At 72.1% G+C, this 219,822-nt stretch carries 203 protein-coding genes, 1 tRNA gene, 1 pseudogene and 1 riboswitch (2 of these 206 only partly in view); of the genes and pseudogenes, 105 read left to right on the forward strand and 100 right to left on the reverse strand.

Features of this window, described 5'->3' with window-relative positions:
* The 3 genes in view from ACX9MN_RS00540 to ACX9MN_RS00550 are tightly spaced (at most 11 nt apart) and all read left to right on the forward strand, a layout consistent with a single transcriptional unit that may run on beyond the window.
* Positions 1 to 258, forward strand: the 3' portion of a protein-coding gene (locus ACX9MN_RS00540; protein WP_056523441.1) for an enoyl-CoA hydratase-related protein. It extends 480 nt beyond the left edge of the window; only the last 258 of its 738 coding nucleotides appear in the window; the start codon falls outside the window, past its left edge; it ends in the stop codon at positions 256 to 258.
* Complete coding sequence (locus ACX9MN_RS00545; protein ID WP_489723503.1) at positions 255 to 1,124, forward strand: IclR family transcriptional regulator; 870 nt, start codon at positions 255 to 257, stop codon at positions 1,122 to 1,124. Before ACX9MN_RS00540 ends, ACX9MN_RS00545 begins: the two co-directional genes overlap by 4 nt.
* 11 nt (positions 1,125 to 1,135) lie before the next feature.
* Complete coding sequence (locus tag ACX9MN_RS00550; RefSeq protein ID WP_056523439.1) at positions 1,136 to 2,344, forward strand: CaiB/BaiF CoA transferase family protein; 1,209 nt, start codon at positions 1,136 to 1,138, stop codon at positions 2,342 to 2,344.
* A gap of 31 nt (positions 2,345 to 2,375) precedes the next feature.
* Here ACX9MN_RS00550 and ACX9MN_RS00555 read toward each other — a convergent pair whose 3' ends face one another.
* Together ACX9MN_RS00555 and ACX9MN_RS00560 are read right to left on the reverse strand one after the other, a co-directional pair.
* A complete protein-coding gene (locus tag ACX9MN_RS00555) occupies positions 2,376 to 2,753 on the reverse strand; it encodes a PH domain-containing protein (RefSeq protein ID WP_020092393.1) in 378 nt (125 codons plus the stop codon).
* 74 nt (positions 2,754 to 2,827) lie between these two features.
* Entirely contained in the window at positions 2,828 to 3,283 is a 456-nt protein-coding gene (locus ACX9MN_RS00560; protein WP_020092392.1) for an Rrf2 family transcriptional regulator, read from the reverse strand.
* A gap of 88 nt (positions 3,284 to 3,371) precedes the next feature.
* On the opposite strand from ACX9MN_RS00560, the gene ACX9MN_RS00565 reads away from it, so the two are divergent.
* On the forward strand, positions 3,372 to 4,151 hold the full coding sequence (locus ACX9MN_RS00565) for a class I SAM-dependent methyltransferase (protein WP_489723504.1): 780 nt from the start codon (positions 3,372 to 3,374) through the stop codon (positions 4,149 to 4,151).
* Positions 4,152 to 4,178: 27 nt separating this feature from the next.
* On the opposite strand, the gene ACX9MN_RS00570 is transcribed toward ACX9MN_RS00565, so the two are convergent.
* Both ACX9MN_RS00570 and ACX9MN_RS00575 read right to left on the reverse strand, forming a co-directional pair.
* Positions 4,179 to 5,207, reverse strand: coding sequence for an NAD-dependent epimerase/dehydratase family protein (locus ACX9MN_RS00570; RefSeq protein ID WP_489723505.1), 1,029 nt, complete (start codon positions 5,205 to 5,207; stop codon positions 4,179 to 4,181).
* Positions 5,208 to 5,233: 26 nt separating this feature from the next.
* Positions 5,234 to 6,472: a complex I NDUFA9 subunit family protein gene (locus ACX9MN_RS00575; RefSeq protein WP_020092389.1), complete on the reverse strand. Its 1,239-nt coding sequence runs from the start codon at positions 6,470 to 6,472 to the stop codon at positions 5,234 to 5,236.
* 271 nt (positions 6,473 to 6,743) lie between these two features.
* Here ACX9MN_RS00575 and ACX9MN_RS00580 point away from each other — a divergent pair, with 271 nt between their 5' ends.
* Positions 6,744 to 6,926, forward strand: coding sequence for a hypothetical protein (locus tag ACX9MN_RS00580; protein WP_020092388.1), 183 nt, complete (start codon positions 6,744 to 6,746; stop codon positions 6,924 to 6,926).
* 9 nt (positions 6,927 to 6,935) lie between these two features.
* On the opposite strand, the gene ACX9MN_RS00585 is transcribed toward ACX9MN_RS00580, so the two are convergent.
* The 3 genes from ACX9MN_RS00585 to ACX9MN_RS00595 form a co-directional block, all read right to left on the reverse strand.
* On the reverse strand, positions 6,936 to 7,877 hold the full coding sequence (locus ACX9MN_RS00585; RefSeq protein WP_020092387.1) for an MBL fold metallo-hydrolase: 942 nt from the start codon (positions 7,875 to 7,877) through the stop codon (positions 6,936 to 6,938).
* Positions 7,878 to 8,082: 205 nt separating this feature from the next.
* On the reverse strand, positions 8,083 to 9,276 hold the full coding sequence (locus ACX9MN_RS00590; RefSeq protein WP_020092386.1) for a L,D-transpeptidase family protein: 1,194 nt from the start codon (positions 9,274 to 9,276) through the stop codon (positions 8,083 to 8,085).
* 157 nt (positions 9,277 to 9,433) lie between these two features.
* Complete coding sequence (locus ACX9MN_RS00595; protein ID WP_489723506.1) at positions 9,434 to 12,019, reverse strand: ABC transporter ATP-binding protein; 2,586 nt, start codon at positions 12,017 to 12,019, stop codon at positions 9,434 to 9,436.
* A gap of 322 nt (positions 12,020 to 12,341) precedes the next feature.
* Here ACX9MN_RS00595 and ACX9MN_RS00600 point away from each other — a divergent pair, with 322 nt between their 5' ends.
* From ACX9MN_RS00600 to ACX9MN_RS00665, 14 genes are all read left to right on the forward strand, one after another.
* Complete coding sequence (locus ACX9MN_RS00600; protein WP_020092384.1) at positions 12,342 to 13,001, forward strand: cytochrome c3 family protein; 660 nt, start codon at positions 12,342 to 12,344, stop codon at positions 12,999 to 13,001.
* The gene (locus ACX9MN_RS00605) at positions 12,998 to 15,970 is read left to right on the forward strand and encodes a TAT-variant-translocated molybdopterin oxidoreductase (protein WP_489723507.1); all 2,973 of its coding nucleotides are present in this window, start codon (positions 12,998 to 13,000) and stop codon (positions 15,968 to 15,970) included. The genes ACX9MN_RS00600 and ACX9MN_RS00605 overlap by 4 nt, the downstream gene beginning before the upstream one ends.
* A gap of 2 nt (positions 15,971 to 15,972) precedes the next feature.
* Positions 15,973 to 17,970 carry a quinol:electron acceptor oxidoreductase subunit ActD gene (locus ACX9MN_RS00610; protein ID WP_489723508.1) on the forward strand — a complete coding sequence of 666 codons (1,998 nt, stop codon included), beginning with the start codon at positions 15,973 to 15,975 and terminating at the stop codon, positions 17,968 to 17,970.
* Entirely contained in the window at positions 17,967 to 18,533 is a 567-nt protein-coding gene (locus ACX9MN_RS00615; protein WP_489723509.1) for a c-type cytochrome, read from the forward strand. Before ACX9MN_RS00610 ends, ACX9MN_RS00615 begins: the two co-directional genes overlap by 4 nt.
* Complete coding sequence (locus ACX9MN_RS00620; RefSeq protein WP_091927237.1) at positions 18,530 to 19,591, forward strand: hypothetical protein; 1,062 nt, start codon at positions 18,530 to 18,532, stop codon at positions 19,589 to 19,591. Before ACX9MN_RS00615 ends, ACX9MN_RS00620 begins: the two co-directional genes overlap by 4 nt.
* Positions 19,588 to 20,076 carry a hypothetical protein gene (locus ACX9MN_RS00625; protein ID WP_447700203.1) on the forward strand — a complete coding sequence of 163 codons (489 nt, stop codon included), beginning with the start codon at positions 19,588 to 19,590 and terminating at the stop codon, positions 20,074 to 20,076. The genes ACX9MN_RS00620 and ACX9MN_RS00625 overlap by 4 nt, the downstream gene beginning before the upstream one ends.
* Positions 20,073 to 21,062 carry a cytochrome c oxidase subunit II gene (gene coxB, locus ACX9MN_RS00630; RefSeq protein WP_056523418.1) on the forward strand — a complete coding sequence of 330 codons (990 nt, stop codon included), beginning with the start codon at positions 20,073 to 20,075 and terminating at the stop codon, positions 21,060 to 21,062. The genes ACX9MN_RS00625 and coxB overlap by 4 nt, the downstream gene beginning before the upstream one ends.
* On the forward strand, positions 21,059 to 22,735 hold the full coding sequence (locus tag ACX9MN_RS00635; protein ID WP_056523416.1) for a cytochrome c oxidase subunit I: 1,677 nt from the start codon (positions 21,059 to 21,061) through the stop codon (positions 22,733 to 22,735). Before coxB ends, ACX9MN_RS00635 begins: the two co-directional genes overlap by 4 nt.
* On the forward strand, positions 22,732 to 23,391 hold the full coding sequence (locus ACX9MN_RS00640) for a cytochrome c oxidase subunit 3 (protein ID WP_056523414.1): 660 nt from the start codon (positions 22,732 to 22,734) through the stop codon (positions 23,389 to 23,391). The genes ACX9MN_RS00635 and ACX9MN_RS00640 overlap by 4 nt, the downstream gene beginning before the upstream one ends.
* 1 nt (position 23,392) lies before the next feature.
* Positions 23,393 to 23,704, forward strand: a complete 312-nt coding sequence (locus tag ACX9MN_RS00645) for an oxidase (RefSeq protein ID WP_489723510.1) — start codon at positions 23,393 to 23,395, stop codon at positions 23,702 to 23,704.
* Between the two features lie 78 nt (positions 23,705 to 23,782).
* The gene (locus tag ACX9MN_RS00650) at positions 23,783 to 24,568 is read left to right on the forward strand and encodes a class II glutamine amidotransferase (protein ID WP_091927234.1); all 786 of its coding nucleotides are present in this window, start codon (positions 23,783 to 23,785) and stop codon (positions 24,566 to 24,568) included.
* 163 nt (positions 24,569 to 24,731) lie between these two features.
* Positions 24,732 to 25,472 carry a NepR family anti-sigma factor gene (locus ACX9MN_RS00655; RefSeq protein ID WP_020092373.1) on the forward strand — a complete coding sequence of 247 codons (741 nt, stop codon included), beginning with the start codon at positions 24,732 to 24,734 and terminating at the stop codon, positions 25,470 to 25,472.
* 126 nt (positions 25,473 to 25,598) lie between these two features.
* Complete coding sequence (locus tag ACX9MN_RS00660) at positions 25,599 to 26,012, forward strand: DUF1236 domain-containing protein (RefSeq protein WP_020092372.1); 414 nt, start codon at positions 25,599 to 25,601, stop codon at positions 26,010 to 26,012.
* A gap of 132 nt (positions 26,013 to 26,144) precedes the next feature.
* A complete protein-coding gene (locus ACX9MN_RS00665; protein WP_091682192.1) occupies positions 26,145 to 26,420 on the forward strand; it encodes a hypothetical protein in 276 nt (91 codons plus the stop codon).
* A 4-nt stretch (positions 26,421 to 26,424) separates the two neighbouring features.
* On the opposite strand, the gene mscL is transcribed toward ACX9MN_RS00665, so the two are convergent.
* The 4 genes from mscL to ACX9MN_RS00685 all read right to left on the reverse strand — a co-directional run bounded on the left by mscL (position 26,425) and on the right by ACX9MN_RS00685 (position 30,925).
* Positions 26,425 to 26,844, reverse strand: a complete 420-nt coding sequence (mscL, locus tag ACX9MN_RS00670) for a large conductance mechanosensitive channel protein MscL (protein WP_020092370.1) — start codon at positions 26,842 to 26,844, stop codon at positions 26,425 to 26,427.
* A 69-nt stretch (positions 26,845 to 26,913) separates the two neighbouring features.
* A complete protein-coding gene (locus ACX9MN_RS00675; RefSeq protein ID WP_020092369.1) occupies positions 26,914 to 27,789 on the reverse strand; it encodes a CDP-alcohol phosphatidyltransferase family protein in 876 nt (291 codons plus the stop codon).
* Between the two features lie 7 nt (positions 27,790 to 27,796).
* Positions 27,797 to 28,507 carry a phosphatidylserine decarboxylase gene (locus ACX9MN_RS00680; protein WP_020092368.1) on the reverse strand — a complete coding sequence of 237 codons (711 nt, stop codon included), beginning with the start codon at positions 28,505 to 28,507 and terminating at the stop codon, positions 27,797 to 27,799.
* A gap of 1,134 nt (positions 28,508 to 29,641) precedes the next feature.
* Entirely contained in the window at positions 29,642 to 30,925 is a 1,284-nt protein-coding gene (locus ACX9MN_RS00685) for an RsmB/NOP family class I SAM-dependent RNA methyltransferase (protein WP_489723511.1), read from the reverse strand.
* Positions 30,926 to 31,077: 152 nt separating this feature from the next.
* Here ACX9MN_RS00685 and ACX9MN_RS00690 point away from each other — a divergent pair, with 152 nt between their 5' ends.
* Complete coding sequence (locus tag ACX9MN_RS00690; protein ID WP_489723512.1) at positions 31,078 to 31,341, forward strand: DUF1674 domain-containing protein; 264 nt, start codon at positions 31,078 to 31,080, stop codon at positions 31,339 to 31,341.
* Positions 31,342 to 31,360: 19 nt separating this feature from the next.
* Here the strand turns inward: ACX9MN_RS00690 and ACX9MN_RS00695 are convergent, their stop codons facing one another.
* On the reverse strand, positions 31,361 to 32,371 hold the full coding sequence (locus tag ACX9MN_RS00695; protein ID WP_056531165.1) for a 2-keto-3-deoxygluconate permease: 1,011 nt from the start codon (positions 32,369 to 32,371) through the stop codon (positions 31,361 to 31,363).
* 239 nt (positions 32,372 to 32,610) lie between these two features.
* Here ACX9MN_RS00695 and ACX9MN_RS00700 point away from each other — a divergent pair, with 239 nt between their 5' ends.
* Positions 32,611 to 32,919 carry a cupin domain-containing protein gene (locus tag ACX9MN_RS00700; RefSeq protein WP_042669659.1) on the forward strand — a complete coding sequence of 103 codons (309 nt, stop codon included), beginning with the start codon at positions 32,611 to 32,613 and terminating at the stop codon, positions 32,917 to 32,919.
* Positions 32,920 to 32,931: 12 nt separating this feature from the next.
* On the opposite strand, the gene ACX9MN_RS00705 is transcribed toward ACX9MN_RS00700, so the two are convergent.
* Positions 32,932 to 33,441: a L,D-transpeptidase gene (locus ACX9MN_RS00705; RefSeq protein WP_020095350.1), complete on the reverse strand. Its 510-nt coding sequence runs from the start codon at positions 33,439 to 33,441 to the stop codon at positions 32,932 to 32,934.
* 204 nt (positions 33,442 to 33,645) lie between these two features.
* Positions 33,646 to 34,284 carry a 5,6-dimethylbenzimidazole synthase gene (gene bluB / locus ACX9MN_RS00710; RefSeq protein ID WP_489723513.1) on the reverse strand — a complete coding sequence of 213 codons (639 nt, stop codon included), beginning with the start codon at positions 34,282 to 34,284 and terminating at the stop codon, positions 33,646 to 33,648.
* A 345-nt stretch (positions 34,285 to 34,629) separates the two neighbouring features.
* On the opposite strand from bluB, the gene ACX9MN_RS00715 reads away from it, so the two are divergent.
* Positions 34,630 to 35,004 (forward strand): DUF2794 domain-containing protein, encoded by a 375-nt coding sequence (locus ACX9MN_RS00715; RefSeq protein WP_020095348.1) that lies wholly within the window; start codon positions 34,630 to 34,632, stop codon positions 35,002 to 35,004.
* 10 nt (positions 35,005 to 35,014) lie between these two features.
* Here ACX9MN_RS00715 and ACX9MN_RS00720 read toward each other — a convergent pair whose 3' ends face one another.
* The 3 genes from ACX9MN_RS00720 to ACX9MN_RS00730 form a co-directional block, all read right to left on the reverse strand.
* On the reverse strand, positions 35,015 to 35,917 hold the full coding sequence (locus tag ACX9MN_RS00720) for a dihydrodipicolinate synthase family protein (RefSeq protein WP_489723514.1): 903 nt from the start codon (positions 35,915 to 35,917) through the stop codon (positions 35,015 to 35,017).
* 97 nt (positions 35,918 to 36,014) lie between these two features.
* Complete coding sequence (locus tag ACX9MN_RS00725; protein WP_020095346.1) at positions 36,015 to 36,785, reverse strand: Bax inhibitor-1/YccA family protein; 771 nt, start codon at positions 36,783 to 36,785, stop codon at positions 36,015 to 36,017.
* A 425-nt stretch (positions 36,786 to 37,210) separates the two neighbouring features.
* On the reverse strand, positions 37,211 to 37,798 hold the full coding sequence (locus ACX9MN_RS00730) for a PAS domain-containing protein (protein WP_020095345.1): 588 nt from the start codon (positions 37,796 to 37,798) through the stop codon (positions 37,211 to 37,213).
* Positions 37,799 to 37,959: 161 nt separating this feature from the next.
* Between ACX9MN_RS00730 and ACX9MN_RS00735 the strand changes: the two genes are divergently transcribed.
* Complete coding sequence (locus tag ACX9MN_RS00735; RefSeq protein WP_056531185.1) at positions 37,960 to 38,283, forward strand: hypothetical protein; 324 nt, start codon at positions 37,960 to 37,962, stop codon at positions 38,281 to 38,283.
* A 160-nt stretch (positions 38,284 to 38,443) separates the two neighbouring features.
* Here ACX9MN_RS00735 and ACX9MN_RS00740 read toward each other — a convergent pair whose 3' ends face one another.
* Both ACX9MN_RS00740 and ACX9MN_RS00745 read right to left on the reverse strand, forming a co-directional pair.
* The gene (locus tag ACX9MN_RS00740) at positions 38,444 to 41,020 is read right to left on the reverse strand and encodes an ABC transporter permease (protein WP_489723515.1); all 2,577 of its coding nucleotides are present in this window, start codon (positions 41,018 to 41,020) and stop codon (positions 38,444 to 38,446) included.
* Positions 41,020 to 41,721 carry an ABC transporter ATP-binding protein gene (locus ACX9MN_RS00745; RefSeq protein WP_376738864.1) on the reverse strand — a complete coding sequence of 234 codons (702 nt, stop codon included), beginning with the start codon at positions 41,719 to 41,721 and terminating at the stop codon, positions 41,020 to 41,022. Before ACX9MN_RS00745 ends, ACX9MN_RS00740 begins: the two co-directional genes overlap by 1 nt.
* A 204-nt stretch (positions 41,722 to 41,925) precedes the next feature.
* Between ACX9MN_RS00745 and ACX9MN_RS00750 the strand changes: the two genes are divergently transcribed.
* Both ACX9MN_RS00750 and thpR read left to right on the forward strand, forming a co-directional pair.
* Positions 41,926 to 42,537, forward strand: a complete 612-nt coding sequence (locus ACX9MN_RS00750; RefSeq protein WP_132369352.1) for an arylesterase — start codon at positions 41,926 to 41,928, stop codon at positions 42,535 to 42,537.
* On the forward strand, positions 42,537 to 43,076 hold the full coding sequence (gene thpR / locus ACX9MN_RS00755; protein WP_132369351.1) for an RNA 2',3'-cyclic phosphodiesterase: 540 nt from the start codon (positions 42,537 to 42,539) through the stop codon (positions 43,074 to 43,076). The genes ACX9MN_RS00750 and thpR overlap by 1 nt, the downstream gene beginning before the upstream one ends.
* 163 nt (positions 43,077 to 43,239) lie before the next feature.
* Here thpR and coaA read toward each other — a convergent pair whose 3' ends face one another.
* The 3 genes from coaA to ACX9MN_RS00770 form a co-directional block, all read right to left on the reverse strand.
* On the reverse strand, positions 43,240 to 44,229 hold the full coding sequence (gene coaA, locus ACX9MN_RS00760; RefSeq protein WP_091683634.1) for a type I pantothenate kinase: 990 nt from the start codon (positions 44,227 to 44,229) through the stop codon (positions 43,240 to 43,242).
* Complete coding sequence (locus tag ACX9MN_RS00765; protein ID WP_020095338.1) at positions 44,226 to 44,549, reverse strand: phosphoribosyl-ATP diphosphatase; 324 nt, start codon at positions 44,547 to 44,549, stop codon at positions 44,226 to 44,228. Before ACX9MN_RS00765 ends, coaA begins: the two co-directional genes overlap by 4 nt.
* Positions 44,550 to 44,691: 142 nt before the next feature.
* Positions 44,692 to 45,639, reverse strand: a complete 948-nt coding sequence (locus tag ACX9MN_RS00770) for an aspartate carbamoyltransferase catalytic subunit (protein WP_489723516.1) — start codon at positions 45,637 to 45,639, stop codon at positions 44,692 to 44,694.
* Between the two features lie 167 nt (positions 45,640 to 45,806).
* Between ACX9MN_RS00770 and ACX9MN_RS00775 the strand changes: the two genes are divergently transcribed.
* From ACX9MN_RS00775 to topA, 3 genes are all read left to right on the forward strand, one after another.
* Complete coding sequence (locus tag ACX9MN_RS00775) at positions 45,807 to 46,670, forward strand: cytochrome b/b6 domain-containing protein (protein ID WP_489723517.1); 864 nt, start codon at positions 45,807 to 45,809, stop codon at positions 46,668 to 46,670.
* A complete protein-coding gene (locus ACX9MN_RS00780; RefSeq protein ID WP_042669666.1) occupies positions 46,667 to 47,626 on the forward strand; it encodes a molybdopterin-dependent oxidoreductase in 960 nt (319 codons plus the stop codon). The genes ACX9MN_RS00775 and ACX9MN_RS00780 overlap by 4 nt, the downstream gene beginning before the upstream one ends.
* A gap of 300 nt (positions 47,627 to 47,926) precedes the next feature.
* Positions 47,927 to 50,611, forward strand: coding sequence for a type I DNA topoisomerase (gene topA, locus ACX9MN_RS00785; RefSeq protein WP_489723518.1), 2,685 nt, complete (start codon positions 47,927 to 47,929; stop codon positions 50,609 to 50,611).
* Positions 50,612 to 50,796: 185 nt separating this feature from the next.
* Here topA and ACX9MN_RS00790 read toward each other — a convergent pair whose 3' ends face one another.
* The gene (locus ACX9MN_RS00790) at positions 50,797 to 50,985 is read right to left on the reverse strand and encodes a hypothetical protein (protein ID WP_132369347.1); all 189 of its coding nucleotides are present in this window, start codon (positions 50,983 to 50,985) and stop codon (positions 50,797 to 50,799) included.
* A 371-nt stretch (positions 50,986 to 51,356) separates the two neighbouring features.
* Between ACX9MN_RS00790 and parE the strand changes: the two genes are divergently transcribed.
* Positions 51,357 to 53,417: a DNA topoisomerase IV subunit B gene (gene parE / locus ACX9MN_RS00795; protein WP_091683642.1), complete on the forward strand. Its 2,061-nt coding sequence runs from the start codon at positions 51,357 to 51,359 to the stop codon at positions 53,415 to 53,417.
* Positions 53,418 to 53,569: 152 nt separating this feature from the next.
* Here the strand turns inward: parE and ACX9MN_RS00800 are convergent, their stop codons facing one another.
* A complete protein-coding gene (locus ACX9MN_RS00800; RefSeq protein WP_020095331.1) occupies positions 53,570 to 54,064 on the reverse strand; it encodes a PRC-barrel domain-containing protein in 495 nt (164 codons plus the stop codon).
* Between the two features lie 216 nt (positions 54,065 to 54,280).
* Entirely contained in the window at positions 54,281 to 55,147 is an 867-nt protein-coding gene (locus ACX9MN_RS00805; protein WP_489723519.1) for an outer membrane protein, read from the reverse strand.
* Between the two features lie 450 nt (positions 55,148 to 55,597).
* Here ACX9MN_RS00805 and ACX9MN_RS00810 point away from each other — a divergent pair, with 450 nt between their 5' ends.
* The 3 genes from ACX9MN_RS00810 (at position 55,598) to ACX9MN_RS00820 (ending at position 58,925) form a co-directional block, all read left to right on the forward strand.
* Positions 55,598 to 55,978: a hypothetical protein gene (locus ACX9MN_RS00810; RefSeq protein WP_132366794.1), complete on the forward strand. Its 381-nt coding sequence runs from the start codon at positions 55,598 to 55,600 to the stop codon at positions 55,976 to 55,978.
* 209 nt (positions 55,979 to 56,187) lie between these two features.
* Positions 56,188 to 57,765: a DEAD/DEAH box helicase gene (locus ACX9MN_RS00815; RefSeq protein ID WP_489723520.1), complete on the forward strand. Its 1,578-nt coding sequence runs from the start codon at positions 56,188 to 56,190 to the stop codon at positions 57,763 to 57,765.
* Between the two features lie 101 nt (positions 57,766 to 57,866).
* Positions 57,867 to 58,925, forward strand: coding sequence for a GGDEF domain-containing protein (locus tag ACX9MN_RS00820; RefSeq protein ID WP_020095327.1), 1,059 nt, complete (start codon positions 57,867 to 57,869; stop codon positions 58,923 to 58,925).
* Between the two features lie 64 nt (positions 58,926 to 58,989).
* Here ACX9MN_RS00820 and ACX9MN_RS00825 read toward each other — a convergent pair whose 3' ends face one another.
* The gene (locus tag ACX9MN_RS00825; RefSeq protein ID WP_012317999.1) at positions 58,990 to 59,367 is read right to left on the reverse strand and encodes a HesB/IscA family protein; all 378 of its coding nucleotides are present in this window, start codon (positions 59,365 to 59,367) and stop codon (positions 58,990 to 58,992) included.
* 133 nt (positions 59,368 to 59,500) lie between these two features.
* Positions 59,501 to 60,517, reverse strand: a complete 1,017-nt coding sequence (locus tag ACX9MN_RS00830) for a threo-3-hydroxy-L-aspartate ammonia-lyase (protein ID WP_489725197.1) — start codon at positions 60,515 to 60,517, stop codon at positions 59,501 to 59,503.
* Positions 60,518 to 60,767: 250 nt separating this feature from the next.
* Here ACX9MN_RS00830 and ACX9MN_RS00835 point away from each other — a divergent pair, with 250 nt between their 5' ends.
* A complete protein-coding gene (locus ACX9MN_RS00835) occupies positions 60,768 to 60,986 on the forward strand; it encodes a hypothetical protein (protein WP_020095325.1) in 219 nt (72 codons plus the stop codon).
* 152 nt (positions 60,987 to 61,138) lie between these two features.
* Positions 61,139 to 61,312: a hypothetical protein gene (locus ACX9MN_RS00840; protein ID WP_489723521.1), complete on the forward strand. Its 174-nt coding sequence runs from the start codon at positions 61,139 to 61,141 to the stop codon at positions 61,310 to 61,312.
* A gap of 60 nt (positions 61,313 to 61,372) precedes the next feature.
* On the opposite strand, the gene lpdA (ACX9MN_RS00845) is transcribed toward ACX9MN_RS00840, so the two are convergent.
* The 7 genes from lpdA (ACX9MN_RS00845) to ACX9MN_RS00875 form a co-directional block, all read right to left on the reverse strand.
* The gene (gene lpdA / locus ACX9MN_RS00845) at positions 61,373 to 62,812 is read right to left on the reverse strand and encodes a dihydrolipoyl dehydrogenase (RefSeq protein ID WP_132366798.1); all 1,440 of its coding nucleotides are present in this window, start codon (positions 62,810 to 62,812) and stop codon (positions 61,373 to 61,375) included.
* Positions 62,813 to 62,867: 55 nt separating this feature from the next.
* Positions 62,868 to 63,116, reverse strand: a complete 249-nt coding sequence (locus ACX9MN_RS00850) for a hypothetical protein (RefSeq protein WP_489723522.1) — start codon at positions 63,114 to 63,116, stop codon at positions 62,868 to 62,870.
* 45 nt (positions 63,117 to 63,161) lie between these two features.
* Entirely contained in the window at positions 63,162 to 64,592 is a 1,431-nt protein-coding gene (locus tag ACX9MN_RS00855; RefSeq protein WP_489723523.1) for a pyruvate dehydrogenase complex dihydrolipoamide acetyltransferase, read from the reverse strand.
* Positions 64,593 to 64,801: 209 nt separating this feature from the next.
* The gene (locus tag ACX9MN_RS00860; RefSeq protein ID WP_020095319.1) at positions 64,802 to 65,089 is read right to left on the reverse strand and encodes a DUF5076 domain-containing protein; all 288 of its coding nucleotides are present in this window, start codon (positions 65,087 to 65,089) and stop codon (positions 64,802 to 64,804) included.
* A gap of 59 nt (positions 65,090 to 65,148) precedes the next feature.
* Positions 65,149 to 66,591 carry a pyruvate dehydrogenase complex E1 component subunit beta gene (locus ACX9MN_RS00865; RefSeq protein ID WP_091928199.1) on the reverse strand — a complete coding sequence of 481 codons (1,443 nt, stop codon included), beginning with the start codon at positions 66,589 to 66,591 and terminating at the stop codon, positions 65,149 to 65,151.
* A 55-nt stretch (positions 66,592 to 66,646) separates the two neighbouring features.
* Positions 66,647 to 67,732 carry a pyruvate dehydrogenase (acetyl-transferring) E1 component subunit alpha gene (gene pdhA / locus ACX9MN_RS00870; RefSeq protein WP_020095317.1) on the reverse strand — a complete coding sequence of 362 codons (1,086 nt, stop codon included), beginning with the start codon at positions 67,730 to 67,732 and terminating at the stop codon, positions 66,647 to 66,649.
* Positions 67,733 to 67,903: 171 nt separating this feature from the next.
* Positions 67,904 to 68,215 carry an FtsB family cell division protein gene (locus tag ACX9MN_RS00875; protein WP_012317989.1) on the reverse strand — a complete coding sequence of 104 codons (312 nt, stop codon included), beginning with the start codon at positions 68,213 to 68,215 and terminating at the stop codon, positions 67,904 to 67,906.
* Between the two features lie 112 nt (positions 68,216 to 68,327).
* On the opposite strand from ACX9MN_RS00875, the gene ACX9MN_RS00880 reads away from it, so the two are divergent.
* Positions 68,328 to 69,530 (forward strand): adenylate/guanylate cyclase domain-containing protein, encoded by a 1,203-nt coding sequence (locus ACX9MN_RS00880; RefSeq protein WP_489723524.1) that lies wholly within the window; start codon positions 68,328 to 68,330, stop codon positions 69,528 to 69,530.
* A gap of 69 nt (positions 69,531 to 69,599) precedes the next feature.
* Here the strand turns inward: ACX9MN_RS00880 and ACX9MN_RS00885 are convergent, their stop codons facing one another.
* Both ACX9MN_RS00885 and eno read right to left on the reverse strand, forming a co-directional pair.
* Positions 69,600 to 70,004 (reverse strand): DUF3574 domain-containing protein, encoded by a 405-nt coding sequence (locus tag ACX9MN_RS00885; protein ID WP_489725198.1) that lies wholly within the window; start codon positions 70,002 to 70,004, stop codon positions 69,600 to 69,602.
* Positions 70,001 to 71,290, reverse strand: a complete 1,290-nt coding sequence (eno, locus tag ACX9MN_RS00890) for a phosphopyruvate hydratase (RefSeq protein ID WP_489723525.1) — start codon at positions 71,288 to 71,290, stop codon at positions 70,001 to 70,003. The genes ACX9MN_RS00885 and eno overlap by 4 nt, the downstream gene beginning before the upstream one ends.
* 194 nt (positions 71,291 to 71,484) lie before the next feature.
* Here eno and queF point away from each other — a divergent pair, with 194 nt between their 5' ends.
* Positions 71,485 to 71,937 (forward strand): preQ(1) synthase, encoded by a 453-nt coding sequence (queF, locus tag ACX9MN_RS00895; protein WP_354455275.1) that lies wholly within the window; start codon positions 71,485 to 71,487, stop codon positions 71,935 to 71,937.
* 64 nt (positions 71,938 to 72,001) lie between these two features.
* Here queF and ACX9MN_RS00900 read toward each other — a convergent pair whose 3' ends face one another.
* Positions 72,002 to 72,340, reverse strand: coding sequence for a hypothetical protein (locus ACX9MN_RS00900; protein WP_012317985.1), 339 nt, complete (start codon positions 72,338 to 72,340; stop codon positions 72,002 to 72,004).
* A gap of 316 nt (positions 72,341 to 72,656) precedes the next feature.
* On the opposite strand from ACX9MN_RS00900, the gene ACX9MN_RS00905 reads away from it, so the two are divergent.
* Positions 72,657 to 73,331 carry a class I SAM-dependent methyltransferase gene (locus tag ACX9MN_RS00905; RefSeq protein ID WP_489723526.1) on the forward strand — a complete coding sequence of 225 codons (675 nt, stop codon included), beginning with the start codon at positions 72,657 to 72,659 and terminating at the stop codon, positions 73,329 to 73,331.
* Between the two features lie 5 nt (positions 73,332 to 73,336).
* On the opposite strand, the gene kdsA is transcribed toward ACX9MN_RS00905, so the two are convergent.
* Both kdsA and ACX9MN_RS00915 read right to left on the reverse strand, forming a co-directional pair.
* Positions 73,337 to 74,191, reverse strand: coding sequence for a 3-deoxy-8-phosphooctulonate synthase (gene kdsA, locus ACX9MN_RS00910; protein ID WP_489723527.1), 855 nt, complete (start codon positions 74,189 to 74,191; stop codon positions 73,337 to 73,339).
* 10 nt (positions 74,192 to 74,201) lie between these two features.
* Positions 74,202 to 74,690, reverse strand: coding sequence for a hypothetical protein (locus ACX9MN_RS00915; RefSeq protein WP_489723528.1), 489 nt, complete (start codon positions 74,688 to 74,690; stop codon positions 74,202 to 74,204).
* 181 nt (positions 74,691 to 74,871) lie between these two features.
* On the opposite strand from ACX9MN_RS00915, the gene ACX9MN_RS00920 reads away from it, so the two are divergent.
* Complete coding sequence (locus ACX9MN_RS00920; protein ID WP_489723529.1) at positions 74,872 to 75,882, forward strand: alpha/beta fold hydrolase; 1,011 nt, start codon at positions 74,872 to 74,874, stop codon at positions 75,880 to 75,882.
* Positions 75,883 to 75,957: 75 nt separating this feature from the next.
* Here ACX9MN_RS00920 and ACX9MN_RS00925 read toward each other — a convergent pair whose 3' ends face one another.
* Positions 75,958 to 77,133: an amidinotransferase gene (locus ACX9MN_RS00925; RefSeq protein ID WP_020095308.1), complete on the reverse strand. Its 1,176-nt coding sequence runs from the start codon at positions 77,131 to 77,133 to the stop codon at positions 75,958 to 75,960.
* Between the two features lie 210 nt (positions 77,134 to 77,343).
* Here ACX9MN_RS00925 and ACX9MN_RS00930 point away from each other — a divergent pair, with 210 nt between their 5' ends.
* From ACX9MN_RS00930 to ACX9MN_RS00955, 6 genes are all read left to right on the forward strand, one after another.
* Positions 77,344 to 78,456, forward strand: coding sequence for a flippase-like domain-containing protein (locus ACX9MN_RS00930; protein ID WP_132366807.1), 1,113 nt, complete (start codon positions 77,344 to 77,346; stop codon positions 78,454 to 78,456).
* Positions 78,447 to 79,070 carry an MlaC/ttg2D family ABC transporter substrate-binding protein gene (locus ACX9MN_RS00935; RefSeq protein ID WP_482959580.1) on the forward strand — a complete coding sequence of 208 codons (624 nt, stop codon included), beginning with the start codon at positions 78,447 to 78,449 and terminating at the stop codon, positions 79,068 to 79,070. Before ACX9MN_RS00930 ends, ACX9MN_RS00935 begins: the two co-directional genes overlap by 10 nt.
* A gap of 86 nt (positions 79,071 to 79,156) precedes the next feature.
* Positions 79,157 to 80,365 carry a bacteriohopanetetrol glucosamine biosynthesis glycosyltransferase HpnI gene (gene hpnI / locus ACX9MN_RS00940; RefSeq protein WP_020095305.1) on the forward strand — a complete coding sequence of 403 codons (1,209 nt, stop codon included), beginning with the start codon at positions 79,157 to 79,159 and terminating at the stop codon, positions 80,363 to 80,365.
* A 57-nt stretch (positions 80,366 to 80,422) separates the two neighbouring features.
* On the forward strand, positions 80,423 to 81,856 hold the full coding sequence (hpnJ, locus tag ACX9MN_RS00945) for a hopanoid biosynthesis associated radical SAM protein HpnJ (protein ID WP_020095304.1): 1,434 nt from the start codon (positions 80,423 to 80,425) through the stop codon (positions 81,854 to 81,856).
* Positions 81,857 to 81,977: 121 nt separating this feature from the next.
* Positions 81,978 to 82,820: a hopanoid biosynthesis-associated protein HpnK gene (gene hpnK / locus ACX9MN_RS00950; RefSeq protein ID WP_489723530.1), complete on the forward strand. Its 843-nt coding sequence runs from the start codon at positions 81,978 to 81,980 to the stop codon at positions 82,818 to 82,820.
* 32 nt (positions 82,821 to 82,852) lie between these two features.
* Positions 82,853 to 83,728, forward strand: a complete 876-nt coding sequence (locus ACX9MN_RS00955; protein WP_489723531.1) for a bifunctional helix-turn-helix transcriptional regulator/GNAT family N-acetyltransferase — start codon at positions 82,853 to 82,855, stop codon at positions 83,726 to 83,728.
* Between the two features lie 45 nt (positions 83,729 to 83,773).
* Here the strand turns inward: ACX9MN_RS00955 and ACX9MN_RS00960 are convergent, their stop codons facing one another.
* Positions 83,774 to 86,440, reverse strand: a complete 2,667-nt coding sequence (locus ACX9MN_RS00960; RefSeq protein WP_489725199.1) for an MMPL family transporter — start codon at positions 86,438 to 86,440, stop codon at positions 83,774 to 83,776.
* Between the two features lie 620 nt (positions 86,441 to 87,060).
* On the opposite strand from ACX9MN_RS00960, the gene hpnH reads away from it, so the two are divergent.
* Positions 87,061 to 88,224, forward strand: a complete 1,164-nt coding sequence (hpnH, locus tag ACX9MN_RS00965; protein ID WP_020095300.1) for an adenosyl-hopene transferase HpnH — start codon at positions 87,061 to 87,063, stop codon at positions 88,222 to 88,224.
* A gap of 77 nt (positions 88,225 to 88,301) precedes the next feature.
* Here the strand turns inward: hpnH and ACX9MN_RS00970 are convergent, their stop codons facing one another.
* From ACX9MN_RS00970 to ACX9MN_RS00985, 4 genes are read right to left on the reverse strand one after another with little or no spacing between them, the layout of a single operon-like run.
* Positions 88,302 to 88,922: a GNAT family N-acetyltransferase gene (locus tag ACX9MN_RS00970; protein WP_489723532.1), complete on the reverse strand. Its 621-nt coding sequence runs from the start codon at positions 88,920 to 88,922 to the stop codon at positions 88,302 to 88,304.
* Positions 88,923 to 88,956: 34 nt separating this feature from the next.
* A complete protein-coding gene (locus ACX9MN_RS00975) occupies positions 88,957 to 89,739 on the reverse strand; it encodes a hypothetical protein (RefSeq protein ID WP_489723533.1) in 783 nt (260 codons plus the stop codon).
* A 23-nt stretch (positions 89,740 to 89,762) separates the two neighbouring features.
* Positions 89,763 to 89,963 (reverse strand): hypothetical protein, encoded by a 201-nt coding sequence (locus tag ACX9MN_RS00980; RefSeq protein WP_012317969.1) that lies wholly within the window; start codon positions 89,961 to 89,963, stop codon positions 89,763 to 89,765.
* A complete protein-coding gene (locus ACX9MN_RS00985) occupies positions 89,960 to 91,009 on the reverse strand; it encodes a hydantoinase/oxoprolinase family protein (protein WP_489723534.1) in 1,050 nt (349 codons plus the stop codon). The genes ACX9MN_RS00980 and ACX9MN_RS00985 overlap by 4 nt, the downstream gene beginning before the upstream one ends.
* Before the next feature lie 9 nt (positions 91,010 to 91,018).
* On the opposite strand from ACX9MN_RS00985, the gene ACX9MN_RS00990 reads away from it, so the two are divergent.
* Both ACX9MN_RS00990 and leuD read left to right on the forward strand, forming a co-directional pair.
* Positions 91,019 to 91,750, forward strand: a complete 732-nt coding sequence (locus ACX9MN_RS00990) for a HisA/HisF-related TIM barrel protein (protein ID WP_489723535.1) — start codon at positions 91,019 to 91,021, stop codon at positions 91,748 to 91,750.
* A 69-nt stretch (positions 91,751 to 91,819) separates the two neighbouring features.
* Positions 91,820 to 92,422, forward strand: coding sequence for a 3-isopropylmalate dehydratase small subunit (leuD, locus tag ACX9MN_RS00995; RefSeq protein ID WP_020095295.1), 603 nt, complete (start codon positions 91,820 to 91,822; stop codon positions 92,420 to 92,422).
* Positions 92,423 to 92,494: 72 nt separating this feature from the next.
* On the opposite strand, the gene ACX9MN_RS01000 is transcribed toward leuD, so the two are convergent.
* Positions 92,495 to 93,166: an O-methyltransferase gene (locus ACX9MN_RS01000; RefSeq protein WP_489723536.1), complete on the reverse strand. Its 672-nt coding sequence runs from the start codon at positions 93,164 to 93,166 to the stop codon at positions 92,495 to 92,497.
* A 92-nt stretch (positions 93,167 to 93,258) separates the two neighbouring features.
* On the opposite strand from ACX9MN_RS01000, the gene ACX9MN_RS01005 reads away from it, so the two are divergent.
* Positions 93,259 to 93,912: a TetR/AcrR family transcriptional regulator gene (locus ACX9MN_RS01005; protein WP_489723537.1), complete on the forward strand. Its 654-nt coding sequence runs from the start codon at positions 93,259 to 93,261 to the stop codon at positions 93,910 to 93,912.
* A 48-nt stretch (positions 93,913 to 93,960) separates the two neighbouring features.
* On the opposite strand, the gene ACX9MN_RS01010 is transcribed toward ACX9MN_RS01005, so the two are convergent.
* Entirely contained in the window at positions 93,961 to 94,302 is a 342-nt protein-coding gene (locus tag ACX9MN_RS01010; RefSeq protein ID WP_020095292.1) for a carboxymuconolactone decarboxylase family protein, read from the reverse strand.
* A gap of 171 nt (positions 94,303 to 94,473) precedes the next feature.
* Between ACX9MN_RS01010 and ACX9MN_RS01015 the strand changes: the two genes are divergently transcribed.
* From ACX9MN_RS01015 to ACX9MN_RS01025, 3 genes are all read left to right on the forward strand, one after another.
* Positions 94,474 to 95,688 carry a lytic murein transglycosylase gene (locus tag ACX9MN_RS01015; protein ID WP_020095291.1) on the forward strand — a complete coding sequence of 405 codons (1,215 nt, stop codon included), beginning with the start codon at positions 94,474 to 94,476 and terminating at the stop codon, positions 95,686 to 95,688.
* Positions 95,685 to 96,068 (forward strand): RidA family protein, encoded by a 384-nt coding sequence (locus ACX9MN_RS01020; RefSeq protein ID WP_489723538.1) that lies wholly within the window; start codon positions 95,685 to 95,687, stop codon positions 96,066 to 96,068. Before ACX9MN_RS01015 ends, ACX9MN_RS01020 begins: the two co-directional genes overlap by 4 nt.
* Positions 96,069 to 96,565: 497 nt before the next feature.
* Entirely contained in the window at positions 96,566 to 98,137 is a 1,572-nt protein-coding gene (locus tag ACX9MN_RS01025; RefSeq protein ID WP_489725200.1) for a methyl-accepting chemotaxis protein, read from the forward strand.
* A gap of 114 nt (positions 98,138 to 98,251) precedes the next feature.
* Here the strand turns inward: ACX9MN_RS01025 and rplS are convergent, their stop codons facing one another.
* The 3 genes from rplS to argB form a co-directional block, all read right to left on the reverse strand.
* The gene (gene rplS, locus ACX9MN_RS01030; protein ID WP_020095288.1) at positions 98,252 to 98,653 is read right to left on the reverse strand and encodes a 50S ribosomal protein L19; all 402 of its coding nucleotides are present in this window, start codon (positions 98,651 to 98,653) and stop codon (positions 98,252 to 98,254) included.
* A gap of 222 nt (positions 98,654 to 98,875) precedes the next feature.
* The gene (locus ACX9MN_RS01035; RefSeq protein WP_042672461.1) at positions 98,876 to 99,625 is read right to left on the reverse strand and encodes a pyrimidine 5'-nucleotidase; all 750 of its coding nucleotides are present in this window, start codon (positions 99,623 to 99,625) and stop codon (positions 98,876 to 98,878) included.
* Between the two features lie 201 nt (positions 99,626 to 99,826).
* Entirely contained in the window at positions 99,827 to 100,720 is an 894-nt protein-coding gene (gene argB, locus ACX9MN_RS01040; protein ID WP_020095286.1) for an acetylglutamate kinase, read from the reverse strand.
* A 312-nt stretch (positions 100,721 to 101,032) separates the two neighbouring features.
* Here argB and ACX9MN_RS01045 point away from each other — a divergent pair, with 312 nt between their 5' ends.
* From ACX9MN_RS01045 to ACX9MN_RS01055, 3 genes are all read left to right on the forward strand, one after another.
* Positions 101,033 to 102,376 (forward strand): UDP-glucose dehydrogenase family protein, encoded by a 1,344-nt coding sequence (locus tag ACX9MN_RS01045; protein ID WP_489723539.1) that lies wholly within the window; start codon positions 101,033 to 101,035, stop codon positions 102,374 to 102,376.
* Positions 102,377 to 102,744: 368 nt separating this feature from the next.
* Positions 102,745 to 110,187 carry an SDR family NAD(P)-dependent oxidoreductase gene (locus tag ACX9MN_RS01050; RefSeq protein WP_489723540.1) on the forward strand — a complete coding sequence of 2,481 codons (7,443 nt, stop codon included), beginning with the start codon at positions 102,745 to 102,747 and terminating at the stop codon, positions 110,185 to 110,187.
* Complete coding sequence (locus ACX9MN_RS01055; RefSeq protein WP_012317954.1) at positions 110,184 to 111,551, forward strand: aminotransferase class I/II-fold pyridoxal phosphate-dependent enzyme; 1,368 nt, start codon at positions 110,184 to 110,186, stop codon at positions 111,549 to 111,551. The genes ACX9MN_RS01050 and ACX9MN_RS01055 overlap by 4 nt, the downstream gene beginning before the upstream one ends.
* A 198-nt stretch (positions 111,552 to 111,749) precedes the next feature.
* Here the strand turns inward: ACX9MN_RS01055 and ACX9MN_RS01060 are convergent, their stop codons facing one another.
* The 3 genes from ACX9MN_RS01060 to ACX9MN_RS01070 form a co-directional block, all read right to left on the reverse strand.
* A complete protein-coding gene (locus ACX9MN_RS01060) occupies positions 111,750 to 112,934 on the reverse strand; it encodes a polysaccharide biosynthesis/export family protein (protein WP_234081000.1) in 1,185 nt (394 codons plus the stop codon).
* Positions 112,935 to 113,127: 193 nt separating this feature from the next.
* The gene (locus ACX9MN_RS01065; protein WP_132366820.1) at positions 113,128 to 114,618 is read right to left on the reverse strand and encodes an LTA synthase family protein; all 1,491 of its coding nucleotides are present in this window, start codon (positions 114,616 to 114,618) and stop codon (positions 113,128 to 113,130) included.
* Between the two features lie 218 nt (positions 114,619 to 114,836).
* The gene (locus tag ACX9MN_RS01070) at positions 114,837 to 116,339 is read right to left on the reverse strand and encodes a capsular polysaccharide export protein, LipB/KpsS family (RefSeq protein WP_056525686.1); all 1,503 of its coding nucleotides are present in this window, start codon (positions 116,337 to 116,339) and stop codon (positions 114,837 to 114,839) included.
* A 336-nt stretch (positions 116,340 to 116,675) separates the two neighbouring features.
* Here ACX9MN_RS01070 and ACX9MN_RS01075 point away from each other — a divergent pair, with 336 nt between their 5' ends.
* The 4 genes from ACX9MN_RS01075 (at position 116,676) to ACX9MN_RS01090 (ending at position 120,199) form a co-directional block, all read left to right on the forward strand.
* Positions 116,676 to 117,983 carry a capsule polysaccharide biogenesis protein gene (locus tag ACX9MN_RS01075; protein ID WP_020093750.1) on the forward strand — a complete coding sequence of 436 codons (1,308 nt, stop codon included), beginning with the start codon at positions 116,676 to 116,678 and terminating at the stop codon, positions 117,981 to 117,983.
* 115 nt (positions 117,984 to 118,098) lie between these two features.
* The gene (locus ACX9MN_RS01080; protein WP_020093749.1) at positions 118,099 to 118,866 is read left to right on the forward strand and encodes an SDR family NAD(P)-dependent oxidoreductase; all 768 of its coding nucleotides are present in this window, start codon (positions 118,099 to 118,101) and stop codon (positions 118,864 to 118,866) included.
* Positions 118,866 to 119,726: a formyltransferase family protein gene (locus ACX9MN_RS01085; protein WP_489723541.1), complete on the forward strand. Its 861-nt coding sequence runs from the start codon at positions 118,866 to 118,868 to the stop codon at positions 119,724 to 119,726. Before ACX9MN_RS01080 ends, ACX9MN_RS01085 begins: the two co-directional genes overlap by 1 nt.
* Before the next feature lie 62 nt (positions 119,727 to 119,788).
* A complete protein-coding gene (locus tag ACX9MN_RS01090; protein ID WP_489723542.1) occupies positions 119,789 to 120,199 on the forward strand; it encodes a flagellar basal body rod protein FlgC in 411 nt (136 codons plus the stop codon).
* Here ACX9MN_RS01090 and ACX9MN_RS01095 read toward each other — a convergent pair.
* The 3 genes from ACX9MN_RS01095 to ACX9MN_RS01105 form a co-directional block, all read right to left on the reverse strand.
* Positions 120,192 to 121,580 carry an amino acid permease gene (locus tag ACX9MN_RS01095; protein WP_489723543.1) on the reverse strand — a complete coding sequence of 463 codons (1,389 nt, stop codon included), beginning with the start codon at positions 121,578 to 121,580 and terminating at the stop codon, positions 120,192 to 120,194. The two genes, ACX9MN_RS01090 and ACX9MN_RS01095, sit on opposite strands and share 8 nt — an antisense overlap.
* Before the next feature lie 115 nt (positions 121,581 to 121,695).
* Positions 121,696 to 122,382, reverse strand: a complete 687-nt coding sequence (locus ACX9MN_RS01100; RefSeq protein ID WP_489723544.1) for a hypothetical protein — start codon at positions 122,380 to 122,382, stop codon at positions 121,696 to 121,698.
* The gene (locus tag ACX9MN_RS01105; protein WP_489723545.1) at positions 122,379 to 124,388 is read right to left on the reverse strand and encodes a hypothetical protein; all 2,010 of its coding nucleotides are present in this window, start codon (positions 124,386 to 124,388) and stop codon (positions 122,379 to 122,381) included. The genes ACX9MN_RS01100 and ACX9MN_RS01105 overlap by 4 nt, the downstream gene beginning before the upstream one ends.
* A 291-nt stretch (positions 124,389 to 124,679) precedes the next feature.
* Here ACX9MN_RS01105 and rpsO point away from each other — a divergent pair, with 291 nt between their 5' ends.
* From rpsO to ACX9MN_RS01120, 3 genes are all read left to right on the forward strand, one after another.
* The gene (gene rpsO, locus ACX9MN_RS01110; protein ID WP_012317943.1) at positions 124,680 to 124,949 is read left to right on the forward strand and encodes a 30S ribosomal protein S15; all 270 of its coding nucleotides are present in this window, start codon (positions 124,680 to 124,682) and stop codon (positions 124,947 to 124,949) included.
* A 221-nt stretch (positions 124,950 to 125,170) separates the two neighbouring features.
* Entirely contained in the window at positions 125,171 to 127,390 is a 2,220-nt protein-coding gene (gene pnp / locus ACX9MN_RS01115) for a polyribonucleotide nucleotidyltransferase (RefSeq protein WP_056525668.1), read from the forward strand.
* A 172-nt stretch (positions 127,391 to 127,562) separates the two neighbouring features.
* Positions 127,563 to 127,784 carry a YgaP-like transmembrane domain gene (locus tag ACX9MN_RS01120; protein WP_020093742.1) on the forward strand — a complete coding sequence of 74 codons (222 nt, stop codon included), beginning with the start codon at positions 127,563 to 127,565 and terminating at the stop codon, positions 127,782 to 127,784.
* A 217-nt stretch (positions 127,785 to 128,001) separates the two neighbouring features.
* Here ACX9MN_RS01120 and ACX9MN_RS01125 read toward each other — a convergent pair whose 3' ends face one another.
* Entirely contained in the window at positions 128,002 to 128,265 is a 264-nt protein-coding gene (locus ACX9MN_RS01125) for a GlsB/YeaQ/YmgE family stress response membrane protein (RefSeq protein WP_012317940.1), read from the reverse strand.
* 182 nt (positions 128,266 to 128,447) lie between these two features.
* Between ACX9MN_RS01125 and ACX9MN_RS01130 the strand changes: the two genes are divergently transcribed.
* Positions 128,448 to 128,804 carry a RidA family protein gene (locus tag ACX9MN_RS01130; protein WP_020093741.1) on the forward strand — a complete coding sequence of 119 codons (357 nt, stop codon included), beginning with the start codon at positions 128,448 to 128,450 and terminating at the stop codon, positions 128,802 to 128,804.
* Complete coding sequence (locus ACX9MN_RS01135) at positions 128,801 to 129,928, forward strand: polyamine ABC transporter substrate-binding protein (protein WP_489723546.1); 1,128 nt, start codon at positions 128,801 to 128,803, stop codon at positions 129,926 to 129,928. Before ACX9MN_RS01130 ends, ACX9MN_RS01135 begins: the two co-directional genes overlap by 4 nt.
* A gap of 25 nt (positions 129,929 to 129,953) precedes the next feature.
* Here ACX9MN_RS01135 and ACX9MN_RS01140 read toward each other — a convergent pair whose 3' ends face one another.
* The 4 genes from ACX9MN_RS01140 to ACX9MN_RS01155 all read right to left on the reverse strand — a co-directional run bounded on the left by ACX9MN_RS01140 (position 129,954) and on the right by ACX9MN_RS01155 (position 133,559).
* Positions 129,954 to 130,625: an ankyrin repeat domain-containing protein gene (locus ACX9MN_RS01140; RefSeq protein WP_489723547.1), complete on the reverse strand. Its 672-nt coding sequence runs from the start codon at positions 130,623 to 130,625 to the stop codon at positions 129,954 to 129,956.
* A gap of 205 nt (positions 130,626 to 130,830) precedes the next feature.
* Entirely contained in the window at positions 130,831 to 131,241 is a 411-nt protein-coding gene (locus ACX9MN_RS01145) for a DUF3597 domain-containing protein (RefSeq protein ID WP_103985380.1), read from the reverse strand.
* A 121-nt stretch (positions 131,242 to 131,362) separates the two neighbouring features.
* Positions 131,363 to 131,686, reverse strand: a complete 324-nt coding sequence (locus ACX9MN_RS01150; RefSeq protein WP_489723548.1) for a hypothetical protein — start codon at positions 131,684 to 131,686, stop codon at positions 131,363 to 131,365.
* Between the two features lie 22 nt (positions 131,687 to 131,708).
* Entirely contained in the window at positions 131,709 to 133,559 is a 1,851-nt protein-coding gene (locus ACX9MN_RS01155; protein WP_489723549.1) for a DEAD/DEAH box helicase, read from the reverse strand.
* Between the two features lie 289 nt (positions 133,560 to 133,848).
* Between ACX9MN_RS01155 and ACX9MN_RS01160 the strand changes: the two genes are divergently transcribed.
* A tRNA-Tyr gene (locus ACX9MN_RS01160) sits at positions 133,849 to 133,932 on the forward strand.
* 17 nt (positions 133,933 to 133,949) lie between these two features.
* On the opposite strand, the gene ruvC is transcribed toward ACX9MN_RS01160, so the two are convergent.
* Together ruvC and ACX9MN_RS01170 are read right to left on the reverse strand one after the other, a co-directional pair.
* Positions 133,950 to 134,573 carry a crossover junction endodeoxyribonuclease RuvC gene (gene ruvC, locus ACX9MN_RS01165; RefSeq protein ID WP_020093735.1) on the reverse strand — a complete coding sequence of 208 codons (624 nt, stop codon included), beginning with the start codon at positions 134,571 to 134,573 and terminating at the stop codon, positions 133,950 to 133,952.
* A 123-nt stretch (positions 134,574 to 134,696) separates the two neighbouring features.
* Positions 134,697 to 135,017 carry a YnfA family protein gene (locus ACX9MN_RS01170; RefSeq protein ID WP_489723550.1) on the reverse strand — a complete coding sequence of 107 codons (321 nt, stop codon included), beginning with the start codon at positions 135,015 to 135,017 and terminating at the stop codon, positions 134,697 to 134,699.
* A 104-nt stretch (positions 135,018 to 135,121) separates the two neighbouring features.
* On the opposite strand from ACX9MN_RS01170, the gene ACX9MN_RS01175 reads away from it, so the two are divergent.
* Together ACX9MN_RS01175 and ACX9MN_RS01180 are read left to right on the forward strand one after the other, a co-directional pair.
* The gene (locus ACX9MN_RS01175) at positions 135,122 to 136,102 is read left to right on the forward strand and encodes a tyrosine recombinase XerC (protein WP_489723551.1); all 981 of its coding nucleotides are present in this window, start codon (positions 135,122 to 135,124) and stop codon (positions 136,100 to 136,102) included.
* Positions 136,103 to 136,363: 261 nt separating this feature from the next.
* The gene (locus tag ACX9MN_RS01180) at positions 136,364 to 137,113 is read left to right on the forward strand and encodes a response regulator (protein WP_020093732.1); all 750 of its coding nucleotides are present in this window, start codon (positions 136,364 to 136,366) and stop codon (positions 137,111 to 137,113) included.
* 158 nt (positions 137,114 to 137,271) lie between these two features.
* Here ACX9MN_RS01180 and lpdA (ACX9MN_RS01185) read toward each other — a convergent pair whose 3' ends face one another.
* The 10 genes from lpdA (ACX9MN_RS01185) to gloB form a co-directional block, all read right to left on the reverse strand.
* Positions 137,272 to 138,675 (reverse strand): dihydrolipoyl dehydrogenase, encoded by a 1,404-nt coding sequence (lpdA, locus tag ACX9MN_RS01185; protein WP_091681247.1) that lies wholly within the window; start codon positions 138,673 to 138,675, stop codon positions 137,272 to 137,274.
* A 67-nt stretch (positions 138,676 to 138,742) separates the two neighbouring features.
* Entirely contained in the window at positions 138,743 to 139,498 is a 756-nt protein-coding gene (locus ACX9MN_RS01190; RefSeq protein ID WP_020093730.1) for an SDR family oxidoreductase, read from the reverse strand.
* A gap of 7 nt (positions 139,499 to 139,505) precedes the next feature.
* Positions 139,506 to 140,825, reverse strand: coding sequence for a 2-oxoglutarate dehydrogenase complex dihydrolipoyllysine-residue succinyltransferase (gene odhB, locus ACX9MN_RS01195; RefSeq protein ID WP_020093729.1), 1,320 nt, complete (start codon positions 140,823 to 140,825; stop codon positions 139,506 to 139,508).
* 50 nt (positions 140,826 to 140,875) lie between these two features.
* Positions 140,876 to 141,175: a YciI family protein gene (locus ACX9MN_RS01200; protein WP_100252715.1), complete on the reverse strand. Its 300-nt coding sequence runs from the start codon at positions 141,173 to 141,175 to the stop codon at positions 140,876 to 140,878.
* 10 nt (positions 141,176 to 141,185) lie between these two features.
* Positions 141,186 to 144,176, reverse strand: coding sequence for a 2-oxoglutarate dehydrogenase E1 component (locus ACX9MN_RS01205; RefSeq protein ID WP_020093727.1), 2,991 nt, complete (start codon positions 144,174 to 144,176; stop codon positions 141,186 to 141,188).
* 173 nt (positions 144,177 to 144,349) lie between these two features.
* The gene (sucD, locus tag ACX9MN_RS01210; RefSeq protein WP_012317924.1) at positions 144,350 to 145,234 is read right to left on the reverse strand and encodes a succinate--CoA ligase subunit alpha; all 885 of its coding nucleotides are present in this window, start codon (positions 145,232 to 145,234) and stop codon (positions 144,350 to 144,352) included.
* 2 nt (positions 145,235 to 145,236) lie between these two features.
* A complete protein-coding gene (gene sucC, locus ACX9MN_RS01215) occupies positions 145,237 to 146,433 on the reverse strand; it encodes an ADP-forming succinate--CoA ligase subunit beta (RefSeq protein ID WP_489723552.1) in 1,197 nt (398 codons plus the stop codon).
* Positions 146,434 to 146,545: 112 nt separating this feature from the next.
* Positions 146,546 to 147,508 carry a malate dehydrogenase gene (gene mdh / locus ACX9MN_RS01220; protein ID WP_020093725.1) on the reverse strand — a complete coding sequence of 321 codons (963 nt, stop codon included), beginning with the start codon at positions 147,506 to 147,508 and terminating at the stop codon, positions 146,546 to 146,548.
* A 401-nt stretch (positions 147,509 to 147,909) separates the two neighbouring features.
* Entirely contained in the window at positions 147,910 to 148,485 is a 576-nt protein-coding gene (locus tag ACX9MN_RS01225) for a TetR family transcriptional regulator (RefSeq protein WP_012317921.1), read from the reverse strand.
* 348 nt (positions 148,486 to 148,833) lie between these two features.
* Entirely contained in the window at positions 148,834 to 149,610 is a 777-nt protein-coding gene (gloB, locus tag ACX9MN_RS01230; protein WP_489723553.1) for a hydroxyacylglutathione hydrolase, read from the reverse strand.
* 160 nt (positions 149,611 to 149,770) lie between these two features.
* Here gloB and ACX9MN_RS01235 point away from each other — a divergent pair, with 160 nt between their 5' ends.
* The 4 genes from ACX9MN_RS01235 to ACX9MN_RS01250 all read left to right on the forward strand — a co-directional run bounded on the left by ACX9MN_RS01235 (position 149,771) and on the right by ACX9MN_RS01250 (position 153,110).
* Entirely contained in the window at positions 149,771 to 150,505 is a 735-nt protein-coding gene (locus tag ACX9MN_RS01235; RefSeq protein ID WP_042671901.1) for a class I SAM-dependent methyltransferase, read from the forward strand.
* 5 nt (positions 150,506 to 150,510) lie between these two features.
* Entirely contained in the window at positions 150,511 to 151,224 is a 714-nt protein-coding gene (locus tag ACX9MN_RS01240; RefSeq protein WP_042671900.1) for a MarC family protein, read from the forward strand.
* Between the two features lie 618 nt (positions 151,225 to 151,842).
* Complete coding sequence (locus tag ACX9MN_RS01245; RefSeq protein WP_091979515.1) at positions 151,843 to 152,676, forward strand: nucleotide-binding protein; 834 nt, start codon at positions 151,843 to 151,845, stop codon at positions 152,674 to 152,676.
* The gene (locus ACX9MN_RS01250; RefSeq protein ID WP_091979514.1) at positions 152,673 to 153,110 is read left to right on the forward strand and encodes a hypothetical protein; all 438 of its coding nucleotides are present in this window, start codon (positions 152,673 to 152,675) and stop codon (positions 153,108 to 153,110) included. Before ACX9MN_RS01245 ends, ACX9MN_RS01250 begins: the two co-directional genes overlap by 4 nt.
* A gap of 22 nt (positions 153,111 to 153,132) precedes the next feature.
* On the opposite strand, the gene pbpC is transcribed toward ACX9MN_RS01250, so the two are convergent.
* The 4 genes from pbpC to ACX9MN_RS01270 all read right to left on the reverse strand — a co-directional run bounded on the left by pbpC (position 153,133) and on the right by ACX9MN_RS01270 (position 159,552).
* On the reverse strand, positions 153,133 to 155,265 hold the full coding sequence (gene pbpC, locus ACX9MN_RS01255; RefSeq protein WP_489723554.1) for a penicillin-binding protein 1C: 2,133 nt from the start codon (positions 155,263 to 155,265) through the stop codon (positions 153,133 to 153,135).
* A 79-nt stretch (positions 155,266 to 155,344) separates the two neighbouring features.
* Entirely contained in the window at positions 155,345 to 155,560 is a 216-nt protein-coding gene (locus tag ACX9MN_RS01260; RefSeq protein WP_020093718.1) for a hypothetical protein, read from the reverse strand.
* Between the two features lie 154 nt (positions 155,561 to 155,714).
* Complete coding sequence (locus ACX9MN_RS01265) at positions 155,715 to 159,128, reverse strand: acyl-[ACP]--phospholipid O-acyltransferase (protein ID WP_100252710.1); 3,414 nt, start codon at positions 159,126 to 159,128, stop codon at positions 155,715 to 155,717.
* A 154-nt stretch (positions 159,129 to 159,282) separates the two neighbouring features.
* The gene (locus ACX9MN_RS01270; RefSeq protein ID WP_020093716.1) at positions 159,283 to 159,552 is read right to left on the reverse strand and encodes a hypothetical protein; all 270 of its coding nucleotides are present in this window, start codon (positions 159,550 to 159,552) and stop codon (positions 159,283 to 159,285) included.
* Positions 159,553 to 159,742: 190 nt separating this feature from the next.
* Between ACX9MN_RS01270 and ACX9MN_RS01275 the strand changes: the two genes are divergently transcribed.
* Together ACX9MN_RS01275 and ACX9MN_RS01280 are read left to right on the forward strand one after the other, a co-directional pair.
* Positions 159,743 to 160,753, forward strand: a complete 1,011-nt coding sequence (locus ACX9MN_RS01275; protein WP_020093715.1) for an SDR family oxidoreductase — start codon at positions 159,743 to 159,745, stop codon at positions 160,751 to 160,753.
* Between the two features lie 206 nt (positions 160,754 to 160,959).
* The gene (locus ACX9MN_RS01280; protein ID WP_489723555.1) at positions 160,960 to 161,835 is read left to right on the forward strand and encodes an MBL fold metallo-hydrolase; all 876 of its coding nucleotides are present in this window, start codon (positions 160,960 to 160,962) and stop codon (positions 161,833 to 161,835) included.
* On the opposite strand, the gene ACX9MN_RS01285 is transcribed toward ACX9MN_RS01280, so the two are convergent.
* The 3 genes from ACX9MN_RS01285 to nthA are packed head-to-tail and all read right to left on the reverse strand — an operon-like array spanning position 161,823 to position 163,470.
* Positions 161,823 to 162,146 carry a nitrile hydratase accessory protein gene (locus ACX9MN_RS01285; RefSeq protein ID WP_056525624.1) on the reverse strand — a complete coding sequence of 108 codons (324 nt, stop codon included), beginning with the start codon at positions 162,144 to 162,146 and terminating at the stop codon, positions 161,823 to 161,825. The two genes, ACX9MN_RS01280 and ACX9MN_RS01285, sit on opposite strands and share 13 nt — an antisense overlap.
* Positions 162,143 to 162,802 (reverse strand): nitrile hydratase subunit beta, encoded by a 660-nt coding sequence (gene nthB, locus ACX9MN_RS01290; RefSeq protein ID WP_489723556.1) that lies wholly within the window; start codon positions 162,800 to 162,802, stop codon positions 162,143 to 162,145. Before nthB ends, ACX9MN_RS01285 begins: the two co-directional genes overlap by 4 nt.
* Positions 162,799 to 163,470, reverse strand: coding sequence for a nitrile hydratase subunit alpha (nthA, locus tag ACX9MN_RS01295; protein WP_091681267.1), 672 nt, complete (start codon positions 163,468 to 163,470; stop codon positions 162,799 to 162,801). The genes nthB and nthA overlap by 4 nt, the downstream gene beginning before the upstream one ends.
* Before the next feature lie 202 nt (positions 163,471 to 163,672).
* Here nthA and ACX9MN_RS01300 point away from each other — a divergent pair, with 202 nt between their 5' ends.
* Both ACX9MN_RS01300 and ACX9MN_RS01305 read left to right on the forward strand, forming a co-directional pair.
* Positions 163,673 to 164,377, forward strand: coding sequence for a sigma-70 family RNA polymerase sigma factor (locus tag ACX9MN_RS01300; protein ID WP_091924839.1), 705 nt, complete (start codon positions 163,673 to 163,675; stop codon positions 164,375 to 164,377).
* Positions 164,378 to 164,542: 165 nt separating this feature from the next.
* Complete coding sequence (locus tag ACX9MN_RS01305) at positions 164,543 to 164,830, forward strand: hypothetical protein (protein WP_489723557.1); 288 nt, start codon at positions 164,543 to 164,545, stop codon at positions 164,828 to 164,830.
* 111 nt (positions 164,831 to 164,941) lie between these two features.
* Here the strand turns inward: ACX9MN_RS01305 and ACX9MN_RS01310 are convergent, their stop codons facing one another.
* Positions 164,942 to 166,333 carry an amidase gene (locus ACX9MN_RS01310; RefSeq protein WP_489723558.1) on the reverse strand — a complete coding sequence of 464 codons (1,392 nt, stop codon included), beginning with the start codon at positions 166,331 to 166,333 and terminating at the stop codon, positions 164,942 to 164,944.
* Between the two features lie 4 nt (positions 166,334 to 166,337).
* Positions 166,338 to 167,939, reverse strand: a complete 1,602-nt coding sequence (locus ACX9MN_RS01315; protein WP_489723559.1) for an ABC transporter substrate-binding protein — start codon at positions 167,937 to 167,939, stop codon at positions 166,338 to 166,340.
* Positions 167,940 to 168,148: 209 nt separating this feature from the next.
* On the opposite strand from ACX9MN_RS01315, the gene ACX9MN_RS01320 reads away from it, so the two are divergent.
* Genes ACX9MN_RS01320 through ACX9MN_RS01335 form a run of 4 tightly spaced genes read left to right on the forward strand, consistent with a single transcriptional unit; the run spans position 168,149 to position 174,690 of the window.
* A complete protein-coding gene (locus ACX9MN_RS01320; protein WP_489725201.1) occupies positions 168,149 to 169,693 on the forward strand; it encodes an acetolactate synthase large subunit in 1,545 nt (514 codons plus the stop codon).
* Positions 169,690 to 172,047 (forward strand): penicillin acylase family protein, encoded by a 2,358-nt coding sequence (locus ACX9MN_RS01325; RefSeq protein ID WP_489723560.1) that lies wholly within the window; start codon positions 169,690 to 169,692, stop codon positions 172,045 to 172,047. The genes ACX9MN_RS01320 and ACX9MN_RS01325 overlap by 4 nt, the downstream gene beginning before the upstream one ends.
* 31 nt (positions 172,048 to 172,078) lie before the next feature.
* Positions 172,079 to 173,551, forward strand: a complete 1,473-nt coding sequence (locus ACX9MN_RS01330) for a M81 family metallopeptidase (RefSeq protein ID WP_489723561.1) — start codon at positions 172,079 to 172,081, stop codon at positions 173,549 to 173,551.
* Entirely contained in the window at positions 173,548 to 174,690 is a 1,143-nt protein-coding gene (locus ACX9MN_RS01335) for a M20/M25/M40 family metallo-hydrolase (RefSeq protein ID WP_056525601.1), read from the forward strand. Before ACX9MN_RS01330 ends, ACX9MN_RS01335 begins: the two co-directional genes overlap by 4 nt.
* Positions 174,691 to 174,707: 17 nt before the next feature.
* Here ACX9MN_RS01335 and ACX9MN_RS01340 read toward each other — a convergent pair whose 3' ends face one another.
* Together ACX9MN_RS01340 and ACX9MN_RS01345 are read right to left on the reverse strand one after the other, a co-directional pair.
* The gene (locus ACX9MN_RS01340; protein WP_165923085.1) at positions 174,708 to 174,872 is read right to left on the reverse strand and encodes a hypothetical protein; all 165 of its coding nucleotides are present in this window, start codon (positions 174,870 to 174,872) and stop codon (positions 174,708 to 174,710) included.
* A 73-nt stretch (positions 174,873 to 174,945) separates the two neighbouring features.
* On the reverse strand, positions 174,946 to 176,340 hold the full coding sequence (locus ACX9MN_RS01345) for an amidase family protein (protein WP_042674391.1): 1,395 nt from the start codon (positions 176,338 to 176,340) through the stop codon (positions 174,946 to 174,948).
* Positions 176,341 to 176,657: 317 nt separating this feature from the next.
* Here ACX9MN_RS01345 and ACX9MN_RS01350 point away from each other — a divergent pair, with 317 nt between their 5' ends.
* Positions 176,658 to 176,819 (forward strand): hypothetical protein, encoded by a 162-nt coding sequence (locus ACX9MN_RS01350; protein WP_012317896.1) that lies wholly within the window; start codon positions 176,658 to 176,660, stop codon positions 176,817 to 176,819.
* A 63-nt stretch (positions 176,820 to 176,882) separates the two neighbouring features.
* Here ACX9MN_RS01350 and ACX9MN_RS01355 read toward each other — a convergent pair whose 3' ends face one another.
* Entirely contained in the window at positions 176,883 to 177,806 is a 924-nt protein-coding gene (locus tag ACX9MN_RS01355; protein ID WP_042674390.1) for a metallophosphoesterase family protein, read from the reverse strand.
* 61 nt (positions 177,807 to 177,867) lie between these two features.
* Positions 177,868 to 178,359 (reverse strand): annotated as a pseudogene (locus tag ACX9MN_RS01360) (VIT1/CCC1 transporter family protein); the annotation flags it as partial.
* A gap of 295 nt (positions 178,360 to 178,654) precedes the next feature.
* Here ACX9MN_RS01360 and ACX9MN_RS01365 point away from each other — a divergent pair.
* The 3 genes from ACX9MN_RS01365 to lpxK are packed head-to-tail and all read left to right on the forward strand — an operon-like array spanning position 178,655 to position 181,748.
* Entirely contained in the window at positions 178,655 to 179,440 is a 786-nt protein-coding gene (locus tag ACX9MN_RS01365) for a lysophospholipid acyltransferase family protein (protein WP_489723562.1), read from the forward strand.
* Positions 179,437 to 180,768 carry a 3-deoxy-D-manno-octulosonic acid transferase gene (locus ACX9MN_RS01370; RefSeq protein ID WP_132366845.1) on the forward strand — a complete coding sequence of 444 codons (1,332 nt, stop codon included), beginning with the start codon at positions 179,437 to 179,439 and terminating at the stop codon, positions 180,766 to 180,768. Before ACX9MN_RS01365 ends, ACX9MN_RS01370 begins: the two co-directional genes overlap by 4 nt.
* A complete protein-coding gene (gene lpxK / locus ACX9MN_RS01375) occupies positions 180,768 to 181,748 on the forward strand; it encodes a tetraacyldisaccharide 4'-kinase (RefSeq protein WP_489723563.1) in 981 nt (326 codons plus the stop codon). The genes ACX9MN_RS01370 and lpxK overlap by 1 nt, the downstream gene beginning before the upstream one ends.
* 3 nt (positions 181,749 to 181,751) lie before the next feature.
* Here lpxK and ACX9MN_RS01380 read toward each other — a convergent pair whose 3' ends face one another.
* Positions 181,752 to 181,970, reverse strand: coding sequence for a DUF2093 domain-containing protein (locus ACX9MN_RS01380; RefSeq protein WP_132366847.1), 219 nt, complete (start codon positions 181,968 to 181,970; stop codon positions 181,752 to 181,754).
* A gap of 62 nt (positions 181,971 to 182,032) precedes the next feature.
* Complete coding sequence (locus ACX9MN_RS01385; protein WP_056525586.1) at positions 182,033 to 183,019, reverse strand: bifunctional riboflavin kinase/FAD synthetase; 987 nt, start codon at positions 183,017 to 183,019, stop codon at positions 182,033 to 182,035.
* A 276-nt stretch (positions 183,020 to 183,295) separates the two neighbouring features.
* Between ACX9MN_RS01385 and ACX9MN_RS01390 the strand changes: the two genes are divergently transcribed.
* The 6 genes from ACX9MN_RS01390 to ACX9MN_RS01415 all read left to right on the forward strand — a co-directional run bounded on the left by ACX9MN_RS01390 (position 183,296) and on the right by ACX9MN_RS01415 (position 187,422).
* Entirely contained in the window at positions 183,296 to 183,679 is a 384-nt protein-coding gene (locus ACX9MN_RS01390) for a response regulator (RefSeq protein WP_012317888.1), read from the forward strand.
* A 110-nt stretch (positions 183,680 to 183,789) separates the two neighbouring features.
* The gene (locus ACX9MN_RS01395) at positions 183,790 to 184,323 is read left to right on the forward strand and encodes a protein phosphatase CheZ (protein ID WP_020093693.1); all 534 of its coding nucleotides are present in this window, start codon (positions 183,790 to 183,792) and stop codon (positions 184,321 to 184,323) included.
* Between the two features lie 133 nt (positions 184,324 to 184,456).
* Positions 184,457 to 185,245 (forward strand): creatininase family protein, encoded by a 789-nt coding sequence (locus ACX9MN_RS01400; protein WP_091979486.1) that lies wholly within the window; start codon positions 184,457 to 184,459, stop codon positions 185,243 to 185,245.
* A gap of 70 nt (positions 185,246 to 185,315) precedes the next feature.
* On the forward strand, positions 185,316 to 186,065 hold the full coding sequence (locus ACX9MN_RS01405) for a DUF1223 domain-containing protein (protein ID WP_132366848.1): 750 nt from the start codon (positions 185,316 to 185,318) through the stop codon (positions 186,063 to 186,065).
* Positions 186,066 to 186,175: 110 nt separating this feature from the next.
* The gene (locus tag ACX9MN_RS01410; protein WP_020093690.1) at positions 186,176 to 186,733 is read left to right on the forward strand and encodes a sigma-70 family RNA polymerase sigma factor; all 558 of its coding nucleotides are present in this window, start codon (positions 186,176 to 186,178) and stop codon (positions 186,731 to 186,733) included.
* Positions 186,733 to 187,422, forward strand: a complete 690-nt coding sequence (locus ACX9MN_RS01415) for an NrsF family protein (protein ID WP_132366849.1) — start codon at positions 186,733 to 186,735, stop codon at positions 187,420 to 187,422. Before ACX9MN_RS01410 ends, ACX9MN_RS01415 begins: the two co-directional genes overlap by 1 nt.
* Before the next feature lie 63 nt (positions 187,423 to 187,485).
* On the opposite strand, the gene ACX9MN_RS01420 is transcribed toward ACX9MN_RS01415, so the two are convergent.
* A complete protein-coding gene (locus ACX9MN_RS01420) occupies positions 187,486 to 187,977 on the reverse strand; it encodes a YcgN family cysteine cluster protein (RefSeq protein ID WP_020093688.1) in 492 nt (163 codons plus the stop codon).
* 314 nt (positions 187,978 to 188,291) lie between these two features.
* Here ACX9MN_RS01420 and ACX9MN_RS01425 point away from each other — a divergent pair, with 314 nt between their 5' ends.
* From ACX9MN_RS01425 to ACX9MN_RS01440, 4 genes are all read left to right on the forward strand, one after another.
* Complete coding sequence (locus ACX9MN_RS01425) at positions 188,292 to 190,589, forward strand: transglycosylase domain-containing protein (protein ID WP_020093687.1); 2,298 nt, start codon at positions 188,292 to 188,294, stop codon at positions 190,587 to 190,589.
* 4 nt (positions 190,590 to 190,593) lie between these two features.
* Positions 190,594 to 191,277: a DUF1214 domain-containing protein gene (locus ACX9MN_RS01430; RefSeq protein ID WP_132366850.1), complete on the forward strand. Its 684-nt coding sequence runs from the start codon at positions 190,594 to 190,596 to the stop codon at positions 191,275 to 191,277.
* Positions 191,265 to 191,924 (forward strand): DUF1254 domain-containing protein, encoded by a 660-nt coding sequence (locus ACX9MN_RS01435; RefSeq protein WP_489723564.1) that lies wholly within the window; start codon positions 191,265 to 191,267, stop codon positions 191,922 to 191,924. Before ACX9MN_RS01430 ends, ACX9MN_RS01435 begins: the two co-directional genes overlap by 13 nt.
* 97 nt (positions 191,925 to 192,021) lie before the next feature.
* Positions 192,022 to 192,987 carry a PLP-dependent cysteine synthase family protein gene (locus tag ACX9MN_RS01440; protein ID WP_056525569.1) on the forward strand — a complete coding sequence of 322 codons (966 nt, stop codon included), beginning with the start codon at positions 192,022 to 192,024 and terminating at the stop codon, positions 192,985 to 192,987.
* 67 nt (positions 192,988 to 193,054) lie between these two features.
* Here the strand turns inward: ACX9MN_RS01440 and ACX9MN_RS01445 are convergent, their stop codons facing one another.
* Entirely contained in the window at positions 193,055 to 193,882 is an 828-nt protein-coding gene (locus ACX9MN_RS01445; protein ID WP_056525566.1) for a hypothetical protein, read from the reverse strand.
* A gap of 53 nt (positions 193,883 to 193,935) precedes the next feature.
* Positions 193,936 to 194,148, reverse strand: a complete 213-nt coding sequence (locus ACX9MN_RS01450; RefSeq protein WP_056525564.1) for a hypothetical protein — start codon at positions 194,146 to 194,148, stop codon at positions 193,936 to 193,938.
* 436 nt (positions 194,149 to 194,584) lie between these two features.
* On the opposite strand from ACX9MN_RS01450, the gene ACX9MN_RS01455 reads away from it, so the two are divergent.
* Together ACX9MN_RS01455 and gshB are read left to right on the forward strand one after the other, a co-directional pair.
* On the forward strand, positions 194,585 to 194,878 hold the full coding sequence (locus tag ACX9MN_RS01455; protein ID WP_020093681.1) for a hypothetical protein: 294 nt from the start codon (positions 194,585 to 194,587) through the stop codon (positions 194,876 to 194,878).
* A gap of 46 nt (positions 194,879 to 194,924) precedes the next feature.
* Positions 194,925 to 195,881 carry a glutathione synthase gene (gshB, locus tag ACX9MN_RS01460; protein WP_056525561.1) on the forward strand — a complete coding sequence of 319 codons (957 nt, stop codon included), beginning with the start codon at positions 194,925 to 194,927 and terminating at the stop codon, positions 195,879 to 195,881.
* Between the two features lie 10 nt (positions 195,882 to 195,891).
* Here gshB and ACX9MN_RS01465 read toward each other — a convergent pair whose 3' ends face one another.
* Both ACX9MN_RS01465 and ACX9MN_RS01470 read right to left on the reverse strand, forming a co-directional pair.
* Entirely contained in the window at positions 195,892 to 197,427 is a 1,536-nt protein-coding gene (locus ACX9MN_RS01465) for a cation:proton antiporter (RefSeq protein ID WP_042674088.1), read from the reverse strand.
* A 57-nt stretch (positions 197,428 to 197,484) separates the two neighbouring features.
* The gene (locus ACX9MN_RS01470) at positions 197,485 to 198,930 is read right to left on the reverse strand and encodes a carbohydrate porin (protein WP_331326284.1); all 1,446 of its coding nucleotides are present in this window, start codon (positions 198,928 to 198,930) and stop codon (positions 197,485 to 197,487) included.
* 122 nt (positions 198,931 to 199,052) lie between these two features.
* Here ACX9MN_RS01470 and ACX9MN_RS01475 point away from each other — a divergent pair, with 122 nt between their 5' ends.
* Positions 199,053 to 200,651, forward strand: coding sequence for a gamma-glutamyltransferase family protein (locus ACX9MN_RS01475; protein WP_489723565.1), 1,599 nt, complete (start codon positions 199,053 to 199,055; stop codon positions 200,649 to 200,651).
* A gap of 156 nt (positions 200,652 to 200,807) precedes the next feature.
* Here the strand turns inward: ACX9MN_RS01475 and ACX9MN_RS01480 are convergent, their stop codons facing one another.
* The 3 genes from ACX9MN_RS01480 to ACX9MN_RS01490 all read right to left on the reverse strand — a co-directional run bounded on the left by ACX9MN_RS01480 (position 200,808) and on the right by ACX9MN_RS01490 (position 203,563).
* The gene (locus ACX9MN_RS01480; RefSeq protein WP_489723566.1) at positions 200,808 to 201,665 is read right to left on the reverse strand and encodes a class I SAM-dependent methyltransferase; all 858 of its coding nucleotides are present in this window, start codon (positions 201,663 to 201,665) and stop codon (positions 200,808 to 200,810) included.
* Between the two features lie 11 nt (positions 201,666 to 201,676).
* Positions 201,677 to 202,186: an OsmC family protein gene (locus ACX9MN_RS01485; RefSeq protein ID WP_020093675.1), complete on the reverse strand. Its 510-nt coding sequence runs from the start codon at positions 202,184 to 202,186 to the stop codon at positions 201,677 to 201,679.
* 258 nt (positions 202,187 to 202,444) lie between these two features.
* Entirely contained in the window at positions 202,445 to 203,563 is a 1,119-nt protein-coding gene (locus tag ACX9MN_RS01490) for an aminotransferase class I/II-fold pyridoxal phosphate-dependent enzyme (protein ID WP_489723567.1), read from the reverse strand.
* A gap of 90 nt (positions 203,564 to 203,653) precedes the next feature.
* On the opposite strand from ACX9MN_RS01490, the gene ACX9MN_RS01495 reads away from it, so the two are divergent.
* The 3 genes from ACX9MN_RS01495 to ACX9MN_RS01505 all read left to right on the forward strand — a co-directional run bounded on the left by ACX9MN_RS01495 (position 203,654) and on the right by ACX9MN_RS01505 (position 206,151).
* Complete coding sequence (locus ACX9MN_RS01495; protein WP_489723568.1) at positions 203,654 to 204,919, forward strand: adenosylmethionine--8-amino-7-oxononanoate transaminase; 1,266 nt, start codon at positions 203,654 to 203,656, stop codon at positions 204,917 to 204,919.
* 134 nt (positions 204,920 to 205,053) lie between these two features.
* Entirely contained in the window at positions 205,054 to 205,443 is a 390-nt protein-coding gene (locus ACX9MN_RS01500; RefSeq protein ID WP_020093672.1) for a response regulator, read from the forward strand.
* Positions 205,444 to 205,578: 135 nt separating this feature from the next.
* Complete coding sequence (locus ACX9MN_RS01505) at positions 205,579 to 206,151, forward strand: MarR family winged helix-turn-helix transcriptional regulator (RefSeq protein ID WP_020093671.1); 573 nt, start codon at positions 205,579 to 205,581, stop codon at positions 206,149 to 206,151.
* A 9-nt stretch (positions 206,152 to 206,160) separates the two neighbouring features.
* Here the strand turns inward: ACX9MN_RS01505 and zigA are convergent, their stop codons facing one another.
* Positions 206,161 to 207,381 carry a zinc metallochaperone GTPase ZigA gene (gene zigA, locus ACX9MN_RS01510; protein WP_489723569.1) on the reverse strand — a complete coding sequence of 407 codons (1,221 nt, stop codon included), beginning with the start codon at positions 207,379 to 207,381 and terminating at the stop codon, positions 206,161 to 206,163.
* Positions 207,382 to 207,566: 185 nt separating this feature from the next.
* On the opposite strand from zigA, the gene ACX9MN_RS01515 reads away from it, so the two are divergent.
* Together ACX9MN_RS01515 and ACX9MN_RS01520 are read left to right on the forward strand one after the other, a co-directional pair.
* On the forward strand, positions 207,567 to 209,711 hold the full coding sequence (locus tag ACX9MN_RS01515) for a TonB-dependent receptor (RefSeq protein ID WP_170868143.1): 2,145 nt from the start codon (positions 207,567 to 207,569) through the stop codon (positions 209,709 to 209,711).
* Positions 209,712 to 209,916: 205 nt separating this feature from the next.
* A complete protein-coding gene (locus ACX9MN_RS01520) occupies positions 209,917 to 210,903 on the forward strand; it encodes a helix-turn-helix domain-containing protein (protein ID WP_489723570.1) in 987 nt (328 codons plus the stop codon).
* A gap of 74 nt (positions 210,904 to 210,977) precedes the next feature.
* Here the strand turns inward: ACX9MN_RS01520 and ACX9MN_RS01525 are convergent, their stop codons facing one another.
* The gene (locus ACX9MN_RS01525) at positions 210,978 to 212,438 is read right to left on the reverse strand and encodes a PepSY domain-containing protein (RefSeq protein WP_489723571.1); all 1,461 of its coding nucleotides are present in this window, start codon (positions 212,436 to 212,438) and stop codon (positions 210,978 to 210,980) included.
* Positions 212,432 to 214,615: a TonB-dependent receptor gene (locus ACX9MN_RS01530; RefSeq protein WP_489723572.1), complete on the reverse strand. Its 2,184-nt coding sequence runs from the start codon at positions 214,613 to 214,615 to the stop codon at positions 212,432 to 212,434. The genes ACX9MN_RS01525 and ACX9MN_RS01530 overlap by 7 nt, the downstream gene beginning before the upstream one ends.
* Positions 214,616 to 214,900: 285 nt before the next feature.
* A riboswitch (cobalamin riboswitch) is annotated at positions 214,901 to 215,093 on the reverse strand.
* Positions 215,094 to 215,230: 137 nt separating this feature from the next.
* Between ACX9MN_RS01530 and ACX9MN_RS01535 the strand changes: the two genes are divergently transcribed.
* Together ACX9MN_RS01535 and ACX9MN_RS01540 are read left to right on the forward strand one after the other, a co-directional pair.
* A complete protein-coding gene (locus ACX9MN_RS01535) occupies positions 215,231 to 215,569 on the forward strand; it encodes an NUDIX domain-containing protein (RefSeq protein WP_489723573.1) in 339 nt (112 codons plus the stop codon).
* Between the two features lie 238 nt (positions 215,570 to 215,807).
* Positions 215,808 to 217,208, forward strand: coding sequence for an RluA family pseudouridine synthase (locus ACX9MN_RS01540; protein WP_489723574.1), 1,401 nt, complete (start codon positions 215,808 to 215,810; stop codon positions 217,206 to 217,208).
* Here ACX9MN_RS01540 and ACX9MN_RS01545 read toward each other — a convergent pair.
* On the reverse strand, positions 217,175 to 217,888 hold the full coding sequence (locus ACX9MN_RS01545; protein ID WP_489723575.1) for an alpha/beta fold hydrolase: 714 nt from the start codon (positions 217,886 to 217,888) through the stop codon (positions 217,175 to 217,177). The two genes, ACX9MN_RS01540 and ACX9MN_RS01545, sit on opposite strands and share 34 nt — an antisense overlap.
* Positions 217,889 to 218,089: 201 nt before the next feature.
* Here ACX9MN_RS01545 and ACX9MN_RS01550 point away from each other — a divergent pair, with 201 nt between their 5' ends.
* From ACX9MN_RS01550 to ACX9MN_RS01560, 3 genes are all read left to right on the forward strand, one after another.
* Positions 218,090 to 218,470 carry a hypothetical protein gene (locus ACX9MN_RS01550; RefSeq protein ID WP_020093661.1) on the forward strand — a complete coding sequence of 127 codons (381 nt, stop codon included), beginning with the start codon at positions 218,090 to 218,092 and terminating at the stop codon, positions 218,468 to 218,470.
* An 82-nt stretch (positions 218,471 to 218,552) separates the two neighbouring features.
* Positions 218,553 to 219,218, forward strand: a complete 666-nt coding sequence (locus tag ACX9MN_RS01555) for an HAD-IA family hydrolase (protein WP_020093660.1) — start codon at positions 218,553 to 218,555, stop codon at positions 219,216 to 219,218.
* Positions 219,219 to 219,264: 46 nt separating this feature from the next.
* Positions 219,265 to 219,822 carry the 5' portion of an ATP12 family chaperone protein gene (locus ACX9MN_RS01560; RefSeq protein ID WP_489723576.1) on the forward strand. 234 nt of this gene lie beyond the right edge of the window, so only the first 558 of its 792 coding nucleotides appear in the window; the start codon lies at positions 219,265 to 219,267; its stop codon lies off the right edge, out of view.

The raw sequence follows: 219,822 nt of genomic DNA on the forward strand, positions 1-219,822 counted from the left end.
TTCACGGCCGCGGACGCCGCCGCGGCCGGCCTGATCAACGCCGCCGTCCCGGCCGGGACGGCCCTGGAGACCGCACTCGCCAAGGCGCGCGCGCTCGCCGCCCTGCCCCGTGTCTCGATCGCCGCCACCAAGCAGGCGCTGCGGCGCGGCCACGACGACAGCGTCGCCCGCGCCCTCGACGCCGAGGCGGAGGTCTTCCACGCCCTCCGCCGCGGTCCGGCGGCGCAGGCGGCCTTCGCGGCGTTCCTGCGCCGATGAGCGGCCGGATGGAGGTGGAGGCCGGCCCGCGCGCCGGATCCGATATCGGGCTCGACACCGCCGAGCCCGACGTGGCCGAGCCCGACGCGGCCGGCGCCGGCGCGAAGGAGGACCGGCACTTCGTCACGGCCCTGGCCCGGGGGCTGTCGGTGCTCGCCTGCTTCGGCCCGGGGCGCACGAGCCTCGCCAACCACGACATCGCTGAGGCCTGCGGCCTGCCGCGCTCCACCGTGTCGCGGCTGACCTACACGCTGACCAAGCTCGGCTACCTGCAGCACATGCCCGAGCTCGGCCGCTACCGGCTCGGCACCGCCACCATCGCGCTGAGCTCGGCCGCCCTGGGCGGCCTCGACGTCCGCGCCATCGCCCGGCCGGTGCTGCGCGCGGTCGCGGAGGCGGCCAACGCCTCGGTCGGCCTCGGGGTGCGGGACCGGCTCAGCATGCGCTACGTCGACTGCCAGCGCGGCCCGGCGGCGATCTCGCTCAACCTCGACACCGGCTCGCGCATCTCGCTGGCCCGCAGCGCCATGGGCCGCGCCTACGTGGCGGTCTGCCCGGACCGGGAGCGCGCGGGCATCTACGAGGACCTGAAGGCGCTGGATCCCGTGGCCTGGCCGGTGCTGCGCGCCGGCCTCGACCGGGCGGTGGAGGAGCACCGTGAACTCGGCTGCTGCACCTCGTTCGGCGAGTGGCAGGAGACGGTCTGCGCCATCGCGGTGGGGTTCCATCCCGGCGGCGGCCTGCCGCCCATGTCGGTCAATTGCGGTGCCCCCACCGTCATCACCGACGCGCGCTTCCTCCTGGAGGTGGCGCGCCCGAGACTGATCGACGCCGTGCGCAGCCTCGACGGCGTCATGGGAGCCTGAGGACCATCGCGATGGATGCCGTTGCCGACCTGCCGCTCGCCGGAATCCGCGTCCTCGACCTGTCCCGGGTCCTGGCCGGGCCCTGGTGCGCGCAGGTGCTGGGCGATCTCGGCGCCGACGTGATCAAGGTCGAGCACCCGGAGCGCGGCGACGACACCCGCGACTGGGGCGTGCCGACGAGCCCCGGCAACACCTCGTATTTCGACAGCGTGAACCGCAACAAGCGCTCGATCGGCGTCGACCTCGCCACGCCGGAGGGGCTGGCGATCGTCAAGGCGCTCGCCCGCGAGAGCGATGTGCTGGTCCAGAACTTCAAGACCGGCGGGGCCGAGAAGCTCGGCCTCGGCTACGCGGACCTGTCGGCGGAGAATTCCGGCCTGATCTACTGCTCGATCGCCGGCTACAGCTCCGACGGCTCCGAGGCCGGCCGGCCCGGCTACGACCTCGTGGTCCAGGGCGAATCCGGCGTGATGGCGCTCAACGGCGAGGCCGGGGGACCGCCCCTCAAGTTCGGGGTCGCGGCGGTCGACCTGTTCACCGGCCAGTTCGCCGCCCAGGCGGTGCTGGCCGCCCTGTACCAGCGGGAGCGGACCGGGCGCGGCCGGACCGTCGACCTCGCCCTGTTCGACTGCGGCGTGGCGCTGACCTCCTATTACGGCCTGGAGGCGCTCGCCCGGGGGATCGATCCGCCCCGCTACGGCAACGCCCACCCGTCGATCGTGCCCTACGGGGTGTTCGAGGCCGGCGACGGGCCGGTGGTGATCACGGTCGGCAACAACGGGCAGTATCGCCGCTTCTGCGAGCAGGTGCTGGAGCGGCCGGACTGGGTCGCGGACCCGCGCTTCGCCACCAACCTCGACCGGTCGCGCAACCGCGCCGCCTTCATCCCGGTGCTGGAGGCCGAGCTCGCCAAGTGGGAGCGCGCGCCGCTGATCGCCCGGCTCCGGGCGGCGGGCATCCCCTGCGGCGAGGTGATGGGCCTGCGCGAGGCGCTCACCTGCGACCGCGCCCGGGAGGCCGGGCTGGTGGTCGCGGCACCGGAGGCGGCCTCCGCGAACGCCCACGTCATCGCCCCGCCCTACCGGCTCGACGGCCGCCGGCTGCCGGTGCGGCGCATGCCGCCGGGCCTCGGGGATTCGAGCGCCGAGATCCTGGCCGAGCACCTGGACTACCCCGAGGCCGCGCGCGACGCCCTGCGGGCCAAGGGCGTGGTCCGCTAGGCGGCCGCCGCCCGCCGGCGCGCGCCCCGGCCTAACGCAGCACGCCCTCGGCGAGGGCCCGCTGGATGCCCCGGACATCCGCGCCCTTCTTCAGGGTGCGCTGGATCGGCTCCGCCGCCCCCGAGACCCAGATCTTCAACTCGGCGTCGAGGTCGAACGTGCCGGCGGTCTCGACCGAGAAACGCACGATCGCGCGGTACGGCACCGACAGGAACTCGACCTTGCTGCCGGTCACGCCCTGGACGTCGATCAGGATGACGCGGCGCTCGGTGAACACGAACACGTCCCGGATGATCTTGAAGGCGAGCCGCGCCGTCTCGCCCTCGATCAGGATGCCGTCGAGCCGGCGCTCCAGGGAGGCCGCGTCGACGGCCGAGCCGTGTCCGAGCAATCCGTCCAGTAGGCCCATGGCCGCTCATCTCGTGCTGGTCCGCGTCGATGCCGAGGATGGCGCCTGAGCGTCGCCGCGGCAACCGCCCGCCGTCAGGCGCAGGTCGAGGCGTCCGACGGCCTGTCGGGCCGGCACCGGGCGTCGAAGCTTCGCGCGAGCTCGGCGAGGCTGACGGAACCGAGCCGCGCGACCAGGAGCGCCTCGGCCTCGCGCAGCGTGTCCTCGACCGCCGCGTTGACGACCTTCTCGACCGCGCAGGCCGGGTTCGCGCGATCGCTGCCGATCGCGAAGATGCGGGGGCCGCCGACCGCGCGGTGGACGTCGAGCAGCGAGACCGCGTTCAGGTCCGCCGCGATGGACCATCCGCCGCCGTGCCCCTTCTCGGATTTCACGTAGCCCGCGTTCCGGAGCCCGGCCATCGTCCGCCGGACGACCACCGGGTTCGTCCCGAGCATCCGCCCGATCGCCTCGGACGTCATCGGTCCGTCGTGGCGGGCCATGTGAAGCAGCACATGGAGCGTCCGGGAGAGGCGGCTGTCGGTGCGCACCCGCCGATCCATCACACCGGGCCCGGGATTGGCAACCGTGCCCGATCACGATACTTATCAAGTTGCGTGATGGAGCGGAGCCCGAGCGGTGCGCGAGTTCGAGAACCCCGATCGGTGGGACAAGGTCGCCGAGCACTACGCGACGACCGCCCACCCTTTCACCGCGCGCTTCGCGGAGGAGGCGCTCGCGCGCGTGCCGCTGACCGGGCGGAGCCGCGTCCTCGACGTCGCGGCCGGCACCGGTGCCCTGGCGCTGGCCGCGGCGCGGACGGGGGCGCAGGTCCTCGCGGTCGACTTCGCGCCCGGCATGGTCGCGCGCATCGCCGGGGCGGGCCTGCCCAACGTCGCCGCGCGGGTCATGGACGGCCAGGCCCTCGCCCTGCCCGACGGCGGCTTCGACGCGGTGTTCTCGATCTTCGGGGTGATCATGTTCCCCGACTGGCGGAAGGGCCTCGCCGAGATGGCGCGCGTGACGCGACCCGGGGGGCGGGGCGTCGTGGCGACGTGGCAGGATCAGGGCGCGGCCACGTTCCTGCTGCTCGGCGAGATCCGCCGCCGGCTGTTCCCCGACCGAGAGAGCCGGGCGATGCCCGACGGGGTGCGGGCGCTCGGCGATCCGGCCGGCTTCACCCGGGAACTGGTCGCGGCCGGGTACGCGGCCCCGCGGATCGACCGCGTGACCTTCGACTACGTGCTCGACGTCGCCCTGCTCGACGACCCCGACACGGTGTTCGGCCTGTCGCCGGACTGGGTCGACCTGAGCGCGGACGACCGGGCCGCGGTGATCGCGGAGGCGCGGCGCATGGCGGCCGGACGACCCGTCCTGCCGATCCCCTCCACCGCGCTGATCGGCGTCGCGGAGCGCTGAGCGCCGCTTCGCGCGGGGCCCGGCGTCTCAGCGCGGCTCGCGCGCGTCCGCGAGCCGCGCCCGCGCGTCGTCCAGAACCCGGGTCAGGGCCGCGTCCCACGTGACCCGCGGCTGCCAGCCGGTGGCGGCGTGGAGGCGGCCGGCATCGCCCGCGGCCAGGGGGATCTCGGTCGGCCGCACCCGCTCCGGGGCGATGCGGATCTCGAACGGGGCCCGGGCCCGGGCGCGCAGGTCCTCGAGGACGCTGGCGATCGTCCGCGGCTGGCCCGAGCTGATGTTGAACACGCTCCCGTCCGCCAGCGAGTCCGCCCGGCCGATCAGGTCGGCGTAGGCGTTCGCCACGTCGGCGACGTCGAGGAAGTCGCGGTAGGACGAGAGGTTGCCGACCTCCAGGCAGGGCGGCACGAGGCCGGCCTCGATCCGGGCGATCTGTCCCGCGAAGGAGGCCACGACGAAGCGCTCGTCCTGGCCGGGACCGATATGGTTGAACGGCCGCAGCACGACGAGTTTCACGCCGATGCGGGGCAGCAGGTCGCGGAGTAGCTGCTCGCCGACCCATTTCGACCGGGCGTAGGTGTTGCGCGGCAGCGGCTCGACCGCCTCGCTGAGGGCGTGGCCGGCGAGGAACGCGCTGCCGTAGACCTCGCCGGAACTGACGAAGAAGAAGGTGCAGCCCGGCACCGCCTCCACCGCGGCCACGAGGTTCATCAGGCCGTTGACGTTGACCCGCCACGTCTGGCCCGGGCCGCTCGCGGAATCCGCCACCGAGGCGAGGCCCGCCAGGTGCAGGATCGCGGTCGGCCGGAACCGCGCCACGAAGCCGCCGAGCGCGGCCTCGTCGAGGAGGTCGATCGCCGCGTAGGTGACGCCTTCCGGCAGGCGCGGCGACCGCCCCCGCCCGATCCCGGCCACGCAGTCGCCCGCCCGCGCCGTCGACCCCGCCGTCGCCCCCGCCAGGAGCGGCAGGACGTGGCCGCCCACGAAACCGGCCGCCCCGGTGACGAGGATGCGCCGCGGGACCGGGCCGCCGGACCCGTGGGAAGAGGGCGCGCTCACGGCGCGATCCGGGCGGGGAGCGTCACCTAGCCCGGGTTCCGGGTTCCCCAGCGCACGCCCATGCTGCCCTGCCCGGCCCCCGGCGAGCTGCCGGCATCGGCGCCGATCGCCGGGCCGGAGGCGGTCTTCGGCCGGTGCTGCGAGCCGGCCGCCAGGGGCTGCGACGCCAGCGTGTCGGGCACCTCGGACAGGACCTCCTCGTCGCGATCGGTGGCGAACTGGCCCGCCTTGCGGAAGGTCCAGAGATAGCCCGGCACCACCGCCTCCGCGGCGGTCGGCGTGATCCCGATCCCCTCGAAGGTCCGGCCCTCGGCCTTGGCGGCCTCCGAGACGACGTTGTCGTTCTGGAGCAGCGTGACCTGATCGCGGGTCAGCTTCAGCGAATCCGGCAGCAGGCCGAAGGTCAGCGTGTCGGCGATCTCCAGCATGCGGGCCTGGAGCTTGGCCGCCGGCACGGGCAGGTCCACGACGACCCGCTTCCGCCGGATCGTCTTCAGCATGTAGCGCACGAAATGCTCCAGCGTGCCCACCTCCGGGCCGCCGAGCTCGTAGACCTTGCCGGGCGCCAGAGTGCCGTCGACCGCGCGGGCGATCGCCTCGGCGACGTCGCCCACGAAGGCCGGCTGGAAGCGGGACTGGCCGCCGGCCAGCGGCAGGACCGGGAGCGCCCGGGCGAGGCCGGCGAAGCGGTTGAAGAAGCTGTCACCCGGCCCGAAGATCAGCGAGGGCCGGAACACCACCGCGTCCGGGCAGGCGGCGAAGACCCGCGCCTCGCCCTCCGCCTTGGTGCGCGCGTAGAGCGACGGCGAGGCCGGATCGGCGCCGATCGCCGAGACCTGGATCATCCGGGCGCCCTGGCGCGCCGCGGCGCGGGCGATCGCCTCGGCCCCGTCGACCTGCAGCCGCGCGAAGCTCTGGGAGCCGGTCTCCTGCAGGATGCCGACGAGGTTGATCAGCACGTCCGACCGCTCGGCGGCCCGGGCCACCGAGTCCGGGTAGCGCAGGTTCGCCTGGACGGCGACGATCTGGTTGACCTTCCCGAGCGGCTGCAGGAACAGCGCGAGGTCCGGCCGGCGCACCGCGACGCGGATCCGGTAGCCGCGCTTGGCCAGCGCCCGCACCACGTGCCGGCCCAGGAAGCCGGAGCCGCCGTAGATGGTCACGAGCTGGTCCTGCGGGCGCAGGGGGCCCGGGGCGGCGGCGGAATGCGTCTGCTCGCTGGTGTGCGCCGTCGCGGACGCCGTCGTGTTGTCTTGGCCGCTCATCGCCGTGGTCTCGAGCTCCTCGCGCGCCTCGGGGCGCCGTCAGGCGGCCTACTTAGCCTAACTTCGGCGCGATGGGAGCCGCCGAATGCGCCGCCGCGCCATTCCGGTGAACAGCGCGGGGCGGATGATCGCGGCCGAGGGACCGCGCGCCGGCTCGCGGGAGGCTGATCACGGGGCTGGAACGGGTGCCGCCGCCGTGCATTCTTCCCCACCATACGGCCCTGCCGAATCGCGCGGATGGGACGCGCCGGGGACTTCGATGATTGTAGGGATGCTCGTTTCCGCGGCGATCGCGGTGCTCGGTCTGCTGGTGGCGCTCGGGTACGTCGGCCACCCGATCGACGCGCAGCTCGTCAGCAACTACGGCTGGAGCATCCTGATCATCGGCGTCGCGCTGTTCGTGCTGTTCACCTGGGCCCGGTACAGCCGGACGCGCCGGCGGCGCTCCGTCTGACGCCCGGCCTCAGGCGACCTTGATTCGGCGGCGCATCTCCCGCGCCACGGCCGGGCGCGCGCTCGGCCGGCCGCTGACCGCCCGCGGGGCGCCGACGATCAGGCTCTGGCGCTCGCGCGCGATGAACGCCGTCGGCATCTCGGCCTGGAGGTCGGCCTCCATGTCGCGCAGCGCCGTGTCGGAATGGGCCGGGTGCAGGTGGATGATCCCGAGCGCCTTCACGCCGGCGTTCCGGGCGAGCTCCACGCCCTTCTGCCAGGTCGAGTGCCCCCAGCCCCGGCAGGTCGGATATTCCCCGTCGGTGAACATGCCGTCGTAGACCATCAGGTCGGCGTCGGCGACGAAGGCGGCGAGCTCCGGATCCGGCCACGGGTCGCTGTGCTCGATGTCGCTGATCAGGCACAGGCGTCGGCCGCCGTGCTCGAACCGATAGCCGACCGATCCCTGAGGATGGTTCAGCAGGATCGTGGCGACGCGCGTGCCGTCCGGGAAGGCCAGGGTCTGACCCGCCTCGAAGCCGTGGTGGTGGAAGGTGCAGCACAGCTTGTCGAGCGTAACCGGGAAGAGCGGCGGCGCGAACAGGCGGTCGAGGGTCGGCCCGGCCGATTCGCCGCCGAGGTTGCCGCAATAAGTGTTGATCACCCGGTCGGGATCGAGGACCGCCGGCTTGAAGAAGGGCAGACCCGCGGTGTGGTCGAGATGCAGGTGGCTGAACAGCAGGTCGACTTCCTGGGGCAGATCGGTCCGGTGACCCTGCCCGAGGTTGTAGATGCCCGAGCCCGCGTCGACGATGAACATGCGCTGGCCGCACCGCACCTCGATGCAGGGCGTGCTGCCGCCGAACTCGGCGTATTGCGGGCCGCTGACGGGCGTCGAGCCGCGGACGCCCCAGAAGCGCAGTGCGAGGTCCTGGTCGGCCGCCAGGATGGTCGGCTCGGAACTGTTCGACATGGCGATCACGAATCCGCGGACAGTCGGTCCCGATCACTTATGATCGAAACCCCGTCGCCGTTCCGGGAAGGTAGCTTTGAATACGGCAGGCCGACGGAGCAGGTGTACCGCTCATCCCCTGCCGTATCATGAATTGGTGTGCCGCACGCGGTCGTGATGTGCGTCCGCGCACACGCACGGGCCGCCGCGAAGGGCCTTCGCATGCTCAGAGAGGCTCCGCGGCGGCCAGGAGACCGGCCGGCGATCCGGCCAGAATCGGGCGGCCGGTCGCCGATCCGGCGAGTCCCGCGGCCAGCCAGGACGGGAGTGCGTCGCTGTACCGCGTCGGGAGCGGCGCGACCAGGGCCCCGAACGGGTCGGGCGCCCGCTCGTAGACCGGCACGAAGCCCGCCATCTGCCGCGGCGACAGGCCCGATCCGGGCGCGGCCCAGCCGGCCCAGACCGTCTCGGGCACCGGGCGATGGACGCGATGGCCCGGCACGACCACCACCTCCTGCCCGGCGAAGGCCAGGGCCTCCGGCCGGCTGATATCCCCCACCGCGCCGCCCCGGGCCGTGTAGGCCGCCCAGAAGGCGTTCTGCCCGCCGTCGGAATAGGTGGTGCGCACGGCGGGCTCGCCCGCCTCGGCGAGCGCGGCCATCCGCGCCTCCTCGACCGCCCGGCGTGTCGTGACGGCCGCCTCCACGGCGGGATCCCGGGCGGGCGCGAAGGCGTACCGGCCCGCGACGACCGAGACCTGCAGCTCCTCCCGGCTGGCCTCGAACCGGTCGGAGCCGGCCTTGAGCTCCCGCCAGAAGGCGATGTTGGGATCGGTCCGGTGGCGGGCCATGTTCTCGGCCGTCATCCGGAACGGGTAGGACTGGAACTGGAAGGCCGCCTGCCCGCCGTTCAGCGCGTCCCGGGCGATGGCGTAGATCTCGCCGACCGTGCCGTTGGTCATGGCGAAGCAGCCCATGGACGAGCAGATCCCGTGCACCATCACGGCGGAGCCGGTGCCGCCATGGGCCCGGTCGTAGGCGTTGGGATAGCCGACGTCGAAGGACAGATAGTAGTGCGAGTTCGGGTTCATCTGGCGCCGGGGCACGGCGTAGAACCCCTCCGGGGTCTGACGGTCGCCGGTCTTGCGCTTGGGCCCGAGCTGGCCGGACCAGCGGCAGATCGGGAAGGTCTTGATGTAGACGTAGCCCGCGGCGCCCTTCTTCCAGACCTCGATCTCCGATTCCTTCTTGTAGGCCCGGAACAGGACCGGCGAGGCGGCCGTCACGCCCTTCTGCGCCATCAGCGCGAGGGTCGCGGCCGGAATCGGCGCCTCGGCCTTGCCCGCCTGCGCGGCGGCCGGGCCTGCGAGGGCCAGCAGAACGAGGCCGGCGGCGAGGGGAAGCGAGGTCGACAGGGGCATGAACCGTCCGCGCTGGATCGGCCGGGATGGCTGCCAGACGGGCGCGGCCTCGCGACCTGACGGAGTATTGCGGCGGCCGTGAGGCTGCGTCCTGCCCGCCCGCCACCCCCGCGGAGGCGCCGCCTCCCCCGCGGACGGGCACCGCCGCCGGTTCCCCTCAGGCCGCGGGTTCCGGCTCCCGCTCGGCATCCGCCTGCACGGGCGCGACGACCGCGCTGTTCTCCACGGCGATCACCGCGTCGAACGGCGCGGCGCACTCGGCGAGGCCCGTCTCGGACAGGAAGACGATGAGGCCGCGCCCGGCCCGCGCCTGCCGCAGCTGGGCGAGACGCTCGCGCGCGCCCTCGGCCTTCCGCTCGTCCATCGCGACCGCCACCACGAGGATGTCGGGGTCGCGGGCGAGGCACCGGCTCAGCTCGATCGCCACCCGCTCGCGGGCGTTGATCGCGCCGTCCGCCAGCGCCCCGGTGCTGGGCTGGATCTCGACCTTGCTGTCGAGGCCGAGGCCGTAGACCGAGGCCTCGAGGCCCTCGTCGGCCAGCACCCGGCGCACCAGTTCGCGCACCCGCGGCTCGGCATTGGCCTCGCCGAGGCTGATCCGGCCGAACAGCAGGTTCTCCTCCAGGCTCGCGGCCGGATTGACCCGCGAGGGATCGTGGAAGACCACCGCGCCGGCGAGGTGGGCCGGCAGCATCCGGGCGAAGGACCGGCGCGCCTGCACGAGGCGCTCCTCGAACGGGCCGTCGATCAGGCCGAAGCGGTGGCGGGACTCGTTGTAGCGCAGCGCGAGGCCGATCAGCCGCGCGCGGTCGCGCTGGCCCGCCGGTCCCCGCCGCAGGCTCGCCGCGCCTGGCAGGCGCGCCACGAGATCCTCGAAATAGCCCCGCTCGGCCGCCTGGAACAGCGAGTAGGCGTCGAACAGGGGGTGGTCGTTGGGCAGGTCGGCGAAGATCTCCACCGTGCTGCGGGCCGCCGACAGGCCGATCTCGGTGAGCGGCCGGACCAGCCCCTCGGCCTCCAGGACCGCCCGCAGGTAGGGGTGGCGGGCGAAGCGCAGGGGCGCGAAGGTGCCGCCCACCGGCTCGCCGAACAGGATGTTCTCGCCGATGCTCGCCTGATTGTTGTAGCGGTCGGGGTCGAAGGGCTCGACTAGGCGCTCGGCGCCCTTGGCGGCCAGCGCCACCCGCATGGTGCGGCGCGCGGCGACGATCGCGGCGGCGAGCCGCGGCTGGGCGGCCGGGTCGAGCCGCCCGGTCAGCCCGCGGGCGTACACGAAGCCGTCGAGTCCGGTGAGCCGGCTGATACCGATCAGCGCGATGTCGTCGGGCGCGGTCGCCGGATCGGTGCCGTAGAGCAGGTTCTGCCGGAGGGAGCCCTCCATCAGGATCGCCTCGCCGGACGTGAAGGCGATCCGCCGGGCGCGCTCGGCGGGGTCGAAGTCGCGCAGGTCCGTGCCCGCGTAGGTGACGGCGCCGGCCGTCGGCTCGACCTGGCCGGCCAGCACCGCCGCCAGCGCGCGGGCGCCGCTGCCGCGGCTGCCCGTGATCGCCACGTGCCCCGGCATCGACACGGCCACGTCGACGCCGGTCAGGCGCTCGCCCGTGGCCGGATCGAAGGCGCCGACGCCCTCGGTGGCCAGGATCCCGGACCGGGGCAGCGGCAGGACGGCGGCGCCGCTGCGGGCGGCCCGGGCCCGCCGCCCCTCGAGGGCCGCGATGGTGCGGGCGAGGTCGCGCAGGCGCGGGCGCACGGACCTGCGGACCATCCAGAGCCGCGCGCAGATCGCCGCGAGCCAGCCGGCGAGGCCGAAGGCGCCCACGGCCGCCACGAGGGCGGCCGGATCCACCGGGGCCGCGGGCGGCTGGCCCGGTCCCGAGCGCCACAGCGCGGTGCCGGCGGCGATCGCCGGAAGGATCACCGCCAGGGCCAGGGCCGGCGCCCGGGCATAGGCCAGCCGCGCCTCGGCCCGCCCGACATTGGCGCGCATCGCGGCGACGCGGGCGGCGATCCGGCGGCGCTCGATGGCCGCCGCGCCGTGGTTGCGCACGGCGGGCAGCCGCCGGACGAGGTCGTTCAGGCTCTCCTCGGCGCGCGCGCTCGAGCGCAGCCGCAGCTCGTGCCGGTCGCGCGCGCGCTCGAGCACCAGCCCGTAGGCGAGGCCGATCGCCGCGAGGCCGATCACCGCCGCGGGGACCAGCCGGGGCGCGGCGAGCGCCGCGAAGCCGAGGGCCAGGATCAGGGCCGCGATGGTCATCGCCGGCAGGACGATGCCGGCGGCCAGCAGGCGGTCGGCCCGGGCCAGCACCTCGCCGACGATCCGGGTGAGGCCGCGCGCCTCGTCCCGGGCGCCCGCGGGCGCGTCCAGGATCGCCTGCAACACGCCCTCGCGGACGGCGTCCCCGGCCCTGTTCTGCGCCTTGAAGCACAGGCGCGCCACGAACCAGCCGACCCCCGCCAGCGCCAGCGCGCAGACCGCGATGCACAGGAAGGCCGTGAGTTCGAGTTCGGCGGGGCGCATCGGGATGCCGGGGACGAGCACCAGTTCGCGGCCCGGGAGTTGCGCCGCCACGCGCAGGAACGGGAGAACCGGCGCCTCGTCGCGCGGCAGGACCGCGATCAGGTCGCGCAGGCACAGGAGCGCGAGCGCGCAGAGCGGCGCGCCGACCCCGACCGCGAGGGCCGCCGCGACGGTGTGCTGAGGCCGCGCGGCGCGCCACGTCAGGAGGAGAGGATCGGATTCCATGCGTCTCCGGACAGCATCGGGCGGGTCCGCCACCGTCCGCGGCATAGGCCTTCGGGGCCGCGGCGGAAAGGGCGGGCGGCGCGGCCCGGCCCCGTGCGACATGTCGGCAGAACTGATCCAAGTTCTAGCCCTGGAATGGAAGCGCTCTAGGTTGGATTCCGTGCGCGGCGCGACCCTGGAGGCTGCCGCGAGGCCCGGTCGCCGCGTCCGCCCGGGCCGCGTCGCGCGGGCGTGCCGGCGCAGCCGATCTCGGGCGGGACCAGAGGATGGGGTGACGCGTGCGGCGAGGGGCTGAGCAGACCGAAGGGCCCGGGACCGCCTGATGGCGCAGCTGTTCACCCCGGGCGCCGACGCGCTCTACCGCCTCGCGCTGATGACCGGCGTGGCCTGCCTGGTGGGCGTCCCGGTCCTGGCGGCCGGGATCGTGCGCTCGAACTACGTCACGGGCGTCGGGATCGCGCCGGCCCAGCCGCTGCCGTTCAGCCACAAGCACCATTCCGGCGAGCTCGGCATCCAGTGCCGCTACTGCCACACCACGGTCGACCGGGAGGCCACCGCCGGCATCCCGCCGACGCACACCTGCATGACCTGCCACTCGCAGATCTGGACCGGCTCCGAGATGCTCAAGCCGGTGCGCGACAGCTACGCGCAGGACAAGCCGCTGGAATGGAAGCGGCTGAACAAGCTGCCGCAATACGTCTACTACAACCACTCCGTCCACGTGACGAAGGGGATCGGCTGCTCGACCTGCCACGGCGACGTCACGTCGATGCAGATGACCTACCGGGCCAACGCCTTCGAGATGCAGTTCTGCCTCGATTGCCACCGGGCCCCGGAGAAGTACGTCCGCACGCCGGATCAGGTCTGGAACATGACCTGGAAGCCGCCGGCCGATCAGGCGAGTCTGGGCCCGAAGCTCGTGGCCCAGTACCATATCCGCGGCGGGGAGCGGCTGACCGAATGCGGGATCTGCCACCGATGACCGGCGCCCCCGACATCGCGGCCCTGCGCGAAAAACTCGCCGGCGGCGACGGACCGCGCTTCTGGCGCAGCCTCGACGCCGTGGCCGACAGCCCCGAGTTCCGCGCCTACCTGGCGGCCGAGTTCCCGTCGGCGTCCCGGCTCGCCGCTGCCCCGGAGCGGCGCGGCTTCCTGAAGCTCATGGCCGCCTCCTTCGCGCTGGGCGGCCTCACGGCCTGCGGCGGGGGCAGCGGCCGCGACTACGAGGTGCCCTACGTCAACCAGCCCGAGCGGATCGTGCCCGGCACGGACCTGTCCTACGCCTCCTCGGCGGTGTTCGACGGCTTCGGCAACGGCATCCTGGTCACCACCCGCAACGGCCGCCCCCTGAAGATCGAGGGCAACCCCGAGCATCCCTGGAGCCGCGGCGGCACCGACGTGCTGGCCCAGGCCTCGGTCCTCGGGCTCTACGACCCGTTCCGCTCCCAGGCGGTGCAGCATCTCGGCCGGCCGAGCTCCTGGCCGGCGTTCCGGGCGGATCTCCAGGCGCGGATGCCGGGCTGGCGCGAGAGCCGGGGCGAGGGCCTCGCCCTGCTCACCGGCCCGGTGACGTCGCCCGGCGTGGCGGCCCAGATCGCGCGGCTGCGGGCCGCCTACCCGGCTCTGCGCTGGTACGCCGGCGCCGGGGCCGGCCGCGGCGGGATCTACGAGGGCGCCCGCCAGGCCTACGGCCGGCCGCTGGAGACCATCCCGGATTTCGGCCGCGCCCGCACCATCGTGGCGCTGGACGGCGATTTCCTGGACCTCGGGCCCGGCCAGGTCGGCCTGGCGCGGCGCTGGAGCGAGGCGCGGCGCGCGGCCTACGCGGAGGGGCGCCTCCTCACCCTCCACGCGGCGGCGCCGACGCCGACGCTGACCAGCGCCAAAGCGGATTACGGACTCGCGGTCCCGGCCGGCCGGCTGGAGAATCTCGCCCGGGACCTCCTCGCCCTGGCCGCCGGCGGCGCGGCGCCGGCGGGCGACGACCCCGTCGCGCGCTGGACGCAGGGTGCCGGCACGGCGCTCGCCGAGGCCCGGGGAAGCGGCATCGTCACCGCCGGCCTGACCGCGAGCCCGGAACTGCACACGCTGGTCCACCGCCTCAACGGCGCCCTCGGCAACACCGGGGCGACCCTGGTCCACACCGCGCCCGCGGAGGAGACCGGCGCCGGGACCCTGGCAGAGCTCGCGGAGGCCATGGATCAGGGTGCCGTCAAGGCGCTCGTCGTGCTCGGCGCCAACCCGGTCTACGAGGCGCCGGGCGCCCTCGATTTCGCCGCCCGGATGGCGCGCGTCCCGCTCAAGATCCACGCGGGGCTCTACTACGACGAGACCGGCGCGCACGCCGACTGGCACCTGCCCGCCGCCCACCCGCTGGAATCCTGGGGCGACATCCGGTCCCTCGACGGGACCGTGGGGCTGATCCAGCCGACCGTCGCGCCCCTCTACAACGGTCGGACGCCCTCGGAGATTCTGGCCTTCCTGGCCGGCGGCGAGGGTGGGGAGAGCGGCCAGGACGCCCTCGACCTCCTCAAGGCGGGCGCGCGCAGCGCCGGCGAGGACGACGCGGCCTTCGAGGCCCGCTTCACCGAGGCCCTGCGCCTCGGCTTCTGGGCGGGCAGCGCGCGCCCGGCCGAGACCGTCGCGCTGACGCAGGCGGCGGCCCCCGCGGCCGCCCCATCCCCCGCGTCCGCCGGCGAGGTCGAGGTGCTGTTCCGGCCCGATCCGACGATCTGGGACGGCACCCACGCCGACCTCGCGTGGCTGCAGGAACTCCCGAAGCCGCTGACCAAGGTGGTCTGGGAGAACGTGGTCGCGGTGAGCCCGCGCCTCGCCGAGCGCGCAGGGATCGCGACGGGCGACATCCTGCGGGTCGAGGCCGGCGGCCGCGCGGTCGAGGGGCCGGCCTGGATCCTGCCCGGCCAGGCCGACGACACCGTCACCCTCACCCTGGGCTACGGCCGCGACGTGCCGGACCACCTCGCCCGCGGCCTCGGCTACGATTCCGCGCCCCTGCGCCCGGCCGGTTCGACCTGGCGCCTCGCCGGCGCCCGGCTGACGAAGACCGGCCGCGTGCGCAAGCCGGTCACTACTCAGCATCTCGGCACGATGGAGGGGCAGGACCTCGTGCGCGTCCAGGCGCTCGGCGCCGCGCCCGCGGGCGACCCGAAGGGTACGCCGACCCCCGCCTCGTTCTACCCGCCCCCGGAGAGCCAGGACCGCTGGGTCGCCGCGCAGTGGGGCATGGCCATCGACCTCGACGCCTGCATCGGCTGCAACGCCTGCGTCACCGCCTGCCAGGCGGAGAACAACATCCCCGTGGTCGGGCGCGAGGAGGTCGCGCTCGGCCGCTGGATGGGCTGGCTGCGGGTCGACCGCTACTACGCGGGCGGCCTCGACGCGCCGACCACGCATTTCCAGCCGGTGCCCTGCATGCATTGCGAGCAGGCGCCCTGCGAGCTCGGCTGCCCCGTCGAGGCGACGCTCCACGACAGCGAGGGCCTGAACCTGCAGGTCTACAACCGCTGCGTCGGCACCCGGACCTGCCAGAGCTACTGCCCCTACAAGGTCCGGCGCTTCAACTACCGCGACTATACCGGCGGCACGACCCCGGTGGAGCAGCAGCAGCGCAACCCCGAGGTCACGGTCCGGTCCCGCGGCGTGATGGAGAAGTGCACCTACTGCATCCAGCGGATCACGGCGGCGCGGATCACCTCGGCCAAGGACGCCCACGCGCCGATCCCCGACGGGAGCGTCGAGACCGCCTGCCAGGGCGCCTGCCCGACCCGGGCGATCACCTTCGGCAACGTTGCCGACCCGGGGAGCCAGGTCTCGGCCGCCCGCCGGGACACGCGGGAATACGCGCTCCTCGGGCATCTCAACACGCGGCCGCGCACCACTTACCTCGCCGGGCTCGCCCCGGCCGCCGATCCCAACGGACGGGAGGGCTGAGCATGTCCGGCGCCCTGATCCGGCCCGACGCGACCCTCGAGGACATCGGCGGCGCGGTCGCGGAGATCCCGCTGACGCATCCCGGTAACCGCCGCTGGTGGATCGCCTTCGCGGGGGCGGCCTCGCTGCTCGGCCTGTTCGTCCTCACCCTCGGCTACCTGCTCTACGCCGGCCCCGGCATCTGGGCGAACAACAACGCCGTCGTCTGGGCGCTGGACATCGCGAGCTACGACTGGTGGATCGGCGTCGCCTCCGGCAGCCTGCTGGTCTCGGCGATCCTGCTCCTGCTCGGCGCGGAGTGGCGCGGGGCGGTGAACCGCGTCGCCGAGACCCTGGCGCTGCTCGCCACCGCGGCCGCCGGCCTCTACCCGATCATCCATCTCGGGCGGCCCTGGTTCTTCTTCTGGAACCTGCCCTACCCCAACACCTACGATCTCTGGCCGCAGTTCCGCTCGCCGCTCCTGTGGGACGCGATCGACATCGTGTCGTTCCTGGTGATCTGCGTCAGCCTCTGGTTCATCGGCCTGCTGCCGGACCTCGCGACGCTGCGCGACCGGGCCCACGTCGAGGCGCTCCGCCAGTTCGACGCGAAGGCGCCGACCCGCAAGCTCGCCCTCCTGCGCGCGCAGGTCTACGGCATCCTCGCCTCGGGCTGGCGCGGCTCGGCGGCCCACTGGCAGATCTGGGTCCAGGCCTACCGGACGGTGGCGCTCCTCGGCGTGCTGCTGGTGGTCTCGGTCCAGACCGGGGCCTCGGTCATGCTGGCGGGCTCGCTGATGCCCGGCTGGCACAGCACGCTGCTGCCGGTGAGCTTCCTGGTCAACGCGGTCTATTCGGGCGTCGGCGTCACGGCGGTGACCGTGATGCTGATCCGCCTCGTCTACGGCCTCGACGCCCTGGTGACGGACCGCCATCTCGACGTCCTCGGGCGGCTGCTGCTCTGCCTCGGCTGCGCCAGCGCCTACTGCTACGCGGCCGAGTACTTCGACACCTTCCTCAACGGCGACGCCGAGGGGCGCGGCGTCCTGGTCCGGCGCATGACCGGCGACCACGCCCTGGTGTCCTGGACGGCGGTCCTGTGCCTCGTCCTGCCCGCGCAGATCCTGTGGTCGGCCCGCGCCCGCACGGCGCCGCCGGCGATCGCGGCGGTGGGGCTCCTCGTGGCGATCGGTGCCTACGCCGACCACGTCATGGTCCTGGTCGTCACCCTGACGCAGGACTTCCTGCCCTCCTCGAGGCTGCCCTACACGTCCGACATCTGGGGCATCGCCACCTTCGCGGGCTCGATCGGGCTGTTCCTGACCCTGCTGCTCCTGTTCCTGCGCTACCTGCCGGCCGTCTCGATCGTCGAGAGCCGCCGCCTCGCCCTGACGGCGTCGCCGGCCGCGCAGGAGGCCGCCCGCGCGGCCGCGTCCGGGGCCACGGGTCGCCCCGAGGAGAACCCGGTCACCGCGCCCCTGTGGGGCGTGTCCGCGACCTTCGCGAGCCAGGGCGACCTCGCTGCCGCCCTCCAGGCGGTCTCCGGGATCGGCCCGGACCACGTCCATCTCGACGGGCACGGACCGGTGCCGATGCCCCGCACCCTGCGGCCCCTGGGCCTGGAGGGGCGCTCGATCCTGCCCTACGCCCTGGCAGGCGCCCTGTTCGGCGGCTTCGGCTTCTTCGCGCTGTGCATCTACGCCACGGCCTACGACTACGTGTTCCTGATCGGCGGCCGCCCGCGCCTGTCCTGGCCGTCCTTCGTGGTCCCGAGCGTCTCCTTCGCGATGATGGCCGGCTGCGTGGCGATCCACCTCGCGCTCCTCGTGCTCAACCGCCTGCCGCGCCTGAACCACCCGGCCTTCAACATCCCGGGCTTCCTGCGCGCCTCGGAGGACCGGTTCTTCCTCTCCGCCGAGGCGCGGGGCGACCGGTTCGACGCGGCGCGGATGGAGCGGCGGCTCGCCTCCCTGCCGGCCGAGGCCGGGCGCCCCCTCGAGATCCGGCGGATCCCGCGATGAGGCGCGTCGTCCGCCGCACCGCCCGCCGCGCCGGGCCGCGCGCCCTCCTCGCCTGCCTGGCCCTCGCGCCGCTCGCCGCCTGCGGCGAGGCCGACATGGCCGATCAGGCCCGGGCCAAGACCTGGGACAAGAACCCGTTCTTCCCCCGCGAGATCACGATGCGCCAGCCGGTGGCCGGCACCGTGCCGCGGATCGATCCGGCCCGCGCGGCGCCGCAGCCGCAGGCGATCAGCCGGGCGCTCCTCGACCAGGGCCGCGAGCGCTACGGCGTGTTCTGCACCCCCTGCCACGGGCAGGACGGCCGCGGCGCCGGGATGATCGTGGCCCGGGGCTTCCCGTCCGCCGGCGACCTCACCGCCGGGCCGGTGCGCGCGGCTTCCGCGTCCGACCTGTACGACGCCATCTCGAACGGCCGGAAGGCGATGTTCGGCATGGCCCAGATGATCCCCTCGGCCGACCGCTGGGCGATCGTCGCCTACGTCCGCGCCCTCCAGCTCAGCCAGGACACCCCGGTGGCGAGCCTGCCCGAGGCGGATCGCGCGCGGCTGGAGGCGACGCGGTGAGGCGCCCCGCCCTGCTCGGCCTCGCCGGCCTCGTCCTCCTGGCCGTCTGCCTGATCGCGGGCGGCTGGCGCGGAGCCGCGGCCTCGTATCTCGCGGCGTGGCTGGTCCTCCTCGCTCTGCCGGTCGGCGCCCTGCCGGTGGTCATCGTGGCCGAGCGCTTCGGCAAGCGGGTCCGCGAGCGCGGCGGCATCGAGATGCTGGCGGGCCTGCGCCGGCTGACGGCTCTGATGCCGGTCGCGGCCGTGCTGGCGCTGCCGCTGCTGGCCGCCGCGCCGCTGCTCTATCCCTGGGTGAGCGCCCCGGCGCGCACGCCGCTGGCCGCCCTGTGGTTCACGGTGCCGTTCTTCGCGGTCCGAGTCATCGCCTACCTCGCGGCCTGGACCTGGCTGGCGCTGCGCTTCGCCAGACCGTTCGACGCGCCCGGCGAGGGGCGGACCGTGCCGGCGGTGGGGCTGCACGCGGTCATCGGCACGCTGTTCGTCACCGACGTCGTCGCCTCCCTGGATCCGCGGCTCGACTCCACCCTCCTGGGTCTCCTGGTGATGACGGCGTGGAGCGGCCTCGCCTTCGCGGCGGCGATCCTGCTGGCCTGGGAGGAGCCGGAGCCCGTGGGGCGCGGCCGCACGGCCCCCGGCCGGGGCCGGCTCGTCCCCCTCGTCGTGCTCCTCGGCCTCTGGGCCTACATGCACTTCGTGCAGTTCCTGATCGTCTGGTCGGCCAACCTGCCGCCCGAGGTGGCGTGGTACCTCGCCCGCGGCGGCTGGGTCGGGCGGGCACTGGCGATCGTGGCCGGCGCGGTCGTGGTCCTGGCCGGGCTCGCGACCCTGCGGCCGGGCCGCCCGACCACCCGGATCCTGGCCGGCGCGGCGCTCGCCGTCCACGCCCTGGAGATGTTCTGGCTGGTCACCCCGGCGGTGCGCGACCGCTTCGTCCTCCGGCCGAGCGACGTGCTGGCCGCCGGCGCCGTGGCCTGCCTCGCGGCCGCGCTGCGCCCGCTGATGCGTCCGCGCGCAGACCGCGCGGCCGCGACCGCCCGCCGCGCCGGGAGGCCGGCATGAGCGCGGACGGACCCACCGGCCTGATCCCGGCGATCCTCGCGGGGCTGACCCTGCGCGGCAGCGGCCTCCTGAACGGGCGGCCGCCGCGCCCGGCGGCCAACACCCAGCGCCATCCCGACGATCCCGGGCACGAGACGCGCGACGTCAACGTCCGCAACACCGTGCTGGTGATGGCGGGCCTCGCGCTCGCGGCGCTGGCGGTCGTCGGCGCGATGGTCTGGCTGATGGGCACCTTCGCGGCGAGCCAGCGCCGGGCGCTGCCCGCCCTGACGCCGCAGCAGACGACTCGGCTGGCGCCGCCGCCGCCGAACCTGCAGGCCGACCCCTACGCCGACCTGGACCGCGAGCGGGCCGAGACCGCGGCGCGCCTCTCCGGCTACGGCTACCGGGATGAGGCCCGCACTCGCGCCCGCATCCCGATCGGGCGCGCCATGGACCTGACCGTCGGCCGCTCCCTCGAACCGGCGGAGCCCGCTGCGCGATGACGCCGAGCCACGACTCCCTCCAGCTCTGGCCCGCCGCGGTCTCCGCCACGGCGATCGAGACCGATTGGCTGATCCTGGCCTTCACGGTGCTGACGCTGCTGCTGACCGTGCCGGTCTTCGTGGCGATCACCTACTTCGCCCTGCGCTACCGCGAGGGCTCCGAGGCGGACCGGAGCCCCTCGGGCATCCGGTCGAACCTCATCGAGATCAGCTGGATGCTGATCCCGTTCCTGCTGACGCTGATCTTCTTCGTCTGGGGCGCCCGGCTGTTCGTCGAGTCGAAGAACCCGCCCCCCGACGCCATGGTGGTCGAGGTGATCGGCCGGCAGTGGATGTGGAAGTTCCAGCACCCGACGGGCCAGTCCGAGATCAACAACCTGCACCTGCCGATCGGCCAGCCGATCCGGCTGCACATCATCAGCCAGGACGTGATCCACGCCCTCTACCTGCCGGCCGTGCGGATGCAGGTGGCGGCCCTGCCCGACCGCTACACCGACCTGTGGTTCAAGGCCGAGAAGACCGGCACCTACCATCTCTACTGCTCGGAATATTGCGGCACCGACCATTCCGTGATGGGCGGCGAGGTCACCTTCATGAATCCCGGCGACTACCAGGACTGGCTGACCCACGCCGGCGCGCAGCAGGGCAAGGTCGCGGCGGGCCGGGCGCTCTACGAGGCCTATGGCTGCGCCGGCTGCCACGACCCCGGTTCGTCCGTGAAGGCGCCGAGCCTCGCGGGCCTCTACGGCAGCCAAGTCAAGCTCGCGGACGGGCGCACCGTCACCGCCGACGACGCGTGGCTGCGCGAGAAGATCCTGAACCCGAACGGCGACCGGCTCGCCGGCGGTGGCAAGCAGGTGATGCCGAGCTTCGCCGGCCGGATCCCGGCGGACGAGCTCGGCACGCTGATCGATTTCCTGAAATCCTACGCGGGTCCGGCCTCCGGCAAGGCCGCGGACGCGGCGCTGCCGGGAGCGACACGATGAGCGCATCGGGCAGCGTCGGCGGCACCGCCCGCCGGGAACCCCACGCCCCGGAATCCACGATCGGGCGAAAATCCGACTACCTGCACGCGGAATCGACCCTGCGCTCGTGGTTCCTCACCACCGATCACAAGCGCATCGCGATCCTCTACCTCGCCTCGATCACCGGCTTCTTCGTGATCGGGGCCCTGGCGGCCGGCGTAGTGCGCCTGGCGCTCGTCGTGCCGAACGGCGCGATCATGACCAACGACACCTACAACAAGGCCTTCACCATCCACGGGGTGGTGATGGTCTGGTTCTTCCTGATCCCGTCGATCCCCGCGACCTTCGGCAACTTCCTGATCCCGCTGATGATCGGGGCCAAGGACCTCGCCTTCCCGAAGCTCAACCTGACGAGCTGGTACGTGTTCATGGCCGGCGCCCTGTTCACCCTGGTCTCGGTGGTGCTCGGCGGCGTCGACACCGGCTGGACCTTCTACGCGCCGCTCTCCACCGCCTTCTCGAACACCTGGGTGCTGCCGGCGCTGATCGGCGTCACGATCGTGGGCTTCTCGTCGATCCTGACCGGGCTCAATTTCGTGGTCACGATCCACACCATGCGGGCGCCCGGCATGACGTGGTTCAAGCTGCCGATCTTCGTCTGGTCGCACTACGCCACGAGCCTGATCTTCCTGCTGGCCACCCCCGTCATCACCACCGCGCTGATCCTGCTGATCGCGGAGCGCGCCTTCCACATCGGCGTTTTCGACCCGGCCTACGGCGGCGACCCGGTGCTGTTCCAGCACCTGTTCTGGTTCTACTCGCACCCGGCCGTCTACATCATGGTCCTGCCCGGCATGGGGGTGATCTCCGAGATCGTCCCGGCCTTCGCGCAGAAGAAGCTGTTCGGCTACCGCTTCGTCGCCTACGCCTCGATCGGGCTGGCCTCGGTGACCTTCTTCGTGTGGGGCCACCACATGTTCGTCAACGGCCAGAGCGACCTGGCCTCGCTGGTGTTCTCCGCCCTGTCCTTCGCGGTGGCGGTGCCCTCCGCCGTGAAGGTCTACAACTGGACGGCCACGATCCATAAGGGGGCGCTCCGGCTCGACACGCCGATGCTCTACGCGATGGGCTATATCGGCCTGTTCGTGCTCGGCGGGCTCACCGGCCTCTACCTCGCGACGCTCGCCATCAACCAGCACATCCACGCGACCTACTTCGTGGTCGCGCATTTCCACTACATCATGGTCGGCGGCACGGTGCTGGCCTTCCTCGGCGGGCTGCACTTCTGGTGGCCGAAATTCACCGGCCGGATGTACAGCGAGCCCTGGGGGCGGGTCTCGGCGCTGCTGATCTTCCTCGGCTTCAACGTGACCTTCTTCCCGCAGTTCATCCTCGGCTATCTGGGGATGCCGCGGCGCTACGCGACCTACCCGGCCGAGTTCCAGCTCCTGAACGTCCTGTCCTCGGCCGGCGCCACGATCCTGGCGGCGGGCTACCTCTTCCCGATGCTCTACCTCGTCTATTCCCTCTGGTTCGGGCGGAAGGCGCCCGCCAACCCGTGGAACGCGAAGGGGCTCGAGTGGGAGACGTCGTCCCCGCCGCCGACGCACAATTTCCTGTCCCCGCCGGAGGTGCCGCGCATCCCCTACGACTACCCGATCCAGGCCCAGGAAGCCCGGGACCAGCACGGATGAGCGAGCCCCTCGCCGACGGCGTCGGGGTCGCCCGCGCCCACCATTTCGAGAGCGTGGCGCAGCAGCGCGAGGCGGCGACGCTCGGCATCTGGGCGTGGCTGATCACCGAGCTCCTGCTGTTCGCGGCCCTGTTCCTGGTGGCGCTGATCACCCGGATCCAGCACCCCGAGGCGACGGTCGCGGCGGCCAAGCACCTGAAGTTCTGGATCGGGGCCACCAACACCGTGGTGCTGATCTGCTCCAGCCTGACCATGTCGATGGCGATCGAGTTCTCGCGCATGGGCTGGCAGCGCGCCATGGTCCGGGCGATGCTGGCGACCGCGGCTTTGGGCGGCCTGTTCCTCGTGCTCAAGGGCTACGAGTACTACGCCGACTGGGCCGAGCACATGATGCCGTTCCTCAGCGACAGGCCCTTCGCCCTCGCCGAGACGCCGGCGGCGCGGCTGTTCGTGAACCTCTACTACGTCGCGACGCTGCTCCACGCGCTGCACCTGTTCACCGGCATCGCGCTCCTGCTCGGCATGACGTGGATGGCCGCCAGGGCCGGGTTCCTCGCCCGGCACCAGAACTGGATCGAGGTCTACGGCCTGTACTGGCACTTCATCGATCTGGTCTGGATCCTCGCCTTCCCGATCCTCTACGTGGTGAACCGGTAGGATGTGGAACCCCCTCGCGACCCTGAGCGCCGACGACCGCGCCCTGCTCCGGAAGCGCCTGCGCACGCCCATCCTCACCTTCCTGGCGCTGCTCGCCCTGCTCGCCGTCAACGTGACGCTGGGCGCCACCCTCCCCTTCGCGCAGGTCTGGATCGTAGAGCTCGCGGTCGTCGCCGTGATGGTGGCGCTGATCCTCCTCGTCTCCATGGAGGTGATCCACGAGCCGCCGCTGATCCGGCTGTTCTCGGGGCTCGGCTTCTTCTGGGTCGCCATCATGGTCGGCATGACGCTGACCGACTATCTCGCCCGCTGACCCGCGCGAAAGCCGTTGTCGGAACGGCCGAACGCTCCTAAACGGGGCCGCTTCCCCGCATGGCCCGGCTGAAAGACGATGTGCGAACTGCTCGGCATGAGCGCCAACGTGCCGACCGACATCCGCTTCTCCTTCGCGGGCCTCGCCCGGCGCGGCGGCGAGACCGGGCCGCACGCCGACGGCTGGGGTATCAGCTTCTACGACGGCCGCACCTGTCGCAGCTTCCACGAGCCGGAGCCCAGCGCCCGCTCGCAGCTCGCCCGGCTCCTGCGCGACATGCCGATCAAGAGCCGGATCGTGGTCGCCCATGTCCGCAAGGCCAATCGCGGCCGGGTCAGCCTGGAGAACACCCACCCGTTCTCCCGGGAGTTGTGGGGCCGCCGCTGGACCTTCGCGCATAACGGTCAGCTCAAGGGCGTGAAGCGGCTGCCGCTGGGCGGCTTCATGCCGATCGGTTCCACCGACAGCGAGCACGCCTTCTGCTGGATGCTCGGCCGTCTCCAGGCCCGGTTCCGCGCCCTGCCCCGCCCCGAGACCCTCGACCGGGCGGTGGCCGACCTCGCGGGCGAGCTGCACGCGCTCGGCGTGTTCAACATGCTGCTCACCGACAGCCGCACCCTCTACGCCCATTGCGGCAAGCGCCTCTGCTATCTCACCCGCTGCGCGCCCTTCGGGAAGGCCACCCTGATCGACGAGGACTGGCAGGTGGATTTCGCCAAGGAGACCACCGAGCACGACGTGGTGACGGTCATCGCCACGCAGGCGCTGACCCGGGACGAGTGCTGGACCGATCTCGCCCGCGGCGACGTCCTGACCCTGCGCGACGGAGCGATCCGGCTGTTGAGACCGGCCAACTTAGCTTAAGTGTGTTTTGCCCGAGGGTGCATGGCCGCGGCCGATGCGCTAGAATCCCGGTAACAGGAGCGCATCGGCCGGACCTCACTACCGGTTCGAGCCGGCAAGCGCTCCGCCTCGACCCGCTCGGGACCACAGGTCGAGCCACGATGAGTTGACGAGCGCGATACGCATGACCCGCGACGACACCGACACCGTCCTGTCCCAGGAGGACGGGACTCGGGATGGCCGCCCGAACCTGGCGCCCGGCATCCGCACGCATCTCGGGGAGCACCTGCGCACGGTCTACGACCGGATCGGCGAGGAGACGCTGCCGTCCCGCTTCGCCGAGCTGATCGAGAAGCTCGAGGCGGCGCTGCGCGCCCGGGGCGAGGCGATCGAGCCCGAATTCCGCAACGGCCTGCTCGCGGCCGTGCCGTCGCTGCGCGCCTTCGCGCTGTCGCTGACCTCGAACCCGGCCCGCTCGGACGACCTCGTCCAGGACACCCTGCTGAAGGGCTGGCAGCACCGCGCCCGCTTCCAGCCGGGGACGAACCTGAACGCGTGGCTGTTCACGATCCTGCGCAACATCTTCTACTCGGACCATCGCAAGCGGGTCCGCGAGGTCGAGGACCAGGACGGGTCCTACGCGGCCCGGCTCGCCACCGCGCCGCACCAGGGCGACAGGCTCGACGTCGAGGACCTGCAGTCGGCGCTCGCCAAGCTGCCGCCGGACCAGCGTGAGGCGCTGGTGCTGGTCGGCGCCGAGGGCGTCTCCTACGAGGAGGCCGCGACGATCATGGGCTGCAAGGTCGGCACCGTGAAGAGCCGCGTCAGCCGCGCCCGCGGCCGCCTCGCGGAGCTTCTGGGCTACGACGAGGAGGATCTCGGCTCCGACCGGTTCATCCAGTCGGCGATGCCCAAGGACGCGTAGGCGCCCAGGCCGCCGCGGGCCGGCGCTCCACAAAAAAAGATGCATCCGATTCCGGGGATCGGGCGTTACCGGCCCGAGCTTCGCTGCGCCCGCGCGGCGAAACACCACGGAACGGAGACGCACCGCATGACCTTCAAGACCCTCATCGCCGCCTCGGCCCTCGCCCTCTCGCTGCCGCTGGCCGCCCAGGCCCAGGGCACCATCCCGGGCGCGGAGCGCGGCGCGGCCGCGGGTGCGGACGCGGCCGGCCCGATCGGCGGCATCGTCGGCGGCGCGGTCGGCGCGGCCACCGGCACGGTGGGCGGCATCCTCGGCGTCGACATGGCCCCGCGCTTCCGCAGCTACGTCCGCGAGCGCAACGTCCGCTCGTACGACTACGACGGCCGCGTCGCCGTCGGCACGACCCTGCCGAACTCGGGCGTGACCTACTACGACGTCCCGAGCGAGTACCGCGTGCAGCCGGGCTACCGCTACACCGTGGTGAACGATCGCCCGGTGCTGGTCGACCGCGGTCACCGCATCGTCGAGGTCATCGACTAAGACCCTGGGCCGGTCTCATGCCGGCCCGAACGCCCCCGGAGCTTGGCTCCGGGGGCAGTCCCGCAGACGCGGCCGCCGGCGCAACGCTTCATCCGTCCGGCCGTTGACGACGGTTCGACCCGTGAGGCGATCATGAGCGACACTCCCACCGATCCGAAATCCACGCTCCCCGAGCCGGTGCGCGATCATCTCGGCCAGCAACTGCGCAGCGTGCTGCCGGTCGGTCCCGACAAGCCGCGTTTCCTCGGCGACGATCCGGTGCCGGACGCGTTCGAGCCGCAGATCCGCAGGCTCGAGACCCGCCTGAAGACCCACGAGGAGGGCACCGGCGCCGTCGGGCAGGCCCTCGACCAGATCCTCGACGCCTTCGGGGTGAAGCCGTCGGACGACGACACGCGCGCGGGCTGAGCCGTCAGACGCGCGGCTTCGTCGCCAGCAGGTCGCGGATCTCGGAGAGCAGCTTCACGTCGGCCGGCACCTCGTCGGGCTTCTTGACCTCGGCGTGCTGCAGACGATTCATCGCCCGGATCACCAGGAACAGCACGAAGGCGACGATGGCGAAGTTGAGCGTCAGCGTCAGGAACTGGCCGTAGCCGAGGACGGCGCCCTGCTTCTTCGCGTCCACGTAGGGCAGGCCGGCCTGCACCTTGGACGAGAGCGGGATGTAGTAGTTCGAGAAATCGAGCCCGCCCGTGATCGCGCCGATCACCGGCATGAAAATGTCCTGCACGGCCGAATTGACGATGGCCCCGAAGGCCGCGCCGATGATCACGCCGACCGCGAGATCGACCACGTTCCCGCGCAGCGCGAACTTCTTGAATTCCTCGAGCATCTCCGAGATCCCCTCCGCGAACGCTGCCAAGGTAGGGGAGAATCCCGCGGCGGCCAGCGCCCGGTCCGGCTAGACGGCCGGCGGCCGCGCCTCCGCGCCGCTCTCGGGCTGCGCGTCCGCCCCGGCCGCCGGCCGTTCCCCGGCCGGGAGCGCCGGCTCCGCCTTGAGCCGCCGGCGATACTGGGCGGCGACGACCGGGATGGTCAGCAGGTAGCCGCCGCTCACCGCCACCAGCGCTTCGAACGGGTAACTGATCAGGATGCCGAAGGCCGCGACGCCGAACAGGAAGATCGGCAGGACGAGGCTGCGCGGTACCCGCTTGCCCATGGTCTTGCCCGAGTAGGTCGGGACCGTGGAGACCACCAAGAGGGCGATGCACAGCACGTAGATCAGGACCGCCGGCGCGGCCCAGGTCTCGATGCCGAAGCCTAGGAAGTGCAAGTAGAGCGGCAGCATCGCGGTGAGCGCCCCCGCCGGGGCCGGCATGCCGACGAAGAAGTCCTTCTTCCATTCCGGCCGGTTCGGGTCGTCCAGCATCGCGTTGAAGCGGGCGAGGCGCAGCGCCATGGCGATGGCGAAGATCAGCGCCACGATCCAGCCCACCGACTTCAGGTGGAACAGCACGAAGCCGTAGAGGATCAGGGCCGGGGCGCAGCCGAAATTCACGAAGTCGGCGAGCGAATCGAGCTCGGCGCCGAAGCGCGACGTGCCCTTGAGCAGCCGCGCCACCCGCCCGTCGATGCCGTCCAGCACGCCCGCCACCACCACGGCGATGACCGCGGGCTCGAACTTGCCCTCGAAGGCGAGCCGGATCGCGGTCAGCCCGAGGCAGAGCGCCATCAGGGTGATCATGTTGGGCGCGATCATCCGGAACGGCACCGGCTTGAACCGGCGCGGCCGCGGCTCGTTCGGATCGGGCGCGAAGGGCGGGAAGAGATCGTCCATGGCCGCCTCAGATCCGCTTGAACAGCCGCTCCGGGCCGCCGCCGAGATCGGCCAGCACCGTCTCGCCGGCCACCGCCTTCTGGCCGAGGCCGACCAGCACGGTCGAGCCGGCCGGCAGGTACACGTCCACCCGCGAGCCGAAGCGGATCAGGCCGAACCGCTCGCCGACGCCGAGCACGTCGCCCGCCGCGACGAAGCCGACGATGCGCCGCGCCACGAGCCCGGCGATCTGCACCACGCCGACCCGCTTCGGCTGGCCGGCATGGGTCGTCTCGATGACCATGCCGTTGCGCTCGTTGTCGTCGCTGGCCTTGTCGAGCTCGGCGTTGAGGAACAGGCCCGGCGTGTAGTGGATCTGGCCGATCCGGCCCGCCACCGGCACCCGGTTCACGTGGCAGTCGAACACGTTCATGAATACCGAGACGCGCAGGGTCGGCACCTGCGGCAGGTCGAGCTCGGGCGGCGGCAGGACGGTGGCGATGAGGTTCACGCGGCCGTCGGCGGGCGAGATCACGAGCCCGTCCGCCACCGGGGTGACGCGCTCCGGATCGCGGAAGAAGTAGCAAACCCAGAGGGTGAGGATCAGGAAGATCCAGCCGAAGAACTGGGAGAAGTAGCCGGCCAGCACCGTCAGCACGATGCCGATCAGGATGAAGGGATAGCCCTCCTTGTGGATCGGCACGAGCGTCCGGCGGATCGTCTCGATCAGGTCGGTCATGGGCTCTTCGGACTCGAGGATGTCGCGGGCGGGCGGACGTGTCGGACGGGCGGATGGCAGTCCGCCGGGCCGCCGTCAACTTTCCAGGGGTCGCGGGTCGCCGCGGGCCGGAGCGCCCGCTCCGGCCGGGGGGCGCTCCGGTGCCGATTCGGGCGCGAAACGCCGAGGCTCGCGGACACGCGTGATCGTCCCCGCGCGCCGACTGGCGCCGGGGGCATGGCCCGGGAGGCGAGCACGAGGGACGCGGGACGCCGCGGGAACCCAGGTGTCGGCCAAGTACGCGCGGGATCCGATCCCCGCGGCGCCCCGCGGCATCGGCCGGGCATGGTCCCCGGCCGGTGCCGTCTGTCTCGTCGCGACGTCTCCGACGTCCCGGTCCTGCGACTCCCCGTGAGCGGTCTCGGTCGCGGTGCAGGCACGCCGTACTCGCACGCCGTGCCCGCACCTCCGGAACCCGCATCGGCGCCGTGGCCTTCCAGCCGTTCCCCGCCTCGTAGTGGGCGGGTCCGCAGGTCGCTCAGGGTCGGCCCAGAGGCGGGTCGGCGCGGGGGCATTTCCTCACCCCGCCGGGCACAGTGCCGCCCGGTCTCACGCCCGCGTCCGAGGCACGCCCCGCACCGGTCCGTCGCCCGGGGCGATGGCGGCTGAGAGCCACCGACGCGGGCGCCGCCCCGTCCCCGGACCCGCACGGTCAGCCACCGGGCGGGCCCCCGAAGGACGCCCTGGGATCGCTCCCGGGCCGCCGCGGACCGGTGCGGTCAGGAAGCACAAAATAGGAACATTGTCAAGGCAAACTGAGCCGCGCGCCGCTTTCGACGACGCCTCTCCGTCCTCGCGAGCGCAGCGAAGCGACCCAGGGCGGCGCGACGTCGTTGAGCGGGGCGCGGCCCTGGCCCGCTCCGCTCCGCTCGCGAGGACGGCGGAACCGATCCTATGACCCGGAAACGATGTGAGAGTCGGGCGCGGGTCCCTCTCCCGTGCGGGAGAGGGATCGCGTCGCGGCGCGGCTGTGCCGACCGGCAGACTCCTGTCTTCCGGGCCTTTGCAACACGATCGGGAACGCGCCGTCGGCGGGTCCGGGTTCCGAGCTCGCCTGCGGCGCCCCGGAATGACGGGTCGGAGGCGGGCGACCGGTCAGTCCGCCCGCCGGAGGCGGCTCGCGAAGAAGCCGTCGAGGCCGCCGCGGGCGCCTTCCAACTCCGGCAGGTGGCACGGCAGCGTGCGCAGGTCGCCGCGGTCGTCGATCAGCGCCGCGGCGCCGCCGACCTCCTCGGGCCGGACCGGCACCCGCGCGTAGCGGGGATCGCGGGCCAGGAACGCCGCTACCTGCGCTTCGCCCTCTTCCGGCTCCAGCGAGCAGGTGCAGTAGACGAGGAGGCCGCCCGGCCGCACCAGCCCGGCCGCGTGGTCGAGGAGCTTCGCCTGGAGCGCGGCGAGCCGCCCGATATCGGCCTCGGCCTTCGTCCAGGCCACGTCCGGATGGCGCCGGATCGTCCCGGTGGCCGAGCACGGCGCGTCGAGCAGCACGGCGTCGTGGTCCTGCGGCTCCAGGGCGAGGGCGTCGGCGACCACGACGTCGACGGCGAAGCCGAGCCGCGCGACGTTCTCGCGCAGGCGCTCCAGCCGCGGTGCGGACCGATCGACCGCCGTGACCCGGGCGCCGGTGGCGGCGAGCTGCAGGGTCTTGCCGCCGGGCGCCGCGCAGAGGTCGAGGACGCGGGTGCCGTCCCGCGGCGCCAGGAGCCGGGCCGGCAGCGCCGCGGCGGCGTCCTGGACCCACCACGCTCCCTCCTGGAAGCCCGGCAGCTCGGGGATGGCCGGGCCGTTCTCGGGCAGGCGCAGGGAGCCGGTCGGCAGGGTCACGGCGCCGAGCCGCGCGGCCCAGTCGGCGGGCTCGCCCCGCGGCGTCAGGTCGATGGCGGCCCCCGCGAGGTGGGCGCGGGCGATCGCGGCCGCGCGCTCGGGCCCGTAGGCCGCGATCCAGCGGCGGGCGAGCCAGTCCGGCGTGTTGACCGCCAGGGCGTCGGCGTCCGCGGCCAGGATCGCGTCGCGCTCGCGGGCGACCCGGCGCAGCACCGCGTTGACGAGCCCGGCGAGATGGGCCGTGCGGGTATCCGCCTTGGCGAGCCGCACGGCGAGGTCGACCGCGGCGTGGTCGGGGACCGCGAGGTCGAGGATCTGGGCGGTCGCGGTGGCCAGCAGGGCCGTGAGCTGCGGCTTGGCCGCCGGGAGCCCGCGCTCGAGCCGCGCGGCCAGGGCGGCGCGGATCAGACCGTAGCGGCGGAAGGTCGCCACCGCGATGGCCCGCGCCAGCCCCGCATCGGCCGGCGCCAGCGCCTCGGCGTGGATCGCCTGGGCGAGGGCGTCGTCGAGGGCGGGGGGGCGCTCCTGGCCGATCAGGGCCGCGACCGCCTGCATCGCCGCGCGGCGCGCCCTCAGTCCCGCGATGTCCGGACCGGTCCCGCCCGGTGCCGCTGCGTTCCGCGTGTTGCGGCCTGTGTCCCGCGATGCCACTTCTGCTCCAGATCCGACGTCTTCCGGACCCACGCCCTCACACCCGAGCGAGCGCGATGCAAGAGCCGACCGCAAGAGACCTGCACCAACAGGACCCGCACCGACAGGACCCGGCCGAGGAGGCCGGAGACGGCGCCGCCCCGCCCCGCATCCTCAGCCCGGCGGCGCAGCGCGCCCTCGCCGAGGCCGCCGAGCGCCGCGCGGCGATCGACGCCCGGGCCGCCGAGATCAGCGCCAAGCCCGAGCGCCAGGGGCGCGGCGGTCTGGAGCCGGTCCGCTACGACGACTGGGAGGTGAAGGGCCTCGCGGTCGACTTCTGAGGGACCCGCCGCGGGGCGCCTACTCGGCCGGGACCGCCAGCGGCGCGCCGGCCTCTTCCTCGGCCCGGGCCTCGGCCACGCCAGCTCCGAAGCGCCGGTACCAGAGCCCGGTCAGGATCGGCACGAGGATCGAGGTGACGATGATGCAGATCGTCACCAGCACGGTGGCGGTCTGCGCCGAGGGGGCGAATTGCGGGGCGACGGCGGCGATCGCCAGCGGGTTGGCGGCCGCCGCCCCGGCGGTGGAGGAGGCGGCCAAGCCGGCCGTGCCCGTCCCGCCCCCGATCGCCCGGTCGGCCAGGATCAGCGGGATGCCGGTCAGGACGATCACCGCGAGCGCCAGCACGATGCCGAGCCCCGCGAGCGGCGAGAGCAGGTTGTTGAGGTCGACCGTGTTCCCCAGCGCGAAGGCGAAGAATGGGATCATCAGCTGGCCGCCGGGCGCGAACAGGGCCCGGAGCTTCGGGTCGAGGTTGCCGAGGGCGAAGCCGACCAGGAAGGGCAGCACCGCGCCCACGAAGATCTGCGGCTCGAAATGCGCCGCCCCGGAGGCGCCGAGGATGATCATGCTCATCAGCGGGCCGGACTCGATCGAGGTCAGGATGAAGGCGCCGGCCTCCTCGCGGCTGCCGTAGGTCTGCATCAGCGAGGCGTAGAGGCCGCCATTGGTCATATCCATGGCGCAGACGATCGCCAGGATCGACAGGCCGGCGAAGAAGCCGGTCTGGATGCCCTCGGGCGGGATGAACAGCCCGGCCACCAGCACGATCGCCCAGGCGGCGACGAGCTTGGTCGCCACCAGTGTGCCGGACTTGCGCAGCACCGTGCCGGTCGCCTTCAGGCTGACCGAGGCGCCCATGCAGAAGAACCAGACCGCCAGGATCGGGATCACGCCGGTCATGATCCCCTGCGTGAAGCCCTTGAAATAGGCCGGGGCGCCCGGCGCGAAGGTCTTGCACAGGGCCCCGAGCAGGAGCGGCATTAGCATCAGGCCGCCGGGAATCCTGTCGATCGCCGCCTTGATCTGCATGGCGCGTCCCTCCCGATCCGGGTCGTCCGCCGACGCGCCGGACCCGGGCGGGATCGCGGACGCCGCGCCGGCCCGCGCCTCTGTCGGGCGCCTCTCGGACCGGTGCGTCATCCTGTCGGGGCGCGGCGCGGGCCGTCAAGCGGCGCCCCGGCGCGGGGCTTGCCGAACGTGTCGCGCTGTCGGGCGCGGAACGTCGGACGCCGGGCCCCGTTGGCGAGGTTCACCGGAGGGAGGCGACGATGGCGACGACAGTATCGGCCCGGAGCGCGGCCGCGGGCCCGCACGGCGAGATCCACCTCGCCCGCGGCGAGCGGCTCGGCATGCGGATGTGGCGGGCCGAGGAGCCCAACGCCGACAAGCCGATGACCACCTCGGCGCACGAGACGGTCGGCTACGTCATCAGCGGCCGGGCCGAGCTCGTGCTGGAGGGCGAGACCGTGGCGCTCGCGCCGGGCGATTCCTACTGCGTGCCGGCCGGCGCGGCGCACACCTACCGGATCCTGGAGACCTTCACGGCCGTCGAGGCGACCGCCCCGCCGGCCGGGTGAGGCCCGCGGGCCTCAGTGGGTCATGTAGACCTGCGTGCCGACATCGACCCGCGCGTAGAGGTCGACCACGTCCTGATTGTACATCCGGATGCAGCCGTAGGACGCGTAGGTGCCCACCGAGTTCGGCCGGTTGGTGCCGTGGATGGCGTACTCGCCGCCCGCGAGCGTCATCGCCGCCGCCCCCATGGGATTGTGTGGCGAGCCGCCCGCGATGAGGTTCGGCAACCGCGGGTTGTCGCGCTTCACCTCCGCGGGGGGCGACCAGGCGGGGGCGACGTACTTGCCGTCGATCGGCTTGATGCCGAACCACTGCTTGCCGGGACGGCCCACAGCTACGGGATAGCGGATCGCCGTGCCGTCGCCGTTCACCAGGTAGAGCTTGCGCTGCGACACGCTGATCACCACCGAACCCGGCGCGACGCCGTTGGCGAAGGGGACGATCTCGCGCGCCTGCGCCGCCTGGAAACAACCGGCCAGCATCGCGCCGGCCAAACCGAATAGAGCCGCCACCCGACCCGACATCACCGCGATCCTCGCAAAGCTAGACTAGACGCGGGCAAGTAATCCCCGGCCGAGCTTACCGTTCCGAGAAAAGCTATGGTTGACGCGGGGTCATTCTGCGGATCCGCGGGGCACGGTAAAAGAGCAACCACGAACCAGAGTGTACGGGCCGTTGCCGCGCGGCGGGGCCGCCGCTCCGCGCGTCTCAGCTCGTCTCAGCGCGTCTCAGCGCTCGTGGAGTTCGCTCCCGCGCCGGTCCTCCGACTGCCAGCCGTGGCGCTCCAGCTCCGGGTCGAGATGCTCCTCCACCGGGTAGCCGACGCAGAGATAGGCCACGAGCCGCCACGTCTCCGGCACGGCCAGGATCGCCGTGACCGCCTCCGGCTCCAAGATCGAGACCCAGCCGACGCCGAGGCCGCGGGCCCGGGCGGCGAGCCAGAAACACTGCACCGCCCCCACGACCGAGTAGGCCAGGGTCTCCGGCATGCTGGCCCGGCCGAGGCCGAGGCCGGTCTCGGTGACCGCGTCGCAGAAGGCGGCCAGATGGACCGGCGCCTCCCGCAGGCCGGCGAGCTTCAGGCCGCGGTACTGCGCGGCCCGATCGGTCGCGTAGCCCGCGGCCGCGGCTTCGTTGCAGCCGGCGAAGTTCTCCGCGACCGCGCGGCGGCGTCCCGGATCCGCGACCCGCACGAAGCGCCAGGGCCGGCTGTTGCCGACCGAGGGGGCCCGGTGGGCCGCCGCGAGGCAGGCGCGCAGAGCGTCCTCGTCGACCGGATCCGTCCGGAAGCGGCGCACGTCGCGGCGCCACGCGAACAGCGCGTCGAGGTCGTGCAGGAAGGCGGCGTCGAAGGCGGGCGGGCCCATGGTGCGGCTGGCATAGCCGCAACCCCGGCCCGACGGGAAACGGAAAAAAGGCCGCCCGAGGGGCGGCCTGAAGTCTTGGGTCTCGAAACCTCGGAGTGCCGGATCCTGGGATCCCGAGCGGCGACCGATGGCTGGGGAGCTGGGTGTCGGTCGCCGACCGGGCAGAACCCGGCGAGGTTCGACGCCTGTTGTCGCGCCGCAACGCGGCCTGCAAAAGGCGTGAATCGGGCCAAACCGTGTTTTTTGTCGCTTGGGCGTGTCTCGCGGGACACGGCCAGCGCGACCCTTGCGGGTCGCGGCGGCGAGGCCCATCATCCGGCAAAGCATCGATGCACGGGAGCCGTGATGACCGAGAGGACGAGCGCCGGGTCGAGGCCCGACGAGGCGGCGGGCCATGTCATCCCCTTCCCCGCCCGCGCGGCCCCTCCGCAGATCGCCTTCAACCGGGACGAGCTCCGCACGATCTTCAACCTCTACGGGCGGCAGGTCGCCGCGGGCGAGTGGCGCGACTACGCCCTCGATTTCCGCCGCGACAAGGCGGTGTTCTCGATCTACCGGCGCTCCTCCGAGATGCCGCTCTACCGCATCGAGAAGGATCCCAAGCTCGCCCGGCGCCAGGGGGCCTACGCCGTCGTCGCCGCGAGCGGCCAGATCCTGAAGCGCGGTACCGAGCTCGCCCGGGTGATCGCCGTGCTGGAACCGGCACCGGCGGCGGTCTGACGGCGCCCGTTCAGGACAGGGACAGGCGCCGGACGGTCGCGGCGATCTCGGCCACCGCCTCCGGCGCCAGGGGCCGGATCGGCCGCGGCGGCTCGGCGCGGCACAGGCCCATGAGATCGGCCAGGGCGTAGATCACCCGCAGGCTGGAATGCGTCCGGAACAGCCTCCAGAGGGGCTCCAGCGCGGCGTTGAGGGCGCGGGCCCGCTCGGTCTCGCCCGCCGCCACGGCCCGGACGATCGCCAGGCAGGTCCGGGGAAACAGGCCGCCCGCCACGCTGAACCACGCCGCGCCGCCGGCGATCAGCGCCTCGGTGACGTTCCAGTCGCCGCTGAACCCGATGGGGAAGCCCGCCGGGACGGCCTCCCGCAGGGTCGCGATCCCGGCGGCGGCCCGCGCCGGCTCCGGTGCGGCGCACTTAGCGGCCACGATCCCGGGCTGGCGGGCGATCCGGCCGATCAGCGCCGGCGTGAAGTGGAAATGCGTGGTCGCGGGGTTGTCGTAGAGGACGAGGGGCAGGCCGCCCGCCTCCCCTACGGTCGCGAAATGCGCCTCGACCTCCGCCTCGGTGAGCGGCGTGTACGAGACGGGGGCGAGGAGCCCGGCATCCGCGCCGGCCGCCCGCGCGTCCTGCGCGAGGCGGACGGCCTCGTCGGTGCGCAGGGCGCCGATGCCGACGAGGAGCGGGACCCGTCCGGCCACGGCCTCGGCGGCGATCGCCACCGCCCGGCGCCGCTCCTCGCGGCTCAGGTACGCGTAGGTCCCGGTGCTGCCGAGGAGGCCGATCGAGTCGACCCCGGCGGCCGCCAGGGGCTCCAGCAACCGGCGCAGCGCTTCCGCGTCGACGCGGCCGTCTGCGTCGCTCGGGGTGATCGGGAAAGCGGAGAGGCCGGAGAGGTCGGAGAGCGCGGGCATGGCCCGAGCCTAGCGCATCCGCGCGCGGCGGCCAGGCAAAAAGAAACCCCGGCGGTGTCCCGCCGGGGTTCCCTCGTCCCGTCTTGTTCGGGCTGGCTTATCGGCGGTCGCCGATCAGGCTCAGCAGGAACTGGAACATGTTGATGAAGTCGAGATAGAGCGTCAGGGCGCCGTTCACCGACATCTTGGCCGCCATCTCGCCGTCGAAGCCGCCGTAGAGATACATCTCCTTGAGCTTCTGGGTGTCGTAGGCGGTCAGGCCCGCGAAGATCAGCACGCCCAGCACCGAGATGGCGAACTGGAGGGCCGACGAGGCGAAGAAGATGTTCACCAGCGACGCGAGGATGATGCCGATCAGGCCCATCATCAGGAACGAGCCCATGCCGGAGAGGCTGCGCCGGGTGGTGTAGCCCCACAGGCTGAGCGAGCCGAAGGCCGCCGCCGTGATGAAGAACACCTGCACCACGCTGCCCCCGGTGAACACCAGGAGGAGCGAGGACATCGAGGCGCCCATCACCGCCGCGAAGGCCCAGAACATCGTCCGGGCGGACGAGGCCGACATCCGGTCCATCCGCATGGAGAAGACGAAGATGAACGCCAGCGGGGCGAGCATCAGGACCCACTTCAGCGGGCTGAGGTAGAGAGTCTGACCGAACGGGGTCAGGATCGGGCGGGTGCCCTGGTAGGCCGCCACGGAGGCCATGTTCAGGCCGAGCGCGACGAGACCCGAGATGCCGAGCCCGACGATCATGTTGTTGTAGACGCCGAGCATGAAGGTGCGCAGGCCCTGATCGACCTCGACCTGGGTGCCGGCGTAGCCGGTCGGCTGCTGGGCGCCGTACCGGAAGGGGCTGTTCTCGAATGCCATGGGAGTTTCCTTGCGGAGGCTCTCTCAGCGTGGTGTTCGGTCGAGGCCCACGCAGGACCTCTGGCGCCGGACTGGCGCCTCAGTCGGGAATATGTTGCGCCCGAAGCCGCGACACAAGTCCCCGGCCACGGTTCCGGGGCCGCTTTTCCGTGTCCGGCGGATGTATTTTTGTCCATCTGGGCCGGGATTAAAATGCATTCCGCTCCGTCGTCGGGTTGTTCGACTGACGGTTGCCGCCGTCGAGGCGTTTCGATGCGCCCACGCGAAGTCTTAACGGCTTCCTTATGCCACGTGCGTCCGCATGCGCCCCGGTTTCTCCGGTCCGGACCGCCGAATCCCGGCGGGTTCGTGCCTGCACGGCGGGTCCGCAGCCTCGGAGATCCGCTCTCCGGCGCGCGGGATCTGGGCCGTCCGGGAGGGGCGGTTCAGTGCGTCATCCGGCGGGCCAGGGCGCGGCCCAGACCCAGCAGCATCAGGTCGGCGGCCGCCCGCACCTCCGCGGGCATGTCGTCGGTGAGCGTCTCTTTGAGCGCGACGGCGAGGTCGGCCGCCCGCTCCAGCGGGTCGCCGCCCGCCATGGGCCTGCCGACCACGTAGCGGTCGCCGCCGTCGCGGATCTCGGTGATGTCCATCAGGATGCCGTGCGAGCGCTGCGGCTCGCCGTCCTCGTTCCGATGGGTCCGCCCCCGGCTGAGGAGCCAGCGCACGGTGCCGTCCGCCTTGAACACGCGGTACTCGGCAAGGACCAGCCCGCTCGATCGGACGGCCCGGAGCATGTGGTCCATCAACCACGTCATGTCCTCGGGATGCACCGCGGCCAGAGCCATCGGCCCGTTGATCGGACGGTCGGCGAGGTCGGGATTGCCGGTCAGCAACCGGGCCGCGCCCGCGTCGTAGACGACCACGCCGCGGACGTGGTCCCACTCCCAGGCTCCCACAACGCACGAGGCTTCGAGAGCCGCCCGGAGACGGTCGGCGTTCTCCGCGTAGCCATCGATGACGTTGATGCGCATGGTGGACGGTCCCCCCGGGCCGCTCGAAGCTCGAATGTCTAGGTCCGTACCAATCTTCCGGCGAAATGACAAAGAGTTCACTTGCGAATACCCCTTCACCGGGGCACCTCTTGTCATGGTTGGGAAATTTTCCCCCGTCGCGAGTGATTCGAGGGGCCGCCATGGATGAGAACGGACTCGAATTCCTGCGGACGATTGCTGACCGGAAGGTGGAATCCTCCGCCGCGCGCGCGCTGAACAGGATTGCGCAGTCCCTCGATTTGCCGATCGAGGCGTTCTACGGTTCCGATCACTGCGGATCTGTGGACCGTCCGGCCATCGAGCGGGAGACGGAGCGGCTGCTGATGCTGGTCGGGGTCCACCTGCGCCGACTCGATCCTGCGGCGCGGAGGCGATTCGGTGAGGCGGTCCAAGCTCTGGTCGGCCCCGAACCGACCGAGGCATGCGCGCGCACCGCGGAGAATGCGGAGCGCGGCGACCCGTGAGCGCGGGGTCCGACGGTTGGAAGCCCCTCCCCCACGGACCGAGGGCTTCGATATCCCGCCGGACCGTCTCCGGCCGGGCGCGGTCCGCCGCTCTCGACGGCCTCGATCGCGGCCTCTGCCGGGGCTGAACCGGATACGGAGCCTGCGGGATCGGCCTCCGTCAGGCCTGCCGGAGATACGGCGCCGGCTTCTGCCCCAGGATCCGCCACGTACCGACGAGCCCGAGGAGGATCGCCAGCGCCACCGCGGCCACGGCCGCGACCAGCGCGCCCGACAGGTCGAGGCGGAAGTCGAGGTGCATGACCTTGGCGACGATCACCCAGCCGGCGAGCGTCCCGGCGAGGAGGCCGAACAGCGCCGTGGCGAGCCCCAGCGCGGCGTATTCGAGGGCGTAGGCGGTCAGCAGCCGCGCCCGGCTCGCGCCCAGCACCTTGAGCACGACGGCGTCGTAGAGCCGCGCCCGGTGCCCGGCCGCGATGGCGCCGGCCAGCACGAACAGGCTCGCCAGCACCGCCACGGCGCTCGCCCCCCGGATCGCCAGGACCAGCCGGCCGACGAGGTCGCCGATGGCGTCCAGGGCGTCCTTCACCCGCACGGCGCTCACCGACGGGAAGGTCTTGGCGACGTCGCGCAGGATGCGGTTCTCGGCGGAAGCGTCGGTGCCGCCGGGCAGGGTCAGCGTCGCGAGGTCGGAATGCGGCGCGCCCCGGAAGGTGCCCGGCGAGAACACCATCACGAAGTTGATGCCGAGGTTGCGCCACTCCACCCGGCGCAGGTTGAAGATCGTCGCGGTGAGGTCGCGCCCGAGCACGTTCACCGTCACGGTGTCGCCGAGCTTCAGGCCGAGCTGGCGGGCGAGGTCGGCCTCGAAGGAGACCAGCGGCTTCGCGCCCTGCTCCGGGCTCCACCACGCGCCCTCGGTGAGGCTGGAGCCGTCCGGCACCGTGTCGGCGTAGGTGATGCCCCGGTCGCCGTCGAGCACCCAGGCGGCGTCTTCCGGGGGGCGGATCTTGCTCGCCGGCACGCCGTTCAGGGCGACGATCCGGCCGCGCATCATCGGCACGTCCTCGATCTTTCCGCTCGGGGCCGAGCGCGCCAGGAACTCGCGGAACTGGGCGGCGTCCCGCGAGGGAATGTCCAGGAAGAAGAGGTTCGGCGCCCGGGCCGGCAGGGTCGCGCTGATCGTGCGGCGGACATTGGCGTCGATCAGGCTGAGCGTCACGAGGAGCGTCACGCCGAGGCCGAGCGACAGGACGATGGCGGGCGTCAGGGCGCCGGGCCGGTGCAGGTTGGCGAGCGCCATCCGGGGCGCCGGCCAGCGCGGGTGCGGCAGGCGGCGGGCGAGCGCCATCAGGCCGAGCGCCACCAGATGCAGCAGGCCGAACGCGATGGCGGCCGCCGCGATGAAGATCAGCGCGACGCGCCGGTCGAAGGCGGTCGCCACCGACAGGCCGACCAGGGCCGCGAGGCTGACGGCGAGCCAGATCCGGTAGCGCCAGCGCGGGCTGACGCGGGCCGGGTCGACCGTGTCGCGGAACAGCCCGGAGACCGGCACGTCGTGGGCGCGGCCGAGCGGCGTGATCGCGAACGCGAAGGCCGTGATCAGACCGTAGGCGGCCGCGAGCGCCAGCTCCCCGGGGGCGAGCGTCGGGTTCAGCGGCAGCGGCAGGTCGGCCGAGAACAGGGCGTCGAGGAGGAAGGGCAGGCTCGCGCCGATCGCGAGGCCGATCAGGGTGCCGAGGCCGGCGATCAGCATCACCTGCGTCAGGTACAGGGCGACCACCTGCGAGCCCGGCGCGCCGACGCTCTTGAGCGTCGCGATCGAGGGCCGCTTGCGCTCCACGAAGGCGTGGACGGCGTTGCCGACCCCGACGCCGCCGACGATCAGCGCGGTGAGTCCCACCAGGGTCAGGAACTGCGTGAAGCGCTCGATGCTCTTGGCGAAGCGCGGGTCGGCGTTGGTGCGCGAGCGGATCTCCCAGCCGGCCTCGGGGGTGGCGGCGCGGATCCGGGCCTGCGCCGCGTCGAGGTCGGCGTCCGGCGTGCCGGGCGGCAGGACGAGGCGGTAGCTCCAGCGGTTGAGGCTGCCGGGCTGGACGAGGCCGGTGGCGCGGAGCGTCGGCTCGGAGACCATCAGCCGCGGCCCGAAGCCGATGCCGCCGGCGATCTTGTCGGGCTCGGACAGGATGGTGCCGCGGATCGCCACGTCGTGCCCGGCGAGCGCGATCCGGTCGCCGACCTTGACGTCGAGGCGGGTGAGCAGGGCCGGGTCGGCGAGCGCCCCCGGCACCCCGTCGCGCTCCGCCAGCAGGTCGGCGAGGCGGCCCGGCGGGTCGGTCGCGAGGTCGCCGGCGGCCGGATAGGTGGCGGGGTCGACGGCCTTCAGCTCGACCAGGGCCGCGTCGCCGCTGCCCGCCACCGCCATGGCCCGCAGGGAGGCGACGATGTCGAGGCGGCCTTCGCCCGCCAGTGCCTGCCTCTCCGCGTCGGTCGCCTCGCGGTTGATGAGGTTGAAGGCGAGGTCGCCGCCGAGGATGCGCCGGCCTTCCCGGCCCAGCCCGTCGGACAGCGAGCGCGAGATCGACGCCACGCCCGCGATGGCCATGACGCCCAGCGCGATGCAGGCGAGGAACACCGCGAAGCCGTCGAGCCCGGCCCGCAACTCGCGCAGCGCGAGGCGCAGGGTGAGCGGGATCCGGCGGGGCGCGGGGTCGGGGCGGGTGATCGTGCCGTGCATCAGGCGGTCACCGCCTCCTCGATCCGCCCCGAGCGCAGGCGCACGGTGCGGTCGCACAGGCGAGCGAGGCCGTTGTCGTGGGTGACGAGGACCAGTGTCGCGCCGCGGTCCCGTTTCAGCCGGAACAGCAGGTCGACGATCTGGCGGCCGGTGGCCTCGTCGAGGTTGCCGGTGGGCTCGTCGGCGACCAGGATCGCGGGGTCGGGGGCGACCGCCCGGGCGATGGCGACGCGCTGCTGCTCGCCGCCGGAGAGCTGCGCCGGGTAATGGTGCAGCCGGTGCCCGAGGCCGACCGCCTCCAGCTCGGCGCGGGCCCGCTCCAGGGCGCCGGGCCGGTCGGCGAGTTCGAGCGGAAGGGCCACGTTCTCGAGCGCCGTCATGGTCGGCACGAGGTGGAAGGCCTGGAACACGATGCCGATCCGGCGCCCGCGGAACCGCGCCAGCGCGTCCTCGTCGAGGCGGACGAGGTCGGTGTCCTCGATGACGACGCCGCCGGAATCGGGCCGCTCCAGCCCGGCCATCACCATCAGCAGCGTCGACTTGCCGGAGCCGGACGGGCCGACGAGGCCGACCGCCTCGCCGCGGTCGACATTCAGCGAGATGCCGCGCAGGACGTGGACGCGGGCGGCGCCGCGGCCGAGGCTGAGATCGATGTCCGACAGCGCGATCGCGGGCTCGCGCAGCACCTTGCCTTGGCTCACCGGTGAGCCGATCTGTGGGCGATGACGAGCATGGCGCGCGAGGTCCTCACGTGGGGTCGATCCCTTCGGCTTCGATCTTGGCTCTACGGGCCGCGGGTGCACCGCGATATGGGTTCGGCATTGGGGCCGCGCCATGACGCGCGCGCTGTGTTCCGGCGCACGGCCCTGTATGCCGCAGCGCTAGCGCTCCTGATGGTCCCTTTCATGACAGCCGTCGCGCCGGGAGCGCGGGCCGCGCCCGGCGAGCCGGTCAAGCTCGTCGCCCTCGGCGACAGCCTGACCGCGGGCTACAAACTCCCGGCCGACGCCGCCTTCCCGACCGTGCTGGAGCGCCTGCTCAAGGCCAGGGGCGCGGACGTGACGGTCGCCAATGCCGGCGTCTCCGGCGACACCGCCACGGGCGGCCTCGACCGGGTCGACTGGTCGGTCCCGGACGGGACCGCGGGCGTGATCCTGGAACTCGGTGCCAACGACATGCTGCGCGGCACCGACCCGAAGGTCACCGAGGGCGCGCTCTCGGCGATCATCGAGCGGCTGACGGCGCGGGGCATCCCGGTCCTGCTCGCCGGCATGCAGGCCGCGCCCAATCTCGGACCCGACTACAAGGCCCGGTTCGACGCGATCTACCCGGCGCTCGCCAAGCGCTACGGCCTGACCCTCTACCCGTTCTTCCTCGACGGGATCATCGGCGACCGGGCGCAGCACCTCGACGACATGATCCACCCGAACCGGCAGGGCGTGGAGACCATCGCTTCCCGCATGCTGCCGACGGTGGAGGGTTTCCTGGGGAGTCTCCGGCAGGGGGCGTCGCGGTAGTGCCGCGCCTGTTCACCGGCCTCGCCGTGCCGCCCGCGATCGCCGACGCGCTCAGGGCCTGGCAGGGCGGCCTGCCCGGGGCCCGCTGGATCGAGCCCGGCGACTTCCACGTGACCCTGCGGTTCATCGGCGACGTCGACGCGACCACGGCCGACGACGTGGTGGAGGCGCTGTCCGAGATGCGGGCCCGCCCGGCCCTGACGGTGACGCTCGACGGCCTCGGCATCTTCGGCGGCGACAGGCCGCGGGCGCTCTACGCCTCGGTGGTGCCGGAGGCGGAGCTGACGGATCTCCAGGCCGAGCAGGAGCGGCTCGTGCGCCGGGCCGGGGTCGAGCCGGAGCGGCGGAAATTCACCCCGCACGTGACCCTGGCGCGCCTCCGGCGCGACGTCACGCCGGAGGCGGCGGCGATGTACCTGTCGCAGGCACCGGTCTTCGCGCCGCTGACTTACACGTCGGACCGGGTGACGCTGTTCTCGGCGCGGGACTCGACCGGCGGCGGTCCGTACGTGGCGGAGGCGGAGTTCCCGTTCGTGTGATGCGCCTAGGCTCGGTCGTTCACGTCCTTGCGAGCGAAGCGAAGCAATCCAGAGTCGGCGACATCGCCCCGAACGTCGCGCTGCCCTGGGTCACTTCGCGTCGCTCGTGATGACGGAGGTTCGGTCTTCATGCGGGCCGATCGCGCGATCGGCCCGAACCGGCCTACAGCCGCCGCAGCGCCACGCTCTCGATCCGGTGGCTCGCGCCCTTGGTGAGGATCAGGCTCGCCCGCTGGCGGGTCGGCACGATGTTCTCGCGCAGGTTCGGCAGGTTGATCGTCGTCCAGAGCCGGTCGGCGATGTCGAGGGCCTCGGTCTCGGCGATCTCGGCGTATTTCCGGAAGTACGAGCGCGGGTCGCGGAACGCCGTCTGCCGCAGCTTCATGAAGCGCGTGACGTACCAGCGGTGCAGGTCGTCCTCGTGGCCGTCGAGATAGATCGAGAAGTCGAAGAAGTCGGACACGAACGGGATCGCGGTCCCGTCCCGCGGCAGCCGCGCCGGCTGGAGCACGTTCAGGCCCTCGACGATCAGGATGTCGGGGCTCTCCACCACCCGCTCCTCCCCGGGCACCCGGTCGTAGACGAGGTGCGAGTAGAGCGGCGCGGTGACGCGCTTGTGGCCGGCCTTCACGTCGTGGAGGAAGCGCAGCAGCGCGGCGGTGTCGTAGCTCTCCGGGAAACCCTTGCGCTCCATCAGCCCGTTGGCGGCGAGTTCGGCGTTGGGCAGCAGGAACCCGTCGGTGGTGACGAGGTCGACCTTGGGGGTGTTGGGCCAGCGCGCCAGCAGGGCGGTCAGGATGCGGGCGGTCGTGGACTTGCCCACCGCCACCGACCCGGCGAGTCCGATGATGTAGGGCGCCTTGGTCTCGCGCTCGGCCAGCAGGAAGCGCTGCGTCGCCTTGAACAGGCCCTGCGTCGCCGCGACGTACAGGGCGAGCAGACGGGACAGCGGCAGGTAGATCGCCACCACCTCCTCGACCGAGATCGGGTCGTTGATCGATTGCAGCCGCTCCAGGTCTTCCTGGTTGAGGGTGAGCGGCGTGTCGGCGCGCAGCTGCGCCCATTCCTCGCGGCTGAAGCGGCGATACGGCGAGAGCCGGTCGGACGCTTCGAGGATCGCCTCGACCGAGCCCGGCAGCGCGGCCGCGTTCACGCGTGGCGCCTCGCGGCCTTCTCGGCGATGCCGCTCTGGGCCGTGCGACGCTCCAGCTCCGCCATCACGGCATCGAGCTCGACCCCGCCCGCCCGGAGCAGCACGACGAGGTGGTAGAGCACGTCGGCGGCCTCGTTCCGCAGGCCGGTCTTGTCGCCCTGCACGGCCGCGATCGCCGCCTCCACCGCCTCCTCGCCGAGCTTCTTGGCCGCCTTGGCGGGGCCCTCGGACAGGAGCTTGGCCGTGTAGGAGGTGGCCGGATCGGTCCCGGCACGGCTCGCCACGAGGGCGGCGAGGTCGGCGAGCGTGTAGGCGGTCATGAAGCGATCTGCATGTTGCGACGGCCCCTTATACAGATCAGGACCGGATTTCGGCAGGAAACTGCGCCACGGCCGCTCGGCGGGCAAGCGGAGCGGGTGAAGGCCGCCCGGCTTTGTCTGGGGATCACCCGTTGTCTTGGGTTCACCCGTTCGGCAGGTGCCGCGCCAGCGCCTCCAGCACGGCCATGCGGACGGCGACGCCCATCTCGACCTGCTCGCGGATCAGCGATTGCGCCCCGTCGGCGATCTCGGAGGAGATCTCGACGCCGCGGTTCATCGGCCCCGGATGCATCACGAGCGCGTCGGGCTTGGCGAGCGCCAGCTTCTCGCCGTCGAGGCCGAAGTATCGGAAATACTCCTTCACGGACGGGACGAACGAGCCGTTCATGCGCTCCCGCTGGAGGCGCAGCATCATCACGATGTCGCAGCCGACGAGGCCTTTGCGCATGTCCGTGAAGGTCTCGACGCCGAAGCGCTCGATGCCGGCGGGCAGCAGCGTCGAGGGCGCGATCAGGCGGACCCGCGCGCCCATCGCCTGCAGCAGGATGATGTTGGAGCGCGCCACCCGCGAGTGCAGGACGTCGCCGCAGATCGCCACCTGCAGGCCCTCGATCCGGCCCTTGTTGCGGCGGATCGTGAGCGCGTCGAGGAGCGCCTGGGTCGGGTGCTCGTGGGCGCCGTCGCCGGCATTGACCACCGCGCAATCGACCTTGCGGGCGAGCAGGTGCACCGCGCCGGCCGATTCGTGGCGGACCACGATGATGTCGGGCCGCATGGCGTTGAGCGTCGCGGCGGTGTCGATCAGGGTCTCGCCCTTCTTCACCGAGGACGAGGCCACCGACATGTTCATCACGTCGGCGCCGAGCCGCTTGCCGGCGAGCTCGAAGGAGGATTGCGTCCGCGTCGAGGGCTCGAAGAACAGGTTGATCTGCGTGCGGCCCCGCAGGGTCGTGCGCTTCTTCTCCACCTGCCGCGAGATGTCGACGGCGGATTCGGCGGCGTCGAGCAGCACCTCGATGTCGGGCCGGGTCAGGCCCTCGATGCCGAGGAGGTACCGGTGCGGGAAGGCCGGGGTCGGAGGCGTCGTCATGATGAGGCCTGGGTGTAGGTGCGGCGCGCCCGGGGGGCAAGGCGAGGCGTCGCCTGCGGCCTTTTTTCCGGCGGATGGTAACCGAACGACCCTGCGCCACGTATCCGCCCGAACGGTCGGGATTCGTACGCTCCCGACCCCGCGCTGCTTGCCCGGGATCCAGACGCTTGGCCGCCTCCCTTGCCCTCGAAGCCCCCGAGACCGTCGACCGGCAGGGCCGCCGCTGGTTCTACCGCCACCCGCTGGTCATCCGGCTGGCGCACTGGATCAACGCCGCGGTGCTGCTGGTGCTGCTGATGAGCGGCCTGCAGATCTTCAACGCCCACCCGGCGCTCTACTGGGGTTCGGTCTCGACCTTCGACAATCCGTCGCTCGCCATCACCAGCGAGCCCGGCCGCGACGGCACGACCCGCGGCGTCGTGACGGTCGGTTCCCACACCCTCGACACGACCGGCGTGCTCGGCCTGTCGAGGGAGGGCGGCACCGAGGTGGAGCGCGCCTTCCCGTCCTGGGCGACGCTGCCGGCCAACCAGGACCTCGCCACCGGGCGGCGCTGGCATTTCCTGTTCGCGTGGCTGCTGGTGATCAACGGGGCGGTCTACCTGCTCTACGGCCTGGTCTCGGGCCAGCTCCGCCGCCGCCTGATCCCGGACGGCGACCAGATCCGCGACTTCGGCGGCTCCGTGAAGGAGCACCTGCTCCTGCGCTTCCCCGAGGGCACCGAGGCCAAGCGCTACAACGTCATCCAGAAGCTCACCTACCTCGTCCTCGTGCTCGGCCTGCTGCCCGCGATGGTGCTCGCCGGCCTCGCCATGTCGCCCGGGATGGACGCCGCGTGGCCCTGGCTGACCGAGCTGTTCGGCGGCCGGCAATCGGCGCGCAGCGTTCACTTCATCGCCGCCGGCCTCATCGTGCTGTTCGTGGTGGTCCACGTGCTGCTCGTGGTCGTGTCCGGGCTCGTCAACAACATGCGCGGCATGATCACCGGCTGGTTCAGCCTCGGCCGTCCCGAGAAGGAACCCGCCCGATGATCCTCCACCGCCGCAAGCTCCTCACCGCGGGCGCCGGCCTGATGGGCACCGCGCTGCTGGCCGGCTGCGACAAGTTCGCCGGGACCGAGACGGGGCAGCGCACCCTCAAGGTCGGCGAGGACGCCAACGAATACGTCCAGCGCCTGCTGATGTCGCCGACGACCCTGGCCCGGGAATTCCCGGCCTCGATGATCTCGCCCTGGTTCAAGCCGAACGGCACGATCGACCCGCCGGACCGCGCCTACCGGGCGCTGGCGGCGCGGAACTTCTCGGACTTCAAGCTCTCCGTCGACGGGCTGGTCCAGACCCCGCTGTCGCTGAGCCTCGCGGACCTGCGCGCCCTGCCGTCGCGCACCCAGATCACCCGGCACGATTGCGTGGAGGGCTGGAGCTGCATCGGGCAATGGGGCGGCGTGCCGCTCGCCGAGGTGCTCAAGAAGGCCGGGCTGAAGCCGCAGGCGCGCTACGCGGTGTTCCACTGCGCCGACACGCTGGAGTTCGAGGCCGGTCCCAAGGGCGGTGGCAGAGGGCGCAACCAGGGCGCGTCCCTCTGGCGCCCGAGCCATCCGGGCGCGGTGCGCGACGCTTACGTGCAGCTCGCCGCCGCCGACGATTGGGGCGGCCCGGCCACCGCCACCGACGCGCCCAAGGACGATTGGGGCCAGGGCAGCCCGGCCCCGGAGCCCGAGCCGGCGGGGATCCCGATCCGCTACTACGAGAGCATCGACCTCTACGACGCCTTCAACCCGCAGACGATCCTGGCCTACGACCTCAACGGCAAGCCGCTGCCGGTCTCGAACGGCGCGCCCCTGCGGCTGCGGGTCGAGCGCCAGCTCGGCTACAAGCAGGCCAAGTACGTGATGCGGGTCGAGATGGTGGAGTCGCTCGCCGGGATCGGCCAGGGCAGCGGCGGCTACTGGGAAGACCGCGGCTACGAGTGGTACGCGGGGATCTGAGGCGACTGACGGGATTTTGAGCTGCTGACGCGGCAAGTTCCGTGCTGGAGCCCGGGCCGCGTTTCATCCTGCATGGCCTCTTCCCCGGACAGGTGGAGCGACGCGGAACCTGATCAGGACCCGGCCCGAAAAGTGCCGCGCAGTGGCTCCCCCGAACAACCTCGCGATTTGACAACCCGCCGCCCGTGACCCACTTGTGCCCGGCGCGCGGCCCCGGCCCGACGGCGGGCATACGTCCCACGCGAATCTCGAACAGAATTCGTCCGTCGCGCCCAGGCTCCGTCAGGGGCAGAGGTCTGAATGAAAGTCGTCGTCGTCGAGTCGCCGGCCAAAGCCAAGACGATCAATAAGTATCTCGGCCGCGACTATGAAGTCATCGCCTCCTTCGGGCATATCCGCGACCTGCCGCCCAAGGACGGCTCGGTGGATCCCGAGCAGGACTTCCACATGGTCTGGGAGCTGGCCGACCGCGGGGCGAGCCGGGTCTCGGAGATCGCCAAGGCGGTCAAGGGCGCCGACAAGCTGATCCTCGCCACCGACCCGGATCGCGAGGGCGAGGCGATCTCCTGGCACGTGCTGGAGGCGCTCACCGCCCGCAAGGCGCTCAAGGGCATCCCGGTCGAGCGCGTGACCTTCAACGCCATCACCAAGGCGTCGGTCGAGCAGGCGATGCGCAAGCCGCGGGAGATCGACCAGGCGCTGGTCGACGCCTACCTGGCGCGCCGGGCGCTCGATTACCTCGTCGGCTTCAACCTCTCGCCGGTCCTGTGGCGCAAGCTGCCGGGCGCCCGCTCGGCCGGGCGCGTCCAGTCCGTGGCGCTCCGGCTCGTGGTCGAGCGCGAGATGGAGATCGAGCGGTTCAAGCCGCGCGAGTACTGGACGCTCATCGCGACGCTGACGACCGCCGACGGCGCGACCTTCGAGGCCCGCCTCGTCGGCGCCGACGGCAAGCGGATCCAGCGCCTCGACGTCGGCACGGGCGAGGAGGCGGCCGCCTTCAAGCGCGACCTGGAACTCGCGACCTTCCAGGTGGCGAGCGTCGAGGCGAAGCCCGCCAAGCGCCACCCGCAGCCGCCCTTCACCACCTCGACCCTCCAGCAGGAGGCCTCCCGCAAGCTCGGGATGGCGCCGGCCCAGACCATGCGGGTCGCCCAGCGGCTCTACGAGGGCGTCGATATCGGCGGCGAGACGGTCGGCATCATCACCTACATGCGGACCGACGGCGTCGACATGGCGCCGGAGGCAATCCAGGACGCCCGCCGGGTGATCGGCAAGGAGTTCGGCGACCGCTACGTGCCGGACGTTCCGCGCAAGTACAGCGTCAAGGCCAAGAACGCCCAGGAGGCCCACGAGGCGGTGCGCCCCACCGACATGGGCCGCCTGCCCAAGACGGTGGCGCGCCACCTCGAGCCCGAGCAGGCCCGGCTCTACGAGCTGATCTGGACCCGCACCATGGCCAGCCAGATGGAATCGGCCGAGCTGGAGCGGACCACCGTCGACGTCACCGCCAAGGTCGGACCGCGGACCATCGACCTGCGCGCCACCGGCCAGGTGGTGAAGTTCGACGGCTTCCTGACCCTCTACCAAGAGGGCAAGGACGACGAGGAGGACGAGGAGAGCCGCCGCCTGCCGCCCATGAAGGCCGGCGACCCGCTCGCCCGCGAGCGGATCAGCTCGACCCAGCACTTCACCGAGCCGCCGCCGCGCTACTCCGAGGCGAGCCTCGTGAAGCGCATGGAGGAGCTCGGCATCGGCCGCCCGTCGACCTATGCCGCGGTTCTCCAGACCTTGCGGGATCGCGAATACGTCAAGATCGAGAAGAAGCGGCTGCAGCCGGAGGACAAGGGGCGGCTCGTCACGGGCTTCCTCGAGAGCTTCTTCCGGCGCTACGTCGAGTACGACTTCACCGCCGGCCTCGAGGAGCAGCTCGACCGGGTCTCCAACGCCGAGATCGACTGGCGGGCGGTGCTGCGCGACTTCTGGCGCGACTTCTCGGCGGCGATCGGTGAGACCAAGGAGCTGCGCGTCGCCGACGTTCTGGAGGCGCTGAACGGCCTCCTCGGGCCGCACATCTTCCCCGACAAGGGCGACGGCTCGAACCCGCGCACCTGCCCGACCTGCGGCTCGGGCCAGCTGTCGCTGAAGCTCGGCAAGTTCGGCGCGTTCATCGGCTGCTCGAACTACCCGGAGTGCAAGTACACCCGGCAGCTCTCGGCCTCGGGCGTCGACGGCGACGGTGACGGCTCCTCGGCCGAGGGCGGCCAGCCGGGCGTGCGCGTGCTGGGCGACGATCCCGCGACCGGCCTGCCGGTGACGCTGCGCGACGGCCGGTTCGGGCCGTTCCTCCAGCTCGGCGAGGCCTCCGCCGAGAAGGGCGCCGAGAAGCCGAAGCGCTCGTCGCTGCCCAAGGGGCTCAGCCCCTCGGACGTGGATCTCAACAAGGCGCTGGCCCTGCTGGCGCTGCCGCGCGAGGTGGCCCGCCACCCCGAGACCGGCGAGCCGATCCTGGCCAATCTCGGCCGGTTCGGACCCTACGTGCAGCACGGGAAGACCTACGCCAATCTCGGCAAGGACGACGACGTGCTGGAGATCGGGGCTAACCGCGCCATCGACCTGATCGTCGCCAAGGAGCAGGGCGGCGGCCGCGGCCGCCCGGCCGCCGATCCCGGCCGGCCGCTCGGCAAGGACGAGGCCAGCGGCCGCGATCTCGTGGTCAAGGCCGGCAAGTACGGGCCCTACGTCACGGACGGCGAGGTCAACGCCACGCTGCCGAAGACGATGAGCGCCGAGGCGCTGACGCTGGAGGAGGCAGTCGCCCTGGTGAGCGCCAAGCGCGCCGCGGGCGGCGGCAAGCCGGCGAAGCGCGGGGCGGTCCGGAAGGGGTCGGCACGGGCCGCGGGCGGCGACAAGCCGGCGGCTAAGAAGACCGCCGCGAAGAAGCCTGCGGCCAAGAAGGCGGCGGCGAAGACGTCGAGCGCGGGCTGAAGCGTTCGTGGACGAGGCTGAGGCGGGCCGGCAAGCCCGCCCGTCCTTGCGAGCGGAGCGAAGCAATCCAGTGCAGCGCGAGGCGTTCGAACGTGGCGCCGGCTAGGTTGCTTCGCTCCGCTCGCAAGGACGTGGCAGAGGCAGCGTTGCCGCCCCTCACCGCGGGTTGCGGTCAGCGATCGGGTTCAGACCAGGTAGGTGATCGTCGCCGCCACGGCCGTCGCGAAGGTCGCGAGCGCGAGGGTGGTGGAGTTCATCAGCGCCCGCCCGGCCGGCACCGCGGCCGCGTCATCGTCGCAGCCGAAGGCGGCGCCGGCCGCGTGCTCGAAGCGGATCAACGTGAGGCGGCGGGCCTCGATCGCGGCGTCGCTCATGGACTGCGGCTCCCTGACCACGGTCAAGATTTATCTCCGCCACCAACGTCGATCGTCCCGTTCTGTTCCGGGCGTCGCCTGTGGAAGCCGGGCATGCGGATCACGAGAAAGCCTTAACCCATTGTTGTGCAACGTCGTGATGACGGCCCGGCGCGCGGAACCGTGTGCCGGCACGGACGCGGCCCTCGCTCGCGGCGGCGCAGCATGCGATGATGCGACCGCCTCGCCGCAGGGCGAACGGCTTTGATGTTTATGGTTTGTTCCGCTATCATGCGGGGATGAAGGCGCATGCTCCACGACCCCAGACCCGTCCCAAGACCCGTCTGCGCGAAGCCGAGCCGGCCGACGCGCCGCGCGCCAGGAGGCCGCGCGTGAGCGATCCGGCGCGGGACCTGTTCGGGCCGGGCGGCAAGGGCGCGGCGGCCCGCCCGCCCGAGCCGCGGCGGCGGCTGGATTCGGCGGCCTCCGTGGCGACGCTCGCGGCCGCCGAGCCGGAGGGCGGCTACACCGCCTCCGACATCGAGGTGCTGGAGGGGCTGGAGCCCGTCCGGCGCCGGCCCGGCATGTATATCGGCGGCACCGACGAGCGGGCGCTCCACCACCTGTTCGCCGAGGTGATCGACAACTCGATGGACGAGGCGGTCGCCGGCCATGCCAGCTTCATCGAGGTGGAGCTTGAGGAGACCGGCGCCCTCGTCGTCACCGACAACGGCCGCGGCATCCCGGTCGACCCGCACCCGAAATTCCCCGGCAAGTCGGCGCTCGAGGTCATCATGACCACGCTGCACGCCGGCGGTAAGTTCGACTCGAAGGTCTACGAGACCTCGGGCGGCCTGCACGGCGTCGGCATCTCGGTGGTGAACGCACTCTCCGACCTGCTGGAGGTCGAGGTGGCGCGCAACCAGACCCTCTACCGCCAGACCTTCTCGCGCGGTCATGCCCAAGGGGCTTTGGAACTGGTCGGCCGGGTGCAGAACCGCCGCGGCACCCGCGTGCGCTTCCACCCGGACGCCCAGATCTTCGGCTCGCTGAAGTTCGACCCGCGCCGCCTGTTCAAGATGGCGCGCTCCAAGGCCTACCTGTTCGGCGGCGTCGAGATCCGCTGGCGCTGCGCCTCCGCCCTCCTCGAGGGGCTGGAGGACGTGCCGGCCGAGGCGGTGCACCGCTTCCCCGACGGGCTGCGCGACTACCTCGCCCGGGACATCGACGGGAAGGAACTCGTCACGGACGCCATGTTCTCCGGCAAGATCACCAAGCCGGGCTCGCACGGGTCGCTCGAATGGGCGGTGGCCTGGATGGTCGCCGAGGACGGGATCTCGCACTCCTACTGCAACACGATCCCGACGCCCGAGGGCGGCACCCACGAGGCGGGCCTGCGCGTCGCGCTGCTGCGCGGCCTGCGCGAGCACGCCGAGCGGGTGAACCAGGCCAAGCGCATGACCGCCGTCACGACGGACGACGTCATGGCGACCTGCGCGTCGATGCTCTCGGTGTTCATCCGCGAGCCGGAGTTCCAGGGCCAGACCAAGGACAAGCTCGCCACCGTGGAGGCCCAGCGCATCGTCGAGACGGCGGTGCGCGACGCCTTCGACCACTGGCTCGCCGCCTCCCCGGCCCAGGCCAACAAGCTCCTCGACTGGGTGATCGACCGGGCCGAGGAGCGCCTGCGCCGCCGCCAGGAGAAGGAGGTCGCCCGCAAGAGCGCGACCCGCAAGCTGCGCCTGCCCGGCAAGCTCGCCGACTGCTCGGCGGCCGGCACCGCGGGCTCGGAGATCTTCATCGTCGAGGGCGACTCGGCCGGCGGCTCGGCCAAACAGGCCCGGGACCGGGCGACCCAGGCGATCCTGCCGCTGCGCGGCAAGATCCTGAACGTCGCCTCGGCCTCGCGCGACAAGCTCGGCGCCAACCAGCTGATCTCGGATCTCACCCTGGCGCTCGGCTGCGGCACCGGTTCGGCCTTCCGCGAGGCGGACCTGCGCTACGAGAAGGTGATCATCATGACGGACGCCGACGTCGACGGCGCCCACATCGCCTCGCTGCTGATCACCTTCTTCTACCGCCAGATGCCGAGGCTGATCGACCGCGGCCACCTCTACCTCGCGATCCCGCCGCTCTATCGGCTGCAGCAGGGCTCGAAGGTGGCCTATGCCCGGGACGACGCGGATCGGGAGCGGATCGTCAAGACCGTGTTCAAGGGCGGCAAGGTCGAGATCGGGCGGTTCAAGGGCCTCGGCGAGATGATGCCGGCCCAGCTCAAGGAGACCACCATGGATCCGAAGAAGCGCACATTGCTGCGCGTCGCGGTCCTGGACGAGGCCCGGGAATCGACCGGCGACACGGTCGAGCGTCTGATGGGCAACAAGCCCGAGGCGCGCTTCGCCTTCATCAGCGAGCGCGCGGCCTTCGCAGAGGGCGCCGACCTCGACATCTGACGCCGGAGCGGCCGCGCCGCGTCGGTCGATGGCGCCGCGCCGTCATTGCGAGCGCAGCGAAGCAGCCCAGCAGCGCCACGTTCATCGAAGTGGCGCTGCCCTGGATTGCTTCGCTGCGCTCGCAAAGACGGGTGACGGGTTTCTGTCGCGCCTTATCGGGGTGGCGCGATCACCTTGGCCGGGTCGAAGGGCTGGGCCGCCGCCACCGTGTCCTTGCCCATGTTGAGGACCGCCGAAAAGCGGTCGCCGCCGGGACGCAGCACGAGGGCGCCCGGCTCGACCGCGATGAGCTTGCTGCCGAGGCCGAGGAAGCCGCCGACGTCGATCACGACGGCCTTGAGCGTCCCGCCGTCGGCGATGAGCAGATCCTCGATCTTGCCGACGCTGTCGCCGGCGGCGTTGCGAACCGTCACGCCGATCATCTTCGTGGTCAGGAAGGTGACGGGCTTGAGCCCCTGACGCTTGGCGGCGTCCTCGGCGCTCGCCGCCTCCGTCAGCCGCCCGCCCCCCTTGCCGTCCGTCGAGGTTCCCGGTCCCGTGGCCGGCAGGATCGTGTCCTTGCCGATCACGCTGGCGTCCTGCGCGGAGGCCGGCGCGTTGGCGAGGCCGAGGGCCGCGAGCGACAGGAGAAGGATTCGGCTTCGCATGGCTGATCGCTCCGCGCGCCCGGTCCCTGCGTGGAAGGCCCTGTCCGGGTCACTGAGGGGCGCCGCGGTCTCAATCGCGGGCGGCCCGCGCGGTTCCGGCCCTCCCTGTCGCACCCGCCGAGGTCGGTTCGCTGTCCCGAAACGCGAAAGGGCCCGGCCTTGCGGCCGGGCCCTTCGGGAGCGCGGAGCCGGCAGAGCCGGCTCCGGCATCCGGTCTCAGTACGAGCCGAACTTGTAGTTCAGGCCGGCGCGGACGACGGCGAACTCGGTCTTGGCGGCGGCGCCGTTGAGGTAGGCGGTGCCGTTCGGGGGCAGGAGGTTGCCGTAGAACACGCCGCCGGCGGAGTTCTTCTGGCGGTCGAGGCTGACGTAGAGGCCTTCGACCTTCAGCGTGACGGCCGAGGAGCGGAAGAAGTTCAGGAACGAGTCGGTGGGCAGGGCGTACTCGACGCCGCCGCCGGCGGCCCAGCCGGTGCGGAAGCTGTCGCGGAAGCGGTTGCCGGAGAAGTTCTGGTCGTCCTGGCCCGAGCCGTAGGCGAAGCCGCCGGTGCCGTACACGAGGGTGCGGTCGAAGGCGTAGCCGAGGCGGCCGCGCACGGTGCCGAAGTAGTCCAGGCCGTTGCCGCTCGTGGCGACGAAGGCGGGCGGGTTGGAGAAGGCGACGCCGGGGAAGCCCAGGAAGCTGTAGTTCTGGGTGGCGTTGGCGCGGCGGGCGAAGTCGACGTACTGGGCGTCGGCCTCGAAGCCGATCACGACGCCGGAGCCCGGGGTGAACTGGTAGTTGTAGCCGATCTGGGCGCCGCCCGAGAAGCCGTCGTTGTTGTTGCGGTTGTTGACGCTGACGACGCCGGCGGTGCCGGGGGAGTTGATCAGCGAGCCGCCGGGCAGGGCGTAGCTGGTGGTGTTGCGGCTGTTGGCGTCGAAGCCGTAGCCGGCGTTCACACCGATGTAGAAGCCGGTCCAGGTGAACACCGGCACCGGCGTGAACACCGGCGGCGGCGCGGCGCGGCGCGGAAGGTCGGCGGCGGACGCCGCGGCGGTCATGCCGGCGAGGACGGTGGATGCGAGGAGAAGCTTCTTCATGGTGGTGTTCGGTCCTGGGGTTAGCTTGAGCCGGCAGCCTTCTAGGCGCTCTCGGATGGCGGGTCTGTCGCTTTCCTGCAACAAGCCTCTTCAGGCTAGGGACATCCCGTCAACGAAAGATGAAGACTAGCTGGGCCCGCCCGACAGCAGACGGCCCGCTCGCGCGCTCGACGAGGGCGAGGAGAGCTGCAGACACCGTGAAGACTAGCTGCCTTGCGCGTCGCGCATATTGGCGGCGGCCGGCGCGGGGCCGGCGACATCGCTCGCGGTCTCTGCAGGAGCCGTCGGCGGCGGACGTTTTATTCCGGCACAACTTCGACGAGAATGATTCTCGATCGTAAGAGATCGATTAACCCTGTTGCCCGATGGTCCGCCGCTCGCGGGCCCGTCCCCGAACCCCTGTTGCGCATCAAACCGAATCCGGTCCCCCGCCGGCGGAGACCGCTGTCTATGCAGAGCCCCGACGAACGGAGCCGGACGACCTTCGGCAAGCGCCGGACCGGCGAGGCCGCGCCCGGCGCGCAGGCCGGCCCGCGGACCGGCTCGACCGCCGCGCGGGTGGCGCGCGCCGAGCCGAGGCGGTCCGCGGGCCCCCTGCCCTGGACGCTGCGCGTGGCGGGCCTGGTCGGGATCGTCGCGGTGATCGGCGCCTACCAGCTCGCGCGGCTGAGCCGGCCCGACGCGCCGACGCCCGGGACTGCCCTCGCGACCGCGGCGTTCGCGCCGATGGCCGAGCCCGAGACGACCGGTGCCATCGCGGCGGCGCGATCCGCCCGCACCACCCGCTTGGACCCCTGCGTCGCGCCCGTTGGCGACCGTCTCCGGCCCTGATCGGCGACACTCCGGGCGGCCGATCCCCTGTGCGCGGCCAGGCGCTGTCGCCATTGCGAGATTGACAAGTCGCGCCAAGGCCCTAACTGACAGGGAGCATGCGCCCCGCGGCCCCGGGAGCGTCCGAGCGCCCCGCGCGAGCCTTTCCCAGCCGTTGCCGCGACGGTGTCCTTCGCGCCGGCCGGGCGCGCAACGGTTCCTGAACGCAGATGCCTTTTTCCGACCTGGGACTGAGCGAGAAAGTCCTGAACGCCGTCGAAGCGGCGGGTTACACCGAGCCGACGCCGATCCAGGCCGAGGCCATCCCCCACGTGCTGGCGCGCCGCGACGTCCTCGGGATCGCCCAGACCGGCACCGGCAAGACTGCGGCCTTCACGCTCCCGATGCTGACGCTGCTGGAGAACGGCCGCGCCCGCGCGCGGATGCCGCGCACGCTGATCCTGGAGCCGACCCGCGAGCTGGCCGCCCAGGTGGTCGAGAATTTCGACCGCTACGGGACGAACCACAAGCTCAACGTGGCGCTGATCATCGGCGGCGTCTCCTTCGCCGATCAGGACGCCAAGCTGATGCGCGGCACCGACGTGCTGATCGCGACGCCCGGCCGCCTGCTCGACCATTTCGAGCGCGGCAAGCTGCTGCTCACCGGCGTCGAGCTCCTGGTCATCGACGAGGCCGACCGCATGCTCGACATGGGGTTCATCCCCGACATCGAGCGCATCGTGAAGATGGTGCCGTTCACCCGGCAGACGCTGTTCTTCTCGGCGACCATGCCGCCGGAGATCGAGCGGCTGGCGGACATGTTCCTGCACAACCCGCAGCGGGTCGAGGTGGCCCGGCCCGCCTCCACGGCGACCACGATCACCCAGCGGCTCGTCGCCACCGGCGCCGAGGGGCACGCCAAGCGCGAGCGCCTGCGCACCCTGATCCGCGGCGAGGGCGAGCTGAAGAACGGGATCATCTTCTGCAACCGCAAGCGCGACGTCGCGCTGCTGCAGAAGTCCCTGGTCAGCCACGGCTTCGACGCCGCGGCGCTCCACGGCGACATGGACCAGCGCGCCCGCACGACGGCCCTCGACGGGTTCCGCAACGGCGACACCGCCCTGCTGGTCGCCAGCGACGTGGCGGCGCGCGGTCTCGACATCCCGGCCGTCAGCCACGTCTTCAACTTCGACGTGCCGCATCACCCGGAGGATTACGTCCACCGGATCGGCCGCACCGGCCGCGCCGGCCGCAGCGGCACGGCCTACACGCTGGTCGCCCCCGACGACTCGCGCTCCCTCGGCGCCATCGAGGCGCTGATCGGCCAGCCGATCCCCTGGCTGGACGGCGACCTGACCAGCGTGGCCGACGGGTCCGGCGATACCGGGACGCGCCACCGCGGCCGCGCGGGCGACGGGCGTCGGGGCGGCCGCTCCGCCAAGAGCGGTGGACGGAGCGGCGACAAGAGCGGCAGCGACAAGGGTGCCGACAAGGCCGTCGTAGAGAAGAGTGCCCGGAGCGCGAGCGAGACCGAGGAGGTCCGCGAGCGTCCGACCCGGTCGCGCGGCAGCCGCGGCGCGGCGCGCGCGGAGAGCCGTCCGGACGATCGTCCCGAGAGCCGCTCTGAGAGCCGCCCCGAGAACCGTCCGGAGCCGCGCGCGTCGGGCCGCACGTCAGGCCGCGGCGGCGAGTCCGCGCGCGAGGAGCGCGGGCGCCGGATCGACGCGGACGGAGACACGCCCGTCGGCCTCGGCTCGCACGTTCCTGCGTTCCTGCTTCGACCAGTCTTGGCGAAGAAGGATAAGTAACAGACGTCTGTTCCGGCTTAACTGTCCGGCTACCAGGCAGCCGTATATTGGCTCAGGGCAACGACGCAGGCGCGTCGGTCGCCCCGGACCGCGGGATACGGATGAGCCAGGAGACCTATTCGGATCGCGATCGCAGCTTCGCGTTGGCGAAGCGCAGCCACGATCTGATTCGCGACTACGGGCCCTCCGCGACGCCGCGCGCCTACGCCGTCTGGTACGCCTACGTCTCGGGAGAGCTGCCGCTCCTCGCCGACGCCGTGAAGCGTCTCACCACGCAGAACGGCTGCCTCACCGAGGGCGACATCGACGATCTGCACGAGACCTATCTCGACGGGCGCCGCCTCGCGAGCACCACCGACGACGTCAGCCGCATCGTCCTCAGCGAGATCGCGGCCGTCACCGAGATCCTGGACCTCTCCCTGGGCTCGACGGCGCAGTACAGCGAGTCGCTGCGCGCGGTCGCTCAGGACCTCTCCCAGGGCGTCCCGAGCCGGGCGCGGTTCGGCGAGATCGTCGCGACCCTGGCCGCCACGACGCGGGAGGTCGCCGCCAACAACCGGATCCTCGAAGCCCGCATGCGCGAGACCCGCAGCGAGATCGAGACCCTGCGCGAGAAGCTCGAGGCGACCCGGCGCGAGAGCCTGACCGACGCCCTGACGGGGCTCGCCAACCGCAAGCATTTCGAGGAGACGCTGAAAGCGTCGATGGAGACGGCCCGGGCGCGCAGCACGCCCATGAGCCTGATCATCCTCGACATCGACTTCTTCAAGCGCTTCAACGACCTGTACGGTCACCTCACGGGCGATCAGGTCCTGCGACTCGTGGCGATCGTGATGCGCGAGAACGCCGGCAAGCAGGCGCAGCTCGCCCGGTTCGGCGGCGAGGAGTTCGGCATCATCCTGCCCGGGGTCGACCGGACGGTGGCCAAGCAGGTGGCCGAGACGGTCCGCGCCAGCGTCATGGGGCGCGAGCTGGTCAAGCGCTCGACCGGCGAGTCGCTCGGCAAGGTCACCATCTCGCTGGGCGTGGCGGTGCTGCGCCCGGGCGACACGCCCGCCTCGCTGATGGAGCGGGCCGACCTGTGCATGTTCGCGGCGAAGCGCGCCGGCCGGAACCGCTTCCTGGACGACGCCGCCGAATCGCTGATGCAGGTGGCCTAGAGCCGGCCCCGGCCGCGGCGCCGTCCGGCGACACGCGCCACCCGGGACGGCGGGCGCGGACCGGTCAGGCCTGCGCGGGCAGGCGGTCAGCCGAGACCGGCGTGATCGCCACCGACTCGCCGCAGCCGCAGGCCGAGGTCTGGTTCGGGTTGTTGAACACGAACTGCGAGGCCAGCTTGTTGGTGGTGAAGTCCATCTCGGTGCCGAGCAGGAACAGCACCGCCTTCGGATCGACGAACACGCGCACGCCGCGATCCTCGACCACGTCCTCTCCGGGCTTGGCCGCCTCGGCATATTCCATCGTGTAGGACATCCCGGCGCAACCGCCGTTCCGGACGCCGACGCGCAGCCCGGCGATCGGCCGGTCGGCCTCCGCCATGATCGCCTTGATCCGATCGGCGGCGCGATCGGTCAGCGAGAGAACCTTGAAACCAGCGGACATCGTCACCCTCCCGCCCATCCGGGTTCAAGGCCCGGGGACGCGCATTCTGACGCGTACAAGATAAGCATTGGCCCGGGGCCGGTCCACCGCGGCGGGGTCACACCGGCCCGGCATTCGCCGCGCGGGAGCGCCCTCAGGCGGTCTCGCCGGTCAGTCGCGCGAAGGTCCCGAGATCGACGTTACCGCCGCTGATCACCACGCCGACGCGCTTGTTCGTCACGTCCACGAGGCCGCTCAGCACCGCCGCCGCCGCGAGGCAACCGGTCGGCTCGACCACGAGCTTCATCCGGCTGGCGAAGAACCGCATGGTCTCGACGAGCTGCGCGTCGGTGACGGTGAGGATGTCCGACACCCGCGCGCGGATGATCGCGAAGGTCAGGTCGCCCAGGGCCGTCGACTGCGCACCGTCGGCGATGGTGCGGGGCACCGGGATCATGACGATCCGGCCCTCGCGGAACGAGCGCTGCCCGTCATTGCCCGCCTCCGGCTCGACGCCGATCACCCGGCAGCCCGGTGACAGCTCTGCGGCGGCGAGGGCGCAGCCCGCGAGCTGGCCGCCGCCGCCGAGGCAGGCCACCAGCACGTCGAGGGGACCGACCGTCTCGATCAGCTCCTGCGCCAGCGTCCCCTGCCCGGCGATGACGTCGGGATGGTTGAAGGGCGGGATCAGCGTCAGGCCGCGGGCCTCGGCGATCTCGCGGCCCAGGGCCTCGCGATCCTGGGTGTAGCGGTCGTACAGGACCACCTCGGCGCCGTAGCCGCGGGTGGCGGCGATCTTCGCCGCGGGGGCGTCGCCCGGCATGATGATCGTGGCGGGCGCTCCGAGCAGCCGGCTCGCCAGGGCGATCGCCTGGGCGTGGTTGCCCGAGGAGTAAGTGATGACCCCGCGGGTGCGGGCCGCCTCCGGCAGCGCGCTGATCGCGTTGTAGGCGCCGCGGAACTTGAAGGCGCCGGCCCGCTGCAGGTTCTCCGCCTTGAAGAACAGGCGGCCGCCGGTCATCGCGTCGGCCGTGCGGGAGGTCAGCACCGGGGTGCGGTGCGCGGCCCCGGCGATCCGCTCGGCGGCGCGGGCCACGTCCGCGAAGGTCGGAAGGCCGTCGGTGGCCGCGCCGGATCCGCCGGGCTGCGTGTCGTGCATGGTCGCCTGCATCGTTGCCTGCATCGTCGTCCGGGTACCATCCGCCCGGGGCCGCGCCGGAGCGAGGCCGGGCCGCAGCCCGTCATACGGGCCTTTCGACCCGCGCGCATCCCGCCGATCCACATGCGCAAGCGGAGCCATTCGCCGCCCCGCCGCTTATACCCAGCGACAACTTGGCAGGAACGCTGGGGGGCGGCATCGCCATGGCAACAGAGACCACGCGCGCACCGGTGCGCCGCCCGCACGGCGGCAGGGCCTCGCCGTGAGCGCCCGCGACCGCGCTTCGGGCGACGCGGCGACCGAGGTCACCTTCCGGGGGCGCGGGCTGGCGCTGCGCACCGGCTCGCGCCTGATCCTGCTCGTCTGCCCGCTCTGCTCGCAGCGCAACGCGCGGCGGGGCGCCGAACGCGGCATCTGCGAGTGGTGCGCCTATGTGCCGTCGCCGGACCAGGCCGAGCCCGTGGATCGCGGGTGCTCCTGAGGCGCTGTCGCGTAAGACGCCGAAATCACGATCTGGGATTGATTCTCAGTTAGGAACTATCTCCGGTTGCATATTGCGGTGCGGGTCCTCACACTCCCGCCGGGGGCCTGATGGGAGGGCACATGCAACCGTCCGAATGCTGCATCTTTCGGATGACCATCGCCTCCGTGATCGGCAGCTGCGTCACGCTCCTGCTCGTCCGGGGGCTCGATCCGCTCGTTGCCCTGCTGCTGATCCCGATCGGCGGCAGCGTGGCGACGGTTCTGGTGATCCTGCTGTTCCAGGCCGTGAGCCTGACGCTCACGGCGCGGACCGGTCCGCACTGACCGGCCGGTGGCGGCGCGGCTCGGATCCCTGTCCGACCCGCGCGCCGCGTCGGCCTCCGATCAGGTGTGGATCACTTTGCCGTAGGCGTCGAGCACGCTCTCGTGCATCATCTCGCTGAGCGTCGGGTGCGGGAACACCGTGTGCATCAGCTCCTCCTCGGTGCTCTCGAGGTTCATCGCCACCACGTAGCCCTGGATCAGCTCAGTCACCTCGGCCCCGACCATGTGGGCGCCGAGCAGCTGGCCGGTCTTGGCGTCGAACACGGTCTTGATTAGGCCGTCCGGCTCGCCGAGCGCGATCGCCTTGCCGTTGCCCGCGAAGGGGAACCGGCCGACCTTCACCGAGAAGCCCTGCTCCTTGGCCTTCGCCTCGGTGAGCCCGACGCTGGCGATCTGCGGCTGGCAGTAGGTGCAGCCCGGGATCTTGGCCTTGTCCATCGGGTGGGTGTGCAGGCCCTTGATGGTCTCGATGCAGATGACGCCCTCGTGCTCGGCCTTGTGGGCGAGCATCGGCGGCCCGGCGACGTCGCCGATCGCGTAGAGGCCGGGCACGTTGGTGCGGCCGAGCCCGTCCGTCACCACGATCCCGCGGTCGATCTTCACCCCGAGTTTCTCGAGACCGATTTTCTCGATGTTCCCGACGACGCCTACCGCCGAGATCAGCTTCTCCGCGGTGATCTGCTGGGTCTTGCCGTCGCCGCCCTCGATGGTGGCCGTGACAGAATCGGCGCCCTTCTCGACCTTGGTCACCTTGGCGCCGGTGAGGATCTTGATGCCCTGCTTCTCGAAGCGCTTGCGGGCGAGGCCGGCGATCTCGGCATCCTCCACGGGCAGGATCTGCGGCAGCAGCTCCACCACGGTCACCTCGGCGCCCATGGTGCGGTAGAACGAGGCGAACTCGATGCCGATGGCGCCCGAGCCCATCACCAGCAGGCTCTTGGGCATCGCCTCGGGGACCATGGCCTCGTAGTAGGTCCAGATCAGCTTCTTGTCGGGCTCGATCCCCGGGATCGCGCGCGGACGCGCGCCGGTCGCCACGATGATGTGCTTGGCCTGGTAGGTGCCGGCGCCCTTGGCGCCCTTCGGCGCCTCGGCGCGCTTGGTCTCCTTCACGGTGACCTTGCCGGGCTGGTTGCCCTGCGCGGCGCTGTCGACCGAGGCCTCGCCCCAGATCACGTCGACCTTGTTCTTTTTGAGCAGCATGCCGACGCCGCCGTTGAGGCGGGCCGAGACGCCGCGGGACCGCTTCACGATCGCGGCGGTGTCGAACCCGACCTTCTCCGCGGTCAAGCCGTAATCGCCAGGATGTTGGAAATAATGAAAAATCTCGGCCGAGCGGAGCAGCGCCTTGGTGGGGATGCAGCCCCAGTTCAGGCAGATGCCGCCGAGATGCTCGCGGTCGACCACGGCGGTCTTGAAGCCGAGTTGCGCCGCGCGGATCGCCGTGACGTAGCCGCCGGGCCCGGCGCCGATGATGAGGACGTCGTAGGTGTCGGACATCGTGTCTCAGCTCTCCGCTGTGGCGCGCGCGACTGCACCGTCGTTGACGCGGCGATCAGGACGAGGTCTCCAGCGCGCTCAGCCGCTGCTCCGTGGCCTTGATCGTCTTCTTGATCGATTGGAGATCCGCCTTCGCCTGTGTTCCGAGACCGGTTTCGTAGGCGACGTAGATCTCCAACTCCTCAAGTTTTTCGGTGTGACCCGTCAGGGTCGTCTTGATCGCTGCGACATCGCGCTTCACCTCCGCGATGTCGCTCTGCATCCGTTGTAGGACTGGCAGAACCAGATCGGTGACTTCCGACACGCGACTCTCCGTTGATCGCTCAGGCGATCATAGCAGAGTCGCGCCTCACACCAGCATGCCCATCGGGTTCTCGATCAGCCCCTTGAAGGCCGAGACCAGTTCCGCGCCGAGCGCCCCGTCGAGCACCCGGTGGTCGCACGACAGGGTGCAGGTCATGACCTGAACCACGGCCGGCGCCCCGTCCTTCACGACCACGCGCTTCTCGCCCGCGCCCACCGCCAGGATGCTCGATTGCGGCGGGTTGATCACCGCGGTGAAGTGCTTGATGCCGAACATGCCGAGGTTCGACACCGAGGTGACGCCACCCTGGTACTCCTCGGGCTTCAGCTTCTTGGCGCGGGCGCGGGCCGCGAAATCCTTCATCTCGTTGGAGATGGTCGAGAGTGTCTTCTCGTCCGCCCGGCGGATCACCGGCGTGAACAGGCCGCCGTCGATCGCCACCGCGACGCCGACCTCGGCGTGCTTGAAGCGCAGGATCCGGTCCTCGGCCCAGACCGCGTTGGCGGCCGGAACGCGGGTCAGCGCGAGGCCCATCGCCTTGATGACGAAGTCGTTCACCGAGAGCTTGAAGACGGGCTTGCCGTCCTTGTCCTTGCCGGCCGAGCCGTTCAGCGTCTCGCGCAGCTTCATCAGCGCGTCGAGCTCGCAATCCACCGTCAGGTAGAAGTGCGGGGCGACCTGCATCGCCTCGGTGAGGCGCTTGGCGATGGTCTTGCGCATGCCGTCGAGGGGCACCTCCTCGTAGGCATCCTTGGCGAAGAAGCCCTTGACCTGATCGGTCGTGAGCCCGGCCGGCGCGCCGCCCGAGGGGGCGGCCTTCGGGGCCGGAGCCGCCTTCGGCGCCTCGGCGGTGGCCTGCGCGGCGGCGGGTGCCTTGGTGGCGCCGGAGGCCTTCGCGGCCTGGACGTCGCGGGCGATGATGCGGCCGTGCGGCCCGCTGCCCTGGACGGCGCCGAGGTCGACACCCTCCTGCTTGGCGATCCGCCGGGCCAGCGGCGAGGCGAAGACGCGGCCGCCCGGGCCGGCCTGCGCGCCACCCTGCGGAGCGCCGCTCGGCTGTGCGCCCTCCGGTGCGGCGTTCACCCGCTCGTACGACATGTGGCCGCCGCCGGGCGTGGTGTTCTGGCCGGCCGCAGAGGCGTCGGCCTTCGGCTCGGGCTTGGACTCGGCCTTGGCCTCGCCGTTCGAGGCGGCCTTCGGCGCGCCGCCGGCCTGCACGCTCGACGGGTCCTCGCCCTCGGCGGCGATGATGGCGATCAAATCGTTGACCGGCACGTCCGCCGTGCCCTCGGGCACGAGGATCTTGGCGAGCACGCCCTCGTCGATGGCCTCCACCTCCATGGTGGCCTTGTCGGTCTCGATCTCGGCCAGCACGTCGCCGGACTTGATCGGGTCGCCCTCCTTCTTCAGCCACTTGGCGAGGTTGCCCTTCTCCATGGTCGGGGAGAGCGCGGGCATCAGCACGTTGATCGGCATGGCATCAGGTCTCGGGCAAGGCCGGGGCGGCCGGATCGTCGAAGGGGAAGAGGTCGTCGAGGGGGGTAAGGGACGGCGTCGTAAGGCGGTTGCGGACGCGGGTCCGGCGCCCCGTCGACCTTCGCGGCGACGCGATGCGCGAGGACCGCCTCCAGATCCGCGTAGGTCGCCTGCCGGACGGCCGCCTCAGCCATGGTCGGCCGCCATCGTCAGTTGAGACCGCCGGGGTCGAGCCCCTCGGCCTCCCAACCGGCGCGGATGCGCTCGACCGCCTCGTCCTCCGACATGTCGGTCTCCAGCGCGTAGGCGCGGGCGGCCTGACGGGCGAGGTCGGCCAGCAGCCGGCCCCAGGTCGCCGGATCGTCGAAGGAGCGGCGCAGGGCGACGCTCACCGCGCCGTCGACCACGGCCGCGCGCAGCACCTCGATGCCGCCCTGCTCCAGGGCGTCGGGCGGGATGGCGAGTTCGGCGAAGTCGGTGCTGGGATCCTGGCTCATGGCGCGCCGGCTGTTCCTCGATCTGGCCGGGGCGGGCGACGGCGTCGCCCGCGCGCCCGTCACTTGTAGCAGACGCTCTTGGCGGCCTCGACGACCTCCGCCACCGTCGGCAGCGCCAGCTTCTCGAGGTTGGCGGCGTAGGGCATCGGCACGTCCTTGCCGGTGATGCGCAGGACCGGCGCGTCCAGGAAGTCGAAGGCGTCGACCATCAGGCGGGCCACGATCTCGGCGCCGATGCCGGATTGCGGGAAGCCCTCCTCCACGGTGATGCAGCGGCCGGTCTTCTTGACCGATTCCACCACCGTCGCGCTGTCCATCGGGCGGATCGTGCGCAGGTCGATCACCTCGGCCTCGATGCCCTGCTCGGCCAGCGCCTGCGCGGCCTTGAGGGCGTAGGTCATGCCGATCGCGAAGGACACGATGGTCACGTCGCTGCCGGTGCGGTGGATCTTCGCCTTGCCGATCGGCAGCACGAAGTCGTCGAGCTTCGGCACCGGGAAGGACTGCCCGTACAGGATCTCGTTCTCGAGGAAGATCACCGGGTTCGGGTCGCGGATCGCGGCCTTGAGCAGGCCCTTGGCGTCGGAGGCCGTGTAGGGCGCGATCACCTTGAGACCCGGCACGTTGGAGTACCACGCGGAATAGTCGTGGCTGTGCTGGGCGGCGACGCGGGCGGCGGCGCCGTTGGGGCCGCGGAACACGATCGGGCAGCCGAGCTGGCCGCCGGACATGTAGAGGGTCTTGGCCGCCGAGTTGATGATGTGATCGATCGCCTGCATGGCGAAGTTGAAGGTCATGAACTCGACGATCGGCTTCAGGCCGGCCAGCGCCGCGCCGACGCCGATGCCCGCGAAGCCGTGCTCTGTGATCGGGGTGTCGACCACGCGCTTCGGCCCGAACTCCTGCAGCAGGTTCTGGGTGACCTTGTAGGCGCCCTGGTACTCGGCAACCTCCTCGCCCATGACGAAGACGTCGCCGTCGCGACGCATCTCCTCGGCCATGGCGTCACGCAGGGCCTCGCGGACGGTCTGGGTGACCATCGGCGTGTCGGCCGGGAACTCCTCCATCACCGGCTCTTGGGCCTTGTTGGTGATGACGGCCGGCGCGGCCGGCGCCTTCGGGGCGTCGTCGCCGGTCTTGGCCGCGGGGGCCGGCCTGTCGGCCATGCCTTCGGCCTGCATGTCGGGCGCCGGGGCCGGATGGCCGCCCGCGCCATTGGGCTTGGCGCCGCTGCCGGACTGGACGCTCGCCGGATCCTCGCCCTCGCCGGCGATGACGGCGATTGGCGTGTTGACCGCGACGCCCTCGGTGCCCTCCGCGATCAGGATCTTGGCGAGGATGCCCTCGTCGATGGCCTCCACCTCCATGGTGGCCTTGTCGGTCTCGATCTCGGCCAGCACGTCGCCGGACTTGATCGGATCGCCCTCCTTCTTCAGCCACTTGGCGAGCTTGCCCTCCTCCATGGTGGGCGAGAGGGCGGGCATCAGGATGTCGGTCGCCATGCTCAGCTCTGCGGTCGTCTTTTCGTTAGGGGGCGGCCAGCTTTGTCGTCCGCGCTCAGGCGTGCGCTTCGAGCAGGATGTCGGTCCACAGCTCGGACGGATCCGGCTCGGGGTCGTTCGTGGCGAACTCGGCCGAGGCGTTGACGACCTCGCGGACCTTGGCGTCGGTGGCCTTGAGCTCGGCCTCGGGCACGGCGTGCAGCTCGAGCAGGCGCTTGCGCACCATCTCGATCGGGTCGTGCTCATCGCGCATCTTCGAGACCTCGTCCTTGGTCCGGTACTTGGCCGGATCGGACATGGAGTGGCCGCGGTAGCGGTAGGTCTGCATCTCCAGGATGTAGGGGCCCTGGCCGGTCCGGGCGTGCTCGATCGCCCGGGTCGCGGCCTCGCGCACCGTGCGGACGTCCATGCCGTCGACCTGCTCGCCCGGGATGCCGAAGGAGAGGCCGCGCTTCGAGAAGTCCGTCTGCGCCGAGGCGCGGGCCACCGAGGTGCCCATCGCGTAGCGGTTGTTCTCGATCACGTAGACGACCGGCAGCTTCCAGAGCGCCGCCATGTTGAAGCTCTCGTAGACCTGGCCCTGGTTGGCGGCGCCGTCGCCCATGTAGGTCAGGCTGACCTTGCCGTTCTCCCGGTAATGGTCGGCGAAGGCGAGGCCGGTGCCGAGCGAGACCTGCGCGCCGACGATGCCGTGGCCGCCGAAGAACTGCTTCTCGCGGCTGAACATGTGCATCGAGCCGCCCTTGCCGCGGCTGTAGCCGCCGCGGCGGCCGGTCAGCTCGGCCATGACGCCCTTCGGGTCCATGCCGCAGGCAAGCATGTGGCCGTGGTCGCGGTAGCCGGTGATGACCTGGTCGCCCTCGACCGAGGCCATCTGCATGCCGATCACCACGGCCTCCTGGCCGATGTAGAGGTGGCAGAAGCCGCCGATCAGGCCCATGCCGTAGAGCTGGCCGGCCTTCTCCTCGAAGCGCCGGATCAGCAGCATCTCGTGATAGGCGTGGAGATCCTCGTCCCGCGTGAACTGGGGCATGTTCGGCGCGGGGCGATGCGCCTCGGCGGCCTGAGGGCTCGCGGCCTGCACCGGCGCGGACGACGCGTCCTTTGCGGGCTCCTTGGCAGGCTCCTTGGCGGCGTCCATCGGCGCTCTCCCCGTGATTCCACGCGACTTCGTGGGGGTGTAGGACAGCGACGATTGGAAAGCGAGGGCTGCCGCTCTGACAGGAAGCCGCTCTTGTCAGAGGACTTTCGGGACTAGGGAAAACGATCCCCTGGACTTCCGCGGGACGATCGCGGGACCTCCGCGGACCTGTCAGGGCGTGATGATGACCACGTCGTTGGCGTGGACCCGGCCCAGGACGATCCGGGCGCGCTCCTCCAGGAGGTCGCGGTCGATCTGGTCGCTCTTGAGCAGGTTCACCCGGTGCTCCCAGACGGCTCGTTCGGCCTTCACGGCGGCGAGTTCCTGGCTGAGGCCGTAGGCGCGGATCTTCAGGGCCTTCTTGGCCTCGAGGCCGCGGTTGCCACTCTCGGCCTGCCACACGAAATAGCCGACCACGAGCGCCGACAGGGTCCAGAGACCCAGCGGCAACACGACCATTCTGACTCGGCGGCGCACGACCATGGCGCGACCCTCGCGCGGAAAGGTTAACGGTTCTTTTCGACCGCGCCGCGGTCGGGGCAGGACCGCGACGGGGCCGGACCGCGGCCGGGACGAACAGGGGCGAGCCTGAGGCATGGACCTGACGCATCTGGGACGCTGGATCGCCGCGCACGCCACGGCGACCGACGACCACGACACCCTGCTCTCGGGCTTCTGCGAGTCGCTGGTCGAGGCCGGCCTGCCGGTCTGGCGGGTCAGCGTCATGGCGCCGGCCCTGGACCCGACGCTGCGCGGCGTCAGCCTCAACTGGCACGCGGGCGAGGGCATGTCGTACGTCGCCAACGCCCACGGCGCCGACGAGGAGAGCGACTGGCTCCTGAGTCCCGTCTACGCCCTCGTGGAGACGGGCGAGACCTTCGGCCGCTGGCGCCTCGACGCGCCCGGGCTGGCCGTCGACTTTCCGGTCCTGAAGGCCCTCGGGGCGCAGGGCGGCGTCGACTACGTGCTGCACATCGCCGAGTTCGCCCCCGGAACCGCGCTGCGGGGCATCGCGGTCTCGTTCTGCACCCGCGCCGCCGCCGGCTTCACCGAGGCGGACCTCGCGGCGATCGCCGGTGTCCTGCCGTTCCTGACGCTGGCGATGGCCAAGATGGGCCTCGCCCACACGTTCCGGGAAGTCTCGGCCACCTATCTCGGCCGATCCACCGCCGAGCGCATCCTCGACGGGCAGATCCGGAGGGGCGAGGGGCGGGCCGTGCCGGCGGCGATCCTGCTGACCGACCTGCGCGGCTTCACGGCCCTGGCCGACCGGGTGGATCCGGCCGACATGGTCACGTGGCTCAACGAGCATTTCGACGCCCTCGGCGATCCGGTGGCGCGGCACGGCGGCGAGATCCTGAAGTTCCTCGGCGACGGCTTCCTGGCGATCTTCCCGGTCCCGGACGCCGACACCCTCCCCTGCCCGGTCTGCGGGGCCGCCCTCGACGCCGCGATCGAGGGCCTCGCCGCCAACGCGGCGCTCAACGCCCGCCGCCGCGCCGAGGGGCTTCCGGAGCTGCCGGCCGAGGGCGTCGTGCATTTCGGGACGGTGATGTACGGCAATGTCGGGACCGAGCGGCGCCTCGACTTCACGATCATCGGACGGGCGGTCAACGAGGCGAGCCGGATCGAGAGCCAGTGCGCCGCCCTCGGCCACGACCTCCTCGTGTCGGACTCCTTCGCCGAGCGGTGCGCCCGGCGGCTGGAGCCGGTCGGGACGATCGAGTTGCGGGGCCTGTCGCGGCCGATGCGGGTCTGGACCGTGCCGGGGGAGTCGTCCCGTGCGGCGATGACCTGAGGCGAGCGCCGTCTTCCGGGCTCGCCTGCGGCGCCCCGGAATAAGGTGGGAGGCGCCGCGCCGACGTCGTCAGAACAGCGCGCAGCTCCGCTGGAGCACCAGCCCGACCGCGCCCTGCACGAAGCGGCGCCGGTAGGCCTCCCGGATCTCACGCAGGGCCGCGACCGCTTCGGGCGTCGGTTCGGTGACGATCAGGACGATGCGGGCGGCCTCGCGGACGATGCGTCCGTCCGGCCCGCGCCACTGGCCCCGGCCGCCGAACACGGTCAGCCCGTCCGGGAACCGCGGGGTGATCCACTCGGCCAGGAACCGGTCGAAGGCCGCCCCCGAGACGCGGCCGCCGTCCGGCCGCGACAGGCCGAACAGCAGCTGCGCGCTGAGCGTCGGGCGGGCACCGTCGCAGAGCGGGTCCGCGCGGGCCGGGCCGGCCGCCCCGACACCGAGCAGGCCGGCCAGCAGGATCTTACCGATCAGCGGCGGGCGAGCTGCTTGAGCGCCGACGGGCCGGCGTAGAGTGCCTGCGGGCCCAGGCCCTCCTCGATGCGGATCAGCTGGTTGTACTTGGCCAGTCTGTCCGAGCGGGCGAGCGAGCCGGTCTTGATCTGCCCGCAATTGGTCGCAACCGCGAGATCCGCGATGGTCGAGTCCTCGGTCTCGCCCGAGCGGTGCGACATCACCGCGGTGTAGCCGGCGCGCTGGGCCATATCGACCGCCGCCAGGGTCTCGGTGAGCGAGCCGATCTGGTTGACCTTGATCAGGATCGAGTTGGCCGTCTCCTCGGCGATGCCGCGGGACAGGCGCTCGACGTTGGTGACGAACAGGTCGTCGCCCACGAGCTGGCAGCGGTCGCCGATCTTGTCGGTGAGGAGCTTCCAGCCGGCCCAGTCATCCTCCGACATGCCGTCCTCGATCGAGACGATCGGGTAGGTGGCGACGAGCTGCGCGAGGTAGTCGACCTGCGCCTCGATGGTGCGGGTCTTGCCCTCGCCCTCGTACGCGTAGGCGCCGTCCTTGAAGAACTCGGTGGCGGCGCAGTCGAGGGCCAGCGCCATGTCCTGGCCCGGCTTGAAGCCGGCGGCGCTGATCGCGTCCATCACGAAATCGAGGGCGGCCTCGGCGGACGGCAGGTTCGGGGCGAAACCGCCCTCGTCGCCGACGTTGGTGTTGTGACCGGCCTTCTTCAGCTTGCCCTTGAGGGTGTGGAACACCTCGGAGCCCATGCGCACGGCCTCGGCGAGCGAATCGGCGCCCACCGGCATGATCATGAATTCCTGGAAGTCGATCGGGTTGTCGGCGTGCGCGCCGCCGTTGATGATGTTCATCATCGGCACCGGCAGGACCCGACCCTGCACGCCGCCGACGTAGCGGTAGAGCGGCAGGCCCGAGGCCTCGGCCGCGGCCTTGGCCACCGCCAGCGACACGCCGAGGATCGCGTTGGCGCCGAGGCGGGCCTTGTTGGGCGTGCCGTCGAGCTCGATCATTGCCTCGTCGACCGCGACCTGGTCCTCGGCCTCCATGCCGCCGATCGCGTCGAGGATCTCGGTCTGGGCCGCCTCGACCGCCTTCAGCACGCCCTTGCCGAGGAAGCGATTCTTGTCGCCGTCGCGCAGCTCCACCGCCTCGTGGGCGCCCGTGGAGGCCCCCGACGGCACCGCGGCGCGGCCGAAGGAGCCGTCCTCCAGGATGACGTCGACCTCGACCGTGGGGTTGCCGCGGCTGTCGAGGATCTCGCGGGCGCTGATATTGGTGATCGCGGTCATGGAACGTCCTCTCGCGGGGGCCGCGGGTCGGCGACCGCGCCCAAATTAGGGGTGCGGCGCATCGCGGCGGCTTATCCGTCAAGCCGCGGCCGGCGGCAAGCGCCGGGACGGACGGCGCACAGCCAGGTCCTGCCGGGAAAGCGTCGCGGATCAGGCGGATGCGCGCGGCGCCGGCAGGCTCTATATGGCCGGCCATGACCTCTCCCGACGATCTCCAGCTCGGCCAGCCGACGCCCCTTCCCACCTCGCCCGAGGAGGCGCGGCTCGACCGGGTCCCGAACCCGCACGCGGACACCGACTACGTCGCCCGGTTCACCGCGCCGGAATTCACCTCGATCTGCCCGGTCACCGGGCAGCCAGATTTCGCGATCCTGGTGATCGACTACGTGCCCGGTGACTGGCTGGTGGAGTCGAAGTCGCTGAAGCTCTACCTGGGGGCGTTCCGCAACCACGGAGCATTCCACGAGGATTGCACGGTGGCGATCGGCAAGCGGCTCCGCGACCTGCTTGAACCGCGCTACCTGCGAATCGGCGGGTTCTGGTATCCCCGCGGCGGAATCCCGATCGACGTCTTCTGGCAGACGGGCGACTTGCCGAAGAACGCGTGGCTGCCGGACCCGGGCGTGCCGCCCTACCGCGGACGCTGACCGAGCCAACGAAAAGGGCGACCGGCTCGCGCCGGTCGCCCCCGATCCTTCCGGATCTCCGATCTCAGTAGCCGTAGCCGTAGTAGCCGTAGCCCGGAGCGGCGTAGCCGTAGCCGCCGTAAACCGGGGCGTAGCCGTAGCCGTAGGACGGGGCGTAGCCGTAGCCGCCGCCGTAGTAGCTGTCGCGGGCCGCGCCCGCGGCGATCGCACCGGCCGCGAGGCCGGCAATGCCGAGGCCGATGGCGGCGCCGGTGCCGATGCCGCGACGGCCGCGGTAGTAGCCGTGACCGTAGCCGCCGTAGCCGCCGTGGTAGCCGTAAGGCCGCGCCTCGGCGCTCGTGGTGACGGCAACACTGCCGAGAGCCATGGCGGCGGCAGTGGCGATGATACCGATCTTGCGCATAGTGTTCCTTCTCGATCCCTGATCGAACATGCCCAATAACGTGGCCGCATCCGGACAGTTCCAGATTTCACGCCGGACTTGCGTGCGGATCCGCACCCAGTCGGGATTATGAACCGTTGTTCAGCGTGGCCGCCGCTTCGATGAGTGCGGTCAAGCTTGGGTGCGGCTCTTCCGGAACCGCTCGAACTCTTGCGGCGAGTCTTCGGGAGCACCTGAAACGCCGCGGCGGGCCGGCGCGGCGGACGGCCGGTCCCGGAGATGGAAATCCGCCCCGCCGCGGGTCGGGCGTGCTACGGATCTGCCGGGAGGACCGACGATGGATGCCCTGACCCTGATCCGCGAGAGCCTCGCGCCGCTGGCCGGCAAGCGGGTCGTCGATATCGGGTGCGGCGCCGGGACGCTCGCGCGGCAGCTGGTCGACGCGGGCGCGCGGGTCACCGGGATCGATCCCGGCGCCGCGGCGCTCGCCCGGGCGCGGGCCGCCGTGCCGGAGGCGCGCTTCGAGGCCGCGACCGGCGAGGCCCTGCCCTTCCCGGACGCCAGCTTCGACGGCGCCGTGATGCTGAATTCTCTCCACCACGTCCCGGACCCGGCGGCGGCCCTCGCCGAGGCGGCCCGCGTCCTGGCCCCGGGCGGGCTGCTCGTCGTGGTGGAGCCCCTGGCGGAAGGCGGCTTCTTCGACGCCCTGCGGCCGATCGAGGACGAGACCGCGATCCGCGCCGCCGCCCAGGACGCCATCGCGGCCGCCCTCGCCCGCGGCGCCTACGCGTGCCGCCGCGACGCGACGATCGCGCGGCGGGAGCGCTTCGACTCCCTCGACGCCTTCCTCGCCCGCGTCAGCGCCGTGGACCCGGCGCGCGAGGCGACCATCCGGGACCGGCGCTCCGTGGTCGAGGAGGCCTTCCTCAAGGCCGCCGCGCGCGAGGCCGACGGGCAGTTCGGCCTCGTCCAGCCCCTGCGGATCCACGTCCTGGAGCCGGCGGCCGCCTGAGCCGGTCAGGCGGCCCGGCGCTTGGCGAGGCGGTCGAAGGCGAGGAGTTCCTCGAGCAGGGCCGGCATGTCCCTCAGCGCCACCATGTTGGGGCCGTCGGAGGGCGCCCGGTCGGGGTCGGGATGGGTCTCGATGAACACGCCCGCCACGCCCACCGCCACGGCGGCGCGGGCGAGGACGGCAACGAACTCGCGCTGTCCGCCGGAACTCGCCCCCTGCCCGCCGGGCTGCTGCACCGAGTGGGTGGCGTCGAACACCACCGGCGCGCCCTGCGTGACATGCGCCATGATCGGCAGGCTGCGCATGTCCGAGACCAGGGTGTTGTAGCCGAACGAGGCGCCGCGCTCGGTGACGATGACGTTGGGGTTGCCCGCCTCCGTCACCTTGGCGGCGACGTGCTTCATGTCCCAGGGCGCCAGGAACTGGCCCTTCTTGATGTTGACCGCGCGGCCGGTCGCGGCGGCGGCCAGCAGCAAGTCGGTCTGGCGGCACAGGAAGGCGGGGATCTGGAGAACGTCCACCGCCTCGGCGGCGGGGGCGCACTGCTCGGCGGCGTGCACGTCGGTCAGCACCGGCAGCCCGAGGGTCTCGCGGATCTCGGCGAAGACCGGGAGCGCCCCGTCGAGGCCGATGCCCCGGGCGGCGCTGCCCGAGGTGCGGTTGGCCTTGTCGAAGGAGGTCTTGAACACGAGGCCGACGCCCAGACCCGCGGCCATCTCCTTGAGGGCGGCGGCGATCTCCAGGGCGTGCTGGCGCCCTTCGAGCTGGCACGGGCCGGCGATCAGCGTCAGCGGCAGATGGTTGGCGAAGCGCGCGTCGCCGACTTGGACGACGGGGCCGGGTGTCTCGATCTTCGACATGCCGGCCGGTCTAGCCCGCGCGGCGGATCCGCGAAAGCCCGGGCCGGGGCGCGACCCGACAGACCGTGCGGTCGTCTCGGAGGGCGTCCGCGCGCGGGCCGGTCTCGCACAGCATCAGGATCCGGCCGGCGCCACCCCGGCGCGGGGCATCGGCCAGCAGGCTGGCCTGGTGGAGGTTGAGCGCCAGTACCTCGACCGCGGCGGCGTCCGCCCCGGCGAGCGCCTGCGCGGCGCGGCCGATCAGGACGAAGTAGGCCGGCGCCGGCTCGCGCTCGCGGGAGGCCACGGTGATGCGGGCGGGGGCGCGGCAATCGAGGCTCAGCCGCTCGGCATCCTGCGCCCGGAACACCGCGACGGGGCCGGCCCGGCCGGCCAGGGAGGCGCCGGTGGTGCGGATCACCCGCGCGGCGAGGACGTCGCAGGCATCCGCCGCCCGGGCCGGGGCCGGCCCGAGGAGGAGCGTCCCGGCGAGGGCGGACAGGGCGGTGAGGCGCAGCATCGGGACATCCGCGGCGAGAGACGGTCGCGCCCGGCATATAGCGCGCCCGGGAGATAGCGCGCCCTGCGGCGGGCGCGAAGCCGCGCCGCTCCGCGGGACGTGGACAGGGACACCCGGATGACCGATCTGAGCGGGCGGCGCGGCGCCGCACGCCGCTCGCAGATCAGGCTCCGACGCGGCCATGCTCCGAACCCTCCTCGCTTCCGTCCTGCTGGCCCTGGTGCCGGCCGGGCACGCTTCCGCAGAGCCGCCGCAGCAGCCGACCTACGGGCCCGAACTCGAGGGCTTCGCCTACCCGTTCCCGGTCGAGCGGTTCCCGTTCACGTCGCAGCGCCAGCCGCTGCAGATGGCCTATCTCGACGTCCGGCCGGCGACGCCGAACGGCCGGACCGCCGTTCTGCTGCACGGCAAGAATTTCTGCGCCGCCACTTGGGAGAGCCAGATCCGGGCGCTCAGCGCCGCCGGGTACCGGGTCATCGCGCCGGACCAGATCGGCTTCTGCAAGTCGAGCAAGCCGGCGGCCTACCAGTTCACCTTCCGGCAGCTCGCCGAGAACACCCGCGCGCTCCTGGAAAAGCTCGGGATCGAGCGGCCGATCCTGGTCGGCCACTCGACGGGCGGCATGCTGGCGGCCCACTACGCCCTGCTCTACCCCAAGGCGGTGGAGCAGCTCGTGCTGGTCAACCCGATCGGCCTGGAGGACTGGGCCGCCAAGGGCGTGCCGCCGACCTCGGTGGAGCGGTGGTACCAGCGCGAGCTGAAGGTGACGGCGGCCTCGATCCGGGCCTACGAGACGGCGACCTACTATGCCGGCGCCTGGGAGCCCCGCTACGAGCCCTGGGTCACGATGCTCGCGGGCCTCAACAACGGCCCCGGCAAGGAGGCGGTCGCCTGGGACTCGGCCCTGCTCTACGACATGATCCTCACCCAGCCGGTGGTCTACCGGTTCCCGCAGATCGCGGTGCCGACGCTGCTCCTGATCGGTCAGAAGGACAACACGGCGATCGGCAAGGACCTCGCGCCGCCGGAGGTGCGGGCGAGCCTCGGCAACTATCCCGAGCTCGGCAAGGCGGCCGCCAGGGCCATCCCGGGCGCGCGGCTCGTGGAGTTCCCGGATCTCGGCCACGCGCCGCAGATGTCGGACCCGGAGGGGTTCAATGCGGCGCTGATCGCCGGGATCGCGGCGCGCTAGGCGCCGCGCGCCGTCCTCCGTCGTCCCGGGGCGCTCGCGGCGCCCCGGGACGACGGCGTGCCCGGCGCCTTGATCCTAGAAGTAGGACTTCAGCACGCCCCGGCGGCGGACGTCGAGTGTCGCGCAGTGGAACGAGCCGCCGAACGGGCCGTAGCTGAGGAACGGCGCCGGGATCGGGTCGAAGCCCCAGTCCTTCAGGGCCTTGATCAGCGTCGGCTGGCTCTGGTCGACGACGATCTTCTTCTCGGTGATCGCCAGGACGTTGATCGAGGTCCAGGGCGAGCACATCGAGATCTTGCTCATGAAGCCCTCGACCGGGTCGGGGCGCGGGGCGACCAGCACGTCCCACTTCTTGAGTACGGCCGGGAGCTTCTCGACGTCGACGTAGTCCGGGTTCACCAGAACCTTGCCGGGGGCGAGCGGCATGAACGACGAGTCGATGTGCATCGGCTGCGGGCAGCGGCTCTCGATCTCGTGGATGCGGAAGCCCGGGCCGAGGTGGCGGCGCAGCCACTCGATGCCCATCAGGTTCGTCACGTTCGAGCGGGTCACGAACAGGTCGCGGCCGCAGCGGACGAAGTCGGCGGCGTCGAAGACCGGCTCGAACTCGTTGACCGTGAACTGCATGGGCTCGCCGGCCTTCAGGTTCGGCACCCGGTAATCGTAGTTGTAGAGGTCGTCGGTCAGCTGGGGCCGCGGCGCGGAGGTCCAGCGGGCGCCGGCGCGGAAGTACTCCTTGAACAGCGACCGGTAGGCGTCGCCCTCGAAGTAGCGCGAGCGCCAGCACATCGGGCTCTCGATGATCTCGTCGCCGATCACGAGGTACGGATCGCGCGGGCAGGCGACGCAGAAGCCGCGGGAGGACCAGCGCGGCGCCTTGAACTTCTTCGAGAAATCCACCGCGTCGGGGCGGCGGACCTTCACGCCCTCGCCGGCCAGGATGGTGATGAAGTTGTCGAGCTCGGCCTGGGCGAGCTTCTTCATGAACTTCGGATACTTCCAGCCGCTCGCCAGCCGGTAGAACGGCTGCGCGGCGCGCGGCAGGTTGAAGATCACCGTCAGGTGGTGAGTCGGGATCGTGGCGCCGTCGAGCGAGCCGACGATGACCTCCTCCAGCGGATCCCACTCGTTCCAGGCCATCACCGGCGACTGGGGAGCCGGCACGCCCGGTCCGGTCCCGCCCGGAAAGCCGCCCGCATGCGTGTCGTCGGTCACGGCCTCCAGGGCCGTGATCGGTGATTCGCGCTCCATGACGTGTGCCCCTTCTGCGACGTGCCGCGGCCTTCTGCGCGGGCTTCTCCGCCCCGCCGCCGCTTTGGCCCTCGGTGTGTCAAACGGGTGATAGACACCGCTAATCCGTGCTGCAACGTGACAGAAACGTTCCCGGGCCGATGGACCTATTTCTGCCGCGACCGTGACCGATTTCCCGCATCAAGCCTTACGCGAGCTTGAAAGACGACAATGAAGCGCCTGACGACCTTGGCCTCGATCGCCGGTCTGTGCACGGTCGTCGGCCTGTTCATGTCCTCCGGCCTGGAGGATGTGTCGGCCGCCGTCGTGAGCGCCGGCTGGGGCGCCGCCCTGGTGGTGCTCGCGCGCTTCGTGGCCGTCGCCTGGGCGGGGCTCGGCTGGTACGTCGTGTTCCCCGCCGGCGCGACCAAGCTCGCCGACTGCATCTCGCTCCGCTTCGTCCGCGAGGGCATCAACACGCTGCTGCCCGTCGCCACCGTCGGCGGTGACTTCGTCGGCGCCCGCCTCCTGTCGAAGCGCAACGTTCCGGGCGCGCTCGCGGGCGCCAGCATGTTCGTCGACCTGATGACCCAGGCGCTGACGCAGCTCCTGTTCACGGTGGCCGGCCTCGCCCTACTGGTCCTGATCTCCGGCGACGGACCGATCGCCCACACGGTCGAGGGCGGGCTGGCCCTGGCGGTCCCGGCGCTCGGCGCCTTCTACCTGATCCAGCGCAAGGCCGGTCATCGCCTGATCCAGGCGCTGCTCAGCCGCTTCGCCTCCGGGCGCGAGTGGCGGGCCTTCGGCGCCATCGACCAGCTCTACGACAGCCTGCGCCGGCTCTACGGCAACCACGGTCGCTTCGCGTTGGCCCTGGTGGTCCACCTCGCCGGCTGGGTGATCGGCACGCTCGAGGTCTATGTCTGCCTGCGGTTCATGGGCTACCCGATCGACTTCGCGCAGGCGCTCATGATCGAGAGCCTCGCCCAGGCCGTGCGTGGCGCGGCCTTCGCGGTGCCCGGCGCCCTGGGCGCGCAGGAGGGCGGACTGATCGCCCTGTGCGGCCTGTTCAATATCCCGGCCGAGGCGGCGCTCGCCCTGTCGCTGGTCAAGCGCTTCGCCGATCTCGGCGTCGGGCTCCCGAGCCTCCTGCTCTGGCACCGGATCGAGTCCAGGCTCCGGTCCGAGACGCCGGAGGAAGAGGAGCGCGAGCCTGCGCCGGAGGCCGGGCGCAAGGCCAAGACGGTCGCGCAGCCCGCAACCCTCGGCCCGTTCTACAGCTACGCTCCGCCGCGCATGGGGGCGCGGCTCGGCGACGGCGAGGAGTTGAAGAAGTGCGCCTGACCCACCGGCTCGCGGCCGCCCTCATCGCCGCACCCCTGGCCCTGACCCTGCTCGTCCCGGCCCCGTCATGGGCCGCGGACGATCCGGCCGTTCAGACCGTGCGCGACCTCTACGCCGCCTTCTCGGCCGCGCTGAAGGACGGGCCCGGCCCCCTGCCGGCCCGGGTCGAGGCCGTCGGCCCCGCGCTCGACAAGGCGTTCGACTTCCCCGCCATGACCCGCGTCGCGGTGGGCTCGAAATGGTCGAGCTTCACCCCGGAGCAGCAGGCGGCGGTGATCGACGCCTTCAAGCGCAGCCTGACCGTGACCTACGCCAACCGCCTGGCCCGCGCCGCCGGCGGCAAGTTCGACGTGACCCCGAAGGTCGAGGAGCGGGGCGCCCAGCGCGTGGTGCCGACCCGCGTCACCGCCGCGGACGGCGACGATTCCGCCGTGGACTTCGTCGTCAACGCCGACAACCGCATCCAGGACGTCCTGCTCAACGGCGACGTCAGCGAGATCGCCGCGCAGCGGAACGCCCTGTCGGCGCCGCTGAAGTCCGGGGGCGCCGACGGCGTCGTGAAGTTCCTCCGGGCGCGGGCCGACGGCATGCTCGCGGCCAAGCCGACGCCCTGAGCGGCGCCGGCGCCTGCGCCGACCTGAACCGGCCGTTCGCGGCCATCGCCGCCTCGGCGGCCGGACGACCGCACGGATCCGACCGGATGGATGTCTCCTCCCTGGCGCTGCTCGGCCTCTCGTGGCTCTCGCTGCTCTGCCTGATCCTGGCGGCGGCGGGCTGCGTCTACGGGCTGGCCGCCGCCATGTGCGCGGGCCGCTACGCGGGCCGCCGCCCGCCGGTGCTGCCCGCCGGCGCGACGCGGCCCTCCGTGACCGTGCTGAAGCCGCTCTGCGGCCTCGAGCCCAATCTATACGCGAATCTCGAGACCGTGCTGCGCCAGGACTACGCCGGGCCGGTCCAGGTCCTGTTTGGCGTCCAGAAGCCCACCGATCCCGCGATCGGCGTGGTCGAGCGCCTGCAGCAGGCCTATCCCGAGGCCCGCATCGACCTCGTGATCGACGGCCGGCAGCACGGATCGAACCGCAAGGTCTCGAACCTGATCAACATGGCCGAGGCCATCGCCCACGACGTGGTGGTGCTGGCCGACAGCGACATGGTGGTGGGGCCCGACTACCTCGAGCGCCTCGTCGCGGAGCTGTCCCAGGACGGCGTCACCGGCGTCACCTGCCTGTACCACGGGGTCCCGGCCTTCCGGGGCCTGTACGACCAGCTCTCGACGCTCGCGATCGACACCCACTTCCTGCCCAACGTCGTGATGGGCCTGAGCCTCGGTCTGGCGAAGCCCTGCTTCGGCTCCACCGTGGCCTTCACCCGGGCGAGCCTGGAGGCGGTCGGCGGCTTCCGCACCTTCCGCAACGATCTGGCGGACGATTACGCCATCGGCGCCGCCCTGCGCGGCCTCGGCGGCCGGGTGGTGATCCCGAGCTTCACGATCGGCCACACCAGCGTCGACACCGATCTCTCCGGCCTGTGGCGGCACGAGCTGCGCTGGAACCGGACGATCCGCACCGTCGACCCGGCGGGCTACGCCGGCTCGATCGTCACCCACGCCTTCCCGCTCGCGCTGCTGGGCGCGCTCCTGCCCGGCGCCGGCACCGGCGCCCTCTGGGTCGCCGCCGCGGCGCTGGCGAGCCGCGTGCTGCTCTGCCGGCAGCTGGAGCGGGCCTTCGGCCTCGCCCCGCACCCCTACGGACTGTTGCCGATCCGCGACATCCTCTCCTTCCTGAACTTCTCCTGGGCCTTCGTGTCGGGGGCGGTGACATGGAAAGGTCACGATTATCACGTGGTTGCGGATGGCACCCTGATCCCGGACGCCGAACTCGGCCGCGATGCCGGCGCGCCGCTCCGCTGAACCCGGCTCCCTCGTCCTCCGCCCCTCCCCCGGCATTGCCCTGAGGCCTTGAACCCCATGCGCACGCTCTTCCTCCAGGCCCCCACCTTCGACGGTTTCGACGGCGGTGCCGGCTCCCGTTACCAGGCCAAGCGCGAGATCAAGTCGTTCTGGTACCCGACCTGGCTGGCCCAGCCGGCCGCCCTGGTGCCGAACTCGAAGCTGATCGACGCGCCGCCGCACAACATCAAGCTCGCCGAGATCGTGGCCCAGGCCAACGACTTCGACCTCGTCGTGCTCCACACCTCGGTGCCGTCGTTCAAATCCGACGTGAAGACGATCGAGGCGCTCAAGGCCGCCAACCCGAAGCTCATCGCCGGCCTGATCGGCGCCAAGGTCGCGGTCGACGCCGCCGGCGCGATGGCCCAGGCCCCGGTGGTCGATTTCTGCGCCCGCAACGAGTTCGACTTCACCGTCAAGGAGGTCGCCGACGGCGTCCCGATGTCGGAGATCAAGGGGCTGTCCTATCGCGACGCCAACGGTGTCGTGGTCCACAACGAGGACCGCGAGATCATGACCGACATGGATCAGCTGCCCTTCGTCACCAGCGTCTACAAGCGCGACCTGGAGATGGAGAAGTACTTCATCGGTTACCTGAAGCACCCCTACATCTCGTTCTACTCGGGCCGGGGCTGCAAGAGCCGCTGCACCTTCTGCCTCTGGCCGCAGACGGTCGGCGGCCACACCTACCGCACCCGCTCGGTCGCCCACGTGATCGAGGAGATCAAGTACTGCCTGAAGGAGTTCCCGCAGACCAAGGAGTTCTTCTTCGACGACGACACCTTCACCGACAACCTGCCGCGCGCCGAGGAGATCGCCCGCGAGCTCGGCAAGCTCGGCGTCACGTGGTCGTGCAACGCCAAGGCGAACGTGCCGCGCGAGACCCTGAAGGTGCTCAAGGAGAACGGTCTGCGCCTGCTGCTGGTCGGCTACGAGTCCGGCAACCAGCAGATCCTGCACAACATCAAGAAGGGCATGCGGGTCGAGGTCGCCGAGAAGTTCACCAAGGACTGCCACGACCTGGGCATCGCCATCCACGGCACCTTCATCCTCGGCCTGCCGGGCGAGACGAAGGAGACGATCCAGGAGACGATCAACTTCGCCAAGCGGATCAACCCGCACACGATCCAGGTCTCGCTGGCGGCGCCCTACCCGGGCACCTTCCTGTACAAGCAGGCGGTGGAGAACGGCTGGCTCGACATCGAGAACGCCGAGCTCGTCGACGAGAACGGCGTGCAGGTCGCGCCGCTGCACTACCCGCACCTCTCCCACACCGAGATCTTCACTTCGGTCGAGGAGTTCTACAAGAAGTTCTACTTCCGGGCGCCGAAGATCGCCTCGATCGTCAGCGAGATGGTGCGCTCGCCCGACATGATGAAGCGCCGCCTGCGCGAGGGCGTCGAGTTCTACCGCTTCCTCAAGGAGCGTCAGGGCACCGCCAAGGCGGCCTGAAGTCAGGGGTCCGGGGCCTGCGGCCCCGGCGGGGAGCGGGGGAGAGCCCCGCCCCTCTTCCAGGGCTCCGCCCTGGACCCGCGAGAGGGCGAGCCCTCTCGACACCCGTTACGAGGTTACCGTGAAGCGTCTGGTCGTCACCGCGGATGATTTCGGGCTGAGCCCCGAGGTCAACGAGGCCGTCGAGCAGGCCCATCGCGACGGGATCCTCACGGCGGCGAGCCTGATGGTCTCGGCGCCGGCCGCCGCCGACGCCGTGGCGCGGGCCCGGCGGATGCCGTCCCTGCGGGTCGGGCTGCACCTCGTCCTCGTGGAGGCGTGGCCGACCCTGCCGGCGGAACAGCTTCCCGACCTGACGGACGAGGCCGGCCTGATGCGGGCCGACATGGCCCGCCTCGGCCTCGACTTCGCCCGCAGGCCCGCGGCCCGGCGCCAGCTCGCCGCCGAGATCCGGGCGCAGTTCGAGGCCTACCGGGCCACCGGCCTGCCGCTGGACCACGTCAACGCCCACAAGCACTTCCACGTCCACCCGCTGATCGCTGGGGCGGTGCTGCGCGTCGGCCGCGACTTCGGGATGCGCGCCCTGCGGGTGCCGCGGGAGCCGCGCGAGATCCTGCGCCGCGCCGAGCCCGGCGCGCGGCCGCGAGCCGCCCTCGACATCGCCCCCTGGGCGGCGCTGCTCGCCGTCCGCGCCCGGCAGGCCGGGCTGCTGATCCCCGACCGCACCCTCGGCCTCGCGTGGTCCGGCGCCATGACGCCCGCCCGTGTCGCGGCCCTGCTGGCCGAACTTCCGGACGGCCTGACCGAGCTCTACACCCATCCGGCCACCGCCGGCGGCTTCCCCGGCGAGGCGCCGGGCTACCGCTACGCCGACGAGCGCAACGCCCTGATCGCCCCTGCATCCCGGTCGGCCGCCGACGCGTCGGGCGCCGTCCGCGGCGGGTTCTCCGACTTCCTCGGTTGACCCAGGTCGTTATCTGACTTTAGTCAGGTAACATGGAGCCTGCCGAGATCGCCCGCGTCCGCCGCTTCGCCCGCGCGGTCACCGCCGAGGTCGGCGCGCTCGATTCCTCGTTCCTGGGCCGCGGCCGTCCCCTCGGTGCGGCGCGGGTCCTGAACGCCGTCGGGGCCGGGCGCGCGGAGATCGGCGAGATCCGCGCCTATCTCGGCCTCGATTCCGGCCTGATGAGCCGCCTCCTGCGGAGCCTGGAGGAGGAGGGGCTGGTGGCGACCGCGCCGCATCCCGCGGATGCCCGCCGCCGGGTCGCCTCCCTGACCGAGGCCGGGCGGCGCGAGTTCGCGGCCTACGAGGCGCTGTCGGATGCCCGCGCCGTCGCCCTGCTGGAGCGCGCACCGCAGGTGGACGCGCTGCTGCACGCCATGGACCGGGTCGCTCTGGCCCTCGGGCGCGACGCCATCGCGATCCGGGAGGCCGACCCGACCGACGCGGGCGCCCGCGCCTGCCTCGCCGCCTACTACGCCGAGCTCGCGACCCGGTTTGCCGGCGGGTTCGACGTCGCCCGGTCGTGCGACCCGGAGGCCGCCGCCATGGTGCGGCCGCGCGGCGTGTTCCTGCTCGCGTGCGCCGACGGGCTGCCGATCGGATGCGTCGGGCTCAAGGGGGGCGGCGGCGCGGTGGCGGAGATCAAGCGGCTCTGGGTCGATCCCGCGGCGCGCGGGCTGGGCCTCGCCAAGCGGCTGATGCGCGAGGCCGAGGCCGCCGCCCGCGACCTCGGGATCCGGACGCTGCGGCTCGACACCAACAGCGCCCTCTCGGAGGCCCTGGCGCTTTATCGGCGGTCGGGCTGGGTGGAGATCGACCGCTTCAACGACGATCCCTATCCGGACCACTTCTTCGAGAAGGTCCTCTGAGGCCCTCCGAAGCGCCGGCCGCGACCGGCCGGCGCTGCTCGGCTTCTACTTGGCGGGCACCGGATCCTGGTGCGGGACGGACTTGCGCAGGGCCGCGCCGGCCGCCTTCTCGGCTTCCGGACGATCCTCGTCGGGCTGCTCCGGCGGCTCGCCGAGGGTCGCCGGAACCACGAAGAACGCCGCCACCAGGGTGAAGAACAGCGACAGCGCCAGCAGCTTGCCCATGCTGGCCGTGCCCGGATGGCTCGACAGGACCAGCGACCCGAAGGCGCTGCCCGTGGTCAGCGCCGAGAAGAAGATCGCCCGGGTGAGGCTGGAGGCGAGCATGTCGGTCACGCCCGCCCGCCACGCGATCACGTAGTAGATGTGGAACGCCACGCCGACCGCGAGCATCAGCGGCAGGGCGATGATGTTGGCGAAGTTCAGCGGCATGCCGACGATGCGCATCGCCATCAGCGTCCAGAGCGTCGCGATCACCAGCGGGCCGAGGGTCATCGCCACGTCCCACGGCTTGCGCAGGGCGACCGAGAGGATGACGAAGATCAGCACGAAGGCCGTCACCGCCGCCTGCACGAAGGCGCCCAGGATCGTGTAGCTCGACTGCGTGGTGGCCACCGGCGCGCCGGTCGCGTGCGGGGCGACCTTCAGGACCTCGTCCGAGAACCGGCGGAGCACCGTGTCGTCGTTCGAATCGCCCTTCGGGTGAACCTCGATGCGCGCCCGTCCGTCCGCCGCCACCCAGTCGGCCTTCAGCTGCGGCGGCAGGTTGTCCAGCGTGATCTTCTCGGGATGCAGCAGGTCGCGCAGGCGGGCGAGCAGCGGCACCAGATCCTTGGTGAGCGCCACCGAGGCCGCCTCGCGCAGCTGCACCGGTCCGGCGGCGAGCTTGTCCAGGGTGCCGGCGAGCTGCTTGGCCTCCTGGGCGCCCTTCGCGTCGCCCTTGGCGTCGGCCGAGAGGCCGTTGAGCGCCGCGGCGGCGTCCTTGAGCGCCTTGACGTTGTCGGCGTCGGTCGGCGGCGGCGGGCGGCGGCCGGGATTGAGCACCGGATCGAGCAGCTGGGCCGTGTCGGCGATCTGGGCCAGCTTCTTGTCCTGATCCCGCGGCACGAAGGTGTCGATGCTGTTGACCGAGGCGGTGACCGGCAGGGCCAGGAGCGTCTTCGACAGCGCCGGCACCTCCGCGACGCTGGGCGCCAGCACGTCGATGAAGTTCGGGCTGGTCTCGGGATTCTTGATCAGGTCCAGGTAGGTCGCGATGGACTGCGTCTTGGCGCTGCGCAGGTGCATCGGGTTCGAGTCGAACGGCAGGTGCCAGAGGAGCGGCGCGCCGGCCAGGGTCAGGACGCCGACGCCGATCAGGATCGGCTTGCGGTGCCGGATGATCCACGGGTCGACGCCGACGAGCCACTCGGTCTGGACCGCCGCCTTCTCGCCCACCGGCTTGAACACCGCGATCAGCGCCGGCAGCAGGATCAGCGAGAACAGGAAGGCCACGATCATGCCGACGCCGGCGATCAGGCCCAGCTCCGAAACGCCGCGGAAGGCCGTGGGCAGGAAGGCGAAGAAGCCCGCCACCAGCGACACCGCGGCGAGCGTCAGCGACCAGCCGACGCCCCGGGCGGCGGCGCGGATCGCGCTCTCCAGCGTCGGCTGCTCGTAGCGGTCGGCCCGGTAGCGCACCGAGAACTGGATGCCGAAATCGATGCCGAGCCCGACGAACAGGGCCGCGAAGGCCACCGAGATCGGGTTCAGCTCCTTGACCATGATGAGGCCCAGGGCGGCCGTGACCACGAGGCCCGCGAAGGTGGTGATGATCACCGCGCCGACGAGCTTGCCCGAGCGCAGGGCCAGCCACAGGAACAGCACGATCGCGCCGACGATGATGCTGTTGTTGAGGCCGGCATCCTCCGACAGTGTCGCGAACTCCTCGTCCGCCACGGCCACCGTGCCGGTCAGGCGCATCCGCAGGCCGTTCTGGGCGTCGATCCCGAGATCCTTGGCGACGTTGCGGATCAGCTTGGTCGCTTGGTAGCCGGGCTCCAGGGCGTTGAAGTCGAGGACCGGCTGGATCACCACGAACTTCATCTTGTCGGTGACGCTGGTCTCACCCCCCGAGAGGAGCTCCTGCCAGGACAGGCGCGCCCGCTGACCCGCCAGCACCTTCTGCAGGGTGGCGTCGATCTGCCCCATGGGCTTCTCGAGATCCTCGATCTTGGCCTCGCCGCTCTTCACGCCGCGCGCGCCCAGCGTCAGCACCCGCATGATACCCCGCAGCGACGGGTCGGCCGCGAGCGGCCCGAGCAGACCCTGCTGCTGGGTCAGCGCCTCCAGGGTCTTGTCGAGGTCCGCCTGCGACATCAGCAGCAGGCCGTTCTTGTTGAAGAACGGGCCGCCGTCGGGCCGGTAGACCGTCTCGATCAGGTTCTTGTGCGCCGTGAGCGCCTTGGCGAGGTTGGCGGCCGCCTCCTCGGTCTCCTCCGGCGTCTCGCCGTTGATGACCGCGACGATGGTGTTGCTGCGCTGCGGGAACGCCTTCTCGAAATTGATCTCGTCCTGCCGCCAAGGCTCCTTCGGGTCGATCAGCCGCTCGACGTCGGTGTTGATTCGGAACAGGTGCGCCGCGACTCCGAGGCTCGCGACCGTGAGGAACGCCGTGAAGGCGATCACGATCCACCGATACCGCACCGAGAACGCGACGAGACTTTCGATCACGAGCACCCTGCCTGTTCGCATCGGACGCGCCCCGTGCGCGACCGGCTCCTGCCATCTGTCCGGTCCGAACCCGGGCCACCGACACGGGCGGGCTCAGGGCTCCGCCGCGCGACGCTCCGCGATTCGGCCGGGTGCGCATCGGGTTCGAGGAACGCCACGCCGCCCGATCCGAGCGCGCCGCGCGCGCCCGGCACCCGACTGATTGCGCCCGATGCGGTCCGCGGTCGGGACACCCGCCGCGGGCCGGGACTTGCATCGCGGCCACGAGGCTCAGTAAAGAGGGCGATGCCAGATTGCAACGCGGCCGCCGTGGCGCGCATCCCGCGCCCGCCCGTGTGCGCTAGCGCACGGCGTTTCTGGCGCGGCCACCCGAATCGTGGGATTCCGGTCGTATTGCCGACGCAATGCACGTGCTGTCCTCGACGATCGGGCGCGTCCGCCCACGGGCTCCGCACGCGCGGTTCATGTGGCGCCGTTGCGTCAGGCACGGAATAAGATGTCATCGCCCCGCCGAAACGGGGTCATTTCAGATTAGTTCCAAGCTAGATCGCTGGAATTCGAGATTTTTTCGCGTTAAGCACCCCGATGTCCCGGGGCCGACGAAGTAAGGAGCCGCAATCTTGGGTATCCCCCTCCGGTACGTCGCGAAGATCGGCGGCTACATCCTGAAGCAGCACCTCACGGGCCGCAAGCGTTACCCGCTTGTGATGATGATGGAGCCGCTGTTCCGCTGTAACCTGGCCTGCGCCGGCTGCGGCAAGATCGACTACCCGGACGAGATCCTGAACAAGCGCCTCCCGGTCGCCGACGCGCTCGAATCGGTGCGCGAGTGCGGCGCCCCGGTGGTGGTGATCGCCGGCGGCGAGCCGCTCCTCCACAAGGACCTGCCGCAGATCGTCGAGGGCATCATCGCCCAGAAGAAGTTCGCGATCGTCTGCACGAACGCGCTGCTCCTCGAGAAGAAGATCAAGGAGTACAAGCCGAGCCCGTACTTCACGTGGTCGATCCATCTGGACGGCGACAAGGAGATGCACGACCAGTCGGTGTGCCAGCGCGGCGTCTACGACAAGGCCGTGGCGGCGATCGCGAAGGCCAAGGAGATGGGCTTCCGGGTCACCATCAACTGCACCTTCTTCAACAATTCCCAGCCGGAGAAGATCGCCGACTTCTTCGACAGCGTGACCCGGATGGGCATCGACGGCATCACCGTCTCCCCCGGCTACGCCTACGAGCGCGCCCCCGACCAGAAGCACTTCCTGAACCGCAAGGCGACGAAGGACCTGTTCCGCGGCGTGTTCCGGCACGGCAAGGAGAAGGGCCGCGAGAAGTGGACCTTCCAGCAGTCGGGCCTGTTCCTCGACTTCCTGGCCGGCAACCAGACCTACCACTGCACCCCTTGGGGCAACCCGACCCGCACCGTGTTCGGCTGGCAGAAGCCCTGCTACCTGCTCGGCGAGGGCTACGCGGCGACCTTCAAGGAGCTGATGGAGACCACCGACTGGGACGCCTACGGCACCGGCAACTACGAGAAGTGCGCCGACTGCATGGTCCACTCGGGCTACGAGGCCTCCTCGGTGGTCGATTCGGTCCGCAAGCCCTGGAAGCCGCTGGTGCACGCGATCCGCGGCATCAAGACCGAGGGCGAGATGGCCCCCGAGGTCAGCCTGGAGAACCAGCGCCCGGCCGAGTTCGTGTTCTCGCGCAACGTCGCGCAGAAGCTGTCCGAGATCAAAGCGGCCGGCGTCGACACGAAGCAGGAAGCCCGCAAGCGCACCGCCGCCTGACCGGCGCGCGCGACTGACGACACGAGACCCGCGGCCGCGAGGCCGCGGGTCTCTTCGTGTCCGGACCCCACGGCGCCTCAGCCGAGCCGCGGCACGTGCGGGGCGCAGTCGCGCGGCAGGGTCCCGTCGAGCCGCGGATCGGGCGCGACCTCGACGTGGATCGCGAAAGGAACGAAGCCGGAGCGCCGGTAGAAGGCGAGCGCGCCGGGATGGTCCAGCGTGCAGGTATGCACCCAGAACCGCGCGATCGGGCGCGCCCAGGCCTGGCCGATCGCCGCGTTCATCAGCGTGCGGCCGATCCCGGTACCGACCGCGTCCCCGGTCAGTCCGAGGAAGACCAGCTCGCAGGTGCCGGGCCGGCGGAAATCCAGTTCCAGCATGCCGACGTTCCGTCCCTCCCGCCGCAGCGCGAGGATCTCGACATCCCGGTCGGCCAGGATCGCCGCCAGCGCTTCGTCGGCCAGGGTGAGGCGCGAGAACCAGAGCCAGTCGGCGCCCACCGCCCGGAACAGGCTCCGGTAGGTCTCCGGGTCGGTGCGTTCCAAGGGCTCGAGGGCGAGCCCGGGCGGGAACGGCCGTCCCGGACGCGGGGGCGGCGGGCGCAGCATCTCCAGGCTGGTGACGATCGTGGCGAGATGGCCGGGCGGCACCGCCGCGTAGCCCGGTGTGAGGGTCGGGATTCCCGTCTCCGGCAGCATTGATCCCCTCCGCGGTCGCCTCGGCGCGGCCCGGTCACGCGGAAAGCGGGCGCCGCCGCGCGACCAGCCACGGCAGCACGCAGGCCGCCGACACCGCGATCGCGGCGGCGTAGGCCGCGACCGGGTCGATCCGCCCGAGCAGCAGGTGCACGCAGACATAGAAGGCCAGCACGCCGAACGCGCCCTGGGCGCTGCCGCGCACCACGTCCAGGGCGGCGCCGACGCCGTCCTGCGCCCGGGCGAAGACGATGAGCGGCCAGGAGATGATCGGGATCGGCGCCAGGACGCCGCTCAGGCCGGAGCCGAGATGCGGCGCCAGCCCCGAGACCATCAGGACCAGGGCGGTGGCGGCCGCGAGCCGGGCCGGCATGTCCCAGCGCGGCGGGCGCGCCCGGCGGACTGGCGATTCGGTCCCCGCGGCCGGCCGGCACAGGGCGACCACCAGGGCCATCGCCGGCAGGTCGATCGCCGTGGCGAGCCACAGGCCGGGCTGGATCACCCCGTGCAGCAGCGCGCCGCCGAGGACGAAGCCCGCGAGGGCGAGCAGCGCGGCCGCGAGGCCCCCCGTCCGCGGCGCGGCGACGGCGTAGACGAGGTAGCTGACGGTGACCGCGCCGAGCCCCTCCACCGAGCCGATCGCCGCGTCGGCGGCGAAGCGCTCGCCCTGCTCGGCGGCGAGGTAGACCGAGATCGGCGCCGAGGTCAGCGGGAGGCCCGAGAGCAGGCCGCCGACGAGGCTGCCCCACCGGCGCGCGGCCGCCGACACGGCCCACATCAGGGTCGGCGTGACGACGATCTTGGCGGCGATCAGGCTCATGGCGACCGGCGGTTCCCGGGGCCTCAGGCCGCCTGGGGCGGCCCGTCATCCTCCGGGTCGGCGGGCGAGTTGAGGATGTCCTCGAGCTCGTCGACCAGCCGGTCGACCTGGTCCTCGGTGGCGAGCACCTTCAGAACCTCACCGGTCTCCGTCTCGACGGCCAGCTCGATATGCGGCCCGACCCGGGCCGTCAGGATCCGGGCCAGGATCTTGATTGCGCTCATGCGAGTGCCTCCTCCGCGGCGATGAGGCCGACCGCCACCGCCGGTCCACAGGTCGAGATGCCGTCGCGCGCGCCGCCGATCCGGTCCGCCAGCAGCGTCACGAGTGGTGTCGAGGGCCGGCCGAGACGCTCGGCGAGGCGGGCGCCCACGAAGGCGCCGGCGCCGCACAGGACGAGGGGCGCGTCCGCGCCGATGTCGGGCCGGCTGAGGATCTCCGCCGCCGCGTCGTGCAGCAGGCGCAGCTGCGCCTCGGCGAAATGGGCGGCGAGCGCCGTCCAGGCCGCTCCGGGCGCCTCCGCCCGGTCCCGCCCGACGATCCGGGCGAGCCGGGTCTCGCTCTCGGCGACCGTCTTGCCCTTGCGGTCGCCGCTCGGCTGCTGGTCGGCGCCCTCGGGGAGCTGGCCGAGGATGCGGTAGACGTCCGCCATGTGGGCGAAGGTCTCGGTCATCAGCCGGGTCCGGCGGCCCGCGAAGGGGGCGTGGTCGGAGAGGGCGATCACCGGCGTGCGCACCGCGCCGGTATAGACGAGCTCGCCGGTCTCCAGCCGCTCGGCGTCGCTGTAGCCGGTCGCGGCCGCCTGCCCGCCCACAACGGGAATCAGGTCGGCGGTGGTCGAGCCGATATCGACCAGCAGCGCGTCCGGGACGTGCCGGCCGGCGAGCGCCGCGGTGGCGTGCCAGTTGGCCGAGGCCACGTCCGCCGACAGGGACGCGGCCCTCTCGGGGGCGACGAGGCCGGAGCGGCCGGCGTAGATCCGCACGGTCCCGGCGAGGTGCGACCGGGCCCATCCGGCGAGCGCCGCGACGCCGTCGCGCCGGTCGGCGAAGCAGTCGGTCAGCTCGCCCGTCATGGTCACGGCGTGCAGGGCCGCGCCGCGGGCCCAGTCGGGGGCGGCCTCCAGCGCCCGGTCAAGGGCCGGCAGGCCCTGCCAGAGCGGGCACGGCACCTGGGCGGCGGCCGCGACCCGGCCGTCCTCGACCAGGGCGACCTTGACGTGGACCCCGCCGAGGTCCCACCCGATGGTCGTTGGGTTTGATGAGCGCATGGGACCGCGATGAGCGCCTCGATGGACCACAGGATCGGGCGCCCCGGCTTCGCGGTGATCCCGGTGCTCGATCTCCGGGGCGGCCGCGTGGTGCGGGCGCGCCGGGGCGAGCGCTCCTCCTATGCCCCGATCGAGACGCCCTTGGCAAAGGGCTCGGCGCCGGACGCGGTGGCCCGCGGGCTGGTCGACGCGTGGCCCGCCGCGATCCTCTACGTCGCCGATCTCGACGCGATCATCGACCGCGCCGCGCCCGATCTCCGCGCCCTGGAGGCGATCGCCCGCGCCTGCCCGGGGATCGCCCTGTGGGTCGATGCCGGCTTCGCCGAGCCGGAGGGCGTCGCGGCCTTCCTGGAGGCCGGGCTCGGGCGACCGGTGATCGGCAGCGAGAGCCAGGCGGATGCCGACCTCTTGACGCGGCTCGGCGACCGGGCGGTGTTCTCCCTCGATACGCGCGGCGCGGAGCGGCTCGGCCCGGCGGCCCTCCACGACGATCCGGCGCTCTGGCCGCCGGAGGTGATCGCCATGACGCTGGCGCAGGTCGGCGCCGGGGCCGGCCCGGACCTCGCGGTCCTGGGAGCCCTGCGCGCGCGGGCGCCGGATCGCCGTCTCTACGCGGCGGGCGGCGTGCGCGGCCCGGACGACCTGCGGGCGCTCCGGGCGGCCGGGATCGCCGGGGCGCTGGTCGCCTCGGCCCTCCACGACGGCACCCTGTCCCGGGCGACGGCGCCCGACCTCGCCTGACGCTTCCGGCCCGGGCCCGCGGCTGCTAAACCGCGCGACAGAGAGACCACCGACACGAGCCGTCAGACGATGGAAAAGTTCACCACCCTGGAGGGCGTCGCGGCGCCTCTGCGGACGATCAACGTCGATACCGACCGGATCATCCCGGCGAAGTACCTGAAGACGATCCGGCGGACCGGCCTCGGCAAGAGCCTGTTCGCCGAGATGCGCTACCGCGAGGACGGCTCCGAGAACCCGGACTTCATCCTCAACCAGCCGGCCTACCGGAACAGCAAGATCCTGGTGTGCGGCGACAATTTCGGCTGCGGCTCGTCCCGGGAGCACGCGCCCTGGGCGCTGGCCGATTTCGGCATCCGCTGCGTGATCTCCACGAGCTTCGCCGACATCTTCTTCAACAACTGCGCGAAGAACGGCATCCTGGCGATCGTCGTGTCGCCCGAGGATCTGGAGAAGCTCTTCGAGGACGCCGAGCGCGGCGCGAACGCCACCCTGACGGTCGACCTGGCGGCGCAGACGATCCGGGGACCGGACGGCGGCACCCTGCATTTCGACGTCGACGAGGGCCGCAAGCACAACCTGCTGAACGGCCTCGACGAGATCGGGCTGACACTGGAGCGCGTCTCCTCCATCGACGCCTACGAGCAGAAGCTCGCCCAGCGCGAGTGGGCCTGAGCGACCGGACCCGCGTCCCGACGGCGGTCGCGTCGCGCTGAGGCGACCACCGGTCCGAGTCCAGGGCCTGCCTCACCCGAGCCGCATGGACAGCTCCACGTCCTCGGCGAACGGCACCGACAGGTAGCCCCGGCTCGGCGCGCGCACGCGCTGCAGGTAGTCCGGGCTGTGGTCCGCGTTGTCGGCGACCACCAGGGCCCCCGGTCCGAGGCGACTCTCCACGAGGCTCAGAATCTCCGGATAGAGCCCCTTCGCCCCGTCGAGGAGTAGCAGGTCGACCGAGTCGGGCAGGTCGAGGCCGAGGGTCTGGAGGGCGTCGCCCTCGCGGAACTCGACGAGGTCCGCCAGCCCGGCCTCCATCAGGTTCGCCCGCGCCCGCACCACCTTGGACGGCTCGAACTCGCAGGTGATCAGCCGGCCGCCGCCGTTGTCGCGCAGGGCCGCGGCGAGGTGCAGGGTCGAGAGACCGAAGGACGTGCCGAACTCGACGATCGTCCGCGCCCGGCGGGTTCGCGCGAGCATGTAGAGCAGACGGCCGGTCTCCCGCGAGACCGCGAGGGGCATATCCTTGAGCCGGCTGTAGAAGTCCCGGTAGCCGGTGCGGCTGCCCATGAGGCGCGCCCGCTCGTCCGCCGAGAGATCGCCGATGGCGCTCAAGGGTGAGGAGGCCTCCGCCTGCGCGAAGAGACTGTCCAACAGCGACGCGATACGCGGTTCGGCGAGTGTGGATGCTGAGAGTGACATGGCGTTGCTTTCCGTCTTGCGCGTTCAACTGAACACGACGCAGAGTACCGGCGCCCCCTGCCCGCGCCTATTCGCGTTCCGAGCCCTGCCCCATGCCCGACCGGCCAAGTCTCGGAATCTCCAGGCGAAAGCAGCCCCGGCAGGCGCGCTCCAGCGACCTCGTCGCGGCCGTTCTGGAGGCCGCCGCTCAGGTTCTGGCGGAGGTCGGCGCGGCGCGCTTCACGACGGCGCGGGTCGCCGAGCGCGCCGGCGTCAGCATCGGCTCGCTCTACCAGTACTTCCCCAACAAGGCGGCGATCCTGTTCCAGCTCCAGAGCGACGAGTGGCGGGACACGAGCGCCCTCCTCGCCGGCATCCTGACGGATCCCGCTTGCGCGCCCGGCGAGCGCCTGCGCGCCACCGTCCACGCCTTCGTGCGCTCGGAATGCGCGGAGGCCGCGATGCGCCGGGCCCTCGACGCGGCCGCCCCGGCCTATCGCGACGCGCCCGAGGCCGCGGAGCCGCAGCTGGCCGGCTCGCAGGCCTTCCGCGACTTCCTGCGCGCGGCGCTTCCCGCGGCGCCCGAGACGGACTTGGCGGTCGCGGGCGAGATCATCGCGATGACGCTCGGCGAGGTCGGCGAGCGCATCTCGGAGGTGGTCCGGACCGAGGCGGCCATGACGACCTTCGCGGACGCCCTGGCCGACATGCTCTGCGCGTATCTGGACCGCCTGGGCAGCCGAGACCGGGCCGGCGCGCCGTCCTGAAGACGAGCCTCGGCCCGGCGAACCGGACATGGCTCTATCCCGGTCGGCTCAGCCGGACTCGCCGGTGAACGCCTCGAAGGCGCGGGCGGTGTAGACCAGGGCGGCGCCGGCGTTCAGTGCCACCGCCACGCCCAGCGCCTCCACGACCTCCTCCTTGCTCGCGCCGGCCTTGCGGGCGGCGTCGGAATGCACCGCGATGCAGCCGTCGCACCGGGTCGTGACCGCGACCGCGAGGGCGATCAGCTCGCGGGTCTTCGCGTCCAGCTTGCGCTCGGTCGGGGCCGCCGCGGCGAGCTGGTCGTGGGCCTTGAGGAGGTCCGGGCTCACCGCACCGATGCGCCCGAGCGTGCTGACGAGCTCGGCGCCGTACTGATTCCAGTCCTTCATCATGCGTCCCGTCTCCCTGTTCGTTGACCCGACCGGCGATGCGCCAGTACGGGACCAACCTACCGGTTGGTAGGTGGCAGGGTCAAGACGAGGCGGGTTTCCTCACCGTTCGTTAACCCACATGTCGCCTGAATCCGCGCCCAGACTCCGTTCCGCATCGTGAGGATCGTCAGCATGCCGAAGCACCCGACGGGACCGAGGACGGCGCGCGCGCTCGGGCTGCTCGCCGGCATCGCGGTCCTGCCCCTGGCGAGCCTGCCGGCGCGGGCCGATTTCGACAGCTGCCTCGCCGGCATCCAGTCGCAGGCGGCGGCGGCGGGCGTCTCGGCGCAGACCTTCCGGGCCGCCACGAGCGGCATCGGCTACGACGACAAGGTGATCGAGCTGTCCCAGGCGCAGCCCGAGTTCAAGACGCCGATCTGGGACTACATGGCGGCGCTCGTCGACGACGAGCGGGTCGAGGACGGGCGCGCGGCCATGCGCCAGAACGCGGCGGCGCTCGCCCAGGCCGAGTCGCGCTACGGGGTCGACCGCTACACGATCGCGGCGGTCTGGGGCGTCGAGTCGAATTTCGGCAAGAACCTCGGCAAGATGCCGCTGGTGCAGTCCCTGGCGACGCTCGCCTGCTCGAACAACCGCCGTCGGGACTTCTTCCGCGGCGAGCTGATCGCCACCCTGCGGATCATCGAGCGCGGCGACATCGCGCCGGAGCGGCTGACCGGCTCCTGGGCGGGCGCCTTCGGCCAGACCCAGTTCATGCCGACGACCTATCAGCGACTCGCCGTGGACGGCGACGGCGACGGCCGGCGCGACGTGGTCGACTCCGTGGCCGACGCCGTCGCCTCCACCGCCAACTTCCTGCGCGTCGCCAAGTGGCAGAACGGTCAGGTGTGGGGCTACGAGGTGAAGCTGCCCCGCGGCTTCAACGTCGGCGCCGCCGGGCGCAAGAACAAGAAGCCGGTCGCCCACTGGGCGTCGCTCGGCGTCACCCGCGCGGACGGGCGCCCGCTCTCGGGCGAGGGCCCGGCCGGGATCCTGGCGCCCGCCGGCATCGACGGACCGGCCTTCCTGGTGACCCGGAACTTCGACGCGATCTACTCGTACAACGCCGCCGAATCCTACGGCCTCGCCATCGCGGTCCTGTCCGACCGGCTGCGCGGCCGGCCCGGCGTCCAGGCCGCCTGGCCGACCGACGACCCGCCCCTGTCGCGGGCCGAGCGCCGCGACCTCCAGACCCGGCTGGCCGCCCGCGGCTACGACGTCGGCGAGCCGGACGGTAAGGTCGGCCAGAAGACGCGCGACGCCATCAAGGACGTCGAGCGCCGGCTCGGCATGACACCGACGGGCCGCGCCGGCGGCAAGGTTCTGGAGGCCCTGCGCGGCGGATGAGCCGGCGGCTGATCACGTCGGGGTCCCCGTTCGAGCGGGATTACGGCTACTCCCGGGCGGTGGTCGACGGCGACACCGTCTACCTGTCCGGGACGACCGGCTACGACTACGCCACGATGACGATGCCCGACGGCGCCGCCGCGCAGGCCGAGGCCTGCTGGCGCACGATCCGTTCGGTCCTCGCCGAGGCCGGAACCGGCCTCGCCGGCGTCCTGCGCGCCACCTACTACGTCACCGACCGGGACGATGCCGAGGCCGTGCTGGCCGTCTGCGGGCGGGTGCTGGCGGAAGTCCGGCCCGCCGCCACGATCGTGGTCGTGGCGGGCCTCCTGCGCCCCGAGATGCGCGTCGAGATCGAGGTGACCGCGCGGATCGGCTAGACGCCTGTCCCGCTCCCGATCGCGCCGTCTCCGCGCCGTTCCGTCGGGCCGCGGCGCCACTCCGATCCGCAGATGACGTCATCCCCATCGTGCCCGAGCTCTGCGTGCAAGAGAGCGGCTCGATCCCGGTCATTCGGGCTGGTCGGGCGTGGCCCCGCGCCACGGGCCCGATCTCAGGTTCTGCTCGCCGACTGACGGCCCGCTCCTGCAGCCGGCGCAGACCGCGTCGCGAGCGACCGCTTCCTCGCCCGCCCTGCGCGCCTGAACCGCGTGTCTTTCAGATCTCGATCCAGATCTGCGAGATCAAGTTGACATGCGAGCTCAGATTTATCAGGCCAAACCGCAGCATCGACGAGCTTGTCGATCTCGCGGAACGTATTATGATAAGATTTTTTTTGAGTAAAAATCTATCACGTCGGATGATGTCTCAGATCGGTCTGGTAGGTCTGCTTATAGCGTTCATCGGTGTCATCGGACTGCGCATGCATTACCAGGAAATGCTATCGGGAAGGCTGCAGTCCCTGCGCACGGTCACGGAGTTGTTCACCACCTATGCGCAAAGTCTCGAGAGCCGGGTCAGGAGCGGCGCCCTGTCCCGTGAGGCAGCTCGGGCGGAGCTGGCCGAGACCGCCATGGCCATGCGATTCGATAACGGCACCAACTACGTCGCCATCTACGCGATGGACGGCACGGTCCTGGCGGTCCCCGACCGCCGTCTCGTCGGCAGCAACCAGCTGGAGACCCGGGTCAACGGCGTTCGCGCGGCCGGAACGCTGATCGAACGGCTGAAGACCTCCGACATGGCGACGCTGAGCTATCTCTACCCCCGGCCGGGGCACGAAGGCCTGTCTCCGAAGACGACGCTCGCCGTCAGGTTCGAGCCCTGGGACATCATGATCGCGGCCGGGACCTACACCGACGACATCAGGGCCGCCTTCCAGGCGCTCGCCCTCGCGGCGATCGGCCTTCTGCTCGGGGTCGGCGCGCTCGGGGTGATCGGCTCCGTCCTGATCGGGCGCGGCATCACGCGCCCCCTCGACCGCCTCGGTCGCCGGATGCAGGCGCTCGCCCGGGGCGACGGCGCGGAGCCGATACCGGGACTCGAGCGGACGGACGAGATCGGTCAGATGGCCCGGACCGTCGAAGTGTTCCGGCAGGCGCTGGTCGCCAAGGCCGAGACGGACCGGGCGGTCGCGCGCGAAGCTGAGGCCAAGGTCCGGCATGCGCAGACCCTCGACGCGCTCACCCGGGCGTTCGAGGCCCGGGCCGGGGCGCTGATGACGGGCGTCTCCGCGGCCGCCACGGAGATGCAGGCGACCGCCGAGGCGATGGCGCGGACGGCGTCGCGCACGAGTGCCCGGGCGACGCGCGTCGCCGGGGCCGCGCAGGAGACCGCCGGGAGCGTGCAGAGCGTCGCCGCCGCCACCGAGGAGATGGCGATCACCATCCAGGAGATCTCCGGACGGATGGCGCAATCCTCGGCCAAGACCGCGCGGGCGGCCACCGAGGCGCGGCGCACGGACGCCCTCGTGGGCGATCTCGCCGACGGGGCCGAGCGGATCGGGGCCGTCGCCAGCATGATCGCGGGCATCGCCCGTCAGACCAACCTCCTCGCCCTCAACGCCACGATCGAGGCGGCGCGGGCCGGCGAGGCGGGCCGGGGCTTCGCCATCGTGGCGGGCGAGGTCAAGGCGCTGGCCGAGCAGACCGCGGCCGCGACCGAGGAGATCGCCGCGCGGATCGGCGCGGTCCAGGCCTCGACCCGGCAGGCCGTGGAGGCGATCCACGGGATCGGCCGCAGTGTGGGCGAGGTCAGCACGCTCGCCGCGTCCGTCGCGGCCGCGATCGAGCAGCAGGGCGCGACCACCGAGGAGATCGTGCGCAGCGTCGCGCGCGCGGCGGCCGGCACGGAGGCCGTCACCGGCAACATCGCCGAGGTCTCGCAGGGCGCCGAGGCGACGGGCGAGGCGGCCGAGCAGGTGCTCGGCGCCGCGATCGACCTGTCGCGCAGGTCCGATCAGCTCTCCGCCGAGATCCACCGGCTCCTCGACGGGATCCGGGCTGCCTGAGGAGCGCTATCGGCCGACTGGACGGACCTGTCGGCCACGAAAAAACCGGCCCGGCTGAGCCGGACCGGTCTGAAACGGGGCGATCGCTCCGGCCTGCGGAGCGAATCGGACAGCTTACTCGGCGGCGGCGGGCGCCGGGGCCGGAGTGTCCTTGGCCTTGTAGCGGTCGGTGCGCTCGACGATTCGGGCCGACTTACCGCGCCGGTCGCGCAGGTAGTACAGCTTGGCGCGGCGCACCTTGCCGCGGCGGGCCACCTTGATCGAGTCGATCATCGGCGAATGGACCGGGAAGACGCGCTCCACGCCCTCACCGTAGGAGATCTTGCGGACCGTGAAGCTCTCGTTGAGGCCGCCGCCCGAGCGGGCGATGCAGACGCCCTCGTAGGCCTGGACGCGGGTGCGCTCGCCTTCCTTCACGCGGACGTTGACGATGAGCGTATCGCCCGGCTCGAAATCCGGGATGGTCTTGGCGAGGCGCGCGACTTCCTCGCGCTCCAGCTGCTCGATGATGTTCATGGCATAGCTCCGGCCGTCGCGCCGTTCCGCCCCTCATGGGCGATCGGCGCCAGGATTTCGGCGATCCTGTTGTGAGTTGGGCGGCTCTCTACAGGATCGGCGCCGGCTTGTCGATTGGGTTGCCGCCGCGATCCGTCCGCGCTGCTGCCGGCGCGGCGGATCGTCGGTCGACTCGGGATCAGGGCCCGATGCGCGCCGCCCGTGAAGCGCTCCGGCCTCGCGTCAGCGGCGCTCCCCGGATGCGGATCGTACTTCGGGCAGCACGCAGGCAGAGAGGAAGGCGGCGAGATCGTCCGTGATGTGGTCGATATGCGGCTCGCGCACCGCCTCCTGCTCGAAGGCCTCGCGGTAGGGATCGGTGACCTTCGGCACCACCAGCACGGTCGCCATGCCGAGGTCGTGCGGCACCGCGAGGTTGCGGGCGATGTCCTCGAACAGGGCCGCGCGGGTCGGTTCGACGGCGTGCTTCTCCAAGAACCGCTCGTAGGTCGTGCGCTCCGGCTTCGGCACGAAGTCGGCGGCGGCGATGTCGAACACGTCCTCGAAATGGTCGAGGATGCCGAGCTTGGCGGCGACGTTCTCGGCGTGCCGGCGCGACCCGTTGGTCAGGATCAGCTTGCGCCCGGGCAGCCGCTCGATCGCGTCGCCGAGGCTCTTGTCGAGCTTGATCGACGAATGGTCGATGTCGTGCGCGAAATCGAGGAAGTCGTGGGGATCGACGCGCGACTCGACCATCAGCGCCGACAGCGTCGTTCCGTAGCGGTGGTAGAAGTACTTCTGCAGGGCTCGGGCCGAGATCCCGTCGAGCCCGTAGAGCTGCATCACGTACAGGGTGATGCGCTCGTCGACCTTCGGCCAGACCGCCGCGTCGCTCGGGTAGAGCGTGTTGTCGAGGTCGAACACCCAGGTGTCGACATCGGCGAAGCCGCGCGCCGCGGGCGTGGTGAACTGGGCCTTGTCGGGGTGGTGCACCGGAACCCCTCAGGTTGCTGTTGCCCCGGAATCTGGACTGGAACGGTCAAGCTCGCAAGTTCGGTGCTTGCCCGTACCTTGCCCGGGCCTTGCTGGGCCGGCCCCTCCGGGGCGGGCGGGGTACGACAATGCGCTGGGCGCGCGGAGGTTGCGCCCGCGCGCCGCGCCGGGATCCGGCACGGTGCGCGGGCGGTCCGGATCTCAGCCGCGACGGATCAGGGTGCCGGCACCGTAATCGGTGAACAGCTCGAGCAGCACGGCGTGGTTGACCTTGCCGTCGAGGATGACGACCGCCTCGACGCCGCGCTCGATCGCGTACATGCAGGTCTCGATCTTCGGGATCATCCCGCCCGTGATGGTGCCGTCGGCGATCAGGCGCCGGCAATCCTCCACGGTGAGTTCCGGGATCAGCTTCTTGTCCTTGTCGAGGACGCCCGGCACGTCGGTGAGCAGCAGCAGGCGCTTGGCGCGGAGCGCCCCGGCGATCGCCCCCGCGAAGGTGTCGGCGTTCACGTTGTAGGTCTGCCCGTCCGCCCCGTAGGCGACCGGCGCCAGGACCGGGATCAGCTCGGCCTTGAGCACCGCGTCGAGGACGCCGCGCTCGACGTGGTCCGGCTCGCCGACGAGGCCCAGATCGACGGTCTGCTCCACGCGGCTCTCGGGATCGACGACGGTCTTCATCGCCCGCTTGGCCCGGACCATGTTGCCGTCCTTGCCGCACAGGCCGACCGCCCGGCCGCCCTCGGCCGAGATCCAGCCGACGATCTGCTTGTTGATCAGGCCGGCCAGGACCATCTCGACCACCTCGACGGTGGCCTCGTCGGTGACGCGCAGGCCGCCGCGGAACTCGGACTGGATGCCGAGCCGGTCGAGCATCTTGCCGATCTGCGGTCCGCCGCCGTGCACGACGATCGGCTTCAGGCCGGACTGCTCCAGCAGGACGATGTCCTCGGCGAAGTCCTCGGCCGCGGCCCGGTCGCCCATGGCGTGGCCGCCGTACTTGATGACGACGATCTCCTGGTCGTAGCGCTGCATGTGGGGCAGCGCCTGGGCCAGGACCTCGGCACGCACGTGCACGTTGGGCAATTCGGTCATCGCGGTCCTTCACCGATCCTTGGGTCGGGTCCTCGGGGGCGGATCCGGGCCTCCCCGTCGGGCGGGGGCGCTTCTACAGGAAGCCGCCCGCGCTGCGAAGCCGCCCCGCGCGCCGTCGCGGAGGCGCGCCGCGCGGATCGGCGGCCGATGCGGGGCGCTCCGGGACCCGCTGTCAAACTACAGTCATCCTTCGCGGGTGTTGCATTCCCGTGACAGACTGGAGCAGATCCAGGCTGGCCCGGGTTGCATCCTCACGCGGCCCGGATCATGTTGCATCGCAGCAAGCCGAGGGCGAGCTGCCGGGAGGGCCCGATGCGGATTGCGATGATTGGGGCCGGATATGTCGGCCTGGTCTCCGGCGCCTGCCTGGCCGATTTCGGCCACACGGTCGTGTGCATCGACCGGGATCCCGACAAGATCGCCAGCCTGAACGCCGGCCGCATGCCGATCTACGAGCCGGGCCTCGACGTCCTGGTCGCCGAGAACGTCCGCCAGGGCCGGCTCGCCTTCCGCGCGACCATGCGGGACGCCGTAGCCGAGGCGGACGCGATCTTCATCGCGGTGGGCACGCCCTCCCGCCGCGGCGACGGCTTCGCCGACCTGAGCTACGTGTTCGATGCCGCCCGGGAGATCGCCGGGTCCCTGTCCGGCTTCACCGTGGTTGTGACCAAGTCGACCGTTCCGGTGGGCACGGGCGACGAGGTCGAGCGCATCATCCGCGAGACCAACCCCGAGGCGCAGTTCGCGGTCGCCTCGAACCCCGAGTTCCTGCGCGAGGGCGCGGCCATCGCCGACTTCAAGCGCCCCGACCGCATCGTCGTCGGCGCCGAGGAGGCCCGGGCCGAGGCTGTGATGCGCGAGGTCTACCGGCCGCTCTACCTCAACCAGGCGCCGATCATGGTCACCTCGCGCCGGACGGCCGAGCTGACCAAGTACGCGGCGAACGCGTTCCTGGCGGCGAAGATCACGTTCATCAACGAGGTGGCGGACCTGTGCGAGGCGGTGGGCGCGGACGTGCAGGCGGTGGCGCGGGGCATCGGCCTGGACAACCGGATCGGGTCGAAGTTCCTGCATGCCGGGCCGGGCTACGGCGGCTCGTGCTTCCCCAAGGACACGCTGGCCCTGGTCAAGACCGCGCAGGACGCGGGCACGCCGCTGCGGCTGGTCGAGACGGTGGTGGCGGTCAACGACCAGCGCAAGCGCGCGATGGCGCGCAAGGTGATCAAGGCCTGCGGCGGGTCGGTGCGGGGCAAGACGATCGCCCTCCTCGGCCTGACCTTCAAGCCGAACACCGACGACATGCGCGACGCGCCCGCGCTGGCGATCGTGGCGGGCCTGCAGGACGCCGGCGCCGTAATCCGCGCCTACGATCCCGAGGGCATGGAGCAGGCTCGGATCCTGATGCCGGCTGTGGATTACGCCGAGAACGCCTACGCCTGCGCCGAGGGCGCCGACGCGGTGGTGATCGTCACCGAGTGGAACGCGTTCCGGGCCCTCGACCTCGACCGACTGCGTCAGGCCATGTCGTCCGGTGAGGCGGCTCCCGTGCTGATCGACCTGCGCAACATCTACGACCCCGCGAGCGCCGCGCGCCACGGTTTCAGCTATTGCGGCGTCGGACGAACCAAGGAGAGCGTCGCCCGGATCGGGTCTTGATCATCACCGCGCCGGCCTTCGAGCCCGGATTCCTGTGCGGGACCTGCGCGACATCGCGAAGATTTCTTCCGGAATCGGCATCGATGCCGCTAGACGGGCGGCGTCCGCGGAGGCGCAACTGTGGCTTTCTCGTGATCGAGCCCGCGTCTCGGCAGCCGGTCCGGCGGTTCAAACTTGGCGTTTTGACCGTAGGAATTGGATAAGCTTCTGATGAATACATGTCACAGCCTCTGGCAATTTTGCCACGCGGGGATGACCTCGCGTTAGGGCTGGTTGGACACCGCAATGGTGCCACAGTAAGGGGTGAGAGGGTACTCACTCGTCGAGAGCCGAGCCGACTTCCGATAACGAGCGTGTGCGAACCGAACGTGACACAACGTACAGACATTGCGATCGTCGGACGCGCATGCCGACTGCCCGGGGCCCCCAGCGTGGATGGGCTCTGGTCACTCCTGTCCGAAGGGCGCTGCGCCGTCAGCAAGGTGCCGGCCGACCGGTTCTCCCTGGAGCGGTTCGCCCATCCGCGCGCCCATGAGCGCGGCAAGAGCTACACTTGGGCGGCCGGTGTCATCGACGACGTCTGGTCGTTCGACCCGTCGGTCTTCGGCATCTCGCCCCGCGAGGCCGAGCAGATGGATCCGCAGCAGCGGATGCTGCTCGAGCTGACCTGGGAAGCCCTCGAGGACGCGGGCCTGCGCCCGTCGAGCGTGGCCGGCAGCAATATCGGCGTGTTCGTCGGCGCCTCGTCCCTCGATTACGGCAACCTGCGCATCCTCGACGCGCCGTCGGGCGACGCTTACGCGGCGACCGGCAACACGCTCTCGATCATCTCGAACCGCATCTCCTACATCTTCGACCTCAAGGGCCCGAGCTTCACGGTCGACACGGCCTGCTCGTCCTCGCTCGTCGCCTTCGACAACGCCGTGCAGGCGATCCGGTCGGGCCGCGTGGACACCGCGGTCGTCGCCGGCGTGAACGTGCTGGCGAGCCCGTTCAACTTCATCTGCTTCTCCACCGCGCAGATGCTCTCGCGCACCGGCCTGTGCCAGGCGTTCTCCAAGAACGCGGACGGCTACGTGCGCTCCGAGGGCGGCGTGGTGTTCGTGCTGCAGTCGGCCGAGGCCGCGCGGCGCAACGGCGCCACCGTGCGCGCGGTCGTCGCCGCCTCCGGCATCAACTCCGACGGCCGTACCACCGGCATCTCCCTCCCCTCGGGCTACGCCCAGGGCGCCCTGCTGGAGAAGGTCTACCGCGAGGCCGAGATCCGCCTCGACGACCTCGCCTTCATGGAGGCGCACGGCACCGGCACGCCGGTGGGCGACCCGATCGAGGCCTCGGCCATCGGCTCGAAGCTCGGCCGCGGCCGGCAGGCGCCGCTGCCGATCGGCTCGATCAAGACCAATATCGGCCACACCGAGCCGGTCTCCGGCCTCGCCGGCCTGATGAAGGCGACTCTGGCGCTCGAGCACGATCTCGTCCCGCCGTCGCTGCACGCGGCCGAACTCAATCCCGAGATCCCCTTCGGCGAGCTCAACCTGGACGTCGTGCGAGCGCCGCTGAAGATCGGCCGCGGCTCGCGCGAGCGCTTCGCCGGCGTCAACTCCTTCGGCTTCGGCGGCACCAACGCCCACGTCGTCATCACCGACGCCCCGGCCTGGTCGAAGCCCGCCGCGGCGACCGCGGAGCCCCAGGCCCAGGTGCTGCTGCTCTCGGCGCAGAGCCGGGCCGCCCTGAACGAGCTCGCCCTCGACTACGCCGAGCGCCTCGAGGCAGCCCCCGAGCAGGTCGCGACCGTGGCGGCCGCGGTGGCGCATCGCCGCGAGCGCATGCCCGCCCGCCTCGCCGTCGCCCTGGACGGCAAGACCGACGTCGCCGCCGCGCTCCGCGCCGTCGGCGAGGGCGAGGACACGCAGGACGCCTTCACCGGCACCGCGGTCGACCGCGTCGCCGAGGTGGCCTTCATCTATTCCGGCAACGGCAGCCAGTGGGCCGGCATGGGCCGCGAGGCCTACGAGGAGAACGCGGCCTTCCGCGCGACCTTCGACCGGATCGACACCCTGTTCCGGGCCTACTCGGACTGGTCGCTGAAGGACGCGCTCTACGCCGACGACCTCGACGAGCGCCTCGCGCTGACCAGCGTCTCGCAGCCGCTGATCTTCGCCATCGAGAGCGCCTCGACGGCCGCGCTCAAGGCGAAAGGCCTGATCCCGTCCTACGTCCTCGGCCACTCCGTGGGCGAGATCGCGGCCGCCGAGGCCGCCGGGATCCTCAGCCTGGAGGACGCGGTCCGGGTCATCTACTACCGCAGCCACCACCAGGAGACGACGCACGGCCAGGGCACCATGGCGGTGCTGCTGATGCCGGCCGAGGAGGTCGAGACCTTCCTCAAGGATTACCCGACCCTCGACATCGCCGCCTACAACAGCCCCAAGGCCGTCACGGTCGCCGGGCCGGTGGCCGACATCGACGCCGCCATCAAGGCCCTGTCGCGCAAGCGCCGCCGCGGCCGCAAGCTCGACCTCGCCTACGCCTTCCACGGACGGCTGATGGACCCGACCGAGAAGCCGCTGCTGCGCGACCTCGCGGGCCTCAAGTCGCGGACCGGCACCACCGCGATGGTCTCGACCGTGACCGGCTCGGTGCTGGGCGGCGAGAATTTCGGCGCCGGCTACTGGTGGCGCAACATCCGCGAGCCCGTGCGCTTCTGCGAGGCCGTGCAGGACGCCACCCGCCGCGGCGCCCGCGTGTTCGTGGAGGTCGGCCCGCGCGCGACCCTGATGTCGCACGTCGGCGACGCGGTAGAGCCGCTGGGCATCGAGACCGCCACGGTCGGCGTGATGCACCGCAAGGCTTCCGGCGGCGACCCGATCGCCAAGGCGGTCAGCGCCGCCCTCGTCCAGGGCGCGCAGGTCGACGAGACGCTGCTGTTCGGCGACGCCCCGAAGGGCGACGTCCGCCTGCCCTCCTACCCGTGGCAGCGCCGCCCGTTCCGCCTCGCCGACACCACCGAGGGCGTCGGCGCGATGAGCCCCCGCCCCTATCACCCGCTGATCGGGTCGCGCACGACCTTCGACGGGCTGGAGTGGAACGGCTTCGTCGACCCGGTGACCGTGCCGGAACTGGAGGATCACAAGGTCGACGGCCAGGTGATCATGCCGGGCGCCGGCTTCGTCGAGATGGCCCTGGCCTGCGTTCGCGAGGCCCTGCGCGACGACGAGGTCGTGCTGGCCGACTTCGAGATCGTGGCGCCGATGGTGTTCGCCGAGGACGCCCTGCGCGAGGTCGCGGTGCGCCTGTCGGGCTCCGGCAACGGCATCCAGGTGCTGAGCCGGCCCCGCCTGACCCAGACCCCCTGGCAGCTGCACGCCCAGGCCAAGATCGTCGAGGGCACCTTCTCGGCCCCGAAGACACCGGATCTCGACGGCTTCAGCTTCGAGACCGCGGGCGACCACGTGCTCACCGGCGACGCGCTCTACGCCAAGGCCCTCGCCTCCGGGCTCGGCTTCGGCCCGAGCTTCCAGCAGGTGGCGATGAGCGCGCGGCTCGACGACGCCACGATCGTCTCCGACCTACTGCCGGCCGAGCCCGACACCCGCTACGGCCTGGTGCCGAACCGGCTCGACGCGTGCTTCCACGGGCTGATCCTGCTGTTCGCCGACCTGCTCGGCGAGAACGGCGGCAAGGCCTACATCCCGGTGCGCTTCGGCGAGGTCCGGATGCTGCGCCCCGGCGCGGTGATCGCCCGCTCGATCATCCGCACCCGCCGCTGCAATGAGCGCTCGATCCTGGCCGACTTCACGCTCCTCGACGCCGAGGGCGCGGTCATCGCGACGATCCGCGAGGGCCGGTTCCAGGCCCTGCGCGCCAAGAGCGGCGGCGACCTCTCGACCTTCGCGATCTCGCAGGTGCCGGAGCTCGCCACCGAGCCGACCGCGATCCCGATGGAGCGCCGCCCGAGCGTGGCCGCGCGTCTGCGCCCGCTCGCCGCCGAGGCGAAGGGGCCGTCCGACGCCGCCCTGTCGCCGGGCCACCTCCTGCTGGAGGGCTGGGCGACCTCGCTCGCCTACCGCCTCGCCTCCGGGCTGGCGCAGGGGGAGACCGTCTCGGTCACTGACAGCCGCGTGCCGGAGGCCCTGCGCCCCTGGCTGCTGAACGCGCTCTACGCCCTGGAGAGCAGCGGCCTCGCCGAGCGCGCCGGCCAGAACTGGACGCTCGGCGACGGCTCCGCCCTGCCGGCGCCCGACGAGATCATGCGCTGGATCGCCGGCGACCATCCGGACCTCTCGGCCGAACTCGTGCTGATCGCCGATGTCGGCGCCCTGGTCGACCGGTTGCTCGCCGGCACGCTCACCGACGCACCGTCCCTGCCGCAGGGGGCGATCGACGCCTTCGTGCTGCGCTCGGCCACCGCGCGCCACGGCGCCGACGTGGTCGCCGGCCTGATCGAGCGGAGCCTTGCCCAGCTCCCGAAAGAGCGGGCGCTGCGGGTCCTGCAGGTCGGCTTCGGCCCGCTCTCGGCCCAGACCGCGACCTTCGCGTCCGCCGCCGAGGCCCGGCTCACCGTCTTCGAGACCGACCGCCGGCTCGCCGAGCGCGCCCGCCTGTCGCTCGGCCGTGCCGCCGCCGTGGTCGAGACCGCCGAGGAGCTCGCGCTTGGCAGCTTCGACCTGATCCTGGCGTCGGGCAGCCTGCATCGCGGCGACCGGGCCCTGCCGGGCCAGCTCGCCGGGGCGCTCGCCACCGGCGGCCTGCTGGTGGCCGTGGAGCCGGGCGCCTCCCTGTTCCGCGACCTCGTGTTCGGCCTGACGGCCGGCTGGTTCGAGGAGGCCGCGGGCGGCCTGCCCGTGGGCCGGCTCGAGGACATCGAGGGCTGGCAGCGCATCCTGAGCGCCCACGGCCTGGTCAAGGTCGAGGTCGAGCGGGCCGCCTCCGCCAACGGCGACGACCTGCTGCTGACGGCCGAGGCGCCGGTGCGCCCGGGTCCGGCCCCGGCGCAGAGCTTCGCCTTCATCATCGGCTCGGACGACGAGTTCGCGGCCGAGACCGCCTCCTCCCTGGCGACCCTGCTGGTCGCTGGCGGCGTGCACGTCTCGATCATCCTCGACTCCGAGACCTCCCTGATGGAGCTGGAGAAGGAGACCCCCGACACGGTGGTGTTCCTGGCCGGCGCCTTCACCCGCGGCGGCGAGGCGTCCGAGCGCCTGCGCGATCGCTGCCTCAGCCTGAAGCGCTGCACCGAGCACCTGGGATCCCGACAGACCAAGCTCTGGGTCGTGGCCCCGGGCGCGACCCGCGACCGCGGCGGCCAGACCACCAACATCGAGGCCGGCGTGTGGGCCTTCTCCCGCACGCTCGCCAACGAAGCCCCGAACCTCGACGTGCGCCGCATCGACCTCTCCCCCGAGATGTCGTCGAAGCGCGCCTCCGAGCGCCTGCGCGACCTCATCCTCTCCGGCACCCCGGAGACCGAGATCGTGCTGGACGACGAGCGGACCCAGGTCGTGCGCTTCCATGCCGGCCGGCCGCAGCACCGGGATCCGGCCGACGCCGTCCCGGCCGAGGCCGCGCGCCTGGAGCGCAGCAACACCGGCGGCTTGAGCGAGATGGTCTGGGGGCCGGCCGAGCGCCGCGCTCCCGGCAAGGGCGAGATGGAGATCGCGGTCGAGGCCACCGGCCTCAACTTCCGCGACGTTCTCTGGGCGCTCTCGATGCTCCCCGAGGAGATCCTGGAGGACGGCTTCGCCGGCCCCCGCCTCGGCCTCGAGTGTGCCGGCCGCGTCACGGCCGTCGGCCCGGGCGTGAAGGGCTTCAAGGTCGGCGATCCGGTCGTCGCCTTCGCCCAGTCGGGCTTCGCCACGCACATCGTTGTGCCGGACCTCGTCGTCGCGCCGATGCCGCACGGCCTCGACCCGATGGCGGCCGCCACCGTGCCTGTGGCCTTCCTCACCGCCTATTACGGCCTCGTCTCCTGTGCCCGGATGCGGCGCGGCGAGTGGGTGCTGGTCCACGGCGGCGCGGGCGGCGTCGGACTCGCTGCCTTGCAGATCGCCAAGCTCAAGGGCGCGCGGGTCATCGCCACGGCCGGCTCCCGCGAGAAGCGGGCCCTCGTGAAGGCGCTGGGCGCCGAGCACGTGCTCGATTCCCGCTCCCTGGCCTTCGTGGACGAGGTCCGAGCGATCACCGGCGACGGCGTCGACATCGTGCTGAACAGCCTGTTCGGCGAGGCGATGGAGCGCTCGCTCAACGCCCTCCGGCCGTTCGGCCGCTTCGTCGAGCTGGGCAAGCGCGACTACGTCGCCAACACCCATATCGGCCTGCGCCCGTTCCGGCGGAACCTCAGCTACTTCGGCGTCGACCTCGACCAGGTGATTCAGCACCAGGGCGACGACGGCGCGCGAATGTTCCGCGAGGTCATGGCCCTGTTCAACGATGGCGGCCTCAAGCCCCTGCCGTACCAGCCCTTCACGGCGGCCGAGACCTCGGACGCGTTCCGGCTGATGCAGCAGTCCGGCCATATCGGGAAGATCGTGATCAGCCCGCCGAAGGCCGGCACGATCATGAAGGACACGGCCCGGCCGTTCACGGTCTCGGCCGAGGGCGTCCACCTGCTGACCGGCGGCCTCGGCGGCTTCGGCCTGGAGGCGGCGCGCTGGCTGATCGACCGGGGTGCCAAGCACCTCGTGCTCGCGGGCCGCAAGGGCGCGGCCACCGACGAGGCCAAGGCCATCGTCGCGGAGCTCACCGCGCGGGGCGTGACCGTCGAGGCGAAGGCCGTCGACATCACGAGCCGCGCCTCGGTGGACCGGCTCATCGCCGGGATCGAGCAGGGCGGCAGGAAACTCGCGGGCGTGCTGCACGCCGCGGCGGTTCTCCAGGACGGCCTGATCTCCAACATCGACGCCGCGGCGCTCGACGCGGTGATCGGCCCCAAGGTGATCGGCGCCCAGCACCTGGACGCCGCCACCCGCGACCGGAGCCTCGACTACTTCGTCCTGTTCTCCTCGGCGACGACCTTCATCGGCAATCCGGGCCAGGGCTCCTACGTGGCCGCCAACGGCTTCATGGAGGGACTCGCGCGCCAGCGCCGCCGCCGCGGCCTGCCCGCGCTGGCCGTGGCCTGGGGCGCCATCGGCGATGTCGGCATGCTCGCCCGCAACAAGGCGGTCATGGAAGGCCTCGCCGGCCGCGTCGGCGTCACACCGATGGAGGCCCGCCGCTGCCTCGACCTGATGGCCGAGGCGCTGGGCAGCCAGGGCACGTCCCCCGACGAGGCGGTCATCGCCATCGCGGCGATGCACTGGGGCAAGGCGCGCGAGCGTCTCGCCACCATGCGCTCGCCGAGCTACGCCGAACTCGGCTCGGACCAGCAGGCCGAGGCCGGCGGCGTCCAGGCGATCAACATCGCGTCGCTGCTCAAGGGCGGCGACCTCGACGCGGTCCGCAAGACCGTGTCGGACGCGATCGTCGAGGACATCGCCCGCATCCTACGGCTGCCGAAGGACGACATCAGCCGCGTGCGCCAGCTCTCGGAGATCGGCCTCGACTCGCTGATGGGCGTCGAGCTCGGCGCCAGCCTGCAGGAGCGCTTCGCCCTCGACGCGCCGCCCGCCGGACTTTCGTCGGGCATGACCGTCAACGAGCTGTCGGAGTCCTTAATTCAGGCGGTTTCCGCGCCCATGGACGAGACGGCCGGCGTCGCGATGAGCCTCGTCTCGAAGCATGTCGGCGGTGAGGTCGATGCGCAGATCCTCGCGCCTCTCAAGGAACTCATCGAGCAGACGTCCAGCGAGATCAAAGAGACCAACTCATGACCGACACGGCACGGCCTGACGGCGGGCGCGCGGCGCTCGCCGGCTTCGTGACCAACCGGCTCGGGCGCGCGACGCCGCGCCCGGCCCCCGTCAAGACGGCCTCTCCCGCCGGCAAGTCGGCGGCGCAGAACTTCGAGAACCTGCCGGGCTACCGCGAGCTGAAGCTCCAGCGCCAGGCGGCCGACCTGATCGGTCTGGGCAACCCGTTCTTCCGCGTCCACGACGCCAAGGCCGGGGCCACGACGCGGATCGACCAGAAGAGCTTCACCAACTTCTCGTCCTACGATTACCTCGGCCTGAACGGTCATCCGCGGGTGAGCAACGCCGCCCGGGAGGCGATCGAGGCCTACGGCACCTCCGCGTCGGCGAGCCGCGTGGTGGCGGGCGAGCGGCCCGGGCACATCAGCCTCGAGCAGGCTTTGGCCAAGCACTACCAGTCCGAGGGCTGCATCGTGATGGTGAGCGGCCACGCCACCAACGTCACGACCATCGGCGCCCTGCTGGAAGCCGGCGACGTGATCTTCCACGACGCGCTGTCCCACAACAGCATCGTCACCGGCGCGCAGCTGTCGGGCGCCCAGCGCCGCTCCTTCGCGCATAACGACCTCGACGCCCTGGAGACCCTGCTCCAGTCGACCCGCCACGAGCATCGCCGGGCGCTGATCGTGGTCGAGGGCCTCTACAGCATGGACGGCGACGCGCCGGACCTCGCCGGGCTCGTGGCCCTCAAGAAGCGCTACGACGCGTGGCTGATGGTCGACGAAGCGCACGGCCTCGGCGTCACCGGCCGCACCGGCGCCGGCCTGTTCGAGCATTGCGGCGTCGATCCCCGCGAGGTCGACATCTGGATGGGCACGCTGTCGAAGACGCTGTCCACCTGCGGCGGCTACATCTGCGGCCCGATCGCGCTGATCGAGTACCTGAAGCACACCGCCGGCGGCTTCGTGTACAGCGTCGGCATGTCGCCGCCGCTCGCGGCCGCCGCCGAGGCGGCCCTCGCGGTGATGCACGCCGAGCCGGAGCGGGTCGAGCGCCTGCGCCAGAACGGCACCCTGTTCCTGGCCACCGCCAAGAAGCTCGGCCTCGACACCGGCTTCAGCCTCGGCCTCGCGGTCGTGCCGATCATCGTCGGCGACTCGCTGAAGGCGGTGACGCTGTCGGACCGGCTGTTCCGCCGGGGCATCAACGTGCAGCCGATCATCCACCCGGCCGTGCCGGAGCGGGCCTCGCGCCTGCGCTTCTTCCTCACCTCCGAGCACACCCCCGACCAGATCCGCGACACCGTGAACGCGGTGGCGGAGGAGCTCGCCGCCATCGACAAGGGCGGCTCGCTGATCGAGCAACTGCTGGCGAAGCGCGTCTGAGCCCGGCCGGGGCCGGGAGCCCCGGTTCCCCGAGAGCGTTACGAAGAAGGGGGCGCGGATCACATCCGCGCCCCCTTCGGCATTCGGGCGACCGGTCTCCGCGGTCTCGGTCGGACGCGCGCATCGGCCGGATCGGCGCGACGCGAACCTGGCGTCCGTCGCGCGGTGGGGTGGGTGCCCGCGTCGCGGTGCGCCGCCTTACTTGGCGTAGGAATAGGCCAGGGCGGCCGAGGAAACGGGGCCCGTGACGCCGTTGAAGGCAGTGAGGACCTTCTGGACCTCGGTGAAGGGTGCGTTCGACACGTAGATCAGGTCGCGGTTGCGCATGCGGAACGCCTGGGACACGAACAGGCTGTTGGGGTCGCGCATGTCGATCCGGTAGACGACCGGCACCAGGGGCGTGCCCAGAAGCTTCGAGCCGGGGCTGAGCCGGCGCACGACGCTGGCCGGCTCGAACCGGAAGATGAACGTCCCGGCCGGGTCGGCGGCGAAGTCCGACAGGCCGCGCGCCTTGGCCAGCGCCTGCGCCAGCGTGATGCCGTCGGCCTGGAACGGCAGCTCGGTGCTGTTGCCCAGCGCGCCCACCGCGATGAAGGTCTGCGGGTCGCGCACGAGCGTCAGCACGTCGTTGGGCCGCAGGTAGATGTTCTCACGCGGGTTCGACACCACCGTGGTCAGCGGCACGGTCGCGGTCACCGGCCCGCGCGAGAGCCGCACGAAGGTCTCGTTGACCGGCGCGCGGTTGCCGCCGGCGGCGGCGATGACGTCGAGGATGCGGTCGCCGTGGCCCGAGAGCGGCAGGCGAGCGCCGGCGGCGCCCTCGCCGGTGACGGTGACGGCCTGGGAGATCGGGCGGGTGACCGAGACCAGCACCTGGGGCTGGATGGCCTTGCCGGCGAGCTCGTTCTCGATGAGCGCCTGGACGTCCTGGGTGCGGCGGCCGGCGACCTTGATGCGGCCGGCATAGGGCACCGAGATGGCGCCGTCGCGCCCGACGGGCTGCTCGGGGATGAGGGCGGACTTGGATCCGGCGGAGAAGCGGTCGGCGACGAGGGGTCCGGAGAACAGGCCGCCGGATCCGGCTTCCCAGACGGAGACCGAGACCATGTCGCCGATGCCGATGACCGGCTCGGAGGAGGGGCGATGGTCGCCGAAGGAGGCGAGCAGGCTGTCGAGGGGGCGGCCGCGCAGGGCCTCGACCACGGAGGGCGTGACGTCGATGATCTCGTAGCGGGCAAGGATCCCGCCGTCGGCCGTGGCGACCTCGGCCCCGGCCTGGATCGCGCTCGCCGTCGGACCCGCCGCGGGCATGTACGTGCAGCCGCCGGCAGATCCAGCCGCGAGGGCGGCCATCAGGGCGGTGCACGCCGTCTTACGCAGCATCACAAAGATTTCTCCTCGCCGAGCCCGCGCCATCGCTGGCCCGGGCCGGGATACCCAGTTTGACCGCCAAACGCTGCGATCGCTTTAACGACCGCGCCGGTGCGGCGGCCGCCGTGCGGACGGTCGCGCTATCCGCGGGCAATGCGTCACCAGCGTGGCACGGCCACGCTTATGCCGCGCAAGCTTAACCGTATCATGTCCCCGCGGCGATGTCCGCAGGTGCCGTCGCGAGGGCCCCGCGGAGCGCCCGACCGAGCTCGTCGGCGGCGATGTCGGCGCGGCGCGGGACCGCCTGCGGGCGGCCGAAGCGGAACAGGGCGTACTCGGTCGTCCGCCCGCCGAAGCCCGGCTTGCAGCTCGGCAGCGACGGTGCGTGGTCGCCGAACACGCAGAGCGTGATGGTCTGGCCGCGCTCGCGGGCGACGGCGTCCAGGCCCGCGACGAGATCCTCGACCATCCGCCCGGTATTGGCGACGTGATGGAGGTACTGCGCCTGCTGATCGTCGATGCCCGGCAGCCGCCCGGGCTTCCAGGGGCCGTGGTTCTCCATGGTCACGCAGAACAGGAACAGCGGCGCGCGCCGGGCCCGGACTTCCGCGAGGAGGCGCGCGCCGAGGGCGACGTCCCCGACATAGGGCCCGACGCGCGGCGCCTCCGCGAACGCCTCGCCCATCACGAGATCGGCGAAGCCGAAGGCCTCCATCACCCGCGCCCGGCGGAAGAAGTCGCGGTGGAACGGGTGCAGGAACAGGGTCCCGTAGCCCCGACTCCCGGCGAGCCGGGCGAGGCTCGTCGGCTCGTCGCCGCTGCGCGACGTGTAGGGGTCGTAGCGGCCGAAGCCGAGGCTCTCGGACGGACGGCCTGTGAGCACCGCGTGCTCGCTGCGCATCGTGTAGGCGCCGTGCGCCGGAACCCGCAGGCGCCCGTACTGCGCGGCCCGGGTTCGGAACAGGTCCATCGCCGGCAGTTTCGCGCCGCCGAGCCGCTCCGGATCGACGAAGGATTCGAGCTGGATCACCACGACGACATCGTCGCCCGGGCCCTCCGGCAGCGTCGGCGCCGCGGGCACCGGCACGCCGCCCGCCATCGCGCGGGCGGTGTAGCCGAGGAGGCTCGCCGGGAGGCCGACCCGGGTCACGTCGGCCTCCAGGTCGGGCTCGGGGAACCAGCGGGCTATCAGCCGGGCGAGCGGCGGCCGCGGGGCGGCCTTGACCAGCAGCCAGAGCGCGAGCGGGAGGCCGAGCATCGCCAGCACCCGCGGCAGGGTCGCGGCGGGCAGCACGCTCGGCTCGATCCAGTACCAAAGGGCGGTGAACGCCGCGGTGAGCAGGACCGGCACGGCGATGCGCGGGTCCCACAGGGGCGGGATGTAGTAGAGCTGCGGATGCCGCGGCACCTGGGGCAGCAGGGCGAAATCGCTGAACAGCAGCGGCTCGCCGATCACCGAGCGCTTCGCGCGGCTGACGACGATCAGGATCGCCACGGTGATCACGCAGGTCAGCCCCGCGAGCCAGGGCCGCCAGGAGAACTCGAACCAGAACAGCAGGATCAACAGGTAGCCGAGCAGCCGCAGGCCGAGATCCCGGGGCGCGAGGCTCGCCCGCGTGATCGAGTCGCCCGCGAACGCCTCCAGGGCGAGGCACACGGCGAGCGCGAGACCGGTGGCGATGAGGAACGTCGTCAAGACACGGGCACTCGGCGTGGGGCGGGCCTGCTCGCCGCCGGCATCCGGTCCGGCAGGAAACAGCGCGCGGGAGCAAGGGCTTGCGAGCCGTTCCTGATCCGGAATGATCGGAAACGGTCCCGGGGCGGGCGGTTGCGGGCGGACTCTAGCAGCGCGCGCTATCGCTTTGGTGTCACATCAGGGTCTCGCGGAACCGGATTCGCGCCGCGCGCCGCGCCCTAGCGCGGTCCGCCGCCGGCCTCGCGGCCGACGCCGCGCCGGCTGCGCAGGGCCCGCACGACGGGATTGAGGAGGCCGTAGCGGGCACGCATCACCAGGTGGGCCGTCCGGCCGAGGGAGAGGGCGTTGCGCGGCGCCGCCGCCCGGGCCGCGCTGAGGCGGTCGAGGAGCTGTTCCGGCGTGCACGGCTTCATCGCCACCGGGTCGAGGTAGCGCGCGTAGAGGATCATGGCGCCGGCCACCAGCTCATCGAGGCTCAGCCGGCGGCCGCGGTCGGCGCCCGGCGCGAGATCCTCCGACAGGCCCCAGCCGGAGTAGAACGGCCGGCCGTGGGTCGCCACGGTGAGGCCGCGGATCAGGGCCTCGAACCCGGCGAGGGACGTCATGGTCTCGACGTGATGCACCCGGTCGAGGAGGTCGACGATGCTGATGCCGCCCACGATCCGGTCGGCCAGGGTCAGGGCCTCCGCCTCCGGGATGATGCCGGGCCGGAAGCCGGCCTCCACGTCGGGATGCGGCTTGTAGAGCAGGAACGCGTCCGGGTTGCGCCGCCGCGCCGCCTCCAGCAGCGCCCGGTTCGAGCGGACCAGCGGCGAGCCGTGGCGCACCGAGGCGTCGTCCTCCACCTGGCCGGGCACGAGGACGATCCGCCGGCCGGCCGGCCAGTCGAGCGCGGCGGCGTCGAGGCCGACATTGTACTTGCTGAGCCGGCGCGCCACGACCTCCTCGCGCAGGCGCCGCGCCCGGGCGACGAGGTCCGGCGTGAAGTCGGCCTCGGCGAGCAGCCGCTGCAGGCGGCTCTCCCGGCGCGGGTCGTAGTAGATGCCGAGGTCGTCCACCACGATGGAGGCGCCGGGCTGCAGGCTGGCGCCGAGCCCCACGGAGCGCAGGAACCCGTCCTCCACGCGGGCCAGCGGCAGGCCGGCCCGCGCGCAGGCTTCCTCGAGCTGACCGGGCGCCCGCGTCGCCCAGGCGAGGAGGCGGCCGCCGTGGCGCTGTCCCGCGGCGATCGCGGCCTCGGTGGTCATGGTGTGGATCGGCCGGCCGGCGGGGCCCGCGCCCAGGACGTCGAGGGCGGGCCGCTTCCAGCGCGACATCCCGACATAGACCACCCGCCGGTCGTTCTCGGCAAAGCGCGTGGCGAGCCACGCCACCCGCTCGGCGCAGGTCGCGCGGTCGATCGGCGCCCCGGTCCAGGGGTCGAGGTAATGGACGCCGCCCTCCCCGCCGAGAGGCGCCCCGTCGAGGGTGATCCGCAGGGATGCGAAGCCGGACTCCGGCGAGTCGTAGGGGCTCAGGAGCGGCCCGGGCGCGACCACGAGCCGGCGCCGCCCCGTCAGCGCCAGCAGGCGCCCGGCGAGGCTCCCCGCGCCCCAGGTCGCGCCGACGGCGCCGGGGCGCGCCGGACCGAAGGCGAGGCCCGTCGCGGCCTCGATCTCCGCCCGCAGGCGGCGGATCGTGCGGCCGGTCGCGTAGAGCGACGGGGTCGGGTCTGCGGGCATGGTGGGTGCGTCCGGCTCCGGTCGGGTGAGGTGCGGAACAGGCCTGTAGCGCATTTTCGCCGGCATGGGATGGTGATGCAACGCGGGGACAACCTGAGCGCGCGTCGCCGTCGCCACGTCCTGGAAAGGATTTGGACATATCGTCGCCGCGATTGCCCGCCTATTCCGGAGGCTAGGCCGCAGACGCGGGACCGTTGCAGACGGGCCACGCCGGCGCGGAAACGCCATGCCGCGGCATGGCTTCGGATTGCGGGCTCGCCGGGCACCGTGCCACCTCAAGAGTCTCTCGCCGGTTCGGTTCATCCGGCCCAGGGTCAAGGACAGAAGCGCCGCGGAATGCAACAGCCCGCCCTCGACGCCCTCCGCGACCGCCCCGCGACCTTCCTCTTCCTGCAGGGCATCGCGACGCCGTTCTTCTCCGATCTCGGACAGGCGCTGCGCGCGCGGGGACACTCCGTCCGGCGCATCAATCTCTGCCCCGGCGACTGGCTGTTCTGGAGCGGCGAGGCCGAGAATTACCGCGGTCGCCGCGAGACCTGGGGCGAGTATCTCGACGCCTATCTCGATCGCGAGGGCGTGACCGACATCGTGCTGTTCGGCGATTGCCGGCCGTTCCACAAGGCGGCCCGCATGATCGCCGAGTATCGCGGCCTGCGGGTGCACGTGTTCGAGGAGGGCTATATCCGCCCGAACTGGATCACCTGCGAGCTGGGCGGCGTGAACGGCTTCTCGTCCCTCCCCCGGACGGCCGCCGAGATCCGCGCCCTGGCGCGGCGCCTGCCGCAACCCGGCCGGGCGATGCCCTCCACGGGCGACATGGCCCGGCGCAGCGTCTGGGACGTCGGCTACAACCTCGCCAACGTCCTGTTCCCCTACCTCTTCCCCCATTTCCGCAGCCACCGGCCGACCCATATCGCGGCCGAGTATGCGGGCTGGATCAAGAAGTTCGCCCGCCGCGCGCATACCCGCCGCGAGGCGGCGCGCTGCGACGAGATCTACCGCGCGGTCGGCTGCGACTACTTCCTGCTGCCGCTGCAGCTCGACAGCGACTACCAGATCCGGGTCCACTCGCCGTTCCTCGGCGTCGAGGGCTTCATGGACCGGGTGATCAAGTCCTTCGCGGACGGCTCGTCGGCGCCGACCCGGCTGCTGGTGAAGCTGCACCCGCTCGACAGCGGCCTGATCAACTGGCGCAAGTTCGCCCGCGCCTCGGCCCGCCGCCACGGCGTCAGCGACCGGCTCGACTTCATCGACGGCGGCGACCTGCCGGCCCTGATCAAGGGCGCCCGCGGCGTGGTCATCGTCAACTCGACGGTGGGGATGCTGTCCCTGGAGATGGGCTGCCCGACCCACGCGGTCGGCACCGCGATCTACAACATGGCCGGCCTGACCCATCAGGGCGACCTCGACAGCTTCTGGAAGAATCCGACGCCGCCGGAGACGGACCTGATGGCGGATTTCCGCCGCGTGGTCCTGCACCGGACCCAGGTCAACGGCGGCTTCTTCTCCAAGGAGGCGATCGACCGCGCGGTGGCCGGCTCGGTACCGCGGATGGAGGCCGCCCTCCCCGACGCGATGCTGGCGGCGGCGCGGGCGGTGAGTGAGGCAGCCGAGCGCGACGGCGAGCTCGCGCCGGTCTACTGACCGGGCTCGCCCGGCTCCCGGGCCGTCGCCATTCGGCGGCCTTTGAAGCGCGTTTAACCGCCGGTGAGCCGTTCCCGGCCTTGATCTTTCCCCGCGCGGCGGCGTAACCCGCCCCATGCCCCGCATTCTGATCACCGGCGCGTCGAGCGGCATCGGCGCCGCGCTGGCGCGCCATTACGCGCAAACCGGCGCGAGCCTCATCCTCGTCGGCCGCAACGCCGAGCGGCTGGAGGCGGTCGCCCGGGACTGCCGCGCCAGCGGCGCCGCCGTCGAGACCGCCCGCCTCGACACCCGCGACCGGGCCGCCACCGTGGCGCTGGTCCACCGGTCGGATGCCGAGGCCCCCCTCGACCTCGTCATCGCCAACGCGGCGGTGAACGGCGGCAACCAGGAAGGGCAGGTGGAGGCCGAGGATGTGGCCTTCGAGACCGCCGACATCAATTACACCGGCACGCTCAACGTAATCCTGCCCGCCCTGACGCTGATGCTCCAGCGCGGGCGCGGCCAGATCGTGCTGCTGTCGTCGCTCGCGGCCTACGCGCCGCTCCAGGACGCGCCGGCCTATAGCGGTGCCAAGGCCGCGCTCGTCGCCCACGGTCTCGCCCTGCGCCAGAAGGTCGCGCCCCGCGGCGTGAAGGTCAACGTCGTCACCCCGGGCTACGTGAAGACGCCGATGGGCGGCGAGCTCAAGGGTTGGCGGCCGCTCGAGATCAGCGCCGAGGAGGCGGCCGTGCGGATCGCCAAGGGCATCGCGGCCAACCGCGACGTGATCGCGTTCCCGTTCATCCTCACGGCGCTCGCGCGCACCGTGCTGCTCCTGCCCGAGAACGTCCGCAAGGCCGGCCTCTACGCCTTCCGTTTCCAGCGCCGGAAGCGGCGCTGATGGCGCGACCCCGGATCGCGCTGTTCGTTCTGGAGGCACTGCCGAACGCCCGCGCGGTGCGCCGGCTCGTCGCCGATCTCCGGGCCGACATCGCGCTGGTCGGGCTCTCCAACGCCGAGCGGCCGTCGAGCGGCGGCCTCACGGGGCAAATCCGGCGGCACCTCGCGCGCTCGGGCCCCGGGATCCTGCCCTACCTCGCGGTCAATTTCGGCCTGCCGGACCTGCTGCGGCCCCTGGCACCCCTGACCCAGGCGGCGTCGGGAAGCGGCGACGCGCCGGAGGCGACGCCGCTCAGGACCCTGTGCCGCCGCCTCGGCGTCCCGACCCTGACGGTCGACGACGTCAACGGTCCCGACGTCGCGCGGGCCCTCCGGGACGCGGCGCCGGACCTGATCCTCACCTACCATTTCGACCAGATCCTGAAGCCCGAGACCATCGGGCTGGCGCGGCTCGGCGGGATCAACGGGCATCCCGGCCTGCTGCCCCGCCACCGGGGCCCGGTGCCGACGATCCACGCGCTGGCCGACGGGCCCGGGCAGTTCGGCATGACCCTGCACCGGCTGGCCGCCGCGATCGACACCGGCGCGATCCTCGCCCAGGAGGCGCTGGCGCTGCCCGAGGGTACCACCGCGACCCGGGCCTCGGTGGCGCTCCACGCCCACGGGCGCGGGATGCTTGACCGGTTGCTCGAGGACGTCACCCGGAGCGGAACCCTGCCGGAGGGGCGGTCCGAGCCCGTTCTGCCCTACTGCCCGTTCCCCGACCGCGCGATGCTGGCCGCGCTGCGCCGCCGCGGCCTTCGCCTGACCGACGGGCAGGATCTTCGGGACGCGTTGAGCCTCTCCGCGCGGGCGCCTTAACCACCGGTTAAGGCTGTTCGGAAAGGATTCGGTCAGATCCTCGCCGTCGACAGGGCCCGCGCATGCCGGATACCAGCGCTCTCAACTCGGCCGCCGGCGCCCTGGCCGCTGGCCGGCAGGTGCAGAGCGGGCGGATCCGCGCGATCTCCGAAAACCTCGCCAACGCCGATTCGGTCCCGACCACCCCGGGCGGTGCCCCCTACGCCCGCAAGATCGCGGTGTTCGCCCCGGTGGCGGCCGACAGCCCCCGCGACCCGGTCGGCCGGATCGCCCGCGACACCACCGGCTTCCGCACCCGCTACGACCCGACCAGTCCCGGGGCCGACCCGACCGGCTATGTCCGCTTGCCGAACGTCAACGTCGCGGTCGAATCGGCCGACCTCCAGCGGGTGGTCCGGAACTACGAATTGAGCCTGAGCGCCTCGGCCTCGATCAAGACGCTCGCGCAGGCCACCATCAACCTGATCAGCTGAGCCGGCCGTGCCGCCGGCCGTAGCCGGCGTAGATCGCGAGGCCGATCGCCAGCCAGACCGCGAGGCGGATCCAGGTGTCGGCCGGGAGCGACGCCATCAGCGTCACGCAGGACAGGATCCCCAGTCCCGCGATGAGGGTCACCGCCGGCACGCGGAACGGGCGCGCCCGGTCCGGATCGGTCCGGCGCAGGATCAGCACCGTCGCGCAGACGAGGCAGAAGGCCAGGAGCGTGCCGATACTGACGATCTCGCCCAGGACGTCGATGGGCACGAGCCCGGCCACGGCCGCCGTGAAAAGGCCGATCACCAGCTGGCTCGCCACGGGCACCCGCGTCACCGGATGGACCCGGCAGAAGATCCCCGGGAGGAGCCCGTCGCGGGCGATGGCGAAGAAGATCCGGCTCTGCCCGTAGAGAGCGGTCAGCGCCGAGGTGGTCAGACCGATCAGGGCGCCGGCCTTGATGATCGTGGCGAAGCCCGTCAGGCCGATCACGTCGACCGCCTTGGCGACCGGGTCGGCGACGTCCAGCTCGCGATAGGGCACGAGTCCCGTGAGGACGGCCGCCATGGCCACGTACAGGATCGTGGTGATCAGCAGCGACCCGATCAGGCCGACCGGCGCGTCGCGCTGCGGTGCCCGGCACTCGCCCGCGGCCGTCGCCACGGTCTCGAAGCCCACGAAGGCGAAGAACACCACCGCGGCGCCGCGGAACACGCCGCTCCAGCCGTAGGCGCCGAAGGTCCCGGCATTCTCCGGCACGAACGGGTGCCAGAGTTCGGGCCGCAGATGGGCCACGCCGACACCCACGAAAGCCAGGATGATCGCGACCTTGCAGGCGACCAGCAGGCCGTTGACCAGGGACGCCTCCGCGGTGGCGCGCATCAGCAGGGCGCTGAGCAGCAGCACGATCCCGGCCGCCGGGAGGTTGACGAGGCCGCCGGCGCCGGGCGCCCCGGCCAGGGCCGGCGGCAGATGCAGGTCGAACTCCGCCGCGAGGGACTGCGCGTAGCCCGACCAGCCCACCGCCACGGTCGCCGCGGCCACGGCGAACTCGAGGACGAGGTCCCAGCCGATGATCCAGGCGGGAAGCCGCCCGAGGCTCGCGCGGGTGTAGGTGTAGGTCGATCCCGGCTCGGGGATCATGGCGGCCAGCTCGGCGTAGCACAGGCCGACGAGGCCGCAGGCGACGCCGCCGATCACGAAGGAGAGGCTGAGCGCCGGGCCCGCGTACTGCGCCGCCGCCGTCCCGGTGAGCACGAAGATGCCGGCGCCGATCGTGGCGCCGAGGCCGATGGCGACGAGGCCCGGCGCGGTGAGGCTCCGGGCGAGTCCGCGCCCCGCGCCCGCCCGTTCACCCGTGGTCACCGCGGACTCCGCCATCGCGTCCGTTCTCCCTCGCCCGGATCGTCACCCGGCACTTTTCATGCCCGGACGGCGGCCTCCGCGGAACCGCCCGGACCGGCGCCGCACCGTCCTCATCCCGAGTCGATACAGCCTACCGCCGCACCGCGCCCACGGGATCGGGTTCAGGGGCCCCGCCGCGCGCTTCCGAGTCGCCCCCGCCGGGCGGGGACGGTGCGGCGGCGATCATCCGGGTGTCGGTCCGGAACGCCCGGGCGACGAGGCCGCAGAAGCGGATGAAGGCGCTGCCCTGCGGGGTGATGACGTAGCCGTCACCCGCTCGCGCGACGTTGCCGGAGGCCTGCTGCTCGGCCAAGCGCCGCTCCATCTGCCGGAACTCGCCGAGATAGACCCGCTCGAACACCGCCCGCGCGCGCTCAGGCGTGAAGCGCTCCCCGGGATGGGCAGCCATCTGGCCGAGCAGGAACACGCTGATCGACCGGTCGACCGTCACCGGCAGGATCACAAAGGCGCTGAGGTTCAGGGACAGCGACAGGACGCAGGCGCCGAGGGCATCCCGTCGGTGCAATCCCCAGGCCCGGCCGAGCCCGGCCAGCGCCATCGTGACCGCCAGGGTCAGCAGGAAGGCGACCGCGAGCAGGACCAGTCCGCGGTAGAACAGGATCGTCACGCCGGACCACAGATCCGTCTGGAACAGCAGCACGAAGCAGGCGAAGCCGACGACGACGGCGCCGGCCTGCAACAGCGCCTGGGCGCAGAGCCAGCGCAGGGCCTGCCCGGCGCGCGGGCGGGTGGGTGCCGCGGGACTGGGTTCAGTCACGGAGATCCTCCACGGAGATCCTGGACCCGCAGGATCCGGACGAGCGGATCGGCGTAGACCGCGGGGCTGCGCCAGACCCAGGAATCGGGGCTGCTCCAGGGGGCGTCCTGCGCGGTGACGACCAGGGCGCCGATCCCGGCCGCTTCGGCGCGCCGCCGCACCTCGGCGCCGTCCAGGCGGTCGCGGAAGACCGGCGCGACGTCGGCGAGCCGCGACGCCACGGCGTCCGGCGGGGCGCCGAACAGGCGCGCCTCGGCGTCGGCCACCCCCGTCGGCTGGAGGCCGTAGAGCCCGAAATCGAACACCCGGTGCGGCACCGGCGACTGCTGCAGCACCAGGTCCCGGGGCAGGTGCGTGCCCGCCCAGGCGTAGGCCGCGCGCAGCGCCCGGTCGATATCGGGACGGCCAGCGAGGCGGGCGAAGGCGGGCCGGTCCGAGGCGGGATAGGCGCGCATCCCGACGAAGCCGTAGAGGGTCGTCGCGTAGCCGAGGATCAGCAGCGCGGCGAGGAGACCGGGGATCCGGAGCCGCCGCGCCTCGCTCAGGCGGGTCAGGGCCACCACGGTCCAGACCAGGGTCGCGACCTGCGCGAGCAGGACCACGCGCGCGCCGAGGTCGTTGTTGAGGATCGCCGAGCGCAGGAAACCGCCGAGGAGCAGGCTCGCCGCGGCGCAGAGCGTGAGCAGGCGCCCGGCCTCGCGCCCGTGCGCCTCTCGGCGCGGCACGAGGCGCCAGAACAGCAGCGCACCGGCGGCGCAGACTCCCAGGGCCGTGTAGTAGTTCAGGGGCAGAAGGATCAGGCGGAGCGCGCTCAGGGCCGGCGCGTCGACGAGGCCGTCGAGCGGCCCGAATCGCCGGATCGAGAACCGGATCGGCGCGCCGCCGTCGGTCCGGTTGGCCAGGACGCTCAGCAGGTAGGGGGCGGCCAGTGCGGCGCTGAGCAGGCCGGCAACCGCCAGCCGGGCCGCGGCGCGCCAGCGGCGCTCCAGGCCGAGCAGCACCATCCAGGCACCGGCCGCACTCGCCGTGCCGAGGCAGACCCAGACGGACAGGCCCGCGCAGGCCGCGAAGGCTAGTGCCGCGACGCCGATCGCCGTCGCCTCCGCGCGCCTGTCCGGCCGTGTCCGGTCCGCGACCTCCGCCAGGGCCAGGAGTCCGAGCCACCCGGCCAGGGCGCCGGCGACGTGGTGCGGCACCCAGACCAGCGAGGCCGGCCAGTTGAGGACCTGCTCGTTCAGCCATTCCGGAACCGGCAGCCAGGTCCCGGACGTCGTCCGGTCGGCGAGGACCAGCAGGATGTCGAGGCTTCCGGCCGGCAGCAGCAGCAGCACCGCGCGGCGCACGAGCCGGGGCGCGGCGTCCGCGACGAGTCCGGTCGCCGCGAGCAGACGGTCGATCAGGCCGAGGAGCGCGAGGCCGGTCCAGAAGGCCATGCCCGCGAAGGCGGTCCGCCCGTCGACCAGCCGTCCGCCCGCCCAGTCGACCAGGGCGGTGAGCGTGTAGAAGCCGTAATAGTAGCCCGCCCGCTCGGGCCGGGCGAAGAACGGGTCCACCGGCGGCAATCCGTGCTCCACGATCGCGCGGGTCAGGGCGGCGTGCTTGACGAGGTCGATGATCGTCACGGGCCGGTAGAGGGCGGTGCCGGTATCGACGTCGATCAGCGCGTAGGCCACGACGCCGAGCCAGAGCAGCGCGAGGGCGAGCGCCGCCCGGTCGAGGGACGCGCGCAGGCTCCGCGCGACCGGCCGCAGCGCGGCGAGTCCGAGGGTCCCGGTCGCGAGGGCCGCGACCGGGACGCCGCCCGCCTGGATCAGCAGGCTGTCGAGGGCCGGCAGCAGCCCGATCCCGAGGAGTGCCCCGCACAGGAGACGGTCGCCGGGCGCGATCGAGCGGAACCCGAGGATGCCGGTCAGGCCGCCCAGGGCATAGCCCGGCAGGAGAACGAGGGGGATACCGAGCAGCGTCGCGACGGCGACGCCGCACGCATCCGAGAAGGTGCCGTTCATCGCCGGGCCGCGTCGCGTGAGCGGTTCCGGGTAGCACGGCGGCGTTAACCGTTCTTTGGACGGGCCCGGACAGCCGCGACGCGCCACCGCTGCGGCCCGCCCGGCTCGGGACTGGCATAACCGTCGGTTTCGTGTATGGATCGCGCGGCCTCGACCCGGGTTGCCGGGCGGGGCTTGAGCCGCTTGGCGCTGTGACCGTGCTGGACGACATCCCGGCACCGGCCGAACGCCGAGCCCGCGCGCGCCCGTTTGGGGCGCCGCATCCGACCAGCACAACCCGAAAGGCACGCGATGTCGATCACGGCAGAGCGCAAGACCGCGCTCATCAAGGAACACCGCAAGGACGCCAAGGACACCGGGTCCCCCGAGGTCCAGGTGGCGATCCTCACCGAGCGGATCACCAACCTCACCGGCCACTTCAAGACCCACGGCAAGGACAACCATTCCCGCCGCGGCCTCCTGAAGCTGGTCTCGCAGCGCCGCTCGCTGCTCGACTACGTCAAGCGCAAGGATGAGGCCCGCTACCGCGCCCTCATCGAGCGTCTCGGCATCCGCCGCTAAGGCACGTCTCGCGCGGTTCCGGGCCCGGCCCGGGGCCGCGTTTCACCATCGCGGGCTGCCGGAATGGGTCCGGCCTCCCGACAAACGGGCCGCTTCGAGGCGCCAGCGTCGGGGCAGGATCGCGAGACACTTCGCCGAGGATATTTCGGCGCAGTGTCTCGCCGTCTTGCCCCCGGGCGGCGCCGGGCTTGGGCCCGCCGCAGGCAAGGAAGAGATTGAGAATGTTCGACGTTCAACGCGAAGAGCTGATGTGGGGCGACCGCAAGCTCGTCCTGGAGACCGGCAAGGTCGCGCGCCAGGCCGACGGCGCCGTCATCGCCACCTACGGTGAGACCTCGGTGCTCGCGACCGTGGTCGCCGCCAAGGAGCCGAAGCCCGGCATCGACTTCATGCCGCTCACCGTGAACTACCAGGAGCGCGCCTACGCCGCCGGCCGCATCCCGGGCGGCTACTTCAAGCGCGAGGGCCGTCCCTCCGAGAAGGAGACTCTGGTCTCCCGCCTCATCGACCGCCCGATCCGCCCGCTCTTCATCGACGGCTGGCGCAACGACACGCAGGTCGTCGTCACCGTCCTGACCCACGATCTCGAGAACGATCCCGACATCGTCGCGATGGTCGCGGCCTCCGCGGCCCTGACCATCTCGGGCGTGCCGTTCATGGGCCCGATCGGCGGCGCCCGCGTCGGCTACATCAACGGCGGCTACCGGCTGAACCCGCTGGTCACCGAGACCAAGGAAGAGTCGAGCCTCGACCTCGTCGTCGCCGGCACGCAGGACGCGGTGCTGATGGTCGAGTCGGAGGCCAAGGAGCTCTCCGAGGAGGTGATGCTCGGCGCCGTGATGTTCGGCCACAAGCACTTCCAGCCGGTGATCGAGGCGATCATCCGCCTCGCCGAGAAGGCCGCCAAGGAGCCGCGCGACTTCAAGGCCCCCGAGAACGCCGACGTCGAGAAGGCCGTCCTGGAGGTCTGCGAGGCGGAGCTCCGCGCCGCCTACACCAAGACCGTCAAGCAGGAGCGCTACGCCGCCGTCGACGCCGTGAAGGCGAAGGTGATGGCCGCCCTCTGCCCCGAGGGCGCCGAGAAGTTCCCGGCCGAGAAGGTCAAGGCCGCCTTCAAGGAGGCCCAGTCGAAGGTGGTCCGCTGGAACATCCTCGACAGCGGCGCCCGCATCGACGGCCGCGACGTGAAGACGGTCCGCTCGATCCTCTCCGAGGTCGGCGTCCTGCCCCGCGCCCACGGCTCGGCCCTGTTCACCCGCGGCGAGACCCAGGCGCTGGTCGTGGCGACGCTGGGCACCGGCGAGGACGAGCAGTTCATCGACGCGCTGGAAGGCACCTACAAGGAGCGCTTCCTGCTCCACTACAACTTTCCTCCCTACAGCGTCGGTGAGACCGGCCGGATGGGCTCGCCGGGCCGCCGCGAGATCGGCCACGGCAAGCTCGCCTGGCGGGCGATCCGCCCGGTCCTGCCGCCCGCCCACGAGTTCCCCTACACGATCCGCGTCGTGTCGGAGATCACCGAGTCCAACGGCTCGTCCTCGATGGCCTCGGTCTGCGGCGGCTCACTGTCGCTGATGGATGCCGGCGTGCCGCTGCGCCGTCCGGTGGCGGGCATCGCCATGGGCCTCATCCTGGAGGGTGAGCGCTTCGCGGTCCTGTCTGACATCCTCGGCGACGAGGATCACCTCGGCGACATGGACTTCAAGGTGGCCGGCACGGACGAGGGCGTGACCTCGCTCCAGATGGACATCAAGATCGCCGGCATCACCGAGGAGATCATGAAGATCGCCCTCGCCCAGGCGAAGGACGGCCGCGCCCACATCCTGGCCGAGATGGCCAAGGCCCTGACGGCGGCCCGTCCGGAACTCGGCGAGTACGCCCCGCGCATCGAGACGATGCAGATCCCGACGGACAAGATCCGCGACGTGATCGGCACCGGCGGCAAGGTGATCCGCGAGATCGTCGAGAAGACCGGCGCCAAGATCAACATCGAGGACACGGGCGTCGTGAAGATCGCCTCGGCCGACGGCAAGGCGATCAAGGCGGCCTACAACTGGATCCGCTCGATCGTGGCGGAGCCGGAGGTCGGCGTGATCTACGACGGCACGATCGTGAAGTGCATGGAGTTCGGCGCCTTCGTGAACTTCTTCGGCGCCAAGGACGGCCTGGTCCACATCTCGGAGCTCGCCGCGAACCGGGTCGCCAAGGTGACAGACGTCGTCAAGGAAGGCGACAAGGTCAAGGTGAAGTTCCTCGGTCAGGACGACCGCGGCAAGATCCGCCTGTCCATGAAGGTCGTCGACCAGCAGACCGGCGAGGACATCACCGAGAAGGTGAAGGCTCAGCGCGACGCCGACCGGGCCGAGCGCGGCGACGAGCCGCGCGAGCCCCGCGAGGGCGGCCGCCACCGTGGCGAGCGCCGCCGCGAGGCCGGCGAGTAAGCACGCGGGACGCCCGCGCCGGCCTCGGTCGGCGGGGATGTCTTAGACGGGCGCGGTCCTCCGGGGCCGCGCCCTTTTTGTTGCCCCGTCGAGGTCGGGTCACACCGGTCGTCGGCCGGGAACGGGGCGCCGGATGCCGCGTTCCCCCGCGACTTCCCAACCGGAGACCCTCATGGCCAACGACATGATGCACGACATCTTCAGCGGGCAGCCGAATCTGTCGACGACGGAGCGTGCCGTCTCGGTGGCGCTGGGCCTCGGCATCGCCGCCGCCGCCGCGCAGCCCCGTCCCAACAAGCTCCTGAGCCTGCTGGCCCTCGTGGTCGGCGTGGGCCTCGCCGTGCGCGGCGCCACCGGCCACTGCGCCGTGAAAGCCGCGTCCGAGCATCTCTGAGCCTCAGCCCTCGGAGGGCTTCGGCGCCTCCGCCTTTGCGAGCGCAGCGAAGCAATCCAGGCAGCGCGACGTTCGACATCGTCGCGCTGCCCTGGGTCACGTCGCTGCGCTCGTGATGACGGAGAGCGCTGTGTTGAGACTCGCCACCGGAATGCGTCGGTCAAAAAAGGGGCGCCCCGCGGGGCGCCCCTCGTCGTATCCGGACCTGCCGGACGGGTCAGTAGGTGGTGGTGCGGCGGCCGGCGATCAGGCCGTAGATGAACAGCACGACCACGGCCCCCACGATGGCGCCGATGAAGCCCGCGCCCTGGTTCGGCCCGTACCAGCCGATCGCCTGGCCCAGGAAGGTCGCCACGAAGGCGCCGACGATGCCGAGGATCGTGGTCAGGATGAAGCCGGCGGGCTCGTTCGGGCCCGGCATGAGGAACTTGGCGATGACGCCGGCGAGAAACCCGATGATGATGGTCCAGAGAATACCCATGACTGACCCCAAGGCGTGATTGTCGATGGCGGCAGAACGCTTCGAGGCCCGCGACGGTTGCCCGCACCCCGACCGCCGATGACGATTTTCCTCGGGTTCCCGCGGCGCGTGCGCGCGCGGCCCTTTACGGCCGGGCCGGTGCGGCGGCAGATACGCCGGTTCTCGAGGATGTGGAGACGGGTATGGACATTCAGCGGATCGAGCCGGGCAAGCGGATGTCGCAGGCCGTCACCTTCGGCGACATGGTCTACCTCGCCGGGCAGGTCGCGTCCGACACGGTCGGCACCGGGGTCACGATCCAGACCCAGCAGATCCTGTCGGAGATCGACCGGCTACTCGCCGCGGCCGGCAGCGACAAGGCGCGGATCCTCTCGGCCACCATCTACCTCGCCGACATCGCGACGTTCGCGGAGATGAACGCCGCCTGGGACGCCTGGGTGTCTCCGGAGAACGCGCCGGCCCGCGCCACCGTCGAGGCCAAGCTCGCCGCGCCGGAGTACCTGGTCGAGATCGTGATCGTGGCCGCGAGGAGCCGGTGATCGGCCCGCGTCGGACCGTCCTGGCGGCGGCCGCGGCCGTCCTCGCGGGAGGGCTCCTGGCGGTCCTGCCCCTCGTGCGGCCGGCACCGGCCGCCGAGGAGCGGGTCGTCAACATCTACAACTGGTCGGACTATATCGACCCGCAGGTGCTCGAGGCCTTCACCCGCGAGACCGGGATCAAGGTCGTCTACGACACCTACGACAACAACGAGATCCTGGAGACCAAGCTGCTCGCCGGCCGATCGGGCTACGACATCGTCGTGCCGTCGGGACCGTACCTGCAGCGGCTGATCCGGGCCGGCGCGTTCCTGCCCCTCGACAAGTCCAAGCTGAAGAACCTCGGCAACCTCTGGCCCGAGGTGACCAGCCGGCTGGCGGCCTACGATCCCGGCAACACCTACGCCGTCGACTACATGTGGGGCACGACCGGCATCGGCTACAACGTCGCCGCGGTGCGCGAGCGCCTGGGCGCCGGCGCGGCGGTCAATTCGTGGTCCGTCGTCCTCAATCCCGCCTCGGCCAACAAGCTGAAGGAGTGCGGGATCATGGTGCTCGACAGCCCCGAGGACCTGATCCCCAGCATGCTCCCGGCCTTCGGCGCCAAGGCGGATTCCAAGCGCTGGGACGACATGACCCTGGTGACCGACGCCCTCTACAAGGTGCGCGGCGCCGTGCGGAAGTTCCACTCGTCGGAATACATCCAGGCGCTGGCCAACGGCGATATCTGCCTGGCCGTCGGCTATTCGGGCGACATCATGCAGGCCAAGCGCCGCGCCGAGGAGGCCAAGAACGGGATCGACATCGCCTACGTCGTGCCGAAGGAAGGCGCGCTCATGTGGTTCGACACCTTCGCGATCCCGAAGGATGCCGCCCACCCGGTCGAGGCGCTGGCCTTCATCGACTACATGATGCGGCCCGAGGTGGCGGCGGCCAACACCAACTTCGTCTCCTACGCCAGCGGCAACCTCGCGGCGAAGAGGTTCGTGAAGCCCGAGATCCTGAGCAATCCCGGCATCTACCCGGACGAGGCGACGATGCAGCGCTTGTCCATCAACACCGCCTGGGACGACCGCACCCAGCGCTTCGTCACCCGCCTCTGGACCCGGGTCCGCACCGGGCGCTGACGCGGATCGGCGTCGGAGGGGGCCGTCAGCCTTCCGGATCCGCCGGCACGCCGCTGCGGGCGAGCCACGCGCGGACCGCCGCGCGGGTCTCGCGCCCGGAAGCGTTGAGCAGGCGCTCGGGGGTGGTGAAGAAGTACGGCTGGAAGGTCTTCTGCTGCGCGTTGCGCAGGGTCGGGTCGACCCCGGCCTCGAGCAGCCTCAGCACCCAGGGATTGGCCGCGCCGACCTGTGCCGCCACGTGCAGCAGCGAGTTGCCGGTGGCGTCGACCCGGTTCGGGTCCGCGCCGGCCCGCAGCAGCAGCGCGATCTGCGCCTCGCGCCGGGTCTGTACGGCGCGGAACAGCGGCGTCCACTGACCGCGCGGGCTCACCGGGTCGACCGGCGCGCCGTGGCGCAGCAGGATCTCCAGGTAGGTCGGATCCTCGACCATCGCCGCCATGTGCAGCGCTGTCTCCTGATCGAGCCCCGGCACAGACGGGTCTGCCCCCGCGTCGAGCAGGGCCGACAGCGCGCGCGGCCGCGCGTTCCAGATCGCCCATTCGAGCAGGGTGAGGTTCCGGCCGCCGCGGACGGAGAGATTCAGGCCGGGCGCCAGCGCGGCGATGCGCGCGACGTCACCGCGGGCGACCGCCGCGGCGATCGCGGCGAGCGGGGACGCCTCGAAGGCGCCGCTGTGGTCCCCGGTCGGGGTCTCCATGACCGTTCGCTCCTCGGCGTCGCCTGATTCGGCGCTGCGTGACGCGGGTCATGTGACCGATAAACACGGAGGCGCCGCAAGGCCCCCTCCGCAAGTGTCGCCGCCGGTGCGCACCGCCGGCGCACGACGTGGTCAAGAAGCGATCTCGCCGCGGCGCCGGTCGAGACCGTCCGCGGCGAGCCTCGTCGATCCCGGACTCGATGACCTAGTGCTTCAGATCGTCCGGAACCTTGCCGCCGTTCTCGGCGAGCTTCTGCATGACCTGCTTGTGCAGCCAGATGTTCATGCTGGCCGAATCGTCCTTGTCGCCGGTGTAGTGGAGCTCGTCGGCGAGCTGCTTGCGCGCGGCGAGGCCGGAATCGAGGCCCAGCAGCTTCATCAGGTCGACGATCGAGTGGCGCCAGTCGAGCGTCTGCGGGTTCTTCTCGGCGAGGCCGGTGAGCACCGCCGCGACGTCCACGGGCTCGCTGCCGCCGGCCGAGCCGGGGGCCGACGTGGAGGGCGTGCTCGTGCCGGCCGAGCCGCCGGAGCCGGCGTTGGGCGCGGGCGCGGCGTCCGCGGTGCCGCCACCGAACGGATGGAGGATCTTGCTGACGATGCTGCCGAGGAGGCTCATGGATCCGCTCCGATAATCGAGGCCCGATCTCCGCGTCGGGCGGCCATTCAACTGGCTGTGAGCCTTGGCGTTCCGCGATTCGGCAGGCTCGGGACGGTCGGCGCGGCGCGGCCCGGAGCGATCACGACCTCGGCCAGAGGGCGAGGACGAGCGCGGCCCGCTCCTCCGCGAGCGTCCCGTCCGGGACCGGGCGGCCCGCGCGGGCGTACCAGTAGCGCGCGTTGCCGTCGTCGCCCTCGACCCGGTGGAAATGGGCGTGGACCCAGGCCGCGTCGGACCCGCCGGCGTCCTGGACGAGGCGGTGCGCCCGCTCCCAGGCGGCGGAGGCCGGGCTGGACGCGTCCCGGGCGAGCCACCAGAGCGCGGCGAGCGGGGCGTCCCAGACGCTCGGCGGCTCGGACGCGGCGAGTGTCGCGGCGAAGGCGGCGGGGAGGCTCTCGGTCACGGCTGTCTCCTTCCCGGGCGTTTCAGCGGCCGGCGGCGCGCTCCGGCTGCCAGCGCCCGCGGCGCTGCCGGGCCGACCACGCGTAGCGGGCATCGCCGTCGAGGCGGTCGAGATGGTCGGAGAGGCGGTTGCGCTCGAGCCACGACAGGGCCGCCTCCAGCTCCGGGAGGGTCATGGTCGCGCGGCCCTTGCCGAGCACGCGCTTGAGAACGGCGTTGTAGCGGTGGGCGAGATTGCCGCCGCGGGGCACGCGCAGCGAGGTCTCGTCCTCGACCGCCTGGGCGGCCACCGCGGCGGCGAGCCGCTGGCGCAGGGTCCGCTCGGTGACGGAGGGCGGTTCGGGCGCGGGCGCCGCGGCGACCGGTTCGGGGAGGCGCGGGCGCAGCAGGGCGTAGCGCATCCCGATCGCGTTGCTCTCCAGGGGCGTGATCCCGCCCGGCTCGTCGTCGCGCCAGCGGGTCCGCTCCGGCACGACGGCGCTCGCCGGCCGCTCGCGGGGCGGCCGGACGCTGCTGCCCTGCTCGGTCTCGAGTTCGAGGCGGAACCGCGCGAAGAGCGGGTCGTCGGGGTGGAAGATCAGCGCCTGCTGCCCGTCGTAGGGGCCGGCATGGGGATCGACCCGGGTGGCCCGGGCGAGCATCTGCTCGAGCCAGGGCCGGGAGCGGATATGGGTCAGGGCCGCGACCACCGCGACCTCCGGGGCGTCGAGCCCCTCGTACGCCATCGCCACCGTCACCAGCACGGCCGGTTCCGGCGTGAGCCGGAACGCTGCCAGAGCCGCGTGGGCGTCGCCCTGGCCGGAGGTCGCGAGACGGACATCGCGCGCGCCCTGCCCCGCCGGCATCCAGTCGCGCAGGGTCGCGAGATAGGCCCGCGCGCTCGCCTGATCGGGCGCCACCACGAGAAGCTTGCCGAGCCCCCGGGCCGGTTCGCCGGGCGGGAGATCGCGCTCCGCCCGGCGCCGGGCGCGCAGGCGCTTCGTGGCGAAGAACGCCTCGCTCAGAAGGTCGCGGGCGAAGCCGGTCCGCAGGGCGGTGAACAGCGCCGGCCGGGTGGTGATCCGGACCGCGCCCGCGCCGAGCCGGTGCGGCCCGACGCGCGGGCTGTCGCCGGCGATCCGGCCGCCCTCCAGCCAGCTCGCCTCGCCGTCGAGGGCGCCGAACGTCACCGGCAGCACCGCCCGCTCGGCCAGCGCCTGCGCCCGCGAGTAGCCGATGACCGCGAGGCCGGGGGCGTCGAGATCGAGTTCCGGTCCGCGGCCGGGCGCGGCGGGCTGGTAGGGCAGCCCGAGGATCCGCCGCCCGTCCGCCCGCTCCAGCGTCCCGGACAGGTACAGGCGCACGGTCGCCGCCTCCATGACGGGCAGCATCGCGCGGGACCACGCGCCCGCCTCGGAATCCTCCGCGGACATCTCGTCGGCGCCCGGGCGGCCGGGGACCGGCAGGTGATGGACCTCGTCGACCACCAGGAGGGTGCGGTGCGCCCGCGCCTCCGCGAGGTGGAGCGCCGGGGCGGCGGCGACGGCCTGATAGGTGGTGACGTAGCCGGCCAGACCGCGCGCCGGATCGCGCTCGTTGTCGGCGGCCCGCACGCTGAGGGCGTGCCCGAAGGCCGCGCGCCACAGCGGGTCGGCGAAGGCCTCCTCGGCCTGCAGCCGCAGGGAATCCCGCGGTACCACCCAGACCACGCGCTCGACGAGCCCCGCCTCGATCAGCCGGTGCGCGGCGATGACCGGCAGCAGCGACTTGCCCCCGCCCGGCGTGACCGCGGCCAGGATCTTCCGGACATGGGCCGCCTCCCCGCTCGCCATGGCCGCGACCAGGGCCATCAGCGTGCGCTGGTGCGACCGCAGGGACGGGGCGGGACGGGTCAAGGGCCGGCGAAGCAGGGCGACATCGCCACACCGTGGCCGATCCGGATTCCTTTGTGAATCCCCGGAGTCGCGGAACGTTCGCGTTTTCGTCCCAATGGCGGAGCCGCGGGCACCGCGAGGCCGGAAGAGGGTCGACTCTGCAAGCGCGGCCGCCCGGATCGCGGCGACGCCGAGCGAAACCGCCCCGCTCTCCACGATTGCCGCGTCCGGCGAGGCGGATCGGTCCACCATAAGCGTTGACACCCGGCCCACCCCTCACCATAAGGGCGCCGCGGGCGATGCCCGCCTTGGGGGAATGTCCCGAGCGGCAAAGGGGGCGGACTGTAAATCCGCTGCGTAAGCTTCGTAGGTTCGAGTCCTACTTCCCCCACCAAGTTCTTCCCGATCCCGTCAGCCTTGTTTCGCCAGCGCGGCCTCGATGCGCGCGGCCGCGGCGGCCGAGAAGCCCTTCCCCTCGAGCCCTTGTCCCGCGGCGGCCTGACCAGTGAGCGAGCGGCGCTTGCCCCCCGGCAGATGCGCCTGCCGCAGGGCGTGGGCGTCCCGGTGACTGGCATGGGTGATCGCGATGGCCAGCGCGTCGGCGGCGTCCGCGACGCGGAACTCGGCCTTCGGCAGAAGGAAGCGGACCATCGCCTGGATCTGCACCTTCTCGGCGTGGCCGGAGCCCGCGACGGTCTTCTTGATGAGGTTGGGGGCGTACTCGAACACCGGCAGTCCGGCGAGGGCCGGCACGAGCAGTGCCATCGCCCGCGCGTGGCCCAGCTTGAGCGTCGCCTGGGCGTCCTTGTTGACGAAGGTCTCCTCCACGGCGACCTCGTCGGGCCGCACGGCCTCGACGACGCGGCCGATCCCCTCGAACAGCTCCCGCAGCCGCAGGGCCAGCGGAAGCTCCCCGTCCGAGGTCACGACCCCGCAATCGCCGTAGGTGAGCTTCGTGCCCTGCGCGGTGATCAGGCCCCAGCCGGTGCGGCGGAGTCCGGGGTCGATCCCGAGAATGCGGACGGCGCTGGTCATGGGGCTCCACGGCTCGGTGAACGGCCCGAGGCTGCCGTACGTATCGTGAACGCTTGGTTTCACCAAGGTTCCGGGCGCGGAAGCGGTCGGCCGTGGCCGGCCCGGCACGGTGCCGGGTCGAGTTCACCCCCGGCGACCGAGGAGGATCAGCGCCGTTCCGGCGAGGCAGACCGCGCTGCCCGCGAGGTCCCACCGGTCGGGCCGCTGACCCTCCGCGAGCCACTGCCACAGGACCGAGGCCGCGACGTAGACGCCGCCGTAGGCCGCGAAGGCGCGCCCCGCCGCAGGGCTGTCCACGAGGGTCAGGAGGGCCGCGAAGGCCGCCAGCGAGGCGAGGCCCGGCAGCGCCCACCAGGCCGACCGCCCGAGCCGCAGCCAGGCCCAGAACGCGAAGCAGCCGGCGATCTCGGCGAGGGCGGCGGCCGCGTAGGCGAGGAGGGTCATCGCGTCAGCTTGGCACGGCGCGCCGCGCGGGACGAGCCCGGCGCTGGGGACGGACCGCGACCGGCATTAAGCTCCCGGCAAGGAGGATTCGGTCGAGTGTCGCCATGAGCACGCATGCGAGCACCCGCGAGACCCAGGGCGACCGGCTGCTGTTTCCGGGGGACGCCCGCCTCCGCGACGCCGTCCTCGCCTGGATCGAGGCGCTGGCGCGGGAGCGGCGGATGTCGTCCAACACCGTCGAGGCGTACGGGCGCGACCTCCGGCAGTTCCTTCACCACCTCGCGTCCCGTCAGGGGATGCCGACTATCCCGATGCTGATCGGGCTCAAGGTGCGGGACATCCGCGGCTTCATGGCCGCGCGCCGGGCCGACGAGGTCTCCGGGCGCTCGTTGATGCGCATGCTGGCGGGTCTGCGCTCCTTCGCGCGCTTCCTCGAGCGGGAGGGCTTCGGCACCGTCTCGGCCCTGGGCGGTGTGCGCTCGCCCAAGGTCCCGCGGCGGCTTCCCCGTCCCCTGCCCGTCTCCGCCGCGGTGGCGCTGACCGATACCGCGATCCGCGCCGGCGAGGAGCGGGAGCCCTGGGTCCTCGCCCGGGACGCCGCCGTGCTGGCCCTGCTCTACGGCGCGGGGCTGCGCATCTCCGAGGCCCTGGGCCTGACCCGCCGTGACGCACCCCTGCCCGGGGTCGATCAGGTCACCGTGCTCGGCAAGGGCGGCAAGCAGCGCATGGTGCCGATCCTGCCCGTCGTGGCGCAGGCCGTGGCGGACTACGTCGCCGCCTGTCCCCTGCCGCTGCCGCCGGAGGGACCGCTGTTTCTCGGTGCCCGGGGCGGCCCGCTCTCGCCGCGCATCATCCAGTACACGGTCGCGCGCGCCCGCGGCGCCCTGGGCCTGCCCGAGAGCGCCACACCGCACGCCCTGCGGCATTCCTTCGCAACCCATCTGCTGGCGCGCCAGGGCGAACTCCGGGCGATCCAGGAACTCCTGGGCCACGCCTCGCTCTCCACGACGCAGCTTTACACGCAGGTCGACGCCGCCCGCCTCATGAGTGCCTACGCGGCGGCCCATCCGCGGGCTGGCCATTGAGCAAGATTGCTAAAAACTTCGACTTCGAGAGCCTTCATCATCGTCTATAGGCGCGTCTTCCGGTTCGCCCAGTGCAGAATCCCGCTCTTTAAGAGCTTCGTCACGATCTTCAGCCAATATGGGCAACGAACGGGATGGGGTTGGGCGGGCGTCATGGATCTTCAGGATGGGAGGGCGCCGGCACGTGTCGTAATCGCGGATTGCGATCCGGGCCGCCGCGTCTCCCTGAGAGAGATCGTCCTGCGATTCGATCCCAGCGCGGTGATCGATGAGGCGACCTCGGGTCAGGCGCTCTGCGACATCCTCCTCCGCCACCGTCCCACCCTGGCCTTCGTGGGAATGCAGCTCGACGATCTCAGCGGCCCCGAAGCCGTCGCCGTCGCGCGCCGGGCGGGTGCGGAGCCCCCCTGCCTGGTGCTGGTGGCGACCCGCGTGCTGCCGCACTGGCAGGAGATCGCCACGAGCCTCGGCGCCTACGAAGTCCTGAAGACGCCCCTCGACCCGAGCCATATCGAGCCGCTGCTCCACGCGGATGCCCGCCGTCGCGCACCGACCCGGGCCCTGCTCGCCTGCTCGACTCCGGCCGGGCGGTCGGCCATCAGCCGCGTCGTGGCGCGCAGCGGGTTCGCGATCGAGCTCGACGAGACGGATGACGGCCGCCACGCCCTCAAGCAGCTGAAGCTCGCCGCCTACGACTTCGCCTTCATCGACGTGAAGCTCGGCGGCATCGACGGGCTCGAACTGGCCTGCCAGATCCAGCCCCTCGGCCTCCCGACCCGGATCACCCTGCTGACCACGTCCGAGCTGGAGCCCGTCGCACAGGCCGGCCGCTACTTCGGCGTCGACGCCGTGCTGCGGATGCCGTTCTACGCCCGCGACATCGACCTCGCCCTGCACAACGCGCTGGGCCTGCGTCGGCCGTATCTGCTGAACGCCCTGACGGCCCCGCCCGCGCCGAGCGCGCTGCTGCGGATCGCCGACCTGCCGAATTCCAGGCGCAAGATCGCCTGACCCCGCGCCGGGCCGTCGCTCTGCGGGCCAGTCAGGTTCGAGGCGCGCGGTGTGTGACGGAACGCGAAGGCCCCCTTTCCCGCATGGGAGAGGGGGCCTTCGCGCAGGCGGTCGAGCCCGCCGAGGTAGCAATCCGCGCAGCCGTGGGCCTTGGCCCGTCAGACGTGGATGGCGCGCTTGTTGACCGCCAGCGCGGCTTCCTTGACGGCCTCGGTCAGCGTCGGGTGCGCGTGGCAAGTGCGGGCGATGTCCTCCGACGAGGCGCCGAACTCCATCGCGACCGCCACCTCGGCGATCAGGTTGCCGGCATCCGCGCCCACGATGTGCACGCCGAGTACCCGGTCGGTCTGGGCGTCGGCCAGCACCTTCACGAACCCGTCGGTGGTGCCGTTCGCCTTGGCCCGGCCATTGGCCGTGAAGGGGAATTTGCCGGCGTTGTAGGCCACGCCGTCCTTCTTCAACTCCTCCTCGGTCTTGCCGACCGAGGCGACTTCCGGGAACGTGTAGACCACGTTCGGGATCACGCCGTAATTCACGTGGCCGGACTGGCCGGCCAGCATCTCGGCGATCGCCACGCCCTCGTCCTCGGCCTTGTGGGCGAGCATCGGGCCGGCAATCACGTCGCCGATGGCGTAGATGCCGGTGACGTTGGTGGCGTAGTGGGAATCGGTGAGGATCCGGCCCTTGTCGTCCCGCTGGACACCGACCGTGTCGAGGCCGAGGCCTTCCGTGTAGGGCGTCCGGCCGATGCAGACGAGGACCACGTCAGCCTGCAGCGTCTCCGCCGCGCCGCCCGCGGCCGGCTCGACCGTGACCGTCGCGCCGCCCTTCTTGCCGACCTCGACGCCCGTCACCTTGGTGGACAGCCTGAAGGCGATGCCCTGTTTCGTCAGGATCCGCTGGAACTGCTTGCCGACCTCGCCGTCCATGCCCGGCAGCACCCGGTCGAGATACTCGACCACGGTCACCTCGGAGCCGAGCCGGCGCCAGACGGAACCCAGCTCCAGCCCGATCACGCCGGCGCCGATGACGAGGAGCTTCTTCGGCACCCGGTCGAGTTCCAGGGCGCCGGTGGAGGAGACCACGACCTTCTCGTCGATGGTGACGCCGGGCAGGCGCGCCACGTCCGAGCCGGTCGCGATGACGATGCTCTTCGTCTCGAGCATCTGGTTGCCGCCGTCCTCGGCGATGACCTCGACGCGGCCGGCGCCGGCGATCCGGCCGGTGCCGTGGAAGGTGTCGACCTTGTTCTTCTTGAGCAGGAACTCGACGCCCTTGGTGTTGCCGGCGACGCCCTCGGCCTTGAAGGCCATCATCTTCTTGAGGTCGAGCTTCGGCGTGCCGACGTCGATGCCGAGATCGGCGAAGTGCGTGTTGGCCTCCTCGAAGGCCTCGGACGCGTGCAGCAGGGCCTTGGACGGGATGCAGCCGACATTGAGGCAGGTGCCGCCGTGCGTCGCGCGCTTCTCGACCACCGCGGTCCGCAGGCCGAGCTGCGCCGCGCGGATCGCGCAGACGTAGCCGCCGGGGCCGGTGCCGATGACGACGAGATCGTAGGACATGAGGCTTCGCTTCCGCTCGGTCGTGCCGCGTGCGAGACGGGCAGGGAATGTCAGGTGGGGCTTGGCCTCAGCGGCCGCCGCCGATGTCGAGGATGGCGCCCGTGGTGTAGGAGGCCTCGTCCGAGAGGAGCCACACGATCGGTGCGGCCACCTCCTCGGCGGTGCCGGCCCGCTTCATCGGGACGCCGGGGCCGAGACGCTCGACCCGGTCCGGCTCGCCGCCGCTGGCATGGATCTCGGTGGCGATGATGCCGGGCGCCACCGCGTTGACGCGGATGCCGTCGGCGGCGACCTCGCGGGAAAGCCCGATCGTCAGCGAGTCGATGGCGCCCTTGGAGGCCGCGTAGTCCACGAACTGGCCGGGGCCGCCGAGGCGCGCCGCCACCGAGGACAGGTTGACGATCGCGCCCCCTGCCCCTCCGCGCTTGATCGACATGCGCCGCACCGCCTCCCGCGCGCACAGGAAGCTGCCGACCACGTTGGTGGTCATCATGCGCTGCAAGCGGGCGACGCTCATGTCGGCGACGTCAGACTTCACGTCGACCACGCCGGCATTGTTGACGAGCGCCGCGAGGCGGCCGAGGCCGTCGGCCGCCTTGAACAGGGCGATGACGTCGGCCTCGTTGCCGACGTCGCCCTTCACGGCGAGCGCCCGTCCGCCCTTGGCCGCGATCGCGTCCACCACGCCCTGCGCGGCGGCGGCGTCCGACACGTAGCTCAGGCAGACGGCGTAGCCGCGCTCCGCCAGGAGGAGCGCCACCGCGCGGCCAATGCCGCGGCTGCCGCCCGTGACGATCGCGACCCTGTTCTCAGCGCTCGACATGGCTGCCTCAGAGGTCCAGCACGAGGCGCGCCGGATCCTCCAGCGCCTCCTTGACCCGCACCAGGAAGGTCACGGCCTCCTTACCGTCGACGATGCGATGGTCGTACGACAGGGCGAGGTACATCATCGGCCGCGCCTCGATCTTGCCGGCGCGGACCACCGGGCGCTCCTCGATGCGGTGCATGCCGAGGATGCCCGACTGCGGCGCGTTGAGGATCGGCGTCGACATCAGCGAGCCGTAGATGCCGCCGTTGGTGATCGTGAAGGTGCCGCCCTGCATCTCCTCGATGGAGAGCTTGCCGTCGCGGGCCTTCTTGCCGAAGCCGGCGATCTTCTTCTCAATGCCGGCGATCGACAGGTCGTCGGCGTCGCGCACCACCGGCACGACGAGACCCTTATCGGTGCCGACCGCGATGCCGATGTGGTAGTAGTTCTTGTAGACGAGGTCCTGCCCGTCGATCTCGGCGTTGACCGCCGGCACGTCCTTGAGGGCGCCGATCACCGCCTTGGTGAAAAAGCCCATGAAGCCGAGCTTCGTGCCGTGCTTCTTCTCGAAGATGTCCTTGTACTGGCTGCGCATCGCCATCACGGCCGACATGTCGACGTCGTTGAACGTCGTCAGCATCGCCGCGGTGTCCTGCGCGTCCTTCAGGCGGCGCGCGATGGTCTGGCGCAGCTTCGTCATGCGCACGCGCTCCTCGCGCGCGGCGTCGTCCGGCGCCGAGGGGGCGCGCGGCAGGGTCGGACGGGCCTCCTTGGCGGGCGCCGACGGGGCCGGCCCCTTGGCGATGGCGCCGAGCATGTCCCCCTTCGTGACGCGTCCGTCCTTGCCGGACCCGCTCACCGACGACGGGTCGACACCCGATTCCCGGGCGAGCTTGGCCACCGCCGGGCCGTTGTCTCCGACCGGGCGCTGCTGGGCCGCGGGGGCGGCGGCATCGCCGTGGTTGCCGTAGCCGGCGGACGATTCCTGGGCCGGGGCCTCGGCCTTCGCGGGCGCGGCGGCCTTCGGGGCCTCGCTCCGGCTCTCGGCCTTGGTCTCGGCGCTCTCCTTCGGGGCGGCCTTCTTGGCCGTGCCGCCGCCGGCTCCGGCCTCGACGATCGAGCCGAGCAGGGCACCGGGCTCCACGGTCTCGCCGTCCTTGACCAGGATCTCGCCGAGCTCGCCGGCCGCCGGGGCGTTCACCTCCAGGGTGACCTTGTCGGTCTCGAGCTCGACGATCGGCTCGTCGGCCGCGACCGTGTCGCCGGGCTTCTTGAACCAGCGGCCGATCGTGGCCTCGCTCACGGATTCGCCGAGGGTCGGGACGAGGATGTCGGTTGCCATGCTCTCTTCTGCCCCGCGGGGGGGCCTCCTCTGGATGTCGGGCCGCGACGTCAGCGCCGCAGGATCAGGGATGGAACGGGCGAGACGGTGTACCGGAAGCCTGCCTGCGCCATCAGGACGGGATCTGCTTCGCCGAGCGCCTCGGCCCGGGCCGCGTCGTCGGCCTCGACCAGGGCGAGGCCCCAGGTGCCGCCGGACTCGAAGACGGGTCCGACCGCGATGGCGATGCCGGCGGCCGCCTGCTCCATCCAGTAGCCGGAATGCGCCGAGAACAGCGCCTTCTCGGCCTCCGTCGCGTCGAACGGGAAGCTCGGGCGGGGCGGTTCCAGGCGGAGCAGGAAGTAGGCCATGGCCGGACGATCAGACCGCCAGGGCCTCGTTGAGGAAGGCCTGGAGCTGCGCTTGGTGCTTCGACATCTGGCCGACCGCCGTGGAGGCGGAGGCCGGACGGCCGACGTAGCGGGCGCGCTTCACCGCGGAGCCGGCCTGGCCGAGCACCCACTCGAGGTAGGGCTCGACGAAGGACCAGGCGCCCATGTTCTTGGGCTCCTCCTGGCACCAGATCACGTCGGCGTTGCGGAACCGGGCCATCTCGTTGGCCAGCGCCTTCAGGGGGAACGGGTAGAGCTGCTCGACGCGCATCAGGTAGATGTCGTTGAGGCCGCGCTTCTCCCGCTCCTCCAGCAGGTCGTAGTAGACCTTGCCGGAGCACAGCACGACGCGGCGGATCTTGTCGTCGCGCACGAGCTTGTTCTGCGCGCCCTCCTCCTCGGCGTCGTCCCAGAGGACGCGGTGGAAGGTCGAGCCCTCGGCGAGCGCGTCGAGGTTCGAGACGGCGCGCTTGTGGCGCAGCAGCGACTTCGGCGTCATCAGCACCAGCGGCTTGCGGAAGTCGCGCTTCAGCTGCCGGCGCAGGATGTGGAAGTAGTTCGCCGGCGTCGTGACGTTGGCGACCTGCATGTTGTCCTCGGCGCAGGCCTGGAGGTAGCGCTCCAGGCGGGCCGAGGAGTGCTCGGGCCCCTGGCCCTCGTAGCCGTGCGGCAGCAGCAGCACGAGGCCCGACATGCGCAGCCACTTGCGCTCGCCGGACGCGATGAACTGGTCGATCACCACCTGGGCGCCGTTGGCGAAGTCGCCGAACTGGGCTTCCCAGAGGACCAGGGCGTTCGGCTCGGCGAGCGAGTAGCCGTACTCGAAGCCGAGCACCGCTTCCTCGGAGAGCATCGAGTTGATGATCTCGATCGCGGCCTGCCCCTCGCGGATGGCGTTGAGCGGCGTGAAGCGCTGCTCGTTTTCCTGGTCGATCACCACCGCGTGGCGCTGCGAGAACGTGCCGCGCTCCACGTCCTGACCCGACAGGCGGACCCGGTTGCCGTCGAGGAGCGTCGCCCCGAAGGCCAGGGCCTCGGCGGTCGCCCAGTCGATGCCGACCCCCGTCTCCACCGCCTTGGCGCGGTTGTCCATGAAGCGCTGGATCGTGCGGTGCAGGTGGAAGCCGGGCGGCGCCTGCGTGATCCTGCGCCCGATCTCCTGCAGGGTCCCGGCCGGCACGGCGGTGCGGCCGCGGCGCGGGTCGTCCACGTCCTCGTGCACGGCCTTCACGCCGGACCAGCGGCCGTCGAGCCAGTCGGCCTTGTTGGCCTTGTAGTTGTTGGCGACGTCGAGCTCGCTGTCGAGCATCCCTCGGAACTCGGCCTTGCGGGCGTCGAGCGCCTCCTGGGTCACCGAGCCGTTCTCGACGAGCTTGCGGCCGTAGCTCTCCAGCACCGAGGGATGCTTGCGGATCCGCTGGTACATCTTCGGCTGGGTGAAGGCCGGCTCGTCGCCCTCGTTGTGGCCGAAGCGGCGGTAGCACAGCATGTCGATCACGACCGGCTTGCCGAACTTCTGCCGGTACTCGACCGCGACCTTGGCGGCGAAGGTGACGGCTTCCGGATCGTCGCCGTTGCAGTGGAAGATCGGCGCTTCGACCATCTTGGCGACGTCGGACGGGTAGGGCGAGGAGCGCGAGAAGCGCGGATCGGTCGTGAAGCCGATCTGGTTGTTGATGATGAAGTGCACCGAGCCGCCGGTGCGGTGGCCCTTCAGGCCCGACAGGCCGAAGCACTCCGCCACCACGCCCTGGCCCGCGAAGGCGGCGTCGCCGTGGATCAGGAGCGGCAGCACCGTGCGGCGCTCGATGTTGGGCTTGGCCCATTGGTCCTGCTTGGCGCGGACCTTTCCGAGCACCACCGGGTCGACGATCTCGAGGTGGGACGGGTTGGCGGTGAGCGACAGGTGGACGTTGTTGCCGTCGAAGGCGCGGTCCGAGGACGCGCCCAGGTGGTACTTCACGTCGCCCGAGCCCTCGACCTCGGCCGGGGAGGCCGAGCCGCCCTTGAACTCGTGGAACACCGCCCGGAAGGGCTTGGCCATCACGTTGGTGAGCACGTTGAGCCGGCCGCGATGGGCCATGCCGAGCACGATCTCGCGCACGCCGAGCGCGCCGCCGCGCTTGATGATCTGCTCCAGCGCCGGGATCATCGCCTCGCTGCCGTCGAGGCCGAAGCGCTTGGTGCCGGTGTACTTGAGGTCGAGGAACTTCTCGAAGCCCTCGGCCTCGATCAGCTTGTTGAGGATCGCGCGGCGCCCCTCGGGGGTGAAGGAGATCTCCTTGTCCTTGCCCTCGATGCGCTCCTGGATCCACGCCTTCTCGGCGGGATCCGAGATGTGCATGAACTCGACGCCGAGCGTCTGGCAGTAGGTCCGCTCCAGGATGCCGACGATCTCGCGGATCGTGCCGAACTGCAGGCCGAGGACGTTGTCGAGGAAGATCGGACGGTCCCAGTCGGCCTCCTCGGTGAAGCCGTAATGCTGCGGGTGCAGCTCCTCGTGGTCGCCCCGCGGCGCGAGCCCCAGCGGGTCCAGCTTGGCGTGCAGGTGGCCGCGCATCCGGTAGGAGCGGATCAGCATGATCGCCCGCACCGAATCCTTGGTCGCCTGCTCGACCGACACGCCGGTGGTGGCGGTGACGCTGTCCTGCGGCTTGCCGGGCTTGGGTTCCTTGGCTTCCCGCGCGACGATCTTGTCGCCGATCGCCTTCTCCAGGGCGCCCCAGTTGCCGTCGAGCGCCGAGACCAGCTCGCCGTTGAGCGGCACCGGCCAGTGCGGCTTCTCCCAGGAGGCGCCGGCGGCGTTCTTCTCGACCAGGGTCTCGTCCTCGCCGAGCCCCTTGAAGAAGGTCTGCCACTCCGGATCCACCGAGGACGGGTTGCGGGCGTAGGCCGCCTGCAATTCCTCGATGTAGGCGGCGTTGGCGCCGTACAGGAACGAGGTTTCGAGGAGCGCTTCGTTCACGTCCTGGCGTGCCATGGTGCGTCCATCCTGATCGCGCGGGCAGGCTCCCCTGCCCTCCGGGCTCCCCGTCAGCGCGGCGGAGCGCCCTCGAACCGAAACGGGGCGGGTGACCGCCCCGCTGAGATCGTCTGCACGCCCGATATGGGCGTCGCGGCCCTGCGATGGCCGCGACGCAGGCGCGCGGGCCTTTAGCCCTTCAGCACCTCGACGAGCGTCGAGCCCAGCCGGGCCGGCGACGGCGACACGCGGATGCCCGCGGCCTCCATGGCGGCGATCTTGTCCTCGGCGCCGCCCTTGCCGCCCGAGATGATCGCGCCGGCATGGCCCATGCGGCGGCCCGGAGGCGCCGTGCGGCCGGCGATGAAGCCGACCATCGGCTTCTTGCGCCCGCGCTTGGCCTCGTCCTTGAGGAACTGGGCCGCCTCCTCCTCGGCCGAGCCGCCGATCTCGCCGATCATCACGATCGACTCGGTCTTCGGGTCGGCGAGGAACAGCTCCAGCACGTCGATGAACTCGGTGCCCTTCACCGGGTCGCCGCCGATGCCCACCGCCGTGGTCTGGCCGAGGCCGGCATTGGAGGTCTGGAACACCGCCTCGTAGGTCAGCGTGCCCGAGCGGGACACGATGCCGACCGAGCCCGGCCGGAAGATGTTGGCCGGCATGATGCCGATCTTCGACTCGCCGGCCGTGACGATGCCGGGGCAGTTCGGCCCGACGAGGCGCGACTTCGAGCCCGTCAGCGCCCGCTTCACCCGCACCATGTCGAGCACCGGGATGCCCTCCGTGATGCAGACGATCAGCGGCACCTCGGCGGCGATCGCCTCGCAGATCGCGTCGGCGGCGCCCGGCGGCGGCACGTAGACCACCGAGGCCTCGGCGCCCGTGGCCTCGCGGGCCTCGGCGACCGTGTCGAACACCGGCAGGCCGAGATGGCTGGAGCCGCCCTTACCGGGGCTCGTGCCGCCGACCATCTTGGTTCCGTAGGCGATGGCCTGCTCGGAGTGGAAGGTCCCGTTCTTGCCGGTGAAGCCCTGGCAGATGACCTTGGTGTTGGCGTCGATCATCACCGACATGATCAGGCTCCCTTCACGGCGGCGACGATCTTCTGGGCGGCGTCGTCGAGGTCGTCCGCCGGGATCACGTTGAGGCCCGAGTTGCGGATGATGGCCTTGCCCTGCTCGACGTTGGTGCCCTCGAGGCGCACCACCAGCGGCACCTGCAGGCCCACCGCCTTCACGGCGGCGATCACGCCATTGGCGATCACGTCGCACTTCATGATCCCGCCGAAGATGTTGACGAGGATCCCCTTAACGTTCGGGTCGGCGGTGATGATCTTGAACGCCGCCGTGACCTTCTCCTCCGAGGCGCCGCCGCCGACATCGAGGAAGTTCGCCGGCTCCTCGCCGTAGAGCTTGATGATGTCGAGCGTCGCCATGGCGAGGCCGGCGCCGTTGACCATGCAGCCGATCGTGCCGTCGAGCGCGATGTAGGCGAGGTCGTACTTGGACGCCTCGATCTCCTTGGCGTCCTCCTCGGTCTCGTCGCGGAGCGCCATGATGTCCGCGTGCCGGTAGAGGGCGTTCGAATCGAAGGCCATCTTGGCGTCGAGGCACTTGAGGTGCCCGTCGGCGGTCAGCACCAGCGGGTTGATCTCCAGGAGGCTCATGTCCTTGGCCACGAAGGCCGCGTAGAGCTTCTCGGTCAGCGCGGCCGCTTCCTTGGCCTGGGCGCCCGACAGGCCGAGCGCCTTGGCGACGGCGCGGCCGTGGTGGGGCATCACGCCGGTGGCGGGGTCGACCGCGATCGTGTGGATCTTCTCGGGCGTGTCGTGGGCGACCGCCTCGATGTCCATGCCACCCTCGGTGGAGACCACGAAGGCGACGCCGCCCGTGGCGCGGTCGACCAGCATCGAGAGGTAGAACTCCTCGGCGATCTGGGCGCCTTCCTCGATGTAGAGGCGGTTGACCTGCTTGCCGGCCGCGCCGGTCTGGATGGTCACCAGCGTCTGGCCGAGCATCTCGCCGGCGAACTGCTTGACCTCGTCGATCGACTTGGTGACGCGCACGCCGCCCTTGGCGCCCTCGGGCGCGCCCTTGAAGGTGCCCTTGCCGCGGCCGCCCGCGTGGATCTGGCTCTTCACGACCCAGACGGGGCCGCCGAGCTCCTTGGCGGCGGCCTCGGCCTCCGACGGGTTGAAGATGGCCACGCCGCGGGAGACGGGCAGGCCGAACTCCTTCAGCACGGCCTTGGCCTGATATTCGTGGATATTCATCGGAGCCTCGTAAGGAGGAGCGAATAGGTGGCAGCGGGCGGCGCGTAGAGAAATCGAGTGATCGAGATTCGAATCTCCGACCGCTACGCGCTGCCCGGTATCCGCTTACCGGTCAGGCGAGGCTGCTGTCGACGCCCTTGCAGGCCTCGATGAGTCCCGTCACCGAGGCGACCGACTTGTCGAACATGGTCTTCTCGGCCGCGTCGAAGGTCACCTCGAGCACGCGCTCCACGCCGTTGGCACCGATCACGATTGGCACGCCGATGAACATGCCCGTCACGCCGTACTGGCCGTCGAGGTAGGCGGCGCAGGGCAGGACCCGCTTCTTGTCGCGCAGGTAGCTCTCGGCCATGGCGATGGCGGAGGCGGCGGGCGCGTAGAAGGCCGAGCCGGTCTTGAGCAGGTTGACGATCTCGCCGCCGCCCTTGCGGGTGCGGTCGACCATGGCGTCGAGCTTCTCCTGGGTGGTCCAGCCGAGCTTGACGAGGTCCGTCAGCGGCACGCCCGCCACCGTCGAGTAGCGGGTCAGCGGCACCATGTCGTCGCCGTGGCCGCCGAGCACGAAGGCCGTGACGTCCTCCACCGACACCTTGAACTCCTCGGCGAGGAAGTGGCGGAAGCGCGCCGAATCCAGCACGCCGGCCATGCCGACGATCTTGTTGGTCGGGACGCCCGAGAACTTCTGCAGCGCCCACACCATGGCGTCGAGCGGGTTGGTGATGCAGATCACGAAGGCGTCCGGCGCGTGGGTCTTGATGCCCTCGCCGACGGCCTGCATGACCTTGAGGTTGATGCCGATCAGGTCGTCGCGGCTCATGCCGGGCTTGCGCGGCACGCCGGCGGTCACGATCACCACGTCGGCGCCCTTGATGGCGGCGTAGTCGCTGGCGCCCGCGTAGGTCGCGTCAAAGCCCTCGACCGGGGCGGCCTCGGCGATGTCCAGCGCCTTGCCCTGCGGCACGCCGTCGACGATGTCGAACAGCACCACGTCCCCGAGATCCTTGAGGCCGGCCAGAAGGGCCAGGGTGCCGCCGATCTGGCCGGCGCCGATGAGCGCGATCTTGTTGCGAGCCATGTCGGATGTGTCTCCGCTGCGTTCGACTTCGGTGATGCGTTGCGCGAGGCCGGAGCCGCTCGTCCGTCAGGGTCCGAGGCCGGATTCGCCACTCTGAAATCTGCGCGGCTGTGTGGCCGAAAAGCACCGTGGCTTCAACCCGATGAGGGCCGCGCGGGCGGCGCGTCCGGGCCGTCGGATCGCCCTCGAGCGTCCCGACGGTGCCTCCGAAACGTCAACGTCGCGAGTGTTTTAGGTGCAGTGCACCCTGGCGCCGGACGGCCGCGAAGCCGCGATGACAGATCTGGAATCCTGTCATTTCGGGTCGCGGCGGGCGGCGTGCGGCGCGGGAGGGCGCACGAACGACGAAGGCCCGGACGGTCTGTCCGGGCCTTCGAGAGAGCCTGTGGGTACGCGCCGGATCAGAGGATGCCGGAGCGCAGGACCCGCTGGATCGCGTGGATGACGGCCCCGAACCGGGCCTCGATCAGGTCGCGCGGCACCTCGGCATCGTGCTGGATCGCTAGCGGATGCGTGAAGCGGTAGCTCGCGTCGAAGATGTAGGCGATCGCCCGTTCCCGGTCCCGGGCCGAGAAGATCCCGGAGGTGATGCCCTCCTCGACCACGCGCTCGACGAGGCTGCGCAGCCGCACGCGGTGCCGCCGGGCGATCGGCCGTGCCGAGACGGTGGCGTCGAGATGGACCGCGAACAGGTTCGGCTCGTCGAACAGGGCGTCCCGCTGGACCGTCGCGAGGGCGGTCAGGAGGCGCTCGATCTTGTCGTCGGCGGGATCGGGCGCGTCGGCGATGCCTGCGAGCCGGGCTTCGACCTCGCGCAGCCAGCGGCCCGCCACCGCGTCGAGGAGCGCGTCCTTCGACGGGAAGTAGCGGTACACGTTCGCGTGCGTCATGCCGGCCTCGGCGGCGACGGCCACGACCGTCACGCGCTTGGGCCCGAGCCGCGAGAGGTGCTCGGTGGCGATCCCGAGCAGCCGCACGTCGGCCGCGACCGGCGCCCGCGGGCGGGCGGGACTGGCCGCTTCACCGGTCTCGCGGAGTGTGCCGGATTCGGCGTCGGCGACGGTGATCTTGGCCTTGGCGCTGAGCGCCTCCTCCTTGGACCCGTCAGACTCTGGCTTGAGGAAAGGAAGCGGAAGGCGGGAAGTGGACAGGTGGTAGGGCGAGACGGACCCCCATCATACCGGCTGAAGCGTCCCGGCGCTTCGCGTTGACGTTACGGCTTCCCCCCGGGAGCCCGGTTACCTGAGCGGATTAGGACCGCTTAAACATCCCTATGTGTCAGTTTGCCTTGAGAAGGCAACAAATTTTTCTCGTTATCACCTGCGTCAGAAGCGGTTCTTCCACGCCCGCAAGGCGATGAACACCGCTTCGGGATCGCTTTCCAGCGGCAGGTCAACGGACTTCGCCAGTGAGGGATGCCCGCTGCGCAGGAACGGGTTGGTGGCCCGCTCCGCACCCATGGTCGAGGGGATCAGGAACCGGCCCTCCGCGTGGGCACGCTCCGCCTCGGCGAGGCGTCTCTTCAGATCCGGGTTGTCCGGATCCGCCGCCAGGGCGAAGCGCGCGTTGGAGAGTACGTAGTCGTGGCCGCTGAAGACCTGCGTCGCGTCGGGCAGGTCGTCGAAGCGCCGCAGGGAGCGGTAGAGGGTCTCGGGCGGGCTCTCCATCACGCGCCCGCAGCCGAGGGTGAACAGGGTGTCGCCGGCGCAGACGAGGCCGGCTTCCGCGAACCAGTAGGTCACGTGGTCAACGCAGTGGCCCGGCGTCTCCCAGACCTGCGCCTCGAGGCTGCCGACCGTGACCGTGTCGCCCTCCCGCACGGTCACGTCCACCTGCGGGACCGCGTCGCCGGCCCTGGCGGGGGCGACCACCCGGGCACCGGTCGCCCGCTTCACCTCCGGGATACCCTCGACATGGTCGGCGTGCCGGTGGGTCACGAGGATGTCGGTCAGCCGCCAGCCGGTCTCGTCGAGGGCCTGGAGGACCGGTCCGGCCTCCGGCACGTCGATCGCCGCGCAGGCGCCGGTCTGCGGATCGCGGATCAGCACGCCGATGTTGTCGCTGCGGCAGAGGAAGGTGCGAATCTCGGTCTCGGCGGCCATCGGACGGGGTCTCCCAAGAACGCGAACGGGCGCGAAGCGGCGCGAAATCTGTTGTCGTGAACAGGTGATGGTCCGGCGAGGTTCCTCCGGCGCTTGCCGCGCGGCGCGCGGCTCACCATTGAGTACGACGACCGTTCCGTCCGCGATCTCCTGTCCCTCCATGCGCCTCGACGTCAACGGCTTGCGGGCCTTCTACGCCAGCCCTCTGGGCCGCACGACGCACCGCGTGGTCGGCCGCGCGCTCCACGACTTCCTCGGCTCGGTCTCGGGGCTGCGCGTCCTCGGGATCGGCTACGCGACGCCGTATCTCGGGCCGGTCCACTGCATCGCCGAGCGCACCCTCGCCTTCATGCCGGCCTCGCAGGGCGTGGTGAACTGGCCGGGCACCGGGCGCTCCTGCGCGGCGCTCGCCGATCCCACCATGATGCCGCTGCCGGAGGCCGCCATCGACCGGGTCATCCTGGTCCACGCCCTCGAATCGGTGGAGAGCCCGACGGAGCTGCTGCAGGAGGTCTGGCGCACCCTGACGCCGGGCGGCCGCATGATCCTCGTGGTGCCCAACCGCCGGGGCGTCTGGGCCCGCCGGGAGGCGACGCCCTTCGGCCACGGCCAGCCCTACAGCCGCTCGCAGCTCGGGCGGCTCATGCGCGACACGCTGTTCTCGCCGGTGAGCTGGGCCGAGACCCTGTACATGCCGCCGGCCCGCTCGCGCCTGATGCTGCGCACCGGGCCCGCCTGGGAGTGGCTCGGCACCGGCCTGTCCCTGCCCTTCGCGGGCCTGCACGTGGTCGACGCGACGAAGCAGCTGTACCGGCCGGTGGCCGTCCAGCAGGTGCGGCGCGCCCGCCGCCTCGCGCCGGCCCGGGTGCTGGTGCCGGCCCCCTCCCCGGGTTGACCCCGATGAGCCTCGACTTCACCACCCAGCAGTTCCTGCTCGCCCTGTCGGCGCTGTTCTCGATCGTGAACCCGGTCGGGGGCGCCTTCATCTTCGCGCAGGTGGCGGGCGCCTTCAGCCACGCCGAGCGCGTGCTGCTGTCGCGCCGGATCGGCGTCTACGCCGCCCTGGTGATGCTCGGCGCCCTCTGGGCGGGCACGCCGATCCTGAACTTCTTCGGCGTCACCCTGGGGGCGCTGCGCATCGCCGGCGGCCTCGTGGTCATGTCGTCGGCCTGGACCCAGCTGAACCGGCCCGAGGCCCGGGAGGCGCGCAAGCAGGCCGAGGCTTCCGGGTCGGCGGGCCGCGGCCCGGCCCCCGCGGAGCCGCCGGGCGACCCGGCCCCCGGCCCCCTCTCCGACATCGCCTTCTTCCCCCTGACGCTCCCGTTCACCACTGGGCCGGGGACGATCGCGGTCGCCATTACCCTGGGGGCCAACCGGCCGGAGGCCTACGCGGAGCGCTTCGGCTTCTACATCGGCGTCACGCTGGCGGCCCTCGCGGTCGCCGCCACGGTCGCGGTTCTCTACGCCTCCGCCGACCGGGTCGTCGCCTTCATCGGCCCGGCCCGCGCCCGGGTGATGGGCCGCCTCTTCGCCTTCCTGCTCCTGTGCGTCGGGACCCAGATTCTGGTGAACGGCCTCATCGACGTGTTCGCGCCCCTCGCCGCGGCGCGGTGACGACCGGGTCACCGCCGACAGGGCCGGGCAAGGCCCGCATCCCAGGTGACCCGCGCGGATTCCGGCCGGCCGAATCGATCGAATTGCGGGCGATGTCCGGGATGTTGTGTGTTCATGCAGATATAACAGTCGTACTTAGCTCATCATTGCATATTTTATAAATATAAATCTTCATTAACGATCTCATTCTAGAGCATTCGTCGAGAAGAGATCCGATTTTTCGAGGCTTGCGTCCTCCATAGGTCCGAGCATGATCATGCATGGCCCTCGGCCGCGGCGAGGAAGACTTGCGGCCGGAGCCGTCGGCGAAGCGGGTCCAGCAACGGAGCGCAGATCGTGGCGACGGACGTCATCGCGGAACCCGAGCGTCGGCCGTCCGAATCCGGGCCTCGAGCACGAGGCGGCCGCGCCTCTGCCGACCCGTGCACGACCGGATCCCGCGCGTGATGCGACCGGCATCCCGGGCGCGCCGTCGAGCCGGCGCGCGCCGCGTCCCGCCCACGCGGGCCGTGCGGCCCGGCCCGAGCCCGTGAACCCCCGAGATCCCGCAGCCCGGTGCCGCGCGCGGAGCGCGCGCGTCCGGCGGCCACCCCGCGCGTATCAGCAAGGAGACACCGCATGACCGACACGACGCAGAGCAAGGTTCCGGCCTGGTACAGCCCGGACGAGATCCAGGACATCCAGCGCGATCTCCTGGGCGCCGCCGCGAAGGTTCTCGTGCTCTGCCTCGGCGGCAAGGGCGGCGTCGGCAAGACGACCATCGCCCTCCAGGTGGCCGATCTGTGCGCGGAGGTCGGTCCGGTGCTGGCGATCGACACCGACCCGGCCAACCGGCACTTCCACACGGCACTCATGCAGGAGACCACGCCCGGCAGCGACAACTTCGTCCCGCGCCGTCCCGGCATCACCGCCATCCGGCAGCGCCTGCGCGCCGAGGACAGCACGGGCCGCGTCGACCCGACCCTGTGCCAGGATCTGATCGAGCGCGTGACCGAGGCGGCCGAGCGCCTCGTCGTGGTCGACTTCCCGGCCGGCGACACCGAGACGACCCGTCGGTGCACCGAGATCATCGTGGAGAGCTGCCGGGAGGCGAATGTCCGCCTCGCCGTGGTCGTCGCGGCCGGCGCGGTGGATCCCACAGCCCTGGAGGTCCTGCGCGAGCTCCGGCCCATGCTGATCGAGTGCGACCGGGCGATCCTGGCGAAGAACACCGCCCAGGCGACCAATTTTGACTATCTCGAATCGTCCGATCTCGTGCGATCCCTGCGGAAGCAGTCGAACTTTCGCGTCATCGAGATCGAGCGGATCGGCGAGCGGCTGATCGAGGCCCTGCGGGTGCAGAACACGACCTGGCAGGCCTTGGCGAACAGCGCGCCGATGCGCCTGCGGGTCGAGGGCCGCCGCCTGCGGCGCAACTTCCACACGGCGTGGCGGGATGCCCTCCGGCCGTGACCAACCTCGAGCGGTTCTACCGGTCGGTCCACGGCCGCGATCTCCAGCCCTGGGAGCGTCAGCTCGCCGTGCGGATCGCGGCCGCCCTCAACACCACGACGGACGACGACTTCGTCGTCCACCTGCTGCTGGTGTACATGTCCACCAACGCCATCACGAACATGTACAACGAGCTGGTGGCGGCGCGGAACGGTCTCGCCGAACACAACCGGGACCTCATCGGGGCGCTCACGGCCGATCTGCGGCGCAACCGGCTGATCACCGCCGTTCTGCTCGGCGCGGCCGCCCTCGGCGTGCTCGTGAGCGTCGGGATCCTCTCCACTGTCCTCAACCTGTCTTACGGGTCCGCGGCCAGCGCGGCGCGCCTCGCCGCGGCGCTGGAATCCTGCGAGGTGCGCGGCCCGGCCGGCGCCCAGCGCGGCCTCGGTCGCTGAGCCGAGGGAACCCGCCGTCGGCTCACTCGAGGCGGACGGACACGCTGTCGCTGGCGCCGGTCGCGTCCAGGACCGAGATCCGCGCGAAGCCCGCGCCCCCCGGGGCCCACTCGGCCTTCCGCCGCGGCGTCTGCACGACCGGCTGACCGTCGACCAGCCAGGTGAGCGGCGGCACGCCGCCCAGGGCCTTGAGGGCGAGACCCGGGCCGCCCTCCGCGGCGCCGTGCCGGTCCACCGCGAGGCCGAGATCGATCCGCGCCCCGTCCGGCGGATAGGCGATCCGCAGCGCCGGTCCCGCCGCCTCGGCCGCCTCGCGCCGCAGGTGCCGCAGCGGCGGCGGCAGGCCCGCCGTCCCGACCACCAGCGCGTCCCGCGGCTGGGGGACCGGCTCGGGCTCGATCCCGAGGCGCGCGAAGGCGTCGAACAGGATCGGCGCCGCGACGGTGCGGCCCACCAGCCCCGGCACCGCGGCGCCGTCCGGGCGCCCGGCCCAGACGACGATCGTCGCGTGGCGGTCGAAGCCGGCGGCCCAGGCGTCGCGGTACCCGTAGGAGGTGCCGGTCTTGTAGGCGATGCGGTTCGGCAGTGCGTTGTCCGGCGGCGGTGTCCCGCGCAGGATGTCGGCGACGTACCAGGACGCCACGGGCTCGGCGACGCGGTGCCGGGATTCGGCCGCGACCCCGTCGGCGCGGCGCAGCAGGTCCGGAACCGCGCCGCCGCGGGCGAGCCCCGCGTAGAGCCGGGCGAGGTCGGTGACCGTGATGCCGAGGCCGCCCAGCGCGACCGGCAGCCCCGGGGCCGCATCCCGCGGGAGCTGGATCCCGGCCCCGGCGGCGCGCAGCCGGGCGATGAAGCGGGCGGGACCGACCGCGTCCATCAGCTCGACTGCCGGCACGTTCAGCGAGAGCTGCAGGGCCCGCCGGGCCGTGACCGTGCCCTGGAAGGTCAGGTCGAAATTCTCCGGCGCGTAGCTCGCCGAGAAGCGCGCCGGGCGATCCTCCAGCAGGGTCTCGGGATGCGCGAGACCGTCCGCGAAGGCCATGGCGTAGACGAAGGGCTTCAGCGCGGAGCCGGGCGAGCGCACCGCTAGGGTCATGTCGATGGCGCCGCGCCGGGCGGGGTCCAAGTAGCCGGCGCTGCCGACCTGGGCGAGCACCCGGCCGTCGCGGTTGTCGAGGACGAGGATCGCGGCCGAGAGGTCCGGGCCGGCGGCGGCGGCGCGCTCGGCCGCCAGGGTTTCCAGTCGCTCCTGCAGGCGCCCGTCGATCGCGAGGCGGATCGTGGCGGCACCGGGATCGGCCGCCACCGCCTCCTCGGCGGCGTGCGCCGCGAGCATCGGGAACGGCTTGCGCGTCGTCGGCACCGGCTCGGCCCGGGCGGCCTCGGCCTCCGCCGCCGTGAGGATGCCCCGCGCGACGGCCACCGCCAGGACCCGGTCGCGGGCGGCGCGGGCGCGCTCGGGGAACCTGTCCGGACGGCGGGTCTCGGGCGATTGCGGCAGGGCGACGAGCAGGGCCGCCTGCGCGGCGGTCAGCCGGACCGGCTCGCGCCCGAAATACGCGACGCTCGCCGCGCGCACGCCCTCCAGCGGGCCGCCGTAGGGGGCCAGCGCCAGGTAGAGGTCGAGCAGCCCGGCCTTGCCGAGGCGCCGCTCCAGCGCGACCGCCCGCACCATCTGGCGGAGCTTGGCCTCGAGCGACCGCTCGCGCCGCGGCTCGACGAGGCGCGCCACCTGCATCGACAGGGTGGAGGCGCCGGACACGATGCGGCCGCGGGTCAGCCACTGGCCGGCGGCGCGCAGCACCGCGGCCGGGTCGATGCCGGGATGCGCGGCGAAGCGGCGATCCTCGTAGGCGAGCAGCATCGCCCGGTAGCGCGGATCGACCGCCTCCGCGGTGACCGGCAGGCGCCAGCGCCCGTCCGCGGTCGCGAAGGGGCGCAGCAGCGTGCCGGACCGATCCAGCACCACCGTCGAGCGTGATTCGGCCGCGGCCAGGTCGAGGGGCGGCAGCGCGTCGGCGTAGCGCCAGAGCGCGGCGGTGCCGGCCCCCAGGAGGCCGAGACCGAGCGCCGTCGCCCCGAGCGCCGCGCGCAGGCCCCTCGCCCGCTTCCGGGGAGGCGCCGACGCGCGCGGATCCGACCCGTCGTGCGGCACGCATCCTCCCGGTCTCGGCTCCGACGGCGCAGGATCCCGTGTTCCCGCGCGCCCGGCAAGCCCCCGGCGGAGCCGGCCTCTAGGCCGTGCCGACGCCCCGCAGGTCCTCGAAGGCGGGTCGATCCGGCCGATTCATCCGGATCGGGAACGGCACGACGTTGGAGGGCATCGCGGCTGCCGGTGTCTCGGGGGGCTGCGCCGCCTTGCGCGCCTTGCCGGGCTTCGCCCAGCGCTCGATCCGCTTGAAGTAGGTCCGCCTCGCCAGCCAAGCCGGAACTCGCCTGCCCTTCCGCATGATCTGTCCCTCGCCGTTGCGTACCGAGTCCCCCTCAGACCCGCGCCCCGAACGCGTCAAGCGGTTCGAATCACGGCTGTATTCACGATACGAGCGGATCCCGGGGAGCACCGCATCCCCCGTTTGGGTGACGCGGGAGGCTTGGCCGCGACCGTCAGGCCGCCGCGTTCTCCTTCGCCCGCTCCAGCGCGAGCTTCGTGACGGCCACTTGGTCGACCTTGCCGGTGCCGAGCATCGGGATCGCGTCCAGCACCACCACCTCGGCGGGGATCGCGACGTCGGAGGCGCCGCGGCCCTTGGCGAAGCTCTGGTAGGCGGCCCGGGTCGCGCCCTTCTCCTGCGTGAACAGGATCAGCCGCTCGCCCTTGCGCGCGTCCGGCACCGCCGCCACCGCGCTCGGACGGTCGGGCCAGAGCTCGGCGGCCAGCGTCTCGATGCCGGCGAGCGACACCATCTCGCCGGCGATCTTCGCGAAGCGCTTGGCCCGACCCTTGATGGTGACGAAGCCCATCGGGTCGATCGCCACGATGTCGCCGGTGTCGTGCCAGCCGCCCGGCGGCGGCTCCAGCACGCCGGGCTTCTCGGCGCGCAGGTAGCCCAGCATGATGTTCGGCCCGCGCAGGGACAGGCGGCCGCCTTCGTCGATTCCCGGCACCGGCTCGAGGCGGGTCTCGATGCCGGGCAGGATCCGCCCGACCGTGCCGAACCGGTTGAACATCGGCGTGTTGAGGGCGACAACCGGCCCGCACTCGGTGACGCCGTAGCCCTCCAGGATGCGCAGCCCGAACTTCTCCGCCCAGGTCTTCCGGGTGGTCTCCTTCACGGCCTCGGCGCCGGCCACGACGTAGCGCAGGGAGCGCAGGTCGTAGGAATGGGCCGACCGGGCGTAGCCCGTGAGGAACGTGTCGGTCCCGAACAGGACGGTGCTGTTCGAGCCGTAGATCAGCTCCGGCACGATCCGGTAGTGCAGCGGCGACGGATAGAGGTAGACCGGCACCCCCGAGACCAGGGGCAGGACCAGCCCGGCGGTGAGCCCGAAGGCGTGGAACACCGGCAGGACGTTGAACACCTTGTCCATCGGGCCGAAATCGATCCGGGCCGCCACCTGCGCCACGTTGGCGAGCATGCAGCGGTTGGCGAGCACCACGCCCTTCGGCGTGCCCTCGCTGCCCGAGGTGAACAGCACCGCCCCCGGATCCTCGCCGGCGCGCGCCACCAGGGGGCGGCGCGGCGCCAGGAGGCCGCGGATCTTGTCCCCCGTCGTGATGCCGGCCCGCACGTCCTCCAAGTAGATCAACTCGACCGAGCCGCGGATCGCCTCGACGAGCGGGCCCAGCCGTCCCTTCTCGATGAAGGCCCGGGAGGTCAGGATCTTGCTGACCTCCGCGGCCCGGCAGGCCGAGAGCACGTTGGCGGGGCCAGCGGAGAAATTGATCATCGCCGGCACCCGGCCCGCGGAGGCGAGGGCGAACAGCGTCACCGCGGCGCCGTTGGCGTTCGGCAGCATGACGCCGATCCGGCCGCCCACGGGCGCCAGCGGCATCAGCTTGCGGCCGAGGATGTTGGCGCCCATCACGAGCCGGCTGTAGCTGAGGCGGCCGCCGACCGGATCCTCCAGGGCGTTGCGGCTCCAGCCGTGGCGCTCGCCCGCCTCGATCAGCGCCGCCATCAGGCCGCGGTCGATATCGGCGGTGCGGAACACGAGGTCCGACATGATCCCGTAGAGGGCGGCGCCCGCCGCCTGCCGCCGCGCCTTGCCCTTGAGCGCGGGGTCCACGGTCAGCCGCACCGGCGGCATGACCGTCACGGTCACCTTGGGCCACCAGCGGCGGCGCACCTGCCCGCGCGACAGCCGCGAGAAGACGGTGCGCTCCAGGCCGTCGAGCTTCACCGGGACGACCATCGCGCCCGACTTGTCGGCGATCAGCCCGGCGCCGTCGTAGACCTTCATCAGGCTGCCGGTGACCGTGAGCCGGCCTTCGGGGAAGATGATCAGGGTCTCGCCGCTCTTGACCGCGTTGATCAGCGTGCGGGTGGCGAGCGGCCGGGTCGGGTCGAGCGGCATCGCCTTGGTGATGCGCAGGAACGGGCGCACCCACCAGCGCTGTGCGATCCCGCTGTCGATGGCGAAGACCGGCTCCTGCTCGAGGAGCGACAGCGCGAGCGGTGCGTCGAGGAACGAGACGTGGTTGAGGGCGATGATGGCGTTCGGGCCGGCCGCCGCGAGGTTGTCGAAGCCGCGGACCTCCAGCCGGTAGAAGGCCCGGAACAGGATCGACAGGAAGTCGCGGAACGGGCTCGTCGGCAGGGTCGCGAACACGAGCGCGCCGACGATCAGGTTCAGCACCGCCACCACCGCGAGGAGGCTCGCGATCGTGAGGCCCGCGCCCTGCAGCGCCGCGAGCGCCAGGGTGCCGGCGACCATGAAGGCCGCCGTCATGACGTTGACCGCGCCGATGATCCGGGCGCGCATCGCCTTCTCGGCCCAGGCCTGCACGGCCGCGAAGGACGGGACGATGTAGAGGCCGCCGGAGATCGCGAGACCGAGGAAGTCGATCCCGGTGCGCAGGCCGTGGCCGGTCTGCAGGAAGCCGAGGGGGCCGATCGGCTCCGCGGGCGGCGCCGGCAGGTGGCCGACCGTCCAGGCGAGGTCGAGGCCGAACAGGCCCATCAGCACCGCGCCGACCGGCGTCGGCAGCAGCACGATCCGGCCGCTGGCGAGCCACGAGGCGAGGCCGGAGCCGACCGCGATGCCGATCGAGAACAGCGCCAGCAGCAGCGTGATCACCGTCTCGGTGCCGTTGAAGGCGCCGCGCACCAGTACCGGCAGCAGCGACAGCACCACCACGCCGACCAGCCAGAACCAGCTCACCGTGAGCGAGCCGCGCCACAGCCGCGTGTCGGCCCAGAGGTCGCGCAGCAGCGCGTAGGTCGAGCGGGCGACGTTCGGGTCGACGCGCAGGTCCGGGGCGCCCTCGCCGGTCGCCGGGATCATCCGGGCCGAGAGCCAGCACAGGACGGCGAAGCCCATCACCAGGACGCCGAACACGAGTCCCGAGCCGCCCATCGCCGAGGCCGCGCCGGCCGCGATCGTGCCGAGCAGGATCGCCAGGAAGGTCGCCGCCTCCACGAGGGCGTTGCCGGCGGGCAGCTCCTCGCGCCGGAGATGGTCCGGCAGGATCCCGTACTTGATCGGGCCGAATAGCGCCGCGATCGTCCCGAACAGGCCGAGCGCCACGAACAGAACCGGGATCGAGTGCAGGAGGAAGCCGAGCACGGCGGTGCCGGCCGCGAAGATCTCGGCGAACTTGAGCCGCCGCGCCATCAGCGCCTTGTCGTAGCGGTCGGCCCACTGGCCGCCGAGACCCGACAGGATGAAGAACGGCCCGATGAACACGGCGCTCGCGAGCGTCACGAGGACGCCGGCATGGGCGTCCGCCTGGCCGCCGATCCCGAACAGGATCAGGAAGGCGAGCGCGTTCTTCAGGAAATTGTCGTTGAACGCCGAGAAGAACTGGCACCAGAACAGCGGCGCGAAGCGCCGCGCAGACATCAGGGTACGGAACATGGCGATCTCTCGGTTCCGAACCTGACTGGCCCACGAGAGACCGTCAGGTCAAATCGGACCGAGGCGAACGCACAGGGATCGCGGGGGCCGCGCGGCCGGGCCGTGTGGACCGGCACGGCTCAACGCCGCCCGGCCGTCGATCCGCTCCCGCGCGTCAGGCCTTGTGGACGAGCCGGCCGCGCCGCGCGACGGCGGCCCCGGCATGCCGGGCGATGAACGCGTGCAGGGAGGCGCCGAGATCGTAGGACCAGTACACGTGGGCCGCGAGCGTCGTGAACACGAGGAGCGCGGCCCCGACCGCGCAGGCCGGCACGAGCAGCAGGCCGGTCAGGACCATCCCGACGGCGGTCCGCTCGGCCAGGGACGCCTGCGGCCAGGGATCGATCGGGAGCGAGAAGAGGGAGAAGCGTCGTCCAGTGCGCATGGCTGCGACCCTCGATGGTTCGGCATGACGCGGTACAGGCAGTCAACAGCGGCCGCGGTCGGACGTTGCGTCCCGGTCCGCGAAATCGGTATCGCGATCGGTATCCCCGTGACGTTCCGGCCCAATCGGGCGGCGCAACCGAGCGCGCCGCACCGTGTTGCCGGTTCGGTCTGTCGCGGATGAGGTCGGTATGGCACGGGTTGCGGTCGTTACGGGGGGCACGGCCGGAATCGGGCTCGCCACCGCGCATGAATTCGCCGCGCGCGGCTGGTCGGTCGCGGTGATCGCGCGGGATCCCGGCCGTCTCTCCGCGGCCGAGCGGGCGCTCGCCGCCTACGGCCAGCCGGTGCTGGCGATCGGCGCCGACGTCGCCGACCCGGAGGCCGTGGACGCGGCCGCCGAGCGGGTCGAGCGCGAGCTCGGCCCGATCCGCGCGTGGGTGAACAATGCCATGTCGACGGTGGTGAACCCGGCCGACCGAATCACCCCGGACGAGTACCGGCGGGTGACCGAGACCACCTATCTCAGCCAGGTCTACGGGACGCTCGCTGCCCTGCGCTACATGAAGCGGCGCGACCGCGGCGCGATCATCCAGGTCTCGTCGGGCCTCGCGATCCGGGCGGCGCCCCTGCAGGCGCCCTACTGCGCGGCCAAGTTCGCGGTCTCGGGCTTCACCGACGCCCTGCGCTGCGAGCTGCTGCACGACCGGGTCAATGTCAGTCTCAGCGTGATCTACCTGCCGGCGGTCAACACGCCGCAGTTCAACTGGGCGCGCAACCGCACCGGCCACCGCCAGTACGCGCCGGACCCGGTCTTCGACCCGCGGCTCTGCGCCGACGCGATCCTGTACGCGGTCGAGCACCCGCGCCGGGAGGTCTGGGTCGGCCGGTCCTCGGTGATGATGGCGGCCGCCCAGGCGCTGGCGCCGGCGCTCGCCGACCGCAAGGCCGCCTCCATGTGGTCGGCCCAGCTCTCCGACGAGACCATCCCCGAGATGGCGGGCAATCTCGAGGCCCCCGTGCCCGGCCCGGCCGGGATCGACGGGCGCTTCTCCGGTCGGACCAAGGCGAGCCGCGCCGAGTTCGTCACGAGCCGCACCCGCGACGTCGTGGTCGGCGGCCTCGTCGGCTTGGCCCTCGTCGGCCTCGCCGGCACCGTCCACGCCGCCCGGTCGGCGCGCCGCCTACCCGGGCGGACCTGACGGCTGTAACCGACCGCGCCGCCTGTTACACCCGTTCCGGTTGATAGGCGTGCCGCCGTCTCTGCGAGCGGAGCGAAGCAATCCAGCCGGCGCTACGCTCCCCGGTGTCGCGCTGCCCTGGGTCGCTTCGCTGCGCTCGCGATGACGGAGAGGGCGGCTGAACCGGGACCATCTTATAGACACTGCCCCGAGGAAGGTCCCAGACGATGCCCGGCTATCTGCCCTTCGCGGGCGCCCTGAAGCTGCCCGCCTACACCTGCGACAATTGCGGGTTCTGGCAACGGCACTTCGAGGTGCCGGCCGCCTGCCCGATGTGCCTCGACGCCCGCCACGTCGTGCCGCAGGACGGCTGGCGCTTCCGCACCGCCCGCGAGGCGCAGGAGGCCTTTCCCTGCCACTGGCAGGAGCTCGAGCCGGGCGTCTGGCGCTACTGGAACGAGCCGGTCTCCGGCATCGGGCCGTCCGCCTATCTGATCCAGACCGAGCACGGGAACATGGGCTTCGAGGGCTGCCCGGTCTTCAGCGAGGCCGCCCTCGACCAGATCGAGCGGCTCGGCGGGATGGCTGTGCTCTCGGCCTCGCACCCGCATTCCTACGGGGCGCTGACGCAGCTCCAGGACCGGTTCGACCCGGAGCTGTGCCTGCCGGCGGCCGACTTCACGTGGAGCGCGGCGCTGCAAGTGAGCTGGCCCTACGACGATTTCCTCGAGCCGCTGCCGGGGCTGGAGCTGCACCGCACCGCCGGCCATTTCGATGGCCACGCGATCCTGTACGACCGTGGGCGAAAGATCTGCTTCTGCGGCGACGCCCTGAAGTTCGAGCTCGACCCGGCGGATTTCCGACGCGCCACCACGATCTCGGCCCACAAGGCCTTCGTGCGCGGGGTGCCGCTCACGCCGAGCGAGCTGCGCCGCTACCGCGACGTGTTCGAGCGCCTCGACTTCACCCAGACCTGGACGCCGTTCGAGCCCGCCCGCAATTGCGGGCGGGCCGAGGTTCTGGCCCTGCTCGACCAGCTGATGAGCGGCCGGTCGCACGCCGCGCCGGTGCCGCTCGACAGCCTGCGGGCTCAGGGCCGGTAGAGCGGGTCGTTCTCCAGGCGGATCGGCTGGCCGTGGGGCGTGGCCTCCGCGGCCCGCAGGAAGGCCTCGGTCCGCGCCGCGACGCTCTCGGGCCCCGCCACGCCCCGCTCGGCCAGGAGCGCTTCCAGCGTCGCGAGCCACGCGCCGTAATCGGCCGCCTGCTCGGGGGCCTCGGTGGGGCGGATCTGGCGGCCGAGGCGGTCCGCCCATTCCGACCACGTGAACAGCCCGGATTCGCGCAGGGAGACCACCAGGGCGAAGACCTGCGCCTCCCAGGGCGCCGCGAAGGGGCTGGGCGACGGCGCGGTCACGCGGGGTCCAGGTACGGTTCGAAGGCTGCCACCGTGACGACTCCGCCCGGGTCGCCGCTCTCGCCCCACAGCTCCTGCGCGGTGAAGGCGACCGTGTAGAGCCAGGTCGGGTTCTCACCCGACCCGTAGGCGTTGGTGTCGGGGAAGACGTAGACCCCGTCGACGCGCACGATCCGGCCGCGCTTGCCGCGCACGTAGCGGGGCAGCCGCGTGTGGCCGGTCGGGTGGATGTTGCGCGCCAGGACGGCGTCGCCGACCGCGAAGCGCGCCGGGGCATCGGCGGCGCGGCTGCTCGGGAAGCCGGCCCGGAAGCGCTGCTCCAGGCCCTCGCGGGCCAGGACCCGCGCGACGGGCTTGGCCTTCTCCGCGGATCGGCCGCTCGCCAGTTCGGCCGGCGTCACCAGCCCGGTGCCGACGACCTGCTTCTCCAGCGCCCTGAGCCAGATCTCGTAGTAGCTCGACGCGAGATATTCCGCCGGCGGCAGGGATTCGCGGTTGGCTCGGCTGCCGTCGAGGTTCCAGGCGCCCGTGTAGCCCATGGCCATGGCCAGCGCGAAGACGCGGCGCTCCCACGCGGCGTGGAAGACTGGCTCGTCCGGCTCCGGCACCACCGGCCCGAAGCCGTGCGCCCCGCCGAGATCCTGGGCTCCGTTCATACCGGCATCTCCGCGGGCGCGACCGGGATCGCCCTGGGCAGGCCCGTACCGATCATGGAATCGCGGGTGACGAGGGCGGCCAGGGCCTCCTCGGAGAAGCCCTCGGTCTCGGCCGGGCGCATCGGCAGGACCATGTAGCGGGTCTCGGCCGTCGAGTCCCAGACGGTGATGCGGGTGGTTTCCGGCAGCGTCACGCCGAACTCGGCGAGCACGCCGCGCGGGTCGATCACCGCCCGCGCCCGGTAGGGCGGCGCCTTGTACCAGACCGGGGGCAGGCCGAGCACCGGCCACGGGTAGCAGGAGCACAGGGTGCAGACGACGAGGTTGTGGATCTCCGGCGTGTTCTCGACCACCACCATGTGCTCGCCGCCGCGGCCGCCGATATCCAACTCGGCGATGGCCGGCGTGGCGTCGGCCAGGAGCCGCGCCCGGAAGGCGGGATCTGTCCAGGCCCGGGCCACGACCCGGGCCCCCGCGTGGGGGCCGACCTTGGTCTCGTAGAGCTCGACCAGGGCATCGAGGGCCGCCGGGTCGACGTAGCCCTTCTCGGTGAGCAGCGATTCCAGGGCGCGCACCCGGGCCTCGACCGGCGACAGGTCGCTGCCGTGGTGATGATCGTGGTGGTGATCGTCGTGGCCATGCGCGTGCTGCGCGTGATCGTGGGTCATCCCGCTCTCCTGACGCTGCGCACTCTGCATCGACCGGCCCGCCGCTGCCAGCCCGGGGGCCCGGATCCGGCCGCCGTTGTCACCCCGGTCACCATGCTTAAATTCCCTGTCACAATTGGGAGCGTTTGGCATCGGTTCAGGATTCCACCGCTACCGACGTTAGAGCTATTCCAGTATACCAGCGTTGGAGGCGGAACCGTTCATGACTGAGGACGCTGCGGACCGGCCAGACGGAGGCGCGGGCACCCGGGACGGGGCCGGCTACGCCGCTTCCATCGGCCAGCACCTCGCCCTGCCGATCCGGGAGTATTTCAAGGTCGTGGAGCTGGAGCCCCTGCCGGCGCAGCTCGCGGCCCTGGTGTCCCGCTTCGAGGCGGCGGTCACGGCGCACGGCGAGACGGTCCCCTTCGACTTCCGCGGCGACATCATCAAGGCCCTGCCGGCCCTGCGCACCTTCGCCCTGTCGCTCGTGGGCGACGTGAGCCGCGCCGACGACCTGGTGCAGGAGACCTTCGTGAAGGCCTGGGCCAACCAGCAGCGGTTCCGGCCCGGCACCAACTTCACCGCGTGGCTGTTCACCATCCTGCGCAACCAGTTCTACACCGACCTGCGCAAGACGCGGCGGGAGGTGGAGGACGTGGACGGGACGCATGCCGGGCAGATGACCAGCCCGTCCGACCAGGAGGATGCCAGCACCCTCAAGGTCGTCTGGGAGCGTCTCGGCGACCTGCCCTCCGCGCAGCGCCAGGCGCTGCTGCTGGTGGGTGCCGAGGGCCACACCTACGAGGAGGCCGCGGTCATGCTCGGCTGCCAGGTCGGCACCGTGAAGAGCCGGGTCAGCCGTGCCCGGTCGTCGCTCCTCGACACGCTCGGCGTCGTCGTGGCCGGGCAGGTTCCGGCCGCGTGATCGATCCGTCCCCGAACGGCGCAGCCTGACGCGGCCGCGCTCCGGCACCGCCGCACGCAGGATGTGGATCCGCCGCCGGGCCCGCGCCGATCCTGTGCGCGTCGTCACGAGAACCGGACGCCGCGGCCCTTATGGTCGATGTCAGTCATCGATTCGGGGGCGCACATGCAGCACGTGTCTGCAGACAACGACAGGGTGGCGGAGTGGTGCGCGGCGCATCCCGTCCTTCTCGCTTTAGTCCTGTGCGCGTTCGGCCTCGCCGTCGTCGCCGCGGTCTGGGGGTTCGGGATCCTCATGCCGGCCACGGCCACGGTCATCGCCTTCATCTATGTGGCCTGCCTGGGCGGCTTCCTCATGGAGTACCTCGGGATCAATGAATTCATCAGAGGTGTGAGATTCCTCTGGTTCGTTCTGACGGGCGTCTGGTGGCTGTTGACCTTCTGGCGGGCGTGACGGGGCCGTGGATCCCGTCTCCGCGTCACCGGATCGCCCGCGGTCTCCCGCAGGATGGGGGCGTCGGCAGGTCCGCTGCCGAACGCCGGAGGCGCCGAGACTCCGCGGGTCTCACACCGGCGGCCGGCGCAGGTGCCAGTCGGTCGCGCGCTGGTAGGCCTGTCCGATCCGCAGCGCCGTCGTCTCCTCGTAGCCGCGGCAGACGATCTGCAGCGAGAGCGGCAGCCCGGACGCGGTGAAGCCGTTCGGCAGCGCCAGGGCGCAGAGATCGAGCAGGTTGCCGAAACGGGTGAAGCGCGACGGGAGGTGCGCCTCGTCGACGGCGTCGAGCGCGACGGCCGCGCTCTCCGTGGTCGGCGTCAGGAGGGCGTCGATGCCCGCGAGGGCGGCGTCGTACTGCAGCTTCATCGTGGCTCGGCGGTGGAGCGTGCCGAGATACTCCTGGGCCGAGACGTTCGCGCCGGCCAGGATCCGCGCCCGGACGGCGTCGCCGAGCTGTGCCGACGGATCCTCTGCCAAATCCCCGTTGACGAAGTAGGCCTCCGCGTTGGTGATCTGGCTCATGGCCACGCAGTCGCTGAACCGGAACGGCAGGACGACGTCGACGATCTCGGCGCCCTGGGTGGCCAGGAGATCGAGGGCCGCGTCGTAGGCGGCCAGCATGTCGGGGGCGACCCCGTCCCGCTCCGAGGCCGGCATCCGGCCGAGGCGCAGGCCGCGGACCCCGCGGTTCAGCGCCGGCCAGGGCGCGTCCGGCGCGACCCCGCGGGTCGTCGGATCGCGGGGATCGGGGCCGGAGATCGCCTCGTAGAGCAGCGCCGTGTCCTCCACGGTGCGGGCCAGCGGTCCGGGCGTGTCGAGGGTCATCGAGAGGGGCACGATCCCCCAGGTCGAGACGCGCCCGACCGTCACCTTGAGGCCCGTCAGCCCGCAGAAGGAGGCCGGCAGGCGCACCGAGCCGCCGGTATCGGTGCCGATGCCCCAGGGCGCCATGCGGGCCGCCACCGACACGCCGGTGCCGCTGCTCGACCCGCCGGGGGTGCGCGGCGTCTCCGGATCCCAGGGATTCCACGGCGTGCCGAGATGCTGGTTCGTGCCCCAGCCGCCGTAGGCGAACTCCACCGTGTGGGTCTTGCCGAGCACGATCATGCCCTGGCCGATGAGGCGCCGGGCGATCGTCGCGGTGCGCGCGGCCCGGCGCGCCCGGTGGGCGGCCGAGCCGCCCATGGTGATCCGGCCCTCCAGGTCGATCAGGTCCTTGAGCACGACCGGGACGCCGTGGAGCGGCCCCAAGGCGTGGCCGGACCGGATCGCCCGGTCGGCCCCCTCGGCGGCGAGGCGGGCATCGGCGGCGAAGACCTCCGTGAAGGCCTGGAGCTTCGGCTCCAGCCGGTCGATCCGGCCGAGGAGGGCGTCGACGGCGTCGACCGGCGAGAGGGTCCGCGCCTGGATCGCGCGGCCGAGCTCGGCCGCGGAGGCGTGTACGGGATCGATGTCGGGCATAGGGTCACTGCACGCTGACGAGGGTGAGGTCGACGAACCAGGATTGCGGCGAGACGAAACCCTGGACCTTCTTGGACATCCCGCGGGGATTGAGGTCGTGGACGACGAACAGCCAGGGCGGATTGTCCACGAGGCGCTCGTGGGCGACCTTGGTCTGGGCGTCGATCACCTTCGCGTCGGTGGTCTCGGCCAGCGCCTTGAGGGCGGCGTCGAACGCGTCGTCCTTCCAGGTGGGGAAGTTGAAGCCGTTCGGCGGGAACCGGTCGCCCGCGAAGTAGCGCGCCATGACGGCCGGGTCCGACGAGGGCGACGAGACGTTGAGCGCCATCGCGCCCTGGAGGGTCGGCGCGTCGGGGAGCGCGCGGCCGGCATTCAGCAGCACCTGCCACTCGACCACGTTGAAGGTCAGGTCGACGTTGCAGGCCTGCTTCAGGTTCTCCTGCAGGTACTCGTTCATCGGCATCGGCAGCATCTGCCCCGAGCCGGAGGAGGAGATCATCACCTTGAGGCTCAGCGGCTTCTTGTCGGTGTAGCCGGCCTCGGCCAGCAGCGCCTTCCCCTTCGCGGCGTCGAAGGTGTAGCGGTTCTTCGGGCTGCCGAAATTCGGGTCCCGGTCGTTCAGCCACCCGCTCGCGGGCTCGGCGGTGCCGTTGAGGAGCTCCACGATCCCGGCCCGGTCGATGCAGTAGTTCAGGCCCTGCCGGACGCGGACGTCCTTCAGCGGGCTGTCCTTGGCACCCATGTTGAAGAAATAGGGCCAGACATGCGGGTACGAGCCCGTGGTGATGGTGAAGCCCGCCTGCTTCATCGACGGGATCGCGTCGGGCGCCGGCACCTCGATCCAGTCGACCTGGCCGGCCCGCAGGGCGGCGACGCGGGCATTCGCCTCCGGGATCGGCAGCAGCCGGACCTTGTCGACCTTGGCCATCCGGTTCGGGTCCCAGTAGCCGTCGAACTTGGCGAGATCGACCGCCTCCCGCGGGGCGACGCGGGTGATCCTGAACGGGCCGGTGCCGGCCGCCGGCAGGGCCGCGACCTTGCTCCAGTCGCGCCCGGCCTTCTCGAAGGAGGCGGGCGAGGTGAAGAGCAGGTAGACCACCATGTAGGGGAAGTACGAGGCGACCTGGGTGGTGGTGATCTGCACGGTCGAATCGTCGACCTTCCTGTAGCTCCCGACCAGCGGCGCCCGCGCCCGGGAGATGCCCGCGCCCTGCGGCTCGAATTGCGGGCTGTCGTTCTTGAAGTAGCGGTCGAGGTTCCAGATCACCGCGTCGGCGTTGAACGGCGTCCCGTCGTGGAACTTCACGCCCTGGCGCAGGTGGAAGGTCCAGACCGTCTTGTCGTTCGGGTCCTGCTCCCAGCGCTCAGCCAGCGCCGGGACGATGCCGGCGAGCGTGGTGGTGCTCTTGAGGTCCCACTGCACCAGCCCCTCGAAGATCGGGTAGCCGAGGAAGCGCATCCCCTCGAAGCCGTTGTTGGGCATGCCCGTCGTGGTGGGGATGTCGCTCGCCGTCATGGCGATGCGCAGGACGCTCTCGGCGCTGGCCGATCCCGTCAGGGCCACGGTACCCGCCAGGGCGGCGGCAATCAGGCGGCGAGATGTCATCCGGATCCCAATCGTCGAAGTTGCGGCGCGCCGGGCGCAATTCCCGCGCCACGCTCAGGCTTAGGCCCTGCGTCCGGCGAACAGAAGATGCCGGACGTCGCCCCTTGCGCGTGGCGCCCGCTGCGCCACGATAATAAAAAATGCGAGTCGCCAGCCCGGACGGCCGGCCCCCGAAGGAGACGCCCGTGACCGACGAGACGCCGCGCGCCATGAACGGGGCCGAGAGCTTGGTCCGGACCCTCGTGGAGGGCGGGGTCGAGGTCTGCTTCACCAATCCCGGCACCTCCGAGATGCACTTCGTCGCCGCCCTCGACCGGGTCGAGGGCATGCGCTGCGTCCTGTTCCTGTTCGAGGGCGGGGCGACCGGCGCCGCCGACGGGTACGCCCGCATGGCCGACAAGCCGGCCTCGACCCTGCTCCATCTCGGGCCCGGCCTCGCCAACGGGCTGGCCAACCTCCACAACGCCAAGAAGGCGCGCACCCCCGTCGTCAACATCGTCGGTGAGCACGCCACCTACCACCGCGAGTACAACGCGCCGCTCACCTCGGACATCGAGGGGCTGGCCCATCCGATGTCCTCCTGGGTGCGGACCGGCATGAGCGCGACCGAGATCGGCTCCGACGGCGCCGCCGCCATCGCGGCCGCCCGGACCGCCCCGGGACAGGTCGCGACCCTGATCCTTCCGGCCAACACCGCCTGGGATCCCGGCGACGGCCCCGCGCCGGTGCCGCCGATCCCCGAGCGGGCGCGGGCCGGCGACGACGCAATCGCGGCGGCCGTGAAGGCTCTCCAGAGCGGCGAGCCGGTGCTCCTGCATCTCGGCGACCGGGCCGTGCGGGGCGAGGGCCGGGTCATCGCGGACCGGATCGCCCGCAAGACCGGCGCCCGGCTGATGGCGATGACCTCCAACGCCCGGATCGATCGCGGCGCCGGCGCCGTGCCGATCGAGCGCCTCCCCTACCCGATCGACCAGGGCATCGACGCCCTGAAGGGCTTCCGCCACATCATCCTGATCGGCGCGACGCCGCCGGTGGGCTTCTTCGCCTATCCGGGCAAGCCGAGCCTGCTGGCGCCGGAGGGCAGCACCACGATCACGCTGGCCACGCCCGAGGAGGACCAGATCGACGCCCTCGAGCGGCTCGCCGAGGCCGTCGCGGCCCCGCCCGCCGAGCCGGTCGCCGTCGGGCCGCGGCCGAAGCTCCCGACCTCCGGTCCCCTCGACCAGGACACGATCGGGCAGGTGCTCGGCGCGCTGATCCCCGAGGGCGCGGTGATCTGCGACGAGTCGATCACCACGGGCCGCAACTTCTTCGCCCTGACCCGGGACGCCGCGCCCCACACCTGGCTCCAGCTAAGCGGCGGCTCGATCGGGCTGGGCATCCCGATGGCGACCGGCGCGGCCGTGGCCTGCCCCGACCGCAAGGTCATTAACCTGCAGGCCGACGGCAGCGGGCTCTACACGGTGCAGGCGCTCTGGACCCAGGCCCGCGAGCACCTCGACGTGGTGACGCTCGTCTGGTCGAACCGGTCCTACGCGATCCTGCGGGCCGAACTCACCAATGTCGGCGCGCTCAATCCCGGTCCGAAGGCGCTGGGCATGCTCAGCCTCGACGATCCGGCCATCGACTGGGTGAGCCTCGCCCGCGGCTTCGGCGTCGCGGGGCGGCGGGTCGAGACCCTGCCGGACTTCATCGAGGCGTTCCAGAACGCGCTGGCCAGCAAGGGGCCGCATCTCATCGAAGTGGCTCTGTGAGCGGGACGGCCTACGCCCTCCCCGGCCTCGACGGGCCGGCGGAGATCCGCGTCGACCGCTGGGGGCTGGCGCATATCCGCGCCGGCACCGCGCTCGACGCCTTCCGCGCGCAGGGGTTCAACGCGGCGCGGGACCGGCTCTGGCAGCTCGACCTCTGGCGCAAGCGCGGCCTCGGCCTGCTGGCGGCGGATTTCGGACCCGGCTACCTCGCCCAGGACCGGGCCGCCCGGCTGTTCCTCTACCGCGGCGACATGGCGGCCGAGTGGGCGGCCTACGGGCCGCAGGACACGCGGGCGATCGTCACCGCCTTCGTGGCGGGGATCAACGCCTACGTCGCCCTCACCGAGGCGCGGCCCGACCTGCGCCCGCCGGAATTCGCCGTGACGGACACGCGCCCGGCCCCGTGGCAGCCGGAGGACGTGGTGCGCATCCGCAGCCACGCGCTGATCCGCAACGTCCTCTCCGAGGTCGCCCGCGCCCGGGTGCTCGCCCGGGCTCGGAGCCCGGCGGACGGGCTCGCCGTCGACGACCTGCGCAAGCGGATCAGCCCGCCCCACGAGCCGGTCATCCCGGACGGGCTCGACGCCGCCGACTGGCCCGACGACCTCCTCGACGCCTTCAGGCTGGCCACGGCGACGGTGGGGTTCGACCCGGACCGGACGGCGGCGACGCGCGCCGAGGCCTGGGACTGGTCCAAGGTCGACGCGCACGGAACCGTCACGCGCGGTCCCCGCGCCGCGCCGAAGGAGCCGGCCGAGGGCTCGAACAACTGGGCGGTGGCGCCGTCCCGCACCGCCACCGGGCGGCCGATCCTTGCGAGCGACCCGCACCGGGTCTACCTGCAGCCCTCGCTGCGCTACGCCGTCCACCTCACCGCGCCGGGCCTCGACGTGATCGGCGCCGGTGAGCCGGCCCTGCCCGGCATCTCCATCGGCCATAACGGCCGGGCCGCCTTCAGCCTCACCATCGCGCCGATCGATCAGGAGGACCTGTTCGTCTGCGAGACCGACCCGGCCGATCCCGACCGCTACCGCTCCGGCGACGGCTGGGAACGGATCGCGCGCGTCGCCGAGCGGATCCCGGTGCGCGGCGGCCCGGACGAGACCGTGATCCTCGGCTTCACCCGGCACGGGCCGGTGCTCCGCGAGGAGAGGGGCCGCGCCTTCGCGCTTCGGACCGTCTGGTCGGAGCCCGGCGCTGCCGCCTATCTCGGCAGCCTCGCCTATCTCGGCGCCACGACGCCCGAGGCCTTCGGCGAGGCCCTGCGCCACTGGTCCGCACCCTCGGTGAACCAGCTCTACGCCGACACGGCGGGGCGGATCGCGTGGTTCATGGCCGGCAAGGCGCCGGTGCGGCCCGGCCACGACGGGTTGCTGCCGGTGCCGGGCGACGGCCGCTACGACTGGGCCGGCTTCCACGATCCCGCCGCCCTGCCCCGAAGCGTCGATCCGGAAGCGGGCTGGCTCGCCACCGCCAACGAGATGAACCTGCCGCCGGACTATCCCGCGGAGGACTGGAGGGTCGGGTTCGAGTGGGCCGAGCCCTGGCGCGCCCGCCGCATCCGGGCGGTCCTCGGCGGGCAGGACCGGCACAGCCTCGCGGACTCGCGGGCGCTCCAGGGCGACGTGGTCTCCGAGCCGGCCCGGCGGCTGGCCGACCTGATGCGCGCCCTGCCGGCGGCGGGCGATCCCGACGCCGCCGCGGCCCAGGCCCTGCTGGCCGCGTTCGACGGCGCGCTGCACCACGGCTCCGCGGCGGCCGCCCTCATCGAGGTGGTCTGGGTGCGGCACCTCCGCCCGGCCCTGGTCGCGGCGCTCGTGCCCGATGCCGGGACACGCCGCCTCCTCCCGCCCGGCGACACGCAGAGCCTGATCGAGCGGCTGGAGACCGGTCTCGACCCGGCGACCCGCGCGTCCCTGCTCACCGACGCCCTCGGCGCCGGCCTTCGCACCTGCCGGGAGCGGATGGGCGCCGACCCCGCGGGCTGGTCCTGGGGCCGCCTGCACCACGCGCTGTTCGCGCACCCGCTGACGGCCCTGGCGCCCGGATCCGGCTGGGACGTCGGCCCGCTGCCCGTGGGTGGCGCCGCGGCATCGGTCATGCACGCGGCGTACCGGACCGACACGTTCCGGCTCACCCATGGCGCCTCGTTCCGCATGGTCGTGGACGTGGGCGACTGGGACCGCTCGGTCTTCATCAACGTGCCGGGCCAGTCGGGGGACCCGGGCAGTCCGCACTACGCCGACCTGGCCCCGGTCTGGGGGCGCCAGGACTACGTGCCGATGCTCTACGGCCGCGCGGCCGTGGACGCGGCGACCGAGACGGTCATCACGCTGACCCCGAGCCCCGCCTGACCCGGCGGCCGGGACGGATTGGGACAGGACCTTGAAGATCTTCATCGCCGGCCTCGCCACCGAGACCAACACCTTCGCGCCGCTGCCCACCGGACGGTCGGCGTTCCACGCCGACTACGCCCGCCGGGACGGCAGCCTGAACCCGCCGAGCCTCAGCAATATCGGCCTCAAGGCCTGGCGCGCGCTGGCCGAGGCGGACGGGCACACCGTCGTCGAGAGCCTCTCGACCTTCGCGCAGCCCGGCGGGATCACCCTGCGGGCCGTCTACGAGGAGCTGCGCGACGCCCTGCTGGAGGACCTGGAGGCCGCGATGCCGGTCGACGCGGTGCTGCTGTTCATGCACGGGGCCATGGTGGCCGAGGGGTACGACGACTGCGAGGGCGACACCCTGGAGCGGGTCCGCGCCATCGTGGGACCGGACGCCACGATCGGCGTCGAGCTCGACCTCCACTGCCACCTCACCGAGACGATGCGGGCCAGCGCAGACGTCATCGTGATCTACAAGGAATACCCCCACACCGACATCGTCGACCGCGCCCGCGACCTGTACCCCCTGGTCGTCCGGACCGTGGCGAAGGACATCCGGCCGGTGATGGCCTACGCCGACTGCCGGATCGTCAACATGTGGCGCACCAGCCGCGAGCCGGTCGCGGGCTTCGTTCGCCGCATGGAGGCGCTGGAGGGGCGCGACGGCATCCTGTCGGTCTCCTTCGGGCACGGCTTTCCCTGGGGCGACGTGGCCGATGTCGGCGCCAAGATGCTGGTCGTGGCCGACGGCGATGCCGGCAAGGCGCAGGCGCTGGCCGACGAGCTGGCCGGGGCCGTCTGGGCGATGCGGGAGGAGGCGGCGAGCCACTGCGACACGATCGACGCGGCCATCGACCGGGCGCTCGCCTCCGGCGACCCGCGCCCGATGGTGCTCGCCGACTTCGCCGACAATGCCGGCGCGGGCGCACCCTCCGACAACACCGCGATCCTCGCCCGCCTCGCCGAGCGGGGCATCGCGGACGTGGCGCTCGGCCTGATCTGGGATCCCGGCGCGGTCGGCATCTGCCACGAGGCCGGCCTCGGGGCGACCTTCACCCTCCGGATCGGCGGCAAGTGCGGCGTGACCTCCGGGAACCCGGTGGACCTGCGCGTCACGGTCCGCGGCCTGTCGGACGACCACAGCCAGACCGGCCTCAGCGGCGGCCGGGCCCAACTCGGCCCCGCGGCCTGGGTGGAGGCGGACGGGATCCACGTGGTGCTGACCCACAAGCGCCAGCAGGCCTTCGCGCCCGACGCGTTCACGGGCCTCGGCCTGAGCCTCGACGACAAGCGGATCGTCGTGGTGAAGTCGATGCAGCACTTCTACGCCGCCTTCGCGCCGATCGCGAGCGAGGTCCGCTACGTCGCGGCGCCCGGCGCCGTCCCGCCGGATTACGGCGCGATCCCCTACACCAAGCGGTCCGGCCTCTACTGGCCGCGTGTCGCCGATCCGTTCGCCGAGGAGAACGCCCGATGATCCCGGACCTGTCCTTCGACGCGCGCGAGATCCTCGCGACCCTGCAGCCCTGGGTGCTGTGCGAGAGCCCCACCCACGACGCGGCGGCGGTCAATCGCATGATGGGCGTCGCCGCCCGCGACCTCGCGCTTCTCGGGGCGACCGTCGAGACGATCCCGGGCCGCATGGGCCTGAGCGACTGCGTCCGCGCCCGGTTGCCGCACCGGGACCGCGACGCGCCCGGCATCCTGGTGCTCGGCCACCTCGACACGGTGCATCCGGTCGGCACCCTCGGGAGCCTGCCGTGGCGGATCGAGGGCGACCGCGCCTACGGTCCCGGCATCCTCGACATGAAGGGCGGCAACGTCATCGCGCTCGCGGCGATCCGCGCCCTGGCGGCGGCCGGGATCGAGACGCCGCTGCCGGTGACCGTCCTGTTCACCGGCGACGAGGAGATCGGCAGCCCCTCCACCCGCGACCTGATCGAGGCGGAGGCCGCCCGCCACGCCGTCGTGCTGGTGCCCGAACCCGGCCAGCCCGAGAACGGGGTCGTCACCGGCCGCTACGCCATCGCCCGCTTCGACCTCGAGGCCCTGGGCCGCCCGAGCCACGCCGGCGCCTCGCCCCACGAGGGGCGCTCGGCGATCCGCGCGATGGCGCGGAAGATCCTCGCCATCGACGCGCTGTCGGATGCCGACTGCACCGTCTCGACCGGGATCGTCTCGGGCGGGCAGTGGGTGAACTGCGTCCCGACCGTCTGCCGCGGGCAGGCGCTCAGCATGGCCAAGCGGCAGGCCGACCTCGACCGCGGCGTCGAGCGGATGCTGGCCCTGTCGGGCGAAGAGGACGGCGTCCGCTTCACCGTGACCCGCGGCGTGACCCGGCCGGTCTGGGAGCCGGATGCCGGCTGCATGGCGCTCTACGAGCAGGCGCGTGCGCTGAGCGAGGCGCTCGGCCAGCCCCTGCCCCATCGCAGCGCCGGCGGCGGCTCGGACGGCAACTTCACCGGCGCCAACGGCATCCCGACCCTCGACGGGCTCGGACCGCTGGGCCAGGGCTACCACACCCTGGAGGAACACGTGCTGATCGAGACCCTGCCGCAGCGGGCCCGGCTCTTCGCGGCCCTGCTCGCCAACCTCGGCGCCGCCGGCCGGCCCTGAGGCCGGCCGCGCCCCGATCAGGCGCGACCCCGGCCGAGGGCCGCGACCGCCAGTGCGCCCAGCAGGCCCCCGGCCGTGCCGCCGCCGAAGAAGCCCGCCAGGGCGAGGAGCGGTCCCGACGACGCGGTCAGGAGACAGAGCAGGGTGCTCCCGAGGCACCCGCCGGTGGCGATCATCGACATGCCGCGCCTTATGCAACCAATGGTTGTAAAAGCGGGGCGGCGACGGTTCGGTTCCGGCGGACGCGGTTGCGCCTCAGGCCGGGTCGACCGGCATCTCCGGCACGCCGCCGGCCTCGATCGCCGCGCCGGCCGCGAGGCAGAGGTCTTCCCGGTAGCGGGCAGCGACCAGCTGCACGCCGACGGGTGTCCGCCCGACGAGGCCGGTCGTCACCGTGAGCGCCGGGACGCCGATCGGCGCCAGCCCGACCTGCAGCAGGTTCGCCTCGAAGGCCCGGGCAATCCCGGCATCGCCGGTGCGGTCGAGGCCGTCCGGGAAGGGCAACTCCCCCGAGACCGGGACCAGCAGCACGGGGTTCTCGGCCAGGAACAGCGCCCAGTCCCGCGCCAGCGTCGCGCGCCGGGTCAGCGCCCGGGCGATGGCGTCGGGCGCCATCGCCTCGGCCCGCGGCCGGAAGCTCTCCAGGAGGCCGATCGCCGCCGGATCCCCTTCCCGCTCGGCCGCGGCCCGGACCGCCGCGTAGCCGTCGCCGAGCCAGAGCTGGAGCTGCAGCTCGCTCGCCTCCCGGATCGGAGGGGTGTCGGCGATCTCCGTGACCGCCCACCCGGCCTCGCTCAGGCGCCGCGCGGCCTCGCGCAGGGCGGCCTCGACCTCCGGTGCGGTGGCGAGCCCCCCGGGCCGCACGCAGAGCGCGACCTCGCGCGCGACGGGCGGTCCCTCGAGCGGTGCCGGCACCCACCACGGGTCGCGCGGGTCGGGCGCCGCCATGACCTCGAGGCCGAGGCGCACGTCGGCGATGCTGCGGGCGAGCGGGCCGGAGACCGCCATCAGCTGGGGACCGATGCCGCGCTCGGGCGAGGACGCGTTCCAGGCCGGGATCCGGCCCAGGCTCGGGCGCAGCCCGTGCACCCCGCAGGCATAGGCCGGGTAGCGCACCGAGCCGGCGATGTCGGTGCCGTGCGCGATGGCGCCGATCCCGGCCGCCACCGCGGCGCCGGCGCCCCCGGAGGAGCCGCCGGGCGTCAGCGCCGGGTCGCGGGGATTCTTGGTGTCGCCGTGGAGCTGGTTCGTGGTGAACCAGCGCAGCGAGAAGGCCGGGGTGTTGGTCCGCCCGAGCAGCACGGCGCCGGCCCGGCGCAGGTTGGCGACGACGGGATTGTCGTCCGTCGCCACGAGATCGCGCTGGAGGCGCAGGCCGTTCGTCGTCGCGAAGCCGCGCTGGTCGGCGTTGACCTTGACGGTGACCGGCACGCCCGCCAGCGGACCGGGGGCCTCGCCGCGCGCGCGGGCGGCGTCCACCGCGTCCGCCTGCGCTAGCACGTCCTCGGGCCGGTGCTCGACCACGGCATTGATCCGCCCGTTGACCGCGTCGAGCCGGTCGAGGGCGTCCCGCGCCACCTCCCGGGCCGAGACCTGGCCGGAGCGGATCAGGGCCGCGAGGTCGGTCGCCGTCAGACGCCAGAGCTGCATGGGGTGTCCTTTCGCGCCCGGACGGGCGGGATCCATCCTACGATTCGCGCCGCCCGGGCGGCTCCCGGCCGACCCGCGCAGCATATTCAAAATGCAAGACGGCGGCCGCTTTTTTGCGCACCCGCGGATCGCGTGGCCGGCCAAGGCTTTGCCGCATTGCAGCAGAAGGACCTAAGCATTTCGACGTATACGACCCTTGCCACCTTTGGAACGACTGATAACCTCGCCCTCGTTCGCGCGTTCGACCGGCCAATCCAGCGAGAAGGGACGATTTCCTCAGACGAAAGCAGGCAACCTCCAGCATAAGGCAGGCTCCCATGGCAGAGGTGATTCGCGTCAGGCCGACTCACGACGGCACCTATACCGTGTATCGCGGGACACTCGCGTTGATATGCGGTCTCACCCGCCTCCAGGCCGAGCGCTACGAAGCAAGTCTCAGCCGACAGCAGCGCGCCGACCTCGCGGTCGCCGGCATCTGAACCGCATCGTTGCCGATCATTGGGCCGGCGCCGCCATCACGACGGCCGTGCCGGCTCACGCCCTCAGGCTCCGCCCGGCGCGCCGAGGTCGAGCGTGCCGAGATCGCCCACGGTGCCCGACGCGTCGAGGCCCCGCCGACGGGCCGTGACCGAGAACCCCTGGTCCGCCCGGCCGATCTCGAACAGCAGGTAGGAGGCCCGGCGCGACGCGATCGCGCCGTGACCGTCCGCGCGCGCCGAGGCGGAGGGAGCTCCGATGACTGGGACGGTCCGCCCGTCCGGCCCCGCGATCCGGGCGGTGCTGGTGACGTGATTGTGACCGTGCAGGATCAGGTCCGCGCCGGCCCGCCCGATCATCGCGGTGAACGCCGCCGCGTCCTTGAGCTCGCGCCCCGGTGAGGCGCCGCCGGGCTGCGGCGGATGGTGGATCATCACCACACGGAACGGCCGACCGGGCTCGGTGGCCAGGGCGCGGAGCAGGGTCTCGGCCGCGGCGAGCTGCGACGCGCCGAGGCGGCCGGTCGCCACGAAGGGCTTCGTCGGGATCGCGCTGGACAGGCCGACCAGGGCCAGCGGGCCGCGGCGCCGCAGGTACGGGAAGTGGCCCCAGGAGCCCGAATCGTCCCCCGTGTAGCGGCCGCAGGCGGCGAGCAGGCCTTCCAGGGAGCCGCGGACATAGGCGTCGTGGTTGCCCGGCACGAAGCTCACCGCTTCGGGGGATCCGAGGGCTTCCAGGAAGGTGCGGGCGGTCTCCCACTCGCTGGGCAGGCCGATGTTGCACAGGTCGCCCGTGCAGGCGACGTGCGCGGCCTCCTGCGCCTTCAGGTCGGTGACCAGGGCCTCCAGCACGGTCATGTCGTGGCTGCGCGAGCGCCCCCGCCGCCAGTTGGCGTAGCCGGTGGCGCGCTTGCCGAGGAGCTGGCGGAGGCGCACCGGCCCGAGGGGCCCGACATGCGGATCGCTGAGATGGGCGAGGCGGAAGGTCAACGCCGGTGGTCACCCTCGACACGGGGAAAGGCGCCCCGCATCGCGGGCGCGGCGCGTCCCGTCAAGCGCTTCCGATCAGCATCCCGACCACCAGCACCAGCGCGCCGCCGAGCATGACCTGCAGGGCCGCGCGCCAGAACGGCGTCGCCATGAAGCGCGTGCGGATCGCCGCGATGACCGCGAGCTCCACGATCACCACCAGAACCGCGAGGCTCGTGGCCAGGACGAACGGGTTCGGCCAGCCGGCCGGGAGCGTGTCGGGGATCGCGTAGGGCAGCGTGTGGCCGAGGCCGCCCAGCGTGGTCATCGCCCCGCAGACCAGGCCGCGCAGCCACGGATCGCCGCGGCCGGTGACGGCGCCGTCGTCCGACAGGGCCTCGGTGAACCCCATGCTGATGCCGGCCCCGACCGAGGCCGCGAGCCCCACCAGGAAGGTCGCACCGTTGTGACCGGTGGCGAAGGCCGCCGCGAAGATCGGCGCGAGGGTCGAGACCGAGCCGTCGATCAGGCCGGCGAGGCCGGGCTGCACGTAGCGCAGCACGAAGGCGCGGCGCGCCTCGGCGTGCAGGTCGGCGGCGCTGTCGAGGCCGGCGGCCATGCGAATCTCCTTCTTTGGATCCATTCCAATTTATAGTCTGGAATTGATCTAAACAAGGCCCGCTGCCGTGTTTTCGCCGCGCCGCGGGAGCATCCGCGGCGTCGGAACGCCCGCCGATCCCGGCGGCCTAACCGTGTGGTTGTGGACGAGGCCGATTGTCTCGTCTCCGGAGCGGGAGCTAGACCATGCGCGGTCGAATTCGATCCGGACCTGATCGGGCGGCGGCACGCCGGCCCGCCCCAAGCGTGACATGAGCCTCGGTAAGCGTCTCCTCCGCCAGCCCCCCGTGCAACGCCTCCTCGGCCGTCTCGCGGCGACCTATCTGCGGCTCGTGCGCCTCACCAACCGCTTCGAGATCCACGCGGGTGAGGCGTCCGCGGGCGCGGCGGACGGGTGGATCGACGCGCGCACGCCGCTGATCCTCGGCATGTGGCACGGCCAGCACATCATGATGCCGCTCCTGCGCCGGCCGGGCGACCGCGTGGCGACGATCATCTCGCGGAACCCGGACGGGAACATCAACACCATCGCGCTGGAGCGCTTCGGCGTCCGCGTGATGCGCGCCTCCGGCGCCCGCGGCCGCGGCCGCGCCACCGATCAGCGCGCCAAGGGCGGCGCGGAGGGCTTGCGGGCGATGCTGCGGGCGCTGAAGGCCGGCGAATCCGTGGCCTTCAGCGCCGACGTGCCGAAGGTCTCCCGCCGATGCGATGCCGGGATTCTCACCCTCGCGCGCTTCTCCGGCCGGCCGATCGTCCCGGCGGCCGTGGTGACGAGCCGGCACCTGCGCTTCAGTTCGTGGGACCGGGCCTGCCTCGGGCTGCCCTTCGGCCGCGGCGCGATCGTGCTGGGCGACCCGATCTACGTCCCGCGGGACTGCGAGGGCGAAGCGTTCGAGACGCTCCGACGCTTCGTCGAGGCCGAGATGAACCGGGTCCATGCCCGTGCCTACACCCTCGTCGGGCGCTCTGACCGGGCGGCGCTCTACCGCGACCAGGTCCCTGAGATCGGCCAGGCGCCGGTGGGAGACCTCGCGTGAGGCGCCCCTCCGTGACCCTGCCACTGCAGGCCTACCGGGCCGGCCTGCGCATCGGCGAGCCGGCGCTGACGGGCCTGCTCGCGTGGCGCGCGCAGCGCGGCAAGGAGGATCCGCGCCGGCTCCCGGAGCGGCGGGGCCTGCCGGGCCGGGCCCGGCCGGTCGGGCCGCTTGCCTGGATGCACGGCGCCAGCGTCGGCGAAGCCCTGTCGCTGATCGGGCTCGTCGAGGGCATGATCGCCCGCGGCTTCTCGGTCCTCGTCACCACCGGCACGCGCGCGGCCGCCGAGCTGGTCGGCGTCCGGCTGCCCCCGGGCGCGGTGCATCAGTACATGCCCCTGGACGCGCCGCGCTGGGTCGGACGGTTCCTCGACCACTGGCAGCCGGACCTCGCGGTGATCGCCGAGTCGGAGATCTGGCCGAACACGATCCTGGCGCTCGACGAGCGCGAGATCCCGCTGATCCTGGTCAACGGGCGCATGTCGGAGCGCTCGTTCCGGGGCTGGGAGCGCTGCCCGCGCACCGCGAAGGCGCTCTTGGCGCGCATCGCGATCTGCCTCACGCAGACCCAGGAGGACGGCGAGCGCTTCGCCAAGCTCGGCGCGCCGCGGGTGAGCATCGCCGGCAACCTGAAATTCGACGCCTCGGTGCCGCCGGCCAACGCGCAGCAGCTCGCCTATCTGGGATCCATGGTGGCCGGCCGGCCGGTCTGGGTCGCGGCGAGCACGCATTCCGGCGAGGAGGCCATGGTCGCCTACGCGCACGCGATGCTCAAGGCGCAGTTTCCCCAGCTCCTGACGATCATCGCCCCGCGCCACCCGGCCCGGGGGGGCGAGGCCGTCGCCTGCGCGAACGCCGTCGGCCTGCGCAGCGCGCTGCGGTCCACCGGCGGGCGGCCCCATCCCTCGATCGAGGTCTACGTCGCCGACACGATCGGCGAGCTGGGCTTGTTCTACCGCCTCTGCCCCCTGGTGTTCCTCGGCGGCTCCTTGGTTCCGCGGGGTGGCCAGAACCCGATCGAGCCACTGCGGCTCGACTCGGCGGTGCTTCACGGGCCGCACACCGAGAATTTCGGCGTCATCTACCAAGCCCTCGACCGCGCCGGCGGCGCCATGCCGGTGCGCGACGGCGTCGAGTTGGCGGCGGTCGCCGCCGAGCTCCTCGGTGACCGGGAGCGCCTCGCCGACATGGCCCGCGCCGGGCAGCGCGCCCTGGAGCCGTTCGAGGGGGCGGTGGCGCGCACGCTCGCGGTCCTCGATCCGTTCGTGGCGCAGATGAAGCTCCAGCGCCTCGATCGCGGCAGCCCCGCGCGCCCGCTCGCGCGGGCCTGATGCGACCGCCGGCCTTCTGGGCCGCGGGGCCGGATCATCCGGCCGCGCGCGCGCTGGCGCCGGTCGGCGCGGCGTACGGGGCGCTCGTGGCGCGGCGGATGGACCGCCCCGGCGCGCGGGCCGGCTGCCCGGTCCTGTGCCTGGGCAACTTCACCCTCGGCGGTGCCGGCAAGACGCCGGCCGCCCTGGCGGTCGCGGGCCTCGTCGCCGAACTCGGCGCCGCGCCGGCCTTCCTGTCGCGCGGCTACGGCGGCCGGCTCGCGGGTCCGGTGCGGGTCGATCCCGCGCACCACGCCGCCGCCGATGTCGGCGACGAGCCGCTGCTCCTCGCCCGCATCGCGCCCGCGATCGTCGCCCGCGACCGCCCGGCCGGGGCCGCCCTGTGCCGGAGCCTCGGCGCCGACGTCGTCGTGATGGATGACGGCCTCCAGAATCCGAGCCTCGCCAAGGACCTCAGCCTCGCGGTGGTCGACGGACCCGCCGGCCTCGGCAACGGCCTGCCGTTCCCGGCGGGGCCGCTGCGCGCGCCGCTCGCCCGGCAGTGGCCGCATGTCGGCGGCCTGATCGTGATCGGCGACGGGGCCGGGGGCGAGGCGGTCGCCCGGGCGGCCGCGCGGCGCGACCTGCCCGTCCACCGGGCGCGCCTCGTCCCGGAGACGGACGACCTGGCCGGCCGCCGCTGCCTCGCCTTCGCGGGGATCGGCCGCCCGGAGAAGTTCTTCGCGACCCTGGCCGAGGCGGGGGCGGTGATCGTCGGGACGCGCCCCTACCCCGACCATCATCCCTACCGGGCGCGCGAGCTGGCGGCGCTTTCCGAGGCGGCCCGGCGCCTCGACGCCGCGCTCGTCACCACCGAGAAAGACGCGGTGCGCCTGCCGCCGGCCTTCGCGGCAGGCGTGCGGGTGCTGCGCGTGCGCCTCGCGCTCGACGACGTGGCCGCCCTGCGCGGGCAGATCCGCGGCGCGCTCGGCGCGCCGTGACCGTCAGGGGCGGCCGGTTTCCTTGAGCCGGCTGAGGATCGCCTCGGGGGAGACGTAGGCCTCCTGGCGGGCGGCGCTCCAGTAGCGCAGGGCGTCCAGCGGGATCGGCTCGCCGGTCACCGCGCAGCGCACGAAGCTGCCGGGCTTGACCACCCGCATGGTGCCGTCGCCGTACTCGACGACCGCCTCGCCGTTGTTCGCGCGCTCGTAACGACCCAGCACGTCCGCCTCCTGCTCGATGGTGCCTTCTACACGATCCGCGCGCGCCGCGATGCCCGCGGGGCTCAGGTCAGCATCGACGGGGTCTCATCCCGCGCCAGCATGGTCCGGGCCGCGGCCGCGTCGACATGCATCCGCTCGACCAGCGCCTCGGCGCTGGCGAACCGCTCCTCGCCGCGAATGTACCCGACGAACTCCACGGCGATGTCCTGCCCGTAGAGATCGCCGGAGAAGTCGAACAGGTAGGTCTCCAGCAACGGTGCGCCGTCGTCGAAGGTCGGGCGGCGGCCGTAGCTCGCCACGCCGTCGCGGAACGCGCCCGAGGCCAGGCGGACCCGCACCGCGTAGATGCCGTGCGCGAGCCCGCAATCGGGCAGCATCACGTTTGCGGTGGGGAAACCCAGCTGGCGGCCGCGCTTGTCGCCGTGGCGGACCGCGCCGAGGACGAACCAGCGGTAGCCGAGCAGCGCGTTGGCGCGGGCGACATCGCCGGCCGCGAGGGCCGCGCGGATCGCGCTGGAGGAGACCGGCTCGGTCTCGCCGCCGAGGGCGACCGGCGCCACGATGTGGCAGCTCATCCCCGCCTCCCGGCAGAGGTCGGCCAGGATCGCGGGCGTGCCCTCGCGGCCGCGGCCGAAGTGGAAATCGTGTCCGACGACCACGCCGGACAGGCCCAGCGACCGCTTCAGGAAATCGAGCACGAAGGCGCGGGCGCCGGTCTCCGCCAGAGCCCCGTCGAAGCGGCGCACGATCAGCCCGTCGAGGCCGAGATGCGCGAACACGATCTCCTTGGCGGCGAGGCCGGTCAGCCGGAACATCGGCGCGTCGGGCGTGAAGTAGGCCCGCGGGTGCGGCTCGAAGGTCAGGATCGCGGCCGGCCGGCCGGCCGCGCGGGCGGCGGCGCGCACGCTGTCGACGAGCATCCGGTGCCCGAGATGGACGCCGTCGAAGTTGCCGATCGCCGCCACGGCCCCGGCCAGGGCCGGCGGGACGGGGGCGTCGGCGCGGCAGATCGTGAAGGGTCGCGCGGCCGTGTCGTCGCCTGTGGCCATCGGTTCGGGTCGAGTGCTCGGAAGGGTCGGATAGGGTCGCCTGACATGTCCGCGAGGGGCCCGACGCGGCCGGACCCTGCCGAAAGGCGCCCGGAGGGTCAAGCGAGGCGACGCCGCGCGGGCGGCCATGCGCCGCCCGCGCCGATTAACGGCTTCGCAATGCGCATGCCCTATTTGAAATGCTGTGCAGCGCAGCTAAATTGCAGCGTTAGCGAAGCGTTAATCTATCCGGGAGCCGCCGCGGCTTCCCGCCGGGCAATACGGAGCAGTTGTTCGATGGCTCTCGACCTGAGCATGCCGATCCTCGTTGTCGACGATTACCAGACGATGGTCCGCATTATTCGCAATCTACTGAAGCAGCTCGGCTTCGAGGAGGTCGACGACGCTTCCGACGGGACCGAGGCGCTCGCACGACTGAAGGGTCGCAAGTACGGGCTCGTCATCTCCGACTGGAACATGGAGCCGATGACCGGCTACGAGCTGCTCCGTCACGTGCGCGCCGACGAAAATCTTCGGACGACGCCGTTCATCATGGTGACGGCCGAATCGAAGACCGAGAACGTGATCGCGGCCAAGAAGGCCGGCGTGAACAACTACATCGTCAAGCCCTTCAACGCGGCCACGCTGAAGTCGAAGATCGAGGCGGTCTGCGGCAGCTGACCGGCCTCCCGTCTTCGACCACCGCGCGTCCGGACGGATCGCTCCCGCGCCGCCGGACGCCGAGACGTGGCGTGGCCGGCGAGGACGGCCACAGATCCGAGGAGGAGAGCATGTCGTCAGCCGCCGCACGGCAGACCGATCTGCGGCTTCGCGAGCCGCAGACCGTGATCTCCGAGCTGATCGAGATCGCGGATTACATCGCCCATCTCCGCGAGGAGATCGGGGCGCTGCGCGCGAACGAGATGAGTCGCGACCGGATCCCCATGGCGCACGAGGAGCTCGGCAGCGTCGTGGAGGCGACCGCCGGCGCCACCAACACGATCATGGAGGCGGCCGAGGCGATGCTCGGCCTGCCCGACGGGCCGGGCTACCGCGACGCGGTCGAGGAGCGCATCAACACGATCTTCGAGGCCTGCGCGTTCCAGGACATCACCGGCCAGCGGATCGCCAAGGTGGTCGAATCGCTGCGCCTGTTCGAGCAGCGCCTCGCCCGCTTCGTCGGCGCCGTGAAGGCCCGCGACGCGGCCTCCATGGATCCCGCCGAGCGTGCCCGGCGGACCCGGGCCGAGGACCTCATGCTGAACGGCCCGCAGGCCGTGGACGCCACGCCCTCCCAGGACGACATCGACGCGCTGTTCGCCTGACGCGATCCGGGCCGGCGCGGGACCGGTTGTCTGAGGAAGGATCGCCGGCGCGACGGTCGACTCGGCGCCGGCCTGCCGGCTAGATCGCCTTCCGGACCCGCCGCGTGCGGGGCGGGCGGAGGCCGCGGCAGAGATGACGGCGCAGTTCTGGTCCGAGCTGACCACCGAAGACTTCACCCAACGGGACATGGGTCGCGCGATCGCCGTCCTGCCGGTGGCCGCCGTCGAGCAGCACGGTCCCCACCTCCCCCTCGCGACCGACACCGTGATCGCCGAGGGCTACCTCGCCCGGGTGCGCGACGGCGTGCCGGCGGATCTCGACGTGCTGCTGCTGCCGGTCCAGCCGGTGGGCAAGTCCGACGAGCACGACGCGTTTCCCGGCACGCTCTCCCTGGAAACCGGGACGGCGCTGGCCGCCTGGACGGGCATCGGCGCGGCCGTCCACCGCGCCGGCTGCCGCAAGCTGGTGATCGTCACGAGCCACGGCGGCAACAGCGCGCTCATCGATCTCGTGGCGGGCGAGCTGCGCGCCCGGTTCGGCATGGTCGCGGTCACGACATCCTGGGCGCGGCTCGGCTATCCCGAGGGTCTGTTCCCGGCGGACGAGATCGCCCACGGCATCCACGCCGGCGGCATCGAGACGGCGCTGATGCTGGCCCTGCGGCCGGACCTCGTCCGGACCGACCGGGTCGCGGATTTCCCGCCGCGCACGCTGTCGATGATCCGCGACTTCACCCACCTGCGCGCCGGCCGCCCCGCCGCCTTCGCGTGGAAGGCCGGCGATCTCCAGGCTTCGGGCGCCATGGGCGACGCGCGGCTCGGCACGGCCGAGGCGGGCCGCGCGGCGCTCGACCACGGCGCCCGGGCCTTCGTCGCCCTGCTGCGCGACGTCGACGCCTTCGAACTCGCGCCGCCGGTGTAACCGCCGCCGCGCCGCCGCCGAAGGAGCCGGTACGCCGGGTCCGAACCGCCGGCGTGCGGGAGTTCCGGCCATGCGCCCTGCCCTCTTGATCGCCGCCGCCCTGCTGTGCGGCAGCCTCTACCCGGCCGACGCGGCGGAGCGCCCCGTCGTCGTCGAGCTGTTCACCTCGCAGAGCTGCTCCTCCTGCCCGCCCGCGGAGGCGCTGATCGGCCGCCTCGCCCACGAGCCGGCGGGGGCGCAGGGCGATGTCCTGCCGCTCGCGTTCCACGTCACCTACTGGAACCATCTCGACTGGCGCGATCGCTACGCCCTGCCGGCCGCCACCGCCCGCCAGGAGGCCTACGCGGCCCGTCTCGGCGGACCCACCTACACGCCGCAGGCGGTGATCGACGGGCAGGTCGGGCTGGTCGGCTCCGACGAGGCCGGCCTGCGCGCCGCGATCGCGCGCGCCCGGCAGGCCGGGCCCGGCATTCCCGTGACGCTGGCCCGCGACGGCGAGCAGGTCGTCGCGCAGATCGGTGCCGGGGCCGGCGGCGCCGCGGGCCGCGTCCTCCTGATCGGGTACGATCCGAGCCACACCACCCGCGTGCTGCGCGGCGAGAATGCCGGGCGCACCATCGAGCAGGCCAACATCGTCCGGTCGGTGCGCGACCTCGGGCGCTGGTCCGGCTCCGCCGCGACCTTCGCGTCGGCGCGTCCCGAGGGCGAGACGGCGGCCCTGCTGCTCCAGTCCGAGGACGGGCGGATCCTGGGCGCCGCGCGCCTCGCCGCGTCTCCCGCAACGTCGCACGCCGCGACGGTCCGGGAGGCCGTGCGATGATCCTCGCCGTCCCGGGCGGGATGCCCGCGCGCGGCTGGGTGCTGGCGTCGGGATCGGACCGTGGGGTAGACACGCCGCGTGCCGGGGGACGGAACGACGGCGGAGCCCGGATGGCGCTCGAACAGGAACTGGCGACCCTGATGGCGGCGGCCCAGGGCGGCGACGCGGCCGCCTATCGCGCGCTGCTGAAGGCCTGTCTGCCCGTGGTCTCGGCGATCGCGCGTGCGCAGGGCGTGCGCGGCGAGGCGGTGGACGACGTCGTGCAGGACGCGCTGATGACCGTCCACCGGGCTCGGGCGAGCTACGATCCGGCCCGGCCCTTCCTGCCCTGGCTGCGCGCCATCACCCAGCGGCGGGCGATCGACCGGCTGCGCCGCGCCGGGCGGCGCCCGCGGGAGGTCAACGACCCGCTGGCCTACGAGGCGGAGGTCGATCCGGGGCCGGCCCCCGGCCACGGGCTGGAGGCGCGGGACCGGGCCGCCGCCCTGGCCAGGGCGGTGGCGGCCCTGCCCGACGGCCAGCGGCAGGCGGTCGAGCACCTGGGCCTGCGCGAGTTGTCGCTCGACGAGACCGCGGCCCTCACCGGCCGCAGCAAGGGTGCCCTCAAGGTGAACCTGCACCGGGCGCTGAAGGCGCTCCGGGCCAGCCTGACGCAGGAGCGGGAGTGATGCCCGGAGAGGGGAGCAACTGGGCCGGCGGCGACCTGTCCCGCCACGAGCGGCTCGTCGAGGAGCTCGCCGGCGGGCTCGAACCCGTGCGGCCGCTGCCGGCCCCGGAGGCACGCGCGGCCCTCTGGCTCGGCGCGACGCTTCTGATCGGCGTGGTCCTCGCCGCCTGGATCGGGACCGGCGGCTTCATGCTGCGCATGCACGTGCCGGATCTGGCCTTCGCGGCTTTGGGCGCGGTGCTGACGGCGATCACGGCCGCCTACGCGGCCTTCGCCACCAGCGTGCCTGGACGGTCCGGCCGCTGGGCGCTGCTGCCGCTGCCGCCCCTCGCCCTCTGGGTCGGGGCGAGCGGCCTGGGCTGCCTGCGCGACTGGATCGCGCCGGGGGCCGACCTGCCCGGCGAGCACGCGATCACGGGCTGCTTCAGCTTCCTGATCTGCGTCTCGGTGCCGCTGTCCCTGCTGATCGTCGTGATGCTGCGGCGCGCCTGCCCGCTGCGGCCGAACCTCACGGCCGCCCTCGGGGGGCTGGCGGTGGCGGCGGCGGCGGCGGCGCTGCTGATGCCGGTCCACCCGCACGACGCCACCGCCACGGACCTGCTGTTCCACGCGGCGGCGGTCGCCATCGTGATCGCGGCGAACGGATTGGCCGGAGGCCGGCTGCTCGGCCGACACGCCGGGGCCGGCTAAGGCGTACCGACCGAGGCTCGCGAACTCGGCCGATCGCTCGAGGGGACGTCCGGTGCGGTCGCTTCACACCGCGCCGGGATCGAGGCCCGGCCAAGCCACGATCCGGTCCGGCAACTCGTCCTCCGAGAACTCCTCCTCGTTGCCGGCGAGCCGGCCGCGGACCGAGATGCCCGCCTCGTGCACGCTCGCGGCCCGGCCGGAGACCAGGGGGTGCCACGGGTATAGCGGCTGCCCGTCGCGCACGAGCCGGTACGCGCAGGTCGGCGGCAGCCAGGCGATCGACCGCACCGCCTCCGGCGTCAGGCGCACGCAGTCGGGCACCCGCTTCTGCCGCCGCGCGTAGTCGCGGCACCGGCAGGTGAGGCCGTCGAGCAGGGTGCACCCGATATCGGTGTGGTGGACCTCGCCAGTATCCTCGTCCTCGAGCTTCATCAGGCAGCACCGGCCGCAGCCGTCGCACAGGCTCTCCCACTCGGACGGGGTCATGGCTTCGAGCGTCTTGGTCCGCCAGAACGGCTCGACCGCCCCGCGGCGCGGCGCCTCGGGCTTGGGCATCGGGAAAGTCTCTCGGATGGGAAGCCGCCTCTCTGCCCGAGGCGCGGCACCGCTGCAAGCGTGGCAGCCGAGTGTCGCCGACGGCCGCCCCGCGATTGCCATGCGACCGGATCGCCCCGTCGTGCGTTACGGCCAAGCTCGTCCGCGGCAAATCACGAGACTGCGCAGAGCCTCGCCGCCGGTTCCGGATCCTGCTATGGACGTCGGATGCCGTGCGGTGGCGCCGGCGCAGGGTTCGTGTCCGCGGCGCGGGCGCCCGACCATCCGCCGCCAGGTTCCGCCGCAGAGGCGCTCGACAAGCCGGGTTCGACATCGTGCGCCTGCCGACGTTCACCGAGATCAAGGTCCGCCTCGAACGCGCCGCCCTCGCCTTCGACGCCTGGGTCAACGCGAGCCTGTACGACGGCGGCCAGTCGACGGGTCAGGCTTACGAGCGCTTCCAGCGCGTCATGAGCCGCTTCGCGGTGCGCGGCTGGAAGCGCGTCGCCCTCGACCTGACGAGCGAGGGAGTGACGATCGGGACCGGCGGCGCCATCCTGATGCTCGCGCTGGCGCAGCCGGCCTTCCAGCTCACCAGCGAGAACTGGCTGAAGCAGCAGGATCTGGCCGTCACCTTCCTCGACCGCTACGGCACCGAGGTCGGGCGGCGCGGCATCAAGCACGACGACTCGCTGAAGCTCGACGACTTTCCCGACATCATGATCAAGGCGCTGGTCTCCACCGAAGACCGGCGCTTCTACGAGCACTGGGGCATCGACCCGATCGGCACGCTGCGGGCGCTGGTGAACAACTCCCGCGGCGGCAGCGGCACGCAGGGCGGGTCCTCGATCACCCAGCAGCTCGCCAAGAACCTGTTCCTGACGAACGAGCGCTCCCTGGAGCGGAAGGTCAACGAGGCGTTCCTGGCCCTGTGGCTCGAGAGCCATCTCACCAAGAACGAGATCCTGAAGCTCTACCTCGACCGCGCCTACATGGGCGGCGGCACCTTCGGCGCGGTGGCGGCGGCGGACTACTATTTCGGCAAGCCGCTCAAGGACATCAGCCTCGCCGAGGCCGCCATGCTGGCGGGCCTGTTCAAGGCGCCGACCAAGTACGCCCCGCACGTCAACCTGCCGGCGGCGCGCGCGCGGGCGGCGGACGTGCTGCACAACATGGTGGAGGCGGGCTTCGTCACCGAGGGCCAGATCCAGACGGCGCTCCGCAACCCGGCGACGCCGGTGACCCGCACCCGCGACATCACCGCCGACTACTACCTCGACTGGGCCTTCGGCGAGATCAAGGCGATGGCCGACGCGGGCAAGCTGCGCAACGACCGCGTGCTGACCGTGAAGACGCCGCTGGACCTCGCGATCCAGAAGCGGGCCGACGAGGCGGTGGCCGACATCCTGCGCAAATCCGGCGACGCCTACGACGTGGACGAGGCCGCCATGGTGATCCTCGATCCCGACGGGGCGCTGCGCGCCATGGTGGGCGGCGCGGATTACGGCGAGAGCCAGTTCAACCGCGCTACCGACGCGCTGCGCCAGCCCGGCTCCTCGTTCAAGCCCTACGTCTACTCGGCCGCGCTCGCCTCCGGGCTGTTCAAGCCCGACACGACGGTGGTCGACAGCCCCGTCTGCATCGGCAACTGGTGCCCGCAGAATTACGGCCGCTCCTATGCCGGCCGGGTTCCGATGTGGCTCGCGGTGGCGAAGTCGATCAACACGATCCCGATCAAGATCTCCATCGCCCTCGGCAAGGCGATGGGCATCAGCCATGAGGCCAAGGCCGCCAAGGCGGGCCGCGCGAAGATCACGGAACTCGCCCACAAGATGGGCATCACCTCGAACCTGATCGACACGGTCTCGATGCCGATCGGCTCGGACGAGGTGACGGTCATCGACCAGGCGGCGGGCTACGCGGTGTTCGCCAACGGCGGCTTCCGCGCCAAGCCCTACGCGGCCATCGAGGTGAAGAACTCGTCCGGCGAGGTGATCTACCGCCACGCCGACGAGGCGCCCGAGCGGGTTCTCTCGCCCCAGGTCGTGGCGGACATGAACTTCATGCTCAACAAGGTGGTCGAGGAGGGCACCGGCAAGCGGGCCCAGCTCGAGGGCGTGAAGGTGGCGGGCAAGTCCGGCACGACGAACGCCTACCGGGACGCGTGGTTCGTCGGCTACACCGGCAATTACGTCGGCGCCGTCTGGTTCGGCAACGACGACCACACCTCGACCAACAAGCTCACCGGCGGCTCCCTCCCGGCCCAGCTCTGGCACGACGTTATGGAGCCGGCCCACCAGGGCATCGAGATCAAGGGCCTGCCCGGCCTGAAGGAGAGCCCGCGCGCCGCCCAGCAGCAGGCCTCCGGCGGCCCGACCGCGCCGACCGATCCGAATGCCAGCGCCTACGGCAAGCTCTCGCGCCGCTCCTTCGAGGTGATCAGCGGCCTCAACGGCCTGTTCCGCACCGTCGAGCGCGCGCCCGGCTCGGCCGCGGACGCGCCTGCCGGCGCCGGAAGCGCGCCGAGGACCGGCCGGAAGCCCGGCGATCGGGCGGCGGCGCCGCCGTCGGGTCAGCTGCGCGAGGTCGCCGAGGGCGCCCGCCCGGTCGGCGGCTTCACCGAGGTGCGGTGAGCGCATGAAGCTCACGATCCCCGAGGCGCTCGGCCGGACCTCCGTGTTCGCCGGCGCCCCACGCAACGGCGCTGCGCGCTTCGTCCTGCGCCTCTGGCGCAAGAGCTCGATCGCCGGCCTCGCCGCCTACACCCTGGCGCTGGGCGCCGTCCTGGGACTCGCCAGCGCCGACTGGGCCACGAGCGGCGGCTACCCGTTCGGCGGCGTGCAGGTCGGAGCCTGGACCGCGTGGCCGCGGGCCGGCGCGGCGAATGCCGATCCCTACACCCGCGCCGTCAACGCGCGCCGCGGCGAGATCCCTCTGGCGGTCGGTGAGGGCCTGCTTCTGACCGCGGCGGTCGACGATTCCGGTCAGGCGCTCGACGCGACCTGCACGTACCGGATCGGCGGCGCGACGCCGCCCGCCCGCGCCTGGACCGTCACGGTCGCCGGGCGCGGCGCGCGCGAACCCGGCCGCGTGCCGCTGCGCGAGGGCTTCACCTCCACGGAAGTGCTGCGCACGGCCGACGGGCGCTTCACGATCACGCTCGCGCCGGATGTCCAGCCGGGCAACTGGCTCCCGAGCCCGCGGGCGAGCGGGCCGGTCCGCCTCGCCCTGCGCCTGTACGATACGCCGGTCGCCGCCAGCGTCGGGTCCCTCGACCGAAGTGCCGTGCCGGCCATCACCCGCGTGGGGTGCGCCCCGTGAGCCTGCGCTTCGTCTACGCCACGCTGATCGGCCTCGTGCTCGCCGGGATCGTCCACATCGCGGCGGTCCTGGCGATCCCCGCCCTGTCGGAGGCCGACGCGGTCTCGCGCGCCCGCACCAGCGAGAACCTGGACCATCCGCAATCGATCTACGCGGTCGCGACCGGCGACGACCCCTCCCCGCCCGAGGCGTGGCTGCCGATCCCGGATCCGGCGGTCGCCGTGGGCGTCTGCGCCTACAACCTCGCGGACGGGCCCATGCGCGTCTCGGCCCGCACCGGTCCGCTGTCGCTCTCGCTCGCCGCGCATGCCCGCCGCGGGGCGTTCTACGCGGTGACCGATCAGGCCGCGGTCCGCGGGGCCCTGGATCTCGTGATCCTGACCCGGGCGCAGTACGACGAGGCGCTGGCCGACGACGACGAGAACGATCCGAGCCGCGACGTGCGCATCGTCGCGCCCGACGCGCGCGGCTTCGTGGTGGTGCGGGTGATCGCCGGTCTCCCGAGCCAGAGGCCCGCCGCCAACGCCGCCGTCCAGGCCGTCTCCTGCACCACCGACACGCCGACGGGCGATGCGTCCGCGGGCAAAGACACGCCCGGCAAGGACGCTTCGGGCAAGGATGCGTCGGGCAAGGGAGCGGGACGCTGAGCGAGGACGCCGCACGGGTCCGCGGCGCCGGTCGGCCGGTGCTGAGCCCCCGCGGCCCCGCGTTCTCCCGGATGACGGCGCCGGCCCCGCCGACGCGATGACCGCAGCCGCCGCGACGATGCCGTCCTCGGCCGCCGGGATCACGCGATCCGCCCTCGATCTGATCGGCAACACGCCGCTCGTCGCCCTCGACCGCGTCCATCCCGGTCCGGGCCGCATCCTCGCGAAGGCCGAGTTCATGCAGCCCGGCGGCAGCGTCAAGGACCGCGCCGCCCGCGCCATCCTGCTGGCCGCGCGCGCGGACGGCCGCCTCGCCGCGGGGGCGCCCGTGGTGGAGATGACCAGCGGCAACATGGGGGCCGGCCTCGCGGTGGCCTGCGCGGCCCTGGGGCACCCGCTCGTGGTCACGATGTCGGCCGGGAACAGTCTCCAGCGCGTGCGGATGCTTGAGGCGCTCGGGGCCGAGGTCGTGCGGGTGCCGCAGGTGGACGGCGTCCCGGGGCAGGTCACCGGCGCCGACGTGCGGGCGGCCGCGGACGCGGCGGAGCGCGTCGCGACCGAGCGGGGCGGCTTCTACATCGACCAGTTCCATGCGCCGGAGGGCGTGCGCGCGCATCGCGACACGACCGGACCGGAGATCTGGGCGCAATCGTCCGGCCGGGTCGATGCCTGGGTGGCGGCCGTGGGCACGGGCGCGACCTTCCTCGGCGTGGCCGCGGCCCTGCGCGCGCGCAACCCGTCCGTGATCTGCGCCGCGGTCGAGCCGGCGGGCTGTCAGCCCCTCGGCGGATCGCCGGTCACGAAGCACCGGCACCTGATCCAGGGCACCGGCTACGGCAGCGTCCCGCCGCACTGGACGGCCGGCCTGATGGACTTGTCCATCCCGGTGACCGACGCGGCGGCCGAGGAGTGGCGGCGGGCCCTGGCGACGCGGGAGGGCCTGCACGTCGGCTACTCGGCGGCGGCCAACGTCGCCGCGACGGTCGCGCTGCTGTCGTCCGGGCGTCTCCCCCGCGACGCGACCGCCGTGACCGTCCTCTGCGACACCGGGCTGAAGTACTAGGGCCGGCGGAGTCCGGCCTCCGGCCATCCGCGCGGCACGGCCTTCATCCCGGGGCGGCCTTGAGCGCTCAGTATTTGACCACCAGCGGTTCCGCCTGCGCGGCCGGTGGGGGCGGCAGCGGAAGCGGCCCGAGGCCGCACCGGGCCGCGGCGTCCGGCGGCAGGAGCGGGTCGAGCAGGTTGCGGCGCGCGGCCAGCATCAGGATGGACCGCTCGGCCGAGACCGATTCCGGCGCCGGCGCGGCCGCGAACAGGTGCTCCAGCGCGAACCGGTAGCGGGCGAGCCGTAGGCCGGCCTCGAAGCGCACCCAGGCGATCAGGCAGCGGTTCTCGGCGACCCGCTGGACGGCATCCCGCACGGCGGCGTCGTCGAGGGTCTTGGCGAAGGGCAGGCTGCGCAGGCGAGCGGCATCCGCGTCGATGACGCGGGCGGCCAGCGCCACGAAGAGCGGGATCAGCCGCGCGTCGGCGGTCGCGTCGTCGCTGAGCTTCCGGTAGCGGGAGACTGGGGAGCGGGACGGCTCCTCCGTCAGGGCCTCGTAATAGGCGCCGACTTCCTCGTAGCGCCACGTCGGCGGGAGCGCGTGGGCGCTGGCGAGGCCGAACACCGTGTCCTGGAAGGCCGTGAAGTTGCTGGCCGGCGCGACGAACCGCCACGCGCGGTCGCGCAGGGTCAGTTCGTCGTCGGTGAGGCCGGAATCGAGCAGGAGGCGCCCGCGATCCCGGGTGCTGAAGCTGCCCGTCGTGTCGATGAGCCCGTTCCAGACCCCCGTGCGCGGCCGGCCGAAATCGCCGCTCTGGGTGCAGGCCGCGAGCAGGGCGAGCGCGGCGCCGGCGGGGGCGAGGCGCAGCGCGGTGCGCGCGCGGTCGGGCTGCCGGCGATCCGGGGCTGACATGGGAGAACCGTCGGTGGTGTCGCGCGGCCGGGCTGACATGCGCGGGGACGTCCTCAGGACGCGAGGCGCTCGTAGCGCACGCCGAGGAACAGGAGGATCTCGCCGCGCCGCTCGCCGGAGCGCGGGATCCGGCAGGTCCGCCGCGACTCCGCGCCCGGGAACGGGATCAGGGTGGCGGACGGGGCCTGGGCGGCTCTGCGTGCCGGATCGGCGGCGGGCTTCGACGAACGGGCTTCGCCGGTCTCCAGCGGCTTGATGAGGGTCATGGTCTCCGGCTCCTGTCGGCGGTCCGAGCATCTGGCCCGGGCCCTTCGGAGGGCGTCGGCAAGGGCTACCGAAACAATCCAGCACGACGTGGTTAACGGAGTCTTTCCGGGCCCCGGCCGGGAATCGCGGTGCTGGCGGGAGTTGGCGCGTGAATTGCGTGGGTGTTCGCGCCCATGGCGGGCGTTTCCTCCCTTCGACTTGAGGCCCTGTCCGATCCGGACGGGGCCTTCTTATGTGCGGACGGCCCGCCGGGCGGCGGCGCTGTGCGACCCGCGCGCCACACCGCGGCGAAGCGTGGCCGCGACGTTGCCGCGCGGAACCCGTCGGGACCCTCGGCGCTTGCCTACCGCCCGGCCCGACCGATATGCCGGGCACGGGCGATGGCGGGACCGCCGTGTCGGCTCTCCGCCCGATCGAGATTGAGGACACCGCTGAATGCGACTGGTTCCGGAACGATCCCTGCGCGCCTTCCGCCGCCGCGGCTTGGCTACTGCGGCGCTGGCGCTGTTCGCGCTGACCGCCGGCCCCGCCTACGCCCAGCGGGAGGATCAGGGCCTGCAGCTCGGCTGCGCGAACGACTATTTCCGCCTATGCGCGGGCGTCGATCCGAACAGCCAGGACGCGGATCGCTGCATGATGCGCAACCGCAAGCGCCTGTCCCCGGAATGCCGGGCGGCGATCGGCGACTACGACAAGCGCACGGGCAGCAAGTCCCTGTCCGACGATTGAGACGGGACCCGGTCGAGTTGCCCGCCGTTGGCGAGGGGCGTTTGGTATGAGCCTGACCGTCGCGGTCCAGATGGACCCGATCCAGAACATCCGGATCGCGGGTGACACCACCTTCGCCCTGCTGCTGGAGGCCCAGCGGCGGGGGCACGCGCTCGTCTACTACACGCCCGACCGGCTCTCGATGCAGGGCCGGCGCGTGACGGCCCGCGTCGAGCGGCTGACCGTGCAGGACGTCGAGGGCGCGCACTTCACCCTGGGGCCGCCGGAGCGGATCGACCTCGCCGAGGCGGACGTGGTGCTGATGCGCCAGGACCCGCCCTTCGACATGGCCTACATCACGGCCACCCACATGCTCGAGCGGATCCATCCGGAGACCCTCGTGGTCAACGATCCCTTCGAGGTGCGCAACGCGCCCGAGAAGCTGTTCGTCCTCGACTTCCCCGAGCTGATGCCGCCGACGCTGATCAGCCGCGACAAGGCGGAGATCGAGGCCTTCCGGCTGGAGCACGGGACCGTGGCGATGAAGCCGCTGCACGGGCACGGCGGCGCGGCCGTGTTCAAGGTCACCGAGAAGGACCCGAATTTCGGCTCGATGTTCGACCTGTTCGCCACGACCTTCCGGGAGGCCTGGGTCGTGCAACGCTACCTCGACCGGGTCACCGAGGGCGACAAGCGCATCATCCTGGTCGACGGCGTCCCGATGGGGGCGGTCAACCGCGTGCCGGCCGCGAACGACATCCGCTCCAACATGGTGCGCGGCGGCGCCGCCTCCGCCTCCGAGCTCACCGACCGCGAGCGCGAGATCTGCGCCACGATCGGCCCGGAACTGGCGCGGCGGGGCCTGATCCTGGTGGGCATCGACGTGATCGACGGGCACCTCACCGAGATCAACGTCACCTCCCCCACCGGCATCCGGGCGATCCAGCGACTCGGGGGCCCCGACCTGTCGGTCGCGGTCTGGGACGCGATCGAGGCCCGGATCGCCGCGCGCAAGGGCGTCTGACGGGGCGCGCTCAGGTCTCCGCGCGCGGGGTCGCGCTGAGTTCGGCCCAGTCGAATTCCTCCTCCAGCAGGTAGTAGGCGTCGTCGCCGATCCGCCCCTGGCGGCGCAGGGCGAGCACCGCGTCGCGGGCGGCCTCGACGGCGCGCCGCCGCGCGGCATCCGCCGGCAGGCTCTCCGGCGCCAAGCCCTCGTCGTGCGCCTCGGCCTCCGCGAGGGCCGCGCGGAACTCGGCGCGCAGGGCGTCGGTCGCCGGCTCGTTCTCGGCGTCGGCGAGGCTCTCCAGGGCGGCCTCGTAGGCCGCCGCGCGGGCCCAACCGGTCTCCCGGCCCACCGGATCATCGTCCTCCAGCCGCAGACGGGCGAGCAGCGGCCGCAGGGTCAGGCCCTGGATAATCAGGGTGCCGAGCACCGTGACGAAGGCGGTGACCACCACGAGATCCCGGTGCGGGAACTCGGCGGGCAGCGCCAGGGCGGCCGCCACGGTGACGATCCCGCGCATGCCCGCCCACGACAGGGCGATCCCAGGGCCCAGCCGCGCCGGGGCGCCGGCCTGCCGAAGGCCGAACCCGCGGATCCCTGTGGTCGGCATCACCCAGGCGAGGCGGGTCAGGACCACGGTGGCGAAGGTCGCGCCCGCGAGGATCAGCGCCTGCCACGCGTCCGCGCCGCTCAACCGATCCCGGATCGGGTCGATCTGGATGCCGATCAGCACGAAGGCCAGGACGTTGAGCACGAACACTGCCGTGTCCCAGACCGCGTAGGAGATCACCCGGGCGCGGGGCGCGGTGACGCCGGGTGCCCGGCGGGCGACCGTCACCGCGAAGGTCACGATGGTCAGGACCCCCGACAGCTCCAGCCTCTCCGCGGCGAGCCAGATCCCGAAGGCGGCGACGAACTGGAGCACGATCGCGCTCGCCGGATCGGTCACGCGCCGGGTCACGGCCACGAACAGCAGGCCGAGGCAGGGGCCGACGACGAGGCTCGCGACCACGCCCAGGAGGAAGGCGGGCGCCACCTCCGCCGGGTGGAAGGTGCCGGCCATCGCGGCCGTCACGCCGAGCCGGTAGATCAGCAGCGAGGCCGCGTCGTTGAGCAGGCTCTCGCCGCGCAGGATCGTGGCGAGCCGGTGCGGCATCGGCGCGTGCTTGAGCACCGCCAGCGCCGCCACGGCGTCGGGCGGCGCGACCACGGCGCCGAGCACGATGCAGGCGGAGAGCGGCATGTCCGGCACGACGAGCCGCGCCACGACCGCGACCGCGACAGTCGTCACCGCCACGGCCCCGACCGCGAGCCCGAGCACCGCGCGCCAGTTCTCCTTCAGGTCCCGCACCGAGGCATCGAACCCGGCATCGAGCAGGACCGGGGCCAGGAACAGGGCGAGCGCCAGTTCGGGATCGAGCCGCAGGTTCGGGACGCCGGGCACGAAGGCGAGGCCGACGCCGCCCAGCGCCAGGAAGGCGGGATACGGCGCACCGAGCCGGCGCGCGACGCCGGCCAGGAGGACGGCGCCGAACAGGACGCCGACGACCCACTCGAAAATCAACATGCTGCTGAAAGAGGCGGAGGCCCGGGAGCGTTCCGGGTGCCGCGGTCGCAGGCCGGCTCAGTACTGCACGGTCGCGCGCAGGCCGAGCACCGCCGCGTTGCGCAGCCGGCGCCCGTCCGGACCGGCGACGCCGGCGCCCGGCCGGATGACGTACTGCGCGTCGGGCTGCACCGTGAAGCCCGGCACGACCACCGCCTGATAGGTCGCCTCGATCACCGCCTCGGCGCGGCGGCGCGGCATCGGCATCCCGGTGTAGAGGATCGTGTCCCGGTCGGCCCGCTGGGCGTCGTCGCCGATGCGGGCGTAGGCGAAGCTGAGGCCGACCGTGTCGTCGTCGCGCCCGTCGAGCAGGCCCTTGTAGGCGAGGCCGGTATCCACGTAGGCGTCGATCAGGCTGGAGCGGGTGGGCGACCACGCGGCGCGCACGAAGAAGCCCAGGCCCTCGTCGTCCTTGCCGGATTCCCGGTAGAGGGTCTGGTCGTAGATCGCGTAGAGGCCGGCATTGCCGCGCACCGGCCGGCCGATCCCGGTGGCGTTCGGGTCGGCCAGCGGCACGCCGGTGATGTCGAAGCGCAGGCTGTCGAACCGGCCGAAATGCTGCCAGCCGCCGAGGGTGATGTCCCCGGGCAATCCCCGGGCGCCGGGCGCGATGTTGTACGCGTAGGTGGCCTCGGCGATGACCAGGGCCGGATCGCGCAGGCGGAAATTCGTGCCCGTCCGGTCGAGGCGCTGCGCCTCCGGATCCCGACCGGGGCGGTTCGCGCCGGCCGGATCGCCGTCGTAGAGGCCGACCTGCAGGGAGAAGCCGTTGCCCGGCACGTACTTGGCCCGGATCGCCGGCGCCGCGAGCGGGTAGGCCGGGCCGCCGCTCGGCAGGTCGAGCCCGGTGATGGCCGGCCAGCCGAAGGTCGAGTTCACGAACAGGGTCGCGGTCTGGCTGACGAAGAACTCGGTATCGGCGGCCTGCTGGCCGATACGGATCCCGAGCTTTCCGTCCATCAGGCTCTGGTCGAGCCAGAGAACGTAGAGCCGCGTCGACGGCAGCGCCTCGATGACACTCGTCGTGAGCAGGTTGCCGACATAGTAGCGCGACAGGCCGGTGCCGTGGATGAAGTAGGCGTTGGCGTGGACCGTCGCGCCCTGCCAGCCCGCGAGCCGGTCGAGGTCGAGGTTGAGGCGCAGGTTGAGGCGGTCCTCGACGATCGCGCCCTGCCGCAGGCCGCCGACCGGGTTGCCGAGCACGTCGACGATGTAGGTCAGGCTGTACTCGATGCCCCGCTCCTTCAGGACCGGGCGGATCCCCAGCGGATCGCCGAGCGGGCCGAGCGAGGGTTCGACCGAGCGGACGTAGCCGCCGGAGGCCTGGCTGGTGGTCTCCGGCTGGGAGACCGAGACGCGCGGATCGGCGCCCGCGCCCTCGAAGACCGAGGGCACGTGCTGCTGGGCCGCGGCGGGCACGGCCGAGAGGGCCAGGGCAAACGAGGCTATGAGCTTCCGGACCATGGGCCGCTTGTCGGCGACAGTACGGGCCGCAGAATAGCACGGCGTGCTGGTCGAACACGCTCGACCTTTGCAGGAGCCGCGCGCTCGCCTAACCCTGCGGCCGGTACACCACAGGACCGTCGATGCCCGAGACCCCCGTCTTCACGTCCGCCGCCGTCGCCGCGCCCCACAGCCTCGCCGCCCAGGCGGGGCAGACTGTCCTGGCGCAGGGCGGCAACGCCATCGAGGCGATGGTGGCGATGGCCGCCTCCATCGCGGTGGTCTACCCGCACATGAACGGCATCGGCGGCGACGGCTTCTGGCTGGTGCGCGAGCGCGGCGGGCGGGTGCGCGGCATCGAGGCCTGCGGTCCGGCCGGGCGCCTCGCCACGATCCCGCGCTACCGCGAGAAGGGCTATGACGCGATCCCCGCCCGCGGCCCCGACGCGATGGTGACGGTCGCCGGCGCGGTGGGCGGTTGGCGCCTCGCCCTGGAGTTGGCGCGGGCGCTGGGCGGCCGCCTCCCGCTGGAGACCCTGCTGGCCGACGCGATCGCGCAGGCGCGGGCCGGCGTCCCGGTCTCCCCGTCGGAGGCGCGCTACGTGCCCCAGGAACTCGACACCCTCCACGACGCCCCGAACTTCGCGCGGACGTTCCTGAAGGACGGCAAGCCGTTCCCGGCCGGCGAGACCCGGAGCCTCCCGCTGCTCGCCGCCACCCTGGAGCAGCTCGCCCATGCGGGCCTCGGCGACTTCTACCGCGGCGATATCGGCCGGGAGATCGCCGCCGACCTGGAGCGCCTCGGCGCGCCGGTCACCCGGGCGGATCTGGAATCCTTCGCGGCGGTCGAGCGGGCGCCCCTGTCGATCCGCCGCCGCGACGCGACGCTCTACAACTTCCCGCCGCCGACCCAGGGGCTCTCGGCGCTCCTGATCCTCGGGATCTTCGACCGTCTCAACATCGCCGAGCCCGAGACCACGGCCCATTACCACGGGCTGATCGAGGCGACGAAGCGGGCCTTCGCGATCCGCGACCGGGTGGTCACCGATTTCGCCCGCCTGCGGCACGATCCCGCCGCGTTCCTGTCCCCGGACCGGCTCGCCCGCGAGGCCGCGCTCGTCGACATGGGCCGCGCCGCCCGGGTGCCCCTGCCCGATCCCGGTCACGGCGACACGGTCTGGATGGGCGCCATCGACAAGGACGGCCTCGCCGTCTCCTACATCCAGTCGGTCTACTGGGAGTACGGCTCCGGCACGGTTCTGCCCGCCACCGGCATCTGCTGGCAGAACCGGGGCATGTCGTTCTCCCTCGACCCGAAGGCCGTGAATCCCCTGGAGCCGGGCCGGCGCCCCTTCCACACGCTGATCCCGGCGCTCGCCGCCTTCGACGACGGGCGGGTGATGAGCTACGGCAGCATGGGCGGCGACGGGCAGCCGCAGTTCCAGGCCCAGATCTTCACCCGCTACGCCGATTACGGGAGGTCGGTGGCGGACGCGGTCGACGCGCCGCGCCTGCTCTACGGGCGCACCTGGGGCGCGCCCTCCCTCAGCGTGAAGGTGGAGGATCGGTTCGATCCGGCCTGCATCGCGGCCCTCGGCCGACTCGGCCACGAGATCGAGGAACTCGGCGGCTCCTACATCGACTCGCTCGGCCATGCCGGCATGCTGGTCCGCCATCCCCGGAACGGGCGGATCGAGGCGACCCACGACCCGCGCTCGGACGGCGGCGCGCTGGGTCTCTGAGACCGTTTCCGATCGGCCCTTCGACGGCCGTCGCGCCCTTCGTCATCACGCGCGCAGCGCAGTGACCCAGGGCATCGGGACGCCCCGGATCGTCGCGCGGGCTGGATCGCTTCGCTCCGCTCGCGAAGACGGTGAGAGCGAGCAGCGGCGCGGAACCTATCCCGCCTGGACGAGCCAGCAGGCGGCGCGCAGGCGCACGGCGCCGCCCGCCGCGTGCCGCCGGAGGGCCTCCGCCACGGCCGCCTCGGCGCGCGCCCGGAGATCCGGCGCGGCCTCGCGGACGAGATGGGAGCTCGGCCCGAGGTTCAGGGCGACGTGGGTGGCCGCCGCGACCGCCGCCGCGTCGGTCTCGCCCTGCCCGAGGACGATGTCCCGGTCGAGGGCATCGCAGGTGACGGCGTCGAACCCGGCGCTGCGCAGGAGCGCGACGAGCGGGTCGGCGTCGGCGAAGCGGAACGGACCCGGCGTGTCGGGCTGCGGCGGCGGCGGCACCTCCGGCAGGAGCGGCAGCACCGCGTCGCGCGGCACGCCGACCCACAGGTTCTCGGCGAGGGGCCGCCAGCACAGGAAGGTCATCCGGCCGCCCGGTCGGAGCATCCGGCGCACGTTGGCGAAGGCGCGGGCGGAATCCGCGAAGAACATCACGCCGAACCGCGACACGACGTGGTCGAACCGGCCGAGATCGGCCGTCTCGACATCGGCCTCGACGAACCGGAGCGACGCGCTCCCGGGGGGCTCCGCCTCGGCGCGCTCCCGCCCCACGGCGAGGAGCGGCGCCGAGATGTCGGCGCCCGCCACGCTCCCGGCGGGCCCGACCCGGCGCGCGGCCTCCAGGGTCGTGGCGCCCGCGCCGCAGCCGATGTCGAGTACCGTCTCGCCCGGGGCGAGCCCCGCGCGGACGAAGAGCGCCTCCGTCAGCGGGACGAACATCGCGTCGAGGACGGCCTGATTGCGCGCCCAGCGCGTCCCGACCTCGCCGTTCCAGTACTCGGCCTGGGTGATGCCGCCCGCCATGGTGCGCTCCGTCAGGCGGTCGTCGCGGCGACCGACAGTTCCGGCTTGTGGTTGAGGGTCTGGAACACGACGCAGTAGCGCTCGGTCAGCTTCAGGAGCTGCGCGAGCTTGTCCTCCGGCGCGTCGGTGTCGAGCTCGAAGAACAGGCGGATGTTGCGGAAGCCCACCGGCGCCTCCTTGTCGACCCCGAGGGTGCCGCGGAAATCGAGGTCGCCCTCGGCGCTGACCGTGCCGGCGCGCAGCGGGATCTCCAGGGCGGTCGCCACCGCCTTGAGCGTCACGCCCGCGCAGGCGACCAGCGCCTCCAGCAGCATGTCGCCCGAGCACAGCTCCGCGCCCGAGCCGCCCGTGGCCGGATGCAGCCCGGCCTCCGCGATGGCGCGGCCCGTCTCGACCTTGCAGGCGATCTTGGTGTCGTCCAGCGTGCCCCTGGCCTTCAAGGTGATGACCGCCGCGTCCGGCGCGGTGCGGTACTTGTCCTTGATCGGAGCCTGGAGGGCTCGCAGCGCGGTGGCGTCCATGGCGTCGTCCTCTCGATGATGTCGCCCGACCTCGGGCGGCCGGATCGGGTTCTCGATGCGCGAAACGCCTTAGCAGGTTGTCGCGACGCCCTCACCGTCTTTGCGAGCGCAGCGAAGCAATCCAGCGTGGCGCCACGATCCCAGGGGTCGTGCCGCCCTGCCTAGCTTCGCTGCGCTCGCAGAGACGAACGGTGTCCGCAGCCGCTTGTTCGGCCCGCAGATATGAGAATCGGCGCGATCACCGAGAAGCGCCCGCGCTCAACCGATCAGGGCGGCCACGGCCTCCGCGAGGGCGTCGACCTGGGCCTCGTCGTGGGCGGCCGAGAAGGCGACCCGCAGCCGCGCGGTGCCGGCCGGCACGGTCGGCGGGCGGATCGCCACCACGAGGTAGCCCTGCGCCTCCAACGCCGCCGAGATGTCGAGCGCCGCGTGCGCCTCGCCGACCAGGACCGGCACGACCGCGCTCTCGGCCTCCGGCAGGCCCAGGCGGGCGGTGAAGCGCCGGGCGAGGGCGAGGGGACGGGCCCGGCGCTCGGGCTCCGCCTCCAAGATCGCCAGCGCCTCCAGGGCCGCGGCGGCCGAGGCCGGTGGCAGGCCGGTGGTGTAGACGAAGCTGCGGGCACGGCTCGTCATCAGGTCGATGACCGGGCGCGAGGCGCAGAGATAGCCGCCGTACGAGCCGAGCGCCTTCGACAGGGTGCCCATCTCCAGGGGCGCCCGCGGTCCCTCCTCGACCACACCGATGCCGTGGGCGTCGTCCACCAGCGTCCAGGCGTCGAAGGATTCGGCGATGCCCAGGATGTCGCCGAGGGGCGCCCGGTCGCCGTCCATGCTGAACACGCGCTCGGTCAGCACGAGGGCGCGCCCGTGGTGCGGCCGGTGCTCGGCGAGCCGCGCCGCGAGGTCGCCGGGATCGTTGTGGCGGAAGGTCAGGACCCGCGCGCCCGAGAGCCGCGCGCCCGCCCACATGCAGGCGTGGGACAGCTCGTCGAGCAGGACGAGGTCGCCCCGCCCGGCGAGCGCCGGGGTGATGCCGAGATTGGCGAGGTAGCCGCTGCCGAAGACCAGGGCGGCCTCCGTGCCCTTGTGGCGCGCGAGGCCGGCTTCCAGGGCGCCGAGATAGGGGTGGTCGCCGGTCACGAGCCGCGACCCGCCCGCCCCCGCGCCGTGGGACGCCACGGCCGCCTGAGCCGCTGCGATTACCCGCGGGTGGTGCGAGAGGCCGAGGTAATCGTTGCACGAGAAGGAGACGAGCGCCCGCCCCCGCCGCGCCGCCGCGGCGCCGGCGCCGCGCTCCGTCGGCACCAGCTTGCGGCGCAGGCTGCCGGCCTCGAGGGCGTCGAGTTTCCCGGTGGCGAAGGCGTCGAGGCTGTCCATGGAGACGGGGATGGGCGGTGCCGCGCGGACAATGTCAAGCGGCGGGTGCCGGTCCTTGACCCCCGTCCGAGGCCACATCATGCCAGGCGCATGACCCTCGCAACGCCCGCAGGCCATCTCTGGCGGCCCTACACGCAGATGCGCCGCGCGGCGCCGCCCCTGGAGGCGGTCGCGACCCAGGGCACCCGCATCCGCCTCGCCGACGGGCGCGAGCTCGTGGACGGCATCGCCTCCTGGTGGACCGCGGTGCACGGCTACAATCACCCGCACATAGCGGGCGCGGTGGCCGACCAGCTCGCGCGCATGCCCCACGTGATGTTCGGCGGCCTCACCCACGCGCCGGCGGAGGCCCTGGCCCGGCGGCTCGCCGCCCTGCTGCCGGGCGATCTCGACCACGTCTTCCTCAGCGATTCGGGCTCGGTCGCCGTGGAGGTCGCGCTCAAGATGGCGGCGCAGATGTGGATCAACCGCGGCGTCACCGGGCGGACGAAGGTCCTCGCGTTCCGCGGCGGTTACCACGGCGACACGATGGGGGCGATGTCGGTCTGCGACCCCGAGGAGGGCATGCACCGCCGCTTCGGTGCCTACCTGCCGAGCCAGATCTTCTGCGACCTGCCGCGGAGCGCCGCCGAGACCGCGGCGCTCGACGCGGCCCTGGCGGCCCATCGCGACACCCTGGCGGCGGTGATCGTCGAGCCGCTGGTGCAGGGGGCCGGCGGGATGCGGACGCACCCGCCGGAGGTGCTGGCGACGGTCGCCGGGCTGGCGCGCCGCCACGGGCTGCCGCTCATCGCCGACGAGATCTTCACCGGCTTCGGGCGCACAGGCAGCCTGTTCGCCTGCGAGCAGGCGGGGATCGTGCCCGACATCCTGTGCCTGTCGAAGGCGCTCACGGGCGGCACGATGGCGCTCGCCGCCACGGTCGCCCGCACGGAGGTGTTCGCGGCGTTCTGGTCCGAGGATCCGGCGGCGGCGCTGATGCACGGCCCGACCTTCATGGCCAACCCCCTCGCCTGCGCGGCGGCCAATGCCAGCCTCGACCTGTTCGAGACCGAGCCGCGCCTGAGCCAGGCCCGCGCCGTCGCGGAGCGCCTCGCCGCGGGGCTGGAGCCGCTGCGGCGTGTGCCCGGCGTGGCCGATGTCCGGGTCCTCGGGGCCATCGGCGCGGTCCAGTTCGCGCGGGCGCCCGATCTGGCCGTCCTGAAGGCAGAACTGCTCGCCCGCGGCGTCTGGGTGCGGCCCTTCGGCGACATCGTCTACCTCACCCCCGCGCTCACGATCGGCGCGGCGGATCTCGACCGGCTCGTCGAGGCCGTCGCCGGGGTGGTGACCGAGCTGGCGCCGGCATCGACATGAGGGCCGCGCGTTCCACTTTCCCGTGACGAGCCCCCGTGCCGGCCTGCAACCCGGGACCGTTTCTGCCGTTGGGCCTACGGCTGGAGATGCGTGCGGCGGCCCGCGCGGCCGGGTGCTGCCGAAGGGAGTACACAGTGGCGAGCGAGCAGACGGGTTCGAGCGGCGATCGGCCGGTAATCCTCCTCGTCGAGGACGAGGCGCTGACGATCATGGACCTCGGGGACGTGCTGGAGGAAGGCGGCTACGACACCGTCCAGTGCGCCTCGGCCGAGCGGGCGCTCAGCATCCTGCAGGCGCGCCCGGACATCTGCGGGCTGGTCACGGACGTGCAGCTCTCGGGCAAGACCGACGGTTTCGACCTCGCGAGCTCCGTGGCCGAGGCGCGGCCGCAACTGCCGATCCTGATCGTGTCCGGGCGCGCGGCCCCGGACCCGGCCCGCATGCCCGAGCATGCCGAGTTCATCGCCCGTCCCTGCACCGGCGAGGACATCCTGGACCGTCTCCAGCGTCTCATGCACTGCTGAGCGGGCCTCCGCGCCAGCCCCGTCATCGCACCGTCACCAGTCGGCGCCACAGGGACCTGGGCGGCCGCTTGATGGGGGTGGACGGTGCAGATTCAGGATCGTCCGGCGGCCGCCGGCTCTAATTCGGGCGCTCCGGTGGGCGACAAGCAGAAGCGCGATCATCAGGACGAGGCCGCGGTGCTCGGACTCCCGTCCAAGAAGCTGAGGCCGCCCGGCGTGCGCAGCGTCGGCTGGGCGCTGGTGCAGGCGGCGCGCCTGCACCGGGCACGGACCGGCGATCGTCTGGCGAAGCTCGGACTGTTCGCCGGCCAGGAGCAGGTGGTGCAGGCGCTCGCCGCGGCCGGCACGATGACGATGGGCGATCTCGCCGCCCTGCTGCGCGTCCGGCCGCCCACCGCCTCCAAGACCGTCACGCGGCTCGCGGCCCTCGGCATCGTCGAGCGCCGGGCCGAATCGGGCGACGGCCGCGTTGTGCGGGTCCAGCTCACGGAGACCGGCAGGGCCAAGGCCGAGGCCATCGAGCGGATCCAGGAGGAGGTCGAGGCCGAGTTGCTCGACCACCTCGACAAGACCGACCGCCGCCGCCTCCGGAAGCTCCTGCGCAAGGCGGCCCGCGGCCTCGCGGAGGCGGCCGGCGCATCCGGTCAGACGACCGAGGCGGATGCCGAGATCGAGGCCGAAGACGAGGCGGAGGCGCTGGCCACCTGACCGTCGCCCTCAGGCTGCGCGGCGCCAGGCCGGGAACGGGTCCGGCAGGCCGCGATAGGGCGCGGGATCGAACGGCGCCCGGTCCGCGCCGGTCTCGATCAGGCAGGCGTCCAGCGCTGCCGTGAGCGCCGCGGCGTCCATGCCGGTGCCGATGAAGACCAGCTCCTGGCGCCGGTCGCCCCAGACCTCGCTCCAGACGTCCCGGAGCCGCGCCTGAAACTCGGGCGCCTCCGGCCAGCGCCGCCGCGGCACGGCCGACCACCAGAATCCCATCGCCGAGACCCGGGCCACGGCGCCCGCCAGGGAGAACTCGCCGACCCAGTCCGGCCGGGTCGCGAGCCAGAAGTGGCCCTTCGCGCGGATCAGGCCCGGCCACGTAGCGTTGACGAAGGCGTTGAAGCGCTCCGGGTCGAAGGGCCGCCGGGCCCGGTAGACGAAGGAGGCGATGCCGTACTCCTCGGTCTCCGGCACGTGCGCGTGGGCGCCGTAGAGTTCCTTGAACCAGAGCGGGTGCTGCTGCGCCTTCTCCTCGTCGAAGAGGCCGGTGTCGAGGATCTCGGCGAGCGGCGCGCGCCCGTGATCGGTCTCGAGGATGCGGGCATCGGCGTTCAGGCCGCGCACGACGGAGCGCACCAGCGCGAGGTGCTCGGCCGGCACGTCGCGCACCTTGTTGATCACCACCACGTCGGCGAACTCGATCTGCTCCACGAGCAGGTCCACGAGCGTGCGCGTGTCCTCGGCGCCCGCTGTCTCGCCGCGCTCGCGCAGGAAGGCGGCCGAGCCGTAATCCTTCAGCAGATTCACCGCGTCGACCACGGTCACCATCGTGTCGAGCCGGGCGAGATCCGAGAGCGACCGGCCGGCCTCGTCGCGGAACGAGAAGGTCGAGGCGACCGGCAGCGGCTCGGCGATGCCGGTTCCCTCGATCAGCAGGTAGTCGAACCGCCCCGTCTCCGACAGCCGCCGGACCTCGGCGAGCAGGTCATCGCGCAGGGTGCAGCAGATGCAGCCGTTGGTCATCTCGACCAGGGTCTCGTCGGTCCGGGACAGGTCGGCGCCCCCGGCGCGGACCAGATCGGCGTCGATGTTCACCTCGCTCATGTCGTTCACGATGACCGCGACGCGGCGGCCGTCGCGATTGGTGAGCACGTGATTGAGAAGTGTCGTCTTCCCGGCCCCGAGGAAGCCGGACAGGACGGTGACGGGAAGGCGGGTGTCGCGCTGAGTCATGACGCGATCAAAATGTTATAACGTTTCAAAGTCAACCGGCGTCTTGAGCTTGTGCGGGCGCGCCGCCCGGATCGCTGTTGCAACGATGTAACGTTTCTCGGCCGTGTCCGACACCGGCGGGATTAACGCTTGCACCGGACCGAGGCACCGCAACAATGAAACGATATAACACTCTGTGAGTCTCGATGCTTCCCTCGCGCCGCTTCGGCTTCCTCGCCAGCACGGTCCTGTCCTCGACCGTCTGCGCCGGCCTCCTCACGCCCTCCGCCGCGCGGGCGCAGCAGGCCGTCGCCCTCGACGAGATCAGCGTCACCAGCCCGAGCCCGATCCAGCCGTCGCGCGGCGCGGTCGCGGCGGACGCGGCGGTGCCGATCGGCGTCCTGCCGGTGGCGACCAACACGTTCTCACCGGTGACGGTGGTGACCCAGGACCAGATCGCGCGCGACCAGCCCCGGACCCTGGGCGACGCCCTGTTCGACCGTCCGGGCATCTCGGGCACGACCTACGCGCCGGGTGCGGCCTCGCGACCGATCATCCGCGGCCTCGACAATGCCCGGGTGCGGATCCAGGAGAACGGCATCGTCAACGGCGGCGTGTCCGACCTCGGCGAGGATCACGCCGTGCCGGTGAACCCGCTGGTCTCCGACCGGATCGAGGTGATCCGCGGTCCCGCGACCCTGCGCTACGGCTCGGGGGCCATCGGCGGCGTCGTCTCGGCCGACAACAACCGGGTCCCGACCTTCATCCCGGCGAACGGGGTGCAGGGGCAGGTCACCAGCGGCTTCTCCAGCGTGGATAACGGCCGGCTCGGGGCCGCCACGGTGGACGCCGGCGGCGACGGCATCGCGGTCCACGCCGACGGCTTCAAGACCGCCAACGACAGCTACGCGATCCCCGGCGGGATCCAGCGCAATTCGTACAACGAGTCGCAGGGCGGCGCGGTCGGCATCTCGGCGATCGGCGACCGCGGCTTCGTGGGCATCTCCTTCAGCCACTACGACGCGGTCTACGCGATCCCCGGCGGCGTTGCCGAGCAGGACCGGACCCGCCTGACCCCGAACCAGGACCGGGTCCTGTCGCGGGGCGAGTACCGTCCGCTCGACGGGCCCTTCGAGGTGATCCGCTACTGGGCGGGCTACTCGGTCTACCGCCACAACGAGGTCGGGATCGGCGACGACGGGATCGAGGGCGTCCAGGCGATCTTCAAGAACCGCGAGGCCGAGGGACGCCTGGAACTTCAGCACGTCCCGGTCATCACCGAGTTCGGCAGGCTCACCGGCGCTCTGGGCTTCCAGTCGGACCGGCGCGTGATCAACACACAACTCGAATCGTTCCTGCCGAAGACGGAGTCGCGCGCGAACGCGGTCTACCTCTTCGAGGAGCTGGAACTGCGCCCGGGCACGCGGCTGCAGGCCGCCGGGCGCTACGAGGTTGACCGGCTGTCGAGCACGGCGGCCCAGTTCCCCGCCGACTACGTGCCGGTCGACGGCCAGGAGCCGTTCCAGTACGCCCGGACCCGGCGCTTCGCCCCGAAGAGCGCCAGCATCGGCGCCCTGCAGGACCTGCCCTACGGCTTCGTGGCGAGCCTCACCGGCTCCTACGTCGAGCGCGGGCCCACGGGCTACGAGCTGTTCTCGCAGGGCCCGCACGACGCCACCGCGACCTTCGAGATCGGCAACCCGAACCTCAAGAAGGAGCGAGCCCGGACCGTCGAGGCCAGCATCCGGCGGGCCGAGGGGCCCTTCCGTCTGGACGCCACCGGCTACTTCACCCGCTACACCGGCTTCATCTACCGGAACTACACGGGTCTGACCTGCGACGACGATTTCGCCTCCTGCGGCGTCGGCACCGACAACCGGCAGATCGTCTACCAGCAGCAGAACGCGACCTTCTACGGCGCCGAGATCATCGGCCAGTACGACCTCGTGCCGGTGGGCAACGGCTTCGCCGGCGTCGAGGCGCAGTTCGACTTCGTCCGCGCCCAGTTCGACAACGGCGCGAACGTGCCGCGCATCCCGCCCTACCGGCTCGGCGGCGGCGTCTACCTGCGGGCCGACGGGTGGTTCGCGCGGGTGAACCTGCTCCACGCCTTCAGCCACGACGCCACGGCCGTGTACGAGACGCCGACCCCCGGCTACGACGACCTGCGCGCCGAACTGAGCTACACCAAGGCCGTCGATCCTGCGGTCTACGGGGCGAGCGCGATCACCCTCGGCCTCCAGGGCCGCAACCTCCTGAACGACGATATCCGCAACTCGACCTCGTTCAAGAAGGACGAGATCCTGCTGCCGGGGCGGAACGTGCGGCTGTTCCTGACGGCGCGGTTCTAGGGTCGGACATCAGGCCGCGGAATCGTGATGATGCTCGAGAGGGATGGATCGTCGCCGGTCCGCTTCCGGACGGCGCTGTTTGGCCGGGCGCCGCTGCTCCGCCCCTCGTCCCCCGTCTCCCTGTTGTGAAGGTAGATTATATACAATAAACGCCGGGGTTCCCGATCTTCGCCACCGGGTGGCGACAGGGGTGCCCAGGCGGCGGATGCAACCGTTTTTCTCGACAGATGGGATTCATCCCAGAAACGCGGTCCGCCAATGGCGGGAACTGGTCTGCGAGCGGCTCGTGCCTGCCGAGATCGAGACGCCGGACGGTCTCCCATTCCAGGGACGGCTGGACGTGACGTGTATCGGCGCGATGCCGATCTCGCATTTCTGGCACACAACCGTGCGGACCAGAATCACGGACGCCGAAGCGCGACGCCGCGGGAACCCCGATCGGGTTTTCGTGCTCCTGAAGCTGTCCGGACGGGATACAATCCAGCAGCTTGACCGGGAGGCGAAGACCAAGCCGGGCGACCTCATCTTGCTCGACTCGAGTTCATCCGTGATGGAGGCGGAGACCGGCGACTCCTTGGTCATCGATCTGCCGCGCCAGCGTTTCGAGACCGTTCTGGGCCCGTCCCGGCTCTACACCGCGCTCACGGCCGCAGCGGACCTCGCCTCGACGACCCTGACGGGCTCGTACCTTCAGGAACTCGTCCGGGTCAGCGATCGCCTCACCCCTGACGCGGCCGAGCGCATGGCATCGATCGGCGTCGACCTGATCGTGGCGAGCCTCGCCGAACGGATGGCGCAGGAGGTACCCCGTTCCGTCCACGGCAACGTCACGGTTCAGCGCGCCAAGGCCTATGTCGAGGCGAACCTGAGCGATCCGAACCTGGACCCGCCCCGGCTCGCCGCCGCGATGGGCGTGTCGTTGCGGCGGCTGCAGGAGCTGTTTCATGAGCGCGGCCGGCACATCTCCGACTACATCTGGGGACGCCGACTGGAGGTGGCAGCCAAGCGCCTGACCGACCCGGCCTGCGCCACCCTGTCGATCGGCCTGTTGGCTTATGGCTGTGGCTTCAGCAGCCAGGCGCATTTCGCGCGCCGCTTCAAGGATCGCTACGACGTGAGCCCCCGTGAATACCGACAGGCGCACAGGCCGGACGTGGAGGTATTTGCGTCCGCCTCCGGTCTGTCGTCCTGATGCGCAGCACGACCGGATCGGAAGCCACCGCCGGGCCGATCTCGACCGCTCGACAGCACACGCTGAAACCGACCTCAGGCGGACAGCGTCCGACGCAGCCTGCGCCAGCCCGCCACGATCCCGGTGACCGCGATGCCCGCCGCCAGGAGATTCAGGACCCACTGGGCCGTATCGTGCAGGGGGCGGTTGCCGGTGAGCCCCGGCAGGTCGAGCCGGTGCGCGGCGTCGAACAGCCAGCGGTTGATCCGGCCCGAGCGGTCCAGGCGCTGGAGGATCGTGCCGTCCCGGGGATCGACGTGGAGCCACGTGGCGGCCGCGTCGCCGAAGCGCAGGCGCAGCACCGGAAGTGGCCGTGGGTCGGCCCCGTGGGGATACCAGTAGGCGTCGTAGGCGTATAGCGGGCGGATCGACCGGAGGGGACCGTCCGCGAAACCGTCTGCCGCGGCCGTCGCGATGCTGCGCGCGTCGAGGGCGGTCGCGCCGTCCGCTGCGACCGTCCGGAGGCCGTCCGCCGTCTCGGCGACGATCCACCAGCGTCCACCGATGGCGGCGAAGCGCAGGGTGCGCGTATCCGGCACGGCGCCATCGCGGAGCCGGTGCGGATCGAGGCCGAGCGCCGGCAAGGTTCCGGCATAGGCGGCGCGCAACGCTACCGGCGGGCTGGTCGCGCTGAACCAGCGGTTCGGGTTCATGGAGATCCAGCCGCTGACGATGAACGTGCTCAAGCCGAGGCCCCCCGCGAGGCCGAGCAGGTGGTGCCAGCGCGCCAGCCCGCGATAGGGCGTGACCGCCCCGGCCGCGTAGCGCCGCCGAAGGCGCAGGCGCCAGATCCCGATCGCGCCTCCACTCAGCGCGCCGAGGGCGGCGAAACCGGAGAGCCACAACAGGATCGTCCGCCACAGCTCCGGCCGGGCCCGCAGCGGCGTGAGGTAGATCCAGTGCGCCACCGAACCCACCCAGTTCCAGCCCCGCTCGAAGCGTGTCGTGTCGAGGGCGATCTCGCCGGTCACCGCAGACACGTAGAGCTCGGTCCCCGCGGCGTCGCCGAGGGCCACCTTCAGGAAGGGCCGGAGCGGGTCGTAGCGGGCCGTGACGGTCCACTGGTCGCGCGCGACCTGCTCGGCTTGCGCAGCCGGAGCACCACCGGCCGCGACACGCAGCGCGTCTGCGGGTGTCAGCAGGCCGAGCCGCGCGCCGGTCCGTGCCGAGACCGTCACCCGGGTGCCGTCGTGGCCGGCGATCCGGTAGACCGGCTCGTCGCCCCGCATCTCCAGGCCGAAGGCGGCCGGCACGCCGGCGAGCCCACCGACCCGCAGCGCCGCGTCCGGCGCGACCGCGACCTGATCCCAGGCGATCGGGGCGAGCCGCGACAGCCGCTCGGCCTCGGTGAGCGCCGGGAACGGCACGTAGAGCATCACCAGCCCGGAGCCGATCCACAGCGCGAAGAACAGCCCCGCGGCGATCCCGGCCCAGCGGTGGAACAGGAGCAGCCAGCGCCGTCCCGCCTTGCCGAGCCGGTGCGGTCGGCTCACCACGTCACCGTGTAGGCGACCTCGACCGAGCGCGGGCGCCCGAGCAGCCAGTTGGTCCCGACCCCGTTCACGGCGTTGCCCGAGATCGCGTAGACCTTGTCGAACAGGTTGTAGACCCGAACGGACAGGCGCGAGTCCGCCGTCACCTGATGGTCCAGGACCGCGTTGACGAGGTTGTAGGCGGGGCGCCGCGCGGTGTTGCCGAAGTCGCTGTAGACCTGCCCGACGTTCTGCAGCCCGACCCGCGCGGTCCAGTCGCGGGTGACGTCCCAGGTCAGCCAGAGGTTGGCCACGCGCTCGGGCACGTCGATCGGCTGGTTGCCGGCGTACGAGACGGTGGCGCCGTTCACCGTCTGGTCGAACCGGTCGTACTGCGCGTGGAGGAGCGCGAGGTTGCCGTCGAGCCGCCAGCCCGGCGCGAAGCGCCAGCCGAGCGCCAGCTCGAAGCCCTGCGAGGACTGGCTCCCCACCTGCGTGGACAGCGTCGGCTGGCCGGGGATCGCCGAGATCAGGTTGTCCTTGACGATCCGGTAGCCCGCGACGGTCCATTCGAGGGCGCCGTCGAAGGCCAGACCCTTGGCGCCGATCTCGACCTGATCGCCGGTCGCGAGCTTGAAGCCGGCCAGCGACTGCGACAGCGTGATCAGGCTGTTCACCGGGTCGGTGGCGAAGCTGTACTGGGCGTAGAGCGCGCTGTCCGGCGTCGGGTTGTAGACGAGGCCGAACCGGTAGCCGAGCGCCCGATAGGTCTTCTCGAACCGCGATCCCGTCTGCAGGTCCTCGCGGTTCAGCGTCGGCACGTCGAGGCGCACGCCGGTGAGGAACGAGAGCTTGTCCGACAGGATCACCCGGTCCTCGGCGAAGACCGAGGCCTGGCTCGTCTGCGTCGCGTAGGCCGGGCGCGCCCGGCCGTTCTGCGGGAACAGGCCCGGATCGTAGCCGGTGAGCGGCACGCTCGTGGTCTGGTCGAAGTAGAAGTTGTTGGTGTGGCGGAAGTCGATGTGATTCACGTCGAAGCCGGCCACGAACTGGTTCGGCAGCCCGAACAGGCTGCCCCGGAACGTCGCGTCGAGGCGGTCTCCGACCTGCTCCTGGCTGTGGTAGATCTCCAGGTAGTCGCCCCGGTCCACGAGCCCGGTGCCGCGGTTGTAGCTGTACTGCTCGACGTCGAGCCAGTGACGCCGGCTGGTCAGCCGGTAGGCGGTGTTGCGGATCGTGATGTCGGCCGAGGGGGACCACTCGGTCTTGAGCTGGGTCCAGTTGTCGGCCCAGGTGATCTTCGCGTCGCGGACGTTGTAGTTGTTGAACCGGATGAGATCCGGGATCCGTCCCTCGACCAGCGGGGTGCCCCAGTAGCGGGCGGGCTCCTGGTAGCCGAGATCGTGGCTCAGGGTGAAGGCGAGGTCGGCGCTCGGCCGGAACAGCAGGGCGGCGGAGACCGCGAGGTTGCGGAAATCGCCCTCCGGCCGCATCCAGCCGTCGGCGCGGTTGCCGCTGACGTTGAGGCGGTACGCGAAGGTGTCGCCGTACTCCGCCTGGCCCAGCGGGCCGCCGGAATCGAGGGCGAGCCGCGCGACCCCGTCGGTGCCGATCACCGCGCGGGCGGCGTTGATCGGCACGAAGACCGGCTTCTTGGGCACCACGTTGATGACGCCGCCGATGGCGCCGTCGCCGTAGAGCACCGAGGACGGCCCGCGCAGCACCTCGATCCGCTCGACGTTCCACGTGTCGAACGGGAAGGTCACGGTGTTGGCGCCGACGTAGAAGCGGGTGCCGTCGTAGAGCTGCTGGATCGAGTTCGGGCCGGCGAAGCCGCGGGACGTGAACGCGCCGTTGCCGTTGCCGGGCGCCGCGATGGTGGTGATGCCGGTCGCGTCCTGGGTCACGGCCTCGGCGATCGTGTCCTGGCCGCGCAGCCGCGCGGTCTCGCCCGACACGATGTCGAGGCTGGCGGGCGTCTCCAGCGGCGTCAGGCCGAGGCGGCTCGCGGTCCGGTCGGGCGTGCGCAGGTTGAGCCCGTTCGGCGGGAGGCGGCCTGGGTCGCCGCCCGCGCCCGCGACCGACAGCTCATCCAGCGTGACCGCCTCCTGTGCGGCGGCCGGACTGGCGAGGAGCGCGAGGAGAACGCCGCAGAGGGGGGCCCGCCCGCCGAGGCAGGAGCGATTGGTCGATGGAGACATGGGGAAAGTGGTCCGTGCACGGCGCGCGCCGGCCCCCGCGTCCTACAGGCATTGTAATAACATTACAATGCGCCCGCTGTCCGGTAGCCTCTGCCCGTGCGGGCGCGCGACGGCGTCCTGCGACAGGGCTCGAGGGAGTCGGGACAGCGGAGACGGGCATGGGGAACGGCGTCGCGGGCGCGCTTGCTGTGGCACGTCACCGCGAACGAGGCCTTGGCGGCCGCCTCCCCTCGGGACTTGCGTCGCCTCGACACCCGCCAGGACACCCCGCCCGGCGCGTTTCGCGTGTGACCACGGCTGACGGCAGGTCTCCTGGCTCGCGGGTCGCCGCCCTCGCACCGTCTTCCCGGGGTGACCCAGTGACGTGGTGGTGAAGGGCTCGCCGCTTACAGTTGCGGGGGCAGCCGCGGCTTCGGGGCGAACCCCTCACCGCGTTCCCTTTTGATCCCCGAGGGGAACCGTCGAACACAGCTTGGCCGTAGCGGGGGCGGGCGTCAACCGTGTGTCCGGTTGTTGCCGTGGATCGGCGCGCTGTGCGCCGGTCCGTTGCGGCCTCGCCGACGACGGGCTAGCCCCTGCGGGATGACGGTCTGGCGGCCCCCTGCGGAGATTCGCGTGAAGGCACTGGGTCTGCCCCGGCGCGGCAACAGCCTGCTCGTGGCCGAGGTCCGCACGGATGACGGGCGGCTGAAGGGCGTCCGGCCGCTCGGCGGCAGCATCGCGTTCGGCGAGCGGGTCGAGGACGCCCTGATCCGGGAGTTCCGGGAGGAGCTCGGCGTCACCGTCTCGGTGCTCGGCGGGCCCCGCGTCATGGAGAACATCTTCACGCACGAGGGGCAGGTCGGGCACGAGGTGCTGTTCCTGTTCCCCGTCGCCCTGCCGCCGGGGCGGTTCGACGGGCAGGAGCGCTTCGTGTTCCACGAGGATTCCGGCACCGCCTGCGTGGCGCGGTAGTGCGATCTGGACGGGCTCGACGTGCCGGGCGGTCCCGACCTCTTCCCCGCCGGCCTGAAGGACCGCCTCCGCGACGCGTGGCGCGCGGAGCCCTGACGGACCGGGCCGGCCCACCGCCTTTGCCGCTCGGCGCGGGCGATGCTACAGCCGGGCAATCCCATCGGTCCGGACGTCCGCGACGCCGCGGCCCATGCGCCCGGACGCTCCGTCCGACGCGGAGACGGGTGCCGGCGGAAGCATGACGATACGACCTCCCAGAAGCGGCGGGCCGACGGGGCGCAAGCCTCAGGCCGGCAAGTCCAGCGCCAGCAAGTTCAGGGGCGGCAAGGCCCAGGCCGACGGCCGCGCCCGCACGGGCCCGCGCACCAGCGCCCGCGACGCCGCCGAGCGCGCGGCCCGCAACCGCGGCGAGGATGCCGGCACCCGCGATCCCTGGGGCGCGCAGGCCGCTGCGGCCCCGGCGCCGGCCCGGCCGCCGAAGCCGCGCCGCGACGCCGCCGCACCGCGCGACGCCGCGGCGGGCAAGCCCGCCGGCCGGCCGCCGGCCAAGCGCTCGGCGGCCCCCTCCCCGGCCCTCGCCTCTGCCCCCGCGCCCGGTCCGACCCGGCGCGAGCAGCGCGCCGCCGCCTCCGCGACCCTCGCCTCCGGCGTGCAGACCCTGACCGTCGAGCCGGACGAGGCCGGGATGCGGATCGACCGCTTCCTCACCGCCCGCTTCCCGCTCCTGCCCTTCACCCGCGTGCAGACCATCGTCCGCAAGGGCGAGTTGCGGGTCGACGGCAAGCGCGCCAAGCCGAACGACCGGCTGGAGCCGGGCATGAGCGTGCGCGTGCCGCCGCTGCGCCTCGACCAGTCCACCGAGCGGCCGCGCAGCGCCGCCCGCGAGCAGGACGACGCCGCCTTCATCCGGTCGCTGATCCTCTACGAGGATGCCGACATGATGATCCTCAACAAGCCCTTCGGCCTCGCGGTCCAGGGCGGTTCGGGGACGGTCCGACACGTGGACGGCCTGCTCGCCGCCCTCACGGGTCCGGACGGCCAGAAGCCGCGCCTCGTCCACCGGCTGGACAAGGACACGGCCGGGTGCCTGATCATCGCCAAGACCCGGCTCGCCGCCGCGACGCTGGCCAAGAGCTTCCGGTCCCGGGCGGCGCGGAAGATCTACTGGGCGCTCACCGCGGGCGTGCCGCGGGTCCGGCAGGGACGCGTCTCGACCTACCTCGCCAAGGAGGAGCCCACCGACGCCGACGCGCGGATGCGGGTCGCCAAGCACGGCGACGAGGGCGCGAGCCACGCGCTGACCTACTACGCGATGGTCGATCAGGCGGCCCAGAAGCTGTCCTGGCTGTCGTTCAAGCCGGTCACCGGCCGCACGCACCAGCTGCGCGCCCACGCGGCCCATATCGGCCACCCGATCGTGGGCGACCCGAAATACTTCTCCGTCGAGAACTGGGAGCTGCCGGGCGGCATCCAGAACCGCCTCCACCTGCTCGCCCGGCGGATCGTCATCCCGCACCCGCGGACCGGCAAGCCGGTCGACGTGAGCGCGCCGCTCCCGCCCCACATGGCGCAGAGCTGGAATCTCCTGGGCTTCGACGCCGCCCGCTACGACCCGATCGTCGAGGCTCCGGAGGCCTGAGCCCGCAGCCAGGGCACGATCGCGTCCGCCAGCGCGTCCGGGGCCTCGAGCGGCAGCATGTGGCCCGACCCGTCGATCACCCTCAGCGTCGCGCCCGGGATGCCGTCGCGGAGCTCCCGCGCCTCGTCGAGGCTGCGCAGGGCATCCTGGGCCGCCGCCACGACCAGGGTCGGGCAGCCGATCGCGCCGAGGCGGTCGCCATCGGATTCGCGCGCCTGCCCGGCCTGGCGCAGGAAGACCTCTCCGCCGAGGCGGTCGCCCATCTGCCGGATCCGGCTCAGGAGGGCGCCGTCGCCGGTGCGGTCCGGGTGCACCGACTGGAGGATCGCCGACCGGCTGAGGCCCCGGTAGCCCTGCTGGCGGATATGGGCGACGGCGGCCGCCTTCCGGCGCGCCTGGGCCGGCGTGTCGGCCCGCGACGAGGTGGCGACGAGGACCAGCGCCTCCACCCGGTCCGGCACGAGCCGGGCGACCGCGCGGGCGACGTAGCCGCCCATGGAGAAGCCCACGAGCCCGAAGCGCGGCGGCGCCTCCGCGGCGACGCGGCGCGCCATGTCGGCGATCGCGGCGTCCCGCGCGAGGTCGCCGTGCGTGATCGGACCCACCTCGGCGAGGCGCGCGACCACGTCCGACCAGAGGTCGGCATCGGTCATGAAGCCGGGCAGCAGCACGAGGTTCATCGCCGGATCACCCTTCCCGTCCCCCAGATAACCGTCACGCGAGCGCCCGTCAGCGCCGCGGCATCTCCGGTGAAAGTCGGGTGCGGTCCGGGCGTCCCGCGCGGCGCATGCCTTGGCAACCGGCCGCGCCGCCTCATATGCTGCCCCGCGCCCCGCCGATCCGCCGCGGGGCCTGTTCCCGGCGGTTCGAGACCCTGACACATGAAGCTCGCGATGCTGGCCTGCCTCGCCGCCCTGTGCCTCACCGGGCCGATCGCGCATGCCGCGCCGGGCGAGACGACCAGGGCGGCGCCGACGGCGAACGGCACCCACCCCCCCGAGACGGCGACCCCGCATCCGGCCCCGGCGCCCGCCCCGGGCGCGGCGCCCGCGCAGGCCGCCCCGCGCACCGCCAACAGTGCCCGCGCGGAGCGCCGGCGGCGCTCCTACGCGGCCTGCAACCGCGCCTCGCATCAGCGCGGGTTGCGCGGCGGCAAGCGCCGGCGCTTCCTGATCCGGTGCCGGCTCGGCTACGAGCGGACCCGGATCCCCGGCGGCCAGCCCGCCGCGGCCGCGCCAGCCCAGCCGGGCCGCAAGCCGTGACGGGGACCCGCCTCCTTTCACCCGCGCCGGCGGGGCGGCTCGCGGCGCGACTTCCGGCGCGACTTCCGGCGCGTCGGTCGCGATGAGGCTCGTCGTCTTCGACGTCGACGGCACCCTCGTCGACAGCCAGCACCTGATCGTGGCGGCCCAGGAGGTGGCGTTCGCGGAGAACGGCCTGCCGGCGCCCGGGCGGCGGGAGGCCCTGTCGGTGGTCGGCCTGTCGCTGCCGCAGGCCTTCCGGCGCCTCGTCGGCGAGGACGGCCCGGTCGCGGAACTCTCGGAAAGCTACAAGCAGGCCTACAACCGCCTGCGGCTCGACCCCGCCCACGAGGAGCCCCTGTTCCCCGGCATGGCCGACCTGCTGACCCGGCTGCACGGGCGCTCCGACGTGCTGATCGGCCTCGCCACCGGGAAGTCGCGGCGCGGTGTCGACCGGCTGATCGCGCATTACGGCTGGGCGGACTGGTTCGCCACGACCCAGAGCGCCGACGACGCGCCGTCGAAGCCGGATCCGACCATGCTGCAGCAGGCGATCCGCGAGGCCGGCTGCGAGCCCGAGGCCACCGTGATGGTCGGCGACACCACCTTCGACATCGCCATGGGCGTGGCGGCCGGTGCGACGGCCGTCGGGGTCGCCTGGGGCTACCATCCGCCGGACGCGCTCTACGGGGCCGGGGCCGTGACGGTGGTCCCGAGTGCCGCCGCGCTGGAGGCGCTGCTCCTCGAGGGGCTCGCGACCGGCTCCTGATCGCGGGAGGCTCGCGCGCGGGGCCGGAAGCGCCTATCTCGCCTCCATGAGCGATCAGACGACAGACTGGCTCGGGCAACCGAGCGACGGTGACAGGCCCGACCCGGTCCGGGCCGCCCGCGGCCACGCCAAGCCGGCCCTGCCCCACCGCTTCTACAAGGAAGCCGGCTTCTCCGAGGATGACGACGGGTTCCGGCTGACCCTGGACGGACGTCCGGCCAACACGCCGGCCCGCAACCCGCTGCGTCTCCCCAGCCGGACCCTGGCCGAGCGCGTCGCGGCGGAGTGGCAGGCCCAGGACACGGCGATCGACCCCGCGCGGATGCCCCTGACCCGGCTGGCCAACACGGCGATCGACGGCGTCACGCCCCGCCTCGCCGAGGTCGCGGCGGATCTCTGCGCCTACGCGGGCACCGATCTCGTGGCCTACCGCGCCGGGGATCCGGAGCGCCTCGTGGCGGCCCAGGCGGAGGCCTGGGATCCGATCCTCGACTGGGCACGGGACGCGTTCGGTGCGCGGGTGATCCTGAGCGAGGGCGTCATGCACGTCGCGCAGCCGGCCGACACGATCCAGGCGCTCTCCGCGGCGGTGAACGCGGTGACC

The organism is Methylobacterium sp. 1A, assembly GCF_058072805.1.

What these genes read in the sequence shown, in the direction of transcription:
- ACX9MN_RS01265 (WP_100252710.1), bottom strand. Translation starts at nt 159,128, where the DNA reads ATGTTCCGTACCCTGATGTCTGCGCGGCGCTTCGCGCCGCTGTTCTGG.
- ACX9MN_RS00625 (WP_447700203.1), top strand. Translation starts at nt 19,588, where the DNA reads ATGAGCGCGGACGGACCCACCGGCCTGATCCCGGCGATCCTCGCGGGG.
- topA (WP_489723518.1), top strand. Translation starts at nt 47,927, where the DNA reads ATGAAAGTCGTCGTCGTCGAGTCGCCGGCCAAAGCCAAGACGATCAAT.
- ACX9MN_RS01315 (WP_489723559.1), bottom strand. Translation starts at nt 167,939, where the DNA reads ATGACATCTCGCCGCCTGATTGCCGCCGCCCTGGCGGGTACCGTGGCC.
- ACX9MN_RS00585 (WP_020092387.1), bottom strand. Translation starts at nt 7,877, where the DNA reads ATGTCGAACAGTTCCGAGCCGACCATCCTGGCGGCCGACCAGGACCTC.
- ACX9MN_RS01400 (WP_091979486.1), top strand. Translation starts at nt 184,457, where the DNA reads ATGACGGCGCAGTTCTGGTCCGAGCTGACCACCGAAGACTTCACCCAA.
- ACX9MN_RS01495 (WP_489723568.1), top strand. Translation starts at nt 203,654, where the DNA reads ATGACCCTCGCAACGCCCGCAGGCCATCTCTGGCGGCCCTACACGCAG.
- ACX9MN_RS01170 (WP_489723550.1), bottom strand. Translation starts at nt 135,017, where the DNA reads ATGACCCTCCTCGCCTACGCGGCCGCCGCCCTCGCCGAGATCGCCGGC.
- ACX9MN_RS01340 (WP_165923085.1), bottom strand. Translation starts at nt 174,872, where the DNA reads ATGTCGATGATCGCCACCGGCGGGTGCCTCGGGAGCACCCTGCTCTGT.
- ACX9MN_RS00720 (WP_489723514.1), bottom strand. Translation starts at nt 35,917, where the DNA reads ATGCCCGCGCTCTCCGACCTCTCCGGCCTCTCCGCTTTCCCGATCACC.
- ACX9MN_RS00975 (WP_489723533.1), bottom strand. Translation starts at nt 89,739, where the DNA reads ATGAGCCTGATCGCCGCCAAGATCGTCGTCACGCCGACCCTGATGTGG.
- ACX9MN_RS01070 (WP_056525686.1), bottom strand. Translation starts at nt 116,339, where the DNA reads ATGCCCGCAGACCCGACCCCGTCGCTCTACGCGACCGGCCGCACGATC.
- mscL (WP_020092370.1), bottom strand. Translation starts at nt 26,844, where the DNA reads ATGCTCGAGGAATTCAAGAAGTTCGCGCTGCGCGGGAACGTGGTCGAT.
- ACX9MN_RS01125 (WP_012317940.1), bottom strand. Translation starts at nt 128,265, where the DNA reads ATGGGTATTCTCTGGACCATCATCATCGGGTTTCTCGCCGGCGTCATC.
- ACX9MN_RS00740 (WP_489723515.1), bottom strand. Translation starts at nt 41,020, where the DNA reads ATGCACGGCACGATCACCCGCCCCGACCCCGCGCCCCGCCGGATCCCG.
- odhB (WP_020093729.1), bottom strand. Translation starts at nt 140,825, where the DNA reads ATGGCAACCGACATCCTCGTCCCGACCCTCGGCGAATCCGTGAGCGAG.
- ACX9MN_RS01345 (WP_042674391.1), bottom strand. Translation starts at nt 176,340, where the DNA reads ATGCAGCTCTGGCGTCTGACGGCGACCGACCTCGCGGCCCTGATCCGC.
- ACX9MN_RS01350 (WP_012317896.1), top strand. Translation starts at nt 176,658, where the DNA reads ATGGCAGAGGTGATTCGCGTCAGGCCGACTCACGACGGCACCTATACC.
- ACX9MN_RS00820 (WP_020095327.1), top strand. Translation starts at nt 57,867, where the DNA reads ATGAGCCAGGAGACCTATTCGGATCGCGATCGCAGCTTCGCGTTGGCG.
- pdhA (WP_020095317.1), bottom strand. Translation starts at nt 67,732, where the DNA reads ATGGACGCCGCCAAGGAGCCTGCCAAGGAGCCCGCAAAGGACGCGTCG.
- ACX9MN_RS00855 (WP_489723523.1), bottom strand. Translation starts at nt 64,592, where the DNA reads ATGCCGATCAACGTGCTGATGCCCGCGCTCTCCCCGACCATGGAGAAG.
- ACX9MN_RS00805 (WP_489723519.1), bottom strand. Translation starts at nt 55,147, where the DNA reads ATGAAGAAGCTTCTCCTCGCATCCACCGTCCTCGCCGGCATGACCGCC.
- gshB (WP_056525561.1), top strand. Translation starts at nt 194,925, where the DNA reads ATGAGCCTGACCGTCGCGGTCCAGATGGACCCGATCCAGAACATCCGG.
- ACX9MN_RS01175 (WP_489723551.1), top strand. Translation starts at nt 135,122, where the DNA reads ATGAGCACGCATGCGAGCACCCGCGAGACCCAGGGCGACCGGCTGCTG.
- ACX9MN_RS00660 (WP_020092372.1), top strand. Translation starts at nt 25,599, where the DNA reads ATGACCTTCAAGACCCTCATCGCCGCCTCGGCCCTCGCCCTCTCGCTG.
- ACX9MN_RS01445 (WP_056525566.1), bottom strand. Translation starts at nt 193,882, where the DNA reads ATGTCAGCCCCGGATCGCCGGCAGCCCGACCGCGCGCGCACCGCGCTG.
- ACX9MN_RS01465 (WP_042674088.1), bottom strand. Translation starts at nt 197,427, where the DNA reads ATGTTGATTTTCGAGTGGGTCGTCGGCGTCCTGTTCGGCGCCGTCCTC.
- rpsO (WP_012317943.1), top strand. Translation starts at nt 124,680, where the DNA reads ATGTCGATCACGGCAGAGCGCAAGACCGCGCTCATCAAGGAACACCGC.
- argB (WP_020095286.1), bottom strand. Translation starts at nt 100,720, where the DNA reads ATGACCGAATTGCCCAACGTGCACGTGCGTGCCGAGGTCCTGGCCCAG.
- ACX9MN_RS01080 (WP_020093749.1), top strand. Translation starts at nt 118,099, where the DNA reads ATGCCCCGCATTCTGATCACCGGCGCGTCGAGCGGCATCGGCGCCGCG.
- ACX9MN_RS00655 (WP_020092373.1), top strand. Translation starts at nt 24,732, where the DNA reads ATGACCCGCGACGACACCGACACCGTCCTGTCCCAGGAGGACGGGACT.
- ACX9MN_RS00780 (WP_042669666.1), top strand. Translation starts at nt 46,667, where the DNA reads ATGATCCTCCACCGCCGCAAGCTCCTCACCGCGGGCGCCGGCCTGATG.
- eno (WP_489723525.1), bottom strand. Translation starts at nt 71,290, where the DNA reads ATGACCGCGATCACCAATATCAGCGCCCGCGAGATCCTCGACAGCCGC.
- ACX9MN_RS01485 (WP_020093675.1), bottom strand. Translation starts at nt 202,186, where the DNA reads ATGGACGCCACCGCGCTGCGAGCCCTCCAGGCTCCGATCAAGGACAAG.
- leuD (WP_020095295.1), top strand. Translation starts at nt 91,820, where the DNA reads ATGGAAAAGTTCACCACCCTGGAGGGCGTCGCGGCGCCTCTGCGGACG.
- ACX9MN_RS00605 (WP_489723507.1), top strand. Translation starts at nt 12,998, where the DNA reads ATGACCGGCGCCCCCGACATCGCGGCCCTGCGCGAAAAACTCGCCGGC.
- ACX9MN_RS00730 (WP_020095345.1), bottom strand. Translation starts at nt 37,798, where the DNA reads ATGCGCATCAACGTCATCGATGGCTACGCGGAGAACGCCGACCGTCTC.
- ACX9MN_RS00685 (WP_489723511.1), bottom strand. Translation starts at nt 30,925, where the DNA reads ATGCAGGCGGTCGCGGCCCTGATCGGCCAGGAGCGCCCCCCCGCCCTC.
- ACX9MN_RS00920 (WP_489723529.1), top strand. Translation starts at nt 74,872, where the DNA reads ATGCTCCGAACCCTCCTCGCTTCCGTCCTGCTGGCCCTGGTGCCGGCC.
- ACX9MN_RS00750 (WP_132369352.1), top strand. Translation starts at nt 41,926, where the DNA reads ATGACAGCCGTCGCGCCGGGAGCGCGGGCCGCGCCCGGCGAGCCGGTC.
- lpdA (WP_132366798.1), bottom strand. Translation starts at nt 62,812, where the DNA reads ATGTCCGACACCTACGACGTCCTCATCATCGGCGCCGGGCCCGGCGGC.
- ACX9MN_RS01020 (WP_489723538.1), top strand. Translation starts at nt 95,685, where the DNA reads ATGAGCCGGCGGCTGATCACGTCGGGGTCCCCGTTCGAGCGGGATTAC.
- ACX9MN_RS00645 (WP_489723510.1), top strand. Translation starts at nt 23,393, where the DNA reads ATGTGGAACCCCCTCGCGACCCTGAGCGCCGACGACCGCGCCCTGCTC.
- ACX9MN_RS01120 (WP_020093742.1), top strand. Translation starts at nt 127,563, where the DNA reads ATGGCCAACGACATGATGCACGACATCTTCAGCGGGCAGCCGAATCTG.
- ACX9MN_RS00545 (WP_489723503.1), top strand. Translation starts at nt 255, where the DNA reads ATGAGCGGCCGGATGGAGGTGGAGGCCGGCCCGCGCGCCGGATCCGAT.
- ruvC (WP_020093735.1), bottom strand. Translation starts at nt 134,573, where the DNA reads ATGACCAGCGCCGTCCGCATTCTCGGGATCGACCCCGGACTCCGCCGC.
- ACX9MN_RS01395 (WP_020093693.1), top strand. Translation starts at nt 183,790, where the DNA reads ATGTCGTCAGCCGCCGCACGGCAGACCGATCTGCGGCTTCGCGAGCCG.
- ACX9MN_RS01515 (WP_170868143.1), top strand. Translation starts at nt 207,567, where the DNA reads ATGCTTCCCTCGCGCCGCTTCGGCTTCCTCGCCAGCACGGTCCTGTCC.
- ACX9MN_RS01555 (WP_020093660.1), top strand. Translation starts at nt 218,553, where the DNA reads ATGAGGCTCGTCGTCTTCGACGTCGACGGCACCCTCGTCGACAGCCAG.
- mdh (WP_020093725.1), bottom strand. Translation starts at nt 147,508, where the DNA reads ATGGCTCGCAACAAGATCGCGCTCATCGGCGCCGGCCAGATCGGCGGC.
- ACX9MN_RS01235 (WP_042671901.1), top strand. Translation starts at nt 149,771, where the DNA reads ATGCGCCTCGACGTCAACGGCTTGCGGGCCTTCTACGCCAGCCCTCTG.
- ACX9MN_RS00765 (WP_020095338.1), bottom strand. Translation starts at nt 44,549, where the DNA reads ATGACCGCCTACACGCTCGCCGACCTCGCCGCCCTCGTGGCGAGCCGT.
- ACX9MN_RS01410 (WP_020093690.1), top strand. Translation starts at nt 186,176, where the DNA reads ATGGCGCTCGAACAGGAACTGGCGACCCTGATGGCGGCGGCCCAGGGC.
- ACX9MN_RS01090 (WP_489723542.1), top strand. Translation starts at nt 119,789, where the DNA reads ATGCCGGATACCAGCGCTCTCAACTCGGCCGCCGGCGCCCTGGCCGCT.
- ACX9MN_RS00665 (WP_091682192.1), top strand. Translation starts at nt 26,145, where the DNA reads ATGAGCGACACTCCCACCGATCCGAAATCCACGCTCCCCGAGCCGGTG.
- ACX9MN_RS01055 (WP_012317954.1), top strand. Translation starts at nt 110,184, where the DNA reads ATGACCGACACGGCACGGCCTGACGGCGGGCGCGCGGCGCTCGCCGGC.
- ACX9MN_RS01490 (WP_489723567.1), bottom strand. Translation starts at nt 203,563, where the DNA reads ATGGACAGCCTCGACGCCTTCGCCACCGGGAAACTCGACGCCCTCGAG.
- ACX9MN_RS01365 (WP_489723562.1), top strand. Translation starts at nt 178,655, where the DNA reads ATGAGCCTCGGTAAGCGTCTCCTCCGCCAGCCCCCCGTGCAACGCCTC.
- ACX9MN_RS00915 (WP_489723528.1), bottom strand. Translation starts at nt 74,690, where the DNA reads ATGCTGCGCCTCACCGCCCTGTCCGCCCTCGCCGGGACGCTCCTCCTC.
- ACX9MN_RS00580 (WP_020092388.1), top strand. Translation starts at nt 6,744, where the DNA reads ATGCTCGTTTCCGCGGCGATCGCGGTGCTCGGTCTGCTGGTGGCGCTC.
- ACX9MN_RS01320 (WP_489725201.1), top strand. Translation starts at nt 168,149, where the DNA reads ATGAACGGGGCCGAGAGCTTGGTCCGGACCCTCGTGGAGGGCGGGGTC.
- ACX9MN_RS00675 (WP_020092369.1), bottom strand. Translation starts at nt 27,789, where the DNA reads ATGGACGATCTCTTCCCGCCCTTCGCGCCCGATCCGAACGAGCCGCGG.
- hpnI (WP_020095305.1), top strand. Translation starts at nt 79,157, where the DNA reads ATGGATGTCTCCTCCCTGGCGCTGCTCGGCCTCTCGTGGCTCTCGCTG.
- ACX9MN_RS01045 (WP_489723539.1), top strand. Translation starts at nt 101,033, where the DNA reads ATGCGGATTGCGATGATTGGGGCCGGATATGTCGGCCTGGTCTCCGGC.
- lpxK (WP_489723563.1), top strand. Translation starts at nt 180,768, where the DNA reads ATGCGACCGCCGGCCTTCTGGGCCGCGGGGCCGGATCATCCGGCCGCG.
- ACX9MN_RS00695 (WP_056531165.1), bottom strand. Translation starts at nt 32,371, where the DNA reads ATGCAGATCAAGGCGGCGATCGACAGGATTCCCGGCGGCCTGATGCTA.
- gloB (WP_489723553.1), bottom strand. Translation starts at nt 149,610, where the DNA reads ATGGCCGCCGAGACCGAGATTCGCACCTTCCTCTGCCGCAGCGACAAC.
- ACX9MN_RS01310 (WP_489723558.1), bottom strand. Translation starts at nt 166,333, where the DNA reads ATGCCCGACATCGATCCCGTACACGCCTCCGCGGCCGAGCTCGGCCGC.
- ACX9MN_RS01140 (WP_489723547.1), bottom strand. Translation starts at nt 130,625, where the DNA reads ATGGAGACCCCGACCGGGGACCACAGCGGCGCCTTCGAGGCGTCCCCG.
- ACX9MN_RS00815 (WP_489723520.1), top strand. Translation starts at nt 56,188, where the DNA reads ATGCCTTTTTCCGACCTGGGACTGAGCGAGAAAGTCCTGAACGCCGTC.
- ACX9MN_RS00725 (WP_020095346.1), bottom strand. Translation starts at nt 36,785, where the DNA reads ATGGCATTCGAGAACAGCCCCTTCCGGTACGGCGCCCAGCAGCCGACC.
- ACX9MN_RS00615 (WP_489723509.1), top strand. Translation starts at nt 17,967, where the DNA reads ATGAGGCGCGTCGTCCGCCGCACCGCCCGCCGCGCCGGGCCGCGCGCC.
- ACX9MN_RS01470 (WP_331326284.1), bottom strand. Translation starts at nt 198,930, where the DNA reads ATGGTCCGGAAGCTCATAGCCTCGTTTGCCCTGGCCCTCTCGGCCGTG.
- ACX9MN_RS01245 (WP_091979515.1), top strand. Translation starts at nt 151,843, where the DNA reads ATGACCGACACGACGCAGAGCAAGGTTCCGGCCTGGTACAGCCCGGAC.
- ACX9MN_RS00715 (WP_020095348.1), top strand. Translation starts at nt 34,630, where the DNA reads ATGACCGAGAGGACGAGCGCCGGGTCGAGGCCCGACGAGGCGGCGGGC.
- ACX9MN_RS00595 (WP_489723506.1), bottom strand. Translation starts at nt 12,019, where the DNA reads ATGGAATCCGATCCTCTCCTCCTGACGTGGCGCGCCGCGCGGCCTCAG.
- ACX9MN_RS01275 (WP_020093715.1), top strand. Translation starts at nt 159,743, where the DNA reads ATGGCACGGGTTGCGGTCGTTACGGGGGGCACGGCCGGAATCGGGCTC.
- ACX9MN_RS00990 (WP_489723535.1), top strand. Translation starts at nt 91,019, where the DNA reads ATGAGCGCCTCGATGGACCACAGGATCGGGCGCCCCGGCTTCGCGGTG.
- ACX9MN_RS01390 (WP_012317888.1), top strand. Translation starts at nt 183,296, where the DNA reads ATGGCTCTCGACCTGAGCATGCCGATCCTCGTTGTCGACGATTACCAG.
- rplS (WP_020095288.1), bottom strand. Translation starts at nt 98,653, where the DNA reads ATGAACATCATCGAGCAGCTGGAGCGCGAGGAAGTCGCGCGCCTCGCC.
- ACX9MN_RS00900 (WP_012317985.1), bottom strand. Translation starts at nt 72,340, where the DNA reads ATGCGCAAGATCGGTATCATCGCCACTGCCGCCGCCATGGCTCTCGGC.
- ACX9MN_RS01105 (WP_489723545.1), bottom strand. Translation starts at nt 124,388, where the DNA reads ATGAACGGCACCTTCTCGGATGCGTGCGGCGTCGCCGTCGCGACGCTG.
- ACX9MN_RS00640 (WP_056523414.1), top strand. Translation starts at nt 22,732, where the DNA reads ATGAGCGAGCCCCTCGCCGACGGCGTCGGGGTCGCCCGCGCCCACCAT.
- ACX9MN_RS01240 (WP_042671900.1), top strand. Translation starts at nt 150,511, where the DNA reads ATGAGCCTCGACTTCACCACCCAGCAGTTCCTGCTCGCCCTGTCGGCG.
- ACX9MN_RS00550 (WP_056523439.1), top strand. Translation starts at nt 1,136, where the DNA reads ATGGATGCCGTTGCCGACCTGCCGCTCGCCGGAATCCGCGTCCTCGAC.
- ACX9MN_RS01440 (WP_056525569.1), top strand. Translation starts at nt 192,022, where the DNA reads ATGACCGCAGCCGCCGCGACGATGCCGTCCTCGGCCGCCGGGATCACG.
- bluB (WP_489723513.1), bottom strand. Translation starts at nt 34,284, where the DNA reads ATGGGCCCGCCCGCCTTCGACGCCGCCTTCCTGCACGACCTCGACGCG.
- ACX9MN_RS01005 (WP_489723537.1), top strand. Translation starts at nt 93,259, where the DNA reads ATGCCCGACCGGCCAAGTCTCGGAATCTCCAGGCGAAAGCAGCCCCGG.
- ACX9MN_RS01015 (WP_020095291.1), top strand. Translation starts at nt 94,474, where the DNA reads ATGCCGAAGCACCCGACGGGACCGAGGACGGCGCGCGCGCTCGGGCTG.
- queF (WP_354455275.1), top strand. Translation starts at nt 71,485, where the DNA reads ATGACCTCTCCCGACGATCTCCAGCTCGGCCAGCCGACGCCCCTTCCC.
- ACX9MN_RS01130 (WP_020093741.1), top strand. Translation starts at nt 128,448, where the DNA reads ATGGACATTCAGCGGATCGAGCCGGGCAAGCGGATGTCGCAGGCCGTC.
- ACX9MN_RS01430 (WP_132366850.1), top strand. Translation starts at nt 190,594, where the DNA reads ATGAAGCTCACGATCCCCGAGGCGCTCGGCCGGACCTCCGTGTTCGCC.
- hpnJ (WP_020095304.1), top strand. Translation starts at nt 80,423, where the DNA reads ATGCGCACGCTCTTCCTCCAGGCCCCCACCTTCGACGGTTTCGACGGC.
- ACX9MN_RS00575 (WP_020092389.1), bottom strand. Translation starts at nt 6,472, where the DNA reads ATGAGCGGCCAAGACAACACGACGGCGTCCGCGACGGCGCACACCAGC.
- ACX9MN_RS00985 (WP_489723534.1), bottom strand. Translation starts at nt 91,009, where the DNA reads ATGCGCTCATCAAACCCAACGACCATCGGGTGGGACCTCGGCGGGGTC.
- ACX9MN_RS01305 (WP_489723557.1), top strand. Translation starts at nt 164,543, where the DNA reads ATGCAGCACGTGTCTGCAGACAACGACAGGGTGGCGGAGTGGTGCGCG.
- ACX9MN_RS01415 (WP_132366849.1), top strand. Translation starts at nt 186,733, where the DNA reads ATGCCCGGAGAGGGGAGCAACTGGGCCGGCGGCGACCTGTCCCGCCAC.
- ACX9MN_RS00600 (WP_020092384.1), top strand. Translation starts at nt 12,342, where the DNA reads ATGGCGCAGCTGTTCACCCCGGGCGCCGACGCGCTCTACCGCCTCGCG.
- ACX9MN_RS00555 (WP_020092393.1), bottom strand. Translation starts at nt 2,753, where the DNA reads ATGGGCCTACTGGACGGATTGCTCGGACACGGCTCGGCCGTCGACGCG.
- ACX9MN_RS00680 (WP_020092368.1), bottom strand. Translation starts at nt 28,507, where the DNA reads ATGACCGACCTGATCGAGACGATCCGCCGGACGCTCGTGCCGATCCAC.
- kdsA (WP_489723527.1), bottom strand. Translation starts at nt 74,191, where the DNA reads ATGTCGAAGATCGAGACACCCGGCCCCGTCGTCCAAGTCGGCGACGCG.
- ACX9MN_RS01385 (WP_056525586.1), bottom strand. Translation starts at nt 183,019, where the DNA reads ATGGCCACAGGCGACGACACGGCCGCGCGACCCTTCACGATCTGCCGC.
- ACX9MN_RS01075 (WP_020093750.1), top strand. Translation starts at nt 116,676, where the DNA reads ATGCAACAGCCCGCCCTCGACGCCCTCCGCGACCGCCCCGCGACCTTC.
- ACX9MN_RS00840 (WP_489723521.1), top strand. Translation starts at nt 61,139, where the DNA reads ATGACCATCGCCTCCGTGATCGGCAGCTGCGTCACGCTCCTGCTCGTC.
- ACX9MN_RS00830 (WP_489725197.1), bottom strand. Translation starts at nt 60,517, where the DNA reads ATGCAGGCGACCATGCACGACACGCAGCCCGGCGGATCCGGCGCGGCC.
- sucC (WP_489723552.1), bottom strand. Translation starts at nt 146,433, where the DNA reads ATGAATATCCACGAATATCAGGCCAAGGCCGTGCTGAAGGAGTTCGGC.
- ACX9MN_RS01025 (WP_489725200.1), top strand. Translation starts at nt 96,566, where the DNA reads ATGCTATCGGGAAGGCTGCAGTCCCTGCGCACGGTCACGGAGTTGTTC.
- ACX9MN_RS00700 (WP_042669659.1), top strand. Translation starts at nt 32,611, where the DNA reads ATGGCGACGACAGTATCGGCCCGGAGCGCGGCCGCGGGCCCGCACGGC.
- ACX9MN_RS01455 (WP_020093681.1), top strand. Translation starts at nt 194,585, where the DNA reads ATGCGACTGGTTCCGGAACGATCCCTGCGCGCCTTCCGCCGCCGCGGC.
- ACX9MN_RS00970 (WP_489723532.1), bottom strand. Translation starts at nt 88,922, where the DNA reads ATGCTGCCGGAGACGGGAATCCCGACCCTCACACCGGGCTACGCGGCG.
- ACX9MN_RS01200 (WP_100252715.1), bottom strand. Translation starts at nt 141,175, where the DNA reads ATGGCCTACTTCCTGCTCCGCCTGGAACCGCCCCGCCCGAGCTTCCCG.
- pnp (WP_056525668.1), top strand. Translation starts at nt 125,171, where the DNA reads ATGTTCGACGTTCAACGCGAAGAGCTGATGTGGGGCGACCGCAAGCTC.
- ACX9MN_RS01450 (WP_056525564.1), bottom strand. Translation starts at nt 194,148, where the DNA reads ATGACCCTCATCAAGCCGCTGGAGACCGGCGAAGCCCGTTCGTCGAAG.
- ACX9MN_RS00590 (WP_020092386.1), bottom strand. Translation starts at nt 9,276, where the DNA reads ATGCCCCTGTCGACCTCGCTTCCCCTCGCCGCCGGCCTCGTTCTGCTG.
- lpdA (WP_091681247.1), bottom strand. Translation starts at nt 138,675, where the DNA reads ATGTCCTACGATCTCGTCGTCATCGGCACCGGCCCCGGCGGCTACGTC.
- ACX9MN_RS00865 (WP_091928199.1), bottom strand. Translation starts at nt 66,591, where the DNA reads ATGGCGACCGACATCCTGATGCCCGCCCTCTCGCCCACCATGGAGGAG.
- ACX9MN_RS00790 (WP_132369347.1), bottom strand. Translation starts at nt 50,985, where the DNA reads ATGAGCGACGCCGCGATCGAGGCCCGCCGCCTCACGTTGATCCGCTTC.
- ACX9MN_RS00800 (WP_020095331.1), bottom strand. Translation starts at nt 54,064, where the DNA reads ATGCGAAGCCGAATCCTTCTCCTGTCGCTCGCGGCCCTCGGCCTCGCC.
- ACX9MN_RS01205 (WP_020093727.1), bottom strand. Translation starts at nt 144,176, where the DNA reads ATGGCACGCCAGGACGTGAACGAAGCGCTCCTCGAAACCTCGTTCCTG.
- ACX9MN_RS01270 (WP_020093716.1), bottom strand. Translation starts at nt 159,552, where the DNA reads ATGCGCACTGGACGACGCTTCTCCCTCTTCTCGCTCCCGATCGATCCC.
- ACX9MN_RS01095 (WP_489723543.1), bottom strand. Translation starts at nt 121,580, where the DNA reads ATGGCGGAGTCCGCGGTGACCACGGGTGAACGGGCGGGCGCGGGGCGC.
- ACX9MN_RS01550 (WP_020093661.1), top strand. Translation starts at nt 218,090, where the DNA reads ATGAAGCTCGCGATGCTGGCCTGCCTCGCCGCCCTGTGCCTCACCGGG.
- ACX9MN_RS01545 (WP_489723575.1), bottom strand. Translation starts at nt 217,888, where the DNA reads ATGAACCTCGTGCTGCTGCCCGGCTTCATGACCGATGCCGACCTCTGG.
- nthA (WP_091681267.1), bottom strand. Translation starts at nt 163,470, where the DNA reads ATGACCCACGATCACGCGCAGCACGCGCATGGCCACGACGATCACCAC.
- ACX9MN_RS01540 (WP_489723574.1), top strand. Translation starts at nt 215,808, where the DNA reads ATGACGATACGACCTCCCAGAAGCGGCGGGCCGACGGGGCGCAAGCCT.
- ACX9MN_RS00635 (WP_056523416.1), top strand. Translation starts at nt 21,059, where the DNA reads ATGAGCGCATCGGGCAGCGTCGGCGGCACCGCCCGCCGGGAACCCCAC.
- ACX9MN_RS01010 (WP_020095292.1), bottom strand. Translation starts at nt 94,302, where the DNA reads ATGATGAAGGACTGGAATCAGTACGGCGCCGAGCTCGTCAGCACGCTC.
- ACX9MN_RS01280 (WP_489723555.1), top strand. Translation starts at nt 160,960, where the DNA reads ATGCCCGGCTATCTGCCCTTCGCGGGCGCCCTGAAGCTGCCCGCCTAC.
- ACX9MN_RS00860 (WP_020095319.1), bottom strand. Translation starts at nt 65,089, where the DNA reads ATGAGCCAGGATCCCAGCACCGACTTCGCCGAACTCGCCATCCCGCCC.
- ACX9MN_RS01530 (WP_489723572.1), bottom strand. Translation starts at nt 214,615, where the DNA reads ATGTCTCCATCGACCAATCGCTCCTGCCTCGGCGGGCGGGCCCCCCTC.
- ACX9MN_RS00770 (WP_489723516.1), bottom strand. Translation starts at nt 45,639, where the DNA reads ATGACGACGCCTCCGACCCCGGCCTTCCCGCACCGGTACCTCCTCGGC.
- ACX9MN_RS01085 (WP_489723541.1), top strand. Translation starts at nt 118,866, where the DNA reads ATGGCGCGACCCCGGATCGCGCTGTTCGTTCTGGAGGCACTGCCGAAC.
- ACX9MN_RS01475 (WP_489723565.1), top strand. Translation starts at nt 199,053, where the DNA reads ATGCCCGAGACCCCCGTCTTCACGTCCGCCGCCGTCGCCGCGCCCCAC.
- ACX9MN_RS00905 (WP_489723526.1), top strand. Translation starts at nt 72,657, where the DNA reads ATGGATGCCCTGACCCTGATCCGCGAGAGCCTCGCGCCGCTGGCCGGC.
- ACX9MN_RS01300 (WP_091924839.1), top strand. Translation starts at nt 163,673, where the DNA reads ATGACTGAGGACGCTGCGGACCGGCCAGACGGAGGCGCGGGCACCCGG.
- ACX9MN_RS01520 (WP_489723570.1), top strand. Translation starts at nt 209,917, where the DNA reads ATGCAACCGTTTTTCTCGACAGATGGGATTCATCCCAGAAACGCGGTC.
- ACX9MN_RS01000 (WP_489723536.1), bottom strand. Translation starts at nt 93,166, where the DNA reads ATGTCACTCTCAGCATCCACACTCGCCGAACCGCGTATCGCGTCGCTG.
- ACX9MN_RS00810 (WP_132366794.1), top strand. Translation starts at nt 55,598, where the DNA reads ATGCAGAGCCCCGACGAACGGAGCCGGACGACCTTCGGCAAGCGCCGG.
- ACX9MN_RS00875 (WP_012317989.1), bottom strand. Translation starts at nt 68,215, where the DNA reads ATGGTCGTGCGCCGCCGAGTCAGAATGGTCGTGTTGCCGCTGGGTCTC.
- ACX9MN_RS00980 (WP_012317969.1), bottom strand. Translation starts at nt 89,963, where the DNA reads ATGAGCGCAATCAAGATCCTGGCCCGGATCCTGACGGCCCGGGTCGGG.
- ACX9MN_RS01260 (WP_020093718.1), bottom strand. Translation starts at nt 155,560, where the DNA reads ATGCGGAAGGGCAGGCGAGTTCCGGCTTGGCTGGCGAGGCGGACCTAC.
- zigA (WP_489723569.1), bottom strand. Translation starts at nt 207,381, where the DNA reads ATGACTCAGCGCGACACCCGCCTTCCCGTCACCGTCCTGTCCGGCTTC.
- sucD (WP_012317924.1), bottom strand. Translation starts at nt 145,234, where the DNA reads ATGTCGGTGATGATCGACGCCAACACCAAGGTCATCTGCCAGGGCTTC.
- ACX9MN_RS00930 (WP_132366807.1), top strand. Translation starts at nt 77,344, where the DNA reads ATGAAGCGCCTGACGACCTTGGCCTCGATCGCCGGTCTGTGCACGGTC.
- ACX9MN_RS00735 (WP_056531185.1), top strand. Translation starts at nt 37,960, where the DNA reads ATGGATGAGAACGGACTCGAATTCCTGCGGACGATTGCTGACCGGAAG.
- ACX9MN_RS01060 (WP_234081000.1), bottom strand. Translation starts at nt 112,934, where the DNA reads ATGCTGCGTAAGACGGCGTGCACCGCCCTGATGGCCGCCCTCGCGGCT.
- nthB (WP_489723556.1), bottom strand. Translation starts at nt 162,802, where the DNA reads ATGAACGGAGCCCAGGATCTCGGCGGGGCGCACGGCTTCGGGCCGGTG.
- ACX9MN_RS00825 (WP_012317999.1), bottom strand. Translation starts at nt 59,367, where the DNA reads ATGTCCGCTGGTTTCAAGGTTCTCTCGCTGACCGATCGCGCCGCCGAT.
- ACX9MN_RS01480 (WP_489723566.1), bottom strand. Translation starts at nt 201,665, where the DNA reads ATGGCGGGCGGCATCACCCAGGCCGAGTACTGGAACGGCGAGGTCGGG.
- coxB (WP_056523418.1), top strand. Translation starts at nt 20,073, where the DNA reads ATGACGCCGAGCCACGACTCCCTCCAGCTCTGGCCCGCCGCGGTCTCC.
- ACX9MN_RS00955 (WP_489723531.1), top strand. Translation starts at nt 82,853, where the DNA reads ATGGAGCCTGCCGAGATCGCCCGCGTCCGCCGCTTCGCCCGCGCGGTC.
- ACX9MN_RS00880 (WP_489723524.1), top strand. Translation starts at nt 68,328, where the DNA reads ATGGACCTGACGCATCTGGGACGCTGGATCGCCGCGCACGCCACGGCG.
- ACX9MN_RS01420 (WP_020093688.1), bottom strand. Translation starts at nt 187,977, where the DNA reads ATGCCCAAGCCCGAGGCGCCGCGCCGCGGGGCGGTCGAGCCGTTCTGG.
- ACX9MN_RS01190 (WP_020093730.1), bottom strand. Translation starts at nt 139,498, where the DNA reads ATGTCGAGCGCTGAGAACAGGGTCGCGATCGTCACGGGCGGCAGCCGC.
- ACX9MN_RS01335 (WP_056525601.1), top strand. Translation starts at nt 173,548, where the DNA reads ATGATCCCGGACCTGTCCTTCGACGCGCGCGAGATCCTCGCGACCCTG.
- ACX9MN_RS00705 (WP_020095350.1), bottom strand. Translation starts at nt 33,441, where the DNA reads ATGTCGGGTCGGGTGGCGGCTCTATTCGGTTTGGCCGGCGCGATGCTG.
- ACX9MN_RS01145 (WP_103985380.1), bottom strand. Translation starts at nt 131,241, where the DNA reads ATGAGCCTCCTCGGCAGCATCGTCAGCAAGATCCTCCATCCGTTCGGT.
- ACX9MN_RS01405 (WP_132366848.1), top strand. Translation starts at nt 185,316, where the DNA reads ATGCGCCCTGCCCTCTTGATCGCCGCCGCCCTGCTGTGCGGCAGCCTC.
- ACX9MN_RS00925 (WP_020095308.1), bottom strand. Translation starts at nt 77,133, where the DNA reads ATGGAGCGCGAATCACCGATCACGGCCCTGGAGGCCGTGACCGACGAC.
- ACX9MN_RS00690 (WP_489723512.1), top strand. Translation starts at nt 31,078, where the DNA reads ATGCAAGAGCCGACCGCAAGAGACCTGCACCAACAGGACCCGCACCGA.
- ACX9MN_RS00650 (WP_091927234.1), top strand. Translation starts at nt 23,783, where the DNA reads ATGTGCGAACTGCTCGGCATGAGCGCCAACGTGCCGACCGACATCCGC.
- ACX9MN_RS00610 (WP_489723508.1), top strand. Translation starts at nt 15,973, where the DNA reads ATGTCCGGCGCCCTGATCCGGCCCGACGCGACCCTCGAGGACATCGGC.